At 54.0% G+C, this 230,686-nt stretch carries 203 protein-coding genes, 2 tRNA genes, 1 other RNA gene, 3 pseudogenes and 1 riboswitch (1 of these 210 only partly in view); of the genes and pseudogenes, 105 read left to right on the plus strand and 104 right to left on the minus strand.

What is annotated here, in order from left to right:
• Positions 1–1,216, minus strand: partial view of a DUF445 domain-containing protein gene (locus ACMGGR_RS02175; protein ID WP_414148045.1) — the 5' portion only. 68 nt of this gene lie to the left of the window's left edge; only the first 1,216 of its 1,284 coding nucleotides appear in the window; it begins with the start codon at positions 1,214–1,216; the stop codon falls past the left edge of the window.
• 99 nt (positions 1,217–1,315) lie between these two features.
• Between ACMGGR_RS02175 and ACMGGR_RS02180 the strand changes: the two genes are divergently transcribed.
• A complete protein-coding gene (locus tag ACMGGR_RS02180) occupies positions 1,316–1,936 on the plus strand; it encodes a LysE family translocator (RefSeq protein ID WP_414148046.1) in 621 nt (206 codons plus the stop codon).
• Between the two features lie 138 nt (positions 1,937–2,074).
• Here the strand turns inward: ACMGGR_RS02180 and ACMGGR_RS02185 are convergent, their stop codons facing one another.
• Positions 2,075–2,581, minus strand: coding sequence for a DUF2501 domain-containing protein (locus ACMGGR_RS02185; RefSeq protein WP_246759882.1), 507 nt, complete (start codon positions 2,579–2,581; stop codon positions 2,075–2,077).
• A 380-nt stretch (positions 2,582–2,961) separates the two neighbouring features.
• Between ACMGGR_RS02185 and ACMGGR_RS02190 the strand changes: the two genes are divergently transcribed.
• Together ACMGGR_RS02190 and ACMGGR_RS02195 are read left to right on the plus strand one after the other, a co-directional pair.
• Positions 2,962–3,046: transfer RNA gene (locus ACMGGR_RS02190), tRNA-Leu, on the plus strand.
• A gap of 164 nt (positions 3,047–3,210) precedes the next feature.
• The gene (locus ACMGGR_RS02195) at positions 3,211–4,461 is read left to right on the plus strand and encodes a tyrosine-type recombinase/integrase (protein ID WP_414148047.1); all 1,251 of its coding nucleotides are present in this window, start codon (positions 3,211–3,213) and stop codon (positions 4,459–4,461) included.
• Positions 4,462–5,396: 935 nt separating this feature from the next.
• Here the strand turns inward: ACMGGR_RS02195 and ACMGGR_RS02200 are convergent.
• Genes ACMGGR_RS02200 through ACMGGR_RS02225 form a run of 6 tightly spaced genes read right to left on the minus strand, consistent with a single transcriptional unit; the run spans position 5,397 to position 9,362 of the window.
• A complete protein-coding gene (locus tag ACMGGR_RS02200) occupies positions 5,397–7,712 on the minus strand; it encodes a primase-helicase zinc-binding domain-containing protein (protein WP_414148048.1) in 2,316 nt (771 codons plus the stop codon).
• A 9-nt stretch (positions 7,713–7,721) separates the two neighbouring features.
• The gene (locus ACMGGR_RS02205; protein WP_414148049.1) at positions 7,722–8,069 is read right to left on the minus strand and encodes a DUF5375 family protein; all 348 of its coding nucleotides are present in this window, start codon (positions 8,067–8,069) and stop codon (positions 7,722–7,724) included.
• On the minus strand, positions 8,059–8,325 hold the full coding sequence (locus ACMGGR_RS02210; RefSeq protein ID WP_249891987.1) for a hypothetical protein: 267 nt from the start codon (positions 8,323–8,325) through the stop codon (positions 8,059–8,061). Before ACMGGR_RS02210 ends, ACMGGR_RS02205 begins: the two co-directional genes overlap by 11 nt.
• Entirely contained in the window at positions 8,322–8,846 is a 525-nt protein-coding gene (locus ACMGGR_RS02215; RefSeq protein ID WP_414148050.1) for a host cell division inhibitor Icd-like protein, read from the minus strand. The genes ACMGGR_RS02210 and ACMGGR_RS02215 overlap by 4 nt, the downstream gene beginning before the upstream one ends.
• Before the next feature lie 13 nt (positions 8,847–8,859).
• On the minus strand, positions 8,860–9,108 hold the full coding sequence (locus ACMGGR_RS02220) for a hypothetical protein (RefSeq protein ID WP_414148051.1): 249 nt from the start codon (positions 9,106–9,108) through the stop codon (positions 8,860–8,862).
• Complete coding sequence (locus ACMGGR_RS02225; RefSeq protein ID WP_414148052.1) at positions 9,105–9,362, minus strand: helix-turn-helix transcriptional regulator; 258 nt, start codon at positions 9,360–9,362, stop codon at positions 9,105–9,107. The genes ACMGGR_RS02220 and ACMGGR_RS02225 overlap by 4 nt, the downstream gene beginning before the upstream one ends.
• A gap of 520 nt (positions 9,363–9,882) precedes the next feature.
• On the opposite strand from ACMGGR_RS02225, the gene ACMGGR_RS02230 reads away from it, so the two are divergent.
• Both ACMGGR_RS02230 and ACMGGR_RS02235 read left to right on the plus strand, forming a co-directional pair.
• Positions 9,883–10,593 (plus strand): hypothetical protein, encoded by a 711-nt coding sequence (locus ACMGGR_RS02230; protein WP_414148053.1) that lies wholly within the window; start codon positions 9,883–9,885, stop codon positions 10,591–10,593.
• On the plus strand, positions 10,590–10,841 hold the full coding sequence (locus tag ACMGGR_RS02235; RefSeq protein WP_414148054.1) for an ogr/Delta-like zinc finger family protein: 252 nt from the start codon (positions 10,590–10,592) through the stop codon (positions 10,839–10,841). The genes ACMGGR_RS02230 and ACMGGR_RS02235 overlap by 4 nt, the downstream gene beginning before the upstream one ends.
• A gap of 286 nt (positions 10,842–11,127) precedes the next feature.
• Here the strand turns inward: ACMGGR_RS02235 and ACMGGR_RS02240 are convergent, their stop codons facing one another.
• Complete coding sequence (locus tag ACMGGR_RS02240; RefSeq protein ID WP_414148055.1) at positions 11,128–13,008, minus strand: DUF2357 domain-containing protein; 1,881 nt, start codon at positions 13,006–13,008, stop codon at positions 11,128–11,130.
• Entirely contained in the window at positions 12,983–15,526 is a 2,544-nt protein-coding gene (locus ACMGGR_RS02245) for a hypothetical protein (RefSeq protein WP_414148056.1), read from the minus strand. The genes ACMGGR_RS02240 and ACMGGR_RS02245 overlap by 26 nt, the downstream gene beginning before the upstream one ends.
• 322 nt (positions 15,527–15,848) lie before the next feature.
• Here ACMGGR_RS02245 and ACMGGR_RS02250 point away from each other — a divergent pair.
• The 4 genes and pseudogenes from ACMGGR_RS02250 to ACMGGR_RS02265 form a co-directional block, all read left to right on the plus strand.
• Positions 15,849–16,513 (plus strand): annotated as a pseudogene (locus tag ACMGGR_RS02250) (primase-like DNA-binding domain-containing protein); the annotation flags it as partial.
• 475 nt (positions 16,514–16,988) lie between these two features.
• Complete coding sequence (locus ACMGGR_RS02255; protein ID WP_414148057.1) at positions 16,989–17,849, plus strand: hypothetical protein; 861 nt, start codon at positions 16,989–16,991, stop codon at positions 17,847–17,849.
• Entirely contained in the window at positions 17,850–18,251 is a 402-nt protein-coding gene (locus ACMGGR_RS02260) for a GIY-YIG nuclease family protein (protein ID WP_414148058.1), read from the plus strand.
• 83 nt (positions 18,252–18,334) lie between these two features.
• Positions 18,335–18,580 (plus strand): DUF943 family protein, encoded by a 246-nt coding sequence (locus ACMGGR_RS02265; RefSeq protein ID WP_414148896.1) that lies wholly within the window; start codon positions 18,335–18,337, stop codon positions 18,578–18,580.
• A gap of 667 nt (positions 18,581–19,247) precedes the next feature.
• Here ACMGGR_RS02265 and ACMGGR_RS02270 read toward each other — a convergent pair.
• The 5 genes and pseudogenes from ACMGGR_RS02270 to fucO all read right to left on the minus strand — a co-directional run.
• Positions 19,248–19,733: pseudogene (locus tag ACMGGR_RS02270) on the minus strand (class I SAM-dependent methyltransferase); the annotation flags it as partial.
• The gene (locus tag ACMGGR_RS02275) at positions 19,733–20,746 is read right to left on the minus strand and encodes an HNH endonuclease (protein WP_414148059.1); all 1,014 of its coding nucleotides are present in this window, start codon (positions 20,744–20,746) and stop codon (positions 19,733–19,735) included. The pseudogene ACMGGR_RS02270 and the gene ACMGGR_RS02275, both read right to left, overlap by 1 nt.
• A 286-nt stretch (positions 20,747–21,032) precedes the next feature.
• Positions 21,033–24,338, minus strand: coding sequence for an AAA domain-containing protein (locus tag ACMGGR_RS02280; RefSeq protein ID WP_414148060.1), 3,306 nt, complete (start codon positions 24,336–24,338; stop codon positions 21,033–21,035).
• 141 nt (positions 24,339–24,479) lie between these two features.
• A complete protein-coding gene (locus tag ACMGGR_RS02285) occupies positions 24,480–24,620 on the minus strand; it encodes a hypothetical protein (protein ID WP_414148061.1) in 141 nt (46 codons plus the stop codon).
• Positions 24,620–25,771 (minus strand): lactaldehyde reductase, encoded by a 1,152-nt coding sequence (fucO, locus tag ACMGGR_RS02290; protein WP_414148062.1) that lies wholly within the window; start codon positions 25,769–25,771, stop codon positions 24,620–24,622. Before fucO ends, ACMGGR_RS02285 begins: the two co-directional genes overlap by 1 nt.
• Between fucO and ACMGGR_RS02295 the strand changes: the two genes are divergently transcribed.
• Positions 25,763–26,302 carry a hypothetical protein gene (locus tag ACMGGR_RS02295; RefSeq protein WP_414148063.1) on the plus strand — a complete coding sequence of 180 codons (540 nt, stop codon included), beginning with the start codon at positions 25,763–25,765 and terminating at the stop codon, positions 26,300–26,302. The genes fucO and ACMGGR_RS02295 overlap by 9 nt on opposite strands.
• 137 nt (positions 26,303–26,439) lie before the next feature.
• On the opposite strand, the gene ACMGGR_RS02300 is transcribed toward ACMGGR_RS02295, so the two are convergent.
• From ACMGGR_RS02300 to opgB, 4 genes are all read right to left on the minus strand, one after another.
• Positions 26,440–28,041 carry an APC family permease gene (locus ACMGGR_RS02300; RefSeq protein WP_414148064.1) on the minus strand — a complete coding sequence of 534 codons (1,602 nt, stop codon included), beginning with the start codon at positions 28,039–28,041 and terminating at the stop codon, positions 26,440–26,442.
• A 316-nt stretch (positions 28,042–28,357) separates the two neighbouring features.
• Positions 28,358–29,530: a D-alanyl-D-alanine-carboxypeptidase/endopeptidase AmpH gene (ampH, locus tag ACMGGR_RS02305; protein ID WP_281434576.1), complete on the minus strand. Its 1,173-nt coding sequence runs from the start codon at positions 29,528–29,530 to the stop codon at positions 28,358–28,360.
• A gap of 101 nt (positions 29,531–29,631) precedes the next feature.
• Positions 29,632–31,194 carry a methyl-accepting chemotaxis protein gene (locus tag ACMGGR_RS02310; RefSeq protein ID WP_246759897.1) on the minus strand — a complete coding sequence of 521 codons (1,563 nt, stop codon included), beginning with the start codon at positions 31,192–31,194 and terminating at the stop codon, positions 29,632–29,634.
• A 185-nt stretch (positions 31,195–31,379) separates the two neighbouring features.
• Positions 31,380–33,677: a phosphatidylglycerol--membrane-oligosaccharide glycerophosphotransferase gene (opgB, locus tag ACMGGR_RS02315; protein ID WP_414148065.1), complete on the minus strand. Its 2,298-nt coding sequence runs from the start codon at positions 33,675–33,677 to the stop codon at positions 31,380–31,382.
• 573 nt (positions 33,678–34,250) lie between these two features.
• Here opgB and ACMGGR_RS02320 point away from each other — a divergent pair.
• On the plus strand, positions 34,251–35,402 hold the full coding sequence (locus ACMGGR_RS02320; RefSeq protein WP_414148066.1) for a porin: 1,152 nt from the start codon (positions 34,251–34,253) through the stop codon (positions 35,400–35,402).
• 69 nt (positions 35,403–35,471) lie between these two features.
• Here the strand turns inward: ACMGGR_RS02320 and ACMGGR_RS02325 are convergent, their stop codons facing one another.
• Positions 35,472–35,861, minus strand: a complete 390-nt coding sequence (locus ACMGGR_RS02325; RefSeq protein WP_246759901.1) for a tautomerase family protein — start codon at positions 35,859–35,861, stop codon at positions 35,472–35,474.
• Between the two features lie 130 nt (positions 35,862–35,991).
• Here ACMGGR_RS02325 and ACMGGR_RS02330 point away from each other — a divergent pair, with 130 nt between their 5' ends.
• The 5 genes from ACMGGR_RS02330 (at position 35,992) to ACMGGR_RS02350 (ending at position 39,458) form a co-directional block, all read left to right on the plus strand.
• Positions 35,992–36,936 (plus strand): LysR substrate-binding domain-containing protein, encoded by a 945-nt coding sequence (locus ACMGGR_RS02330; protein WP_414148067.1) that lies wholly within the window; start codon positions 35,992–35,994, stop codon positions 36,934–36,936.
• Between the two features lie 86 nt (positions 36,937–37,022).
• Entirely contained in the window at positions 37,023–37,484 is a 462-nt protein-coding gene (locus tag ACMGGR_RS02335) for a heme-degrading domain-containing protein (protein WP_246759903.1), read from the plus strand.
• Between the two features lie 70 nt (positions 37,485–37,554).
• Positions 37,555–38,508, plus strand: a complete 954-nt coding sequence (locus ACMGGR_RS02340; RefSeq protein WP_414148068.1) for a WD40 repeat domain-containing protein — start codon at positions 37,555–37,557, stop codon at positions 38,506–38,508.
• Positions 38,509–38,531: 23 nt separating this feature from the next.
• Complete coding sequence (gene mug, locus ACMGGR_RS02345) at positions 38,532–39,056, plus strand: G/U mismatch-specific DNA glycosylase (protein ID WP_246759904.1); 525 nt, start codon at positions 38,532–38,534, stop codon at positions 39,054–39,056.
• A 261-nt stretch (positions 39,057–39,317) separates the two neighbouring features.
• Positions 39,318–39,458, plus strand: a complete 141-nt coding sequence (locus tag ACMGGR_RS02350) for a Hok/Gef family protein (protein ID WP_414148897.1) — start codon at positions 39,318–39,320, stop codon at positions 39,456–39,458.
• A 151-nt stretch (positions 39,459–39,609) separates the two neighbouring features.
• On the opposite strand, the gene rpoD is transcribed toward ACMGGR_RS02350, so the two are convergent.
• From rpoD to rpsU, 3 genes are all read right to left on the minus strand, one after another.
• Positions 39,610–41,454: an RNA polymerase sigma factor RpoD gene (gene rpoD / locus ACMGGR_RS02355; protein ID WP_414148069.1), complete on the minus strand. Its 1,845-nt coding sequence runs from the start codon at positions 41,452–41,454 to the stop codon at positions 39,610–39,612.
• 281 nt (positions 41,455–41,735) lie between these two features.
• Complete coding sequence (gene dnaG, locus ACMGGR_RS02360; RefSeq protein ID WP_246759907.1) at positions 41,736–43,481, minus strand: DNA primase; 1,746 nt, start codon at positions 43,479–43,481, stop codon at positions 41,736–41,738.
• A 111-nt stretch (positions 43,482–43,592) separates the two neighbouring features.
• Entirely contained in the window at positions 43,593–43,808 is a 216-nt protein-coding gene (rpsU, locus tag ACMGGR_RS02365) for a 30S ribosomal protein S21 (RefSeq protein ID WP_001144069.1), read from the minus strand.
• Positions 43,809–44,111: 303 nt separating this feature from the next.
• Between rpsU and tsaD the strand changes: the two genes are divergently transcribed.
• The gene (gene tsaD, locus ACMGGR_RS02370; protein WP_414148070.1) at positions 44,112–45,134 is read left to right on the plus strand and encodes a tRNA (adenosine(37)-N6)-threonylcarbamoyltransferase complex transferase subunit TsaD; all 1,023 of its coding nucleotides are present in this window, start codon (positions 44,112–44,114) and stop codon (positions 45,132–45,134) included.
• Positions 45,135–45,357: 223 nt separating this feature from the next.
• On the opposite strand, the gene ACMGGR_RS02375 is transcribed toward tsaD, so the two are convergent.
• Both ACMGGR_RS02375 and plsY read right to left on the minus strand, forming a co-directional pair.
• Positions 45,358–45,609 carry a hypothetical protein gene (locus ACMGGR_RS02375; protein ID WP_414148071.1) on the minus strand — a complete coding sequence of 84 codons (252 nt, stop codon included), beginning with the start codon at positions 45,607–45,609 and terminating at the stop codon, positions 45,358–45,360.
• Positions 45,610–45,734: 125 nt separating this feature from the next.
• Positions 45,735–46,331, minus strand: a complete 597-nt coding sequence (gene plsY / locus ACMGGR_RS02380; protein ID WP_246759910.1) for a glycerol-3-phosphate 1-O-acyltransferase PlsY — start codon at positions 46,329–46,331, stop codon at positions 45,735–45,737.
• 107 nt (positions 46,332–46,438) lie between these two features.
• Here plsY and folB point away from each other — a divergent pair, with 107 nt between their 5' ends.
• Together folB and bacA are read left to right on the plus strand one after the other, a co-directional pair.
• Entirely contained in the window at positions 46,439–46,798 is a 360-nt protein-coding gene (gene folB / locus ACMGGR_RS02385; RefSeq protein ID WP_246759911.1) for a bifunctional dihydroneopterin aldolase/7,8-dihydroneopterin epimerase, read from the plus strand.
• Positions 46,799–46,942: 144 nt separating this feature from the next.
• Positions 46,943–47,761 carry an undecaprenyl-diphosphate phosphatase gene (bacA, locus tag ACMGGR_RS02390; RefSeq protein ID WP_246759912.1) on the plus strand — a complete coding sequence of 273 codons (819 nt, stop codon included), beginning with the start codon at positions 46,943–46,945 and terminating at the stop codon, positions 47,759–47,761.
• 31 nt (positions 47,762–47,792) lie between these two features.
• On the opposite strand, the gene ACMGGR_RS02395 is transcribed toward bacA, so the two are convergent.
• Both ACMGGR_RS02395 and ACMGGR_RS02400 read right to left on the minus strand, forming a co-directional pair.
• Positions 47,793–49,019, minus strand: a complete 1,227-nt coding sequence (locus ACMGGR_RS02395; protein WP_414148072.1) for a multifunctional CCA addition/repair protein — start codon at positions 49,017–49,019, stop codon at positions 47,793–47,795.
• A 123-nt stretch (positions 49,020–49,142) separates the two neighbouring features.
• Positions 49,143–49,763: a TIGR04211 family SH3 domain-containing protein gene (locus ACMGGR_RS02400; protein ID WP_246759914.1), complete on the minus strand. Its 621-nt coding sequence runs from the start codon at positions 49,761–49,763 to the stop codon at positions 49,143–49,145.
• Between the two features lie 285 nt (positions 49,764–50,048).
• Here ACMGGR_RS02400 and ACMGGR_RS02405 point away from each other — a divergent pair, with 285 nt between their 5' ends.
• From ACMGGR_RS02405 to hldE, 3 genes are all read left to right on the plus strand, one after another.
• Positions 50,049–51,350: an inorganic triphosphatase gene (locus ACMGGR_RS02405; RefSeq protein WP_414148073.1), complete on the plus strand. Its 1,302-nt coding sequence runs from the start codon at positions 50,049–50,051 to the stop codon at positions 51,348–51,350.
• A gap of 34 nt (positions 51,351–51,384) precedes the next feature.
• Positions 51,385–54,210: a bifunctional [glutamate--ammonia ligase]-adenylyl-L-tyrosine phosphorylase/[glutamate--ammonia-ligase] adenylyltransferase gene (gene glnE / locus ACMGGR_RS02410; protein ID WP_414148074.1), complete on the plus strand. Its 2,826-nt coding sequence runs from the start codon at positions 51,385–51,387 to the stop codon at positions 54,208–54,210.
• 84 nt (positions 54,211–54,294) lie between these two features.
• Positions 54,295–55,722, plus strand: a complete 1,428-nt coding sequence (gene hldE, locus ACMGGR_RS02415) for a bifunctional D-glycero-beta-D-manno-heptose-7-phosphate kinase/D-glycero-beta-D-manno-heptose 1-phosphate adenylyltransferase HldE (RefSeq protein WP_246759917.1) — start codon at positions 54,295–54,297, stop codon at positions 55,720–55,722.
• A gap of 55 nt (positions 55,723–55,777) precedes the next feature.
• On the opposite strand, the gene ubiK is transcribed toward hldE, so the two are convergent.
• Positions 55,778–56,065, minus strand: a complete 288-nt coding sequence (gene ubiK / locus ACMGGR_RS02420; RefSeq protein WP_246759919.1) for a ubiquinone biosynthesis accessory factor UbiK — start codon at positions 56,063–56,065, stop codon at positions 55,778–55,780.
• Positions 56,066–56,212: 147 nt separating this feature from the next.
• Positions 56,213–56,365: riboswitch (FMN riboswitch) on the plus strand.
• 96 nt (positions 56,366–56,461) lie between these two features.
• On the opposite strand from ubiK, the gene ribB reads away from it, so the two are divergent.
• A complete protein-coding gene (gene ribB, locus ACMGGR_RS02425) occupies positions 56,462–57,118 on the plus strand; it encodes a 3,4-dihydroxy-2-butanone-4-phosphate synthase (RefSeq protein ID WP_246759920.1) in 657 nt (218 codons plus the stop codon).
• A gap of 718 nt (positions 57,119–57,836) precedes the next feature.
• Positions 57,837–58,619, plus strand: coding sequence for a 4,5-DOPA dioxygenase extradiol (gene ygiD / locus ACMGGR_RS02430; RefSeq protein ID WP_414148075.1), 783 nt, complete (start codon positions 57,837–57,839; stop codon positions 58,617–58,619).
• Between the two features lie 4 nt (positions 58,620–58,623).
• Here ygiD and ACMGGR_RS02435 read toward each other — a convergent pair whose 3' ends face one another.
• From ACMGGR_RS02435 to tolC, 3 genes are all read right to left on the minus strand, one after another.
• Entirely contained in the window at positions 58,624–59,784 is a 1,161-nt protein-coding gene (locus ACMGGR_RS02435; protein ID WP_246759922.1) for a glutathionylspermidine synthase family protein, read from the minus strand.
• A 2-nt stretch (positions 59,785–59,786) separates the two neighbouring features.
• Positions 59,787–60,455 (minus strand): DUF1190 family protein, encoded by a 669-nt coding sequence (locus ACMGGR_RS02440; RefSeq protein WP_246760122.1) that lies wholly within the window; start codon positions 60,453–60,455, stop codon positions 59,787–59,789.
• A 143-nt stretch (positions 60,456–60,598) separates the two neighbouring features.
• Positions 60,599–62,071 carry an outer membrane channel protein TolC gene (gene tolC / locus ACMGGR_RS02445; RefSeq protein ID WP_414148076.1) on the minus strand — a complete coding sequence of 491 codons (1,473 nt, stop codon included), beginning with the start codon at positions 62,069–62,071 and terminating at the stop codon, positions 60,599–60,601.
• 214 nt (positions 62,072–62,285) lie between these two features.
• Between tolC and nudF the strand changes: the two genes are divergently transcribed.
• Genes nudF through parE form a run of 5 tightly spaced genes read left to right on the plus strand, consistent with a single transcriptional unit; the run spans position 62,286 to position 66,729 of the window.
• Complete coding sequence (gene nudF, locus ACMGGR_RS02450; protein ID WP_246759924.1) at positions 62,286–62,921, plus strand: ADP-ribose diphosphatase; 636 nt, start codon at positions 62,286–62,288, stop codon at positions 62,919–62,921.
• Positions 62,918–63,343, plus strand: a complete 426-nt coding sequence (locus ACMGGR_RS02455) for a DUF1249 family protein (RefSeq protein ID WP_246759925.1) — start codon at positions 62,918–62,920, stop codon at positions 63,341–63,343. The genes nudF and ACMGGR_RS02455 overlap by 4 nt, the downstream gene beginning before the upstream one ends.
• Positions 63,344–63,377: 34 nt before the next feature.
• Entirely contained in the window at positions 63,378–64,205 is an 828-nt protein-coding gene (gene cpdA / locus ACMGGR_RS02460) for a 3',5'-cyclic-AMP phosphodiesterase (RefSeq protein WP_246759927.1), read from the plus strand.
• Position 64,206: 1 nt separating this feature from the next.
• The gene (yqiA, locus tag ACMGGR_RS02465) at positions 64,207–64,785 is read left to right on the plus strand and encodes an esterase YqiA (protein WP_414148077.1); all 579 of its coding nucleotides are present in this window, start codon (positions 64,207–64,209) and stop codon (positions 64,783–64,785) included.
• Positions 64,786–64,833: 48 nt separating this feature from the next.
• Entirely contained in the window at positions 64,834–66,729 is a 1,896-nt protein-coding gene (gene parE, locus ACMGGR_RS02470; protein WP_246759930.1) for a DNA topoisomerase IV subunit B, read from the plus strand.
• Between the two features lie 215 nt (positions 66,730–66,944).
• Here the strand turns inward: parE and ACMGGR_RS02475 are convergent, their stop codons facing one another.
• The 4 genes from ACMGGR_RS02475 to ACMGGR_RS02490 all read right to left on the minus strand — a co-directional run bounded on the left by ACMGGR_RS02475 (position 66,945) and on the right by ACMGGR_RS02490 (position 70,844).
• The gene (locus ACMGGR_RS02475) at positions 66,945–67,865 is read right to left on the minus strand and encodes a nucleoside hydrolase (RefSeq protein ID WP_414148078.1); all 921 of its coding nucleotides are present in this window, start codon (positions 67,863–67,865) and stop codon (positions 66,945–66,947) included.
• Between the two features lie 28 nt (positions 67,866–67,893).
• On the minus strand, positions 67,894–69,435 hold the full coding sequence (locus ACMGGR_RS02480) for an amino acid ABC transporter permease/ATP-binding protein (protein WP_246759933.1): 1,542 nt from the start codon (positions 69,433–69,435) through the stop codon (positions 67,894–67,896).
• A 21-nt stretch (positions 69,436–69,456) separates the two neighbouring features.
• Positions 69,457–70,266, minus strand: a complete 810-nt coding sequence (locus tag ACMGGR_RS02485; protein ID WP_414148898.1) for an ABC transporter substrate-binding protein — start codon at positions 70,264–70,266, stop codon at positions 69,457–69,459.
• A 65-nt stretch (positions 70,267–70,331) separates the two neighbouring features.
• A complete protein-coding gene (locus ACMGGR_RS02490; RefSeq protein WP_414148079.1) occupies positions 70,332–70,844 on the minus strand; it encodes a flavin reductase family protein in 513 nt (170 codons plus the stop codon).
• A gap of 227 nt (positions 70,845–71,071) precedes the next feature.
• On the opposite strand from ACMGGR_RS02490, the gene ACMGGR_RS02495 reads away from it, so the two are divergent.
• The 3 genes from ACMGGR_RS02495 to argE are packed head-to-tail and all read left to right on the plus strand — an operon-like array spanning position 71,072 to position 73,317.
• Positions 71,072–71,491 (plus strand): RidA family protein, encoded by a 420-nt coding sequence (locus ACMGGR_RS02495; RefSeq protein ID WP_246759939.1) that lies wholly within the window; start codon positions 71,072–71,074, stop codon positions 71,489–71,491.
• A gap of 1 nt (position 71,492) precedes the next feature.
• Entirely contained in the window at positions 71,493–72,170 is a 678-nt protein-coding gene (locus ACMGGR_RS02500) for a DUF1028 domain-containing protein (protein ID WP_414148080.1), read from the plus strand.
• Entirely contained in the window at positions 72,163–73,317 is a 1,155-nt protein-coding gene (gene argE / locus ACMGGR_RS02505) for an acetylornithine deacetylase (protein ID WP_414148081.1), read from the plus strand. Before ACMGGR_RS02500 ends, argE begins: the two co-directional genes overlap by 8 nt.
• A gap of 9 nt (positions 73,318–73,326) precedes the next feature.
• Here argE and ACMGGR_RS02510 read toward each other — a convergent pair whose 3' ends face one another.
• Complete coding sequence (locus ACMGGR_RS02510) at positions 73,327–74,277, minus strand: LysR family transcriptional regulator (RefSeq protein WP_414148082.1); 951 nt, start codon at positions 74,275–74,277, stop codon at positions 73,327–73,329.
• Positions 74,278–74,625: 348 nt separating this feature from the next.
• On the opposite strand from ACMGGR_RS02510, the gene ACMGGR_RS02515 reads away from it, so the two are divergent.
• The 5 genes from ACMGGR_RS02515 to ACMGGR_RS02535 all read left to right on the plus strand — a co-directional run bounded on the left by ACMGGR_RS02515 (position 74,626) and on the right by ACMGGR_RS02535 (position 82,440).
• Positions 74,626–77,034 carry a glycoside hydrolase family 3 C-terminal domain-containing protein gene (locus ACMGGR_RS02515; RefSeq protein WP_414148083.1) on the plus strand — a complete coding sequence of 803 codons (2,409 nt, stop codon included), beginning with the start codon at positions 74,626–74,628 and terminating at the stop codon, positions 77,032–77,034.
• The gene (locus ACMGGR_RS02520) at positions 77,031–78,113 is read left to right on the plus strand and encodes an ABC transporter substrate-binding protein (RefSeq protein WP_246759945.1); all 1,083 of its coding nucleotides are present in this window, start codon (positions 77,031–77,033) and stop codon (positions 78,111–78,113) included. The genes ACMGGR_RS02515 and ACMGGR_RS02520 overlap by 4 nt, the downstream gene beginning before the upstream one ends.
• A gap of 31 nt (positions 78,114–78,144) precedes the next feature.
• Positions 78,145–79,908, plus strand: a complete 1,764-nt coding sequence (locus tag ACMGGR_RS02525; protein ID WP_414148084.1) for an ABC transporter permease subunit — start codon at positions 78,145–78,147, stop codon at positions 79,906–79,908.
• Entirely contained in the window at positions 79,905–80,942 is a 1,038-nt protein-coding gene (locus ACMGGR_RS02530; RefSeq protein ID WP_246759947.1) for an ABC transporter ATP-binding protein, read from the plus strand. The genes ACMGGR_RS02525 and ACMGGR_RS02530 overlap by 4 nt, the downstream gene beginning before the upstream one ends.
• Before the next feature lie 247 nt (positions 80,943–81,189).
• Positions 81,190–82,440, plus strand: a complete 1,251-nt coding sequence (locus ACMGGR_RS02535) for a flavin-containing monooxygenase (protein ID WP_414148085.1) — start codon at positions 81,190–81,192, stop codon at positions 82,438–82,440.
• A gap of 40 nt (positions 82,441–82,480) precedes the next feature.
• Here the strand turns inward: ACMGGR_RS02535 and ACMGGR_RS02540 are convergent, their stop codons facing one another.
• Together ACMGGR_RS02540 and ACMGGR_RS02545 are read right to left on the minus strand one after the other, a co-directional pair.
• Positions 82,481–82,786, minus strand: coding sequence for a putative quinol monooxygenase (locus ACMGGR_RS02540; protein ID WP_246759950.1), 306 nt, complete (start codon positions 82,784–82,786; stop codon positions 82,481–82,483).
• Positions 82,787–82,818: 32 nt separating this feature from the next.
• Positions 82,819–83,397 (minus strand): NAD(P)H-dependent oxidoreductase, encoded by a 579-nt coding sequence (locus ACMGGR_RS02545; protein ID WP_246759951.1) that lies wholly within the window; start codon positions 83,395–83,397, stop codon positions 82,819–82,821.
• Positions 83,398–83,629: 232 nt separating this feature from the next.
• On the opposite strand from ACMGGR_RS02545, the gene parC reads away from it, so the two are divergent.
• The 3 genes from parC (at position 83,630) to ftsP (ending at position 88,323) form a co-directional block, all read left to right on the plus strand.
• A complete protein-coding gene (gene parC / locus ACMGGR_RS02550; protein WP_414148086.1) occupies positions 83,630–85,903 on the plus strand; it encodes a DNA topoisomerase IV subunit A in 2,274 nt (757 codons plus the stop codon).
• 170 nt (positions 85,904–86,073) lie between these two features.
• Positions 86,074–86,811 carry a 1-acylglycerol-3-phosphate O-acyltransferase gene (locus ACMGGR_RS02555; RefSeq protein ID WP_246760123.1) on the plus strand — a complete coding sequence of 246 codons (738 nt, stop codon included), beginning with the start codon at positions 86,074–86,076 and terminating at the stop codon, positions 86,809–86,811.
• Positions 86,812–86,904: 93 nt separating this feature from the next.
• Complete coding sequence (gene ftsP, locus ACMGGR_RS02560; protein ID WP_246759953.1) at positions 86,905–88,323, plus strand: cell division protein FtsP; 1,419 nt, start codon at positions 86,905–86,907, stop codon at positions 88,321–88,323.
• A gap of 70 nt (positions 88,324–88,393) precedes the next feature.
• On the opposite strand, the gene ACMGGR_RS02565 is transcribed toward ftsP, so the two are convergent.
• Together ACMGGR_RS02565 and dkgA are read right to left on the minus strand one after the other, a co-directional pair.
• Entirely contained in the window at positions 88,394–88,666 is a 273-nt protein-coding gene (locus ACMGGR_RS02565) for a DUF1471 domain-containing protein (RefSeq protein ID WP_246759954.1), read from the minus strand.
• Between the two features lie 421 nt (positions 88,667–89,087).
• Positions 89,088–89,912, minus strand: coding sequence for a 2,5-didehydrogluconate reductase DkgA (gene dkgA, locus ACMGGR_RS02570; RefSeq protein ID WP_246759955.1), 825 nt, complete (start codon positions 89,910–89,912; stop codon positions 89,088–89,090).
• Positions 89,913–90,156: 244 nt separating this feature from the next.
• On the opposite strand from dkgA, the gene ACMGGR_RS02575 reads away from it, so the two are divergent.
• A complete protein-coding gene (locus tag ACMGGR_RS02575; protein ID WP_246759957.1) occupies positions 90,157–91,050 on the plus strand; it encodes an AraC family transcriptional regulator in 894 nt (297 codons plus the stop codon).
• Positions 91,051–91,322: 272 nt separating this feature from the next.
• Here the strand turns inward: ACMGGR_RS02575 and ACMGGR_RS02580 are convergent, their stop codons facing one another.
• On the minus strand, positions 91,323–91,982 hold the full coding sequence (locus ACMGGR_RS02580; protein ID WP_246759958.1) for a DedA family protein: 660 nt from the start codon (positions 91,980–91,982) through the stop codon (positions 91,323–91,325).
• 106 nt (positions 91,983–92,088) lie between these two features.
• The gene (metC, locus tag ACMGGR_RS02585) at positions 92,089–93,276 is read right to left on the minus strand and encodes a cystathionine beta-lyase (RefSeq protein WP_414148087.1); all 1,188 of its coding nucleotides are present in this window, start codon (positions 93,274–93,276) and stop codon (positions 92,089–92,091) included.
• Between the two features lie 246 nt (positions 93,277–93,522).
• Here metC and exbB point away from each other — a divergent pair, with 246 nt between their 5' ends.
• Both exbB and exbD read left to right on the plus strand, forming a co-directional pair.
• Entirely contained in the window at positions 93,523–94,254 is a 732-nt protein-coding gene (gene exbB, locus ACMGGR_RS02590; protein WP_246759960.1) for a tol-pal system-associated acyl-CoA thioesterase, read from the plus strand.
• Between the two features lie 4 nt (positions 94,255–94,258).
• Positions 94,259–94,681: a TonB system transport protein ExbD gene (exbD, locus tag ACMGGR_RS02595; RefSeq protein ID WP_246759961.1), complete on the plus strand. Its 423-nt coding sequence runs from the start codon at positions 94,259–94,261 to the stop codon at positions 94,679–94,681.
• 71 nt (positions 94,682–94,752) lie between these two features.
• Here the strand turns inward: exbD and ACMGGR_RS02600 are convergent, their stop codons facing one another.
• The 6 genes from ACMGGR_RS02600 to ACMGGR_RS02625 form a co-directional block, all read right to left on the minus strand.
• Positions 94,753–96,072 carry an MFS transporter gene (locus tag ACMGGR_RS02600; RefSeq protein WP_246759962.1) on the minus strand — a complete coding sequence of 440 codons (1,320 nt, stop codon included), beginning with the start codon at positions 96,070–96,072 and terminating at the stop codon, positions 94,753–94,755.
• Positions 96,073–96,243: 171 nt separating this feature from the next.
• The gene (locus ACMGGR_RS02605) at positions 96,244–97,230 is read right to left on the minus strand and encodes a spore coat U domain-containing protein (RefSeq protein WP_414148899.1); all 987 of its coding nucleotides are present in this window, start codon (positions 97,228–97,230) and stop codon (positions 96,244–96,246) included.
• Between the two features lie 41 nt (positions 97,231–97,271).
• Positions 97,272–99,683 carry a fimbria/pilus outer membrane usher protein gene (locus tag ACMGGR_RS02610; protein WP_414148088.1) on the minus strand — a complete coding sequence of 804 codons (2,412 nt, stop codon included), beginning with the start codon at positions 99,681–99,683 and terminating at the stop codon, positions 97,272–97,274.
• Between the two features lie 3 nt (positions 99,684–99,686).
• Positions 99,687–100,400 carry a molecular chaperone gene (locus ACMGGR_RS02615; RefSeq protein WP_414148089.1) on the minus strand — a complete coding sequence of 238 codons (714 nt, stop codon included), beginning with the start codon at positions 100,398–100,400 and terminating at the stop codon, positions 99,687–99,689.
• Positions 100,401–100,416: 16 nt separating this feature from the next.
• Positions 100,417–100,881 (minus strand): spore coat U domain-containing protein, encoded by a 465-nt coding sequence (locus tag ACMGGR_RS02620; protein ID WP_246760125.1) that lies wholly within the window; start codon positions 100,879–100,881, stop codon positions 100,417–100,419.
• A gap of 86 nt (positions 100,882–100,967) precedes the next feature.
• Positions 100,968–101,534, minus strand: a complete 567-nt coding sequence (locus tag ACMGGR_RS02625) for a spore coat protein U domain-containing protein (protein ID WP_246759966.1) — start codon at positions 101,532–101,534, stop codon at positions 100,968–100,970.
• 150 nt (positions 101,535–101,684) lie between these two features.
• Between ACMGGR_RS02625 and ACMGGR_RS02630 the strand changes: the two genes are divergently transcribed.
• From ACMGGR_RS02630 to ACMGGR_RS02640, 3 genes are all read left to right on the plus strand, one after another.
• Complete coding sequence (locus ACMGGR_RS02630; RefSeq protein WP_414148090.1) at positions 101,685–101,903, plus strand: hypothetical protein; 219 nt, start codon at positions 101,685–101,687, stop codon at positions 101,901–101,903.
• A 171-nt stretch (positions 101,904–102,074) separates the two neighbouring features.
• On the plus strand, positions 102,075–104,216 hold the full coding sequence (locus ACMGGR_RS02635; protein ID WP_414148091.1) for a putative bifunctional diguanylate cyclase/phosphodiesterase: 2,142 nt from the start codon (positions 102,075–102,077) through the stop codon (positions 104,214–104,216).
• Positions 104,217–104,272: 56 nt separating this feature from the next.
• Positions 104,273–105,703, plus strand: a complete 1,431-nt coding sequence (locus ACMGGR_RS02640) for a PLP-dependent aminotransferase family protein (protein WP_246759969.1) — start codon at positions 104,273–104,275, stop codon at positions 105,701–105,703.
• A 4-nt stretch (positions 105,704–105,707) separates the two neighbouring features.
• Here ACMGGR_RS02640 and ACMGGR_RS02645 read toward each other — a convergent pair whose 3' ends face one another.
• The gene (locus tag ACMGGR_RS02645; protein ID WP_246759970.1) at positions 105,708–106,190 is read right to left on the minus strand and encodes a YlaC family protein; all 483 of its coding nucleotides are present in this window, start codon (positions 106,188–106,190) and stop codon (positions 105,708–105,710) included.
• Between the two features lie 363 nt (positions 106,191–106,553).
• Between ACMGGR_RS02645 and ACMGGR_RS02650 the strand changes: the two genes are divergently transcribed.
• Positions 106,554–107,405, plus strand: coding sequence for a hypothetical protein (locus ACMGGR_RS02650; RefSeq protein ID WP_414148092.1), 852 nt, complete (start codon positions 106,554–106,556; stop codon positions 107,403–107,405).
• Between the two features lie 313 nt (positions 107,406–107,718).
• Here the strand turns inward: ACMGGR_RS02650 and ACMGGR_RS02655 are convergent.
• Positions 107,719–108,034: pseudogene (locus ACMGGR_RS02655) on the minus strand (winged helix-turn-helix domain-containing protein); the annotation flags it as partial.
• A gap of 356 nt (positions 108,035–108,390) precedes the next feature.
• Here ACMGGR_RS02655 and ACMGGR_RS02660 point away from each other — a divergent pair.
• The 3 genes from ACMGGR_RS02660 (at position 108,391) to ACMGGR_RS02670 (ending at position 112,111) form a co-directional block, all read left to right on the plus strand.
• Entirely contained in the window at positions 108,391–108,975 is a 585-nt protein-coding gene (locus ACMGGR_RS02660) for a cupin domain-containing protein (protein WP_246759972.1), read from the plus strand.
• Between the two features lie 377 nt (positions 108,976–109,352).
• A complete protein-coding gene (locus tag ACMGGR_RS02665) occupies positions 109,353–110,579 on the plus strand; it encodes a cupin domain-containing protein (protein ID WP_246759973.1) in 1,227 nt (408 codons plus the stop codon).
• Between the two features lie 263 nt (positions 110,580–110,842).
• Positions 110,843–112,111: an acid phosphatase gene (locus ACMGGR_RS02670; protein WP_414148093.1), complete on the plus strand. Its 1,269-nt coding sequence runs from the start codon at positions 110,843–110,845 to the stop codon at positions 112,109–112,111.
• Positions 112,112–112,142: 31 nt separating this feature from the next.
• Here ACMGGR_RS02670 and ACMGGR_RS02675 read toward each other — a convergent pair whose 3' ends face one another.
• A complete protein-coding gene (locus ACMGGR_RS02675; RefSeq protein WP_414148094.1) occupies positions 112,143–112,673 on the minus strand; it encodes a hypothetical protein in 531 nt (176 codons plus the stop codon).
• A 229-nt stretch (positions 112,674–112,902) separates the two neighbouring features.
• On the opposite strand from ACMGGR_RS02675, the gene ACMGGR_RS02680 reads away from it, so the two are divergent.
• Positions 112,903–113,337 (plus strand): SRPBCC family protein, encoded by a 435-nt coding sequence (locus ACMGGR_RS02680; protein ID WP_414148095.1) that lies wholly within the window; start codon positions 112,903–112,905, stop codon positions 113,335–113,337.
• A gap of 13 nt (positions 113,338–113,350) precedes the next feature.
• Positions 113,351–113,842, plus strand: coding sequence for a GNAT family N-acetyltransferase (locus tag ACMGGR_RS02685; RefSeq protein ID WP_414148096.1), 492 nt, complete (start codon positions 113,351–113,353; stop codon positions 113,840–113,842).
• Positions 113,843–113,878: 36 nt separating this feature from the next.
• Here the strand turns inward: ACMGGR_RS02685 and ftnA are convergent, their stop codons facing one another.
• From ftnA to ACMGGR_RS02735, 10 genes are all read right to left on the minus strand, one after another.
• Positions 113,879–114,382 carry a non-heme ferritin gene (gene ftnA, locus ACMGGR_RS02690; RefSeq protein ID WP_246759979.1) on the minus strand — a complete coding sequence of 168 codons (504 nt, stop codon included), beginning with the start codon at positions 114,380–114,382 and terminating at the stop codon, positions 113,879–113,881.
• A gap of 188 nt (positions 114,383–114,570) precedes the next feature.
• Positions 114,571–114,795, minus strand: a complete 225-nt coding sequence (locus tag ACMGGR_RS02695; RefSeq protein WP_414148097.1) for a hypothetical protein — start codon at positions 114,793–114,795, stop codon at positions 114,571–114,573.
• Between the two features lie 349 nt (positions 114,796–115,144).
• Entirely contained in the window at positions 115,145–116,794 is a 1,650-nt protein-coding gene (locus tag ACMGGR_RS02700) for a methyl-accepting chemotaxis protein (protein ID WP_414148098.1), read from the minus strand.
• A gap of 201 nt (positions 116,795–116,995) precedes the next feature.
• Positions 116,996–119,572, minus strand: a complete 2,577-nt coding sequence (locus ACMGGR_RS02705; protein ID WP_414148099.1) for an insulinase family protein — start codon at positions 119,570–119,572, stop codon at positions 116,996–116,998.
• A gap of 5 nt (positions 119,573–119,577) precedes the next feature.
• Positions 119,578–120,717 (minus strand): pyrroloquinoline quinone biosynthesis protein PqqE, encoded by a 1,140-nt coding sequence (gene pqqE / locus ACMGGR_RS02710; RefSeq protein WP_246759982.1) that lies wholly within the window; start codon positions 120,715–120,717, stop codon positions 119,578–119,580.
• On the minus strand, positions 120,704–120,988 hold the full coding sequence (gene pqqD / locus ACMGGR_RS02715; RefSeq protein WP_246759983.1) for a pyrroloquinoline quinone biosynthesis peptide chaperone PqqD: 285 nt from the start codon (positions 120,986–120,988) through the stop codon (positions 120,704–120,706). Before pqqD ends, pqqE begins: the two co-directional genes overlap by 14 nt.
• The gene (gene pqqC, locus ACMGGR_RS02720; protein WP_414148100.1) at positions 120,988–121,746 is read right to left on the minus strand and encodes a pyrroloquinoline-quinone synthase PqqC; all 759 of its coding nucleotides are present in this window, start codon (positions 121,744–121,746) and stop codon (positions 120,988–120,990) included. The genes pqqD and pqqC overlap by 1 nt, the downstream gene beginning before the upstream one ends.
• Before the next feature lie 7 nt (positions 121,747–121,753).
• A complete protein-coding gene (gene pqqB, locus ACMGGR_RS02725; protein WP_246759985.1) occupies positions 121,754–122,665 on the minus strand; it encodes a pyrroloquinoline quinone biosynthesis protein PqqB in 912 nt (303 codons plus the stop codon).
• Positions 122,666–122,714: 49 nt separating this feature from the next.
• The gene (gene pqqA, locus ACMGGR_RS02730) at positions 122,715–122,786 is read right to left on the minus strand and encodes a pyrroloquinoline quinone precursor peptide PqqA (protein ID WP_071789594.1); all 72 of its coding nucleotides are present in this window, start codon (positions 122,784–122,786) and stop codon (positions 122,715–122,717) included.
• Between the two features lie 173 nt (positions 122,787–122,959).
• Positions 122,960–123,997 carry a dipeptidase gene (locus tag ACMGGR_RS02735; RefSeq protein WP_414148101.1) on the minus strand — a complete coding sequence of 346 codons (1,038 nt, stop codon included), beginning with the start codon at positions 123,995–123,997 and terminating at the stop codon, positions 122,960–122,962.
• Between the two features lie 470 nt (positions 123,998–124,467).
• On the opposite strand from ACMGGR_RS02735, the gene ACMGGR_RS02740 reads away from it, so the two are divergent.
• Together ACMGGR_RS02740 and ACMGGR_RS02745 are read left to right on the plus strand one after the other, a co-directional pair.
• Positions 124,468–125,394 carry an extracellular solute-binding protein gene (locus ACMGGR_RS02740; RefSeq protein WP_414148102.1) on the plus strand — a complete coding sequence of 309 codons (927 nt, stop codon included), beginning with the start codon at positions 124,468–124,470 and terminating at the stop codon, positions 125,392–125,394.
• A gap of 1 nt (position 125,395) precedes the next feature.
• Positions 125,396–126,148 (plus strand): molybdate ABC transporter permease subunit, encoded by a 753-nt coding sequence (locus ACMGGR_RS02745; protein ID WP_414148103.1) that lies wholly within the window; start codon positions 125,396–125,398, stop codon positions 126,146–126,148.
• Between the two features lie 98 nt (positions 126,149–126,246).
• Here ACMGGR_RS02745 and ACMGGR_RS02750 read toward each other — a convergent pair whose 3' ends face one another.
• The 3 genes from ACMGGR_RS02750 to ACMGGR_RS02760 form a co-directional block, all read right to left on the minus strand.
• Positions 126,247–127,464, minus strand: coding sequence for an MFS transporter (locus ACMGGR_RS02750; protein ID WP_414148104.1), 1,218 nt, complete (start codon positions 127,462–127,464; stop codon positions 126,247–126,249).
• Positions 127,465–127,670: 206 nt separating this feature from the next.
• Positions 127,671–128,525: an MBL fold metallo-hydrolase gene (locus tag ACMGGR_RS02755; protein ID WP_414148105.1), complete on the minus strand. Its 855-nt coding sequence runs from the start codon at positions 128,523–128,525 to the stop codon at positions 127,671–127,673.
• Positions 128,526–128,556: 31 nt separating this feature from the next.
• Positions 128,557–128,835: a SelT/SelW/SelH family protein gene (locus ACMGGR_RS02760; RefSeq protein WP_246759992.1), complete on the minus strand. Its 279-nt coding sequence runs from the start codon at positions 128,833–128,835 to the stop codon at positions 128,557–128,559.
• A gap of 240 nt (positions 128,836–129,075) precedes the next feature.
• Here ACMGGR_RS02760 and ACMGGR_RS02765 point away from each other — a divergent pair, with 240 nt between their 5' ends.
• The 5 genes from ACMGGR_RS02765 to ACMGGR_RS02785 are packed head-to-tail and all read left to right on the plus strand — an operon-like array spanning position 129,076 to position 135,092.
• Positions 129,076–131,439 carry a TonB-dependent receptor domain-containing protein gene (locus ACMGGR_RS02765; protein WP_414148106.1) on the plus strand — a complete coding sequence of 788 codons (2,364 nt, stop codon included), beginning with the start codon at positions 129,076–129,078 and terminating at the stop codon, positions 131,437–131,439.
• Positions 131,440–131,484: 45 nt separating this feature from the next.
• Positions 131,485–132,516, plus strand: a complete 1,032-nt coding sequence (locus tag ACMGGR_RS02770; protein ID WP_414148107.1) for a hemin-degrading factor — start codon at positions 131,485–131,487, stop codon at positions 132,514–132,516.
• Entirely contained in the window at positions 132,513–133,331 is an 819-nt protein-coding gene (locus ACMGGR_RS02775; RefSeq protein WP_414148108.1) for a heme/hemin ABC transporter substrate-binding protein, read from the plus strand. Before ACMGGR_RS02770 ends, ACMGGR_RS02775 begins: the two co-directional genes overlap by 4 nt.
• Before the next feature lie 2 nt (positions 133,332–133,333).
• The gene (locus ACMGGR_RS02780) at positions 133,334–134,326 is read left to right on the plus strand and encodes a FecCD family ABC transporter permease (RefSeq protein WP_414148900.1); all 993 of its coding nucleotides are present in this window, start codon (positions 133,334–133,336) and stop codon (positions 134,324–134,326) included.
• On the plus strand, positions 134,319–135,092 hold the full coding sequence (locus ACMGGR_RS02785; RefSeq protein ID WP_414148109.1) for a heme ABC transporter ATP-binding protein: 774 nt from the start codon (positions 134,319–134,321) through the stop codon (positions 135,090–135,092). Before ACMGGR_RS02780 ends, ACMGGR_RS02785 begins: the two co-directional genes overlap by 8 nt.
• 44 nt (positions 135,093–135,136) lie before the next feature.
• Here the strand turns inward: ACMGGR_RS02785 and mrdA are convergent, their stop codons facing one another.
• On the minus strand, positions 135,137–137,032 hold the full coding sequence (gene mrdA / locus ACMGGR_RS02790) for a penicillin-binding protein 2 (RefSeq protein ID WP_246759997.1): 1,896 nt from the start codon (positions 137,030–137,032) through the stop codon (positions 135,137–135,139).
• Positions 137,033–137,593: 561 nt separating this feature from the next.
• On the opposite strand from mrdA, the gene ACMGGR_RS02795 reads away from it, so the two are divergent.
• Entirely contained in the window at positions 137,594–138,694 is a 1,101-nt protein-coding gene (locus ACMGGR_RS02795) for an NADH:flavin oxidoreductase/NADH oxidase (protein WP_246759998.1), read from the plus strand.
• 81 nt (positions 138,695–138,775) lie between these two features.
• On the opposite strand, the gene ACMGGR_RS02800 is transcribed toward ACMGGR_RS02795, so the two are convergent.
• The 6 genes from ACMGGR_RS02800 to ACMGGR_RS02825 form a co-directional block, all read right to left on the minus strand.
• Entirely contained in the window at positions 138,776–139,402 is a 627-nt protein-coding gene (locus ACMGGR_RS02800; protein WP_246759999.1) for a helix-turn-helix domain-containing protein, read from the minus strand.
• 43 nt (positions 139,403–139,445) lie between these two features.
• Positions 139,446–140,579 carry a fimbrial protein gene (locus ACMGGR_RS02805; RefSeq protein WP_246760000.1) on the minus strand — a complete coding sequence of 378 codons (1,134 nt, stop codon included), beginning with the start codon at positions 140,577–140,579 and terminating at the stop codon, positions 139,446–139,448.
• A gap of 6 nt (positions 140,580–140,585) precedes the next feature.
• Positions 140,586–143,207, minus strand: coding sequence for a fimbria/pilus outer membrane usher protein (locus tag ACMGGR_RS02810; protein WP_414148110.1), 2,622 nt, complete (start codon positions 143,205–143,207; stop codon positions 140,586–140,588).
• 70 nt (positions 143,208–143,277) lie between these two features.
• The gene (locus ACMGGR_RS02815; protein WP_414148111.1) at positions 143,278–143,958 is read right to left on the minus strand and encodes a fimbria/pilus periplasmic chaperone; all 681 of its coding nucleotides are present in this window, start codon (positions 143,956–143,958) and stop codon (positions 143,278–143,280) included.
• Between the two features lie 57 nt (positions 143,959–144,015).
• Positions 144,016–144,552, minus strand: a complete 537-nt coding sequence (locus ACMGGR_RS02820) for a fimbrial protein (RefSeq protein ID WP_246760003.1) — start codon at positions 144,550–144,552, stop codon at positions 144,016–144,018.
• A 90-nt stretch (positions 144,553–144,642) separates the two neighbouring features.
• Positions 144,643–145,050, minus strand: coding sequence for a winged helix-turn-helix domain-containing protein (locus ACMGGR_RS02825; RefSeq protein ID WP_246760004.1), 408 nt, complete (start codon positions 145,048–145,050; stop codon positions 144,643–144,645).
• Positions 145,051–146,523: 1,473 nt separating this feature from the next.
• Here ACMGGR_RS02825 and ACMGGR_RS02830 point away from each other — a divergent pair.
• Positions 146,524–147,114 (plus strand): YopT-type cysteine protease domain-containing protein, encoded by a 591-nt coding sequence (locus ACMGGR_RS02830; RefSeq protein WP_414148901.1) that lies wholly within the window; start codon positions 146,524–146,526, stop codon positions 147,112–147,114.
• 189 nt (positions 147,115–147,303) lie between these two features.
• Here ACMGGR_RS02830 and ACMGGR_RS02835 read toward each other — a convergent pair whose 3' ends face one another.
• Both ACMGGR_RS02835 and ACMGGR_RS02840 read right to left on the minus strand, forming a co-directional pair.
• Complete coding sequence (locus tag ACMGGR_RS02835; protein WP_414148112.1) at positions 147,304–147,435, minus strand: hypothetical protein; 132 nt, start codon at positions 147,433–147,435, stop codon at positions 147,304–147,306.
• Positions 147,436–148,047: 612 nt separating this feature from the next.
• Positions 148,048–148,392: a hypothetical protein gene (locus ACMGGR_RS02840; RefSeq protein WP_414148113.1), complete on the minus strand. Its 345-nt coding sequence runs from the start codon at positions 148,390–148,392 to the stop codon at positions 148,048–148,050.
• A 241-nt stretch (positions 148,393–148,633) separates the two neighbouring features.
• Between ACMGGR_RS02840 and ACMGGR_RS02845 the strand changes: the two genes are divergently transcribed.
• The 4 genes from ACMGGR_RS02845 (at position 148,634) to ACMGGR_RS02860 (ending at position 154,324) form a co-directional block, all read left to right on the plus strand.
• A complete protein-coding gene (locus tag ACMGGR_RS02845; protein ID WP_414148114.1) occupies positions 148,634–149,665 on the plus strand; it encodes a Gfo/Idh/MocA family protein in 1,032 nt (343 codons plus the stop codon).
• Between the two features lie 159 nt (positions 149,666–149,824).
• The gene (locus tag ACMGGR_RS02850) at positions 149,825–150,619 is read left to right on the plus strand and encodes an arylamine N-acetyltransferase family protein (RefSeq protein ID WP_414148115.1); all 795 of its coding nucleotides are present in this window, start codon (positions 149,825–149,827) and stop codon (positions 150,617–150,619) included.
• A 324-nt stretch (positions 150,620–150,943) separates the two neighbouring features.
• Positions 150,944–153,280, plus strand: coding sequence for a TonB-dependent siderophore receptor (locus ACMGGR_RS02855; protein WP_414148116.1), 2,337 nt, complete (start codon positions 150,944–150,946; stop codon positions 153,278–153,280).
• 102 nt (positions 153,281–153,382) lie between these two features.
• Entirely contained in the window at positions 153,383–154,324 is a 942-nt protein-coding gene (locus ACMGGR_RS02860; RefSeq protein WP_414148117.1) for an alpha/beta hydrolase, read from the plus strand.
• 240 nt (positions 154,325–154,564) lie between these two features.
• On the opposite strand, the gene iroC is transcribed toward ACMGGR_RS02860, so the two are convergent.
• Together iroC and ACMGGR_RS02870 are read right to left on the minus strand one after the other, a co-directional pair.
• Positions 154,565–158,242 carry a salmochelin/enterobactin export ABC transporter IroC gene (gene iroC / locus ACMGGR_RS02865; RefSeq protein WP_414148118.1) on the minus strand — a complete coding sequence of 1,226 codons (3,678 nt, stop codon included), beginning with the start codon at positions 158,240–158,242 and terminating at the stop codon, positions 154,565–154,567.
• 101 nt (positions 158,243–158,343) lie between these two features.
• Entirely contained in the window at positions 158,344–159,450 is a 1,107-nt protein-coding gene (locus ACMGGR_RS02870; RefSeq protein ID WP_414148119.1) for a glycosyltransferase, read from the minus strand.
• Between the two features lie 818 nt (positions 159,451–160,268).
• Between ACMGGR_RS02870 and ACMGGR_RS02875 the strand changes: the two genes are divergently transcribed.
• Complete coding sequence (locus ACMGGR_RS02875) at positions 160,269–161,501, plus strand: alpha/beta hydrolase-fold protein (protein ID WP_414148120.1); 1,233 nt, start codon at positions 160,269–160,271, stop codon at positions 161,499–161,501.
• Between the two features lie 112 nt (positions 161,502–161,613).
• Here ACMGGR_RS02875 and ACMGGR_RS02880 read toward each other — a convergent pair whose 3' ends face one another.
• Together ACMGGR_RS02880 and ACMGGR_RS02885 are read right to left on the minus strand one after the other, a co-directional pair.
• Positions 161,614–162,024: a DUF2000 domain-containing protein gene (locus ACMGGR_RS02880; protein WP_246760016.1), complete on the minus strand. Its 411-nt coding sequence runs from the start codon at positions 162,022–162,024 to the stop codon at positions 161,614–161,616.
• A 51-nt stretch (positions 162,025–162,075) separates the two neighbouring features.
• Positions 162,076–162,933: an AraC family transcriptional regulator gene (locus ACMGGR_RS02885; protein WP_246760017.1), complete on the minus strand. Its 858-nt coding sequence runs from the start codon at positions 162,931–162,933 to the stop codon at positions 162,076–162,078.
• Between the two features lie 1,192 nt (positions 162,934–164,125).
• Between ACMGGR_RS02885 and ACMGGR_RS02890 the strand changes: the two genes are divergently transcribed.
• A complete protein-coding gene (locus tag ACMGGR_RS02890; RefSeq protein ID WP_414148121.1) occupies positions 164,126–164,314 on the plus strand; it encodes a hypothetical protein in 189 nt (62 codons plus the stop codon).
• Between the two features lie 6 nt (positions 164,315–164,320).
• The gene (locus tag ACMGGR_RS02895) at positions 164,321–164,941 is read left to right on the plus strand and encodes a LysE family translocator (protein ID WP_414148122.1); all 621 of its coding nucleotides are present in this window, start codon (positions 164,321–164,323) and stop codon (positions 164,939–164,941) included.
• Between the two features lie 301 nt (positions 164,942–165,242).
• On the opposite strand, the gene ACMGGR_RS02900 is transcribed toward ACMGGR_RS02895, so the two are convergent.
• Positions 165,243–165,318, minus strand: a tRNA-Phe gene (locus ACMGGR_RS02900).
• 889 nt (positions 165,319–166,207) lie between these two features.
• Here ACMGGR_RS02900 and ACMGGR_RS02905 point away from each other — a divergent pair.
• Complete coding sequence (locus ACMGGR_RS02905; RefSeq protein ID WP_414148123.1) at positions 166,208–168,364, plus strand: ornithine decarboxylase; 2,157 nt, start codon at positions 166,208–166,210, stop codon at positions 168,362–168,364.
• Positions 168,365–168,477: 113 nt separating this feature from the next.
• On the opposite strand, the gene ACMGGR_RS02910 is transcribed toward ACMGGR_RS02905, so the two are convergent.
• Positions 168,478–169,113, minus strand: a complete 636-nt coding sequence (locus ACMGGR_RS02910; protein WP_246760023.1) for a TetR/AcrR family transcriptional regulator — start codon at positions 169,111–169,113, stop codon at positions 168,478–168,480.
• 277 nt (positions 169,114–169,390) lie between these two features.
• Between ACMGGR_RS02910 and ACMGGR_RS02915 the strand changes: the two genes are divergently transcribed.
• Complete coding sequence (locus tag ACMGGR_RS02915) at positions 169,391–170,611, plus strand: Tm-1-like ATP-binding domain-containing protein (protein ID WP_414148124.1); 1,221 nt, start codon at positions 169,391–169,393, stop codon at positions 170,609–170,611.
• 2 nt (positions 170,612–170,613) lie between these two features.
• The gene (locus ACMGGR_RS02920) at positions 170,614–171,441 is read left to right on the plus strand and encodes a phosphoenolpyruvate hydrolase family protein (RefSeq protein ID WP_414148125.1); all 828 of its coding nucleotides are present in this window, start codon (positions 170,614–170,616) and stop codon (positions 171,439–171,441) included.
• 117 nt (positions 171,442–171,558) lie between these two features.
• Here ACMGGR_RS02920 and mltC read toward each other — a convergent pair whose 3' ends face one another.
• Genes mltC through mutY form a run of 3 tightly spaced genes read right to left on the minus strand, consistent with a single transcriptional unit; the run spans position 171,559 to position 174,041 of the window.
• The gene (gene mltC, locus ACMGGR_RS02925; protein WP_246760026.1) at positions 171,559–172,635 is read right to left on the minus strand and encodes a membrane-bound lytic murein transglycosylase MltC; all 1,077 of its coding nucleotides are present in this window, start codon (positions 172,633–172,635) and stop codon (positions 171,559–171,561) included.
• Between the two features lie 51 nt (positions 172,636–172,686).
• Positions 172,687–172,959, minus strand: coding sequence for an oxidative damage protection protein (locus tag ACMGGR_RS02930; RefSeq protein ID WP_125287307.1), 273 nt, complete (start codon positions 172,957–172,959; stop codon positions 172,687–172,689).
• A gap of 35 nt (positions 172,960–172,994) precedes the next feature.
• The gene (gene mutY, locus ACMGGR_RS02935; RefSeq protein WP_246760027.1) at positions 172,995–174,041 is read right to left on the minus strand and encodes an A/G-specific adenine glycosylase; all 1,047 of its coding nucleotides are present in this window, start codon (positions 174,039–174,041) and stop codon (positions 172,995–172,997) included.
• A gap of 152 nt (positions 174,042–174,193) precedes the next feature.
• Between mutY and trmB the strand changes: the two genes are divergently transcribed.
• From trmB to ACMGGR_RS02950, 3 genes are all read left to right on the plus strand, one after another.
• Positions 174,194–174,913 carry a tRNA (guanosine(46)-N7)-methyltransferase TrmB gene (trmB, locus tag ACMGGR_RS02940; RefSeq protein WP_246760028.1) on the plus strand — a complete coding sequence of 240 codons (720 nt, stop codon included), beginning with the start codon at positions 174,194–174,196 and terminating at the stop codon, positions 174,911–174,913.
• Positions 174,913–175,239 (plus strand): YggL family protein, encoded by a 327-nt coding sequence (locus ACMGGR_RS02945; protein WP_246760029.1) that lies wholly within the window; start codon positions 174,913–174,915, stop codon positions 175,237–175,239. The genes trmB and ACMGGR_RS02945 overlap by 1 nt, the downstream gene beginning before the upstream one ends.
• A 164-nt stretch (positions 175,240–175,403) precedes the next feature.
• A complete protein-coding gene (locus tag ACMGGR_RS02950) occupies positions 175,404–176,108 on the plus strand; it encodes a DUF2884 domain-containing protein (RefSeq protein WP_414148126.1) in 705 nt (234 codons plus the stop codon).
• 123 nt (positions 176,109–176,231) lie between these two features.
• Here the strand turns inward: ACMGGR_RS02950 and ACMGGR_RS02955 are convergent, their stop codons facing one another.
• From ACMGGR_RS02955 to ACMGGR_RS02975, 5 genes are all read right to left on the minus strand, one after another.
• Entirely contained in the window at positions 176,232–178,745 is a 2,514-nt protein-coding gene (locus ACMGGR_RS02955; protein WP_414148127.1) for a hypothetical protein, read from the minus strand.
• Positions 178,746–179,060: 315 nt separating this feature from the next.
• A complete protein-coding gene (gene hemW / locus ACMGGR_RS02960; RefSeq protein ID WP_246760032.1) occupies positions 179,061–180,200 on the minus strand; it encodes a radical SAM family heme chaperone HemW in 1,140 nt (379 codons plus the stop codon).
• Positions 180,193–180,786: an RdgB/HAM1 family non-canonical purine NTP pyrophosphatase gene (rdgB, locus tag ACMGGR_RS02965; RefSeq protein WP_414148128.1), complete on the minus strand. Its 594-nt coding sequence runs from the start codon at positions 180,784–180,786 to the stop codon at positions 180,193–180,195. Before rdgB ends, hemW begins: the two co-directional genes overlap by 8 nt.
• A 20-nt stretch (positions 180,787–180,806) precedes the next feature.
• A complete protein-coding gene (locus ACMGGR_RS02970) occupies positions 180,807–181,358 on the minus strand; it encodes a YggT family protein (protein ID WP_414148129.1) in 552 nt (183 codons plus the stop codon).
• A 15-nt stretch (positions 181,359–181,373) separates the two neighbouring features.
• Positions 181,374–182,072: a YggS family pyridoxal phosphate-dependent enzyme gene (locus ACMGGR_RS02975; RefSeq protein WP_246760035.1), complete on the minus strand. Its 699-nt coding sequence runs from the start codon at positions 182,070–182,072 to the stop codon at positions 181,374–181,376.
• A gap of 15 nt (positions 182,073–182,087) precedes the next feature.
• Between ACMGGR_RS02975 and ACMGGR_RS02980 the strand changes: the two genes are divergently transcribed.
• On the plus strand, positions 182,088–183,080 hold the full coding sequence (locus ACMGGR_RS02980; protein WP_414148130.1) for a type IV pilus twitching motility protein PilT: 993 nt from the start codon (positions 182,088–182,090) through the stop codon (positions 183,078–183,080).
• 103 nt (positions 183,081–183,183) lie between these two features.
• On the opposite strand, the gene ruvX is transcribed toward ACMGGR_RS02980, so the two are convergent.
• The 8 genes from ruvX to metK form a co-directional block, all read right to left on the minus strand.
• Positions 183,184–183,606, minus strand: coding sequence for a Holliday junction resolvase RuvX (gene ruvX, locus ACMGGR_RS02985; protein ID WP_246760037.1), 423 nt, complete (start codon positions 183,604–183,606; stop codon positions 183,184–183,186).
• Entirely contained in the window at positions 183,606–184,169 is a 564-nt protein-coding gene (locus ACMGGR_RS02990) for a YqgE/AlgH family protein (RefSeq protein WP_246760038.1), read from the minus strand. The genes ruvX and ACMGGR_RS02990 overlap by 1 nt, the downstream gene beginning before the upstream one ends.
• A gap of 90 nt (positions 184,170–184,259) precedes the next feature.
• Positions 184,260–185,204, minus strand: a complete 945-nt coding sequence (gene gshB / locus ACMGGR_RS02995) for a glutathione synthase (protein WP_246760039.1) — start codon at positions 185,202–185,204, stop codon at positions 184,260–184,262.
• 53 nt (positions 185,205–185,257) lie between these two features.
• Complete coding sequence (gene rsmE, locus ACMGGR_RS03000) at positions 185,258–185,989, minus strand: 16S rRNA (uracil(1498)-N(3))-methyltransferase (protein WP_246760040.1); 732 nt, start codon at positions 185,987–185,989, stop codon at positions 185,258–185,260.
• 73 nt (positions 185,990–186,062) lie between these two features.
• Positions 186,063–186,776 (minus strand): deoxyribonuclease I, encoded by a 714-nt coding sequence (gene endA / locus ACMGGR_RS03005; RefSeq protein ID WP_414148131.1) that lies wholly within the window; start codon positions 186,774–186,776, stop codon positions 186,063–186,065.
• Positions 186,777–186,872: 96 nt separating this feature from the next.
• Positions 186,873–187,397, minus strand: coding sequence for a SprT family zinc-dependent metalloprotease (locus ACMGGR_RS03010; RefSeq protein WP_414148132.1), 525 nt, complete (start codon positions 187,395–187,397; stop codon positions 186,873–186,875).
• Positions 187,398–187,466: 69 nt separating this feature from the next.
• Complete coding sequence (locus tag ACMGGR_RS03015; RefSeq protein WP_246760043.1) at positions 187,467–188,861, minus strand: sugar porter family MFS transporter; 1,395 nt, start codon at positions 188,859–188,861, stop codon at positions 187,467–187,469.
• Between the two features lie 413 nt (positions 188,862–189,274).
• A complete protein-coding gene (gene metK, locus ACMGGR_RS03020; RefSeq protein ID WP_246760044.1) occupies positions 189,275–190,429 on the minus strand; it encodes a methionine adenosyltransferase in 1,155 nt (384 codons plus the stop codon).
• Positions 190,430–191,104: 675 nt separating this feature from the next.
• Here metK and ACMGGR_RS03025 point away from each other — a divergent pair.
• The 3 genes from ACMGGR_RS03025 (at position 191,105) to speB (ending at position 194,240) form a co-directional block, all read left to right on the plus strand.
• Positions 191,105–191,206, plus strand: coding sequence for a hypothetical protein (locus ACMGGR_RS03025; protein WP_414148902.1), 102 nt, complete (start codon positions 191,105–191,107; stop codon positions 191,204–191,206).
• Positions 191,199–193,175: a biosynthetic arginine decarboxylase gene (gene speA, locus ACMGGR_RS03030; protein WP_246760045.1), complete on the plus strand. Its 1,977-nt coding sequence runs from the start codon at positions 191,199–191,201 to the stop codon at positions 193,173–193,175. The genes ACMGGR_RS03025 and speA overlap by 8 nt, the downstream gene beginning before the upstream one ends.
• Positions 193,176–193,316: 141 nt before the next feature.
• Positions 193,317–194,240 carry an agmatinase gene (speB, locus tag ACMGGR_RS03035; protein WP_246760046.1) on the plus strand — a complete coding sequence of 308 codons (924 nt, stop codon included), beginning with the start codon at positions 193,317–193,319 and terminating at the stop codon, positions 194,238–194,240.
• A 111-nt stretch (positions 194,241–194,351) separates the two neighbouring features.
• Here the strand turns inward: speB and ACMGGR_RS03040 are convergent, their stop codons facing one another.
• A complete protein-coding gene (locus tag ACMGGR_RS03040; RefSeq protein WP_414148133.1) occupies positions 194,352–195,104 on the minus strand; it encodes a M48 family metallopeptidase in 753 nt (250 codons plus the stop codon).
• A gap of 274 nt (positions 195,105–195,378) precedes the next feature.
• On the opposite strand from ACMGGR_RS03040, the gene tkt reads away from it, so the two are divergent.
• Positions 195,379–197,370: a transketolase gene (tkt, locus tag ACMGGR_RS03045; RefSeq protein WP_246760048.1), complete on the plus strand. Its 1,992-nt coding sequence runs from the start codon at positions 195,379–195,381 to the stop codon at positions 197,368–197,370.
• A 109-nt stretch (positions 197,371–197,479) separates the two neighbouring features.
• Here the strand turns inward: tkt and ACMGGR_RS03050 are convergent, their stop codons facing one another.
• Complete coding sequence (locus ACMGGR_RS03050; protein WP_246760049.1) at positions 197,480–198,223, minus strand: bactofilin family protein; 744 nt, start codon at positions 198,221–198,223, stop codon at positions 197,480–197,482.
• A gap of 473 nt (positions 198,224–198,696) precedes the next feature.
• Between ACMGGR_RS03050 and epd the strand changes: the two genes are divergently transcribed.
• The 6 genes from epd to ACMGGR_RS03080 all read left to right on the plus strand — a co-directional run bounded on the left by epd (position 198,697) and on the right by ACMGGR_RS03080 (position 204,995).
• Complete coding sequence (epd, locus tag ACMGGR_RS03055) at positions 198,697–199,743, plus strand: erythrose-4-phosphate dehydrogenase (RefSeq protein ID WP_414148134.1); 1,047 nt, start codon at positions 198,697–198,699, stop codon at positions 199,741–199,743.
• Between the two features lie 22 nt (positions 199,744–199,765).
• Complete coding sequence (gene pgk / locus ACMGGR_RS03060; protein WP_414148135.1) at positions 199,766–200,926, plus strand: phosphoglycerate kinase; 1,161 nt, start codon at positions 199,766–199,768, stop codon at positions 200,924–200,926.
• 89 nt (positions 200,927–201,015) lie between these two features.
• Positions 201,016–202,095, plus strand: coding sequence for a class II fructose-bisphosphate aldolase (fbaA, locus tag ACMGGR_RS03065; RefSeq protein WP_246760052.1), 1,080 nt, complete (start codon positions 201,016–201,018; stop codon positions 202,093–202,095).
• Between the two features lie 298 nt (positions 202,096–202,393).
• On the plus strand, positions 202,394–203,296 hold the full coding sequence (mscS, locus tag ACMGGR_RS03070; RefSeq protein ID WP_246760053.1) for a small-conductance mechanosensitive channel MscS: 903 nt from the start codon (positions 202,394–202,396) through the stop codon (positions 203,294–203,296).
• A 212-nt stretch (positions 203,297–203,508) separates the two neighbouring features.
• Complete coding sequence (gene argO, locus ACMGGR_RS03075) at positions 203,509–204,126, plus strand: arginine exporter ArgO (RefSeq protein ID WP_246760054.1); 618 nt, start codon at positions 203,509–203,511, stop codon at positions 204,124–204,126.
• A 149-nt stretch (positions 204,127–204,275) separates the two neighbouring features.
• A complete protein-coding gene (locus ACMGGR_RS03080; RefSeq protein WP_246760055.1) occupies positions 204,276–204,995 on the plus strand; it encodes an oxidative stress defense protein in 720 nt (239 codons plus the stop codon).
• A 98-nt stretch (positions 204,996–205,093) separates the two neighbouring features.
• Here ACMGGR_RS03080 and ACMGGR_RS03085 read toward each other — a convergent pair whose 3' ends face one another.
• Complete coding sequence (locus ACMGGR_RS03085) at positions 205,094–205,990, minus strand: LysR family transcriptional regulator ArgP (RefSeq protein WP_246760056.1); 897 nt, start codon at positions 205,988–205,990, stop codon at positions 205,094–205,096.
• Positions 205,991–206,183: 193 nt separating this feature from the next.
• On the opposite strand from ACMGGR_RS03085, the gene rpiA reads away from it, so the two are divergent.
• Together rpiA and serA are read left to right on the plus strand one after the other, a co-directional pair.
• Positions 206,184–206,843 carry a ribose-5-phosphate isomerase RpiA gene (gene rpiA / locus ACMGGR_RS03090; RefSeq protein WP_246760057.1) on the plus strand — a complete coding sequence of 220 codons (660 nt, stop codon included), beginning with the start codon at positions 206,184–206,186 and terminating at the stop codon, positions 206,841–206,843.
• A 573-nt stretch (positions 206,844–207,416) separates the two neighbouring features.
• Positions 207,417–208,652, plus strand: coding sequence for a phosphoglycerate dehydrogenase (serA, locus tag ACMGGR_RS03095; RefSeq protein WP_246760058.1), 1,236 nt, complete (start codon positions 207,417–207,419; stop codon positions 208,650–208,652).
• 75 nt (positions 208,653–208,727) lie between these two features.
• Here the strand turns inward: serA and ACMGGR_RS03100 are convergent, their stop codons facing one another.
• The 3 genes from ACMGGR_RS03100 to zapA all read right to left on the minus strand — a co-directional run bounded on the left by ACMGGR_RS03100 (position 208,728) and on the right by zapA (position 209,951).
• On the minus strand, positions 208,728–209,315 hold the full coding sequence (locus ACMGGR_RS03100; protein ID WP_246760059.1) for a 5-formyltetrahydrofolate cyclo-ligase: 588 nt from the start codon (positions 209,313–209,315) through the stop codon (positions 208,728–208,730).
• 80 nt (positions 209,316–209,395) lie between these two features.
• Positions 209,396–209,580, minus strand: a non-coding RNA gene (ssrS, locus tag ACMGGR_RS03105) — 6S RNA.
• A gap of 41 nt (positions 209,581–209,621) precedes the next feature.
• Positions 209,622–209,951, minus strand: coding sequence for a cell division protein ZapA (gene zapA, locus ACMGGR_RS03110; RefSeq protein ID WP_125287340.1), 330 nt, complete (start codon positions 209,949–209,951; stop codon positions 209,622–209,624).
• Positions 209,952–210,121: 170 nt separating this feature from the next.
• Here zapA and ACMGGR_RS03115 point away from each other — a divergent pair, with 170 nt between their 5' ends.
• Genes ACMGGR_RS03115 through ubiI form a run of 4 tightly spaced genes read left to right on the plus strand, consistent with a single transcriptional unit; the run spans position 210,122 to position 214,435 of the window.
• Positions 210,122–210,700, plus strand: coding sequence for a YecA family protein (locus ACMGGR_RS03115; protein WP_246760060.1), 579 nt, complete (start codon positions 210,122–210,124; stop codon positions 210,698–210,700).
• Positions 210,701–210,727: 27 nt separating this feature from the next.
• Positions 210,728–212,044 (plus strand): Xaa-Pro aminopeptidase, encoded by a 1,317-nt coding sequence (pepP, locus tag ACMGGR_RS03120; RefSeq protein WP_414148136.1) that lies wholly within the window; start codon positions 210,728–210,730, stop codon positions 212,042–212,044.
• The gene (gene ubiH / locus ACMGGR_RS03125) at positions 212,041–213,219 is read left to right on the plus strand and encodes a 2-octaprenyl-6-methoxyphenyl hydroxylase (RefSeq protein WP_246760062.1); all 1,179 of its coding nucleotides are present in this window, start codon (positions 212,041–212,043) and stop codon (positions 213,217–213,219) included. Before pepP ends, ubiH begins: the two co-directional genes overlap by 4 nt.
• Before the next feature lie 13 nt (positions 213,220–213,232).
• Positions 213,233–214,435, plus strand: coding sequence for an FAD-dependent 2-octaprenylphenol hydroxylase (ubiI, locus tag ACMGGR_RS03130; RefSeq protein ID WP_414148903.1), 1,203 nt, complete (start codon positions 213,233–213,235; stop codon positions 214,433–214,435).
• A 30-nt stretch (positions 214,436–214,465) separates the two neighbouring features.
• On the opposite strand, the gene ACMGGR_RS03135 is transcribed toward ubiI, so the two are convergent.
• Complete coding sequence (locus tag ACMGGR_RS03135; RefSeq protein WP_414148137.1) at positions 214,466–214,603, minus strand: hypothetical protein; 138 nt, start codon at positions 214,601–214,603, stop codon at positions 214,466–214,468.
• 399 nt (positions 214,604–215,002) lie between these two features.
• Here ACMGGR_RS03135 and gcvT point away from each other — a divergent pair, with 399 nt between their 5' ends.
• The 5 genes from gcvT (at position 215,003) to trhA (ending at position 221,193) form a co-directional block, all read left to right on the plus strand.
• Entirely contained in the window at positions 215,003–216,097 is a 1,095-nt protein-coding gene (gene gcvT / locus ACMGGR_RS03140; protein ID WP_414148138.1) for a glycine cleavage system aminomethyltransferase GcvT, read from the plus strand.
• Between the two features lie 44 nt (positions 216,098–216,141).
• Complete coding sequence (gcvH, locus tag ACMGGR_RS03145) at positions 216,142–216,528, plus strand: glycine cleavage system protein GcvH (protein ID WP_414148139.1); 387 nt, start codon at positions 216,142–216,144, stop codon at positions 216,526–216,528.
• Positions 216,529–216,598: 70 nt separating this feature from the next.
• The gene (gcvP, locus tag ACMGGR_RS03150; protein WP_414148140.1) at positions 216,599–219,466 is read left to right on the plus strand and encodes an aminomethyl-transferring glycine dehydrogenase; all 2,868 of its coding nucleotides are present in this window, start codon (positions 216,599–216,601) and stop codon (positions 219,464–219,466) included.
• A gap of 115 nt (positions 219,467–219,581) precedes the next feature.
• Complete coding sequence (locus tag ACMGGR_RS03155) at positions 219,582–220,325, plus strand: SDR family oxidoreductase (RefSeq protein ID WP_414148141.1); 744 nt, start codon at positions 219,582–219,584, stop codon at positions 220,323–220,325.
• A gap of 220 nt (positions 220,326–220,545) precedes the next feature.
• On the plus strand, positions 220,546–221,193 hold the full coding sequence (trhA, locus tag ACMGGR_RS03160) for a PAQR family membrane homeostasis protein TrhA (protein WP_414148142.1): 648 nt from the start codon (positions 220,546–220,548) through the stop codon (positions 221,191–221,193).
• Positions 221,194–221,222: 29 nt separating this feature from the next.
• On the opposite strand, the gene ygfZ is transcribed toward trhA, so the two are convergent.
• Complete coding sequence (gene ygfZ / locus ACMGGR_RS03165) at positions 221,223–222,203, minus strand: tRNA-modifying protein YgfZ (RefSeq protein ID WP_414148143.1); 981 nt, start codon at positions 222,201–222,203, stop codon at positions 221,223–221,225.
• Between the two features lie 219 nt (positions 222,204–222,422).
• Between ygfZ and sdhE the strand changes: the two genes are divergently transcribed.
• Together sdhE and ACMGGR_RS03175 are read left to right on the plus strand one after the other, a co-directional pair.
• Positions 222,423–222,689: an FAD assembly factor SdhE gene (gene sdhE, locus ACMGGR_RS03170; protein ID WP_246760070.1), complete on the plus strand. Its 267-nt coding sequence runs from the start codon at positions 222,423–222,425 to the stop codon at positions 222,687–222,689.
• Positions 222,670–223,068: a protein YgfX gene (locus tag ACMGGR_RS03175; RefSeq protein WP_246760071.1), complete on the plus strand. Its 399-nt coding sequence runs from the start codon at positions 222,670–222,672 to the stop codon at positions 223,066–223,068. The genes sdhE and ACMGGR_RS03175 overlap by 20 nt, the downstream gene beginning before the upstream one ends.
• 49 nt (positions 223,069–223,117) lie before the next feature.
• On the opposite strand, the gene fldB is transcribed toward ACMGGR_RS03175, so the two are convergent.
• Positions 223,118–223,636 carry a flavodoxin FldB gene (fldB, locus tag ACMGGR_RS03180; RefSeq protein ID WP_246760129.1) on the minus strand — a complete coding sequence of 173 codons (519 nt, stop codon included), beginning with the start codon at positions 223,634–223,636 and terminating at the stop codon, positions 223,118–223,120.
• A gap of 96 nt (positions 223,637–223,732) precedes the next feature.
• Between fldB and xerD the strand changes: the two genes are divergently transcribed.
• The 7 genes from xerD to lysS all read left to right on the plus strand — a co-directional run bounded on the left by xerD (position 223,733) and on the right by lysS (position 230,614).
• A complete protein-coding gene (gene xerD, locus ACMGGR_RS03185; RefSeq protein ID WP_246760072.1) occupies positions 223,733–224,626 on the plus strand; it encodes a site-specific tyrosine recombinase XerD in 894 nt (297 codons plus the stop codon).
• A gap of 44 nt (positions 224,627–224,670) precedes the next feature.
• Positions 224,671–225,369, plus strand: a complete 699-nt coding sequence (gene dsbC / locus ACMGGR_RS03190) for a bifunctional protein-disulfide isomerase/oxidoreductase DsbC (RefSeq protein WP_246760073.1) — start codon at positions 224,671–224,673, stop codon at positions 225,367–225,369.
• Positions 225,370–225,374: 5 nt separating this feature from the next.
• Positions 225,375–227,090, plus strand: a complete 1,716-nt coding sequence (gene recJ / locus ACMGGR_RS03195) for a single-stranded-DNA-specific exonuclease RecJ (RefSeq protein ID WP_246760074.1) — start codon at positions 225,375–225,377, stop codon at positions 227,088–227,090.
• A gap of 44 nt (positions 227,091–227,134) precedes the next feature.
• The gene (locus tag ACMGGR_RS03200) at positions 227,135–227,524 is read left to right on the plus strand and encodes a type II toxin-antitoxin system RelE/ParE family toxin (protein ID WP_414148144.1); all 390 of its coding nucleotides are present in this window, start codon (positions 227,135–227,137) and stop codon (positions 227,522–227,524) included.
• Between the two features lie 16 nt (positions 227,525–227,540).
• Positions 227,541–227,831, plus strand: a complete 291-nt coding sequence (locus tag ACMGGR_RS03205; protein WP_414148145.1) for a hypothetical protein — start codon at positions 227,541–227,543, stop codon at positions 227,829–227,831.
• Between the two features lie 161 nt (positions 227,832–227,992).
• A protein-coding gene (prfB, locus tag ACMGGR_RS03210) for a peptide chain release factor 2 (protein WP_246760077.1) occupies positions 227,993–229,091 on the plus strand; the annotation gives its coding sequence in 2 pieces (ribosomal slippage) (positions 227,993–228,067 and positions 228,069–229,091; 1,098 coding nt in all).
• 2 nt (positions 229,092–229,093) lie between these two features.
• Positions 229,094–230,614, plus strand: coding sequence for a lysine--tRNA ligase (lysS, locus tag ACMGGR_RS03215; protein ID WP_414148146.1), 1,521 nt, complete (start codon positions 229,094–229,096; stop codon positions 230,612–230,614).
• Positions 230,615–230,686: the final 72 nt, after the last annotated feature.

Below are 230,686 nucleotides of genomic sequence, written 5' to 3' on the forward strand. Positions count from 1 at the left end.
CGGTGCCGTTAATACGTATCCGCTGTAGATCCTTGCCGATATTTAACTCCACCTGATGCGACATATCTCTGGCGTCCCAGCTTTTTACCGTATCGCTGATATGACGGCTTAAAAATTCTGAAAACTCCGGCGCGACGCTAACGGCGGCTTCTTCCATATGCTGGTTCAGCGAAGTACGCAGCTGGGCATCCTGGGTCAGCGTTTCGCCCAGCCACTGCGCAGCGGCGCTAACCTTGCCGTGCAGTACCGAATCTTCTTTATCCAGATCCTGCTTCAGCCAGTTCCGCAAATCGCCCCAAATCTGGGCGATGTAGGTATTGAGCGCCTCATCCTGCTTCAGATAGGTTTTGATCTCTTCGGCTTTCAGCTCCATTTCCGGATTGCTGCGCAGCCTTTCAATCAGGCGCTGCACCGCACGGTTAAAGCCCAGACGCAGCTCGTGTGCGCCGTCCTGTTCGATATCGTTGAGAATTGACTTCACCGCGTTCGCCGCCAGTTCGGCACTTTTTTCGCCAACCCATTCCGTCGGCAGCATTTTTTCTTTAATGGGATGTTCGCGCTTCAGCCAGCGCATCACCTGCTGCGCAATAAATTCGTGCGTGGTGGGCTTATTGACCAGATGCAGCAGCTGAGCAATTGCATCGTCGAGCAGCGCCTGATGACGGTTATTTTTGGTCAGGCTTTCCAGCACCATTGCGGCAGACTGGGTTAAATCTACTTTATCGATCGCTTTATGAATGGCGCGACGCATAAAAGCCTGGATGCGTGAGTCATCGGCCAGATCCAGGAAGCCGCGCACCACTTTTAACAGATAGCCGCTAAGCCTGGCGGCATTGGCTGGCGCACTCAGCCAGCCAGCAATAATCTGTGCCGGATCGTGACGGCGGATCAGCGCCAACAGCGAATCGGTATTAAGGAATTTGTCCTGCACAAACAGCGCAAGGTTATCGGCGATACGATCTTTATTGCGAGGAATAATGGCCGTATGGCGACCAACCAGCGGGATGGGTACGTGACGAAACAGCGCGCTGACCGCGAACCAGTCCGCCAGCGCGCCGACCATTGCCGCTTCGGATACCGCTTTTAACGCGCCGAGCCACAGGTTCGCCGGTCGCCATAAGGGATAAAGCACCGTCGCGATAAACAGGAGAGCCGCGCCGCAAAGCAGCAGCAGCGGCAGACGTTTGGCTTTCGCCAGTTCGGTTTCTTTGTTCATAAAAGCGTAGCCCGGTTTAACCTTATAAAAAAACAACGCCATCAGGATGGCAGAAAAGAGCGGTTGCTGTAGTTTATTTATTTTTGTAGCGAGGAAAAAATGGACGCGAACCTGATTGCAGTAGCTACGATATCCGGCGCGCTGGCGCTGGGCGCGATGAGCCCCGGCCCCAGTTTTATTCTGGTGGCGCGCACGGCGGTGGCATCTTCACGACGCGCGGGTATGGGCGCAGCATTGGGAATGGGCATGGGAGCAGTTATTATCTCACTGGTTGCCTTGCTGGGTTTGCATACGCTACTGGCGGCGGTGCCCTGGCTATGGCTGACGTTAAAAACCGTAGGCGGCCTCTACTTGCTGTGGATGGCGTTTAAAATGTTTCGCCATGCCCATAAGCCGCTGGCCGTGGACAAGAACGCCAGCGCGGGTAAAAGCTTTCGTCGTGCATTGATGAGTGCTTTTCTCACGCAAATCAGCAATCCGAAAACGGCGGTAGTTTTTACCGGGATCTTCGCTGCACTGCTGCCGAGCCATATCACGCCAGCGATGTATGTAGCATTGCCGACTGCTGCGCTGGTTGTGGATGGTTTGTGGTACGCCTTTGTGGCCTACGCGCTGTCTTCCAGCGGCCCGCGTAAAACTTATCTGCGTTATAAGGCCGTATTTGATCGTATTGGCGGCAGCGTAATGGCGGTGCTGGGAATTAAGCTGATTGTGAAATAAGGGCAGGAAGCGGATTACCGAGAAATGAGGGAAATAGCCAGGTTTCTATGAGTTGTGGTGACAGGTGCAGGGTACGCGAGCGGGTCGTAGCCATCCGTGGCCAGGGAAGGCAGGCGAGGGGACAGCCTCGCCAGCTTCTTAAGAGATAAACTGTTTGCTCTGTTTTAAGACCAGGTCGCAGGCCTTGGTTTTCACCTTTTTGCCCAGCTCCGTATTGCCCAGGCTTTTCAGGTTCACCTGCTGGTCGCTGCCGGTATTCAGTAATCCCATCAGGCCCTGCTTATAGTCGGTGGTTTCCTGCGCCTTGGTGGTATCGGTCAGGCCCAGTTTGCTCATCAGCTGATCTTTAACCGAGCTAACGTTATTGTTCACCACGTTATTCTGCACACAGTATTGCAGCACGCCTGCGGCATTGGTCATGCTGTTGGAACTGAGCTGCTGGTTGCCGCCGTTCAGCAGGCCGCTCAGCGCGCCTAATGAAGTTGTGCCGTTCTGTCCGCTGTTCGCGGTAGTGCCAGAGTTGTTCTGGCTTAGCGAATTCGCTGCGCTGCTAAGCTGATCCTGCCAGCTGGCAGCAGAAGCCACACCGGCAAACAAGGATGAAGAAACCGTCAAGGCCAAAGCTATCTTAGTTGCTGCTTTCATTTTTATACCCTATTTGAATTGTCCGGCGCGATCCAACCCCGTCTCGCACCGATCTCCACAGTCGGACTACGGGATTTACATGGAGTTCCCAATATAGCGGTGGGCTGGTTCAGGTAGAGGGGATTTAAGAGTAGTCCTGGGCGCGGGAGAGAGAGTCGGATAACACAGGGGGCTGTCAGTATGCGAGATTTCCATTTGCTGGAGTAAAGATAAGCAGCATGATTCAGTGTTGGTAGCCTATGGCAGCTAAGCCTGGAAATGAGGCTGCATGAAAGATGGGATGGCGTTTTTTTCAGCGGTTGCGCATTTGCCTGCGGATAGGGGTTGCGGAAACAGAGGGTAAAGGTATAATCCACAACGTTTTCCGCATACCCTTCAGTGCCGAAGTGGCGAAATCGGTAGACGCAGTTGATTCAAAATCAACCGCCGCAAGGCGTGCCGGTTCGATTCCGGCCTTCGGCACCAGTATCCTGTCCATCCTCGTCCGAGGAAGTCCAAAAAACCTTTAAAATCAACGGTAAAAGTTTTTATTGCGTCCGTATACGTCCGAGGTCATCCATTGACATCCGGCAAGTTTGGGGGTCAGAATGGGGGTCACTTCGCTTCGATAAACTTTTGACCCCCAAATTATGCCTTTAACTGATGTCGCGGCCCGTACCGCAAAGCCTCGTGAAAAAGAGTACAAACTCACTGATGGCCACGGATTGTATCTTCTTATCAAGCCAACCGGTTCTAAACGCTGGTATCTCAAGTATCGTTTTGAAGGGAAAGAGAGCAGAACGGCGTTAGGTGCTTATCCTCTTCTTTCCCTGGCAAAAGCGCGTGAGAAACGTGATGAGATACGCCTTCTGATTGCGGAAGGTGTTAGCCCCAATGCGAAAAAAGAAGAAGTAAAACAACAGGAAGAGGCAGCACTTAACACTTTTGAAAAGGTGGCTTATGAGTGGCATGCGAACAATAAACGTTGGTCCGTCGGTCATGCTGAGCGCGTGTGGCGTGATCTTGAGCGTAATATCTTCCCAGCTATTGGAAAGAGAAATATTGCTGATTTAACAACCCGCGACCTGCTGTTGCCTTTGAAAAAGGTAGAGCTAAGCGGCCGCCTGGATGTGGCCTCCCGCTTGCAACAAAGGATCACGGGTATTATGCGTTATGCAGTTCAGATTGGTATTACTGACCGTAATCCCGCCCAAGATCTTGCCGGGGCAATCATAACGAGAAAAGCTACTCACAGACCAGCTCTGCCTTTAGAGCGTTTGCCTGATTTTCTTCAGCGTATCGAAATACATAAAGGCCGCCTGCTTACCCGTTTAGCTCTCAGGCTCAGCCTGTACGTATTTATCCGTTCCAGTGAATTGCGGTTTGCACGATGGAGCGAAATCGACCTTAAAAAAGAGCTGTGGACTATTCCTGCCGAGCGTGAAGCGATTGAAGGAGTCAAACACTCCCATCGTGGTTCGAAAATGCGAACTGTCCATCTGGTTCCACTATCAAGACAGGCTTTAGCCATTCTGGAAGAAATTCGGGAGCTGAGCGGAAATAGAGATTTAGTATTTCCTGGCGATCACCATCCCACAAAACCAATGAGCGAGAACACCATTAATCATGCTCTTCGCAGGATGGGATACGATACGAAAACAGAAGTATGCGGTCATGGATTCCGAGCAATGGCATGTAGTGCATTAGTTGAATCTGGCCTGTGGTCACGTGACGCTGTTGAGAGGCAAATGAGCCATCAGGAACGTAATGGGGTACGCGCTGCTTATATTCATAAGGCAGAGCACCTTGAAGAGCGACGGCTTATGGTGCAGTGGTGGGCTGATTATTTAGACAGCAATAATGAATATCACCTTACTCCGTATGAGTTCGGCAGACGTTAAGCCAGAAAAAAAAGATTTTACGGAAAAGTGTTCACCCTGTTCACCTGTTATTTTTATTATTAATATTCAATGCATTAAGTGGTGATGACTTACACGGATAGTCTTCACAACTCTTCACCCGAGGTGCACACCATTATCTATTACTTTTAGTGCCCGGGCGTCTCAAACGGGTCTGAAAAACATTGGCTGGCAAGGTTAAGCTATCTCAACGAGAACTCAACTTTTCGGCAACGTTCGTCTGTTTTTAGTATTTCTAACGGCATGATGGCAGAAGCAACGTCGGCTATGCAGAGCCAGTAATAAGTAAAAAATTGGTGCGCTTTCGCCTTGATTCCAGACTGTTTTTGCTATAAAAATTTGTTACTTTTTAGTTAAAAAATAGATGATTATTGGAATGAGGCATCAGAATAATGAAACCTATGTATAAGTTTTTCCGCCTGCCACCCCTGTTAATTATTGGTATCCTGCTTATCGTTTGTTTTGGTGGCAGCATGATAGCCGCGTCTGTTTTTGAGCTTCCTGCTCAGGCTGCGCTCGCGCTGGGTCTGCTGATTTTTCTTTTCCTGCTAATTCCGATTGCTTTCAAACTTCATCGCCTTTCACAGCTTCGCAACTGATCCGTAAATAAGGCGTATTGGTTCGATGAAATAATGTCAGAAATTGATTGCGTAGTGGCTGTACCAAATGCTGTTGTTATCAAAAATGCGCATGCGGTTACTACGCTCTCTCTCAAACACAGCACCTGTACGTAAGAAAAAAAGATTTTACGAAAAAGTGTTCACCCTGTTCATCTTTAATTTTTATTGTTTATGTTCAAGTATTTAAATGGTGATCACTTCAAGCAGCAGTCTTCACCAGTGTTCACCTGGGGTGAACACTGTTACCTTCACGCATAAAAAAACCGGCCGGAGCCGGTTTAGTGCTTATCGGATTAGTTATGCATCGCAGCGCGGCAGCCAGTCGGCCTCACAGTCTTCGCTCAGCTCCAGGCTGGTCTGGATACCGTTCTTTGTCTTGCGCTTCAGCAGTTCTATTTCGTACTCCTTCAGCGTCTGCGGCACCGCCTGGCCGAACGCCGTCAGGCTCATGGGATGCTGATGGCCCCTCGCTTCCATAAACGACAGGTAGGCATGATAAAGATAGCGGCGCGGGTTCATGGGGCGAATATTCGCGTTACCGATAAACAGTCCGGTCGGCGTGCTCAGCGGCGTCAGGTAGCCGCAGAAGTCGACCAGCGGGTCGGCGCTGCGCTTGATTTCCAGCGCTTCTTCTGACGACTGCTGCGCCTGCAACAGTTCGCGAGCATCGTCAGGGCGGGTGAAGCGCTGCATCAGGTGGCGCACAATAACCGCCAGTTCACCGGCAATCTTTTCCAGCAGCTGCGGGTCGCGCTCGTTTGCCGGTATCACGTCCGGGAACGGCAGGATTACCCGGCGACGGGACACGCCGCCGCTGCGGTCGCTGAAGCGCATCGGGTTATTGTTTACCGCCAGTATTACCGCCGGGATATGCGTGGAGTAGGCGTCGCGGTACTTCGGGTCAATCGCCACGGCGTCGCCGCCGGTAATCGCCTTGATGCCCGCGCCGTCGCCGCTCCACTTTTCCTGGTCCGGCAGGATAATCAGCGAGTAGCCAACTACTGAGGCGCGCTCCCGTGAGGATTCCAGCGTGTCGATTGTCGCGGCCGTGGTGTTGTCCTCGCCTGCCAGCAGGCGGGCAATCGAGGCCATCACGCTTTTACCGCTGCCGCCGGGGCCGGTGACCTCAAGGAACAGCTGCCAGTCATAGCGGTTTGCCAGCACCATAAATAACGCCGCGAGGATACGCTCCTGCTTCGCCTCATTGCGTCCGGCCGCCCGCGTCAGCCACTGCCAGAAATTAGGGGCATCGTCTACCAGATTCTCGCCCGCTTTCGGCGTGGTGTAGTCCACGCTGTTGATGGTTCTGAGCCAGTTCTCTTTTTTATGCGGGCCAAAGGTGCCGGTCGCGGTGTCAAACACGCCGTTGCGAAAGCCAATCAGCCGGCGGGCGGGTGCGCCCATCTGCGGCACCATCAGCTTGAGGGTGTCCACGATGCCGCCGATACCGGTTGCCGAGAAAGGCGCACGCACCTTCTGGAACAGCGCGGCGATTTCCCGGCTGAGCACGCGGTACGGCAGCACCTGCCACGCGCCGCCCTCGTAGCGGCACAGGTCTTCGCCCACGACCGGCACGGCCAGCGTGTTGAGGTAGTGCGCGGCCAGCAGTTCGGCCTTCTGGCTGGCGCTCATGGCCTTCAGGTCGGCCTCGCTGACCGACTCAAACGGGCTGAGCGCTTTCGGCTGCGTGAACGCTGTCAGCATGGCCTGGGTAGTCATTTCGCCCTCGGTCTGGAAGACGTCGTTCCAGTCGCCGGTGACGGGTGGTAATGCCGGTTTGCCGTTGCAGCGCTTTGCGGCCGCTTCGGCGCGCAGCTGGCCGGTGCCGTTCTCGTCATTATCGGCGGCAATCAGTATCAGCGCCTCCGGGTATTCCGCGTGCAGGCGCTCTGCCAGCGCGGGCAGATTGTTGGCGCTTAAGGCGACATAAACCGCCTGGCCGGTAAGGCGGTGCACGGTCAGGCCGGTGGCGTACCCTTCGGCCAGCCAGAGCGTGCCGCCGGGTTCGCCCAGGCGGTGAAACGCCTCTTTCACCTGACCGCCCGCCAGCGTGCGCTTGGTGCCGTCCGCGTTAATCAGCTGGGCATTGACCGTAGCGCCGGAAAAATCCGTCAGCGGCACAATCAGGTCGCCGGGCTGATAGGTGGTGTCGCTGATACGTTTGGTCGTGGTCAGCGTCGGGGTGCTGACGTCAGCCAGCCCCTTGCCGCTCAGGTAGGCATTCCCGGCCTGCGCTTTCGCACCGGCAACAAGTCGGGCGGCTTCCTTTGCCGCCTTAAGGCGCGCCCGCGCCTTCTCTTCGTCGGTTTTCTCCTGAGAGGCAACCGGCTTAACCGGCATGGTGCCAATCAGGTCAGCCACCCGGCAGGCGGCCTCCTTAGTATTCACGTCCAGCGCCTTTTCAACCAGCGCCAGCCCGTCGCCCGCGCCGCACTGGTTGCAGACCCACGTGCCGCGCCCGGCCTGATTGTCAAAGCGGAAGCGGTCTTTGCCGCCGCAGACCGGGCACGGCGAGTGCTGTCCGGCGGCGTTGATGCTGATGCCCAGCGCGGGCAGCAGCTGAGGCCAGTGACCGGCGGCGGCGCGCACGGTGTCGGTGACGATATGTTTCATGCGGCCTCCTTAATGCAGCGTGGCTTTTGAGGCGGCCAGGTGACCGCACAGCAGTTCGTCCATCATGGTTTCGCCCATGCGCGTCAGTCGCGGCGCGGCGACCAGCACGTCGGGCTGTACCATTTCGCTGAGCATGGTGCAGGCCATGTCCATGCCGTTCTCCGGGCCGTACTTGCGCACGTAATAGCCTTCCAGCTCCAGCGCGATGGTCATCTGCACCTCGTCCAGCGAGGCGGAGACGTCGAGGCCGTAGCGCTCGCAGGCGGTCAGGTAGCCCTGGGCCACGGCGCGGCGGTAAACGGCGGTGCGCACCTCAACGGGCAGGCAGGACTGATTATTAAAGTTATTAGTTGTCACGGGAGACCTCCATATCGTTAAGCATGACGGATTCGCAGGTGCTGACGACTTTTCCCAGCTGGTCGGTAAGCAGCGCCACCACGGACGCCAGCGCGTTACCGTCGGGGCCGTTCTTACGGTTGCCGGAACATTCAATCACGTCCAGCATGTCGAGCACGGTCACGCCCACGCTGTGGGCATGCTGAAGGCGCAGGAAATCGGCGTGGGGAATCGGATAGCTGTCGTGGTTGTTGAGCCGGGCGGACAGGGTATTCATGCGGCCACCTCGCAGAGCGGCAGGCGACCGGCAAAAGAGAGCACGTAATCGCGGGCCAGCAGTCGGCGGGCGGCTGATTCGGTTTCGGCGATGGTACGCAGCATGAAGGGACGGGCGGCGGTATCGGCACGGCGCACGGCGGCAAATAAAAAGGTGAACTGCATGCGTGCAGAAATGAGGGTTGCGGCCATAGTGGCAGACTCCAATGAGTAGCGGTTAACGCCACCACCGGAGTTTCCACACTCTGGCGGTGGCCCGAACGGGGGTGGAAAACCGGCCTCAATGGATACCGGCCAGCCCGAAGGCTGCCCCGCCCGGGCCACCATTACTCGAGATACACAACGGCATATAAACCGGTGTGCAAGTAACAGGTGCACGAAGGCATTGACACAAAAAAAGACGCATGGCGCGTCTGATGTCACCATTGAGTAGCTCGGGTTTCCACGCCCGGCTGCCGATTTTGCGGCAGCGGGAAAACAGTACACCGGCGGCTCGCCAGAAAAAAGCCTTTTTTTACGCATCGAGCCTTTTTCCTCAGCAATCGGTCAGGACGTGATCGGATTGCGGCGGATTTGATCGGAAGTTCTTGCTCTGCTCACCTTTATTCCCCTTTGCAGGCTTCGGCTTTTCGGTGAGTACGGAAATATGGCCGTGGCGGCCGCTGTTGAATGCGGGCAGCGTGGATTTTTTGCCACCGACGGCGGAAAGCAGGCTTTCGGCCACGTACACGGCCTCTTCCTGGCTCAGCGGATAAGTTCGGGTGCCGAAATTAAGCTTAATCATGCCGCACCTCCGGCACGCTGCGCGATGCGGGCCTGCATCCAGTCGTCAATCTCTGACGCCAGCCACGCGACGTTCTTACCGCCCAGCGAAATCTGTGATGGAAACCGCTCGCGGCAGATTAAGTCGTAAATGGTGGAGCGGGACAGGCCGCAGGTGCTGATAACTTCCGGCAGGCGCATAAAGCGGTCGCGGGGGTACTGAAGGTCGTTAACGGTCGGCGTAGCCGGGGCGAATGGTGAAGCGGTGGAAAGCATGGTGTTACATCATTTTGTATCCGGGCGGCGCTGGCCGGTTCCGGTCGTGTTGTGCTGGTAACCCCCTATTGTGAGAATATTTTTGCCCGTGTAAACAAGACGCCGTCCGGTGGTAAATGAGCAAAACCGCGTTCTGTTGCACACTGTTTGCCACCGTATGCCAAAGAATGCCAGAGAATGCCATTTATAAAAAATTGACCGGAAATTCAGATTCATTAATAGCTAAAAACTCTGAAAAAATGCTCGCCAGAAAAAGGCTGCTCTAAAAGCGGGTGAACAGTGGTGAACACCCGGTGAACAGTTCATTCGCAAGTGTTCACCCCTTTACTTGCTGTATTTATTATCTTTTTTTCAAGGGTGAAGAGTAGTGAACAGTTTTGTATAAAACTAAAAGCTCAACAGGGGTTTGCGGTCAGAATGCAGCCGTGTTTGCTCAGCGACAGGCAGGCAGCAATGAAATGATTTGTCCGGTGGTGAACAGCAGAATAGCGGCATCCTTTACAGATGAAGAGACAACGCAATGAGCACCCCGGAAAAGAGCACCGCCCTGAAAGACTTTGAGCAGGCCCGCAGTGCGCATCTTGAGAAGATGAAACAGTACAATAATACCTGCGCCGACATTAGCCGCTGCGAGAAGCAGCGTGAGGCGGCTATCGAGGCGGGAAAGGAAGCCGAAACCAGCTGGCGTACGCGCTTTCGCAACCTGCGCGGCAACCTGACCGACGAACTGAAGGCGGAGCACAGCCAGCGCATTGCCAGCCGGGAGCTGGCGGAGGAGTTTACCGGGCTGATTGCCGAGCTGGAGCTGGACAAGCAGGTCTACATGCTTAACGCCTGTGGTACGGGAAAGGAATACGTCTGTGCGCACAGGCTGGCCTTCAACGAGTTTGCCGACGCGACCTGGCAGTCGGCGCTGCGCAACGTCAGCCCTTCGCTGTTGTGGGCCATCCGCCTGCGGCTCCAGCGTGAGAAGGTCAATCCACGCGACGACGACGAGCGCAGCGATATGCAGGTCGTGGCAGAGCTGATTGGTAACGCGCTGACCCGCGCGGCGGCCGCTTTGCCAGAGAAGGCGCTGACCGAAGCGCCGGTGCTGGAGAATATCGGCCTGTGGCGTCCGGCGCTCACCGGCGTGGATATGGTGCTGTATGCAAACCCGATTAAGCGCAACAGGGCGTGGGATGCCATCCACGTGCACCGTCCGTGGATAAGGGAAGGTAAAAAGAAATGATGCACTGCCCGTACTGCAAAAGCCCGGCGCACGCCAAATCAAGCCGCTATATGTCGGAGCAGGTGAAGGAGCGCTATCACCAGTGCACCAACCTTGACTGCTCCTGCACGTTCAAAACCAGCGAGAGCATCACTAAGGTCATCACCGCGCCGCCGCAGCCCGAACCGGTTCCCGCAGTCACACCGGAGCCGGTCAAAGAACGCCAGACAATCGGGCGCTATGGCTCGTCCTTCCGCACTCTCCACTGACCACAATGGCCGCTGTAACCAGCGGCTTTTCTGTCTCCGCTTTTCGTCCTTTCAACGCCCTTTTTCTGGCCAGCCCGGTTTGTAAAGAGCGATGCATGCATAAGGTGCATGATTTTGCATGCTGAATGCAGCGTATCAGGCACCCCGTCAGCCCACGCCCCGCGGGGATTTGCCCGGTTCATGCAGCTGCATCAAAAACGATGCATAAAGCGGGCAGGCGAGGCGGGGGTAGCATTGCGCGCTATGTGTATTAACATAAGGCGCAGAGCTTTAAGCGCGCATAACATTAAGCTATTTTTGATGCTGTCATTAAATAATCATCGGCACTCAATTTTTTTGCTAACAGTTCAGTTATAGTTGCAACTATTCTCTCGAATTCATAATTTCCTTGATATTCTTGACCCGGCTGTATTGATGCTACATTAATCACCGGCTCTACAGGTTTGTTAGAGAAAATATTATAATTTTCACTATGATAATGTCGCGTCAACGGAAGGTTTGCAGGGTTGATGATTGTTAAACCAATTATATTATTTTTGGGTTCATTGGCTAAGTGTAATCCATGCAAGTATTTAAGGGTTAACTCAGGAAGATAATAAGTAAATGCACGATTGCTCGTGGTATATTTTGCATCAAGTACATAAAAATAATCAACACCATTTTTCTTGGCGTTAATCACATAGTCTGGAGATCTATTTGAGTTTGCGAATGGATGCTTTCGAGGTTTTATTGTATTGTTGTTGATAGTCCAAGCTTCAGAGTTTATCAACCCTAATGAATCAGCCTTTTTGTTTAGGGGCATCCAATATTTTGGTTCGTAATATATGCTAATGTCAGAATTTTTCAAACTCCCATGAAAGAAAAATGATTCTTCTTCATGATTTAAGATAAGCTCAATATTGCATTTTTTCTCTATCACACCTTTTATATAAAATAATACATAATATTCAAATAGTTTAGGGATGCTTTTAATTGACAATAGTTCTTCCTGTACGCTCCAGTCAGGTTGGCCAAATCTATGCCATTTTATTATTGTTTGAAATATGCTCAAATAATCCTTGTTGTTTTTAACTTTTGCGGTTAATGAAGGAATGCCAGATGTCTTTCGCTTAACTGGTATTTTATGATCTATTTTTATTTTTATTGCACTAAGCTTAATTAGTACTTCTTTGCACTTTTTTATTTTGTTTTGGTTTATTTTCTTTTGGAACTTTTTTAACTGGTTGTAAAAACTGACATATCCATCATGGGGCTTGGAGTTTTCTGTGATCAATTTTGGAGCATCAAAACCAGCTAATAAGCTTGATGTGGCTAATTTTAAAGTTACGATGAATCCATGTATTATTTGGTTTTCATATACATCACTATCATTATGTAAGGCTGTTTCTCTGACTTTTTTACTACTATAAAATTTATCTTGATAACTTAAAATAGCACTATAGTTATCGTCAACTTCATATAGCTCCTCAATATTTTCACAAAGCCAAGATAAGGTTTGGTCGTCAATGTTAGTACTGTCATTAGGTGAAATAAATTTATAATGAGAGGTCAACTTTGTTATAGGTTTAGAAATTATTTTATCAATTGAATCCGTGAGGAAGTTAGTTGTTTTTTCTATCCATTCTAAATATATGTCAACGGGGGTATCCCCTTCTTTGAATCCCGCCATGCGGCGGGTAACCCTAAAAAAAGCACAGAGCGCATCACTATCATTTTTAGATAAAAAAGATAGCATGTCGTCAACTCGCTCAGCATTTATTTTTTTTGCAAGTATATCTAATCTTTGTAATGGGATGTTTTTGGAAAAATTTTCATTTTCTACTGCTATATACAATTCTGCAATGCCAAAATAATTAAAAAAGAAGCTTTCATAAATATTATTTTGCATCTTTTTAGGTAAGAGTTTATAAATCCATTTTTTTGAATTGTCATCAAAATCTACAATGTTAAACTGCATTTCATTTTCATGTAAACATAAGCTTACTTTTTCATATTCATTTGAAGTCTCAAACTCGATCGACACGGCCTCATCTTCTAAAATATAAGGGTAAATATTTACGGTGTTATCACGTTCCGATAGTTCAATAAATTGACCTCGGCGCGTTCCATTGAGTAAAGTTAATTTTACTTTCATAGGGTCCTCAAAAATAAGAATAAGAGTCACCATAAATATCACCATGATTAATGATATTTGTTAGGGTGGATTTCGACAGAGTAAAACCGTATTCAGATAACTGCTGCTCAAGATCCGTAAGGCGTTCTTTGAATGAGCTACCATACCCCTCAATAAGGGGAAGTATATGCTGATTGATAGCGTAATCAAGGGGGGCTGCTCTCATCATTCCAATTTCATTGGCTGTATGACAATAACGCCTTATAGCATTTACTTTTCGCTGGCTTATATTAACTGAGCTTGTTCTATTCAAAGGTCGAGAAAGAATGTTAATAATGCTTTCTAGTGCTGTTTCTTCCTCTTGATTAAAGCTTGCCTCAGAAGAGCTAATGTTGAAGGCGTTGTCCATACTTTCAAATGGTAATGCGCCTGCGAAATCCAATGATTGCGTAGGAATGGTTTTGTAATTGTTATTATGGGCCATGGTTATGACAGGGACACGATCTATCAAGCGTGGAGATAGTTTTTCAGTTGTAGAATCGTTATTAATTGTCGATAAAAATCTTAAATTACTTGGAATGCTAAAATATCTCTCAGACTGTTCTGGAATACCAGTATCAATCAGTCTGTTTACGCCTTCTGGATCGCACATCCCTAAAAAGTCTGACCAGTAATGCTCCATGCTTGATAAATTTGCTTCGTCAAGCAGAACCATTTTTAAAAAATCATTGTTTTTTTCGTTTCTCAAAAAATCATATAAACCTGTTCTTGAAGGCTGATATGTGTCTTTAAGTGAGTTATAGAAACCTAAAATATCGCGTCCGGAAACCCAAGCTCTTCCTACTGCGATGTTTAAAAAGTTTGTATTATGAGATTTAATGTCATCATCAGTTAGTTGCATATGCTTAGCCATGCGAATAACGGTTGAAGTTTTACCTGTTCCTGGGGGGCCTGATAATATTGTCATAAATGACTGTGACATGCAAATTACCAAGTTGGCGATTTCGTCCGGCGTGAAATTCCTGCCTCCATCTGATGAAAAGACTTGGGTCAGATAGTTGATATAATCGGCTCTATTTTCTTTATCAAGCTCAATCTCAGAACAGTTTATTTTAAATGTGGCTGGTTCTTTTCTTACGCTTTTCCTCTTCTCCCCTCGTAAAATTGATGTCAACGCACTGATTTCTGCTAATTTATCTGGCAATTGAGATGATTCTAACATTGCCTCTTGTGTTTTAAGAGCATTTTCAATTAGTCTGTTATCAGTTTCAATTTCCTGTTTTCTTCTTTTTAAATACTCTATTTCTTTATCTAAAGTGTTAAATTCATTTATTTGCTCATGAGCTAAATTGAACCCATCAACTATTTTCTTATTTTCGATGATGGATTTTTCTATTTTACTGTTTTGCTCAGTTAGTTCTTTTTGTTTTTTTAAAAGTTCAGTGTGTGCATCTTCATCAGATTGTTTCTTTATATCTTCAATTCTTAATTGTGCTTTTATTTTTTCTATTTCAATTTCTTTTATACTATTGGTAAGTTCTTCTTTTTTAGCTAAAATATGTTTCTCAATTTCTTTTAGATCATTTTCTAGTACTTCTTTTTTAGATTGAAAGCTTTTTTCTAACTCTTCATTTTTTTCCTTTAATAATTGATCTCTATTATTCGCAAAATAAGTATCCAGATAAATTCTACCGTCTCTGGTTTCTGCTAGAAATTCGTTAATAATTTCTGATCCATAATCACTTTTATCCAAGAATTCAGATAAGAGATTACGTAATCTATCAAAGCGTTCATTATTGCTCATGGCTTTATTTTTCTTGGCATAGTCCTCGATTCCCTGAGAAAGTCTTTGTGCCTCCGTTTTACCAAGAAGGTTGTTTTTTCCTTTACCAAAATTATTTCGAGTAAAGTAATTTATTAGCTTTACATCAGAGATATAATCTATTTGCTGAAAATGAATTGCGGAAATATCTTTTAGGTTACGAATGAAACTTTTTACAGTTCCTTTTATTCGTATATTTTCGAGGAGGTTATTTTCAATAAGTTTGTTTTTTTCAATTTTTGCTACAAAATCAGTATTTAATTGTAAAGGAGATGGGGTTGTAAGCGGAGTTAATAGCCAACTGTCATTTTGTTTTGTTGCTTTAAAAGGACCGTATACAAAATCACCATTTTCTATAAAAAATAAGTTATTTGGTATTTCATAAGGATAATCGATGAATCCCGATGCTTTATCTGGAAGTGATATATTAAGCACAGGTATAAAAAGGTGCCTATCGATTTTATCCGCCTTACTACCCAGAGTATAATGCTTTTGTAGCCGTGAGTTATTTTTCCAATCCTCCTCTCCTCTATCAAAATATTCATTTAATATAAAAATCTCGTCATTTTTGAATAGCTGGTCTATGTTTAAAAATCCTTTAGATACAAAAATAGCTCCGTTAGGAAAGTCAGAGCTATCTATATCGCTTAGACTGCCATCTTCATTGTAATGCGCTATTGGAATGACAAGCCCAATGTCTGGGTTTGTTGAGTGGTTTTCTTCTTTTATTGCTAAAAGTCTTTCATACATAATATATAACGTCCTGAGGAATGAAATGATAGTTTCAGAATTTATGACAAGTTTTTTCTTCTAGGATAAATCTTATCACCAATCAGTTCATCATATAAACAAAATTTATAGAATAGAGGAGACTTTTTAGGTATTCCCAACGGGGTCAGTTTTGAGGTCAAAAATACATTATTGTTATTTTTTTGCATTTTAATACATGTAGTTATATTCTTTTTGCGTGTCCGGCCTTCGAACCAGTATCCTGTCTATCCCCGTCCGGGGAAGTCCAAAAAACTTTTAAAATCTATATAAAAGTTGGTTCTATCATCTGACCACAATTTTTGACACGCTAAAGTCATCGCGGGAACGCGCAAGCGTGGTAAGTTACTTGCCGATTACCCTGTCGGACCAGAAAAAGTGGAGCGGCGACGGCGCGAGCATCAAGGTGATTACCGGCGGCGACGCCGTGGCGATCGATCCGAAATTCCGCGATGCTTACTCAACACATATCCCGACGGTAATACTGGCGGTGAATAATAATCCGATGCGCTTCAGCGACCGCAGCTGCTGGAAAAGATTGCCGGTAAACTGGCAGTTATCGTGCGCCACCTGATGCAGCGCTTCACCCGAGCTGACGACGCCCGCGAGCTGTTGCAGGTGCAGTAGTCATCAGAGGAAGCGCTGGAAACTAAGCGCAGCGCCGACTAGCTGGTGGATATCTGCGGCTATCTGACACTGCTCCACATAGCAACCGGGCTGTTTATCGGCAACGCGAATATCCGGGTGATAAACCCGCGTCGCTATCTCTATTACGCCTATTTATCATTTATGGAAGCCAGAGGTCATCGGCATCCAATGAGCCTGACCGCGTTCGGCCAGGTGGTGCCACAGACGCTGAACGAGTACGAGATAGAACTGCTGAAGTGCAAAACGAAGAACGGTATTCAGACCAGCCTGGAACTGAGCGGGGATTGCGAGGCCGACTGGCTGCCGCGCTACAATGTATAGGCTAAATGACTGACAACAAACCGGCCCGGCAGGTTTGTTGTCAGAAGCGGACAATGTTAAAACTACCTGTATCAATCTGTGAGGAGCAGATCACAGATTTAAGTGAAAATCATGCCGCTCTTTGAGAGCTTACCTGCAGCCGGACAGAAAAGTGTAATGAATGTACCTGAGTATCAGAGGGATTATTACGTTGCGCAGATTCAACGGGTGGGCAGCGTAATTATTAATTCGACTAGCTTAAAATAGGCCAAGTAAAACATCATAGTAAAGCCATCCTAAACGTTTAAAGTATATGTAAAAACATTCAATATTTAAGTCTTTTTCTGAAGTTAATGGTTTAAAAACGCTAAGTGAGTAACTTTTTTTTCTTGAGTAAGACCACTATTTAATTTAATGATAAGTTGATTTTTAGTGGCGTTTGCGAGTTGAGCTGTGTTATATTTTTCTACTCAAATTATAAACTCTGGGGTTTCACATGAATGCAATTTATCTGTTGCTGGGTATTTTTAGTGGAGGGGCTTTATGTGCTTGGATTATTACATATAAGATTTTAAAAAAGAGATATAATGAGAAAAATGTTAGCCTTCAAAATATTTTTTACAAGAGAATAAGTGAGGAGGAAACTGAGAAGGAAGAGGCAATAAAACTTGCTATTGCAGAAAAAAATGAGGTTATAGGTAAATATAAAAACCGGGATGTTTATCGTGAGGCTGAGCATGGAAAGCGTTTAGACGAACTTAATAAACTAATTGAATTCCATAAGGGCAGAAGTAAGGATATACTTAATAAGGCCGTGGATTTTGCGTTTGATTTTGAAAAAATATTTAAAGAACAGCATCAAAATGCACAACCTGATATTCAAAGGATCTTAGATGATACTTATCGTTTCAAAAAGAAAACCTTGCTTAGCTCAATCACGATAAAAAACTTTGAAAAAAAACTAGAGGATATAAAGAAAGAAATTTCTTCCTATAAAGATTTGGTTGTGAAATATGAATACTTTGAGATCGCTGATAATTCCAATTGGGAATTGGTTGAGAAAGAATTTCGAGATAAAGTATTAGCTCTTCAAGAGGCTCAGAATGAGCGCGAAGCACAGAACGAAATGAAACGTCAAATGAGGGAAGAGCGGCAACGAGCTGAGGAGCTTGAAAAACAGCAGTTAGAAGCTGAGCAAGAAGAAGAAGAGTTAGAAGCTCGTCGTCAAGAAATCGAAAAAGCATTATTAGCTGCTGATGAAGAACATCAGCTTGAATTAGAAGAAACTCGCCGGATGTTAGAGCAAGAAATAGAAGAAGTACATAGAAGATATGAGAGGGCTAAATCCCTAGCGTAAATGACCAAGCAAGGACATGTTTATATCATCTCCAACATAGGCTCGTTTGGTGAAAATGTATTTAAAATTGGAATGACAAGACGTTTAGAACCTTTCGATCGCGTTAGTGAGCTAAGTGGTGCTAGTGTGCCTTTTGAGTTTGATGTACATGCAATGATCAGTTGTGATGATGCCCCAGCTTTAGAAGCAAAATTACATAAACTGTTGAGTGGCGAAAGATTAAATAAAGTCAATCTGCGCAAAGAGTTTTTTAAAACAGATATAAATAAAATTATAAAATGCGTAGAAGAAAATCATGGTGAGGTTGATTATGTGGCTAACCCTGCAGCACTACAATATTATCGGTCATTGGAGTTAAAGGATGAATCATCCTCGATTGAGATAGCTGCATTGGCAATGTAATGTTATAACAGTTAGTTAAACCCGCTTCGGCGGGTTTCATTGCTCGGCGTAAACATGTTAAATAATCCTTAGTTGCTTACGATATCCCTAAAGCAGATTCAAATGGTTCTTTTACCGTCACCTTCTGGGATTTTGGAGATGGCTACAAAAGCACTGATGGTAACGATAGGCTTTGTTTTGAAGATATGCAACCACCAGTAAACTGTATTGATAAAAAATCCTTAATGTTTATTAAAAACGGTAAAAATACCGGTATGGCTTTTTGGGTTGATGATGGAATATACCGGGTAAAAGAAAGTGGTGAGATGGTAAAAAATAAATATAAGTAATTGCTTTCCGCATGTAAAGACAGTAATACAACCATCCGCTATATCTAGCTTGCACCAATCATGCGGAAGTTGCAAAATTTCTGAGAGACTATCTTAACGGAGAGAAAAGCGGAGAGGGCTTACCGCTTACTCGGTTCTTTTATATAAGGAAATTGCTTGTAAGGTAGCGTAGCAGATGAAAGCTGAATGAAATCTCCTTATTTATTTTTTTGAAAATCAGTCAATGCCTGTTGAACTAGCAGCGTTTAATGCCACAGAACCGCCATTTAAAACAAAATCTCGCCATTTCTGGTTCAATTTTTCTTGTATTAAAAATTATGGTTCCATCTCCATCGGTGATAAGAAAGCGCCGTCAGTCAAATCGTTAAAATAGCTTAGAGAAGTTATTATTGGATTGTGATGGAAAATTATTTCATCGCCATTATCAGGCATGCTGCTTTTCTTCCCGCCGAATAATCGCATTCAGCCATATTTCATTACTACGTCCAATCCGTAAGTCGTCAGTTTTCCATACTTTCACAATTCCAACAGTGGCTTTATTCTCTTTTTCATTTTTCGAGCCAGTTCCGTCAACCATCCCAGCCCCAGCCCCAGCCCCAGCCCCAGCCCCAGCCTCAACCTCAACCTCAGCCTCAGCCTCAGCCCCATCTAAGCATCCAGCGCCATTCACCTCATCCACAATATTCCGCAGCCCAGCCTCATTCATATCCGTAAACCGACGCCCATCTTTTTCCCGTTCGCCGCTGCCGTATTTAAATGACAGATACCAGATTCCGCCTGGTTTCAGCGCTTTTGCCAGCAAAGCCATTACGCCGGGCAGTTCCGCCTCAGGAACATGCAGCAGCGAAGCGCAGCACCAGATGCCGTCATACCTTTCTAGTTCGGCAATATCCTGAAAGCGCCCTAATTCAACAGCCTTACCGGAAAATTGACGGGCCATCATTACCAGCTCAGGCGAGGCGTCAAAAGCCTCTACTGCAAATCCCATCTCGCTAAACGCTTTTACGTCACGACCTGAACCACAACCGGCATCAAGGATGCGTGCGCCAGGCGGCAAACAGGCAACAAAAGGCTGATACAGGGCAGACATATTTACGTCCACCGTTTCATCGTAAAAACGCTGTGCATTTGAACGGTAATAATTGTCGTTCATCAGAAAATGCTGTCTCCCTGTGCTTCGGGCTGCCACTCGTGCAGTAAGGCATATTTCGCCGTATTCCAGCTTTGCTGCAAAAAACCGTGGCGTAGTTCTGGCGTATTGCCCGTCTGACGAATCAGCGTATCGCGTAACGGCAGATGGCTGTTGATAAAGTACTCGTTGCGATCGTGCAGGCGCTGCAACAACGTTGTTGAAGGGATGCGCGCAAATTTTCCCTGAGCGCCGCGATTGCAGGTCTGACAGGCCAGTACCAGGTTCCACACGCCGTTCAGGTTGCTAATCTGCTCGTTAAGCATCCACGGCAGGAAGTGATCGACATCCGGCAGGTTCTCTTCGCCGCCTGTTACGCTCACAGGGCGAAAGCAGTAAAAGCAGTGTCCTTTTTGATAGCCATTCAGGCTGCTGCGACAGCTGGTGATGGTAATACGACGGTTATTTTGACGGCTGAATAGCATCTGGTCGCTTTCATCGTACTCCACTGCTATCAGGTTACGCGAAACGTTCATCGCCCAGGCTTCCTCGACCAGTCGCCATCTCGCCTCGGTTTCCTGAACCAGGTTAGCAAACTGCGCATTTTCAGCCAGATAGTAGAAATTATCGGTCAGGCGGATACCTTTATTGTTTTTGCGCTCGTCCAGAAAAAATCGCTTATCGATTTCGGCGTGATTAACGTTATGAAAAGCATCAATCACGTTAGCAAATCCGCGCTTAACGGTAATGGCTATCAGCTGGGCTTCGCTAATCTCGCCCTCATTAAATTGCCTGCATGCCTCAAGGAACTGGCTGCTTTTGCTGGTAATTTGCTTTGGTGCATCGCGCAGATGGGCACACAGATGCCGGGCAAAAGGCGCGGCCAGCGTTTCCAGAGTGATTAAATCGTTTCCCGGCTGCTTTAAATCGTACAGCGCGTGGGCGAGGGCAAACTTATAGGAAGCGACGTTTTTGCCGAAAAGAATGACGCCGCGCCAGTAGTTTTCAAGGCGGGGATCGGCCTGGTAGAAGCGCATGCGGGATCCTGTTTTGCGAGGCAGCTCGAAAAAATCAACGTAACAGGATCACATAACAAAACCCGGTATTTGTAAACCGGAAAAGGCGGGAGATAACAAAGCACGTAAGTTAAGCAGGGCAGGATAGGCTGGTTACTAACAGGCAGCACAAATCAGCGTAAGCTATCAGGCACAATCACGTTGATAAGAATCTGTGGCTGCCGTTGCAGGTTGCCAGATCGGTGTCAGCCCAAATCTAAGCACCGATTAAAAATCCTCCGCAAAGCGAAGGATTGATAAGCACTAATCAGGCTGGCAGCTGTTCCGGCAGCGCCTGCGCCACCAGATTAAATCCTTTTTTATTACTCCATACGGCACGATCGCCAACAATGAATATATGATTCTTTGCTCGTGTTAAGGCTACATTTAGCAGATTAGGCTTGCTGGCCGCCCATTCCGCGCCGCCCTGATTGCTGGTATCACATCCCAGCACAAGAATGACGATATCGTTCTCTTTCCCCTGAAATGTATGCACCGTACCGATATTTTTGCTGCGCCAGGCCTTCAGCTCGGTACGGGACAGCTTGCTTTCACGGCTAAGCCGATCGACGGAATTTGGTTGCTCTAAAGCTAACGCCAGTCCTGCTTTTACTGCTTTAAACGGTGTAATAACGTAAATGTCCGCCAGCGGATAGCCAGCAGCGGCAAGCTTCACAAGCAGCGCTTGCGTATCTCGCGCCAGTTCAGATTTGTATTGCTTACGCACACAGTTACCTTCTGACGAAAACCAGCAGTTACTCAGATCGTTTTTCAGCGGCCTGCTGCGGATCGCTTGTTCATCCAGACCGTGGATCATGCGGTTATCGTAAGCTATCTGGTTTGACAGGCTGAACATAGGTTCAATGCAGCGCCGGTGAACCCATAAAGGAATGCCGACCCAAACCGGATTATCCATGACCAACAGCGTACATCCATAGGGATTAGCCCTGTCGGCAATTTGCTGCACCGACCATTTTGCCGGCGTCCACTCTTCCGCATCGTTCGCCAGTGCCGCTTCAGTCAAATACCTGGTCAGACGCGGCGGCGTAACAAACACCGGCTCTATTTGCAAAGGATCGCCAACTACCAGCACTCGTTTGGCACGCCATAAAGCGCCAACCGCCGCCTGCGGTAATGCCTGGCCCGCTTCATCAATCATTAGCCAGCCCAGCTGCGCTTCCGTTACGCCGCTAAACATGCGGCCCAGTGAAGCAAAGGTGGTAGACACAACAGGCACCATCATAAATAAAAGCTGCCACATGCCCTGGCTATGAGGTTCAGAACCGGGTGAATTAAGGAAGGAACTCATTTTTATCAGGTTCTGACGGAGTGCGTTACTGCGCTGGGTTGCCTCCGCCAGCCACGCCTGATGCAACGCCATTGCTGCTATAAATAACAAAGACCGCTTGCGGTTTATCTCTTCATTCTGCCAAAAAGCGTAGCGCTGGGTATCCGCATCCTGAATGCTATGCTGCGGACCTGGAATAACCAGTTCCGGAAACGCCTGTTTCAGGTTTGCATAACGCTGCTGTGCGTCATTAAAAGCAGTATGAGCTTCTGACCATGCACGCCACGCTGCTTTTTCCTCTTTCTGGCGCTCAGCTAATCGATTCTCGGCGCTTGTCAGCTGCTCTTGCAAGGCCAGCCTGCTTTTACGTCCGGCAATATGTTCCTGCTTTTTTGCTGCCAGTTCTTGCAGATAATTTTGATATTCGCGTCGCTTGAACAGGCGCTGCCACCAGGCCGGTTTACTCTCTTCCAGCGCTTCATATTCTTCCTTTAAAATACTTACTCTTTCATCCAGCTGCCCCATCTGCCGCTGAATTACTTCATGCTTATCTTCCGCCTCGCGCCGACGCGTAATAGCTTCGCTTTGCTTTACCTTTAAACCATGAACAGCTTTACCATCACCGTATTTTTGAAACCACAGGTTCAGCTCGTCCAGCTGCTGTAATTTCTTCTGCAATAATTCGACTTCCGCCAGAGCGGCCAAAAAGTTTTTCTTAGCCTCCGTGAAGGAAAGCGGTTTGTCGGTTTGATACCAGCGCCAGTAATTTAAAAAATTAAACTCATCAGGACGAGCGGTCTCTTCAGGGCTGTCTTTTTCAAAATGACGAGAAAAGAAAAAACGCTGGCTGAATCGGGAGCGGTTTTTCTTGTTGCCCATAATAGCGGCAATCATACCCCAACACTGTTCCTCTTCCGTTAAAGGAAGCAGCTGTCCGTTTCTGTTTTCCCGTGCGTTTAGCTGATTAGCAATCGGACGCAGATAGCTCGTGTCACGAAATTCTTTAGCCAGTGATTTACATTGAGGTAATTCACGGGAAATATTTTCCACTGCGGCATTGTTGTAGGAAGCTACGACCATTTCAAAGCCGGTCAGGCTTTTAGCCAGAAATCCGTTCTCATCAAGTGCTTCAGAGGCATAGCTAAAAGAGGCCAGAGCTTTGGCGCGCTCAACCACATTATGCGCAACCAGATCGCGCAGCATCGTCGTCTTGCCGGTACCCGGAGGGCCATTTACCGACAGTAATCCCCCGTCTTTTAGTTCCTTTAGCGCAGTATTGATTGAAAACTGCTGCATCAGCGACATGCTGAAGCGAGGGTCGGAAGGCCAACGGCCGTGTGGCATGTATTCGGGTGCCAGATGATGAGTTATTGTTTCCAGACCCTGAGAGGAATAAAGATCGCTGTGGCGATTTTGTCTGATTGAAAGATACTGGCGTAACGCTTTTCCCCCTTCATCCGCCGCGACAGCCAGCATCGCGCGCTCCAGGTCTTCCAGAAAAAAGCTGTTGAGAATAGGTAAGACTTCTTCACTGCTTTCCGATTCTTCATCTAACGTTGCCACTGCCGTAGTATCGGTCAGCTCATCCTTATTTAGACTCTCAGGAAGGCACCGTACATTTTTATCTGTACCGGAGGCAGAGGCTTTTATTGGGTACCAGTCAAACTGAAGGACGAAAGGCGAAGAGGGCGAATATTGTGCCCAGTCACACAGAATTTGCAGCAACTTTACCAGTGAGCCTGCGGTCAGGTAGCTTTTGCCAGACTGCGGATGGCTCGGGAGCAGTAAGGCCAGTCGCTTTAACTCTTCATTTAACAGCGCATTTCTGTCGCGGAAAGCCGCCACGGAAAGCTGGGCAGCCGTACCTTGCTGTAGATGCCCTAACGCCCAGGGCAAGGTGCTGACGGACATGCTTTGAAAATCGGGCAAGCCTTCTTTATCCACGTTCAGCTTTGCAAAACAGGTCATTCCGTCCGTATCGAGCCGCTGTTCCTGCTCATAATTCGCCAGGGCGGAATCTTCCTGACCAAACAGCCGCTCGCTTAACTGTTCTGCTTCCTTTTTAGGGAACAGGCCAAGATGGAGCACATAACGTACGTTATCATCCTTTATTCCTGCCCGGTTACGCTGGCTTTCATTTAGCCAGGGAAGCAAAGAATCACCGTACCTTTCCAGTTCTGAGGCAGAAACCTGAATGCTTTTGTCTTCTGCCTCTACGTTATAGGTCTGGAAAAATTCAATAAGATGCCAGCTGTTGAGAATGCGTAACGCCTGTTGCTTATTCACTTTACCTGTCCCTGAGGTGTATATAAAATCACCGATTAAGTGTTGGTCAATGAGAAAAAAAACTTATCAATCGGTAGTGTAAGGGATCTATATTGTCGGGGCGAGCGACAAATGGCAGACGCTGCTGCTGGTGGATGAAGACTATAACGTTCTTAAAGAGATGCCGACGGGGTTTGGCAGCGGGTAAATGCCTGATTGTCCTGAACAGCGGCTGAGCAGCGAAAGCGTCAGACAGGGGATAAACGGCAGCATGCAGGCGTAGCGGCCTGCATGCTTCGGCATCAGTAAATCTTACGATAGAGCGCAATAATATTATCCAGCGTTGCCTCTCTTGGATTGCCGCCAGTGCAGACATCATCCAGCGCGGCCTGGGCCAGCGCCGGGATATCTTCCTCCTTCATGCCTACATCGCGCAGACGTGCAGGAATGCCGACATCGGCAGAGAGCTTTTTCACCGCCTCAACCGCCGCTTCCCGCGCTTCGATCAGGCTCATGCTGCATACCTTCGTCACGCCCATGGCGCGGGCGATATCGCGGTATTTTTCTCCGGTAAAGTCCGCGTTCCACGCCATCACGTGCGGCAGAATAATGGCGTTAGCGACGCCGTGCGGCACGTTATAAAAAGCGCCCAGCGGATGTGCCATGCCGTGCACCAGGCCAAGCCCGACGTTGGAGAAACCCATCCCGGCCACGTACTGGCCCAGCGCCATATCCTCCACGCCTTTTTGCTCTCCGGCCACGGAAGCGCGCAGCGAACGGTTGATAATCTGAATCGCCTTCAGGTGCAGCGCGTCGGTCAGCTCCCAGGCTCCTTTAGTGGTAAAGCCTTCAATGGCGTGCGTCAGCGCATCGATACCGGTGGCGGCTTTGAGCGAAGGCGGCATGCTTGCCATCATTTCTGCATCAATAATGGCGACAACCGGAATATCATGCGGATCGATGCAGACAAACTTACGGCGGTTTTCTTCATCCGTAATCACATAGTTGATGGTCACTTCCGCCGCCGTGCCCGCGGTGGTTGGAATAGCGATAATCGGCACGCAGGGATTTTGGGTACTGGCGAAGCCTTCCAGACTGCGTACGTCAGCGAATTCAGGATTATTGATGATAATCCCAATGGCCTTGGCCGTATCCTGGGGCGAACCGCCGCCGATAGCGATCAGATAGTCCGCCTGGGCCGCTTTAAACGCCGTCACGCCAGCGTTCACCACGGCAATGGTTGGGTTTGGCACCACCTCATCGTAAATGGTATAGGGGAGCTGGTGCTGATCCAGCAGCGCGGTGACTTTTTCAATGACGCCCGCTTTTATCAGCGTCTGGTCAGTGACCAGCAATGCCTTTTTCAGGTTGCGCTGGCGGACCTCGGGAACGAGTTGCGAAAGGGAGCCAGGGCCGAACCAGCACGTCTCGTTCAGGATCATTCTGTGCAACATAATCTTCTCCAGTTATCGCCCATGCATAAAAATGCAGCGCGTTATTATCACTGGCTGAAAATATGCGGAGGAACGTGCCGCTGTGTATTGATTGAGATCAGGCCGCAGCAAGTCAGCGGGCAGGAGAAACAAATGAAGAAGCGGCAGAGCGGCCCTGATGGTGTGCTGCTTTTCTTGCGGAGCGTGGTGTTCGCGGCGTTCTGGGCGTGCGCGGCTGACGCGGTTCTCGGGGTTCTCTCGGCTCGCGCGGTTCCAGCGTTTCTCGTGGCGTACGTGGTTGACGCGGAGTGCGCGGCGTGCGCGGTGCGCGGGGCTGACGTGATGTTGGTAACTCTTCTGAAGCGCGTAGCTGGCGTGACATTGGCAACTCTTCCGAAATGCGGGGCTGACGTGACGCTGGCAACTCTTCCGAAGTGCGTGACTGACGTGATGCTGGCATCTCTTCCGAAGTGCGTTGTTCCCGTGGTTCCAGCCTCTCTCCTGGCGGATGCGGTAAGTTCTTTTCGTCCTGCTCTGCTTTTTCCTGCATAACGTTTTCCCGATGGGCGGTGCCGATCACCCAGCTTAACAAGCGCGAGGCCCCACGGGAAACGTTGCATTAAAAAACGCTTTGCCAACAGCCTCAGGCGGGTTGCTCCACCTGAAGGCTGCAGGTGCGGGCAGGCGAATTAGTTACGCACGTAGTGACCGGTGATTTTTTCGCTGCCGTCGGGTATCAGCTCATCCTCATCGGTAATCTCCGGCACCGGCAGGCTGGCCGCCACGCCCCAGTAATAGCAAACCAGTGAGGCGACCGTGACCAGCACCATATCAACAGGCGAGCCGACAGCGTTTATGCCGCCAAAGGTGCCCAGATATGACAGCAGCATCAGCGCAAAATAGTAGGCCAGCAGCCACCACGCGCAGTGCAGGTCGCGGCTGGCGTTCACGCCTTTTTTACCGAACGCGGCATAGCCAATCCATGCCGCGATCAGCACCGGCAGCAGGATTTCGTTGACCGACCAGCCGCTCCAGTAAATCAGCAGCGAACTGGCAATAAACGCCAGCGGGCTGAGCACGGCCGCGATGGGCAGCCGGAATGGCCGCTGCATCCCGGGCAGATGACGGCGAAACGCGCCTAGCGTCACCGGGCCAGGCATATAGGTAAAAACGGTTGCGGAGGTAACGGCACCAATCAGGCCGCCCCAGACCTGAAACTCTGAAGGTAACGTCCAGGCGACAGAGAGCACCAGCGACAGCCACAGCGCGCCGCGCGGTACGCCAGATTTGGCATCGACCTGGCCAAACACCTTTAGCAGATGGCCGTTACGCGCCCAGGCAAACAGCACGCGGCTGGCACCGGCCAGGTAAATATTGCCGGTACCGGCGGGCGAAATGACCGCATCGACCAGAATCAGGTTAATCAGCCAGGTAATGCCCAGGCTACGAGCCAGATCGGCGTAAGGAGACTGAAACACCTTCTTCAGGCCATCCCAGCCGTTGGCCGACAGCGCTTTTTCAGGCACCGCACCCATAAAGGCATACTGCAAAGCAATATAGATAATAAAGCTGACCACTATGGCGATGATGATCGACAGCGGCACGTTACGCTGCGGATTTTTCGCCTCGCTGGCGAAATCTACGGCCTGGCGAAAACCCAGATAGGCAAACACAATACCCGCACCGGTCAGCGAAGAAAAAATACCGTGCGCGCCGCCCGGAGGCGGAGGCGGCACGTTCAGGTTATCGCCGTGGAAATAGAGAAACAGCGTGCCGATAGTCAGCAGCGGCACGATAAATTTAAAGAGGGTAACAATGGTATTTACGCGCCCAAAGAAACTGACGCTCCAGTAGTTCAGCAGGAAAAAACCGACCAGCAGCAGGATCTGCACGGCAAAGCCCAGGCCGGTTGGGCTGCCGTCGCTGTTGCTGACCGCAGGCCACCAGTATTGGGCATACTGCCGCACCGCTTCTACTTCCACCCCGGCGGTACTGGTGTAGGCCAGCAAAGAACTGACCCCGATAACAAAGCCGACCACGTTGCCGTGTGAAAAGTTAGGGTAGCGCACAAAACCGCCCGCGCGTGGGATGGCAGCGGACAGTTCGGCAAAAACCAGGCCGATCAGCAGCACGATAATCGCGCCAAGGATCCATGCCCAGCCGGTTTGGGCTCCGGCATAGCCAGAGCTGGTCAGCGCGGCATAGAGCCAGCCCGAACCAATCATAGAGCCGATGCCCAGCAGGCTGAGATCGAGCAGCCCTAACTTCTGTTTAAATGCGCCCTTAGCCATATCAACCTCATTGTCTGTTACAAGCATTGGTGATGTTTCTTCCAGGGGATAAAGCATTTCGCATGCCAGAAAGACGCGAGAAGATGAATTGCTGAAAATGCCGGAGGTTGTTGAAGAGATAGCGGCGCTGTTTTGAGGATATCGGCAATCTGAGGCGGGAAGCGGGCTGAGGATAAGCGGTTGATCGGGCGGACGGCTCAGGTGCGCCACGCACCACAATGATCCTTAATTCACGGAATGTTATGTCGTTTTACATAATGTCATATTACTGGCGCAGTCCTTTAAACCAGGCTGCGCCGTTATTCCACCGATAAAGCTATTCGCTTTCCATAATTGAAGCGGCCAGCTGTGCGCTGTCCGGCGTATTGCCAATCAGCTCGGTCAGGAGATTATTTACGCCGTCGCTCATGGCGGTAAAATGCGTTTCCGGCGAGCGCGTGACCACGATAAACACGCCGACGCTGTAGCGCGGCACCATCGCTATATAGGTAATAAAGCCGCCACCGCCGCCGGTTTTCTGAATAATCCCCGGACGCCCGCCCTGCGGTGCCATATAAACCCAGCCCATACCCAGCGCCGAGGCTTTCCCCGGCACGTCCATGCCATCCACTTTCGTTAGCTGGCTACGCTGATAAATCATGGTCTGGATGCGATCGGCCTGCGCGGAACGTGCATGCATATCGGAAGAAAGGAACTGCTGCATCCAGCGTCCCATATCGTCCGGCGTGGAATAGATGCCGCCGCTGCCGATAGCCGCCAGCGTATTGGTGCAGGGACTGGCACCTTTTTCGGCCACCATCAGGCGCGAACACTGATCGGGAGAAGGGGTGAAGGTCGTATCCTTCATGCCCAAAGGCCGGGTGATTTCACGCTGTAGCAACGTTGGATAAGGAGTGCGCGCCGCGCGGGACAGCGCATCACCAAGCAGATCGAACGCCAGATTAGAGTAGGCGGCCTGAGTGCCGGGCGCGGCCTTCAGGTGCGCGGTTCTCAGCCAGCTCCAGCGCTGGCTGTTGGTTGGCCAGACGAACACCGGACGATGCGGTTTGCCGCCAGGCTGCTCGCGCGGCAGGCCGCTGGTGTGCGTCGCCAGGTTGATAAGCCGGATAGTCTGCCCAGCGTAGGCGGGAACATAGCCGCCGGGCGGCGCATATTTGCTGAGCGGATCGTCAAGCCGCACCACGCCTTTTTCGGCCAGCTTGACCAGCAGTTCGCTGGTCAGCAGCTTGGTCAGCGAGGCGATGCGGATAATAGAATCTTTCTGTGGCCGGACGCTGCTGCCCGGACGCACCGATCCCAGGCTGGCAAAGACGCGCTGGTTGGCGTCAATCGCCACCATCGCCAGTCCGGTCGCCTTGGTGTTGTAGTAAATATTTTGCGCGTAGCGGTCGACAATCTGCGAAGCCAGTAGCGGATCGGGAACGGTCTGCGCCATTGCGCCAAACGGAAGGAGAACACAAAGTGCCAGCAAGCGGTGAACGTATTTCAACGTGCGATATCCATCGGGAGCGAGAAAGGGACCTTATACTAATCTTTTTCTTAATGATGAAAAAAGAGCGGCGGCCTCTTTTTTACAGGCCGCCTTACTCATCAGCCGGCCGCGTGGCTGACTTTAAAAATGCTGATAGCCTGCGAGAGCTGTTCAGCCTGTTCCTGCAACGATTGAGCTGCCGCCGCCGACTGGTTAACCAGCGCCGCATTTTGCTGCGTTACCTGGTCCATCTGCGTAATCGCCATGTTGATTTCACCGATGCCGCTGCTCTGTTCATGGCTGGCAATAGAGATCTCACCCATGATTTCCGTCACGCTTTTCACGCTCGCCAACACTTCTTCCATCGTGCTGCCGGCTCTGGCGACCTGCTTGCCGCCTTCGTCCACTTTGTTAACGGAATCCTGAATCAGCTGGGCAATCTCTTTGGCAGCCGAAGCGGAACGTTGCGCCAGGTTACGTACTTCTGAAGCGACCACGGCAAAGCCCCGGCCCTGTTCGCCAGCGCGAGCGGCTTCCACGGCGGCATTCAGCGCCAGAATGTTAGTCTGGAAGGCGATGCTGTCGATAACGCTAATAATATCTACGATTTTTTTTGACGAGGCGTTGATGGTTTCCATCGTATTCACCACCTGATTGACTGCCGTACCGCTCTGAACCGCTACTTTGGATGCCAGCGCGGCCAGCTCGTTGGCCTGACGCGCGTTATCGGCGTTTTGTTTCACGGTTGAGGTCATTTGCTCCATTGCGGAGGCGGTCTCCTCCAGCGAGCTGGCCTGCTGCTCGGTGCGGGATGAGAGATCCATATTACCCAGCGAAATTTCGCCTGAAGCGGTGGTGATCAGCTCCGTACCGGAACGGACTTCCGTCACGATGCGCAGCAGGTTTTCATTCATTTTTTTCAGCGCCTGCATCAGCTGGCCCGTTTCGTCGGCTGAATCAACGCGGATAACCGTGCGCAGGTCGCCTGCCGCCACGTTTTCGGCAATCTGCACCGCTTCACGCAGCGGCGTAACGATGGAACGCGTCAGGAAATAGCCCAGGATGATAGCGGCCAGCGTGGCCAGCGCGGAGAAGATTAGCGTAATGCGGATAGCGGTCGAACCGTCGGCAACGGCATTAGCGCCTTCCGCCTGAAGCTGCTTAGACTGCGAATCGGCAAAGCTTTTAACAATATTGAGATAGGCCGACTGGACCGGCGTCATCTTCATCAGTGCGTAATCGGCGGCGGCGTCAACGTTGCCCGCTCGCACCAGATCTAACAGCGCGTTTTTAGCGACCTCAAACTGCCGGGCCGCCTCTTTGACCGCCTGAATTTTTTTAATACCCACTTCCGTGGTTTGCAGTTTAGCAATCTGCTCGATAGTCCGGTTAGTTTGTTGCGTTACGTCATCCAGCTGCCCGTAACGTTTCAGATTTTTTTCCGGATGCGCGGTTTCAATCACCATGCCGCGCAAAAACTTAATCTGATCGTTAACGCCGTCACGCACGTCAAAGGCCAGCCTTACTTTGATATAACGATCGTTAATAATTCTGTCGACCGCGCCGTTGATACTGCCGGTTTTAACAATGGCCGTCACGCTGACCACAATAAACAACAGTATGACCAGGCCAAGCGCTGCGCCCAGGCGTACGCCAACCTTCAGGTTTTTTACAGATGTCATCCGGATGATTCCTTGCTGTTTGATAGCGACTGAAGAAATTTTTAATGCCGTTGAGGCTTTTTAAATCGGCAGTGACGATCAAAACTTGAGCGTAATCGCGCATTTTCCTGACGAGCAAAACAGCAGGGGGAGAGAATAAAATAACGGAGATTCCCCCGGCCAGGCTGGCCGGGGGACAAGGTAACTTATTGCACACCTTCAATTTTCAAACTGATAAGACCAATACCGAGTTTGCGTTCGGCATAACCGGCTACGTTGTCTTCCGCCGTTTCTTCCGGCACGGGCGGCGTAATCCTGAGCATTTTCGCTCGCGTTGGGTTGTTCAGATGCAGCCGAATGGTGCTGTCGCCGTTGGTCAGCCTGAACTGTTGGCTGACGTCGCCAATCTGCACGGTAAAAGGATGCTGGCTGTTGGCGCCAAAAGCGCGCGCCGTCAGCTCCATGTCAAAAGCGGCGGGCAGCGGATCGCGATATTCTATGCTGACCTCCGGCTGTAGCTTCGCGTTTGACCAGCGGCCACCCCAGGGCTCAATGCGGGAAAGCCCCGCTATTTTCTGTACCCGGGCGGGCAGGCCAGGCAGGGCGAACAGGATAGTGTCAGAGCTGTAGGTCATATCCGTGTCGGCAAGGCGTAACCTGGTGAGAGCGTGCTGGTAGCGCTCATCGCTGCGCTGGGCAACCCCCTGAAAATTAACGCGGCTTTGCGTCACGCCAGCTTTCATTACCTGAATGGATGGGAGAGAGTCGAGCGTGCCGTCCGCCACGCAGAACTGCGTGTTTAACGCCAGTTTTTCATCCCAGACGTTGCCCATCTTAAAGCAGCGGTCGATCCAGACAAATTTCTCGTCCGGCGCGAAGTCGGCAAGCTGCTGTTTTAACGGCGGGGCCAGATAAACATCAAACTTTGGTTCAATTTTGCCTGGCTTAACCGCAAGCAGCAGCGGCAGTTTAAAATGCACGCCGGAGAAGCTGAAGGTGTTGTTAACGGTATCGATTTTATAGTCGGCGATGGTTTTCGGGAAATTCCACAGCTTAATAATGTCCGGCTTCCACTCGTTGATCTTCTCTTTAATGTTCAGATAAGTAGCGGTCAGCGACGGGGAAGAAAGGCTGCTGCGGCCAAGACCGATAAAGTTATCGCCGCCCAGCGCGTCCAGTACCGTGGCACCGTTATCCAGCGTGCTACGTTTAACCGCTATCACCTTACTGGTGCTGTTATCGCCGCGCAGCATAAAAAACAGATCGCTGCGATCCTGCTGATTCAGGTATTTCCAGGCGCTGTTGTTCATCGCCAGGTGATCGGAGCTGACCACGATAATGGTGTTCTTAAACCACGGCGTAGCGCGAATCCGCTCGATCAGGCGCGCAATATGTTCCTGGCTACAGGCAACGGCGGCAAAAGATTTATTCTCTTTTCCCTGCCACAGGTAAGATTTTCGCTGGCAGCTACGGGATATAAAGCCGTCGGGATGGTGCGTATCCACCGTCAGGGCGAAAAGCGAGAAAGGGCGGTTTTGCTGTGCCAGCTCAACGTATTTATCAAAAACGATATCCAGCAGCGTATCGTCATACCAGCCCCAGTCGTTGCGGTATTTGGGGTCTTTCACCCGATCTTTGAGTTCTTTAAAACCGTAAGCGTGATCGAAGCCGTGTGAGGAAAGAAACAGGTCTTTGCCGGCAAAGCTCAGGCTGGCGCCCTGATAAAAATAGTTTTGATAGCCTGCGGCCTTTAACACGTCGCCAAGACAGACGTTTTGCGGATAAAAAGAGGAAAGCGAGCTGGACGAGTTGCCATCGAACGGGGCGAACAGCGGAATGCCGCACTGGGAGGCAACCATACCGGCAATCGTGTACTCGGTGCCGGGAAGCTGCTGCGTATTGCTGAAGTCCAGCGATTCATTTTTAATGCTGCCCAGTTCCGGCGCAAGGTCAGGAAAGGCCGCGTCGTTAAAATAGGTACGCTCCAGGCTTTCGGCATAGATATAAACCAGGTTAGGTTTACTGCCGCGCAGCTGCGTACCGGGTACTTTGTAGTGCGTGTAAAAGTCGGAGTCGCCCTTACCTAATTGTGATTTGACCAGGCTCGCAACCTGTTGATAAGCAGGCGTAGTTTTTATTGAGGCGAGCGCCAGCACGATAGCCAGCAGGGCCCAGAGTTTACCGCCGCTGTGCTTGTTACCCCGCCGTAAAATCCAGGTCAGAAAGATCAGCAGCACCACCAGTCCGGCCGCCATTCCGGCGGCCGGAAGCAGGTATTTCCCTACGCCCGCACCGCTCAGGTTGCTGGTAATCGTATAAATAACCGCGTCGTTAATCCCTTCGCCGGTAAAGTAATTGCTCGCCAATAGCGAAGCATTCAGCACGATATAAATGGCGGAAAGCAAAGTAATAGTAATAAATGCTGATTTATTTCGTCCGGCCTTCAGGCGGTAAAGTATGGCCGACGCAATAAAGAGCAGTAATGAAAGCGATGCAGATCCCAAATTTTATTTTCTCCGAAAACAGCGCCCTGGCAGGCATTAAGCGCCAGTCCCTGGCGAATTGAGCAATCTAACGTGATGAGCCAGCGCTGGCAACCGGGCCTGCGCAAATAAAAAAAGCAGCGATCGTGCATTTATTACGGTTGGTTAAGGTTCTGTTTAAGTTATGCAGCAGTCATCGCATTGAACCTGGACGTTTTATGCGACGGTGCACGAATTCCTTATCTGAAAAAGTAACCCGAAGGTTAAATTAATTAAGGTTATGGCCAGCGCTGCCGAAAACATATTTATGTAATAAGTCAGAGCGCGTTCACATTTTTGTCCGCGCCAGCGGGCAGGGCGCCTTCTGTGCTTTCGGTTTAATAAAGCGAGCGCGGGTCGAGAGAAAGGTTGGGCTGCTTTTATCTTGCTTAACCTAAATAAAACAAAAGGATATAAGAAAATTTACAAAAGCCCGTTTTGCATATTGCGTTTTAAGATTTCGTGCCTATAATCGCGCAAAAAATCGGCTTTGTGTGACGTTTTCTTTCAATATCCCGTTCTCTTTTCTATGGCAAAGTTTTACAGGGCAACATAATGTTAACAAAAATGCGCGTGTTAAGTCAGGCTATTGGCCTGGCGCTGGTGGTCGGCAGTGCCTCTTTTGCAGCTCATGCTGAAGTAACATTGATTAAACAAAATCCGCAGGCGGGCGATCCGCTAAGCCGCCTCAACTTTACCGTTGGCGGCAGTATTCGTCCGCAGTTTAATAACCTGACCGGCAGCGACGGTAAAAACGCCTATAAACGTAACGGCTTTGACGGCGGTACGCGTTTCCGTTTCCTGGCGGATTATTATCTGTTTGATGACGTGAGCTGGGTTGGTTATTACGAGCTGGGCGTGAATGCGCCGGCCATTTTTAACTGGGATAATCATTACGCCGCGAAGGCTCATGATACGACCCGCCGTATGCTTTATACCGGTTTCCAGAGCAAAACCTGGGGTAAATTAACCTTCGGTCAGCAAAACAGCGTTTATTATGATGTGGTTGGCGCAAAAACCGATATCTGGGATTATGACATGCTGGCCCAGGCACCTGGCAACGGCATCAACGGCGACTACGATGGATCTTACCGTTCCCGTAAAATGCTGAAGTATAAAAATACCTTTGGCGATGCGGACGTGCTGGCTTCTTACCTGTTTGCTGATAATGAATATTTGCCGGGCGATGGTCTGCGCTATAAGCGTCAGGGCGGCGGCTCGCTGGGCGTGGATTATCACCTGAGCAAAGAGCTGACCTGGGGCGCGGCCTGGAACTATACCCGTGCCGAAATGCGCAATCCGGGTACCGATCAGGGGAAAACCTGGGACCAGAATATTTACGGTACCTCTCTTAGCTGGAAGCCAGATAGCTGGACCTTCTCTTTCGGCGGTGGTTATTACCAGAACTTCCTGCTGAGCAAGAAAAAGAGCGTGGATAACTACTTTGCGGGAGATGCCTGGGGTATCGAATACATGGCGGGCTATACCATTCCGGTTGGCAATTACGGCCTGAAAACCTTTATGCCTTACGTGATGGGCGACCGTCTGGAATATATCAACGACCGCAATTACCAGCGTATTGATAACGGCGTCGGTATTACCTTCCAGCTCGACTACGGTTTCCGCGTCGACTATGAGCATGTCTTTACGTCAAGCAGCGATAACCTGGGCGATCTGAACCTGGTTCGTCTGCGTTACGACTTCTGATTGTGCTGCTCCCCGGCTCTGGCCGGGGAGCTACTGTCATCTGCTAAACAACCTGCGCTTCTCTCAGCCTTAAAGCTCGCCGGTCACATACTGCGCGACGCCGTTGCCAAAGCTCCAGTCGCCTTTGTCGTTGGTGATAAAACTTATCATCACGTCGCTGCCCAAAATGCCACAGCTCTCTTTCAGTTCGCGGCACAGCTCCGCCATAAAAAACTGTTTTTGCTCGTCGCTGCGCGGGCTGGTAAACACCCGCACCATCACCAGATTGTCGGTGCGCTTTAGCCCCAGGCCGGTGTCTTCGAAGACCATTTGATAAGGTTTGTTTTCGTGAACAATCTGGTAGCGATCGCGTTCCGGCACCTTAAAAGCGCTAAGCACGGCACGGTGGGCGGCATCCAGCATAGTTTTAAGTTCTGATTCGGAACGACCCTGAATAACGTCGAATTGCAGTAGCGGCATATCAATTCCCCTTAACGTGCTAGTGAAGCCCGAAAATGTTCGCGCTAATCTGGCGACTACTTTACGGCGCGCGGCGGCGAAGAAAAACCGCTATAGTTGAAATGATTATTTACTATAGTGAACAATGGCGATGGACATTAAAACTGATGCACTATGGATCCATCTGCACTGGCTGACCGTTCTGGCAGAGCAGGGCAGCTTTACCCGCGCGGCTGAGCGGCTGGAGGTCAGCAAGGCCGCCATGAGCCAGAAAATTAAAGAGCTGGAGCAGCAGGCGGGCGTTCCGCTGGTTACCCGTACGACTCGCAGTCTGCGGCTGACCAGCGCGGGTGAAAAGCTGGTCGAAGAACTGCGCGCGCCTTTTGCGCAGATAGAACAGAGCTTTTTTAGCGTGCGCGACGCTTCCGGGCCATTGCGGGGCTTAATTCGCATCACCGCGCCGGTGGCGTTTGGCCGGCAGCAGCTGGTGCCGCATATCACGGCTTTCTTGCGCGAGCATCCACAGGTGCGCATTCAGCTTGAGGTTTCCGATCGGCTGGTTTCACTGGCCAGCGAAGGATTTGACCTTGCCATTCGTCACAGCGATACGCTTCCTGAAACGCATGTTGCGCTACCGTTGTGCGCTACTCGCGCGCTGGTAGTGGCTTCGCCTGCCTATCTGGCCAGATATGGCGAGCCGCAAACCCCGCAGGCGCTAAGCCAGCATCAGTGTCTTTACTACCCGCGAGGGACAGAAACGCCGCGCTGGACGTTTACCTCACGTACCGCAGCTGGCGAAAAGATGTCTGTGAACGTTAGCGGCCCTTTTGCTACTAATAACAGTGAATCAATCAGAGATGCCGCGCTGGAAGGACTGGGCATCGCGCTGTTACCGGACTTTAGCGCACAAAGCGCGATCGGTAGCGGCCAGCTGGTTGAGGTCTTGCCGCAATGGCAAACACTGGGCGCTTTTGCCGAAAACCTGTACGTGGTGCGTCCATGGGCCGCTCAGGTTCCACGTGCCGTCAGCAGCTTTACCCACTGGCTGCGCGAGGCTTTTAATCCTCAGAAGGAAAGCGATCTTCCTCACAAATAAAATTTATATTCCATATTTATATTATGTGAAATATAAAAATCTATTAGGCTAATGTCCATCTTATTGTTCTGTTAAAAGAGTGCATTATGTCGACTATTCCCGATCTGGAAACTTTGCTGCAGCAGGAACAAAACGTTCGCCTGTCCCGGTTTAGCTTTGAAGATGCCTGGCGGGTAGGTGAGGCGATTCGTCAGCGTGGGGTACAGGAAAAAGCGCCGATAGCTATCGAGGTATATGGTTTTGGACAGGTTCTGTTCAGCTGCGCATTAGCGGGTTCCAGCGCCGAAAACCTGGAATGGATAGCGCGTAAACGCCACACCACGCTACGTAACGGTCACTCTTCTTTGTACACGGGCGAGAAAAACCAGGCTGATGGCGTGCGGATGGAAAAAATGAATTTCATGGATCCTCAGCGCTATTCCGACCACGGCGGCAGCTTCCCGCTGCTGCTAAGCAGCGGAGGCATCATCGGTGCCGTCACCGTTAGCGGCTTGCCCTCCCATGAAGATCACGCGCTGGCAATGTGGGGCATTCAGCAAATTTTGTAACCTTTCCTTCAGCAGCGTGGCAACGTCGTGGACTACCTTTAAGGTAACTACTTCATTAAAGGAGAGATCCGTGACGTTAAAAAATCGCTATGGTTTGATTGCTGTCGATAAGCAGGGCAGCAACGTGCTGTTTCTTAATCCTGAAACCTTTGCCGTCGAGAGGGAGCTGAACGCTTTTCCGCCGCGCCCGCATGAGCTGCTGATCCTGCCGCAGCAGCATAAGGCCTATGTACCTATCTTCGGCGACGGTATTCACGGCGACAATCCTCATCCTGGCCATAAAATTGCGGTGATCGATCTGCTACAGCGTCAGGTGCAGGGATTTATCGATGTCAGCCCGCTTGAATCTCCGCATACCGCGCGGTTAGGGCACGATGGCTATGTGTATCAATGCTGTGAAAACAGCGCCACGATTCTGGTTATCGATCCCAATAGCGACACCATTATTAACAAAATTGCCGTGCCTTCACACAATACACACCGATTAGCGATTCTGCCTTCCGGCCGTAAGCTGTTTACCGATAACGAAGAGGATGCCTCCGTAACGGTAGTGGAACTCTCTGGCGGCAACGGCAAAGTCATTGACACTATCGCTATGCCCGGCACCATCAGCGGGATAGCCGCTTCGCCGATTAGCGCATTTATTGTAGCGACGGACGGCGAGAAGCCGGGGCTACACGTGTTGGACAGTAATGAGCATCGCCTGGTGAAAACCCTGCCGCTACCGGGCCATAAAAAATCTTCCCAGCTGGTTCGCTTTAGCGAGGATGGCTCGCTGCTGGTGGTTATTGGTGACGAGGAGCCGGTTATCAGCCTTTTTGACGGCGAGCTTAATCCGCTCGGTCAGGTTAAAGTAGGGAATAAGCCGATGGACGGCTGTTTTAGCCCGGACAACCAGACGCTGCTTATCGCCAACGAGGACGACGGCACCCTAAGCGTAATTGATATCGCCACGCTGAACGTTATCGCTACGCCTGCCGTTGGCCGAGGCTGCGAAGTGCTGAGCTATTTTGCTATTCCCTGATGGCAAAGCCTGGAGAAATAAGAGTGGAACACAAGGAACACGGGATTGATGACATTATCGCCCCCGGACTCAGAGTGATTTTCTGCGGCATTAATCCCGGAAAATCTTCGGCCCACACCGGTTTTCATTTTGCCTATGCAGGAAACCGTTTCTGGAAAACAATCTGGCAGGCCGGATTTACGGCCAGGCAGCTCAAGCCGGAAGAAGAACGCGAGCTGTTGGTCACGCGCTGCGGGATTACTATGCTGGTAGAAAGGGCGACCAAAGAGGCTTCGGAGCTTACGGCAACGGAGCTACGCGACGGCGGCAAACTGCTGGAGGAGAAGATCCTGCGCTATCAGCCTGATGCGCTCGCGGTGCTGGGTAAGCAAGCCTATAAACAGGCGTTCAGGGCGGGGAAGGTAGAGTGGGGCAAGCAGCCGCAAACCCTCGGCAAGACGGAAATCTGGGTATTACCTAATCCCAGCGGTTTGAATCGTGCTTCGCAGGATGAGCTGACCGCCGCTTATCAGGAACTAAACCGGGCGTTACTGGCGGCAGATCGCTGATCTGATGCGCAGTTTCATGGCTGTTGCACAGAAATCAGGGCCATCTATGGGTTTAGTAAATTACTGCGGGAACTGACGATAAAGTGCGCTACACTGCGCGACGGGTGCTCAGGATCTTATTGTCCTGGGTAACCGGGACAGAAAGAGAAAAGCCCCACCTGACGCAAGTCAAAGTGAGGCACCTCTTACATCCCACAATGTAAAGGTAGCCTTTTACCCGCTGAAAAGCAATGGAAAAGGAGGCCAGTGATGGCACAAAAAATGTTCGTTTTCTGTTTAACGATGGTCTGCATAACGGTAATTACCCTTGTCTGGCTTACACGCGGTTCGCTGTGTGAACTGCACGTTAAACAGGGCGGCACAGAGATTGTAGCCAGCTTAGCCTGCGAATCCGCAAGGTAAGGCAACTCGCTGGCGGACAGGTTGTTCGCCAGCGCATTGTTGATGTGATCCGGGAGCACCCTTTTCCAGGTTCAACTGTTGATGTCAGCAGGCAGGCAACAGGCAAAAAAAAGCCCCGGCACAGGCCGGGGCTTATTACGCAGCCGGATAATTAATCGTCCAGGAAGCTGCGCAGCACTTCAGAGCGGCTTGGATGACGCAGCTTGCGCAGCGCTTTCGCTTCAATCTGACGAATACGCTCGCGGGTAACGTCGAACTGTTTGCCCACTTCTTCCAGCGTATGATCGGTGTTCATATCGATACCAAAGCGCATGCGCAGGACTTTTGCTTCGCGAGCGGTCAGCCCGGCCAGCACGTCGTGGGTCGCGGAACGCAGGCTCTCAGAGGTAGCAGAATCCAGCGGCAACTCCAGCGTGGTATCTTCAATGAAGTCGCCCAGATGCGAATCTTCATCATCACCAATCGGCGTCTCCATGGAGATTGGCTCTTTAGCGATTTTCAGCACCTTGCGGATTTTGTCTTCCGGCATCAGCATACGCTCTGCCAGCTCTTCCGGCGTTGGCTCGCGGCCCATCTCCTGCAGCATCTGGCGGGAAATACGGTTGAGCTTGTTGATCGTCTCAATCATATGCACCGGAATACGGATGGTGCGCGCCTGGTCAGCGATAGAGCGGGTGATAGCCTGACGGATCCACCAGGTCGCATAAGTAGAGAACTTATAGCCACGGCGATATTCAAACTTATCAACGGCTTTCATCAGACCGATGTTGCCTTCCTGAATCAGATCCAGGAACTGCAGGCCACGGTTGGTATACTTTTTAGCAATAGAGATAACCAGACGCAGGTTAGCTTCAACCATCTCTTTCTTCGCACGGCGCGCTTTCGCTTCACCGATAGACATGCGACGGTTGATATCTTTTACCTGTTCGATGGTCAGGCCGGTCTCTTCTTCAATCTGCGCCAGCTTCATCAGGCTGCGCTGTACGTCTTCCGCTACGTCCTTCAGCTTTTCAGACCATGGTTTATTCATGGCCAGCGCGGCGTTGAACCAGGTTTCGCTGGTTTCATTGCCGGTAAACAGCGTGATGAAGTTCTTTTTCGGCATCTTACAGATTTCAACACACAGCTTCATGATGATACGTTCCTGAGTACGAACGCGATCCATCATGGTACGCATGTTGTTTACCAGGTAGTCGAACTGCTTCGGCACCAGGCGGAACTGCTTAAAGACGTCGGAAAGATTCTGGATTTCGCTAATAGCGTCAGCATGGCTGCGGCCTCTAGCTTTGATCACCGTACGCGTTTTTTCGTACTGCGTGCGCAGCTCGGTGAATTTCTCGCGAGCCAGTTCCGGATCGATGCTGTTGTCATCGTCAGAGCTGTCGTCGTCAGACTCTTCGTCTTCATCTTCGTCGTCGTCACGCTCTTCTTCAGAGAGTTCAGAGCCTACGTGCGTAGCCGTAGGTGCAATGTCCTCTTCCGCGTTTGGATCGACAAAGCCGGTGATCATGTCGGAAAGGCGAGCCTCGCCCGCTTCAACGCGATCGTACTGCTCCAGCAAATAGGTGATGGCTTCAGGATATTCGGCAACGGAACACTGAACCTGGTTGATACCGTCTTCGATGCGCTTCGCGATGTCGATTTCGCCTTCGCGCGTCAGCAGTTCAACGGTACCCATTTCGCGCATGTACATGCGCACCGGGTCGGTGGTACGTCCGATCTCGGATTCAACGCTGGAGAGCACCTGAGCAGCCGCTTCGGCAGCATCTTCGTCCGTGTCGCTGCTGTTTTCGTTCAGCATCAGATCGTCGGCATCAGGCGCTTCTTCCACAACCTGAATGCCCATGTCGTTGATCATCTGGATGATGTCTTCGATCTGATCGGAGTCGACGATATCTTCCGGCAGATGGTCATTGACCTCGGCATAGGTCAGATAGCCTTGCTCCTTACCACGGGTGACAAGCAGCTTCAGCTGTGACTGCGGGTTTTGCTCCATAAGACGGTATCCACACTTCTGTTAAATTAGATTGGTGTTGGTCGGCTAAGCTTAAGCAGCCAACAATAACAGTGAGGGCGTTGGATTATTGCCGCTGCCCATCGTGGCGGCTGCCAGGCTCGACCTGGCGGATAATCGGCACTTAAGCCGCGGATATTCTGTGTGAAGCGGTTTCTTCTAGCCGCGCCCACATTCCTTATCAGCCGGAACAGAGCGCTCAAAGTAGCAACGACGATATACGCTTCAAAATGTTGTACAACTCATTCTTCGCCGCTGCTTAATTACTGTTTTTTCAAGGCCTGGCTCAGCGTCCAGAATTCCCGACGCTCCCCGGCATTTAATCCGTGGGTGCGGTCACGCGCGATAAGCTCTTCAAGCCTGCGCTCCAGCGCCGCGTCGTACATGCTGGCCAGCGAGTCCTTAAACATGGTTTCCACTTCATCCTCAACTATCATGTGGTTCCACGTTGCCAGCGTTTCAAGGCTCTGGCTAAATTTTGTGCCGCGATATAACTCTAGTAGCTGACCGGTGGTCAGGCCAGGATGCGCCACGCAGGTGCTGACCAGCTCGACAAATAGCGAAAAGCCCGGAAGCGCCGAGTTGTCCAGTCCTTCCAGCGAAGGCACTATCGTCGCCAGCTCCGGATTTTGAATCAGCAATCCAATCAGTATACGCATGGTTGTGCGTTTTAGCTGGGGCTGCTTAGGCACCTTCGAGCCTTCGCTCTGTTTCGGCAGCAGTTTTTCCAGCTGGCTATCGTCCAGAATGCCCAGTTTATTACCCAATTCCTGACGCAGATAGATGCGCAGCGTTTCACCGGGCACCTGGCTAATCAGCGGCAAAGCTAGCGTACTAAGCTGCGCTCTGCCGTCGGGCGTGCTCAAATTAACCTGCGGCAGCAGCGTATCGAACAGAAAAGCGGAGAGCGGCATCGCCTGCTCCATCCGCGTTTCAAACGTCTCTTTGCCCTCTTTACGCACCAGCGTATCGGGATCTTCACCATCCGGCAGAAACATAAAGCGTAGCTGACGACCGTCATTCATGTAAGGCAATGCGGTTTCCAGCGCGCGCCATGCCGCTTCCCGGCCCGCTCTGTCACCGTCGTAGCAGCAAATCACCGTATCGGTGGTGCGAAAAAGCAGTTGAATATGCTCAGGCGTAGTGGAAGTGCCCAATGACGCGACGGCATAGTCGATGCCGAACTGCGCCAGTGCTACCACGTCCATGTAGCCTTCAACCACTAACAGCTTTGCGGGTTCAGGATGTTTCTTTTGTGCCTCATAAAGGCCATACAGCTGGCGGCCTTTATGGAAAATTTCGGTTTCCGGCGAGTTCAGGTATTTCGGTAGGGCATCGCCAATAACGCGTCCGCCAAAACCTGTTACCCGTCCACGCTTGTCGTGAATCGGAAACATGATCCGTTCGCGAAAACGGTCGTAACTGCGTCCCTGATCGTTGGTTACCAGCATGCCGGCATCCGTCAGCGACTGGCGGTCGTCCGGGTTACGGCCAAAACGTTTGAGCGCGTTGTCCCAGCCCGCAGGCGCAAAGCCAATGGAAAAATGCCGGATAACCTCATCGCTCAGGCCCCGCTGCGCAAGATAGTCTCGCGCGCCTGCCGCCTGGCTTTGAGAAAGCGACTGCTGATAAAAATCGTTCAGGCCACTCATCAGCTGATAAAGGCTCTGACGCTGATGCCGCTCAAGCTGGCTTGGGCCGGTGCCGCTTTCATAGGGCACTTCCAGACCGTACAGGGTGGCCAGCTCTTCAATGCTTTCGACAAACTCAAGCCGATCGTAATTCATCAAAAAATCGATGGCGTTGCCGTGTGCGCCACAGCCGAAGCAGTGGTAAAACTGTTTTTCACCGTTGACGGTGAAAGAGGGGGTTTTTTCATTATGGAAGGGACAACACGCGTGGTAGTTCTTACCCTGCTTTTTTAGCTTTACGCGCGCATCGATAAGATCCACGATGTCCGTGCGGGCCAGCAAGTCATTGATAAATACGCGTGGAATTCGTCCAGCCATAAGCCCCGGTTTATCAGCTCATAAACGAGAACAAGCCGCGCATTCCTTTCGGAAAGCACGGCCTTGTGTACTACTACTTGTCTGTGAAGCCTGAGGGCAAGCCCTCAAATATTAGTACAGACGAGTGCGGCGTGCGTTTTCGCGAGCCAGTTTCTTCGCGTGGCGTTTTACGGCAGACGCTTTAGCGCGCTTACGTTCGGTAGTAGGTTTTTCATAAAACTCACGACGACGAACCTCAGCCAGAACGCCTGCTTTCTCGCAAGAACGCTTGAAGCGACGCAGTGCTACGTCAAATGGCTCGTTTTCACGTACTTTAATTACCGGCATGTAACTCTCACCTCGATAAATTCGGTTTTGCTGCTGACGTCGGTGCCAGCTTGTTTCAAAATGGTGCGGAATTTTACTCCAACACAGGCTGCGTTGTAAAGCACCATAGCATAATGTCTCACCAACAGATGCGCCTGTGCGGCTGCCGGTTTTTTCAGGGCGATGATTATACACCAGTCAGCGGAGCGAGGCGATGAAATTTTCTTCTTATAGTTCAGTACGTCATCCTGATAGCGCGGAAAATTGCCGCAGCGGAGAGTGGCTTCATGCTACACTGCGCGCCGCAAGAATGAGGTAAATGCCATGCGTGTGCTCGGAATAGAAACTTCCTGCGATGAAACCGGTATCGCCATCTACGACGATAAAGCCGGCTTGCTCGCTAACCAACTTTATAGCCAGGTCAAACTCCATGCCGACTACGGTGGCGTGGTGCCGGAGCTGGCTTCGCGCGATCACGTGCGTAAAACCGTGCCGTTAATTCAGGCTGCTTTGCAAGAGGCTGGACTACAGGCACAAGATATTGATGCGGTTGCCTATACCGCAGGCCCTGGCCTTGTGGGCGCGCTGCTGGTAGGGGCGACGATTGGCCGCTCGCTGGCTTTTGCCTGGAACGTGCCGGCGGTGCCGGTACACCATATGGAAGGGCACCTGCTGGCACCCATGCTGGAAGAGAATCCGCCTGCGTTTCCTTTTGTCGCGCTATTGGTATCTGGCGGGCATACGCAGCTGATCGGCGTCACCGGCGTAGGTGAATACACGCTGCTTGGCGAATCCGTTGACGATGCGGCGGGCGAGGCGTTCGACAAAACGGCCAAGCTGCTGGGGCTGGACTATCCCGGTGGGCCAATGTTGTCAAAAATGGCGCAGCAGGGCGTTGAAAAACGCTTTGTTTTCCCACGGCCAATGACCGACAGGCCTGGCCTGGACTTCAGTTTTTCCGGACTGAAAACCTATGCGGCTAATACTATCCGTGAGAATGCCAATGACGATCAGACGCGCGCCGACGTGGCGCGGGCATTTGAAGATGCGGTTGTCGATACGTTAATTATCAAATGCAAACGCGCGCTGGAACAGACGGGTTTTTCGCGGCTGGTGATTGCGGGCGGCGTCAGCGCTAACCGTACGCTACGTGCCAGAATGGCTGATGTGATGCGTGCGCGCGGCGGAGAAGTGTTTTACGCCAGGCCGGAATTCTGTACCGATAACGGGGCGATGATCGCCTATGCAGGGATGGTCAGACTAAAAGGGGGCACCAGCGGCGATTTGAGCGTCAGCGTGCGCCCGCGCTGGCCGCTTGCTGAACTGTCGCCGTTGCAGACCGACTGATGTAAAAGCGCCATTGCCGTCAGGCAATGGCGCAAAACAGATGACTGATTCCTTGTCCGACAGGCTGTTCAGCCAGTCGCCAGAGTTTCCCCCTGCGCTGAGCCGGTGTTTCTGCCTGGCCCGGACAAAAAAACAATCTCCGATTCAGATTATCAGCTACCCGGCATCTTCTAACCGCTGGTGAGACCGGGCGCTTTTAGTAGTGCAGTAAGCTCTTTAAGTTCTATAAGATATTATTAGTACAGCCAGAAACAATGTTGCTCGTGTTTAAAAGGTCACGAGGAACAAAGGTAGAAACAGTATTAATAATGTCCCGAGGATCAAAGGTACAATCAATATTAATAATGTCCCAGACAGAGCCCGGAAAAATGGTACCTGGAGAAATAATAGCGGGCTCATAACCAATGTTACCATTACTATCGATAGTGGCAGCACCGCTAACCAGTTCTACTTCTTGCTGTGTTAAATTTTTCATTACATATTCCTTGTAATTAACGTTTTTACATAAACCCACATCTGCTGAGTGGGTTTTGCAATCCTATTGAACCGTGCCGGAATTTGCAATAAAAATAACGATATAAAACAGTAAGTTATTGGAATTTATTTGCGTTTTTTCTTCCAGATTTTTGTTTCCTGACCGCGCCACAAACGCTGGATATTGTCGTGATGACGCAACAGAACCAGGCACGATAGCATCGCCACCGGAAAGGTCAGCTGTGGCTTAAACCACCACACATAAAAAGGCGCAATCAGTGCGCTGATAATAGCGCCTAAGGAAGAATAACCGCTTAGCAACACGGTCAGCAGCCAGGTGCCGGTCATCAGTCCGGTCAGGTCCCAGCCAATCGGCGCGATAGCACCAAATGCCGTCGCCACGCCTTTACCGCCTTTGAACTGAAAAAAGACCGGATAGATATGCCCCAGGCAGGCGGCAATAGCGGTCAGGCCAAGCCAGAAAGGGGAAAGTCCGTAGTGGTAAGCCAGCCACACCGGCAGCATACCTTTCAAAATATCGAACAGCAGTACGGCCAGCGCCGGCACTTTGCCGCCGATGCGCAGCACGTTGGTGGCACCAGGATTGCCGGAACCATTTTGACGCGGATCGGGTAGTCTGAACAGTCGGCAAACCAGAATCGCGCTGGAAATGGAGCCGCACAGATACGCGAAAATAATCATACCAAGCGCGAATACACTCATAACACCGTTCCGTCTTCAGGGGGTCGTTTTGTTCTCGTCATCCGTGGATAATACGCATAAACCGTCGGAAGTGGTATCCGGCAACCACAAAAACAGAGACTCGTATCATGGATATTGTATTTATTGAACAGCTGTCGGTCATCACCACCATTGGCGTTTATGACTGGGAACAGACCATTTCGCAGAAGCTGGTGTTCGATGTCGAAATGGCCTGGGACAACCGCAAGGCGGCGGCCAGCGACGATGTGAATGACTGCCTGAGCTACGCCGACGTCTCTGAAGCGATAATTGCGCACGTGGCCGGCGGTCGTTTTGCGTTAGTTGAACGAGTAGCAGAAGAGGTTGCCACGCTGCTACTGACCCGTTTCAGCTCTCCATGGGTGCGCATTAAACTAAGCAAGCCTGGCGCAGTGGCACAGGCGTTGCAGGTTGGCGTAATTATCGAGCGGGGGACTATTCCGAAATAACAGCAAGGTGATTGCCATCACGATGAAACCAAATCACATTATTGAGGTCTTGATGATTGGCCTGCTTTGCAGCGGGCGCAATTTTGGCGGTGGCGTTAAGCGACCGCCTTTTTAATGGCTTTTATACGGATAGGGGTAGATTTGATGGCAGATATTCATCAGCTATGGGTGGCAGCAATCCTTGGGATTGTTGAGGGGTTAACGGAGTTTCTCCCTGTTTCTTCCACCGGGCACATGATCATTGTCGGTCATCTGTTAGGCTTTGAAGGTGATAAAGCAGATACTTTTGAAGTGGTTATCCAGCTGGGTTCTATCCTGGCCGTGGTGGTCATGTTCTGGCGTCGTCTGTTTGGTTTAATCGGTATTCATTTCGGCAAGGTGCCTCACGAAGGCACAGGCAAAGGCCATCTGACGCTGATTCATATCCTGCTGGGCATGGTTCCGGCTGTTGTCATCGGGCTGATTTTCCACGATAAAATTAAAACGCTCTTTAACCCCATCAATGTGATGTATGCGCTGGTCGTCGGCGGCCTGCTGTTACTGGCGGCAGAGTACCTGAAGCCAAAACAGCCGAAAGCGGTAGGGATTGATGATATGACTTATCGTCAGGCCTTTATCATTGGCTGTTTCCAGTGTCTGGCGCTGTGGCCGGGCTTTTCTCGTTCCGGTGCGACCATTTCCGGCGGGATGCTGATGGGCGTCAGTCGTTATGCGGCTTCCGAGTTTTCCTTCATTCTGGCCGTACCGATGATGATGGGCGCGACGGTGCTGGATCTCTATAAAAGCATGGGCTTTTTGACCATGGCCGATATGCCAATGTTCGCCGTTGGTTTCCTGACGGCTTTTGTCGTGGCGCTTATTGCTATCAAAGTGTTCCTGAAGCTTATTCAGCGTATCTCTTTTGTTCCTTTCGCCATCTACCGCTTTATTATTGCGGCAGCGGTATACATGATTTTTGTGTAGAAAAAAAGCCGGACTTTGGTCCGGCTTCCTTTTAACACTGCTGTTCCTGCCACTTTTGTAGCGCTGCAATACGTCTTCGCGTTAACTCTTCCCTGACTTCAATACCCTTAAAGCCTGCGGCAACCACCTCTTTTGTTGAGACGTTCTGCACAACTTCAAACGCCTGGCGTAAGTAATCGCCCTGCGGATAGGCATTGTTTTCAAAACCTGTTCGGCCACGCGCGTCAGCCTCGCTGGTCAAGGCAATCTGCTCGACGCGGTGCGGCTTGCGCCATGCATCAATACGATCGAAAAGGCCGATCAGCGCTTCCGGACTTTGCCGTTCTACGGTATGCACCAGATCGTGAAATTCCGTTACCAGCAGCGCCAGGTCGCGCACGTTATTCGGTACGCGCAGCCGCTGGCAAAGCTGTTCTACCAGCGGAACGCCAGCCAGACCGTGACCGTGATGGCTTGGCCATTTTTCCTGTGGCGTTAACGCTTTGCCAACGTCGTGAAACAGCGTAGCGAAACGAACGTCTACCTCGTCGCTTAACTGTGCCGCAATCGCCAGCGTCATCAGCGTATGCACGCCTGTATCAATTTCCGGATGCCATTTAGCCGGAGCGGGCACGCCATAAAGGTTGTCCAGTTCAGGAAAAAGTACCGCCAGCGCGCCGCAGTCCCGTAACGTCTGAAAATAGACCTGGGGATCGGGCGTTTCCAGCGCCTTTTCCGTCTCTTTCCAGACGCGTTCCGGCGTTAGCTCATCCAGTTCGCCGCTGGCCGCCATCTCGCGCATCAGCGCCATTGTCTCATCCGCAATCTTAAAACCAAGATGGGCAAAACGCGCGGCAAAGCGCGCCACGCGCAGGACGCGCAGCGGATCTTCTTTAAAAGCATCGGAAACGTGACGCAGCTGGCGCTGTTCTATATCAGCCCGGCCGCCGTAGGGATCGTAATAGCGCCCGTCTTCATCGCAGGCGATAGCGTTAATAGTCAGATCGCGACGCTGCAAATCCTGCTCCAGCGTCACGTCCGGCGCGGCATAGCAGACAAAGCCGGTATAGCCGCTACCGTTTTTACGCTCGGTACGTGCCAGCGCGTACTCCTGCTGCGTCTCAGGATGCAGGAAGACCGGGAAATCACGACCAACCTGTTGATAACCAAGCGCCAGCATCTCGGCAGGTGACGCGCCGGTCACGACCCAATCTTTGTCTTTGACCGGCAAATTTAACAGTGCGTCGCGTACCGCGCCACCGACAAGGTAACTCTTCACTACTTACTCCCGGACGTAAAATTTTCAGGCATCATACGTGAAGTGTAGAGCCTCTCCCACCGTTGTGCAGAGCCTTGCCTGAGAGCTGAAGCGCAAAAGGGCAGCAAAAAGTGTCAGAAACACCTAGTTCATCCAGCGATCTTTTTTCTTTCTGCTGGGGATCATGTGCGGCAGCAGCAGGCCCAGCAACAGGCCGATACCAGCAACGCCGCCGCCATACATAAACCACTGCATAATAATGGTGCGCTGCTTATCGTCCAGCTGCACGTTAGCGGCATTCACCTTCTTCTGCGCAACGATCAGCTCGTTTCTAAGCTTTTGATTTTCTGCTTTCAGGCCGTTAATCGCGTTATCGCTACCCGCTACTTTCTTTTGCATCTCTGCCGTACGCTGATTCCAGCTGCCGTCGATATTTGCCAGCTTATCGGTCAGATCTTTGACCTGCTGTTCCAGCTGCGGCACGCGAGTACGCAGGCTTGGCTGCTGGCTTAACTGCGCCAGCGGGATCCAGGAAGTATGTCCGCTGGCATCGCGAATCTGTCCATAATGAGTTTCATTATTGGTTTGCACCAGCGTCACTTCTTCGCCCGCGTTGAGCGTGCCGGTCAGGCGGTAGCTGTCGCTGGGGCCGCTGCGCACCCAGGTAGAAAGCTCGTCGGAAATGTAGCGTTTCTCTTCGGCGTGGAGCGATGCGGCAACGCTAAAAGTCAGTAAAGTGAGGCCAATAAAATGCGTTTTTTTCATTCGGAATCTTTTTTGTGAGAGCGGAAAAAAAGTAATGGCACAGTCTGGAGATGGCTCGCATAAAGCTAAATGAGAACTATCCTGGACTCGGTCCGTCGCGAGCCAGCGCGCAAAGCGCCACGAAAGTCAGGACAGCCAGAGGGGTTGTGCATTACTCTTTTCGTCATATCTGGCTGAGCCTCGTCCATATCCGGGCGGTTTTCGACGATGTGCCGAATAAAAGCCGACTACCCTGAGGTATAATCAGGCTTTTGTTAACCGTGCCGCTAATCTGATTAAGAAAATATGACCATAGAAATCGAGTTAAAGTTCATTGCTACGCCCGAAAGCGCTGAAAAGCTGCCGACCTCTCTTGCTGCCTGGCCAAATCTGCATAGCGCACCGCAAAAATTGACCAATATCTATTTTGAAACGCCGGAGCGCCAGCTGCGGCGCTGGGACATGGGGCTGCGTATTCGTGGCTTTGGCGACAGCTATGAAATGACGTTGAAGGCGGCGGGGCAGACCGTCGGCGGCCTGCATCAGCGTCCGGAATACAATGTTCCGATACAGGAACCGGTACTGGCTATCGACAAGCTGCCTGCGGAAATCTGGCCGCAAGGTTGCGATCTTCAGGCGCTACAGGCGCAGCTGAAGCCGCTGTTCAGCACCCATTTTGTGCGTGAAAAGTGGGTAGTTACTTACCTGAATAGCGAGATAGAAGTTGCTCTGGATCGCGGTGAAGTGCAGGCAAACGAGCTTAGCGAGCCGCTTAACGAAATTGAGCTGGAGCTGAAAAAAGGCGAGCGTGCCGAGCTGCTGGCTTTTGCTGCCGAACTGGCGGAAATGGGCGGGTTGCGCCTGGGTAGCCTGAGCAAAGCGGCTCGCGGATATCAGCTTGCCCAGGGACAAACCCAGGCTGAACTGCGTCCGTTGCCGATCCTGAAAACCAGGCCGAAAGCCACGGTTGAAGAGGGGATGCGTGCCGCCTTCACGCTGGCGTTAAGCCAGTGGCAGCATCACGAAGAGCTGTGGATGCGCGGAAACCCGGCAGCGCTGAAGGAAATTCATCAGGCACTGGAAACGCTGCGTCAGGCCTTTTCTCTGTTTGGTACCCTGGTGCCGCGCAAAGCAAGCAGCGAGCTACGTCAACAGCTGGCCGCGCTGCAGGACAAGCTTTCGCAGGAAAAACTGCAGCCGACCCTCTGCTTTACGCCGCTCTGGCTACAGACCCAGTTAGCGCTTACCAACTGGATAGCAAGCGACGGCTGGCGTTCATTTATGGATGCAAAGAGTGACAGCAAACTGCAGGGCTCTTTCAAACGCTTTTGCGACATCATGCTGGGCCGCCTTTCTGCCGATCTGAAAGAAACCTTTAGTCGGGTGCGTCAGGTAAATGAATATCAGGACAAGCTGGCCCGTTTGCAGCATCAGCTGCTGGCGGCACGTCTGCTGGCCGGGGCTTATAGCGAAGCGGACGTCACCTCCTGGCTGGAGCTGTGGGAACAGCTGGCCCACGCCATTAAAACCCATCAGGAAGCCTGGCTGGAAACTTATCGCCAGCAGGCGCTGAAACAGCCGGTCTTCTGGAAAAACGGCAGCGCCTGATTTAAGCGCTGACCGACTACACAGGGAATTATCTATGTCGCCTTTATCCTTAACGCCGTTGCCCCCGTTGCTCGCCGGACAGCTGAACGCTGACTGGCACGAAGCGGAGCCTGCGCTGCAGGCCGCCGTAGCCTTCAGCGATTTTATTAGCGAAAACCTGGCGCGCTACCCCGAGTGGCGGCAAATGCTGCTGGAAAAAACGCCGCAGCCGGATGAATGGCGGCATTACGCCGACTGGCTGGCGCAGGAGCTGGCTCAGGTGAAAACCGAAGCCGAGCTGATGCGCGAGCTACGCCTTTTCCGCCGTCACATGCTGACGCGTATCGCCTGGATGCAGGCGCTGTCGCTAAGCGCCACCGAAGAGACGCTACGGCAGTTAAGCGTACTGGCGGAAATACTGATCGTGGCGGCGCGCGACTGGCTATGGCAGGCCTGCTGTAACGAAATGGGCACGCCGGTTAATGCCAAAGGAGAACCGCAGCCGCTGCTGATTTTAGGCATGGGCAAGCTGGGTGGCGGCGAGCTGAATTTCTCTTCGGATATCGATCTGATTTTTACCTGGCCGGAGAACGGCGTTACCCGGGGCGGTCGCCGCGAGCTGGATAACGCGCAGTTTTTTACCCGGCTGGGGCAGCGGCTGATTAAAGTGCTGGATCAGCCAACCGCCGACGGCTTTGTCTATCGCGTCGATATGCGCCTGCGTCCTTTTGGCGACAGCGGGCCGCTGGTGCTGAGTTTTGCCGCGCTGGAAGATTACTATCAGGAGCAGGGCCGCGACTGGGAAAGGTATGCGATGGTCAAAGCGCGGCTAATGGGCGGTGCCGACGACCGCTGGAGCCAGGAGCTCGAGCAAATGCTGCGGCCTTTTATCTATCGCCGCTACATTGATTTCAGCGTCATTCAGTCGCTGCGCAATATGAAAAGCATGATTGCGCGCGAGGTACGCCGGCGTGGCCTGACCGACAACATCAAGCTGGGCGCGGGCGGCATCCGCGAAACGGAATTTATCGTGCAGGTATTTCAGCTGATTCGCGGCGGACGTGAGCGCTCGCTACAGCTGCGCTCCTTTCTGCCGACGCTACAGGCTATAGATACACTGCATCTGTTACCAACCGAACAGGCACGGCAGCTGCGCGAGGCTTACCTGTATTTGCGCCGTCTGGAAAACCTCCTGCAAAGCATTAACGACGAGCAGACGCAGACGCTGCCGGTAGACGACCTCAATCGTGCTCGCCTGGCGTGGGCAATGGGGGTAGCCGACTGGTCGGCGCTGTATCAGCGGCTGGAGCAGCATATGGCCGCGGTACGCACGATTTTCGATGAGCTTATCGGCGACGACGCGCCCGAAATCGCAGAAGGAAAGGAGGCGGACGAATATGGCGTGCTGTGGCAGGACCGGCTGGAAGAGCCGGAGCTGGCTCCGCTGGTGCCGCAGCTGGCCGCTTCTGCCCAGCAGCACCTGCTGCGGGTCATTAACGAGTTTCGGCAGGATGTGGATAAACGTACCATCGGCCCGCGCGGTCGTCAGGCGCTGGATCAGCTAATGCCCAGACTGCTGGGCGAGGTTTGCCCGCGACCCGATGCGGACGTCACGCTCAGTCGTCTGACGCCGCTGCTGCTGGGCGTGGTCACGCGCTCTACCTATCTTGAATTGCTGACGGAGTATCCCGGCGCGCTCAAGCACCTGATTCGCCTGTGTGCGGCTTCGCCGATGGTGGCCAGCCAGCTGGCGCGTTATCCGCTCTTGCTGGACGAACTACTGGACCCGGCGACGCTGTATCAGCCCACGGCCACGGACGCCTATCGCGATGAGCTGCGGCAGTATTTGCTGCGTATTCCCGAAGAGGATGAAGAGCAGCAGCTGGAGGCGCTGCGCCAGTTTAAGCAGGCGCAGCATCTGCGTATTGCCGCTGCCGACATTGCCGGAACGCTGCCGGTGATGAAGGTGAGCGATCATCTGACCTGGCTAGCTGAAGCCATTATTGAGCAGGTGGTGCGGCAGGCCTGGCAAATGATGGTGCAGCGCTATGGCCGTCCCGATCATCTGCAGGATCCGCAGGAGCGGGGCTTTGCCGTGATTGGCTACGGCAAGCTGGGCGGCTGGGAGCTGGGCTACAGTTCGGATCTGGATCTGGTTTTTCTACATGATTGTCCCGCAGAAGCGGTAACGGACGGCGAGCGCAGTATTGACGGCCGCCAGTTCTATCTACGGCTTGCTCAGCGCATTATGCACCTGTTCAGCACGCGGACGTCATCCGGCATTTTGTACGAGGTCGATGCGCGGCTGCGTCCTTCCGGCGCGGCGGGCATGCTGGTCAGTACCTTTGCCGCGTTTGACGACTATCAGCGTCATGAAGCCTGGACCTGGGAACACCAGGCGCTGGTAAGGGCGCGCATCGTCTTTGGCGATGCGGCGCTAAGCCAGCGTTTTTCCGCTATCCGTCGCGGCGTTCTTTGCCTGCCTCGCGAGGCGGAAAAGCTGAAAACGGAGGTGCGGGAAATGCGCGAGAAGATGCGCGCCCACCTTGGCAGCAAGCAAAAAGGACTGTGGGATATCAAAGCGGATCGAGGCGGCATCACCGATATTGAATTCATTACGCAATATCTGGTCTTACGCTATGCCGCTGCGGAACCGGAGCTGACGCGCTGGTCTGATAACGTGCGGATTCTGGCGCTGCTGGCTCACCATGGCAATATGCGCGAGGAAGAGGCCGAGGCGCTAACCAGCGCTTACGTGACGCTTCGCGATGAGCTGCATCATTTAGCGCTACAGGCGCTGCCGGGCCAGCTCGCGCCAGCGGCGTTCAGCGCGGAGCAGGCCGTGGTAAATGCCAGCTGGCAACGCTGGTTTGAGGCGTGAAAGGAGCACAATGTGCGGGATCGCCGCCATGTGCTATCATCGCGCGCACTATTTTTTGACTGATTGCAGCCTGGAGTATCTGGAATGAAAATTACGCTGCCCGATTTTAACCGTGCGGGTGTTCTGGTTGTTGGCGACGTGATGCTGGATCGCTACTGGTATGGGCCAACCAGCCGTATCTCTCCCGAAGCTCCGGTTCCGGTGGTGAAGGTAGACAATGTGGAAGAGCGTCCCGGCGGCGCGGCCAACGTGGCGATGAACATTGCCTCGCTTGGCGCCAGCTCTTGTCTGGTCGGCCTGACCGGCGTGGACGATGCCGCGCGCGCGCTGAATGAAACGCTGACCAACGTTAACGTGCAGTGTGATTTTGTGGCCGTTACCACGCATCCAACCATCACCAAACTGCGCGTGCTCTCCCGCAACCAGCAGCTGATCCGTCTGGACTTTGAAGAAGGATTTGACGGCATTGACGTCGAACCGCTGCATCAGCGCATTCGTCAGGCGCTACCGGCGGCGGGCGCTCTGGTGCTTTCAGACTATGCCAAAGGCGCGCTGGCCAGCGTAGAAAGCATTATTCGTATCGCCCGTGAGGCAAACGTACCGGTGCTGGTCGATCCCAAAGGCACGGATTTTGAACGTTATCGCGGCGCGACTATCCTGACGCCAAACCTTTCAGAATTTGAAGCGGTAGCGGGCAAGTGCAAAGACGAAGCGGAAATTGTCGAGCGTGGCATGGCGTTGATGCAGCAGTTTGAGCTGTCGGCGCTGCTGGTTACGCGTTCGGAAAACGGCATGACGCTGTTGCAGCCTGGCAAAGAGCCTTTCCATTTACCTACGCAGGCGCAGGAAGTGTATGACGTGACTGGCGCAGGCGATACGGTCATTGGCGTACTGGCCGCCGCGCTGGCCGCAGGCAATACGCTGGAAGAGAGCTGCTTTTTAGCTAACGCCGCCGCAGGCGTGGTGGTAGGCAAGCTGGGTACGTCCACCGTCTCCACGGTTGAGCTGGAAAACGCGATTCGCGCCCGTCCTGAATCAGGCTTTGGCGTGATGACGGAAGCGCAGTTAAAAGATGCGGTTGCGCTGGCGCGTCGTCGCGGCGAAAAAGTGGTGATGACCAATGGCTGCTTTGACATTCTGCATGCCGGGCACGTTTCCTATCTTGCCAACGCGCGTAAGCTCGGCGACCGCCTGATCGTGGCCGTTAACAGCGACGCCTCTACCAAACGGCTGAAAGGCGAAAGCCGTCCGGTCAATCCGCTGGAAAACCGCATGATCGTGTTAGGCGCGCTGGAAGCCGTCGACTGGGTGGTGGCGTTTGAAGAGGATACGCCGCAGCGAGTGATTGCCGATATTCTGCCGGACCTGCTGGTAAAAGGCGGCGATTACAAACCGGAAGAGATTGCGGGCAGTGAAGAAGTTTGGGCAAACGGCGGCGAAGTGCGCGTGCTGAATTTCGAAGACGGTATCTCTACCAGCAACATCATTAAGGCGATTCAGTCGAAAAAGTAAGTCTGAACGTAACCGACCAGGGTGCCGTGATAATCGCGGCACCTTGTCAGAAAATTTACTGCATATCTTCTGTTTTCAACACTTCTTTCGGCGTGTTATCCACGTGACGGCTTTCCAGCTCGGCAATGCGGCTTTCCAGCGCCGCCAGTTTTTCGCGGGTGCGCAGCAGTACCTGCGTCTGCACGTCAAACTCTTCGCGGTTAACCAGATCCAGACGGGTCAGCTGTGACTGTAAGGTCTGACGAATCTTCTTCTCGACGTCGTCGCCAAACTCGCGGATCCCTTTTGGCATAGATTCATGAACCTGGCGGGCAAGTTGTTCAATTTTTTTTGGGTCAATCATGGCGGCTTCCTGATAGCGACAAAGTTTTGTTAAGTGTAATGCCATAACCTGAAAGGTTAAACCCAAAAACGCCAAAGCGACAAAATGGCTAAGGATTTGCCTGTTTTGTTCGTTGCCCTGCTATTTTTTCGGCGTTATAGTAAACGGGCTTATTCTCAGGGCGGGGCGAAATTCCCCACCGGCGGTAAATCAGCTACGGCTGAAAGCCCGCGAGCGCTTCAGATCTTCCAGGTCTGAAGGTCAGCAGATCCGGTGTAATTCCGGGGCCGACGGTTAAAGTCCGGATGGGAGAGGGTAACGTATCCTGTCGGGCTTATACCCGCCTCGCCGTTATTTTTTGCGCTCCTAAGTTCGCCCTGATTCTGGTAACTCATAGAAAACAAAGGATTACTTACCATGAATCAGACGCTTCTTTCTGAATTTGGCACGCCGGAACAGCGTGTTGAACGTGCCATCGACGCCTTACGCAACGGGCGTGGCGTGATGGTGTTAGATAATGAAGATCGTGAAAACGAAGGCGATATGATTTTCGCCGCAGAAACCATGACCGTTGAGCAGATGGCGCTGACCATCAGACACGGCAGCGGCATTGTTTGCCTGTGCCTGACTGAAGAACGTCGTCGCCAGCTTGAACTGCCGATGATGGTGGAAAACAATACCAGCTCTTTTGGTACCGGTTTTACCGTCACCATTGAAGCGGCGGAAGGCGTCACCACCGGCGTTTCTGCTACAGATCGCATCACCACTATCCGCGCCGCTATTGCTGATAACGCCAAACCGAGCGATTTACATCGTCCGGGACACGTGTTTCCTCTGCGCGCGCGCGAAGGCGGCGTATTGACCCGCGGCGGCCATACGGAAGCCACTATCGATCTGGTTACGCTGGCCGGTTTCAAACCCGCTGGCGTACTGTGCGAGCTGACCAATGACGATGGCTCTATGGCACACGCGCCGGAAGCTATCGAATTTGCAAAGCAGCACGCTATGCCGGTCGTCACCATTGACGATCTGGTTGCCTGGCGCCGTAGCCGCGAAACGCGTCAGGCAAGCTAGGCTATTTCGGCTGTTTACCCGCACTGCGTTAACAGCCTTGCCAGGATCCCGCTACGGCGGGATCGGGCTATTATCAATCTGAAAAACCATTAACTGAACCTGATCGCCCGCCTGCATCACGCTCTTGATCCTGCTTCTTTACTCCGCACCTGCTTTTTTACTTCGCGCCTGCTCTTTTACTTCGCACCTTGCTCTCTTTGCTCCGCTCCTTGCTCTTTTTACTTCGCACCTTGCTCTTTTTACTTCGCTCCTTGCACTCTTTGCTCCGCACCTTGCTCTCTTTACTTCGCGCCTGCTCTTTTTACTTCGCTCCTTGCTCTTTTTACTTCGCTCCTTGCTCTTTTTACTTCGCGCCTGCTCTTTTACTTCGCACCTTGCTCTTTTTATTCCGCGCCTGTTCTCTTTATTCCGCACCTTGCTCTCTTTACTTGGCACCTTGCTCTCTTTACTTCGCGCCTGTTCTCTTTATTCCGCCTTTGCTTGCTGCGCTGTAAGTCGTTACAACATTAAACAGGCATGCACCCCATACCTGTCTGTACGTCATAGCGTGGATCTTTGTCTGGCACGACGCTCATGCCCACAGCTTGTTAATAAAAAACCTCTGGAAAAGCATTTTTTTTACTCAAAATTACTGACGATCATCATCAGGCTTATCCGGGTTTATCCAGGCAAAAAAGAGCGTAACCTGGTGGCTATAAAGTTACTCAGAGGAATTATCATGACGCATTCGATGCCTGCGCTATTTCTGGGACACGGCAGCCCGATGAACGTGCTGGAAGAAAACATATATACCGAAGCCTGGCGCAAGCTGGGACAAGATCTGCCGCGCCCGAAAGGGATTATTGCCGTCTCCGCACACTGGTACACGCGCGGCACGGCGGTAACCGCAATGGAAAACCCCCGCACCATCCATGATTTTGGCGGCTTTCCACAGGCGCTATTTGATACGCGCTATCCCGCGCCGGGGTCCCCTTCATTAGCAAAAAAAGTGGCGGAAGCGCTTGCTCCCGTAGACGTGCAGCTGGATCGCGAGTGGGGCTTCGATCACGGTAGCTGGGGCGTGTTGATAAAAATGTACCCGGAAGCGGATATCCCGGTGGTGCAGCTTAGCGTGGACGGGACGAAACCTGCCGCATACCATTTTGAACTGGGCCGCAAGCTGGCCGCGCTGCGTGAGCAGGGCATCATGATCGTCGCCAGCGGCAACGTGGTGCACAATTTGCGTATGGCTCGCTGGGCGGCACAGGCGGAACCTTATGACTGGGCCGCGTCGTTTAATAACTATGTTCGCGACAATCTGGCATGGGAAGGCGCAGCGGAGGAGCATCCGCTGGTTAACTTTATGCAGCATGAGGGGGCCGGACTTTCTAATCCGACGCCTGAGCACTATCTGCCGTTGCTTTACGTGCTGGGCGCACGGCTGCCGGGCGAAGCCGTATCCATACCGGTAGACGGGCTGGAGATGGCTTCGCTAAGTATGCTTTCGGTACAGATTGGCTGAAAGCTTACTCAATAAACGTATGCGGATAAAAGCGCGAAAGATCCTGGGTGATCAGGGCACGATCTTCACGCAGACCAATACCGGCTGGCAGATCGTCTATCAGCCAGCTACCGATAAGCGTATAGCTGTCGCCAAATTTTGGTAGCGGATGGAACTGCTGAACGATCATGCCTTCTTCACCATAAGGGCCATCTGCGCGAGCGATCTCTTTGCCGTTTTCCACAATGCGGATGTTGGCGCCTTCACGTGAAAATAGCGGTTTAACCACATATCTATCCATCGCCGGGACGCTGTCTTCAGCAAAATAAGCGGGCAGCAGGTTAGGATGATTGGGAAACATTTTCCACAGCAGCGGCAGCAGTGCCTTATTGGAAATAATGCTTTTCCAGCCCGGCTCCAGCCAGCGCACGCCCGCGTCGGCCAGCTTGGTAGAAAAGGTTTCCCGCAGCATAAACTCCCAGGGGTAGAGCTTGAAGAGATTGCTAATCACCTGGTCGTGAACATCGGTAAACTGGCCTTTTTCGCCCAGGCCAATTTCGTCGATATAGAGAAACTCGCTCGGCAAGCCCGCTTCCGTCGCACAATCCTGCAGATATTGCACCGTGCCGCGATCTTCATCCGTATCGCGGCAGCAGGCAAAATGCAGCCAGCTGAAGCCGTGCTGCTGATGCAGTGCCGCAAAGCGCTCTATCAGCTTCTCCTGAAGGCTATTGAACTGATCGCTACCGGCAGGTAGCCGCCCAGCGCTGAGCTGATCCTCCAGCCAGATCCACTGGAAAAAAGCCGCCTCGTACAGAGAAGTTGGCGTATCGGCGTTATTCTCCAGCAGTTTAGCATCGCCATGACCGTCCCATGCCAGATCCAGACGCGAATAGAGCGAAGGCTGGCTGGTCTTCCAGGATGTGCGGACAAAATCCCAGGTATGCTTTGGAATGCGGAACTTAGCCAGCAGCTCTTCGCTGTTGACCACTTTGTCCACCACCTGTAAACACATCTGATGCAGTTCGCCGGTTACGTCTTCCAGCCTCTCAATCTGCTGCAGCGTGAACTGGTAGTAAGCATCTTCGCACCAGTAGGGCTCGCCGTGCATGGTATGGAAGCGAAAGCCGTATTCAGTGGCTTTTTCGCGCCAGTCGGGGCGTTCTGCAATAGCCAGACGTTGCACGTTTAACCTCCGAAAGTCCGGCGGGAACCGGACGTTGCGCTGCTGCGCTGCATAGTGGACTGCTTCGCGACGCTTTCACCAAAGCCGCCGCGCGTTACCGTGCTGGTGGTCATTGGTTTTGGCGCCAGCGCGGATTTTGGTACGGTCATAGTGCGGCCCGGCGTGGCGGCACCAAAGCTTTTACCGCTGGCGTCAACGAATTTGCCGTTGGCCGGGCTGCCCGGCGAGCGTGAGGTAAACAGCGGCTGCTGCGCAAAGCCTGCACCGCCGCCCATCAAGCGTCCCATCATATAACCCGCCATCAAAGGCATCCAGAAGCTGCCGCTTTGCTGCGACTCTGCATTGGTCGTGCCGACCCCGGCCTGAGCAGGCGCTTTCTGACACTGGCCTTCGCCAAATTCCGCCACGCAGTCTTCGCGGGTAGCATATTTTGGCGCGGTCTTCTCCGCCTCTTTTTTGGCATTATTGTAAGCAGTGGTGCACTGCTCGCTCTTGCCGGGATTGGCTGAAGAACAGTCATCGGCGTTCTGATACAGCGAGACGGTTTCATCCGTTTTTTCACAGCCGGCAAGCATAAACACCGCGGTAACCGCCAGGGCTACCGGTGTAAGGTGACGTGCGCTCCAGCTTTTGCGAAAGGAGGCATGGTTAATTTTTTTTGTCCGTTTCATCATATTTCGTCCTGAGCCCAAAGGTACTGCTTAGGATAGGGGAACGACGGTGGAAAATGAAGCAACAGGTAAGGGTTGGTAAGGGATCTTTACTTAGTTATACGTTTGAAATTAAAAGGGGCAGCGTCGCTGCCCCAAAACGCTTAGTGGCGGAAGGGGTTGCCGCTATGCGTACGTGCAGCAGCCGGAGCCGCAGCGCGCTGCACCGCAGGCGAAGCCGCAGTCTGCGTGCCGTTTGCTGCTGCATCCTGCTGCGTGTTTTCCGGTGCAACCGCTTCTGGTGAGGTAGGCACTTCTTTGCCCAGACGGCTGTTCAGCATTTGCAGATCCTGCTCGTTCAGCGTGCCCAGAGCCGATTTAATATTCAGCTCGTTAATCATATAGCTGTAACGCGCGTTGGAGAGCTGCTGCTTGGCGTTGTAAAGCGTGGTGGTGGCATCCAGCACGTCAACGATAGTGCGCGTACCCACCTGATAACCCGCTTCCATCGCATCCAGCGAGCTTTGCGCCGAGACCACAGCCTGCTTATAGGCGTTGATGCTGCTGATAGAAGCATTAACGTTATTGAAGGAGGAGCGTACGGTCTGTACTGCGGTACGGTGCGCGCTCTCCAGCTGCTCGCTGGCGGCAACATAAGAATACTGCGCCTGCTTCACCTGCGACGTCACGGAACCGCCGCTATACAGCGGTAGCGTAAAGCTCAGGCCCACCTGGTTGGAACCAGAGATGCTGTCCTGATAGGCGGCGCTGTTGGCGCGGCTGCCGCCATATTTGCTGTTGGATAAACCGGACTGCGCCGTTAAATCCAGCGTAGGCATGTGGCCGGTTTCGTAGTAGCGGATCTGCTCGCGTGCCAGATCCTGGTTCAGACGCGCGGAAAGCAGGTTAAGGTTACGGCTTTCCGCTTCTTTCAGCAGCGCGTTAACCGGCTGCGGCTTTTGCGTTTGAAAGCTGTCTACGTTAAGCGAGGCCAGGCTTAAATAGTAGTTACCGGTTACCTGGCGCAGCGTTTCAAGATTGTTGTCCAGGTTATTGCGGGCCGTTACCTCACTGGCCAGCACGCTGTCATACTGCGCGCGCGCGTTCTGTACGTCAGTAATCGCCACCAGGCCAACATTAAAGCGCTGGGTGGTTTGATCCAGCTGACGGTAGATCGACTGTTTCTGCGCTTCGGTATAGGAAAGCGTGTCGATAGCGTTTAATACGTTAAAATAAGCGGTAGCGGTATTGAGAATCAGGTTCTGCTGCGCGGTCTGGTAGGTGACGTCCTGAACACCTGCCGTTTTCTCCTGGAGCGTCAGCGCGCGCCATTTCGACATATCGAAAATGGTCTGCGTCAGCTGCAGCGTGCCGCTGGTCGTGTTGGAGTGCAGACCACTGCTGTCACGATAACCGTTGTTGTAAGTATAATCAGCACCCAGGCCCAGCTGAGGCAGTAAAGGGCTGCGTGCTTCGTTGATTTTCTCAAACGCGGCATCGCGATCGGCTGCAGAACTGCGAAGATCAGGGTTAGACAAGCGAGCCTGCTGATAGATCTGCAGCAGATTTTCCGCCTGGCTGGCGACGCTGAAGCCGCCCAGGCCCAGGCCGATAAGTAAAGGGAGCAGTTTCTTCATTTGCATTCCTTGTTGTGCAGCAATGTTGCTATGGTAGCGCTGTTGTAAGCCAAAAAAATTATCGCCGATTCTACCAGAGTAAACGAAAAAGATAAGTTGGCTGAAAGTGCCATGTTGCCACAATTTACTTAAATTAATCATTAAGTACTACCAGCCTGGCGGATTCTGGCGGCCATTTTGCATTTTCCGCAATATCGATAAAGGAGAACAAACGATGAGCGACGAGAAAAAATACCCGGTGACTTTCACCAAAAACGATGTAGAAATTATCGCACGAGAAACATGCTACAAAGGTTTTTTTTCGCTCACTCGTTACCGCTTCCGTCATCGTCTGTTTAACGGCGGTATGAGCAAAGAAGTCGCGCGGGAAGTTTTTGAACGCGGTCATGCTGCCGTGCTGCTGCCTTACGATCCCATCAGCGATCGGGTTGTGCTGATTGAGCAAATCCGTATTCCTGTTTTTGACAGCAGCCCAACGCCCTGGCTGTTAGAATTAGTGGCCGGTATTATCGAACCGGGCGAAACGCCGGAAGAGGTTGTACGGCGTGAAGCAGTAGAAGAAGCCGGAATCAAACCCGCTCGCGTTAAGCCAGTGCTCAGCTATTTGTCGAGCCCTGGCGGCACCAGCGAGCGGCTGGAGATTCTGGTGGGCGAAGTGGATGCCAGCGTGGCGCAGGGAAACCACGGTCTGGAGGAAGAGAATGAGGATATTCTTGTGCACGTGGTAAGCCGTGAGCAGGCTTACCGGTGGGTGGAAGAGGGGAGAATAGACAACGCGGCCTCGGTCATCGCTCTGCAATGGCTGGAACTGCATCATAAAAAACTAAGAGACGAGTGGAAAAACGAATGATAAAGCGCTACGTGCCTGATTTCCCTGAAATGATGCGGATCTGCGAAACCAATTTCGCGCAGCTGCGTCGTCTGCTGCCGAAAGAAGATCGGGCGGGAGAGTCAGTCACCTGGCAGGTCAACGGGGCAAGTTATACGGTGACTATCCAGGAATCAACGCGTTACACTACGCTGGTAGAAATAAAGCAGACCGCGCCAGCCGTGAGTTACTGGAGCCTGCCGGCCATGTCCGTACGGCTCTATCACGATGCGATGGTGGCGGAAGTGTGTTCAACTCAGCAGATCTATCGCTTTAAAGCACGCTATGATTATCCAAATAAAAAGCTGCATCAGCGTGATGAAAAGCACCAGATAAACCAGTTTCTCGCAGACTGGCTGCGCTACTGTTTGGCGCACGGCGCAATGGCTGTTCCGGTATGGTAGGTCAGCGGGACAGCGTTAACCCTAAGGATTTTGATTGGATAGCCTGTTAAAACTTCCTGTGGAGAGTGGTTTCCGGGCAAGAGTTCTGCAGATAACCGACACTCATCTTTTTGCAGGTAAACATGAAACGCTGCTGGGTGTGAACACCTGGGCCAGTTTTGACGCGGTGCTGCAGGCCGTCTCCGCCTGCGAACAGCCGTACGATCTGATCGTCGCAACTGGCGATCTGGCGCAGGACCATACTGTCGAAGCCTATCAGCACTTTGCTGAGGGTATCGCTCGTCTGCCTGCGCCCTGCGTCTGGCTGCCGGGCAATCACGATTTCCAGCCCGCCATGTTTAACACGCTGGCCGAAGCGCAAATCGCGGACGAAAAGCACGTACTGCTGGGCGACCACTGGCAAATCGTCCTGCTGGACAGCCAGGTTTTCGGCGTACCGTACGGCGAGCTAAGCGACTATCAACTGGACTGGCTGGAAAAGACGCTGGCGATTGCGCCTGAACGCCATACGCTGGTGCTGCTGCATCATCATCCGCTGCCTTCAGGTTGCAGCTGGCTCGATCAGCACAGCCTGCGCAATCCGCATATGCTGGAAGCAGTCCTGCAACGCTATCCGCTGGCGACCACGCTGCTTTGCGGCCATATTCATCAGGATTTAGATCTCGACTGGAACGGCCGTCGCCTGCTGGCCACGCCTTCCACCTGCGTGCAGTTCAAACCGCACTGCACCAATTTTACGATTGATTCCGAAGCACCGGGCTGGCGCTGGCTGGATCTGTATACGGACGGCCGGGTAGAGACTCAGGTTGAACGCCTGCAGACGCGCGCGTTTAATCCCGATCTCGATTCGGAAGGATATTAAGATGGCCACGCTGATTTATCTGCACGGGTTTAACAGCTCGCCTCTGTCCGCCAAGGCGACGCAGTTCCGGCAGTGGCTGGCGACGCACCATCCGCAAATTCAGGTAGAAGTGCCGCAGCTGCCGCCTTTTCCCGCAGACGCGGCGCTCATGCTCGAAAACCTGATTATGGGCCTGTCGGGCGAAGCGGTGGGTATTGTGGGCTCGTCGCTGGGCGGCTATTACGCGACCTGGCTTTCGCAATGCTTCACGCTGCCGGCCGTGGTGGTCAATCCGGCGGTGCGGCCTTTTGAGCTGCTGGTGGATTATCTGGGGCTGAATCAGAACCCGTACACCGGTCAGCATTATGTGTTAGAGTCACGCCATATTTACGATCTGAAAGTAATGCAGATTGACCCGTTAGAGTCGCCGGATTTGCTCTGGCTGCTGCAGCAAACGGGCGACGAAGTGCTCGATTACCGCCAGGCTGTGGGCTACTACAGCGCCTGCCGCCATACGGTTGAAGAGGGCGGCAATCATGCTTTTATCGGATTCGAACGCCATTTCTCCCCGATCCTTGATTTCCTGGGCCTGTCGGCCTGAGGCGGGACGCGGAGACCTACTCATTCTCTAGCCACCAAGATTTATACGATGACTCAATCCAGCTATAACGCTGACTCCATTGAGGTACTCAGCGGCCTTGAACCCGTTCGTCGCCGTCCGGGAATGTATACCGACACGTCACGCCCTAATCATTTAGGTCAGGAAGTGATCGATAACAGCGTGGATGAAGCGCTGGCGGGCCACGCCAAACGCGTCGAAGTAATCCTGCACGCCGATCAGTCATTAGAAGTCATTGATGACGGGCGCGGCATGCCGGTGGATATCCATCCGGAAGAAGGCGTGCCGGCAGTTGAACTGATCTTTTGCCGTCTGCATGCGGGCGGTAAATTTTCGAATAAAAACTACCAGTTCTCCGGCGGCCTGCACGGCGTGGGGATTTCGGTGGTCAATGCTTTGTCAACGCGCGTGGAAGTGACCGTACGCCGTAACGCTGAAGTTTACGAAATGGCGTTTGAAAACGGCGATAAAGTGCAGGATCTGCACGTCACGGGCACCGTCGGCAAACGCAACACCGGCACGCGCGTGCGCTTCTGGCCTGATGCGTCGTTTTTTGACAGCCCGCGCTTTTCCGTTTCGCGCCTGAGCCATCTGCTGAAGGCGAAAGCCGTGCTCTGTCCGGGCGTGGAAATCGTCTTTAAAGACAAGGTCAACAACACAGAGCAGAGCTGGTGCTACGCCGACGGTCTGACGGACTATCTGTCAGAGGCGGTCAACGGCCTGCCGACGCTGCCGGAACAACCTTTCGTTGGCTCCTTTGCGGGCGATATTGAAGCGGTCGATTGGGCGCTGCTATGGCTGCCGGAAGGCGGCGAGCTGCTGACGGAAAGCTACGTCAACCTGATCCCGACCATGCAGGGCGGCACGCACGTTAACGGCCTGCGCCAGGGCTTGCTGGACGCCATGCGCGAGTTTTGCGAATACCGTAATATTCTGCCGCGCGGCGTGAAGCTGTCGGCGGAAGATATCTGGGATCGCTGCGCTTACGTCCTGTCGGTAAAAATGCAGGATCCACAGTTTGCCGGTCAGACTAAAGAGCGCCTCTCTTCTCGCCAGTGTGCGGCGTTTGTTTCCGGCGTGGTCAAAGACGCCTTTAGCCTGTGGCTGAACCAGAACGTACAGGCGGCAGAAATGCTGGCCGAGCTGGCCATCTCCAGCGCGCAGCGACGTATGCGCGCCGCGAAGAAGGTCGTACGTAAAAAGTTAACCAGCGGCCCGGCGCTGCCAGGTAAGCTGGCGGACTGTAGCGCGCAGGACTTAAACCGCACGGAGCTTTTTCTGGTGGAAGGGGATTCCGCAGGCGGCTCGGCCAAGCAGGCGCGCGATCGTGAATATCAGGCGATTATGCCGCTGAAGGGGAAAATCCTGAATACCTGGGAAGTCTCTTCTGACGAAGTGCTGGCGTCGCAGGAAGTTCACGATATTTCCGTGGCTATCGGCATCGATCCCGACAGCGAAGATATGAGCCAGCTGCGCTACGGCAAAATCTGTATCCTGGCCGATGCGGACTCCGATGGTTTGCATATTGCCACGCTGCTCTGCGCACTCTTTGTGCGCCATTTCCGCGCGCTGGTCAAAAACGGTCACGTCTACGTGGCGATGCCGCCGCTCTACCGCATCGATCTGGGCAAGGAAGTCTGGTATGCGCTGGATGAGGAAGAGAAAGCGGGCATTCTGGATCAGCTGAAGCGCAAGAAAGGCAAGCCTAACGTGCAGCGCTTTAAAGGGCTGGGCGAGATGAACCCGCTTCAGCTGCGCGAAACCACGCTGGATCCTAACACCCGTCGTCTGGTGCAGTTAACCATCGATGATGATGAAGTGGAACAGACGCTGGCGGTGATGGACATGCTGCTGGCGAAGAAACGCTCGGAAGATCGCCGCAACTGGCTGCAGGAAAAGGGCCATACGGCGGAAATCGAGGTTTAAAGATCGGTTGCCAGTGATGAAAACCCGGTTCAGCTGAACCGGGTTTTTTGTTTTTAAGCACCGCCTTTATTTCCGCGCGACGGCGATACCCCTCGTTTTCGCTCAGGAAAGCGGCGCATCCACCGCCTCGATTCCTGCGCGACGGCAATATCCCCCCATTTTTGCTCAGGAAAGCGGCGTATCCACCGCCTCGATTCTCGCGCGACGGCAACTCGCTAACGCTGCAAAATCGCCAGAAAAGCCGCCTTCACCTTTTCAGCCTCTACGCCCAGGCAGAGGGTTTGCGCGCGGCAGTCTGCATAGGGATCGAAGCGGGAGGCGAGCGGGCTGACTTTATGCAGGGTTTGTCCCAGCGTAATGCCTTCCGTAACCACCCGCACCGGTGCGCTGACGGTGACAAAAAGCTCGGGATGCGTCAGCCATAAAATCGTCAGCGTATCGTGCAGCGCCATGCCTTCAAATCCTTCCCGCGCCAGGCTGTATTGCAGATAGCCTCTGGAGATCTGCTCTAAAACCGGCACGTTCAGCGCCCGGATCTCATCACCGGTAATCAGCACCTCGTGGGTTACGTCCAGCGGCAGCACGGTCACGGGCAGGGCGGAAGAAAACACCTGATCGGCGGCATGCGGATCTTTCCAGATATTAAACTCGCTGTGCGGCGTCACGTTTCCCGCGTGGCCGTTAGTGCCAAAGGCACCGCCCATCATCACCAGCTCTTTTACCAGCGGAATGATATCGGGCGCCAGGTTGATTGCGGCGGCGATATTGGTCAGCGGGCCGATAGCCACCAGCGTTACTTCGTGCGGCAGCGCCCTGACGGTGTCGATAATAAAGCTGACGGCGTTGCCCGCCTCTTCATCAAAGGGATTGTCCAGCACGTCGCCTAATCCATCGCCACCGTGTACCGTTGTGGCGCTGGCCGAAGGAGAGAGCGCCAGCGGACGCGAGCAGCCGCGAAACACCGGCGCGTTACAGCCAATCAGCTGAGAAAAAAGGCGGGCGTTTTTCACCGCCTGGCCGACCGCTACGTTACCGAACACGGTCGTAATGCCGAGGATCTGCTGGGTCCTGGCGGCGCAGGCCAGTGCAAAAGCGTCGTCCACGCCGATATCCGTATCAAAGATGATTTTTTTCATCGCATGCTCGCTCAATAAACGAAGAGGGCTAGCGCGGCAAGGCGTCCAGCTCGGGCGAAAAATGTACGTCTTTCAGGAAGGCGCTGACGCGAGGATGGTCGCCGCCGCGCAGAGCGTCCGGGGCATCATCGCAGACCACGCGGCCTTTCTCCATAAAGACAATGCGATCGGAGACCTTGAAGGCGAAATTCATCTCGTGCGTCACAATTATCATCGTAATGCCTTCACCCGCCAGGTTTTCAATTACCTTTAACACCTCGTTGACCTTTTCAGGATCCAGCGCGGAAGTCGGTTCGTCAAACAGCATAATTTGCGGGCGCATCATCAGCGCGCGGGCGATGGCGACGCGCTGTTGCTGGCCGCCGGAAAGCTGATGCGGATATTTAAATGCGTGCTCCAGCATGCCAACCTTTTGCAGCAGCACGCAGGCGTGATGCTTCAGCTCGCTAAGCGGCGCCAGACGATGGTAGCGCGGAGCCAACAGCAGATTGTTCATCACGGTAAGGTGAGGAAACAGATTAAAGCTCTGGAATACCATTCCAATATTTAACCGATGTTCGTCGTGCTCAATAAAGCGCGGCCGGTGCGCGCCCTGCTGGCTAAGGCGGATAAAAGGCTGGCCGTTAATGCGGATTTCGCCGTTATCGATCTGTTCCAGACCGTTCAGTAAGCGGATCAGGGTGGTTTTTCCCGAGCCGGAAGGGCCAATCACGGAAACCACTTCGCCCGGCTGAACCTGCAGGCTTACCGCGCCCAGCACTTCCACATTGTTATAGGCTTTATGCAATTTTGCCGCCTGTAAAGCAGGTGCCTCGCCCACGGTCTGGCGCACGGCGGCGGAAAAAGGCCTGGCTGCCAGCGTGGTCAAAGCGGTATCGGGCTTGCGGGCGCTGTTCCTGCGGGTCACGTCCAGATAGCGCTCCAGTCGCTTCAGCAAGAAGTCGAATACCGTCACGATAAAGACATAATAAAATGCTACCGCCGCCATGGTTTCCATCACCAGAAAATTCTGCGAATAGAGGCGTTGGCCGACCATCAGGATCTCGGTAAGCGAGATCACGGACACCAGCGAGCTAAGCTTGACGATAGAAATATACTCATTGGCCAGCGACGGCAGCGCCACGCGCAGCGCCTGCGGGATCACCACGCGCCACTGGATGCCTACATAGCGCAATCCTAGCGCCCGCGCGGCTTCCCGCTGGCCTTTGGGAATAGCCAGCAGGCCGCCGCGATGAATTTCGGCAATATAGGCCGTTTCGCTCAATACCAGCGCAATCAGCCCGGCCCAGAAAGGATCGCTGAGCAGGCCGCTCGTGCCGGGCAGCGCCTGCGGCAGGTTATAGACAAAAATCAGCAGCACCAGCAGCGGCAAACTGCGAAACAGCCAGATATAAGCGCGGGCGGGCAGTGACAGCCAGGGGCGCGAGGCCTGCTTGCCCAGCGCCAGCACAAAACCCAGCACGATGCTGATGATCCAGCTTGCCAGGCTCAGCTTGATGACCGTCCAGGTCGCCAGCCAGAAATCTGCATCGTCAAGCAGGCTTAGTAAGTAGTTCCAGTCGAAAGTCATATCAGCTCCTGGCACCAGGGATTAAGGTTTCAGCGCCTTGATATCGGCATCCTGCGGTTCCGCCAGGTGGTACTTCTGTAACAGCGTGGCGTAGTTGCCACTGGCCTTATAGGCAGCGATACCGTCGATAAGCTGCTGTTTAAATGCGGTATTCTCTTTGCTGACGCCCAGCCCAATCAACACAGGATAAAGCAGCGAATCTGAGCTCACCGCCAGGCGGCCACGCATCTTTGCCACCAGCTGGCTGGCGACCGCGGCATCGGTCATTTGTACTTCAACCGCGTGGGAAAGCAGCGCCTGCGTGGTCTGCGGATCGGTGGAATATTCGCTGACCATAATTGGCTTCAGACCCTGTTTCGCGCAGTAGTCTGTAGAAAGCGCGTGCAGTTTTTCCAGCCAGTAGGTGCCCTGCATAGAGCCCACTTTATGGCCGCAAAGCTCCTCTGGTTTTTTCGGTTTAAAGCTGCTGCTCTGCAACGTAATCAGCGATTCGCCGGTTTTCAGATAGGGGATCATCTTAATGATCTTCTGGCGTTCCGGCGTGATAAACAGCGCGGAAGCGATCAGCTCATAGCGTTTTGACTGAAGACCCGGGATCAGGCTGGTAAAGCGCGTATCGACATACACGGGCTGAAGCTTCATCGCCTGCGCCACGCCGTTAATAAATTCGATATCAAAACCGGCCGGCGTTTTGCCATCCAGGTACTCATAGGGCGGAAAGGTCATATCGGTACCGACCATAAGTTTTCCCGGCGTCATTACTGCGGCCTGAGCGCCAGCGGCGGCAACAGAAAAAACGGCGGCGGTAGCAAGGTGGCGAAAGTTAATCATCATTATTCTCCGGTGCAGGTGAGTCAGTTTTTAGCCCGGCGCATGCTCATCGCCGGATCTTATTTTTAATGCTGATCGCGCTGGATCAGGACAAACTGCCGTGCCTGTCTGGCCAGCGGCGTGCCGTGGTGGCGATAAACGGTTGTGACCTCTCCCGTCAGCAGAACGCAGCCGTACAGCGTCAGCCGTTCCACCAGCAAACAGTCAAGGCTGGCGACAGCACCGGCCAGGAGCGGATTACCTTCAGCGCTGCTTTGCCAGCTACCATGCGTAAAGGCTTCGCTGGTCGGGGACGTTTTCGTGAACAGCGAAGCCAGCGCTTTCTGTCCCTCAGCCAGTACGTTGACGCAAAAGCAGCCGTTAGCCTGCACAACCGAGCCAAAAGGCTGATCGGACGGCAGTACAATAACCAGCAGCCGACGCTCGGCACAAAGTGAAGCAAAAGTGGTAACAGTGCAGCCAGCCTGGCCGCCGGGGCCATCGCTGGCCGCGATGGCGACGCCGGTCACGCAGCTCTCCATCGCGTTGATAAAAGCGTTGCGGGCAATCGACGGCAGAGCCTGAACGGTAGAGACCATAGCGAATTCCTGTGCAAGTGAAGTCTGAGTATGTTCATGGCGTCCGCAAAAGATAAATGCGTATTTTTTTATGCTAAGGCACCAAAAAAACGAGGCAGTAACAGGCCAGTTTTTCCTTAGCTTCTACAGAGAAAAAACCTTATTTATTTTCCCGGCGCTAAAGCACAAAAATGAGGCTTAAGCTGGCGGCAGTGCCAGCGTCACTTTTTGCCCAGAGGGAATCGCCCATGAGCCAACCAACCCATACCCGCATTCGCATGTTCAATACCAAAGACACCTATCCCAACCAGACGCTGGATAACGATCTGTGTCAGGCGGTGCGGGCTGGCAACACCGTTTACGTGCGCGGTCAGGTCGGCACCGATTTCGCCGGTAATCTGGTCGGGCTGGGCGATGCCGGTTTACAGGCTGAGCAGGCGATGAAAAATATTCAACAGCTGCTGGCCGAAGCGGGCAGCGACCTGAGCCATATTGTTAAAACCACTACTTACATCATCGATCCGCGCTACCGCGAGGCGGTTTATCAGGTCACCGGCAAATGGCTGCGCGGCGTTTTTCCCATTTCTACCGGCCTGGTAGTTTCGGCGCTGGCGCAGCCGCAGTGGCTGGTGGAAATTGACGTTATCGCCGTGATCCCGGAGGCATAACATGACTTTTTCTATTGCCGGTTTTTGCCCACGCAGCGGCCAGTACGGCATCGCGCTCAGCTCCTCCAGCATGGCCGTAGCGGCGCGCTGTCCATGGCTGATGAGCGGCGTGGGCGCGGTTTCCAGCCAGAACGTCACGCTGCCCTCGATAGGCCCGGCCATCCTGCAACGTCTGGCGCAGCATGAGAGCGCCGGGTCCGCACTCAAAGCGGTAATGGACGCGGAACCCTGGGCCGACTGGCGGCAGGTCACGGTGCTGGACCGTCACGGCCAAAGCGCCGTTTTCTGTGGCTCGCGTACCCTGGGCGTGCACCATAGCCGCCAGGGCCTGAACTGCGTCGCCGCAGGTAATATGCTGGCAAACACCGGTGTCATTGAGGCGATGGTCAGCCAGTTTTGCGCTGATACCACGCTGGCGCTGGGCGACCGCCTGATCGCCGCTTTACAGGCCGGTTTACGCGAAGGTGGCGAAGCCGGGCCGGTAGCTTCAGCCGGCATAAAAATCGTCAGCAGCGAGAGCTGGCCGCTTACCGATCTGCGCATTGACTGGCACGAGCAGGATGCAATTGGCGAACTGGCGCGGCTCTGGCAGCGGTGGCAGCCGCAGAGCGAAGCCTATCTGGCCCGCGCCATCAATCCTGCGGAAGCACCTCGCTATGGCGTGCCCGGCGATGAGTAATCCAGCCACCCGCGAGCTGCTGGCAGACCTTATCGCTTTCGCCACGGTCAGCCGCGACAGCAATCTGGCGCTGATTGATTACGTGCAGCGCTACCTGGCGCGCTACGGTATCGACAGCGAAATGATTGCCGACGCCAGCGGCGAGAAGGCCAATCTGCTGGCGGTTATCGGCCCGCAGGATCGGCCGGGCATTGTGCTTTCGGGCCATACCGACGTGGTGCCGGTCAGCGGTCAGCAATGGCACAGCGATCCTTTTGTGCTGCGTGAAACGAACGGTAAACTTTTTGGTCGCGGCACGGCCGACATGAAAAGTTGGCTTGCCGCCGTGCTGGCGCTGGTGCCGCAGTTGATTGCACAGCCGCTGCGCATGCCGGTCTGGATCGCTTTCAGCCACGATGAAGAAGTAGGCTGCAAAGGTGTGCCGACACTGCTGGCACGGCTGGCGCAAAAAACATTGCCGGCGCTCTGCCTGGTTGGCGAGCCTACGGAAATGCGTCCCGTTTTCGGCCATAAAGGCAAAATTGCGCTGCGTTGCGAGGTCACCGGCCATGCCGCTCATTCGGCCTATACGCCGCAGGGCGTTAACGCTATCGAATACGCGGTGCGCATCATCCAGTCATTAATGACGCTGGCAGAGCGGCTGAAGCAGGAGCGCAATCCGGGGTTCGATCCGCCTTTCTCCACGCTGCAAACGGGCGTTATCCACGGCGGCGAGGCGCTAAATATCGTGCCTGAGCGCTGCTGGTTCGACTTTGAAATCCGCTCGCTGCCCGGCGTTTCGGTACAGCCGCTGGTCGATGAAATCATCCACTGGTCTCAGCAGCATCTGCTGCCAGAGATGCGGCAGATTGCCGTCGGCTGCGATATTACCTTTACCCCGTTAAGTCATTACCCGGGCCTACAAACGCAGGCCGCGACCACGCTCGAGCAAGTGCTGGCCCTCTTACCGCCACCCGCCGCCGTCAACACCGTTGCTTTTGGCACTGAAGGCGGCCTGTTCCAGCAGCTCGGCATCCCTACGCTGATCTGCGGCCCAGGCTCAATGGCACAGGGCCATAAGGCCGACGAATTTGTTAGCCTGCCTCAGCTGGCCGCCTGCGACACGTTTTTGGCTGACCTGTGTTGCTGGTTGCGTGAACCGACGTAACATGGCGCGTCAGGCCTGGGCCGCCAGCGGGACTCTTTCACTGCCGCTAAGGTGGGCCGGCGTCAGCTCCTGCGAGCGGCAGTAATCCATAAAAAGCTGCGTCGGGCGCGTCGGCTCCGCGTGCCGCAGATGCGCCATCACCAGACAAGAACCCTCCATCTCATCGCGGATCGTTACTCGCTTCACCCGCTTACCGTCATAGGTAAAGTCAGGAAAAGGCCGCGTTACCAACAGTGAAAAGCCAAAGCCCTGACCAACCATGCAGCGTACCATCTCAATCGACGGGGAACTGAAGGCGACGTTCGGCGACAATCCCTTTTGCTTGAAGATATCCAGGAAATAGTTGCGGCTCGGCACTACGTCCAGCAGGATCATCGGCTCATGGCTCAGCTCTTCCAGACTTACGCTGTCGCGCAGGGCCAGCGGATGATCGTCAGGCAGCAGCGCGTAGGGTTTTTGCGGAGCCTTTAACTGTTCGGCATGAATGCTGCTGTCCAGCTCGTGACGATAAAGAATAGCCATATCAAAACGGCCGCGATGCAGGCCATCGGTCAGCTCGTGCTGCTCACCGTCGTAAATCTGCACTTCAATATTGGGATAGAGTTTTTTAAATCCGGCGATCAGCTTGGGCATATAGAGCGGTGCGGCGGTCTCAAAACAGCCTACCGATAGCGTGCCCGCCACCATATCGTTATCCGCCCGGGCGTTTTGCTCAAACTGACGCGACATCCTGATAAGCTCTGCAGCCTTTTCATAAAAACGGCGGCCGCTCGGTGTCAGGGAGACGCCCTGTGCGTGATGGCGGATAAACAGCTGTTGCTCAAAACTCTCCTCCAGGCTTTTGATGGCGGTAGAAATAGAAGGCTGGGCAATATGCAAATGGCGGGACGCCTCGGCGATACTGTGATGCTCCACCACGGTAATAAAGTATTTCAACTGTCTGAGGGTGAAATGGGCCATGGGCAGGTGCTCTCTCTGGATAGTATTTGTATAGGTCAGAGCTTTCGGTAAAGAGTAAAAAGCGATCTAGCTAAGAAAGAGCAATAAGCGTGCCAGTAAAAAATGCAGCACAGAGCAAAAAAAGCCGCTGCCGCTGCGCTCAAATTGTGCAACTCCCGTCTCAAAAGCGCTATTCCGGGGCAATAACGCCACAGGTTTTTTTGCTGGCTTAATGCCCACGCTGCATAGTTTTTTTAACCTTAGTAACAAGCAAATTACTACTTTCTCCGCGCTTTCGGAGCGGGCCATAGTGAAGCCTGTTTCCGTGGCGATCGCTCGCCACGTCACCTGACGGGGAAGAGTAAAGGCATGAGCGCTATGTTTGAGCACGGGGAATTTCTATCGCTGGCTAAATCGATGACGCCGGAAGAGCTAGGCGTGCAGCTCAGCGGCTACGGCATGTGGAAAACCGCGGCCAACGCGCGGCTGGGCATTCCATCAGTGGTAATGACGGACGGCACCTACGGCGTACGCTACTCCATTCAGCAGATCGAGCAGGACGAAAAGGGCGGCCAGGATTTTGCCGCCTTTCTGAACGTGGTTAACCAGCGGGCAAAAGATGTCGAGGTCGCCTGGGGCACCATGAAACCCGCAACCTGCTTTCCGAATGGCTCCAGCTTTGCCTGTAGCTGGGATGTGGCGCTGGCGCAAACCCTGGGTGATGCGCTGGGCCGCGAGTGTCAGCATCTTGGCGTCAACGTGCTGCTGGGGCCGGGCATCAATATTCGCCGTACGCCGTTGGGTGGCCGCAGCTACGAATATTATTCTGAAGATCCTCTCATCAGCGGCGAGCTGGCCAGCGGCGTTATCAACGGGCTACAGCAGCGCGGCGTTGGCGCTTCGCTCAAGCATTTCGCCTGCAACAATTCAGAAGTCGAACGTACCAGCATGGATTCAATCGTGGAGGAGCGCGCACTGCGCGAAATCTATCTGCGTGGCTTTGAGCGGGCAATCAAACAGTCGCAGCCGTGGACGGTAATGAGTTCTTATAATCGGCTGAACGGCGTGCACACCGCAGAAAACAGCTGGCTGCTGAACGAGGTGCTCCGTAGCGAGTGGGGTTTTGAAGGCGTGGTGATTGCGGACTGGCACGGCATTAAAGATCGCCCCGCTGCGCTGCTGGCAGGCAACGATCTGGATATGCCGGAAAGCGAAACCCGCCGCGCCAGCCTAGTACAGGCGTTGGCCACGGACGACACGCTACGCGCTACGGCGGAAACCTCGGCGGCGCGGATTCTTCGGCTGGTGCAGAGAGCTAAAGCGGCAGAGCAGCCGCAAACGCCAATGGACGTCGAGGCTCACCATCTGCTGGCGCGCCGCATGGTCGCAGAATCAATAGTGCTGTTGAAAAACCGTGACGACACGCTGCCGCTGGAGAAAAAAAACTGCCAGAAACTGCTGATAGTTGGCGAAGGGGCCAAAAAACCGGTGATTCAGGGATCGGGTTGCGCCACCACTACGCCGACGCGCGTCGATATTCCCTGGCAGGAGATCCTGAACTATTGCGGCGATGAAATCGCAGTGAGCTGGCTACAGGGCAGTAGTGATGACGCGACACAGCAACAAAGATTGCTTGATGAAGCCTGTATCGCCGCGCACGAGGTAGATAAAGTCGTGGTCTTCGTTAATAGCGAAGATGGCTACGACGGCGAGGGTTCTGACCGCCGCACGCTGGGGCTACAGCAGGGGCATGATGAACTGATCCGCGCGCTCGCCGCCGTTAACGATCGCGTTATCGTGGTGCTGGCCAATCCGGATGCGGTCGTCATGCCGTGGCTGCCGCAGGTTGGCGCGGTAGTCGAAACTTTCTATGCCGGACAGGCGATGGGCGGTGGCCTGGCGGACGTACTTTTTGGCGCGGTCAATCCGAGCGGCAAGCTGACCGTTACTTTTCCACAACGTATGGAAGATATTCCCGGCTGGCACAGCTATCCCGGCGAAAATGGCCGTCACTTCTACAGTGAAGGGCTATTCGTCGGCTATCGCTGGTATGACGCGCGTCAAATCGAGCCGCTGTTCCCCTTCGGTTTTGGCTTGAGCTACAGCTCTTTTGCCTATAGCGCTATCACCCTTGACCGCGATAGCCTGCGCGAAAACGACGAGGTTAACGTTAGCTTTACGCTGACCAATACCGGCGAGCGCGCGGGTAAAGAGGTCTGTCAGCTTTATAGCCACTATCTCACGACAGGCCGCTCGCGCCCGCTACAGGAGCTTCGCGCCTTCTGTAAAGTTGAGCTACAGCCAGGCGAACAGCGGCGCATTACGCTGACCGTGCCGGCCAGCGATTTACGTTACTACCACACCGGCCGCCAGCAATGGATCCTGGAAGAGGGCGAGCTTTGCCTCAGCGTTGGGCCGCATTCGCGCGAGCTTCCTTTGCGGGCAACGCTGAACTGTCTAAGTAAGGTAGCGCGTCACCGCCTGATTTCACGCGATACGCAGCCCATCTTTGTGCTGGATAACCCGCTGGCGCGCGAACACTTTAATCGCTTTTTACAGCAGCAGCTGGTGGTCAGCATGGACGATGCCGATCGCATGCTGGAACACTGTAGAAACTCGTTTTTCAGCATTTTTACTACCTTTGATCGCCGCTTTCGTCAGCGCTTTGCACCCGAAGCCATCGACACCCTGATCCTGACGGTTAACGCCGCTATCAGGGAACAGGAAACCTCCCCATCGGCAGCAATGCCGCACTACGCAGCAGGAAATAAACCATGACTGACAAGCACTATTCGCGCCGTGATGCACTGAAACTGGGTTTGGGCGTTGTGGCGACGGCCGCCGTAGCCCCGATGATGGTCAGCCGTAAAGCGCAGGCGGCGGAAGTGACCACGCTGACGGTTGCCGACGTGGGCGGGCCTTACGGAACGGGCTTCGGTAAAGCTTTCTATCGTCCTTTTGAAGAGGCGACCGGCATCAAGATTATTAATACCGTGCTGGGGCCAGATCCGGTGCCGCAGTTTCAGATGATGGTCGATACCAAAAATTACCTGTTCGACGTGGCGCTGCTTAATCCGGAACATCTGGTCAGGCTAAACAAGCTCGGCAAGCCCTATCTGGAAGATCTGCATATTCAGGTGCCGGATCCACAAAACTACGTGAAAGGCGCAATAACGCCGCAGTTTGGTGGCGTCAGCATCTATGCGCTGGCGCTGGGCTACCGTACCGATACCTTCGCCCAGGGTAACGCGCCGACCAACTGGACGGACTTCTGGAACACCACGAAATTTAAAGGCCGTCGCGGCCTGTGGCGTAGCCCGGTCTGTACGCTGGAACTGGCGCTGATGGCGGATGGCGTTGCGCCGGACAAACTCTATCCACTGGACGTTGATCGTGCCTTTCGCAGCCTGGATAAGATCCGCAGCAGCATTGATATCTGGTGGACCAGCGGCGCGCAGGCGACGCAAATGTTGCAGAGCGGCGAGCTGGATATGATGAGCATCTGGAGCACGCGCGCCCAGACCGCCATTGACGCAGGGACGCCAGCTTCTATTGCGTGGGGGCAGGGGCTCTACAACATCGACGGCTTCACCATTCCGCACGGCAGCCCGAAAGTCGACGCCGCCCGTAAGTTCGTGCAGTTCTGCATGGACGCTAAGCGCCAGTCGCTTTATACCAGCGATCTGGCATGCGGACCCACCACGGTTAAAGCCTATGACTTTATCGACAAACAGAAAGCGCTGATGCTGCCGACGGCTCCCGACCATATTAAGGGGCTGGCATTGCTGGGCGCGGACTACTGGGGTGAGCATCAGGTGGCGCTGACCGAGCGCTTTGAAAAGTGGGTAATAAGCTGATGCCGCTGGCGGCAGGCTAAAGGAGGCTATTTTGGCAGAACTTGCAACGACGGCGGCAAAAAGCCGCCTGCTAAGCACGCGCTTGCGCTGGCATCCGCTATGGCTGACCGCGCCGGGGCTGCTGTTTCTGGCGCTGTTCCTGGCCTGGCCGACGCTGAAGCTGATGCTGCTAAGTTTTCAGAACGACGACGGCAGTTTTTCACTGGCGGTCTGGCAACAGATGTTTGGCGCGGGCATTTACGTAAAGGTGATGCTGAATACTTTTATCATCGCGCTGCAAACCACGCTCGCCTGCCTTATTGTTGGCTATCCGGCGGCTTACTGGCTGTCGCAGCGTCGGGAAGCCACGCGACGACGTCTGATGTGGCTGATCCTGCTGCCGTTCTGGACCAGTGCATTGTTAAAAAATTTCGCCTGGCTGGTGCTGCTCTCGCGGCGCGGTATCCTTTCAGAACTGCTGATGTCGCTGGGCAGTGAACAGCCGTTAAACCTGCTCTATACGCGCGGCGTGGTGGTATTTGCGATGACGCACAGCATGCTGCCGCTGGCGATTATTACCATGCTGCCGACCATGAGCGGTATCGATCGCGGTCTGCTGCGTGCCGGACATACGCTGGGCGCGTCGCGGGCACAAAGCTTCTGGCGCATCTTTTTTCCGTTGTCGATGCCGGGCGTCGTGGCGGCCTGTCTGCTGATTTTTATCGGCTCGCTGGGCTTCTTTATTACGCCAGCCCTGCTCGGCAGTCCGCAGGATTCGGTTATCGGGCAGCTGCTGATTACCCAGGTGCAGCAGTTGCTGAACTGGCGGCTGGCGGGCGCGGTAGCGATGCTGCTGCTGCTGGTCACGCTGGTCGTCTGCTTCTGCTATGACAGGCTGTTTGGCATGTCGGCCATTTCCGGCGGTGAAAGCCATAGCCGCAGCCGCCTGATTCGCCAGCTGGGTTATGCCATGACCGCCGCTGCCGCAAAATGCTGCGATATCGTTGCCCGGCTATTGCCGGTACGAATGGGCTGGCTACTGCCGCTGTTCAGCATCCTGACCATTGCCATACTGGTGTCGCCGGTACTGGCGTTTCTGCCGATGGCGTTCAGCAGCAGCAGTTTTTTACAGTTTCCGCCGCCGGGTTTTTCCCTGCGCTGGATGGAAACCTATCTTGGTTCACCTGTCTGGATGGGCGCAACGCTACGCTCCTTCGGTATCGCGCTGGTGACCGGCATGCTGGCCGTCACGGTCTCCGGCATTGCGGCCTTTGGGCTGGCGCGCTATCGGGGAAAATCGGCTAGCCTGGTGGTGATGACTTTCCTGCTGCCGATGATTATTCCCAATATTGTGACCGCCGTAGCGCTGTTCTATCTCTTTGCCACCCTGGGGCTGGTGGGATCGAATCTGGGCATCATCCTTGGCCATACGGTGATGGCGATCCCGGTCGTCTTTGTGCTGATCCTCACCACCTTTAAAAGCTACGACTGGCGGCTGGATCAGGCCGCGGGCACGCTGGGCGCAAGCCGTTGGCGAACGCTAAAAAGCATCACGCTGCCGCTGATCAAAAGCAGTCTGGTCGCCGCCTTTATTTTCGGTTTCCTTAACTCTTTTGAAGAGCTGACCGTGGCGCTGTTCGTTGGCGGCGGCGTGAAGCAAACGCTGCCTAAACAGATGTGGGACGACGTACTGCTCTCGGTGACGCCAACGCTGGCCGCCGCGTCGGTGATCATCCTCGCTATTGTCACGCTGCTGTTTATCGTTGCTGAACGCTCGCGCCGCAGGGCGGAGCTGTTACAAGGAGAATCATTATGAGTGCGGTAAAACTCAGAGTAGAGCAAATCGCTAAATATTACGGGCCGACAAAGGTGCTACAGGACCTGGATTTGTCGGTGCAGAAGGGCGAGCTGCTGACGCTGCTTGGCGCTTCCGGCTCAGGCAAAACTACGCTGCTGCAAATTATCAGCGGCCTGACGGAACCCACCAGCGGGCGGCTGCTGATTGACGGTAAAGATGAGACCCATACGCCGGTACATCAGCGCGATATCGGCGTCGTATTCCAGAACTATGCGCTGTTCCCTCATTTAACCATTGCAGAAAACGTTGCCTTTCCGCTGCGGATGCGCAAGCTGGCCGGTGCGGAAATCTCCCGCAAGGTTAAGGCGGCGCTGGAAATGGTCGAACTGGGACATGCCGCACAGCGCTTTCCCCGTGCACTATCCGGCGGTCAGCAACAGCGTGTGGCGCTGGCGCGATGCCTGGTTTATCAGCCGGAAATTATCTTAATGGATGAGCCGCTGGGCGCGCTGGATCGTCAACTGCGCGAAACCATGCAGATGGAGATCCGCCGTATTCACCGCGAGTCGGGCGCGACCATTATCTTTGTTACCCACGATCAGGAAGAGGCACTGGCGCTCTCCGACCGCATCTGCCTGATGCACGAAGGGCGTATTGTGCAGATCGACACGCCGCAGGCGATCTATGACCGGCCTGAGTCTGCCTTCGTGGCGCGCTTTATTGGTCTTTCCAACATTATTAGCGGAGAGATCCGTGACGGACGGATGGTAACGAAGCAGGGCAGCTTCGCGCTACCGCAGGCGACAACCTATCCAGCCAGCGCCTCGCTGGTGATCCGCCCCGAGCACGTTCAGGTTTTACCAGCGGGCGCGGCTTCGTTACAGGGCGAAATCTGTGAGCGCATTTACGCCGGTTCGGAAACCCGGCTGGTGGTACGGCTGGCCGATGGGGAACGCTTTATCGTGCGGCGCAGCGGCCTGGCGGTAGACAACATTGGCGATCGCGTCTCGCTGGACTGGGACGTGCGGCAGAGCAGGTTACTGACGGCCTGAAGTCAGCTGTTTCCCTGAAGCAGATAAACGTACCGGTGCCGATAAGTACCGGACGTTATTGCGTCGTAAAAAAAACGCATCGGGCAGAAAAGTGCTTGAAAAAGAGCGATCTCATCACGTGTTTTAGCCTCATTTATTTATCTTCAGGGGCCAGTTTTTTACTAATTTACCGGACGGTGACGGTTGAATAATCTGGGCGCATACGCCGTGCTGGAGAGATCCAGCTAACCTTATTTAAGGATGCAGGATGACCGTTGAAATGAAAACAGACACGCTGGTAATAGGCGCAGGCCAGGCGGGCGTGGCGATGAGTGAACATCTGACGCGCCTCGGTATTGACCACCTGGTGCTGGAAAAAAAACGCATCGCCGAAGCCTGGCGCTCGGGCCGCTGGGATTCACTGGTGGCTAACGGCCCGGCCTGGCACGATCGCTTCCCTAATATGACTTTTCCCGGTATTGCAGCCGACGGTTTTGTACCAAAAGAGCAGGTCGCTGACTATTTTGTTGCCTATGCCAACAAGTTCAACGCGCCGATCCGCACCGGCGTGGAGGTTACCAGCGTTACCCGCAATCAGGGCCGGCCCGGTTTTACTGTAAAAACCTCTGAAGGGGTGATTGAGGCGCAGCACGTGGTCGCCGCTACCGGCCCTTTTCAGACGCCGGTTATTCCGGCGATTGCGCCAGTAGATGACTCGCTGCATCAGCTGCATTCAGCCCACTATTTTAATCCGCAGCAGCTGCCGGAAGGCGGTGTACTGGTGGTGGGTGCCGGTTCCTCTGGCGTGCAGATTGCCGACGAGCTACAGCGCGCGGGCAGAGAGGTTTATCTCTCCGTCGGGCCGCACGACAGGCCGCCGCGCGCCTATCGCCAGCGTGATTTCTGCTGGTGGCTGGGCGTGCTGGGACTATGGGACGCTGCAGCCAGCCAGCCTGGCAAAGAGCACGTGACTATCGCGGTCAGCGGCGCTCGCGGCGGGCATACCGTCGATTTTCGGGCGCTGGCGCAGCAGGGCGTAAAACTGGTGGGATTAACCGAGGCTTTTCAGGGGAGTAAAGTAACTTTTCTGCCCGATCTTGCAGAGAACATTGCGCGCGGTGACGAGAACTATCTTTCGCTGCTGGATGCCGCCGACGCCTATATTGCGCGCAACGGTCTTGATCTGCCTGAGGAACCGCAGGCGCGCGACTTTCTGGCCGAGCCAGCCTGCGTGACGGATCCTATTTTGCAGCTCGATCTGACGGCGGCAGGCGTAAAAACGATTATCTGGGCTACGGGTTATAAAGCGGATTATAGCTGGCTACAGGTGGATGCCTTTGACGAAAACAAGAAACCAAAGCATCAGCGCGGCGTCTCCAGTGAAGCGGGCGTCTATTTTCTGGGGCTGCCGTGGCTGTCGCGGCGCGGCTCGACCTTTATCTGGGGCGTCTGGCACGATGCAAAATATATTGCCGACCATATCGCCACACAGCGCAGCTATAGCCTTTACGGAAAGTGATAAACGCAAAAGGGCGAATCAAATTCGCCCTTTTTTAGTCTTACGCCGGTTCCAGCACAAATATCCTTACATCCAGCACGTCATCCTTAATCCGGCTACGGTGCTCTTCCATATGTGCCGCCTGCTGATGTTGCTCCAGATGCCGCAGAGAACTCCATTGCTCAACCATAAAGACCGAGTCGGGCGAATTCTGCTTCCACGGCACCTGGGCCTGATGATCCACCAGCATGCGGTAACTGCCGCAGCCTTCTTCTTCCAGCACTCTTTGCGTCACTTTTTCAATCGCCTGCATTACCGCGCTACGGCGGCCGGGCCTGACACAAATTTCAGCAATGACGGTGAGCATGGACGTTCCTTTTGAGATGTAAGTCTTAACAGTTAAGCAAAGATTTGGCCCAGGTGGGTCTGATAGCGCTCAATATCACGCGGAATGTCCGGCTGCTTGATGACATCATTACAGATAAAGGTCGGCAGGCCTTCCATGCCAAGGAACTGATTAGCCTTGTGGAAATGCAGATAAAGACCGTCCACGCCCACGCCTTCAAAGAACTGATCCGGATCGGTAAAGGCTTCCAGCGGCGCGTTCCAGGTCAGCGACAGCATATATTTTTTCCCCTGAAGCAGCCCGCCGGAGCCATACTTCTTAGAGGCGTCGGAACGGCTGCGGCCGTCGCTGGCATACAGCGCGCCGTGGCCTTCAGTAAAGACTTCGTCGATATATTTTTTCAGGATCCACGGCTCGCCCATCCACCAGCCCGGCATCTGATAGATCACCGTATCGGCGGCAAGGTACTTTTGCACCTCATCGGCAACGACATAGCCGTCGTCGACCACGGTGATATCGACCTCATGGCCCGCATCACGCAAAAAGGTGGCGGCTACTTCGGTCATGGTGTGATTCAGTTCACCTTTAGAGTGCGCAAAGGTTTTTCCGGCGTCGATAATAAAAATACGCATGCTGTTATTCTCCAGTAAAAGAAAGCTGGCCTCAGTGTACGCGCGAGGCCAGCCGATAAAAATGCGTATTACGTCACAATACTTTTGCCATCTGAGCAATAATCTCGACGGCAAAAGCGCTTTTTCCCGTCACGGTTATCTGTGACAGCAACGGCCCGGATAAGGTACTATCCTCGCCAAACGGCCCGATGTGGCGAGCCCGTTACGCCACGGTGTGAGGAATAAAAAAGTAATGAGTGAACTGACTCAGGATGGGGCAGAGCGTCGCGCTCTGCATAAGTTTACGGAAGAGGCCTACCTTAACTATTCCATGTACGTCATCATGGATCGCGCGCTTCCGTATATCGGCGATGGCCTGAAGCCAGTACAGCGCCGCATCGTCTACGCAATGTCCGAGCTGGGACTGAACAACAGCGCCAAATTTAAAAAGTCTGCCCGTACCGTTGGTGACGTGCTGGGTAAATATCACCCGCACGGCGACAGCGCCTGCTACGAAGCGATGGTGCTGATGGCGCAGCCTTTCTCCTATCGTTATCCGCTGGTTGACGGCCAGGGAAACTGGGGTGCGCCGGACGATCCGAAATCCTTTGCCGCGATGCGTTACACCGAGTCGCGCCTGTCAAAATATGCCGAGCTGCTGCTGGGCGAGCTGGGCCAGGGCACCGTGGACTATGTGCCCAACTTTGACGGCACCATGCAGGAGCCTTCCATGCTGCCTGCGCGCCTGCCGAATATTCTGCTGAACGGCACCACCGGCATCGCGGTAGGCATGGCGACAGATATTCCGCCGCACAACCTGCGCGAAGTCGCCAACGCCGCCATAAAGCTTATCGACGCGCCAAAAACCACGCTGGATGAATTACTGGATATCGTGCAGGGGCCGGATTACCCGACGGAAGCAGAAATCATCACCCCGCGCGCCGAGATCCGTAAAATCTACCAGAACGGTCGCGGCTCCGTGCGTATGCGTGCCGTCTGGAAAAAAGAAGATGGCGACGTGGTGATTACCGCGCTGCCGCACCAGGTTTCCGGCGCGCGCGTGCTGGAGCAGATCGCGGCGCAGATGCGCAATAAAAAGCTGCCGATGGTTGAAGACTTGCGTGACGAATCGGATCACGAAAGCCCAACGCGTCTGGTGATTGTGCCGCGTTCTAACCGCGTGGACATGGATCAGGTGATGAACCACCTGTTTGCCACCACCGATCTGGAAAAAAGCTACCGCATCAACCTGAATATGATCGGGCTGGATAACCGTCCGGCGGTAAAAAACCTGTTGGAAATCATCAGCGAGTGGCTGGTTTTCCGTCGCGATACCGTGCGTCGCCGCCTTAACTTCCGGCTGGAAAAGGTGCTCAGGCGCCTGCACATTCTGGAAGGTTTGCTGATCGCTTTCCTCAATATTGACGACGTTATTCATATCATCCGCAGCGAGGATGAGCCGAAGCCGGTGCTGATCTCACGTTTTGGCATCAGCGAAACCCAGGCCGAAGCGATTCTGGAGCTGAAGTTACGCCACCTCGCCAAACTGGAAGAGATGAAAATCCGCGGCGAGCAGGACGAGCTGGCCAAAGAGCGCGATCGTTTACAGGGCATTCTGGCTTCTGAACGTAAAATGAATTCGCTGCTGAAAAAAGAACTCCAGGCTGACAGCGAAGCTTATGGGGATGAACGCCGTTCTCCACTGCGCGAACGCGAAGAAGCCAAAGCGATCAGCGAAAACGAGCTGGTGCCGTCTGAACCCGTCACCATCGTGCTGTCGCAAATGGGATGGGTACGCAGTGCCAAAGGTCACGATATTGACCCGAGCGGCCTGAGCTATAAGGCAGGCGACAGCTATCGTGCGGCGGCGCGCGGCAAAAGTAACCAGCCGGTAGCCTTTATTGATTCCACCGGGCGCAGCTATACGCTTGAACCGGTTACGCTGCCTTCCGCGCGCGGGCAGGGCGAGCCGCTAACCGGTAAGCTGACGCCGCCGCCGGGCGCGGTTGTTGAACAGGTGCTGATGGAAGCGGACGATCAGAAACTGCTGATGGCTTCCGATGCGGGCTATGGTTTTGTCTGCACCTTCAGCGATCTGGTTTCCCGCAATCGTGCCGGTAAAGCGCTGCTGACGCTGCCGCAAAACGCCAGAGTCATGACGCCGCAGGCGATCTATCACGAAGACGATCTGCTGCTGGCGATCACGGCGGCGGGCAGAATGCTGATGTTCCCGGTTGGCGATCTGCCGCAGCTTTCAAAAGGCAAAGGCAACAAGATCATCTCGATCCCTTCAGCGGAAGCGGCTTCCGGCGAAGATAAGCTGGCCTGGCTGCTGCTGCTGTCGCCACAAACGTCAATCACGCTGCACGTTGGCAAACGCAAGCTGACGCTACGCCCGGAAGATTTACAGAAGTTCCGTGCCGAGCGTGGACGCCGCGGCACGCTGTTGCCGCGCGGCCTGCAGCGTATCGATCGCGTTGAGGTTGACGCGCCGCAACGACCAGCGAGTGGCGATAGCGAAGAGTAAAAGGCCTGCCGCAAGGCGCTAACCCGGTGAAAAGCAGACTATTCTGCTAATTTGAGGATATACTGCAACCGGCGCGCCGCATAAGGCGTAACCTCTCGGCAGTTCCTGTGCGCGGCCGCTGTACGTGGTCGCCCGCAGCGCTGCTTATGACCAGCAATGATGAGGAAGTGATGCTGTCAATTTTACGGATCGTTGTGACCGTCTTGTATTCAATTCTGGTGTGTGTATTTGGCTGTATCTGGTGTCTGTTCAGCCCGCGCAATCCTCGCCACGTCGCCACTTTTGGCCATCTGTTTGGCCGCCTGTCGACGCTGTTTGGCCTGAAGGTCGAGATTCGCAAGCCGCAGGGATCGGACAACTATCCTAATGCGATCTATATCGCAAACCACCAGAACAACTATGACATGATCACGGCGGCAAAAGTCGTGCAGCCGACTACCGTAACGGTAGGAAAAAAGAGCCTGTTGTGGATCCCCTTCTTTGGGCTGCTCTACTGGCTGACCGGTAATCTGCTGATCGATCGTGATAACCGCAACAAAGCGCACGGCACCATTAACGAGCTGATAGACCAGTTTAAAAAGAAAAAGATCTCTTTCTGGATGTTCCCGGAAGGAACCCGTAGCCGTGGACGCGGCCTGCTGCCGTTTAAAACCGGCGCTTTTCATGCCGCTATGGCTGCGGGCGTACCGATTATCCCGATTGTCGTCAGCAATACGCACGACAAAATTAAGCTTAACCGCCTGAATAACGGTCTGGTTATTGTCGAAATGCTGCCGCCGATTGATACGTCAGCCTTTGCGGACAAATCCGTGCGCAAGCTGGCAACACACTGCCGCGAACTGATGGCGGATAAGCTGGCAGAGCTGAATGCGGAAGTGGCCGCACGGGAAGCCGCAGGCAAAAGGTAGTACCGGCCAACTTCTGGTCAACACAGCATGCAACAATCATAAAAAATGGCTAGCGGCGGCCCGGCGGGCTGCCTTTTGGGTTACGGAGTTTTTATGTCCTTCAGTCGACGTCAGTTTATCCAGGCATCGGGCATAGCGCTGTGCGCCGGTGCGCTGCCCGTCAGCGTACGTGCCGCCGGGCCAGGCAATGCTTTACCGGTGCCGCCGCTTATTGAGTCCCGACGCGGCCAGCCGATTTTCCTGACCCTGCAGCGCAGCCACTGGTCGTTTACCGGCGGCAGTAAAGCCCAGGTTTGGGGGATCAACGGCCTCTATCTGGGGCCAACCGTCAGGGTCTGGAGCGGCGACGACGTTAAGCTGATTTACAGCAATCGCCTGAATGAACCTGTGGCGATGACCGTCAGCGGGCTACAGGTGCCCGGCGCGCTGGCTGGCGGTGCCGCAAGGATGATGTCGCCAGGCGTTGACTGGGCACCGGTGATTCCGGTTCGCCAGGCCGCCGCTACCTGCTGGTATCATGCCAATACGCCCAACCGCATGGCGCCGCACGTTTACAACGGCCTGGCCGGGATGTGGCTGGTGGAAGATGAGATCAGCAAAAAGCTTCCGCTGCCGAACCACTACGGCGTCGATGATTTTCCGCTGATTATCCAGGACAAGCGCCTCGATAATTTTGGCGCGCCGGATTACAGCGCGCCTGCCAGCGGCGGTTTTATGGGCGATACGCTGGTAGTTAACGGCGTACAAAATCCCTATGTTGAAGTCTCGCGCGGCTGGGTGCGGCTGCGGCTGCTTAACGCTTCCAACGCCCGTCGTTACCAGCTAAAAATGAGCGATAACAGGCCGTTTAACGTTATCGCCAGCGATCAGGGTTTTCTGCCCGCGCCTGTAGCGGTGCAGCAGCTTTCGCTGGCGCCAGGCGAGCGGCGTGAAATTCTGGTGGATATGAGTCAGGGTGATGAGGTGTCGATTACGGCCGGTCAGGCGGCAGGCATCGTCGACAGGCTACGCGGCCTTTTCGAGCCTTCCGCTATTTTGACCTCCACGCTGATACTCACGCTGCGTCCGACCGGCCTGCTGCCGCTGGTCACCGATACGCTGCCAATGCGGCTGCTGGCCGACGAGCTGATTGAGGGCAGCGTGAGCCGGATGCGGGAGTTTCGCCTGGGCGATGCGCAGCCCGGTATTAACGGCGCGCTGTGGGATATGAACCGCGTTGACGTGCAGGCGCAGCAGGGCAGTTTTGAACGCTGGGTTATCCATGCGGACATGCCGCAGGCGTTTCATATTCAGGGCGTGATGTTCCTGATTAAAAACGTTAACGGCGCACAGCCAATGGTCGAAGATCGCGGCTGGAAAGATACGGTATGGATAGATGGCAGCGTGGAGCTGTTTGTCTCTTTCACGCAGTCAACGTCCGAACACTTCCCGTTTGTCTACTATAGCCAGACGCTGGAAATGGCCGATCGCGGCTCGGCGGGACAGCTACAGGTTCAGCCTCTGGCGCAGTAAATAAAACCCGCCCTGGCTCGGCAACCAGGGCGGGAAAATAAGGCCTTTGCGAAAATAAACGGGTAAGCGGTTATTTTGCTTTTTCGAGAACGATAGCCGTACCGCGCCAGTGGCTGGAATCGCCAGGCCTGTCCAGTGAAGTAATATACATATATTCTCCGCCCTTTTTATCCACTTCGGCCCGTAAAGCCTCCAGCGCCTTAGATTTGCCGCCCATAACGTTAGAAATGGAGACGCGTTCTTTTTTAACGTAATTATTCAGCTCGCTTTTTGGAACAATCTGCGCGGCAAAAACGGAGCCGGTGATCAGCATTAGCATGACGGCGGAAATTACTTTCTTCATGGTTATTCTCCATTGCTATTGATGGGATAAAGCACTTTCCGCAGCAGTATACTGAGTTTATCGGCTGTATAGTCGTGCTCTTAGCAATGGCAATTTATTCAATTGATTAGCTGAACCTATCAGGAGGAAATGAAAACCGCGTGATTTTAATCTTCACGCAAAGTTTTATTATCATAACCAAAGCAGTGCGCTGTTTTTATTCGGGTTTGCCGGGCGGATAATAATAATTAAAAAGAGAAAGTTTCCGCTATTTAACGAATGTTTTTAACATCAATAATGCATAAAAAAGTTAACTGTTTATCCGATGTTTAATTCATCCAGGGCGTAACGCCGTTTTACCAGCCATGGATTAGCTAAAGCTGGCTGCTGTAATAACGAGGCCGGGCGCATGGCCCGGCCTTGCAGGAGCAACTTATACCCTTTAGTTCAGCTCGTCCGGGTGTGGCCCCAGGCGATTACCGCTGTCCAGCGTGGCAATCTCGCTGATTTCCGGTTTTTCCAGACGGAAATCGAACACCTTAAAGTTTTCTTCAATGCGCGATGGCGTAATCGATTTTGGAATCACCACCAGGCCGCTGTCCAGATGCCAGCGGATAACGATCTGGGCAGGCGTTTTACCATATTTCTTCGCCAGGTTTTTAATCACGGCCTGGTCAAATACGCCTTTGCCGCCCTGAGCCAGCGGACTCCAGGATTCAGTCTGGATCTGGTGCATCGCATTCCACGCGTGCAGCGTACGCTGTTGCATCATCGGATGCAGCTCAACCTGGTTGATCACCGGACGCACGCCCGTTTCATCCATCAGTCGCTTCAGGTGCGCTTCCTGGAAATTACAAACGCCGATGCTTTTAGTGAGGCCCTGTTGCTGTAGCTCAATCATCGCTTTCCAGGCATCGACATAGTTATCTTTTTCCGGGCAAGGCCAGTGCATCAGATAGAGATCGACACTTTCCAGCTGCAGTTTTTTCAGGCTGCTTTCCAGCGCCTGCGGTACGTTCTGTTGATCATCGTTCCACAGCTTGGTGGTAACAAAAATATCTTCACGGGCGACCGGACTTTCCTGTAACGCCTGGCCGATACCTTCCTCATTTTTATAGGCTGCGGCGGTATCGATGGAGCGATAGCCTACCGACAGCGCTTTAAGAGCGGCCTGACGCGCCTCGTCAATGCTTGCCTGCCAGACGCCCAGTCCGAGCTGGGGCATCATATTGCCGTCGTGAAGCTTGATAATCGGTTGCTCTGCCATGGTTCTCTCCTTTGCAGCGATGGTGCCGACGCTTCTGCGTCGGGAAGTGACACTAAGTTTAGTTGAGATTGGCGGCCCTTTTATGCAATTAAGATTAATGAGCGCGTTAGCAAACCGACCAGGCTTTAAATCGCCGACGCGGCATGCTCATTTCTGCTTTCCTCTTGCCTGTTTCTCTTCGGGACTGGATGAATGAAACAGGATTCGGCATGATGCCGGTTCTGTTCTCTCTGGGGGAAAATTCATGGATCGCAATACGCTTTGTGCCAGGCTTGCGGGTCAGGTGGTGCAGCTGATCAACTCAACGCCGGATGTGCAGTCGCTGCTGCCCGATATCCGGCTTATTTATGCCAGCCAGCCCAGCGGTCGCACGCCGGTGCTTTACTCCTCGGGCATTGTGATTCTGTTTCAGGGCCGGAAAACCGGCTATCTGGGCAACCATGTTTTTCACTATGACGCGTCGGAATATCTGATGCTTACCGTGCCGTTGGCGGTAGAGTGCGAGACTTTTGCCACGCCGGAAGAGCCGCTGGCTGGCATCCTGCTGAACGTTGAGCCGGTCAAATTGCAGGATTTGCTAATCGATATCGGCGAAGACGACAGTTTTCATCCGCTGCCGCAAACGCGCGGTATCCACTCTGCGCCGCTGACTGAAACCATGCTGTGCGCAGCGGAACGCCTGCTGGACGTTATGCAAAACCCGCGCGACGCCAGAGTACTGGGGCCGCAAATCGTGCGCGAGCTGCTTTACCATGTGTTGACGGGGCCGTGTGGTGGCGCGCTGATGGCGCTGGTCAGCCGCCAGACGCAGTTTAGCCAGATAGCTCGCGCGCTACGGCGTATCCAGCATCACTACACGGATAATCTGAGCGTGGAGCAGCTGGCGGCAGAAGTGAACATGAGCGTGTCGGCCTTTCACCACAATTTCAAAGCGGTAACCAGTACCTCGCCGTTACAGTATCTGAAAAGTTACCGGCTCCATCAGGCACGAATGCTGATGCTGCATGAAGGGTTGAAGGCGAGTGCGGCGGCAATGCGGGTAGGGTATGAAAGCGCCTCGCAGTTTTCGCGCGAGTTCAAACGCTACTTTGGCGCTACGCCGGGCGAAGAGATTGGCAGAATGCGTCAGGCAGAATAGAAAGAGAGGCAGGGCAGGTAAGCGGTTAGCGAACGCGTCGCTGCGATTGTTGCCAATGGCCAGGGAAGCCAGAAGCCGTTGCGATTGTTGCCAATGGCCAGGAAAGCCTGAAGCCGCTGCGATTATTGCTAATGGCTGAGGAAGCCTGAAGCCGTTGCGATTATTGCCAATGGCCAGGGAAGCCCGAAGCCGCTGCGATTGTTGCCCACGGCTGAGGAAGCCGAAAGCCGCTGCGATTATTGCCAACGGCTGAGAGAGGTTAACAGTTGTACCTATTGAGAAGCCTTTTTCCGCTTGAACACCAGCGCCAGGCTGCCGACAAGACCGATGCAGAGCAGGACCAGCGGCAGAATCATCAGCACCGACATCACCTGATCTTCATGGCGTTTGATAAAGGGCACCTGGCTTATCGCATAGCCAAGCGAAACCAGAATGCCGACCCAGAGCAGGCCGCTGAGCCAGTTAAAAAACTGAAAGCGAGAGTGCGTCAGGCCAGAAATACCGGCCATGGTTGGCAGCAGCGTCCGGACAAAAGCCAGAAAACGGCCAAGCAGTAATGCCATCAGGCCGTGGCGGTGGAACAGGCTCCAGGCGCGCTGGTGATACTGGGCGGGCAGATGCATCAGCCAGCCTCTGACCAGCTTTGTATTACCCAGCCAGCGGCCCTGTAGATAGCTCAGCCAGTAGCCAAGGCTGGCCGCCAGCGTCAGAATAACAAGGGTAGGGAAGAAGCCCATCACGCCTTTGGCAATCATGGCACCCGCCAGCAGTAGCAGGCTGTCGCCAGGCAAAAACGCGGCGGGGAGCAGTCCATTTTCCAGCAGCAGCGTAACAAACATCACCGCATAAACAATCCAAATCACATCGGGATTGGCCAGAGCGGCAAAATCCTGATGCCATAGCGCCCGCACAATCTCATGAAATACCGCCATCTCATATCCTGTTTACCGCATCAATGCTATTAGTGTACTCGTAAAACTCTGCGCCAGCGTTGATCGGCAGCGCAGATATCGGGTTGTTGCGATTTTGTTTATGCTGTTATCCCAGGCGGGCAAAACCTGCGGCCAGATCGTCAATCAGATCGTCAACGTTTTCCAGACCAATATGCACACGCACCAGCGTGCCGCTGAAATCTACCTCGCGTGCCGGGCGGATTGCGTTCAGCTCTTCCGGCTGGTTTGCCAGGATCAGCGACTCAAAACCGCCCCAGGAGTAGGCCATGCTGAAATGTTCAAAATTATCCAGGTAATCTGCCAGCTGGCGATCGGTTAACCGCGCCTTGAGCACAAAGGAAAAAAGGCCGCTGCTGCCGCTGAAATCGCGCTTCCAGAACGCATGGCCCTTACACTGCGGCAGCGCCGGATGGTTGACTACGGCGACTTCCGGACGCTCGGCCAGCCAGTGGGCCACTCGCAGCGCGCTCTCTTCATGCTGGCGCAGGCGAACGGCGAGCGTGCGCAGGCCGCGGCTGGCCATATAGGCGGTATCCGCATCGACCATTTGTCCCATCAGATAAGAGTTTTCACGCAACTGCGCCCAGCAGCGTTCATTGGCTACGGCGGTGCCGATCATCGCATCGGAATGACCAATCAGATACTTTGTGCCGGCCTGTATTGAGATATCAATACCGAAATCCAGCGCGCGAAACAGAATGCCCGCCGCCCAGGTGTTATCGATCATGATAATGGCTTCGGGCGCTTTGGCGCGCACGGCAGCAACGATTGCCGGGATATCCTGCACTTCCATCGTGATGGAAGCGGGCGACTCCAGAAACACGACTTTGGTTTGCGGGGTGACCAGCTCGCCAATTTCCGCTCCCATCGTGTGATCGAACCACGTGGTGGAGACGTTCATTTTACCGAGGATATGGGTACAGAAATCCTGAGTTGGCTCATAGACGGAGCCCGCCATTAATACATTATCGCCAGCGGCAACGAAAGCGAGGATCGCATTAGCTACCGCCGCCGCGCCGCAGGGGTAAAGCACGCAGCCCGCGCCGCCTTCCAGCTCCGTCATTGCTTCCTGTAGCGAAAAATGGGTCAGCGTACCGCGCCGTCCATAGAAAAGTTCACCTTCAGCCCGTCCGGCAGTGGCGCGTTTTTTGTCGGCGACGCTGTCAAAAACCAGCGAGGAAGCACGCTGAATGACGCTGTTAACAGAACCCTGGGTGTAACGTTTGCTACGGCCGGCGGCAATCAGCGCCGTTTCAATTTTTTTACTGGTCATCGGTTACCCGGTTGCAAAGACGGTGAAACCATAACGTTAACACGACCAACGGCGAGGCGATATTCGCCAGTTTATTACATGACAAAGTTTCAGGGAAAACCCTGGTCTGTTCAGGGAAAAGGGCGAAAAAGTGTAAAAAGTCGTGCCTCAAAGGTAAATAGTAATGATAACTACTATCAATTCGGATGTGATTTGGTATGATCCGCACAGTAATTTTCGCTATCGGCAACTTGTTGGAGAGACAGCGTGACGAATGATTTGATGCAGACGGATCTCTCCGTCTGGGGCATGTATCATCATGCAGACATCGTAGTAAAGGTAGTAATGATCGGACTGCTGCTGGCTTCGGTGGTCACCTGGGCAATCTTTTTCAGTAAAAGCGCAGAGCTGAGTTCAGCAAAGCGCCGCCTGAAGCACGAGCAGCAGGCGCTGGCCGGGGCACGCTCACTGCCGGAAGCAGCGGAAGCCTGCCGCACCTTTAAGGCCAATAGCCTTAGCGCCCAGCTGCTGAAAGAAGCGGAGAACGAGCTGGAGCTTTCTGAGAATTCGGAAGACAACGACGGCATTAAAGAACGCACCGCCTTCCGCCTTGAGCGTCGCGTCGCCTTCTTTAGCCGCCATGCCGGTCGCGGCAACGGCTTTCTGGCAACGATTGGCGCTATCGCGCCGTTTGTCGGCCTGTTCGGCACCGTATGGGGCATTATGAACAGCTTTATCGGTATCGCCCAGACGCAAACTACCAACCTGGCCGTCGTGGCACCGGGTATCGCAGAAGCGCTGCTGGCGACGGCTATCGGTCTGGTCGCAGCGATCCCTGCCGTGGTTATCTATAACGTGTTCGCCCGCATGATTGCTAACTATAAAGCTACGTTGGGCGACGTTGCCGCTCAGATCATGCTGCTGCAAAGCCGCGATCTGGACCTGGCTGCCAGCAACGGCGCGCGGCGCGCGCAGGCACAGAAGCTGCGGGTAGGATAAGCACATGGCCATGCGATTAAATGAAGATCTCGAAAGCAACGGTGAAATGCACGAAATCAACGTCACGCCGTTTATTGACGTTATGCTGGTGCTGCTGATTATCTTTATGGTCGCTGCGCCGTTGGCTACCGTTGACGTACGCGTCAATCTGCCTGCATCAACCAGCGCGCCGCAGCCGCGTCCGGAAAAACCTGTTTACCTTTCTATTAAAGCGGATAAGCAGCTGTTTATCGGCAACAACGCCGTCACGCAGGAAACGCTGCTGGCCGCGCTGGATAGCCAGACGCAGGGCAATAAAGAGGCAACCATCTTCTTCCAGGCGGACAAGTCGGTAGATTATGAAACGCTGATGGGCGTAATGGATAAGCTGCGTCAGGCAGGTTATCTGAAGATTGGTTTGATGGGGATGGAAACGGTAGCGAAGTAGTTACCTTTACCCCGCGAATCAGCAAAAAAAATCCGTAACCCAGGTTACGGATTTTTTTATGCCTTAAAACATTACATCTGCGCCACAGGTTCACCAGCGTGGCGGGCCTGGTACTGACGTACCAGTCGCTTAATAATCATTGTACCAACCAGACCGCAAACGGCAGCAAAAGTCAGCCAGACGCCTGGCATCGCCTTATCGCCGGTAACGTGGATAAGGTAGCTGGACACGGCAGGCGTAAAGCCGCCGAACAGCGCGGTCGCCAGGCTATAAGCCAGCGAAAAGCCGGTTGCGCGTACTTCCGCAGGCATGACCTCAGCCAGATAGACCACCATCGCACCGTTATAGCTGGCATACAGAAACGATAACCAGAGTTCCGCTTCCAGCAGGTGCGAGAAAGAAGGCGAACCTACCAGCCAGTGCAGCACCGGCCACGCCGTGGCAATCATCAGTACCGTAAACAAAATCAGCAGCGGACGACGACCGTAGCGGTCAGAAACGGCACCCATTATCGGCAGCCAGAACAGGTTTGACAGCCCGATGCACAGCGTCACTAAAAAGCTCTGTTTGTCGCTCATCATCAGCACCGTTTTACCGAACGTTGGCGTAAAGGCGGTGATCATATAAAACATAACGGTAGTGGTAACGACCATCAGCATACCGGCCAGCACCAGCGCCCAGTTACTGGCAACGCTCTTCACGATTTGCCGCATGGAAGGGTGCACCTTGCGCTGGCTGAACGCTTCGGTCTCTTCCAGCATTCTTCTGACCCAGAACAGGAAAGGCACAATCATACAGCCGACGAAGAAAGGAATACGCCAGCCCCAGTCGGTAACCTGATCTTTTGCCAGCAGGTGATTCAGCGCCAGGCCAAGCAGCGCGGCGAAGATCACCGCAACCTGCTGGCTACCGGACTGCCAGCTGACGAAAAAGCCTTTGCGGTTCTTTGGGGCAATTTCGCTCAGATAAACCGAAACACCGCCCAGCTCAACGCCTGCTGAAAAACCCTGTAGCAAACGTCCCAGCAAAATCAGAATCGGCGCCGCCGCGCCCAGCGTGTTGTAACCCGGCACCACGGCGATAGTCAGCGTACCGATAGCCATTAGCCCAAGCGTTAACAGCAGGCCTTTACGTCGACCGTGATGGTCAATATAGGAACCCAGAATAATCGCGCCCAGCGGGCGCATCAAAAAGCCCGCGCCAAACGTCATTAGCGTTAACATCAGCGAGGCAAAAGGGTTATCGCCGGGGAAAAAGGTTTTGGCAATCGCCGTAGCGTAATAGCCAAACACCATAAAGTCGTACATTTCCAGAAAGTTGCCGCTGGTCACATTGAAGATGGTTCGCGCACTGCTCTGCGGCTTTTTCGCGGGTGAAGATAAAGAAGTCATCGCCTGTCCTTTCAGTTTTTCTTATCTTTTAGCGTGCTTCCCGGTCGATTAATGTGACAGACCTCACCCTTAAGCGGTGCAAATATAAACATATTAGTAACAAGAGGTTAACAATGCACTGTCAAAGGGCAAAACCACCGGCAGACCAGCTTTTTACGCCGGGCTGATCGGTTAAAAGGACAGATCCACCACCACGCTATCGCTGTAGCTTCCTGCGACCGGTGTCGTCTGCGAGGTCAATATTCTTGCCGTATAGGTAAAGGTCCGGGTCAGTCCATCGGTAGTAATACTGCTGGCCGCGGTGCTGGCAACGCGTTCGGTGCCCGTCGGACCCCAGCGCGAAGTGGTCGCGTTTTTATAGATTTCATAAGCCAGCAGATTAGTGCCGCTAATCATATAACGCTGCGTACCAACCGCATGGCTACCGTTGCTCAGGCCGACCGTATAGGTACTGCCTTTGGTGCAAATCACGTTAATAGATTGCGAAACGGCGCTAAAGCTGCTGACCAGAGGCGCGCTGCCAAAGCTGATATTGGGGGCGGTAATAGTGGTGCAGTCATTGGTGATAACCAGCGTAGTGGTGATGGGCACCGTGCCGGAGCCGGTTTGCTGACCGCCGGCAACACACAGTCCCAGTGCGCCAATTCCCGTACAGATGCTATAGCTCACCAAAATATTCAGCGTGACCGTATAGGTGCCGGCCGCCACGACCTGTCCGGCTACAGTGCGTAAATAGAGCGGAATAGTGAAGTTTTGCCCACCGCCGACTCCTACCAAATTAAGCAACTGAGCCTGGCTATAGGTTACCGCCGTGCCGCCAACCAGCATCTCCGTGGCGCAGGCTGAATCACTACAGACGCGAACGGGAATCAAATCCGTGCCGGTACTGGAGGTTTTCAACGCGCCGCGCGTGCTGCTGGTATAGGTAGCGCTGGCAAGCTGTAGCTTAATGTAATCTGAAGAGAGCAAAGAAAGCACGCTGCCGGAACCACAGTTAACATTGACGTTAGCGGTAATATTGCTGACGGTGGTATTTACCGTAAAAGAGCTGACGCTGCCGAATGTCGCGGTAGAAGAGGGGAGCGTACAGGCCGCCCAGCCAGACAATGATGAACCCATCAGCAGTACAAACAGCATCAGACGAAGCAGCAACGGCATTTTTACGGCTGGTCGCCGGAAAAGTGTTAATAATGGCATGGTCATGGTGAATTTCCTGAAGCGCCGGAAAGGGCACAGGTTAATGGGCCATAGGTTTGTAACGACTTTGGACGACCGCCGGGCACATCCAGCTCGGCTTCGCAGTGACGTCCGTCCGGGGTTTCGGCCCGGAAGACGTTTTTCTCCCGCAGGTTTTCCATCCAGACGATACCGTCCCAGCCAACATATTCCGTGGCGCTGTCCGGGCGAATAATCTGGGTAGAGACGGGCAGAGGATTTCCCTGCTGGTCATGTACAACCACGCTGGCCGCACGCAGTGGTTCAATAGGGAAATGCAGGAGGTAGCCGCTGTCGCGTTTAACCGCAAAGCGCTGCTCGACGCTGGAGGTGGTCATATCGGCAGGCAGATCCAGCGTATCGATATCGTACTTCGCCGGGTAGTAAGAGCTAATGCCCGGCACCAGCAGATAGCCTTTGGCGTCGGTTTTGCCCATCGCCTGGTTTTCATAGCGTACGTTAATATCTGGATAGTCGGTTTTCACCAGCACAAAAGCGTCATTGACCTGGTTGGCGGCAAAATAGCTGCCGTCCATCAACACCAGCGAGCCGGTGACATCCGCCCATTCCGTGCTGTAATCGCCATCGCCGTAAAAGCCCGCTGAAGTTTCCACTTTCTGGTTACGCCAGCTCAGGCTCGCCTGTTTATAGTCGCCGCCGCTGCTCTGGTTTGCCCAGGAAGCATCGTAAGAAAAACCGCCGTCGGTAGGCATCGAGCGGGAAACCGTGGCGCGTTGCGAAGTGATGCCCTGCTGATCCCTGGACACGCTCAGGCTGGCATTGCCGCGTTCGCTGAAGGGGATCACCAGCGAAACGGTGCCGGACCACTCGCCCTGCTGCTGATCGCGACTGGCGGAAATATAGAGGCTGCTGTTGCCCCAGATATTTTTACTCCATGAAAGGTTCAATAGCCGGGTGCGATCGCCGCTGCCGCTGGTGATATCAATAAAGGCCGCCCCCAGGCTGCCGTAGCTGTCGAGCGATACGCTGGCGCTATACTGCGCGCTGCGTCGGCTGAGAGTGTAATCCGTGCCCGCTACGCCGCTGTTGCGGTCGCCATACAGGGCAAGATTGCCGAAGTCAGCCGAGCGAATAATATGCTGGGTGCCGATATTAAAGCGGCTGTTGCTGTACTGATAGCCCCAGCTGTACTGATTGCCGCGCTCGCCGTTCATTTGGCTCTGCGCCAGAGCCGCGTTGACCACGCCCAGTGAACCCACCCGTAACTGACCGCCAGCGCCGCCCTGAGCCAGGGCATCCGCACCTTCGGCGTGGCTTTCCAGCGTCAGCCAGTCGGTCACGCCATAGCGCCAGGAACCGCTGGCAGCCGCTGAACCATAGTCAAAGCTTTTAACGCCGTAATTATTACGCAGCGCACCGGCGGAAAAGGAGAAGTCGGAGAGGCCAGGCTTCAGCAGGTTACTGGAGACGTAAAAAGGCATAGTGGTAGAGACGCGCCGACCCGCCGCGTCCGTGGTCACCACTACCGCCTCGCCCGCACCGTTAACAAACGGCATATTGGTCATTGACCAGGGACCGGGCTGTACGCTGTTGGTGCTGCTTTTATAGCCGTTAACAAAAAGGTCAACCGTGGAAGGCACTGCCGCCTGGCCGGAAAACGAAGGCAGGGGATAAGTCACCAGGTCGGGCCGCACGGAAAAGTCACGCGCTATCTGAATCCCGCCCAGCCGCACGCTGCTGCTCCACGACAGCGAATCGGTAATCAGATCGCCCACGCGCCAGCTTAGCGAGCGGTTCTCATCCTGATTGCTCCAGTATGTGTCGTAGCGTAGATAGCCTTCATTTTGTGCGCCCGCCTGGCCGGAAAGCTGCTGCTGATAAACGCCGTTACTGGAAAACTGCCCCAGCGCGCCAAACAGGCGAAATTCATTAAAGGCGGAAAGGCGGCTGCCGTTAGAGGAGATATGGCTGGTATAAAGATCGTAATTAAACAGCGCGCCGGTAGAGGTTCTGCCTGGATAGCGCGGCCCGTTTTGCTGCTGGCTCTCCAGGTTTTGCCTGGGTAACCAGCCGGGCGGCACGGTTAACAGAATGCGCTGGCGCGCCTGGTCATATTCCGCCTTTACCTGCGGCATAGCGGATACATCCATCATGGAAGAGGTAATCAGCGCCGAAGGAATGCCCGCCCGCTGCAAATCGCCCGCGCGCAGCAGGTAGTGATTATCGCGAAATTCGACCGGCACGACCTGGCCGTTATCCTGCTCGTTTACCACCAGCCCCAGCATATATTGCTGATTCTGCGAGCTTGCCGCGTTAGGCGTGGGCGGCGGTGGTAAAGAGGAATAGGTTTCCGCGCGACCGGCCACGGGGAGCAGGCAGCTTAACAGGCTGATAGCCAGGGAACAGCGTCTTTGTGACGCAGATCGCCTGCTCATCGGCTAGCGGGACGAACCGGTGCTACGCCAGGTCTGGTGGTTATCCAGCTCCGCACTCAGCGTTGAACGGCTGGAGGCCGGAAAGCTCAGTGGAAAAGTATTGCTGGAATGCGCCAACACGTAGCCAAACAGGCTGTTTGACAGCGTTCGACCGCCCAGCGAAACGTCGCTTAATCGCGCATGGCCGTTACCGTTATTGGTAATGCGCAGCATCGATCTGCCATTCTGGTTAACGATTTGCCAGCTCAGATCGGGCTTCGCCGCCTCGGCGGAAAGACCTTCGCCGTAGGTAAACAGCGGCACAGAATAGCGCATCTGAAAATTCAGCCCGGCCTGGTTATCACCCGGTTTTTGCGGCGTGGGGATCTCATCAAGCAAGACCCGGTAAGCCACCTCTGTTCCGGCAGGAGGCGGTACCTGGTTAATTAATCTGACCAGCTGCTTTTGGCCCGGCTCTATTCTTACCAGCGGCGGACTGGCGGCCACGGTTTGCTGCGTCTGATACTGCTCGTGGCCCTCTTTTTGTTCCCAGGTAAAAACGCGAACCTGCATCAGCGTGGTCGCAGCGCCACGATTTTCCAGCCACAGCTCGGTGGCTTTATCGCCGCTGTGGATTTTAGGATCGATAGGCCAAATCAATACCGAGTTTCCTGCCCAGGCGGGCAGCAGCGACCCGGCAAAACCCGCCAGCAAGGTCAGCATACGTAACATCTTCATCCTTTCTCTCCCTGTTTTACCAACTCAGCGTCACCGTTAAGGTATCGCTGTAAGTACCCGCCCGGCGGACGCCGCTCATTTGCAGCAGGCCATAAATCGGTAGCGTAATGTTATTGGCATTGCTATAGGTCAGCGCCACGTTTTGATTGACCGGAATGGCACTTGCCGCACTGTGGGTGGCGCTGGTATAGAGCGAATAAGCCACCAAATCCGTGTTGTTAGCGATTTTAAGATTGCGCGTGCTGGAATAGTTACTGCCGCCGTTAATGCTCATATTCAGCGTGGTGCCTGGCGTACAGGCCAGCGTAATCGTCGAGCTTTGTACATAGCTGGCACTGGCCGAAACCGACCCGACGCCGGGCTGCGTGCCGAAATTTAACGTGCCGAACACGCCCGTATTGGTGCCGGAAACAACGCAGCCGTTAGCAATCGTTGCCGAAACCTGAAAAGTCTGCGTGGGCAGCGCCCGTGCCGAGCCGATAACAAAAAAAAACGTGAAGCAGAGCGGCCTCAGATTCGCCAGTCCTGTTACCCGCTCCGGCACGATGCGCTCCCTGAAACCATCGGTCAGTAATTTACGGCGACGTTAATCGTGTCCGTGTAGGTTCCTGCCGGAATAGCCGCATTGAAGCCGCCGCCCGTTATACGACCATAAATAGGATAGTTATCACCGTTGGTCGGATCGGTCGTGCCCGTGCTGGTCAGGTTAGTATTATTGGCGATGGGCGTGGTGTAAGAGGTGGAATTATAAAGGGTATAGGCAATGCCCTGCGTCGCGTTACTGCCTAAAATCAGATAGCGCGGCTGTGCGGTGACCTCGCCAAAAACGGTAGCCGGTGCGGCATTGCTGCTGGTCAGCTGCACGTTATAAGTCTGGCCTGTTGTGCAGCGCACAAAAATACCGTTACCCAGCGCGCCAACCAGCGTGGCGTTCAGCGTATCAAAAGTTGCCGCGCTGCTACCAAAGTCTAAGGTACCGAAGTTAACGCCGGTGGTCGCGGTTTGCCCGTTGACCAGACAGCCGGTGGTCAGCACCAGCGTAGCGTTGATTGTTCCCGTTGTGGTGGCGGCAAAGCCGGAAGAGGCCACGCCGAGGCCCAGGCCGCAACCCAGCAGAAAAAGCTTCATTTTCATAATCAATCCTTACCGATCAGACCAATGGAAGTACTTTTTCGCCCGGTGTTAATAAACAAGCAATGGCCGCGCCACAGTAAGCGTAAAGCCAGACAAAGTGCGCCTGACAGAGAGTAAGGCGCGTCTGTTAACAATCTCGTAATCTCTTTTATGTTTTACACTATAGATCAGCCTGAAAAACTCAGGGAAGCGAAACGCAAAAATAATGTTAATGAATTGAAAGCAGTGCGCGGGCCCGCTGCTGAAGGCAAAAAGGCGCGACAGAAGAAAATAATCAAGATTAATCCTGGGTTTCGCTGGGCAAAAAAAAGTGCGGATGCTAAGGTCATCGGGCAAAGCGGTACCGCTAATAAACCTGTTAAATTATAAGGAGATAGGCGGAAAACTTCCGTCCTGCCCGCAGGGAGCCGCCACTTTATTCCCCCTGGGGTAAAGTTGATTACCATTTAGCCGATACCGTAATTATTGAAAACGCTGTTGTAGCTTCATCATCCTATTATCCAGTGCCAGAAAACTGGCTTTTGTATCAGAGACTTGCATATGCTTATGAGCTCTTACGACCAGTTACTGGTTATTGTCTCCATCTTTGTCGCCTTCCTGGCTTCCTATACCGCGCTGGATATGGCGGGCAGAGTCGCGACGTCGACCGGCAAAGCGGCCCGGGTCTGGCTGGTTGGCGGTGGTTTTGCCATGGGCATCGGTATCTGGTCTATGCATTTTATTGGCATGCTGGCGATGAATCTGGCAATGGTCATGAGCTACGATCCCCTGCTGACGCTGGTCTCCATGTTTGTGGCTATTGCGGCGTCGATTTTCGCCCTGTGGATCGTCTGCTACGGCATACTGACGATCTCGCGGCTGATGGTCGGCGCGGTGGCCATGGCCAGCGGCGTGGTAGCGATGCACTATATTGGCATGGCGGCCCTGATGTTTGAGCCGGGGATCAGCTGGAACTGGAGCTGGATAGCGGTATCCGTGGTGATTGCGCTGGTGGCGTCAACGGCCGCGCTGTGGCTCGCTTTTAAACTGCGCGAAGGCGGCGGACACCTTGCGCTGCTGCGCGCCGGAGCGGCTTTGATCATGGGCGCGGCGATTGCTGGCATGCACTATAGCGGCATGGCCGCCGCCAATTTCCCGATGGACAGCCACGCCACGCAGATGGGCGTTAACAGCAACTGGCTGGCGGTGCTGGTCGTGGTGGTAACGCTCTCTATTCTGGGCATCACGCTGGTAGTGTCCACGCTGGATGCCCGCCTGCAGGCGCGCACTTCGGTACTGGCTTCTTCGCTGGCCGAAGCAAACCGCGAGCTGGCCCAGCTGGCGCTGCACGACAACCTGACGCGTTTGCCAAACCGCATTTTGCTGGAAGACCGGCTGGATCAGGCGCTGAATAAAGCGGTGCGGGAAGATACCTCTTTCGCCCTGATGTTTATGGATCTGGACGGCTTCAAGGCGGTTAATGACGCTTTTGGCCATCACGTTGGCGATAACCTGCTGGTAGCCGTCACCGATCGGATGAAGAATCTTCTGGTAGGGCACCACACGCTGGCGCGTCTGGGCGGTGATGAATTTGTCCTGCTGGTCGAGATCAGCGAGCCGAACGACGCGGCCGCCGTGGCCGATATGCTGGTGAAAGCCATTGACGAGCCATTTTTAATCTCGCGTTATGAGCTGGTGGTATCGCTGAGTATCGGCATTGCGGTGTATCCGGGCGACGGTAACGACGAACGCGAGCTCATGTTTAACGCCGATGCGGCGATGTACCATACCAAAAATAACGGCCGCAACGACTACAGCTTCTTTCAGCCGTCGATGAACACTATCGCCCAGAATCAGCTCCAGCTGATTAACGACCTCTGGCTGGCGCAGGAACATAACGAGCTAACACTCTTCTATCAGCCAAAATTCTGCGCGCCACAGGGGCCGATTGTCGGCTTTGAGGCACTTATTCGCTGGCAGCATCCGCAGCGTGGCCTGCTGACGCCCGATATCTTCCTGCCGCTGGCGGAAAAAACCGGACTGATCGTCAGCATCGGTAACTGGGTAATTAATGAAGCCTGCCGCCAGCTTAGCGTCTGGCACCGGATGGGCAATACGCAATGGTCGGTGGCAGTCAATCTTTCTTCGCTACAGTTTGAGCAAAGCGGGCTGGTAGAGACGGTGGTTAACGCCCTGAAAGAGCATCAGATCCCCCCGGAGCTGCTGACGCTGGAAGTTACCGAAACCACGGCGATGCGCGATCCGGACGAAAGCGTGCGTATCTTAACCGAGCTGACGGAGCTGGGCGTCAAAGCTTCTATTGACGATTTCGGCACGGGCTACTCCAGCCTGCTTTATTTAAAACGCCTGCCGGCCAACGAATTAAAAATCGATCGCGCCTTTGTTAACGAGCTGCAAACGGGAAGCGAAGACGCCACCATCGTCACCGCTATCGTTGCGCTGGCGCAGACGCTACAGCTAAAAGTGGTCGCGGAAGGGGTAGAAACCCGGGAGCAGCAGGATTTTCTTACCGGCCTGGGCTGTAACTCGCTACAGGGCTATCTGTTAGGAAAACCGGTGCCGGCAGAGCAGGTGCCGCAGCTAAAACACTATGCGGGCGACCATATTTCTAACCAGCCGCCGACGTTAGTCAAAGCGGCTGAAGAGCCGGAAGAAGCGTCGGTCGTTTCTAAGATTGTTTAATTAAGGTTCGCATAACTATAATAGTTGCTCAATTCCGAGCGCGGGCCTGTAACAGTTTGGCAAAATATCTTCAGCTAATTGAAAAAATCCAGCAGCAGATCGATCGTGAGATCTGGCTGCCGGGCGACAAACTTCCCTCACTGCGCGAGCAGGTTGCGCAAAGCGGGATGAGTCTGATGACGGTGATGCACGCCTATCAGGTACTGGAGAGCCAGGGCTGGATCCTGTCCCGTCCGCAGTCGGGCTACTTTGTCGCGCCGCGGGCAGAGTTTCTGAGCCAGCCTGCCAGCCATCAAAAAGTGCAGCTCACCGAGTCGGTGGACATCAACGACTTTATTTTTGAAGTCCTGCAGGCCTGCCGCGATCCCGGCATTGTGCCTTTTGGTTCCGCTTTTCCCGATCCCGAACTTTTCCCGCAGCGACAGCTGATGCGCTCGCTGACCGCCGTTTCACATTCGCTAAAACCGGCGGATGCGTTAAACAACCTGCCGCCGGGCAACGAAGCGTTGCGGAAGACGCTGGCGCAGCGTTATGCCTTACAGGGCATCCAGGTTTCGCCCGAAGAGATAGTTATCACTAATGGCGCAATGGAAGCGCTTAACCTGAGTCTGCAGGCGGTTACCAAACCCGGCGACTGGGTTGTGGTGGAAAACCCCTGTTTTTACGGGGCGCTACAGGCTATTGAACGGCTACAGCTGAAGGCCGTGGCCATCGCCTCCCATCCCCAGCACGGCATCGATCTTGACGAGTTGGCCAGCACGCTGGCCAGGCTGCCGGTAAAAGCCTGCTGGATGATGTCGAACCAGCAAAATCCGCTGGGATGCACGCTAAGCCGGGAGAAAAAAAGGGATCTGGTGGCGCTGCTGGAGTCATATCAGGTAACGCTGATTGAGGATGACGTTTACAGCGAGCTCTATTTTGGTAGCGAGAAACCGCTACCGGCCAAGGCGTTTGAAAAGCAGGATACGGTGCTGCACTGCTCGTCCTTTTCTAAAAATCTGGTGGCGGGTTTTCGTGTTGGCTGGGTAGCGGCGGGCAAGCACGCGCAGCGCATTCAGCGTTTGCAGCTGATGAGTACAATTTCAACCAGTGCGCCCATGCAGTTAACGCTGGCCAATTATCTGGGTACGCGTAGCTACGACAGCCATTTACGTAAGCTAAGGCAAAAGCTGGAGCAGCGCAAAAATCTGGCGCGCCAGTCGCTGCGGCGGCACCTGCCCGCCAGCGCGAAGATCAATGATTCGCAGGGCGGCTATTTTCTGTGGATAGAGCTGCCGCCTGAGGTAAACAGCACCGAGCTTTATTATCGCGCTTTACAGCAGAAGATCAGCATAGCGCCGGGCAAAATGTTTTCGACCGGCGAGCAGTACGCTAACTATTTCCGTTTTAATGCCGCATGGGAATGGAACGAGGAACGGGAAGCGGCGGTAGCAACGCTGGGCGGGTTAATAAAAGAAATGCTTTCACTCACCCAGCGCTGGAGCTGACAGGTTAAACGTGGGAGGCGCGCTGCTGGCCCCAGGTTAAGTGATAGACATCGTAAAAATCGACTTCACCCTTTAGCGACAGCAGTTTTTCAATGCCCTGTTTTACCCGGTCCGGCACCTGGCTGCTGGACAAAATGTCCTGAATTGCCTGCTCTGACAGCGTGCGCACATAGTACCACTCGCCGTTATAGCAAACGCGCAGATCCAGCGTATCGATATCCTCAAAGCGATAGCGAGGATTCACATCCAACAGCATCAGTCCGCTCATTAGCAGCACAAAAAAGGTCGCGCCCCAGAAAGCGGGCCAGCCCAAAAATTCCGTGGTGAAGATCAGCGCAACGGTCAGGGCATAACAGACATACATGGACGCCCATAAGCCAGGATGGGTTTTCAGAAAGTTAAAGCTGAAACGCGGCCGGTTATCACGCTGTTCTTCGCGATTAAGGGTGTCTATTTCGCGCAGCAGTATCTGTTTAACGTCTTGCACCTGGTACCTCCTGTCGATTCAGATGCCAGTAAACCACGTTATGCAAATGAATGGCAGACACAGTTGTTGGCAATAAAGCTATAACAGTTGCTATCGGCAGACGGAGCGGAGCGCCGAATGCATCCAGGCTCAGGATGATGACGAAAACCATTCTTAATCGCGTTCTTATTTTTAAAGGGGGTATATTATTAATATCTCCCTTTATTTGTATAACTTAACTGGCGACTATTTTTTATTTTCTTAACAAAGTTATTTGTCTGCATTATAAATAGGCATTAATTAATGCGGGAATAATTTAATACTGCCCGACGTTAAAAGTATAATTCCGCCACGATAATAGAAAGCAGAGGCGGAGCGCCAGACATGTTTAAAGATGGTAAAATAAAAAAATCACGGCACTCCGCTATTGTCTGGATGCCCGACTTTGTTCTGCGCCAGCAGGAAAGCGTTGATGAATGTCGATGTCCTGGCTGCCACAGTTCGCCGCCTTTATTGCAATTTCGCTGGAAAAACCATGTACGCCACAGCGCCAGTATTGGCTGCGAGCGAGCAGCGAAGGCCATTCTCTGCCATCCCACCGCATTCGGTATTAACGTTAGCGAAGCCGTGGCGGAAAACCTGCCTGAATTAAATCCCGATCTGCTGGCCGTTAATCAGGCATGCTTACGGCTAATGGCAGAGTATCAGGCAGAGCCAGAAGCGTTTCTCTTTGCGCTGAGCCGTTTTATTTCCGGGTTTGAAAAGAGTAATGGGCAAACGGCATATACTATCGAACAGGCATTGTCCGCTTTACAACCGCAGCAGCTTCGCCAGGAGTTTATACAGCGAAGGCCGTTTGATATCGATAAGCTTGCTGCCTTAAGAGCGTTAAGCGAAGCCAGTTTAGACCGTGAACACAGCAGAATAGCGCAAAAGCTAAATGAACTGAAAGGCGTGCCGGACAGGTTACTACGGCAGAATCTGCACGTGCTGGAAAAACAGTGGCACAGCGGTACGCCGCAGCAGGCTTTACATAACTATCTTTATTACGAGCTTTACCACAACTTCTTTCCCGGCTGTGCCAGGCAGCAATGGCAACAAAACCTCGCTCTGCTTTGCCAGAAGATCTTCCGTCTGAAAATACTCCTTATTTTTTCGCTGCGGTTTGATTATAGCTGCGACGATATTAGCGTGCTGGTTGCCGCCTGCCACCGCACAGGCGTTTTTCGCCAGTAATAAAGCTGTCAGCCTGTCGGGTATTAATAAAAATACGGCACGCGGCACTTTTTTATGCCAGCCGGACTGGTTTTTTACTGCATCAGAAAAAATAAGAGCGTCAGCAGTAAAATAGCCTGGGCGAGACATAGCCAGCGCCAGAAGCTTTTACGCACTTCTTGCTGTGGCAGTGAGCCAGGCTGCTGATTTTTGTTTTGCCATTCCTCGCGGGCTTCTGCCTCTTTGATCTGTCCGTTAGCCGTAAAGAAAGGGGAAGCGGTGATTTCATCAGGCGCTGAAGAGACCGTCTGCTCGTCGTCAGGCAATAACCACTGGCAATATTCAGCTTCCAGGATATAACCTTTCTTAGGGATGGTTTTAATTATTCGCTGCTGTTTGCCATTATCCTCAAGCGCTACGCGTAAGGCATGGACTGCATTGGGTAAGCTGTTATTACCAATAACGCGGCGTTCCCAGACCAGCGAGGTAAGTTCTTCCCGCGTTAGCGTCTTTCCCGCATGCTGGGCCAGAGTCAGCAGAAGCTTGAACTGATATTCGCCTAGTCGCCGCTTTTCCCCCGTCAGCTGATGTATCAGTGAACCTGAATCTTTATCAATCAGCCAGTTGTGAATGACATAGTGCGAAGCCATAGCAGAATTACCCATAGTGTCATAACAGAATAAATGGGCTTAATTTTCCCATTTTTTTAAGATGAAGTCCCCTGCTATGGCAGGTTGATTAAGATGATGTTTAGACGGCCTTTTTAATAAGTCTGCATCACAACTTCTTTGTTAATTTCTTTTATTTATGAAGTTATGATCGGGGTGACTTAACGCAAATGAAGTGGGGGGCAATATGGGCGGCCGCTTAAAAAAGATAATTTGTGTTAAGTAAATAAAAAATAACATGTTATGTGATAAAAATCCTTTTTTTCTTATTGCATCTTTTCCGGTAGATGCCACAATTAATTAACAATTAAGATCATTCAAATAACAGGAGACGCCTTATGGTGACCTATGCCGGTAATCTGCTTGCGATGATGTCTTTTGCCGCCGGCACCTTCTCCGCTGGCGCGTCAAATAATCCACAGTATATGACTTTCCAGCCCGCCAGCGGCGTTCCTAACAATCCTCTGCCGCTGATTATCTATCCGCGCGTGGTGCCTGGCGATGTGGAAGATCTTGCTGTCTGGTTTGAAGATACCTTTGCCCGACACGGCTGGCTGCCGCGCTGGCGTTTTCCTGTTTTTACCTATACCCACTATCATCCCAATACGCATGAATTATTGGGGATAAGCGCGGGCTGGGCGCAAATTCTGTTCGGCGGCGAAACGGGGCGTGCAGTGACCGTTCATGCGGGCGACGCTGTGTTAATACCGGCTGGCGTGGGACATCAGCAGATGGCGGCAAGTGAAGATTTTATTGCCGTTGGCGCTTACCCTCGGGGGTTGCAGCCCGACACGCGCCGTAGCGACCTGGAGCATGTTGAAGCCTCGGTAAACGCGATTAAACGTGTCCCTATGCCGCAGCATGACCCTGTTACCGGTGGCGAAGGCGCAGTAACCGAGATCTGGCACCCGCTCCAGCTATAGCGTGGGTCTTGTGCTCTATTTTTAGCGAGGTGATAGTTACCGTTGGATATTTTTCGGGCTATGTTCGCTGGTAAGTATATGTTTCCCTGTAGCATTCGGGCCTGACAAACAGATCTGGACAAACGACCGCTGAGACAGAATTTATCACTGTAGAATGCTGGTAACAAAGACATAACATTAACCGCGTAGCGCTATATGGCCCATATTTTATAAAAATACCTGAAGTTTTGATGAAATTTACTTTTGGATTTCTGCTTACATTTCAGTTGGCTTAAGAAGTTTTCCGATTAGGTTTGGTTGAGGTTTGTGTAGTTAATCTTAAGTTTGCGTCGGCAGTCAGCGATGCAACTTTGAACATCTACACAAGGAAGCAGACCATGAAACCCATCACACGTCGTAGCTTTATGTCTTTTGCTGCCGGAGGCACGGTAGCGCTTGCGGCCGGCAGCGTTCATGCGCATGACCAGACGATACAGGTGCAGCCCTGGACGGGAACCATGGGCGGCAGCGATCCTGGCCCCCACGATCCGGTGCGCCAGGGTGAAAACCCGGATATTGTTAACCCGCCTCCGACCGACAGCGGTACTTTACCTAATCTGCGCTTTTCCTATAGTGATTCTCACGTGCGTAAAGGCAGCGGCGGCTGGACGCGACAAATTACCGAACGCGAACTGGGCGTCTCTAAAAGCATTGCGGGCGTCAATATGCGGCTAAACAGCGGCGGTATTCGCGAGCTGCACTGGCATAAAGAGGGCGAATGGGCCTATATGCTTTACGGCAAGGCGCGTATTACCGCGCTGGACGTCGACGGGCACTGGTTTGTTGATGACGTTGGCGTGGGCGATCTGTGGTACTTCCCGCCTGGCGTTCCGCACTCTATTCAGGGCCTCGGCCCGGACGGCTGCGAGTTCCTGCTGGCTTTCGACAGCGGCGGTTTCGATGAAGACAGTACCTTTCTGCTCAGCGACTGGTTTAAACATGTCCCGCCGGAAGTGCTGGCAAAAAACTTCGGCGTGCCGGTGGAAACCTTCAATAAACTTCCTTCGCCATCCGATGAATATATTTTTGCCGCCAACGTCCCGGGCGATCTGAAAAGCGATGCCATAGCGGGCGCAACCCGTTCAGAGACCGCATTCAGCCACAGAATGCTGGCGCAGCAGCCCATTACGCTGAAAGGCGGCACGGTACGTATTACCGACTCTTCGGTGTTTAAAGTCTCCAAAACCATTGCGGCGGCGCTGGTCGAGCTTCAGCCTGGCGCGATGCGTGAGCTGCACTGGCATCCTAATACCGATGAGTGGCAATACTATCTGGAAGGCGAGGGACGAATGGGCGTGTTTGCCTCTTCGGGCCAGGCGCGCACCTTCGATTTCCGCGCCGGAGACGTGGGCTATGTGCCCTTTGCGATGGGGCATTACATAGAAAATACTGGCGATAAGCCGCTGCGTTTTCTGGAACTGTTTAAAAGTAGCTACTACGCCGATATCTCGCTTAACCAGTGGCTGGCCTCGACGCCGCCCGAACTGGTGCGCCAGCATTTGCATCTGGACGATACCTTTATGCAGGCGCTGGACACTACCAAAAAGCCGGTGGTGGGCGGTTAACTGTCTCAAAGCCGCAGGGAAGCGGCACGTCAGGGATTTCATCAGCCGCAGGGAAGCGGCACGTCAGGGATTCCATCAGCCGTAGGGAAGCGGCACGTCAGGGATTTCATCAGCTGCAGGGAAGCGATATAAAGGGTCCTGTGCGCCTCCGGGCTTCATTATTAGCCAAATATCGCCAATTACGTCCGCTGTCACTTTCCTGTCATCTTTCTCTTTCAGCATGAGTGCCAATAAAGCTAACCGACTTAAAGTAAGGAACTTTTATGCGCTTTCGTTATTCACTGCTGGCCAGTGCGTTGCTGATCGGTCACTTTGCTCAGGCAAACACCACGCCGGTTAATCTTGACCACTTCCAGACGACCATCGAAACCACCACGCCTGCCAGCAGTAACGCGCAGTTTGTCGCGCTCGACAGCCAGATCCAGCAGTCGCTAATCGATGCGCTAAAAGGCGATGCCGACAAGCTAACGCGAGCGCAGCTGGAAAAAGCGGAGCAAAGCAGCAAGCTGGCGGACAAAAAGTGGCTGAAAGAGAGCGGCTACGACTTTGGCAAAAAAGCGAACCAGCAGGCAGGCATCGCGCTGTTAAGCGCGTTTAGCACGCTGCCAAAAAGCACGCTGGATGCCAGCATGCACGTGGTTGAACAGGTGAACCTGAATGCGACGAACGGCCAGCGCCAGCAGGCAATTATCGATGCAGAAGGGCAAGACCATCTCTTTTTCCTCGCCGACGCGCTGGGGCCAAAACTGGGCCAGGCCTTTCTGAATGCGTACAATAAGGGCGAAATCGGCAAAGCTGCTGCGTTAATTAAGGCCAGCGAGGTCAGTACCGGCGCGGCCAAATCGCACTTTAACTATCCGCGTCCCTTCCTGATGCCCGGCAATACCATTCACGCCGTGCCGGACACGGCAGTAGTGAAAGATAACCAGCCGTATCAGGCCAGCGAAGGCTCTTTCCCCAGCGGACATACCAATACGGCCTGGACGGATGGGCTGCTGCTGGGTGAAATGGTCCCGGAACGCTTTGTACCGCTGGTTGACCGCGCCGCGCGCTACGGCTATTCCCGTATGGTGCTGGGCGTGCATTATCCCATTGATTTAATTGGTTCACGCATGGTGGCGCAGCGTAACGTCGCGCACTACCTGAACGACGCAAAATATCGCGCGCTTTTTGACGAGGCGAAAACGCAGCTGCGCGCCGCGCTGGAAAAAGAGTGCGGCACGACGCTTGCCGAGTGCGCTAAACCGGCAGGCGCGGCCGATCCTTATGCCGTGCCGCAGATGCGGGAGTTTGCGCATTTTGCCATGACCTACAATCTGCCGCAGGAGCGCCAGAAAATGGCGCTGAAGGTGCCGGAAGGCGCGGAAGTCCTGCTGGAAGCGCCTTTCCCACATCTGAGCGCGGCCCAGCGTCGCCAGCTAATGGTTTCGACCGCCATTGCCGCAGGCTATCCGCTATCGGGCACGACGGCGGATCAGAATTTCTGGCAGCGGCTGGATCTCTCTGCCGCCGCCGCAAAAGGGCATCGTTAAAAAAGCGGGGCGACAGTGTTCGCCCCTTCTCTTATCGGGCTGGCTTATCATCTGAGGAACTCTGTTCCGGCGTCTTTACGCCAATTTCCGGCAGCGTACCAAAATCCAGCTTTTTATCCTTCAGCCGTTGCGCAATCTCCTTGCTGATATCCGCGTCAGGCGTGAAAGAGAATGCGGCCTGGGCCGGGAGAATAGCGGACAGCTTGTGTTCCTGACGATAGCCGTCGGCGGCTTCCTTAATAGCCTGCAGCGCCACACCATCAATCTGGCGTCTTTCACGCTGCCATTCAATATTCAGCAGCTGGCGATCGGCAAGCAGCGCCGCCGCTCGCTTATCTTCCGGCAGTTTTGCGCCGTTCTCCTGGGCCATTTTCAGACCTTCCTGTAGTTTTGCATCGACGGCTTTCAGCCGTGCCTGCTGCTGTTCTGCCAGGCCCGAATCTTTCATTACCTGTTCGGCATCAACAAACTTTATGACCGGCGGTTCTTTATGGTCACAGCCTGTCAGCAGGCTACCGGTTAACAGAATGCCAATAGCCAGACCGCTGATTTTTTGCTTCATCTCTTCTCCTTAGTTTCCGGGACGGCTCGTGGTTTCCCTGCCCATGCGCGTTATCAGGCCGGGTGGAATATAAACGATGGCGGAAGACTGAATGAAAAATATCCGTTAGCCGTTGATATAAATCAATTAAATTTGGAAGGACACCAGCAGCGTAGCGCAGCGATGGATAAATGCGCGCTGAATTACATGCTAAAGTTATCTTCCCGATATCGATCAAGGAATCACAGCTATGTCGCACACTTCTTATGCCAGCCGCGTTATCACCGCTACGCCAGAGAAAATCTGGCCGCTGCTTGCCGATTTTAACGGTCTGCCAAAAATCCATCCGGCCATTTCCGCCAGCGAGCTGGAAGAGGGCGCGACCAAAAGTGAAGTCGGCGTAGTACGCAAGCTGACGCTGCCGGAAGGCCACGTGCGCGAGCGTCTGGTCAAGCTGGACGAGCAGCACTGGGAGCTGCATTACGCCATCCTCGACGGCATCATGCCGGTGACGGATTATGTTGCTGTCGTCAAACTATCGCCAAAGCCGGACGGGACTACGCTGGCCGAATGGTGGGCGGATTTTAAAGTCGCGGCAGGCCAGGACGAGCAGGAAGTGGCGCAAAGCGTCAGCGAAGGCGTTTTTGCTACCTGCCTGCAGAATATTGCCCAGCAGCTGGCTTAAGTAAGGAACGGCCATGACCATGCAGCTTAGCGTACAGCGCTACCATCCTCGCTATCAGGCTGGCGTAAAGGATCTGATCCTGCCGATCCAGAATCATGAATTTAATATCGCGATTACCGCAGAACAGCAGCCGGATCTAAGCGATATCGCCGGTTTTTATCAGCAGGGTTCAGGCGATTTCTGGCTGGCGCTGGCGGACGATCGCGTGGTGGGCTGCATTGGGCTGAAAGATATTGGCCAGCGGCAGGCCGCGCTGCGTAAGATGTTTGTAGCGGAAGGCTGGCGGGGCAAGGATCGCGGTGTAGCAAACAGCCTGTTGCAAACGCTGATTGCGCACGGAAGAAAAGAGCAGCTAACGGAGATTTGGCTGGGCACAACCGCGAAGTTCTTGGCAGCGCACCGCTTTTACGAAAAGAACGGCTTTAGCGAAGTGGCGGCAGTCGCGCTTCCGGCGGCTTTTCCGCTAATGAAGGTTGATACGAAGTTCTATCATCTGACGCTATAGCAGGAAAAAGAGGGCGAATGGTTCGCCCTCTTTTTATCAGGATTCGCCAGTGGTGCTCATCTGCATCAAATCTTTATCAACAAAGAACAGGCCCTTACCGCTGTTACCAACCAGCGCCAGCTTGTCCAGCACGGATTTAAACAGTTTCTCTTCTTCGTGCTGCTCGGCTACGTACCACTGCAGGAAATTAAAGGTTGAATAGTCCTGCGCGGTCATAGAAGCATGCGCCAGCTCGTTGATTTTTGCGGTAATCAGCTGCTCGTGTTCGTAAGCCTGCTCCAGCACTTCGTTCAGCGAAGTAAAGGTGACCGGCGGCGCGGCGATGGTGCCCAGCACCGGCATCGCGCCGGTATCGCTCAAATAGTTGAACAGACGCTGCATGTGCTGCATCTCTTCCCTTGAATGTTCACGCAGGAAAGCGGCCGCGCCCTCAAAGCCTTTGTCGGCACACCAGGCGCTCATCTGTAAATAGAGATTGGCGGAGAAGAATTCCAGGTTTAGCTGGTCGTTCAGGCGAGCGGTCATTTCGGCAGTCAGCATAGCGGCTCCAGAGTTTAATTATTTCGCGCATTATGCACGCGCGGTAATAAAATAAAAACCATTATATTAACAATTTTGTCTTTTTCTATGGGGAAGGCAAGAGTGATAATTATTATCATTTTTCCGGCCGGGTTAAATTCTGCGAAATGGTTTTGATAATTATTCTTATTACATTATTGAATTTATTTTTAAATGGCGCTTTTATATATTTTCACTGCGCACAATATGGCAACGATATTTTCAGGATAAATAAGCTCTTCACTCTGCTGCAACGCATCCATTGACCACCAGGCTGAGTCGCTGATAACGTGCCGTTCATGATCGCTCCAGCCCGTATTGTTTATAGCAAGGTTATTCGTTCTGACCAGGTAAAAGCGCTCTTCTGCCCAGACTTCGTTGCCATCAGGCTTCATCCAGGATAAGCAGGCGGGCGGCAGGGCGTTTTTTCATCAAAGCTTCTCTTCATTTGATAACGTTAGCTATTTTACTTCAAAATCATAAGGTTTATAAAGTAAGCGCAGCAAAAATAGCGTGAGCATCAAGAGTCACAAAATCGATTAATGTTAGTTTTCAAGCTTGCCAGCCAGCATGAACTTTCATATGCACGATTTTTGCGTTGTGCGGGGAAGTCAAAGGGATAATAAAGCTACTTCGTACTACTAAATTCTTCTGTTAATAATCTGTCTTCAATTCTTTAATCTGAAGTGCAGCCGATCTTATCTTAATAAAATATTGCACAGATAAAACCGGCTGCCAGAACAATTAAAACGTTTCCCAGTTACCCTCATCCTTCACCACTGCGGCCGTGGCGGGGCGTAATTTTTTGGGTGCGCTGCTTGCTACCGGAGACGCGTGCTGGCCGGTTCGGAAGACGGCCACCGCCTGAGAAAGTCGGTTAGCCTGTTCTTCCAGCGAAGCGGCGGCTGCGGCCGACTGCTGCACCAACGAGGCGTTCTGCTGCGTAACCCGATCCATCTCCGTGACGGCCAGGCCAATCTGGTCGATGCCCCGGCTCTGCTCGTCAGAAGCAGAAGCAATCTCCGCCATAATATCGGTTACCCGTACCACCGCATTGACGATATCGTGCATAGTCTCACCGGCGGTAGCGACCTGATGCGAACCGGCATCAACGCGGCTGACCGAAGCTTCAATCAGCGTCTTGATCTCTTTTGCCGCCTGGGCGCTGCGCTGCGCCAGATTGCGTACTTCACCCGCTACCACCGCAAAACCACGGCCCTGTTCGCCAGCTCGCGCCGCTTCAACCGCCGCGTTCAGCGCCAGGATGTTGGTCTGGAAAGCGATGCCGTCAATCACGCTGATAATATCGGCAATTTTCTTCGAACTGCCCGCAATCTCGCTCATGGTTTGCACCACGCCGTCGACCACTTTGCCGCCTTTCGCCGCCGTTTCCGAGGCGCTGGTTGCCAGCTGGGAAGCCTGCCGGGCGTTTTCGGCGTTTTGCTTCACCGTGGCGGTCAGCTCTTCCATGCTTGCTGCCGTCTGCTCCAGCGAGGCGGCCTGCTGCTCGGTACGTGCAGAAAGGTCGTTGTTACCCATGGAGATTTCGCTCGCACCGGTATAGATAGCATCGGAGCTTTCCCGCACGTGGCTGACGGTAGTGGTCAGCGACTGCTGCATCGCCACCAGATGAGCCGCCAGAACGGCAATTTCACTGCGGCCTTCGACGACCAGCGTTTTAGACAGCTCGCCTTCAGCAATATGCTGAATATGCGTTTGAACCTGCTTTAATGGCTGCAGTAAAACATCCTTAATTACTTTCCAGATAACCAGTACGACCAGCAGCAGCATGACGATAACCGCTGCCAGCGTCCACGTCATATGCGTGAAGCCCTGCTGGTTCTCAACTATCCCGGTTGCCAGCAGTTTCGCATTTTGCGCGCGCCACTGGTTGTAGCTTTTTTCGAGATTATCCTGCGCTTTTTGGGCTTCAAGATTGCCATAGGCCTCGTAATTATTAGCGCCAAGAAACTGAATGGACTGCTTCATTATATCGTGGAGCTGCTGGTAGCTGTCCGTTACGCTGTCGGCCACCGTACTGCTTTGTCCGGCAAGCAGCGGAGCGTTTTTGTAACGATCAAAGTGCTTTTGTGCATCATCAAGCATGGCCGTGGCGTTAGACAGCAGCTGGTTGATGGACGCCAGCGTTGCCGGATCGGTTTGCTTCTTCAGAATACGGATCGCGGCACGGTTAATGCTGATGCGCGTTTTAAGCAGCGTCTGCCACGTATCGCTAAGCTGTCCCTGCTGTTGCGTCAGCACGCTGGCGCGGGTGAAATTATCTTTATCCTGGCTAACGGCGTTGAAAGAGAGCGCGCTGGAGATCAGCAGCAGCCCGCTAAAAATGACCAGCATGATAACAATGCTGGTAACGACTTTAAGATTTTTTATCATGCTTCGTACTCGTGGGGGGGCCTGGTAAAAGTTTATCGGTGAGAAAGGCAGAGAACTTTATGGTTTCCAGGCCGCGGCAGAGAATAAAATTTGAGCTGAAACGATTAAACCAGGGGAGGAGAAGCGGATTTGATTTAGGGTATGCTGCGCCGAAAGGGGGCACGTTTTTTGCCCATGCCCGACGCGCCTGTTGAGGTAGCGTTAGCTATTGCTAAGCCGCCACCATTGGCAACGACCGGTGCTCAGCTGCTGGTAAGCCTGACGCAGCTGCCGTGACGAAAGCTGGCGATATGTCTCGACGTCGAGCGGCAAATTTAACTGCTGGTGAAGCCAGTGGTCGCTAACCTGCTCGCTATTTTTAATGGAAGCGGCGGGTAAGGCGCGTGCTAAGGAAGCAATGCTCTCCTGTAGCGCTTCGGTAGTGAAAGCCGCGACCGTATCGGCCATGCGGAAAATAAACTGGTCAATATGATGAAACAGCTTATTTGTCGTCAGCGAGGGCGACTGTAGCGCAAACAACAAACCCGCCTGGCCCGCCATTTGCTGAAAGCGGCAGCTGACGACATAGCCAATATTCTGTTCAACCCGCAGCTGCTGAAAAAAACGCGGTGCCAGCAGCGCGGCCAGCAGTTGCCAGCTGGCAAAGCTTTCAGCGCTGGTCGTGACGAGCGGGCAGAAAATAATTGCCGCTGCGTCGGGGCTTTGCGTTGGACAGAAATAACGCGGCTGTGCCGGTAAGGAAACTGGCGGCGTTGATGGCGGTACAACGCTGCCCGGCAACTGTGAAAGCAGACGTGCCAGTCTGTCTGCCGTTTCAGCATCGGAACCGTAATAGGTTGCCTGCCAGCGTAGCGTCGATAAAGCTGCTGTTGCCAGCGTTTCGGTGCTGCGGCTATTTTCGCCTGGCGGCCCGTTCGACAGATCTGGCGGCCCGTTCAGCAGATCCGGCAGGTAAGCCAGCAGGCAACGCACGGCAATATCGCTGGCAAGCGTCTGCTGCGCTTTGCGGTAAAGCCTGTCGGCAAAGGCTTGCGTAGTGGCTGAACAGTCCCGAAAAGCGTTCAGCGCCTGATGCAGGCCATTAATCAGCCGCTCGTTTTTTCCGCTTAGCCGCAGCAGCCACAGGCCGTGCTGACGAGTAAAGCTCAGTTCGCCGCCGCGATGCAGGCATTCACCCATGACCGGCTGTAGCGCCGCTTCAATAGTGGCCGCCGTGCGGCGGGATAGCTGCTGGCCGGGCTGTAAACTGAGCAGCAGCGAGCTTTCACCGCTGGCGTTGATCGTCCGCAGCGCGGCCCGCGTGGCGGGGAGTTCGGGCAAAACAGCTTCCTGCACAGGAGAGTAAAACGTAAATACGGGCGCTGAAGAGGACACGGCAGGCAAAGCGAAAGGGCGGCAACGAAGCGCAAATCCCTGCGCCTGGACAAGCGGCGCGCTGACCGCAGGCGATACCCATAAGCGGCTCATATTCTGCGCGTGAAGCTGTGTTAACAGCGTGGCCGGGTGTTCACTGGCAGGAGGAAAACCAAAGGCCAGCGCGCGTAGCCGATCAAGGCTGGCAAGCTGGCTAAAGCGCCGCTGCGCCAGGCGAGTATAGTGCAACAGCTGCGCCTGCGTTAAATCCGGCAGTTGCGCCAGCCAGCGGCAAAACACCGCTTCGATTTCCGCGCACTGTTGCGGCTGCAAGCCGCTGAGGTGAAACTGAACGCTCAGCACCGACTGCCGTGGGCTGCGATAGGGTTCCAGTAGCAGGATATCGTCGCACAATCCTTTTGCCCGTAGCGTTGCCAGTAGGCTGCCTGGCGCTTTGTCGAGCAGCAGTTCCTGCAACAGCGAAAACGCGGCGGGATCGTTACCGACCAGAAAGCTTATCTGCAAGTGTTCAGCGGCCTGGCTTTGCAGCGCAAAGGTTCGCGTTCTGGACAGCTTTAAAAGCGGAAACGCGGCGGACTCAGTATCAGGATGGCATGAAACGGCTGCCGCTTCGACAAGTGCACGTGAAGAAGAAGCTCCCGTCGCAGAAAGCGCACTGGCGGAGGAAGCTTCGGTTGCAGGAAGCGCACGTGCAGAAGAAGCGTCCGCCGCAAAAAGCGCGCCGGCAGAGGAAGCTCCCGTCGCAGAAAGCGCAGCGGCGGAAGAAGCCGGGAAAAATGCCCGCGCGGCCTTCTCCGCCAGCGCGTTAAGCTCCGCCAGCGGCTGTGGGCCAGTCAGCCAGAGTTCCAGATTGCCGCTGTGGAAAAATTGCCGATGATAATCATGCAGCGCCTGCTGCAAAGCAGCCGCGTCGTCGCCAAAATGTTGCCGACTGCCGACGTGGAAATCCTGCAAAGGATTAGGCAAGGTAAAAGCCAGGCTCAGCGCCGCTTCGCACAAGGTGGGTTCGTGACTTTGCAGCATGCGGTATTCGGCATCAATCGCTGCCGATTCCGCGGCAATAGCCTCCGCAGCCAGCAGCGGCCGTGCCAGCATATCCGTCAGCCTGCATAGCGCCTCGTTCAGCTGCTCTGGCGCAACCTCGACAAACCATGCGGTGCTGTGTGCCAGCGTGGTGGCGTTTAGCCGTGCGCCGTTCGCAGGTGCCCAGGCCATCAGCCGCTGCTCATCCTGAAAATTTCCACTACCGGCAAACAGCACGTGTTCCAGCAGGTGCGCCAGGCCAGGCCAGCTCGCCGGTTCGTCAAAGCTGCCGGCCGCCAGCCGAAACAGCGCGGCGGATCGCGTAGCGTCAGGCTCGCAAACGGCCTCGACTCGCAGGCCGTTCACCATGCAGGAAGCCATGCCGTTTACACTTCCGTTTTAAAGATAAGCTGCGAGTTAGCGCGATTACGAAACTGAAGCTGATCGATGCGCATATTGGTGCAGTTAGCCTGTTCACGCGCTTCCAGAATCTGCCCATGATGCGGCGATTTGGCGCAGACGGGATCGGCGTTGTCCGCGTTGCCGGTCAGCATAAATGCCTGACAGCGGCAGCCGCCAAAGTCCTTCTCTTTTTCTGAGCAGGAGCGGCAAGGCTCCGGCATCCAGTCAAAACCGCGGTATTTGTTGAAGCCGAAAGATTCGTACCAGATTTCCTGTAGCGTATGCTCCAGCACCGAGGGGAACTCGACGGGCAGCTGGCGCGCGCTGTGGCAAGGCAGCGCCATACCTTCCGGCGTCACGCTTAAGAAAATGGCGCCCCAGCCGCCCATACAGCCTTTTGGCCGCTCTTCGTAATAGTCAGGCGTAACGAACAGCAGGTTGGCAAAATTGCTGCTGTCCTTCATCTTTTCGCGATAGTGCTGCACCACTTCTTCCGCGCGCGCAATCTGCTCACGGGTCGGCAGCAGGCCCTCGCGATTCAGCTGCGCCCAGCCGTAAAACTGGCAGGTGGCCAGCTCGACGTCGTCCGCTTCCAGCTCGATCGCCAGCTCAATGATCTGCGCGATCTGATCGATATTGTGGCGATGCAGAACAAAGTTCAGCACCATAGGATAGCCGTGCGCCTTAACCGCTTTCGCCATCTCCAGCTTTTGTTGAAACGCTTTTTGCGATCCCGCCAGCGCGGCGTTCAGCGTTTCATCGCTCGCCTGGAAGCTGATCTGGATATGATCCAGTCCCGCTTCGGCAAAAGCGTCGATCTTTTTCTGGGTCAAACCAATGCCGGACGTGATCAGGTTGGTATAAAACCCCAGATCGCGTGCCGCGCGGATCAGCTCGGGCAGATCTTTGCGCACCAGCGGTTCGCCGCCGGAAAAACCCAGCTGCACGGCGCCCATCTGGCGAGCCTGTTTGAAAACTTCTATCCATTGCTCAGTGGTCAGCTCTTTTTCCTGCTGCGCAAAGTCCAGCGGGTTAGAACAGTAAGGGCACTGTAACGGACAGCGATAGGTCAGCTCGGCCAACAGCCAGAGCGGCGGATTGACCTGAGGTTTAAGCAGGTTCACGGAAAATTATCCACTTCTGTTCGCAGGCCTGAATAAAGAACGCTTTCACATCTTCATCCACGCCGCCTGCATCGGGAAAACGAGCGTTCAGCTCGGCAATCAGTGACGCCAGCGTACGTTTGCCGTCCACCAGCTGTAAAATAAAGGTGGCGCTGTCGTTCAGCTTCGCCATGCCTTCCGGATAAAGGATAACGTGGCAATCCTGGGTGGGTTCCCACTGTAACCGATAGCCGCGGCGAAACAGCGGCACCTGCTGGTCGTTAAGGGTCATTACAGCAATCTCTCGTGATGCCAGGCGATCTGGTCGGTAACGGTATGGTAAGGCGGACGATGCAGCTCGTAGGCCATGCTCATCGCGTCCAGCATGCTCCACAAAATATCCAGCTTGAACTGGAGGATCGACAGCATGCGCTGCTGCTGCTCGGCGGTTTTGAAGTAGTCCAGCGCCAGCTGTAAGCCGTGCTCAACGTCGCGCCGGGCCTGACCCAGACGACCACGGAAATAGCCGTAGCCTTCGGCTTCAATCCATTGGTAGTGCTGCGGCCAGCTGTCGAGACGCGACTGATGAATTTCCGGTGCGAACAGCTCGGTCAGCGAGCTACAGGCCGCCTCCTGCCAGACGGCACGACGCGCAAAATTAACATAGGCATCGACGGCAAAGCGCACGCCGGGCAGCACCATCTTTTCCGACAGCAGCATTTCGCGCGTCAGGCCGACCGCTTCACCCAGGCGCAGCCAGGCTTCAATGCCGCCTTCGCTACCTTCGTGGCCGTCGTGATCCAGAATGCGCTGTACCCACTTGCGGCGCGTCTGCGGATCCGGACAGTTAGCCATAATGGCGGCATCCTTCAGCGGAATGCTGGTCTGGTAGTAAAAGCGGTTGGCGACCCAGCCCTGAATTTGCTCGCGGGTTGCCTGGCCGTTATGCATCGCTATGTGATACGGATGATGAATATGGTAATAAGCGCCTTTGGCGCGCAAAGCCTGTTCAAACGCCTCGGGCGTCATGGCTTGCGTCGATGTGTTCATAATATTCTCACAGGTCGATACGCATACCGTCCCAGCTGACTTCGATGCCGTGCTGCGCCAGCGCCTGACGCTCGGCCGACTCTTCGTCCAGGATCGGGTTGGTATTGTTAATATGAATAAGGATTTTGCGTTCTGCGGGCAGCGAAGCCAGCAGCGCGATCAAGCCTTGCTCTTCAGCCAGTGCCAGATGACCCATATCCTTCCCGGTATTGCGACCTACGCCGGTATTCGCCAGCTCGTTGTCCTGCCACAGCGTACCGTCAATCAGCAGGCAGTCGGCCTTCTGCAACCAGCCCAATAGCTCGCTGTCCGGTTCGCCCAGGCCGGGCGCATACATCAGCGTTTTACCGCTGCGGGTATCTTCGATAAACAGCGCGACATTGTGGCCGGGCAGCGGTCTGCCGCGATACTGCGAGTAGGGTGGCGCGTTGCTGAGCAGCGGGATGGCGGTAAACTTCAGCGCCGGGCAGACCGCTACTGAAAAAGGTTCGCCGGGTGAAATAGCATGATGGACAAGGCCGCCGTTCCAGTGCGCAAGCATCGTAAACACGGGAAAGCCGGTGGTCAGATCTTCATGCACTTCCGGCGTACACCAGACCTGATGCGGACAGCCTTCGCGCAGGCTCAGCAGGCCGGTCGTATGGTCAATCTGGCTGTCGGTCAAAATAATTGAGCCGATAGCGGTGCCGCGCAGTACGCCATGTTTATTCAGCGCGGGCGTGGCGGCTATCTGGTGCGCGATATCCGGCGAGGCGTTGCACAGCACAAAGTCGATGCCGTCGTCGCTGATAGCGATAGAGGACTGCGTACGTGCGGAAGTTTTCAGGGTGCCGTTACGCACGCCCTGACAGTTTCGGCAGTTACAGTTCCACTGGGGAAAACCGCCGCCGGCCGCAGAGCCAAGAACGTTAATTTGCATGTGTAGACCAGAAAAAAGAGGAAATGCCCACGGCCGTGGGCATAAGGGCTTAGCGGTTGGAGATGTACAGCGTAACTTCCAGGCCTAAGCGTAAATCAACAAAAGTCGGTTTAGTCCACATAGCGGAGCTCCTCATGGTGTGAATGAAAATCTGCCCGTTAAGTTCGGCAGGCAATTGGCTTATTGTCAAATATTGACTTTTAAGCGGCGCAAATGTTGCGCCTATGTCAATATGATATCAACCCTGTAAGCCGCAAGGTTAATGAGAAAAACAGGCGTAACCTTCTGTCGGGTTCATTCGCCCCAGGTTTTCTTCAGGACGCGCAGCCAGTTACGCCAGCAAATTTTTTCGACCAGCTCGCGGGAATAACCGGCCTGCGTCATCGCGGCAATCAGACGCGGCAGTCCGGCCACGTCGCCCAGTTCGCCAGGCACGCTAATGCCGTCGAAATCCGAACCGAAGCCAACGCCATCTTCGCCCAGCTTTTCCAGCAGCGCGTCCAGATGACGCACCATTTCGCCCAGCGAGGTACTCTCGTCACGCTTGCCGTCGGCGCGCAGAAAGGCGTTGCCGAAGTTAATGCCGACAAAGCCATCGCTTTCGGCAATGGCGGCCAGCTGGCGAGCGGTGAGGTTGCGCGGCTGCGGGCAAAGGGCATGCACGTTAGAATGCGTGGCGACCAGCGGCGCATGACTGAGGTTAGCTACCTGCCAGAAGGATTTTTCATTCATGTGCGACAGGTCGATCAGCAGCTTTTTGCTGTTACAGATCCGCAGCAGATTCAGGCCCGCCGGAGTTAGCCCCTCGCCGCTGTCGGGCGAACCGGGAAAATCTCCCGTTACGCCGACGCCAAAACGGTTTTGCAGATTCCACAGAGGCCCAATGCTGCGCAGCCCGGCGGCTATCCAGCGGTCGAGCTGGCTGCACTCTTCATCCAGCGCTTCTGCCCCTTCAATATGCAGCACCATTGCCAGCACGCCCTCAGCCATACAGCGCTCGATCTCGCCAACGCTACGGCAGATCCGCGCCTGACCTGCGGAACGATCGGCAATCTGGTGCAGTAACGCGATCTGCGCTTCGGTAATCGCCAGCGGATCGTGATCTTCTTCCACATACTCCGTTTTACTCTGTCTGGCGTACTGGGCAGGCGGCACAAAAACCGCAAACAGGCCGCCAGCAAAGCCGCCCTGACGTATGCGCGCCATGTCCAGATGACCACTCAGGGTGCCGTGCAGGAAATCCGCGACGGGATCGCCTTGCTCCTGTAACCACAGGCGCAGCAGAAGATCGTTATGGCCGTCGAAAACGGGAGAGACGAAAGAAGAGGTCATGATGGTTAGCAGTCCACCCGGCTGTGTTATGGATCGGAAGGTACAATGTTAAATAAATAATACCTTAAAACGTGCCGGGGAAGCGTTTAAAAAGTGCGGTTAAAACGGCTCCGGCGCGATGAAGCCAAAAGCTTATAAAAATAGATCTTAAAGCGGCGTCCCACTTTAATTAATGCAGCCAGACTTTATTTATAAAAATAATTTATATGTTCCTGCACGTTATAAATCGTGCCGGTATTCTTATGGTCAGCTAAATAAGCTGACTCTCCCTGAACCTGTACCAGAACAGGCAAGCCTGTTATCACTAGCCAGTTTATTTATGGTCATGCCCCTAAATAAAGAATAGCCAGCATCGTTTTGCCCTGTTAAGCCGTGCTAAAACAGACGATCGTTTACGTTAACGAATTGTTTATTGACGTTGATTAAAAATATCCTATCGTAATGTCATCAATTATATAACGGAGTATCTTATGATCCCTGAACGCAGAACCACCGTCGCTACGCTGCTGCTGCTGGCCGCTTCCACCTCTTTCGCCCACGCGGCGGAAGATTTTCGCGTGACCTACGCAGGCTCCATGGGCGTGGCGATGGATAAGGCGCTGGGGCCTGCTTTTGCCAAAGCGCAGCAGGTTAACTATCAGGGCCAGGGACAGGGCGCTTACGGCATGGCTAATCTGCTGGCTTCCAAAAAAGTGGTGGCGGACGTGTTCGTTTCGGTCACGCCAGGCCCCATTGCAGTGCTGCAAAAAGCGGGACTCGTAGAGAAAGCCGAGCCGGTCGCCAGCACCAGCATGGTGATTGCTTACAACCCGAAGGGAAAATATGCCCAGGCTTTTGACGCCATTCGTGAAGGCAAAGCAAACGCGCAGCCGTGGTGGAAAGTGCTGCAAACGCCGTCGCTGCGCTTTGGCCGCACCGATCCCGCCACCGATCCTCAGGGGCAAAACATTATCTTTACCATGATGTTAGCCAGCCGCTATTACCAGCAGCCGCAACTGACGAAAAACGTGCTGGGCGACACGCAGAATCCTCAGCAGGTCTTTGCCGAAGGCGGCCTGCTTTCACGGCTGGAAGCGGGCCAGGTAGATGCGGCATCCGGCTATGAAAGCGCGACCCGCTCTGCAAAACTGCCTTACATCACGCTGCCGGATGAGATCAATCTGAGCAACCCGGAGCTGGATAAAACGTGGTACAGCAAGGTTAGCTTTGCCATTACCGATGCCAAAGGCCAGCAGAAAACGCTGCATCCACAGCCGCTGGTGTTTTATGCCGCCGTGCTGAAAAATGCGCCGCATCCTGAACTGGCGCAGAAGTTCGTTAAGTTTATGCAGAGCGAAGAGGGCCAGACGCTGTTTAAGCAGAACGGTTACGGTCAGCCGAAAGGCGGCGCGCTTTAACTTGCGCTCTTTCTGGCTGGGAATACCGGCAGTTGTCCTGCTGGTTATTCCTTTTATTACGCTTGCGCTAATAACGCCGTGGCACAGCTTCCAGCTGGCTTATGGTGATGGTCAGGCCATTGGCGTTTCGCTGTTGCTGAGCGCTGTTGCGCTGCCGATCATTGTGCTGACCGGTATCCCGCTGGCGTACTGGCTGGCGAGAAGCCGCAGCAGCTGGCGCGGCGTGGTGGAGGCGGCCGTGTTAATTCCGCTCCTGACGCCGCCGCTGGCAATGGGGATCCTGCTGATTTCCACCTGGGGGCCTTACAGTTCAATTGGTGAAGCACTGTCGGCGGTAAGTTTGCAGCTGAATAATAATCCCGGCGCTTTTGTTGTTGCCCAGCTTTATGCGGGACTGCCGTGGTTTGTGCTGTCATCCCGCACGGCGTTTGAAGCGGTGCCGCGCGATATTGAAGAAGTGGGTGAAACGCTGGGGGCGTCCGTCTGGCAGGTATTCTGGCGGCTGACGCTGCCGCAGGCTTCGCGCGGCCTGGCCGCAGCGCTGGCGCTTGCCTGGGTAAGGATTATCGGTGAATTCGGCATTGTATTGGTATTTAGCTACTTTCCGCAGGGAATGCCGGTCAAACTCTTTATCAATCTGCAAAACGACGGCGTGGAATCCGTCTATACGCTGCTGTGGGCGCTGCTTGCCGTCACGCTACCGCTGCCGCTCTGGTTCGCTATGCGCGCCAGAAAGATCACGCAATATCACTGAGGCGGGAAGGGATAAGCCAATGCTACTTATTCTGTAATGAAGGGATAAGTCGGCGCTACCTGTTTTGTAATAAAAGAATAAAAGCGCCGGCTCATTTTTTAAATCAGATCGGTAGAGCTAACCGCGCTGTTTTTACGGTCGGCCACTTCTTTCAGCAGGGCAAAAATAAAAATCACCATGCCCAGCACCGGCAGAATGGCACCATAGCTGGCGGTTTGCGTCATCGGATAGCCTTTTTGTACGACCCAGGCACCCAAAAACGCGCCCAGCGCATTGGCAATATTAAAGGCGGAATGGTTCAGCGTTGCCGCCAGCGTTTGCGCTTTTCCGGCGACCTGCATCAGCCGAACCTGCAACGGTGCGCAGAGCGCCAGGTTAGTGCCGATCAGGAAAGCGCCCAGCATCAAACCGCTGGCAGAAAGCACCATCAGCGGGAACAGCGACAGGACTACTACGCTCCAAACCAGAATGCAGAAAATCGACAGCATGATCTTGCGGTCAGCCAGCCTGCCGCCCGCCAGGTTACCCAGCACCATACCCAGCCCAAAAGCAAACAGCACCACCGGCAGCCAGAGCGTGGAAAGATGCGCGGCCAGCGTCAGAATCGGCGCGATATAGCTGATAACGGCAAACATGCCGCCAAAGCCGATAGCCGCAATGCCCAGCGTTAGCCAGATACGAATATTCGCCAGGCCCCGGATCTCTTTTAGCGGCGAGCTTTGGGCTTCTTCCTGCAAATTGGGGAAAAGTTTGAAGATCAGGATCGCATCGACCAGCGACAGCAGCGACACACAGGCAAAGGCCCAGCGCCAGTCAAGATGCTCGCCCAATAGCGTCGCCGCCGGATTACCCAGCAGCGAGGCCAGCGTCAGGCCAAGCATCACTTTGCCAACCGCCTGGCCACGACGATTCTCTTCCACCAGCGAAGCCGCCGCCAGCGCCGCCACGCCAAGGAAAGCGCCGTGCGGCAGTCCGCTGATAAAGCGGGAAACGACCAGCGTGTGAGCATTGCCTGCCAGCACGCTGCTAACGTTGCCAACCAAAAACAGCAGAATAAAAATCATCAGCTGGTATTTACGGTTCAGTTTTGCGGTACTCAGTGAAAAGAGTGGTGCGCCAATCACCACGCCCAGCGCGTAATAGCTGATAAAGCGGCTGCCTTCGGCAAGGCTGACGTGCATGGCGTCTGCCACCTGCGGCAGCAGGCCCATAATCACAAATTCGCTCAGGCCAATGGCGAAGGCGCCCAGCGCCAGGGCAAACAGCAGCGGGCCAGCGGCACGGGCCGCAGGAAGAGTCGGGCTTACAGTAGTCATAAAAAGTGCACTTAAATTAGCGATGAATGCCGATACCCGGCCGCAAGAAACGACGAGCGCAGAGCATCTGGCAGGACAGGTGAGAAAGTTTGTTAGCGTGAGGCCGGGTTGGACGGCCTCTGTTTTATGCTCTGCCAGCAAGCTGCACAGAGCGGACGGAGTCTACAGCGAAGCGGGATGCCGACACAAGTATGATGTGATCGGCATCACATTTCTTGCCAGGTATAGCCGGTGGCGTCCCGAGTGATTTTCCCTGCCGCGCTGCCGCTAAAATGCACGGTAAACAGCGTCGCCTGCTGTTGGACGGCGTAGTCGAGCAGCCAGGCTCTGGCGCGGCGGGCCGCTTCTTTATTCTGGCAATACACCGAGGAGAGTGCCGGCTCGGATACCTGGATTTCGTTATGCATAACGTCGCCGGTAAACAGTGCGATTTCTCCAGCGGACGCAAAAGCGATGCTCATATGGCTGACGCTATGGCCGGGCGTCGGCAGAAAGTGGATGCCGGGCAGATATTCTCCGCCGCTGTCCGCAATGAGTTCTGCTTTTCCGGCATCGATAATGGGCTGCACGCTATCGGTAAACACAATCAGGCGCGGCGCGGCGGCAGGCGTCTGATACCAGGCGATTTCACCTTCGGGAATAGCCCATGTTGCATTGGGAAAAGTGGGAACCCAGCGTTCGCCGTCCCACTTTGTGTTCCAGCCCACGTGGTCGGTGTGCAAATGGGTATGCAGGACATAATCAATATCTTCCGGCTGCAGGCCGGTAGCCAGGAAATTATCCATCCACGGGCTGTTGAGCCGGTCGAAAAGCGGGCTGAAAGGGCGCGACTTGTTGTTGCCCGTTGCGGTATCGATCAAAAAGCGCCCTTGCGGCGATTCTACCAGCCAGCTGTGAACGCTCATTTGCAGCGGGCTATCCGGCGTCATGCCGCTGGCAAAGCCTTGCAGCTGTTGTTCGGTCACTTCCGGATAAAGCCTGGAGGCGGGCAGAGTTGCGGTTTGTTCCACAAGCTTAGTGATTTTTAATTCACCAACGTTCCATGAGGGCAGGCTGCTCATATTTTTCCTTTTTTATTAGTCAGTAAAAAAGTTACGCCCTGTCAATATGCCCTAAATCCCGCTCGGGAAAACAGTAATTACGCACTCGCTGCTTCAGTTCCTTCACCTCCGGGAAACCGCCGTCCGCCTTACGGTCCCACAGCAGATGACCGTCAACGGCGATCTGATAGATGCCGCCGGTACCCGGCACCAGCGTTACCGAAGCCAAATCGGTGCCGAAAGTGTGCAGCAGCTCCTGAGCCATCCAGCCCGCGCGCAGCAGCCAGTTACATTGTGAACAGTATTGAATAGTGATGGCAGGCGATGTCATGGGTTACGTCCGGCAAAAAAGAAGAAAAGCCATCTTCTGGCGAACATTGGAAGCTGTCAAGACGGCAGAGCGTCACGCTTTGCTTATCGTATAAATCAGCTGGCGAAATGATTGCCATTAGCAATCAATATGATTATCATTCGCATTCAACATCAGTCAGGGATCGACTGCAATAACGCGCGGCGGGCGCTTTTGGCGGCAATGTGAGTCGATACTAATAATGATTAAAGGCTTACCAGAATGCTTAAAAAAATTTCTCCTCAGGGATCTTTCCAGACCTCCATCCTGTTTACCGCGCTGGTGGCTGTAGGCTGTGCTTCAGCGGCACAGACTACGACCATCACCTCCACCGACAGTCAGCCAGCTACGGACACCGAGCCGCAAATGGTGGTAACGGCACCGCAGCTGAAGAAAGAAGCGGGCGGTAAAACCACTATTACCGCAGCAGAAATGCAAAAGAAAGGCACTACCGATTTCGGTTCGGTGATGCGCTATGAACCGTTAATCAGCGCCACCGGCGTCAGCGGCGGATCGGGGGCGGGCAAAAGCGGTTTCGATCGCGGCGGCTACACCGGCTATAACATTCGCGGCCTGGAAAGCAACCGCGTCGGGCTGGATGTAGACGGCATTCCTCAGCCGGAAGCTACGGGACGTGGCTATGCCAGCCGCGCGGGCGTGAATACCTTTGGCATTGGCCGCGACTATATCGATCCCTATATCTATGGTCAGGTTGATATCGAATCCGGCGCGACCTCTACAGCCACGGCGAACAATGCGATTGGCGGCGCGGTTTCATTCCTGCCGAAATCGGCGGACGACTATCTCACCCCTGATAAATCGACTTACTTTGGCTACCAGTCGGGCTACGATTCATCCAACCGCAGCTGGCACAACGGCATTACCGCCGCGGCTGGCGATGAAATTTTACGCGGCGTGCTGGTCTACAGCCGCCGCGACGGCCAGGAGACGCGCAACAACAGCGATGCGCTCAGCGCTTATCCGGCAAACTGGCACTCCAACGCGCTGATGGCCTCCGGGATCTGGCAGCCCAACGATGAGCATAAATTTACCGGCACCGCTGACTATTACGATAAAACCAACCATACGCATTACGACGCGTGGGACAGCAGCGGCAATACCATCTGGGGAACGGCACAGCAGCAAAGCCACACTCGCCGCTGGGGCGTTAGCCTGAAGGATGAATGGACGCCTGCCAGTGATGTTGTCGACAGCCTCACCTCCCGGCTTTATTACCAACAGACCCAGGCGCATGACAATACCTATATGCCTTCCAGCGCAAGGGCGATGGAGCGGGTCTATTCCGATTACGATGTTGATACCTACGGTTTTGCCACCAGACTGGTCAAAACGCTGGGGCGCCATGAGCTAAGCGCTGGCCTGAACGGCAGTATCAGCGACAGCAAGCGGCCATTCCGTCAGGAGCCTGCGGCCAGCCAGTACAGCGTCATTATGCAGCCCCAGGCCGACAGCCGTAGCTACGTGCTGGGCGGCTATGTGCAGGATAAAATTCATTTCGATCTGGCTGGTCACGACTTCAGCATCGTACCCGGCGCGCGCGTGGCTTACCAAAGCATCAGGCCGCAAAACCTCAGCAGCCTGACCACTGAAAGCACGGTCATTACTGAAGCCGATATGCAGAAGCTTTACGGGCAGAAGAATACGGATACGCAGCTGTTGCCGTCGCTGAGCTTTAACTATGACATTACGCCGCAGATGATGGCCTGGATAATGTATAAGCGCGGCGCGCAGTTCCCGAACGCCAGCCAGCTTTACGGCTCATGGAATCTGGGATCCAGCTATGCCGGTTCCGCGCAGTACGCGCTTATCGGCAACGCGAAGCTAAAAACGGAAACCAGCAATAACCTCGAGTGGGGAGTAAAAGGCCAGGCCGCTCAGGGCGTGACGCTGAACGCCTCCATGTTTTACAACACCTACGACAACTTTATCGCCTATACCCGCTACACGCGATCCGGCAGCCCGACAAAATTCACCAGCGTGCCGTCAAATATTTACACTATCTACCAGGCGGAAAATCGTGATAAAGCTTTTATCTATGGTGGTCAAATCAGCACGAAGCTGAATGTTGGCAGTTGGTTTGAGCAGGCCAACGGCCTGAGCACGACTTTTGCGCTGGGCTACAGCCAGGGTAAAGCGAAATCCAGCTATGCGGGCGACAGCTATGTCGATCTGGACAGCGTCGCGCCGCTCAAGGCGATTGTTGGCGTGGCGTGGGACGATCCGGCAAAAGTCTATGGCGCAGCCGTGACGGCAACCTTTGTTAAAGGCAAGCGCGCCACCGATACCAACCGCGAAAGCTACAGCAATAACGGCGCGTCGCTGACCGATTCCAGCTCGGAATATATGCGCGTGCCGGGTTATGGCATGGTCGATATGACCGCTTACTGGCAGGTCGCGAAAAACGTCCGCGTTAACGGCGGCGTTTATAACCTTACCGACCGCAAATATTGGGATTACCTGAGCAGCCGTAACCTGACCGAAAGCACTAACCAGGATGCTGCTGATAAGGCGCTGGCGGTAATGCCGGGACGCAGCTTCCAGCTGGGCGTCAACGTCGATTTCTGATGATTAACTTTGCCCTGCGCAGGCGCAGGGCTGTATGGAGAGCAGATGATGAACCTTTTTCAACGTTACCAGCAGCTGAAAGCTGAACACCCTAAAAAATATGCTCGCGATCTGGCCGACATGCTGGGCGTTAGCGAAGCTGAGCTAACCCATGCCCGCATGCAGGAAGATGCCGTAGCGCTGAAGCCGGATGCCAGAGCGCTGCTAACCGCGCTGGAAGCCGCAGGTGAAACCAAATCCATTACCCGCAACGCTTTTGCCGTACATGAACAGATTGGCCGCTATGAAAATCTGCGTCTCGGCGACCATGCCGGACTGATCCTCAATCCACGCGCGCTGGATCAGCGCCTGTTTCCCCAACAGTGGAAAAGCTTTTTTGCGCTACACGAAGAGACAGCGCGCGGCGAACGCCACAGTATTCAAATCTTTGATGCGCATGGCGATGCAGTGCTAAAAATCTACGCCACGCCAGAAAGCGATATGGCCGCCTGGCATGCTCTTATCGCCGACTTTCGTCTGGCAGAGGCGCCCGAGCTTAGCGTTATCCCCGTTACGCCAGCCAGCCTGAACCCGCAGCCGGACAATGCGGCCATCGAGCAGGAGTGGCGCGCAATGACCGATGTGCATCAGTTCTTTGGGCTCCTGAAGCGGCATAATATTTCACGGCAGCAGGCTTTTCGCGCGGTGCCCAACGATCTGGCGCAGCAGGTGGAGAACAGTGCGCTTAACACACTGCTGACGCAGGCCGTTGAGGACGGCAACGAAATCATGATTTTTATCGGCAACCGCGGCTGCGTGCAAATTTTCACCGGTGCGGTCGAGAAGCTGGTACCGATGGAGAACTGGCTAAATATTTTTAATCCAACCTTTACGCTGCATCTGATGGAGGACACCCTCGCAGAGAGCTGGATCACCCGCAAACCCACGGCCGATGGCTTTGTCACCAGCCTGGAGCTGTTTGCCGCTGACGGCACGCAGATAGCGCAGCTGTACGGCCAGCGTACAGAAGGCGAGCCGGAGCAGGCGCGCTGGCGCGAGCAGGTGGCGCTTCTGGTCGGTGAGGGCGCAGCGGCATGAAACACTGGCTGATTGCACTGCTGGCGTTGCCCTTTGCGCTGATGGCGGAAGAGCGGGTCATCACCATTGGTGGCGACGTCACAGAGATAGTCTATGCGCTGGGTGCCCAACAGGATCTGGTGGCGCGCGACTCCACCAGCCTGCGGCCTGCGCTGGCAACAAAATTGCCGGACGTGGGCTATATGCGTCAGCTCAACGCGGAAGGGATTCTGGCGATGCGGCCAACGCTGGTGATTGCCAGCGAGCTGGCGAAGCCTTCGCTGGCGTTGCAGCAGGTCGCGCAGGCTGGCGTAAAAGTTGTCACGGTAACCGGCGAACCTTCGCTGGCGGCCATTCATCAAAAAATTGCTACCGTTGCCAGCGCGCTGCATCAGGAAGAAGAGGGCAAAGCGCTGGAAGCGAAGCTGGACAGCCAGCTGGCCGACGTGAATGAGAAGCCGCTGCCGGTAAAAGTGCTGTTCATCCTTAGCCATACCGGTATGAAGGCGCAGGCTGCCGGAACGGGCACGGCGGCGGATGGTGCCATCCGTAGCGCAGGGCTGGTTAACGCGATGGGCAACGTGCCGCACTATCAGGCGCTCACCCAGGAAGGCATTGTAGCCAGTGCGCCGCAGCTGGTGGTTATCGGGAGAGATGGCATGAAGGCGCTGGGCGATGAAGAAGCTATCTGGCAGCTGCCCGGGCTGGCGCTGACTCCGGCGGGCAAACATCGCAATCTGCTGGTGGTGGATGAGATGGCGCTGCTGGGTTTTGGGCTACATACGCCTGAGGCTATTGCCAGATTGCGTAAAGCGGCGCAAGCGATAGCGCAATGAAAATGAACGTGCGGCGCGGACTATGGCTAATGCTTGCGTTGACGGTAACGACGGCACTGTTTGCCGCCGGAACGGGCGCAATGCGGCTGTCGCTGCCGATGGTCTGGCGCGCGCCTGCCGACAGTATGATCTGGCAGATTTGGTGGACTATCCGGCTGCCGCGCGTGCTGCTGGCTATGCTGGTCGGCAGCGCGCTGGCGGTCTCCGGCGCGACGATGCAGGGCCTGTTTCGCAATCCGCTGGCCGATCCCGGCCTGCTTGGCATCAGCAGCGGTGCTTCCCTGGCGCTGGCTTGCGCAATAGTGATGCCCTTAACGCTTCCCGCCGTGCTGGCTTTATGGTGGCCCATGCTGGCCGCCTTTGTCGGTAGCCTGGCCGTGACCATGGTTATTTTTCTGTTGAGCCGCCGTAGCCGCACCACGCTTTCCCGCCTGCTGTTGGCCGGTATCGCCATTAACGCTATCTGCGGTGCGGCGGTTGGCGTGCTCTCCTGGCTCAGCAACGACCAGCAGCTGCGCCAGCTTTCGCTGTGGGGCATGGGATCGCTGGGGCAGGCGCAGTGGTCGACGGTGTCGGCCTGCACCGCGCTGGTTATTCCGGCCATGCTGGCCACGCAGTGGCAGGCAAAACGGCTGAATTTGCTACAGCTGGGTGATGAAGAAGCGCACTATCTTGGCGTTAACGTCAGGCAGACGCAGCGCGTGCTGCTGGTGCTCAGCGCGCTGTTAGTCGCCGCTGCGGTGGCAGTAAGCGGCGTGATCGGTTTTATCGGCCTGGTGGTGCCGCATCTGATCAGGCTTTGCGCTGGCGGCGACCATCGCTGGCTCCTGCCTGCCTCCGCGCTGCTGGGGGCCATGCTGCTGATGGTGGCCGATACGCTGGCGCGCACGCTGGTGGCACCAGCAGAAATGCCGGTTGGCTTATTAACCAGCCTGCTGGGCGCGCCGTGGTTTTTATGGTTGATATTGCGCAGACGGGAAAGCGGCGATGAGTAACCTGTTGCAGGCCAGCCAGCTCTCTTACCGCGTCGGTTCACGTCTGCTGATCGACGGCGTTTCATGCACGCTAAAGCCGGGAGAAATGGTTGCGCTGATTGGCCCCAACGGCGCAGGAAAATCCACGCTGTTACGTATGTTAACCGGCTATCTGCCGCCTGATTCAGGAGAATGCCTGCTCGAGGGACAGCCCGTTGGCCGTTGGCCGCGCGAAAAGCTGGCCCGCACCCGCGCAGTGATGCGGCAACAAAGTCACGTTGAATTTCCCTTAAGCGTGCGCGAAGTCGTGGCAATGGGACGCGCCCCCTGGCCGGACGGCTCCCGTTCTGCTGTTACGGATGAGGTGATGCAGCTTACCGGCTGCGAAAGTCTGGCGCGCCGCGATTACCGTCGGCTTTCCGGCGGCGAACAGCAGCGGGTTCAGCTGGCGCGAGTGCTGGCCCAGCTCTGGCATGACGACGGGCCGCGCGGCTGGTTATTTCTGGACGAGCCGACCTCGGCGCTGGATCTTTATCACCAGCAGCATGCTCTGCGCCTGCTGCACCAGCTAAGTCGAACAGGCCAGCTGGCGGTCTGCTGCGTATTGCACGATCTTAACCTGGCGGCGCTCTGGTCTGACACCATGCTACTGCTGCATAAGGGCAAACTGGTGGCCAGCGGCACGCCCGCTGAGGTAATGACCGAACGGACGCTGACGCACTTCTATCAGGCTGAACTGGATGTTTACCACCACGGCGTCGTGCCGCAAATTATGCTGCGGCGTTAATGGGCGGTGATAGCATCTGTTATCACCGCCCGATGCCGGGAGGATTACTGCGCGGTCATGTTGCTTTGCGGATCGGCAGTGGGCGCCATTGGCGTGACGTCCGGCGGCAGGAAAATATGGTCAAGAATATTTCTTACCAGCGGCGCAGCCGTGACGCCGTTAATCCCGCCGTTTTCCAGAATCAGCGCTATCGCCACTTTAGGCTTATCGAACGGCGCAAAAGCGGTATAAAAAATATGGTCGCGCAGCCGCACAGGGATCATTTTGGCGTTATAGACCTGGTTCTGCTTCAGGCCAAATACCTGTGAAGTCCCGCTTTTCGCCGCAATGCCGTAAGGCGCGGTATGGAAATATTTATAGCCGGTGCCGTTAGGCGCGTTGGCCATACCGAACATCGCCCGGCGCACTAATCCCCAGTAAGGAGAGTTAGCATCGCCAATCTGCTGTGCGGGCAGCGTTGGCTGCCAGAGCGTTACGTTTTTACCCTGTTTCTCTTCATACATCAGATGCGGCTGAATAACGCGACCGTTATTAATCAGCGTCGCCATCGCTTTTACCATCTGAATCGGCGTCGCTATCCAGTAACCCTGACCGATGCCCACGGAAACGGTATCGCCCTGGTACCAGCCTTTCTTATGCACCTTCTGCTTCCATTCGCGGCTGGGCAGCAGGCCGTTGTACTCTTCGTTGAGATCGATGCCGGTCGATTTGCCGTAGCCGAACTGGCTGAGCATGGTATGAATGCGGTCAATGCCCATCATAAAAGCGACCTGATAAAAGAAGGTGTCCGCTGACTCTTCAATCGCGCGCGTCACGTCCAGCATGCCGTGTCCTGACTTCTTCCAGTCACGGTATTTACGCTCGGTGCCGGGCAGCGTCCAGGTTGGTGCGCCAAAAAAGCTGGTTTGCGGCGTGATCACGTGGGTTAACAGCGCCGACATGGCCATATAGGGCTTAACGGTAGAAGCAGGCGGATAAAGGCCCTGGGTCACACGGTTGATCAACGGCAGATCTTTATTTGCCAGCAGGGTCTTATAGGCTTTGTAACTGATGCCTTTCACAAACGGGTTAGGATCGTAGCTGGGGCTGGAAACCATCGCCAGCACTTCGCCATCCTTTGGATTTTCAATCAGCACCGCGGCGCGCTGGCCGACCAGCTGCGTTTCGACATACTGCTGTAAATGCAGGTCCAGCGTCAGATAGATATTTTTTCCGGCAACGGGCGGCACCTCTTTCAATACGCGGATCACGCGGCCGTGGTTATCCACTTCCACTTCCTGATAGCCGGTTTTGCCGTGCAGGACCGATTCGTAGTAGCCTTCAATGCCCTGTTTGCCGATGTTGTGGTCGGCGGCATAGTTCTCGCTGATGCCCGCCTTATCCAGCCGTTTATAATCGTTGTCGTTAATTTTTGAGACATAGCCGACCACGTGCGCCAGGTCAGCACCGTAAGGATACTGGCGATCTTCGTAGCTATTGATATCGACGCCGGTAAATTTGAACTGGTTAACCGAAAAGCGCGCGACCTCTTCGTCAGTCAGCTCGGTTTTCAGCACGACCGGCTTGTAGCGGCTGGCGCTATGAAGGTTATGGGTGAAGGTTTCGATATCTTCGGCGGAAAGGTCGACAATTGGTGTTAGCTGGGCCAGTAACGCCTTCATATCCTGTACTTTATAGGGCAGGATCTCAATGTCATACCAGGTAACATTTTTTACCAGCGGGATGCCATTACGGTCGTAAATGATGCCGCGCGTGGGCGCAACGGGGATCATTTTTATATCGTTTTCGTTGGAACGCGTCTGGTAGTACTTGTTTTGTTCAATCTGCAGATGCCAGAGGTTAACGCCGAGGGTGACAAAACCCGCCAGCACTATCCCAAAGGCGACCAGTGCCCTGCGAACAAACAGCTTCTCTTCTTCTGCAAAATCTCTGAATTTCATTACCGGGCAATCGCGTCGCTTTCATTTTCTTGCAACATGATAGAGATTACTCAACAAATCACGACCTGAAAGATGCATCCCCGGCAAATAAAGTGTGACATTTATTGTCGTTGTAACAAGGGCGATTACGAATAGCTGAGTAATAATGATGGCGCCATAAACAGCGTTATATTTCTGTATTAGAAGCCACCCACCAGGGGCGCTTTATCCCCATTGCTGTAAGAGTAATGCTGTTTTTATGGCCTTTCGTCCTATCTGTACTTCAAAAGCGTGCAGGCTGGTTCGGCAGCGGCTGACCGCTTTTGCCGTGTCGCTTCGCAGCATTAACCGCTTATCTCCTCCTGCGCGATTGCCCTAATAATCCAGCAATAGCTGGCACACGCATTTTGCCATCCGCGTTTGCAGCCACGCCGCTTGTTGCACCATCCTGCGTTTTGTCTCAAGCGGTGGCCAATCCGTAGTTAAATCGCAATAGCGGTTCAACTGACCAGCTTATCGCGCTCAGCCCGTATGGCTCTGGCGGTAAGCCTGTCATTATGCTTAACAAACCATGAGGTTTTTATGTCAGGGTTATTTTCCCCTTTTACGCTGAAAGACGTGACTTTACGTAACCGCATCGCTGTACCGCCGATGTGTCAGTACACCGCTGAAGATGGACTAAGCAATGAATGGCATCGTGTCCACTACGCCAGCCTGGCTCGTGGCGGCGCGGGGCTGGTGATTGTCGAAGCAACGGCAGTCGCGCCCGAAGGCCGTATTACCCCGGGCTGCCTTGGCATCTGGACAGATGAACAGGCTGAAAAACTGGCGGTTATCGCGCGTGAAATCAAAGCCGCTGGCGCCGTGCCCGGCATCCAGATTGCGCATGCGGGACGCAAAGCCAACGCCAATCGTCCATGGGAAGGTGACGATCATATCGCGAAAGACGATCCGCGCTACTGGGAAACGCTGTCACCTTCCGCCACGGCTTTTGGTGCTAACCTGCCGCAGGTGCCGCATGAAATGACGCTGGAAGATATCGCTCGCGTGCGTAACGATTTCGCCGTAGCGGCTCAGCGCGCGCGCGATGCGGGTTTTGAATGGCTGGAGCTGCATTTTGCACACGGCTACCTGGCGCAAAGCTTCTTTTCCGTGCATGCCAACCAGCGCACCGATCAATACGGCGGCAATCTGGAAGGGCGTAGCCGCTTCCTGCTGGAAACGCTGGCGGCCGTACGTGAGCAGTGGCCAGAAAACCTGCCGTTAACAGCGCGTTTTGGCGTTATTGAATATGACGGTCGCGACGAAGAAACGCTGGCTGAATCGATTGAACTGACGAAGAAATTCCGCGCAGGCGGACTGGATCTGTTAAGCGTCAGCATTGGTTTCTCTACGCCTGAAGCCACTATTCCCTGGGGCCCGGCTTTCCTGGCACCGATAGCCGAGCGGGTGCGTCGCGAGGCGAACATTCCGGTCGCTTCCGCCTGGGGAATTGATGCGCCAGCCATCGCTAACGAAACGATTGAAAAAAATCAGCTGGATCTGGTCATGGTAGGTAAAGCGCATCTGGCCAATCCTAACTGGAGCTACAAAGCCGCGCTGGCACTGAAAGAGGAAAGGCCATCCTGGGTGCTGCCAGCCTCCTATGCGCACTGGCTGGAACGCTACCGCGTCAGCGAATAAACGGGCCGCGCCGTCCATGGCGCGGTACGCTTTGCTCTGGCCGCGACAGCAGCTTGCAGGAGGCGCTTTGCCTCCTTTTTTCTACAGCGGATGAGGGAAATTCGGTACTGCAGGGTAGCGGAAATCAGCATAGCTGTTATTGAAACCGGAATAGAGATTAAGGATTTCCTTATAACAAACCAGCGACATATCATTTATTCGGGTCATACCCAGTTTACGGACGGCGCTCTGTTTATGAGAGCTGATAGTTTTGACTGAAACGTTCAGCTTACGTGAAATAAGAATCGCTGAATTGCCTGACGAAAGTTCTTTCATAATCAAAGATTCTTTTCTGGACAGTGGGCTACAGTGTGAGGTAATGCCGTCGGCGGAACCTTTAAATAAGGGAATAAACTTTTTTAACGCACTTTTTTTTGAAATAAGCCAGTAGGGGTGAAAGCCGGTATGCTCACCCTGTAAAGGAAGATCGATAATAAATGCGACATTAATACCAAAATAATCGATATTCTTTGCCATTCCCAGCTTGGTGTGGCAGTTTTTAAAGTTGATGTCGATAATTACCACGTCGCCTTTAATTAAGTTTCCGGGGCAAAATTCGGCCAGCCATTTTTCATAGCTATAGTCCCTCATCATGATATTATTTGCCGACAGAAAATAACGCATGCCTGCCAAAAAATAAACGTCGTCAGAAATAACATATAGGCTCATAGTTCCCTCTTGATTTTATCCTGGCTACTGCGCGATCCCTCATTCAGTAGTAACTAATGGTAAAGGTTACGGTCGCATCTGCTCTTCCTGCGTTTACGGTGGATTCTGTCTGAATATAGCGGGCGATCAGCGGCATGGTTTGGGTCGTCAACGTGTCATTCTGCATGGTGTAATTTTTGCTGCCGTTCAGATTGACCAGAGTGGGTGAGCTATCGCTGGTGCTGCCATAAGCCAGCTGGATGCCCACGCCGGTCGCGCTGTCGCTCCCCGTTTTCAGGCCAATGATGCCGTTTGTACTGTTTACAATGGCGGTATTAGGCGACAGGGACAGCGTCAGGACATTATTTGTTATTGCCCCCATGCCACTGCTGCCGTTATCTGAGTTCCAGGTATTTCTGCCGTCGTTCAGCATGCCGTAGAACCTTGGGCAGTCGGTTAACTTAATTGAGGCGTCTACCCATGCGCTGGTGCTGCCTGGCCGGGTAAAGCTTTGGGTTTCATGTTTACCCATAGGGACGGTAACGTCGGGCGTGGTGCAGGTTTTTGATACGATCCTTAATGCACCGGTAAAGCTCAGGCTTCCCAGGTTTAAGCCCGAGACGTTCTGTGCAGAGAAGTCATATTTCATCGTAGGCAATCGTGAGCCACTAATGGTACCGGGCGTCACAGTGCCGGTTTTAATCAGGACAATATCAAAATCAAAACCGGTACTCGCTTCCCAGATGTGGGCGTCGTCTTTAGTCGTATCGTACACCCAGTCGTTTGAACTAAACGGCACGATGGAGGAGGAGTTACTTCTGTAGATGGCAATGCCTATTCCCGCTACGCCGGTTTCGTAGACTTTCCCGGCGAAGCTGCCATTGGCCCAGGTTGATGGCGAATTGGGCGTCGTGCTGTAGTAATAGCTTATGGTTGGCTGATATCTGACCGTACTACTCGAGCAGATGATGCGCATGGCGCGTGAAGGTTTAAAATATTGACGGTAAATAATTGTGCCTTCGCTAACGTCAGGCCCCACGGTCAGATTACCGCTTTGTAAGGGCAAGGTGTAATTTATCACGCCGTAGCCGGGGACAAGACTACAGCTGAGGGCAAAAACCTGCCCGGACCAGCCAGCGGCTGCACTCAGCAACACAAGAAAGAAGCCATACTTTTTCGCCAGGCAGAATGTTTTCATTTTTTACTATCCGTGAACGTTATCGTTTTGATTTTTTACGTCAGCCATTTTTTGCCGGGCTGGCTGGCTGTCTGCCATCGCTTCACAAACGCTGTTAAAACGCTGGATTTCGCTCTGGCGGGCTCCCTTAGCCTGCGGCATCAGGACGTAATTCAGGCTGCACTGCATGCCCGGACCTTCTCCCCACTGCACCTGCAATTCTCCCCGCTCTTCCTGAACGCGCACGTAAACTTCGCCCCCCTGTCCGACCATGCCGACATGATTGCCCTTGCTATCGACAACGCTGGCGCCAAAAGCAACCGGGTCGCCCTGGTAGGTGGCGGTAATCAGCAGTGGGGTGCCGCGAAAGGTGTCATATTTCACCTTCACCACGGCCCCAGACCAGGGCGCGATCCTGAGCGTGGTGTTACCCAGCTCGACGTCGCTTGCTATGCCGTTAGGATCCAGGGAGATTTCATTAAGCTGATAGGCATTCAGGTGGGGTACGACCGCATAACCGTTCCAGTCGACATAAATACCCGGGTAGGTTGAAACATTGGCCCCCTGGGCGCCTTTTGCTTCAACCAGTGCAAAGGTATCGGAAGTGTAAGGCGTTAGCGTTAGCCCGCCGGCATGGCCGATCAGCGTACCGCTCATGCCTGCGGAGAAGCTTTTATAGCCCGCTCCTTTGCTATAGCCTGCATTGAGATGGGTGACGGGGCTCCGCCACGATCCGCTCAGCGAGCCGCTGCTGCCCGTGCCCTGGTTGGCGTTCGCCGCCGTGGCGTTGTAACCAAACTGGCTTACGCTGCCAGCCGTGCCGGAAACGGATGCCTGTTCCGTTGAGCGGCCCGTTGTATTGTGGGCAAGATCAACGCGCAGCTGCGGCGTATGGGCTTCATCATTTCTGCCCAGCGGCAGACTAAAGTTGAGCAAATAGTTATTTTGCGTGGTGCCGTAAAGCGAGTAGGTACGATTAACGCTCATGCCCCAGGTTAATTTTTTATAAGTGTTGTTATAACCCAGCTGATACTGCTTGCTGCTGCCGTCCCGGTTCCAGTAATTCTGCAGGGAGCTACTCAGATAGAAGCGTCCCCAGCTGTCAGGCAAACCCTGGCTGACATTAACAACAAAACGATTTTTAGCTCGCCAGACGGTATCGCTGGAGAGCCCGTTACGCAGCGCCTGCCGCGTTTGTTCTGCGGTTAAAAAATCCATGTAGCCGCCGGTAGAAAAGCGATAAGCCGCCAGCGAGATCTGGCTGCTGGTATCGGAAACGGTTTTGCTGTAGCTGAGCTGATAACTTTGCCCGCTCTGGCTGCCATCGTTGCCGTTACCCAGACGGGTACGCGCCTGCGTGGCATCCAGGGAAAAAGCGCCAAATTCAGTACCCAGCGCCGTACCAGCCTGCAGCGCATAGTAATGCGGGCTGGCCTGCAAGCCGCTGTAGGCGGTGAGCATATTGTTCAGGCCATACTGAAGCGTGGCCTGATAGATGGCGGGTTTTTCAGAAAGCGAACGGCTGCGCAGCTTGCCTGCGGTGATGGCATAGCGGCTGTTACCCGGCCTGAGAAGCTGGGCAACGGAAGAGTAAGGCACGGAAAAATACTGCTCGCTGCCATCAGATTCACGTATCGTGACGTCCAGGTTGCCGCCGTAGCCGGTAGGGTAAAGATCGTTAAGCAGGAAGTCGCCCGGCGGCACGGTGGTTTCGTAAATAACCTGACTCCCCTGACGCACGGTAACCCGCGCGCTGGTGCGGGCAATCCCGCGAATTTCGGGCGCATAACCGCGAAGCGAGTTTGGCAGCATTTTTTCGTCGCTGGCAAACTGTATGCCGGAAAAGGGAAACGAATCAAACAGCTGGCCAGAAGTGTACGACTGGCCGAGCAGTATCCTGCCATCCAGCGCAGGAATATCATGCTGTAGATAAGTATTAATCGCGCTGTATTTTTTTTGACCGTGCTCTGTCCAGTTCCAGCTGCCGTTATGGCGTAAATACCAGCTGGCTATGTTGATTCCCGCATTGAGGCCGGCATACAGCGTTTTATAGCGGGTGCCTCCGCTTTCACTGCTGTAGGCGCTGGCGTTATAGCCAAGCATGGCGGCAGGAATGCCGCTGTCCCAACGATTTTTATTAACATAGCCGCGCGCATACTGCTGGATATAAAGCTGCGGGATAACGATATCCAGCCGCTGTTCGTTACTGTCATAATTTACGCGGATGCCGGCTGCCAGATTATGCAGATTGATACAGTCTTCACCTGCTACCCGGGCGGAAAAATCTGCGGGCAATTTATCATATTTAAAAGGGATATCTTTTATAATCTCCCTGGTCAGGCAGGGGTAAACACGGTCATCGGGCGCGCTTTTAAATTCAAGTTCATAGGTGCCCGTCGTATTATCATTGACATAAATTATCGTCCGGTAGATGCCGGGCAGGGCAGAAGCGCCGTTAGCAAATCGGCTAAGATCTATCTTCTTTCCCTCGCCGAGGTTAAGAAAGCCGGGGTCAAATTCAACGTTCTTAGCGATCTCCTGCGAAGCAATATCAGATGAAGCAAGCGCATATGCAGGCGATAGAATGGAAAACAAAAAAGCCAGTTCTGCTCTTCTCCATTTATTTCTCCGGGCCAGAGCGTTTTTCATAAAAATCCTTTTTATAAAAAAAACGGTAAAACGTCTCAGGCAAGTCTGATGACGTTATTGCAAATAGCGGCTAGTTAATTTGCGATTCAAACTCTACTATCGCGCCAAAGTCATTAACGTAGATTCCAGAGATTTTTTCTCCAGTAGCGCCAGATATGTTAAATGTGTTCTCTGCGAAAGGCGCAATCATATCGGCATCAATTTTTTTTCCATTGATAGTGATGCTTATCAGTGAAGCATAATAGGGGGTCGGGTTTTTTCCTGTAATCCCCGCTCCCTTTTTTTGCCATATTATTTTCTTTGCCGTATCGTTAGCATTACCCTCAAGCTTTGTCGGCCGGAAAAAAAGCTTAATGCGGGAGCGAAAGGCCATCTGCAAATAATTTTCCTGCTTAAGTGCGGGATCTTTAGACGGGATCTCAAGCACGTTTAGCCAGTAAATCGATTCACGATCTTCGGGCAACGTTTGTCTCGTGTAGCTTATACGCAGCGTTTGTCCCTTTCCCGGCTCTACGCGATTGATCGGCGGCGTTAAAACAAAGGGAACATGAATCGTTTCCGGTTTTGCCTTAACGTCACCATCATCAATCCAGCTTTGTATCAAAACGGGTCTTTTCCCTTTGTTATTGAGTTTTACGCTAACTTCCCTGGCATCGGCAGGATAAATTACCCTGGTGCCGGTAATGACCACGCTGGCATAAACAGCCTGATTGAACGCAGCAAATAAAAAAAAACAGACAAACTTATTCATGCTACCCACTTTTAATAATGAAAAGCAGAGAGAGTTACCTCTCTCTGCAATGAACATTTACTTGTACTGCAGACCATAAACTACGTTGCTGGAAACCAGACCAGCAGTGGTAGTGCCTTCGGCATAGTAGCGTACGGCGTAATACAGCGTTGCCTTACCATCGGTGTCATAGGTAGCAAAGGTATTATTAGACTGGCTTTGCTGACCGATGGCAATTACAGCGTTGTTGTTATGCGGTTCCACCAGCTGCAGGGATACGTTAGTCGCACCTTCAGTGGTCTGATTATCCAGGCGACCATTACTATTTACCGTTGGGCCTGCTGAGAAAAAAGCAGCGACCGTTTTAAGCGTGCCCTTACAGTCCGTCAGGTCCATAGCAAATGCGGTTTCGCCTGCTGTCGTACCGGCGGTTGCCAGATCGCCAATTCCTGCTGTAGGTAGTTTAATAGTTGGGTTTTGTACACCATCAATGAGAACGTTACAGGAAGTTGCTGTCAGTTCACCATTAAAGGTAATGGTCCCCGTTGAGGTAGCCTGCGTGTTCATACCGATAAATGCGGTTACCACGGCTGCAGCTATCGCTAGCTTTTTCATTGAATATCCTTATTTATAAAACGTTAAAAAATCCATCCTTTTACTGTCAGGATTGGTTGTCCCCTGAAAAGGGGTATTTGTAGAAAACAACTACAAATTCTTTACATCACAATAATAAATTGGCATGACCCGGTCTTTATTAATACAGAATCCTTTAATATGATCTTTTTCTGCTTTAATAATAAAGTCTTCAGGGATCCCCATCATAATAAGTTTATTTTTAAGGCAGCGCATGACCTGCCACAGACGTTGAGAGGAGGAGCTCAGGCCGTGATTATCCCAGACGTTAGTCAATATCTCTTCGTTACCAATAACGTTACCATTGGCGTTTTCCAGCAGATAAATAAAGAGGCGCATCATGGTTTTTCTTAATCTTATTACGCTGCGGCTTTTTTCATTAGTCAACTGAGTGATGTTGATAATCCTGTTTTGTGAGATGTTAACCTGAATATCGGACTCGATCATGTAGCCGTAAACTTTTGCGCTTTTCAAATCCATTTTCATGCCTCCATTTAACGAGTCAGGATAACGTTAAAGCTACGGGTGTTACCCTTTCCTGAATGAAGCCTATATTACCTGTTCTCTTAAAATATCCTCAACACACACCTGAATCTTGTAGTGAGCGCTGTATTTACATCTTAATATGTTATTTTATTGTGTAGTTATGATATTTGCTGGTTTTTTGTTCTTAATTGTTTTTGTTTGTTGGCATTATATGCCAAATTCTTCATATAAATAACCATCAAACTTAAAGTCTATTTTTTTGGTCAGGCCTGGAATAATAATTTGACCGTTTAGCTTACCTGAGTGCTTTTTTTTTACAAAAGCCTATATGACTGGCAACATGGTGTAAGGCTGGCAGGCGATGTGAATTATTTTTTCTTTAATAATATGTATGACTTAGCGATTACATCATTCCTGTGAAACGGTAAGTGCGGCTTATTTGTAGCGAAAAAAATTCTGAATTTGCCAGGACATTTCTCAGTATGCGTTTTTAACGAAAAAACAGACAGAACATAATGTCAGTTTATTTTTAATGGGAATAGTCTCATATTTTTTGGTTTTTACAAGCGATTTGCCTGACTATTTTTATCAGCGATCTTGCGGTCGGGTCTGAAGAGAGAAAGACTTTTTATCTTTAGCGTACTAATTAAAGTGCCGTCATGGCATATTCCCTGTGTTCCAGCATTATCGCGCCGTATCTGATTTTCCCAACGCAATTGGCTATGCCTCTATCCGCCATGTCAGGCGCTTTCCGTATGGCGTCCTCAATCACTTTAACGCCGTGCGGCATCAGGATACCTTTGGGGCCGTTGCTGCTCACGCCCTGAATTTGCCACTCTGGCAGAGGCAGCATAAGAACCCACAATCAGGCGAGCTGCAGGAAATAGTGTCGCACGCCTGTAGCGTAAGAGTGTGACCGTTCATCCGCATCGGGTAAACTCCAGGCCGCAGGCCAGATCGTTGAGCAGTTTATTTTTGGTTTGACTGTTACAGAAGAGTAAAAACCCGCTATGCAATATAAGAAAAAGCATTTTAATGCTGAACGATTTGTCATGGTGGTGAATAAAAATAAATTAAGGTAATTAAAAAAACAGGAGTGTTTAACATATGATTACACTATTCAGCCTCGAACCCAGACTGGCAAATAATTTTTTAGACAGAGAACTGGCGGGTGGAGTGTGCTTAACTGCTGTAATAGACTTTTGCTACTACGAGGTACGTAACTGGCCTCAGACTTACAGTTATTACAATGATGTATTCAAATTTGGGGCCAGGCAGCGTGCGTACACTATGCACTATGCGGCAAACTTTTCGCACGCTGAAACGTACCAGATGATGAACGGCGTTAAGCCAGATATTAACCACTTCTTAATACCTATGATCAGGCAGACCGATGGTATTGACTATGAATATATAATTAATAAAGACTATGTTAGTCAACTGGCGGAGCTGCTTTCCGGCACTTATATGATTATTTTTAGGCATAAATACGGAAGGCACGCAGTAGCCTTGACTTTAAGAAAAGGTAACTGGGTTTTTTTTGACCCTAATTTTGGTTCATTTTTGTGTGATAAAGGAATATTTGAATTTGTTGTTTTTTTAGAGTCTATATACTCAATAGTAGATTTTTTTGCGTTAAAAATTATAAAAAAGAACAGGTTCCCGTTAGAGAAAACGGTTTTTTCCCGCTATGGTCAACGCATTTCGTCCGAGCCGGCGTTGCAGGGTATGACTTCCGCCCACAGGCCCGAGGCTGACGTTCCTGTGCCCGCCCGGCGACGTAGCATTGCTCCGGCACCAGCCCCGCGACGTGGTGCTCCTGTGCCCACCTCGCGACGTAGCACTGCTCCGGTACCAGCCCCGCGACATGGTGCTCCTGTGCCCGCCTCGCGACGTAGCACTGCTCCGGTACCAGCCCCGCGACATGGTGCTCCTGTGCCCGCTCCACGACGTAGCATTGCTCCGGTACCCGTCCCGCGACATGGTGCTCCGGCACCAGCTCCACGCAGTAGTGCTGTTCCGGTGCCGGCATTACGGAAAACGTTCCAGGGGCGCTGATCTGACTGTCAGATAGCCTTTGTTGAATCGATTTTTCAGCTTACAGGCTACGCAAATGTAATTTTTTGCCAGGGAGAGGATTCATTTCCCTGGCCTTTGCCGCGACAGATGCTGCTCACACCCTTTTTCTCACTTAATTGAGGGGAAGAGGAGTCCGGCGGTGCGCAGGATATACACAGCGCAGGCGTGCTACCCTTTATGGGTCTGGCAGCAAAAATAGCAGGCCTTTACCTGTTGACCAAAACGTACCCTGGCAATCGTCATGGCCTGTAGCGGCGCATACAGACTGCCAATAAATACCAGCTTATCTTTGATGGGCATTTTGGGGCAGCCCTGCCTGTGCAACAAATGACAATCCAGCTGTTCTCGCTGCTGAGTCACATAATAATAGTCAGCCTGCATAGCAATTATTCCACCGTAAAGGTCAGTTTTGATGCCGGGTAATAATTTAGAACAGGCATTATAACTTTAATTGGCAGTAAAATGAGACGAGGATATAATTTACAGATAAGTTGCAAAAAAACCTGTTAAGCGTTTTTTACTAATGACTAAAGGTTCGGGCTGGATTTTTTTTAGCAACTAAAAATATTTTTATTAATCTGTTTTATTTATCTTTTCCGCGTGCAGTTATATTGACTGAATTTTAATTTATTATGGTCGTAAAAATAAGGGATGACTACAGGGCTATCGCCAGCCTGGTGTGATGTTAAGGCGTGCTAACTGGTCTGCTCTGTTAATAAGAGAATTATTATTGATGCGCGTGCAGTCTGTTTAGCGCCAGGGATAATTATATTGTGCACCATAGTATGCCAGGGGCTGACCGTGTATGTTTACGATTTAACGCAGGTAAGCTGGTATAAAATGCTGCAATAATGTTAATAAGTAGCAGATGAGCAAAAAGTGCGGGCCGGAGACGCCGAGCCCGCTGACACGCTATTCAGGCTGCTTCGGCATCATCACGGCCAGGCAAGCATCCATTCCCTGATGGGCCTGCGTTTTCTCCATATCGTTCAGTTTCATGTAGCGCTGAATAGCGCCCTGCGCTGATTGTCGGTCAAAAGCGACTTTATCCACCGCGTAAGATGAGTTTTCGTTAATGATGACGTCATGCAGCTTATCGGCAAAGTCCGTTGCCGAAGCCGGTTCACCCATTGCATCAATAACGACGCAGACGGCTGCATAGTAGTGCGGATCCTGCCTGTGCGGCTTAAAAAAGAAGTAAAGAGCAATAGCGACGATGGGCAGCAGAATAAGGCAGGCAGTAGTTTGGCGTTTCATAAGGATGTTCTGAATCTGAAAAGAGTGGCGGCGAGCTTAACGCTTCGCTGGTCTCTGTGCCAGGCGAAAAGAGGCTTTGTTGTCGTCAGGTAGAGATTCAGGCCCTGAGGGTTTTCCATCAAGCGCGCCGTCACTTTCCCGCACTCCTCATCTTATAGTGTTGCTACTGACCGGCGAGGATAGCGTTCCGACGTCGCCGCTTTCCTTGCTGGCGTCAGCTCGTTGATAACAAGGAGCCAGTATGTTCCCTACAGCTTTACCCACACCTGAAACCGCGCATCCGCAGGCTATTCCAGCCTTGCGCTGGGGCATTCTTGGCCCGGGCTGGATCGCGGCGCATTTCGCCAAATCGTTACGGGAAAACAGCTCGCAGAAGCTGGTCGCTGTGGCAGGACGCAATGCGGAGAAAACGCAAGCCTTTGCCGATAAGTGGGCGATTCCGCATACCTTTAGCTCGGCGGAAGAGATGCTTGCCATGAACGATCTGGACGTGATCTATATCGCTACGCCACATAACCATCATTTTCCGGATGGGCTGCAGGCGCTACGGGCCGGTAAGCATGTGTTGATAGAAAAACCTTTGGCGCTAAATGCTACTGAAGGCGCGCAGCTGAAAGCCGAAGCGAAACGCCAGGGCGTGCTCTGTATGGAGGCGATGTGGTGCGACTTTACGCCGAAATATGCCGTGCTGCGCCAGCTGCTGGCTGATGGCGCACTGGGCGAACTGCATACCTTAATTGCCGATCACGGCGAGTTTTTCACCCCCGATCACCGCATTTTCAATGCCGATCTGGCGGGCGGCCCGATGCTGGATTTGGGCAGCTACCTGATTGCCTTTAGCGTCATGACCGGCGGCGCACCAACCTGGGTTCAGGCTATCGGCCAGCTGGCGGAAGGCGGTGTTAACGGCCAGGCCTCTATGCTGTTGCAGCACGCCAACGGCATGCATTCTGTGCTTAATACTACGCTGTTCAGCAATACGCCAGGCAGGGCAGTAATAGCCGGTCGCGACGCCACTATCGTGCTGGATGGACAATTTTACGCGCCGGGCGGCTTTGTCATGACGTCCAGCCAGGGCAACAAAACGCTGCGCTGGGAAGAGCCGCTTAACCGCTACGATCAGCTTTATCACGAAGCGGAGCATCTTGCCTGGTGTGTTGGCCAGGGCTTAATCGATTCGCCTGTCCGGCCGCTTAGCACGTCGCTGATGACGCTGTCCGCGATGGATGAGGTTCGTAGCCAGCTGGGCATCGTGTTTAACGAAGAAAAGTAGTTTATGGACGGGCAGTTTCTGACGCTGAACTAATGAAGAGTAAGGCTGGCGTGCCACGGACGGTGCGCTCTGAGAGGGCATGGCTGACGTGTTAATAGCGTGTTTCTGTATTCCGCAAAGCTGGTAACATAGCTTTTTCCCTCTGAAGAAACTGCCTGCATGAACGCTAATTCCTGTTTCTCCCGCTTTGCTGATATCGCCGGCCTGGCGATATCACCCGTTGCCAGCCTGGAAACGCTAAAAGCACTACACAAGGCATGGCCATCGATTATTCCTTTTGAAAATATTGATGTTTTGCTCGGCAAAAAGGTCAGTATTAACGCCGCTGATATTGCCGAAAAAATGCTGACGAAAAGACGCGGCGGCTACTGTTTTGAACATAATATTTTGTTCGGCGAAATGCTAAAAGAGCTCGGCTTTTCCGTTACCTCTCACCTTGCACGGGTGGTCTGGGGAATGGATACACCGGCGGCGACGCCACAAACGCATACGCTGCTGCTCGTTGCCCTCGACGGCATAAATTATCTTGCCGATGTCGGTTTTGGCGGCGTCAGCCTGACCGCGCCTTTACGGCTGGAAGAGGGAGAACAGCAGGGATTTTTACTGGAGCGATTGCCAGGCGGCGAATGGCTGCTGTCGGCAAACGGTGAAAGCAAACGGCTAATGTATATGGTTAACGAGCAACCCTGTGCTGAAGCGGATATCCTGGTTGCCAGTCATTTTGTTGAAACGTACAGCGAGTCGATATTTCGCCATAATCTGATGATGGCGAAAATAATTAATGGCCGTCAGGTAAATATGTTTAACCGCTGCCAGACAACCTATGGTGCTGAAAAGCAGGAGCAGGAAGCTCAATCGTATGAAGCGTTCTGCACGTTATTAATGGCTTTTTTTGCTAATAGCGATGTATTGAGCGAGACCGAACGTCAGGCCATTTATAAAAAAATAAGCTAACGATAAAGGGCAGGCTGTTAAGCCTGCCTTACCGCAACAAACCATTATTCACGCGCTAAAAATAATAAGGCCGGGCGGCCTTAGCTTACCTGCGTGCGCAATGACGGGTTACGGTACGCTTCCCGGCAGGGTTAAGGATCGTCGAACGGCAGTTTTGAGACGGGTGTTTACTTTTAACCTTATTTAATAAGGGGTTAAGGGAGGGGGGTTTAGGGCCATTCATTCTTCTGCACGCAAAAACCCTGATTGTAATTAATAATCATTCTCACTATAGTGTGTTTTTCCCGCTTTTCCTCTTCCACAGGGCCGGTGACAAATACCATTATGAAAGTTAAGTTTACGTTCTCTCTGTTGGCTTCACTTATTACCTCGAGCCTGGCAATAACTCCGGTATATGCAGAAAATAACGCAAAAGATATAACGGAAACCCAGATAAAAACAGGCGAGAATGCTGCCAAAATAAAGCAAAGCCAGACACAGGAAAATAACCAGAATAAAGATCTGGCTATTAAGGATGAAAAGAGCAGTAGCGAAAATACGATGACGGTTACGGCCCGGCAACAAACGTTACAGGCACCGGGCGTCTCCATTATCGACAGCACGGCAATAAAAAAACATCCCATTCAGCGCGACGTCGCGGAAATTATCCGCACTATGCCTGGCGTTAATCTTACCGGTAATTCTAACAGCGGCCAGCGCGGCAATAATCGCCAGATCGATATTCGCGGTATGGGGCCGGAAAATACGCTGATACTGATTGATGGCATGCCGGTGAGCAGCCGTAATTCAGTACGTTTTGGCTGGAGCGACGAGCGTGATACCCGCGGCGATACCAACTGGGTGCCGCCGGAAATGATTGACCGTATTGAGGTTATCCGTGGCCCGGCCGCCGCGCTTTATGGCAATGGCGCTATGGGCGGCGTGGTCAATATCATTACCAAACCCACCACCGATGCGTGGCACGGCAGTTTTAATTCCTATTTCAACGCGCCGGAGCATAAATCGGAAGGCAGCACCAAACGCTATAATGCCAGCCTGAGCGGCGCGCTGGCTGACAATGTCACCCTGCGGCTCTACGGCAACTGGAATAAAACGCAGGCGGACGCGCAGGATATTAACGAAAGCCACACCACGCCGCGGATTGGATCCTATGCCGGCTCCTGGCCATCCGGGCGCGAGGGCTTTATCAACAAGGACGTGCATTCCGCACTGCGCTGGGCATTTTTACCAAACCAGGCGCTGGAGCTGGATGCGGGCTTCAGCCGTCAGGGCAATCTCTACGCTGGTGATACGCAGAACACCAACAGCAACGCGCTGGTAAAGAAATATTATGGCAAAGAAACCAACGTCCTTTATCGCCAGTCGCTTAGCCTGAAATATACCGGCGCATGGGACAACGGCATCACCACCAGCAACTACGTTCAGTTTGAAAAAACACGTAACACCCGTCTTAACGAAGGACTGTCTGGCGGCATCGCGGGGATTTTCAGCCCCTCCGATGAAGGTTTCTCCACCATTACGCTGTATGACACCAACCTGCACTCAGAGGTTAATCTTCCGCTTGATCTTTGGGTTAATCAGACCGTCACGCTCGGCGCGGAAATGAATCATCAGGCAATGAAAGATCCTGCCTCTAATACCGAATCCACCACCGCGGGCGGCGCGGTAGAAGGCATCGCCAGCTCCGGGCGCGATATAAACAGCTCAGCCGATATTTATGGTATTTATACGGAAGATAATATTGAGCTGACCGATACCACGCGCCTGACGCCGGGAATTCGTTTTAATCACCAGAGCATCACCGGCAGCAACTGGAGCCCGGCGCTGAATCTGTCGCAGGAACTGGGCAGCGACTTTACCCTGAAGCTGGGGATCGCCCGCGCCTGGAAAGCGCCTAATCTCTATCAAACCAACCCCAACTACCTGTTATTCAGTAAAGGACAGGGCTGCTACGACAGCGCGGGCTACTGCTATCTACAGGGAAATCGTGATTTAAAAGCGGAAACCAGCGTCAATAAAGAGATCGGCATTGAATATAACCATGATGATGTACAGGCCGGTCTGACCTGGTATCGCAACGACTACCATGACAAAATCGAAGGCGGCTATACGGCGGAATATTCCAACGGTACTTCGGATGTTTATAAGTGGGAAAACGTGCCGAAAGCGGTGGTGCAGGGACTGGAAGGAACGCTTAATTTCCCGATTACCGCTGCGGTGTCGATGAAAAATAACTTCACCTGGATTATCGACAATCAGAATAAAACCACCGGCGATTACCTCTCCATTATCCCGAAATATACGCTTAATTCGACGCTGGACTGGCAGGCTACGAATGACCTCTCCGTGCAGGGGACGCTGACCTGGTATGGCCGTCAGAAACCGAAAAAATATAACTATAAAGGCGAAGCGACTTCGGGCAGCGAAACCCGTCAGGTAAAACCTTATGCGCTGGTGGGCGTCAGTGCGACCTATAACGTGACCAAAAATCTGGACGTCACGACTGGTATCGACAACCTGTTCGATAAACGTCATTTCCGTGAAGGCAACGCTCAAAGTACCGGTAATGCGACCACGGGTGCCTACCTGTGGGGAGCGGGAGCCAACACCTATAACGAGCCGGGCAGAACGTATTATATGGAGCTGGGACTGCATTTCTGATTACGGATTGCCTGAAAAGCGAAGGATAAAGCAGGGCCGCTTTATCCTTTCGCTATTTTGGGCAGGTGACATTTTAGCAAAATTTATCTTGAGAGCTTGTGCATGAGTCAACGGCATTACCGCAGAATAAACTGGCTACGTATGGCCGCCTTTTTTTTCACTTTCCTCTGTTCATTAAACGCTTACTGTCGGCCAGATATGTCGCCGCTTGGGCCAAATATCGCCGATAAAGGCTCATCATTTTATCACTTCAGCATCCGTACCTTCGCTTCCGCCGACGGCCAGAGGCACTATAAGGTATGGACGGGCGTGCCTGATAAAGCGCCGCCGCCGTCGGGTTATCCGGTGCTTTATCTGCTGGACGGCAATGCGGTGATGGACAGGTTATCGGATGCGCTGCTAAAGCAGCTGGCAGCACAGAATCCCCCTGTCGTTGTCGCCATCGGCTATCAGACCGATAAACCCTTCGATCTGGCCGCCAGAAGCTACGATTATACGCCGCCCGTCATGGAAAACAGTGAGGGCGACGGGCTGGACAGACGAGGCTGGAAGGGGGGCGGTAGCGCTGTTTTTCAACAGTTGCTGGAGAAGAATATTGCACCGCTGGCCGAAAAAGGCCTGCGCATCGACGCCAGTCAGCGCGGTATCTGGGGGCACTCTCTGGGCGGAATATTTGCTCTGAATGCTTATCTCTCCTCCTCTTTTTTTACCTCTTATTACGCCACCAGCCCCACGCTGAACCGTAAATATGTCGGACTGCTTACGCAGCTGGCGGCAATCAACAAGCCAGACTTCTGTGCAAAAAGGCTCTTTTTTATCGAAGGGGACGGCGCGCCAGGCAAAAATCCGCAGGCGCCCGCGCCGGATATTCAGAACAAGGTGCGCGCTACGCTGGCTTTACTGCATACGGAAGGAGTGCCGGTAGCTTACTGGTCGCATCCTGAACTTTCTCACGGTCAGACCTTTAATGCCGGTTTCCAGCAGGCGTTGCTGCATATTGCCGCCCCTGATGCGGCTAAAGCGCTGGCATCCTGCCAGCGCTAATTAAAGGCTTTGCTGTGGGTACCCTGCCAGCGCTAATTAAAGGCGCTGTTGTGGGTACCCTGCCAGCGCTAATTAAAGGCACTGTTGTGAGTATCCTGCCAGCGCTAATTAAAGCCTCTGGTGCTGGCAAGTGTGAACGCTAAACAGCGATAGTGCCGCAGACATCGTGCCGTCCTTAATTACCCGTGCTATAGCCGACTAACCCCGTGGCGCGTAACAAGCAACGCCACGGGGAAAGGTTTATCCCGCCTCTTTAGCTTCTTCTCCTGAAACCTGCGTTGCAGCTTCGCCAGTGCTGTCGCGCCATAGCCGCGCGTAAGCGCCGTTTGCCGCTAACAGTTCGGCATGGGTACCGTATTCGGCAATTTTTCCGTGCTCCATCACCGCAATGGCATCACAGCGACAGGCGGTGGTCAGGCGATGGGCCACCACCAGCGCGGTGCGGCCATGACTACGCGCGTTTTCAATCAGCGACGTCATCAGCAGTTCTTCAGCAGCACGATCCAGGCGCGCCGTCGCCTCGTCGAGCAGCAGAATATGCGCGTTAGCAAGCTGCGCGCGCGCCAGCGCAATAAGCTGTCGCTGTCCGGCTGATAAGCCCGAACCGCCGTTGTTTACCGGCGTGCGGAATCCCTGCGGCAGCGCACGTAGCGTACTCAGCAGACCCGCCTGCCGTGCCGCATCTTCTACTTCCTTATCGGTGCTGGACGGCCGCGAATAGCGGATATTTTCGGCAATATCGCCGCTGAACAAAGCGACATCCTGCTCCACCAGCCCCACCTGAGAACGATAGCTCGCCAGCGACATCTGCTCGACGGCACGCTCGCCAACGCGGATCTTGCCGCCGGAAGGGGAGTAGAGTCCTGCAATCAGCTTAATCAGGGTCGATTTACCCGCGCCGCTGGCACCGACCACCGCCACCACCGTGCCTTGCGGTATGGTCAGGTTCAGCTTATCCAGCGCTTTTTTGCTGCTGTCGGGATAGTGGAAAGTTAACGCCTCCAGCGCCAGCGCGCCCTGCATCGGCACTTTTGTAGACGCATCCGCAGACTGGAGCGGCTCTGCGCCTTCGGTAGCCAGCAGCTCATCGATGTGCTTGCCGCTGGCCGAAGCCTGCTGATAAGCATCCACAATGCCGGAAAGCTGCTGCACTGGCCCATAAAACTGTCCCAGCAGCAGGAAGAACGCCGCCAGCACGCCCGCCGTCATCTGGCCTTCGGCAACGCGGGATGCACCCACCAGCAGGACGGCCGCGTAAGAGGCTTCGGTACAGAAAGTAAGGAAAGGAAAGTAAACGGCCAGATATTTCTGCGCCCGCACGCGGGTAGCGCGGAAGCGATCCGACAGCGAACGCAGCCGGGCGGCTTCCACATCCTGCTGACCGTGCGACTGCACCACGCGCAGGCCCGATACTTTCTCCTGTAGCGTACTGTTTACCTTGCCGATTTCAATGCGCGCCTTAGCGTAGGCTGGCGAACTCAGGCGACGATAAATCAGCGTGGCAATCACCACGACGGGGATCGCGCCCGACGCGACCAGCGCCAGAATCGGGTCGAGCCAGAACATTGCGATAGCAATCGCCGCCATGGTAATCAGGCTGGTGGCGGTTCCGGCCAGGCCATTTTGTAAAAACCGCGCCAGCGCATCGACATCCACGGTCATACGCGTAAGGCGCGTATCGGTGTGCTGCTCGTGATAGGGAAGGCCCAGCCGCAGCAGTTGTCCAAAGCTGCGTAACCGCACCGTGTGCTGCACGGTTTCCGACGCGCGCGCGGAAACTATCGTTTGCAGTGAGTAACAGCACCAGCTGACGGCCACCAGCAACAGCGCGAGCGCGGCACAGGTGCCGATAACGCTCAGGTCATTCATGGCTACGCCCGAATCGATACCGCGCTTTAGCAGCATCAGTACGCCAACGCCTGAGGCGGAATCAATCGCGATCAGCGCGGCCGCCGCGATAAACATCCAGGCGACCGGGGCCAGCATGGAGGTGACCCGCCGGCCTTTATCGGACTGGGCCATTTGCCCGGCGCGTTCCGGTACGCGACACATACGTTGACGAAAACCTTCGCCAGCCCTGGCAATGTCGTCGGCTTCAGCAGCCTGCGCCTTCGCAGAGACCGGTTCCGGCCAGAGCGGGGAGTTTGACGCGGTCGCATCTTCCAGCAGGTCGCCCGTACCTGACATGAGCGCGCGGAAAGCCTGCGAGCGCGCCTCAAGCTCCGCCTGCGTTCCGACATCGACCACGCGTCCTTTTTCCAGCACCACAATCTTACTGGCTAACTGCAAGGTCGAACGGCGACGGGCGATGACCAGCAGCATATGATTATCGTCGGCGTAGCGGCCAAGCGCGGCGTTGATTTCCGCTTCTGTCCCGGCATCCACCGCCGAAGTGGTGTCGTCCAGAATTAAAACGCCGGGTGCGGTCAGCAACGCGCGGGCCAGCGCCAGACGCTGCCGCTGGCCGCCGGAAAGATTAGTGGCACGCTCGGCAAGCGGCGTCTGGAAGCCTTTCGGCAGCGCAGAAATAAAGCCGGTTGCGCCAGCGGCGTCGGCGGCGCGGCGAATATCTTCTTCCTTGGCGCCCGGATGGCCGTAGGCAATATTTTCCGCCACCGTACCGGCAAACAGAAAAGTATCTTCAAACACTACGCCAACGGCGCGGCGCAGCTCGTCCAGCCTGAGGTCGGCAATATTCTGCCTGCCGCCGTCGGTTTTAAGCCATACCTTGCCGGAACTCGCGTCGTAAAAGCGCGAAAGCAGCATTAACAGCGTCGATTTACCGGATCCGGAACCGCCTACTATCGCCACGGTTTCGCCCGTCCCGATGGAAAACGAGACGTCATGCAGTACGCTGGTGCCGTTACCGTAGTCAAAACCGATATTTTCCAGCGCCAGACCGACGACGTTGCCCGCCAGGGTTTCGGCACCATCCTGCATTTGCGGTTTGGTATCGATCAGCGAGAAAACCCGCTCTACGGACGCCTGAGTACGCTGTGCGATAACCAAAAAAGAAGCAAAAACGCGGGTAGGGCCGGTCAGCATCGCCAGGAAGCTGGCGAAGGCCACAAAGGTGCCCAGATCGATGCGGCCCGTCATCACCGACCAGCCGCCATAGCCCAGCAGCACAATCTGGCCCAATACGGGCAGCGCCAGCATTGTCGCGCCGGGCATCGCCTGGGCAATGGCCGCGCCGATACGCACGCGCACCATGCGCCGCGACTGGCTATCCAGCCATTTCATTTCGCGCAGCTCGCCCACGCAGGATTTTACGACGGAGATTTGCGTCAGCACTTCACGCATGTGTTCGGTCAGGTTGGCCAGCTTATCGGAAGCCTGGCCGGTTTGCGCAAACACGCGACGGCGCGCGCGCAGCGCGGTAACGGCTAGTCCGGCCAGTACGACGACAACGATAAGCGTCATCGACGGCGACATCCATAGCATTGCCGTCAGGCCCGCGATGTAATAGGTGAGCACGGCCAGCGGTACGGGAGACATCTGCAACATCACATGCATCTGCTGGAGATCGCTGTTAGTGCGTGAAATAACCTGTCCCGTGCGCAGCGCGTCCTGGCCGCTGCCGTCAAGCTTCTGGATACTGTCGAAAACTCTTCCGCGCAGCGTGTGCTGCACCCAAAGCGACAGCTCGCCCGCGTAGCCGCGCCGCACGTAGTTGCCGATAAAGTCGAACAGCGCAATAAACAGAAGGCCGCCCGCCAGCCAGGGCAGGCGAGTGGCGTCACCGGCCAGCGCATCGTTAACTGCCTCGCGGGTAAGCAGAGGCGTCAGGGCCGCCAGAAGGATGGTCGATACCGAAGCCAGAATCACAATCAGGCTTAACTTTTTACGTTCCCAGCAGACGCCTGCGAGCCGGACAAGCCACGAGCGAGCGGGTTTTGAAGAGTGAGCAGTGGGCATCAAGCCTCCGTTATCTGCTAAAAAATAGGGCCGTGCCCAAATAAAAGTGCGGCATAACAGGCTGCGATCCCTTGCGGAGAAGGCGGCCTGTCGCAGCCTTGCTACAGCTGAGCAACAAGGCTTTTTGCCACTTCAGACGGCGTTGCCTGCGCGGCCATTTCGGCGGCAACCTGGGCGGAAGCCGTCCGCAGCGAGGCGTTGTTTAAAAACGAATTAATCAGCCCGCTGGAGAGGCCGCCTTTGCCGGGGACGATGCCGCAGCCGCGATCCACTACCGCTTTAGCGTTGACGGGACGATCTGCACCTTCACCAAAGACGATTTGCGGAATACCGGCGTGCAGCGCGGTCAGGGTGTTGCCTGCGCCACCGTGATGGATAAACCCGTCGGCACCGTTAAGAAACAGCCCCATCGGGATCCAGTCCACCAGCCGCACGTTTGGCGGCAGCTTGCGCAGGTCAGCGCGCGCATTGGCCGACAGGTGTAGAATGATTTCCGCCTCTACCTCATCAGCCGAATCCATAACCCACGAAATTAAATCCAGGCCATCGACCATCGGCTTGACGGTGCCCAGGCTTACTAACAGACGTTTGCGATCCGGCTTTCTTTCCCACCAATCTTCCCAGACGGCCCCGCCGTTATAGGGCACGTACTGCATGGGAATAACCGGTTCGCCGTCGTTTTCCAGAATGCTCATGCTTGGCGGCGTCACGTCAATCCAGGCCAGATCGCGCGGGGGTTCGGCAACGCCATGGCGGCTATAGGCATCGGCCAGCGAGCGCGTCACGCCTTTGATATGCCACGGCGTATGGGCAAACCCTACGGATTGCATAACCACGGGAATGTTATATTTTGCGCCAATCAAAGGCCCCACGACGCCGAGCGGTGGATAGACGATTAAGTCGGGTTTCCATTCGCCTGCCATCTCAATCAGACGGTCGGCCATCTCCTCGCTGAAAAAGGAAAAATTGCCCATTTTGGTACCCGCGTTACTTTTTTTACGCAGGTCTTCCCGCCGTCGGTAATCGGCTTCCGAATCGAATCCGGGCGCGGCGTCAAACGCCACCAGACCCGCCTCCGCGGCCTTTTGCGCAAATTTTCCCGAACTGGCAATCAATACTTCGTGTCCGTTAACACGAAAAGCCTGCGCCAGAGAAAATACCGGATATAACAAGCCGTATAAGGGCGGACCAACAAACAGAATACGCATGGAAAAATCCATCTCCTGCCTGACAGAGTGAAATTCGATACGGCATGCATTGACGCAGCCGGGAATTTCCCGTCAGGGTAATATGCAGTTAATCAGAACTGAGCTTCCTTTAAATGCTGGCAGGCTCAGCAACCGTAAACGACATAAACTCATTATTTTTATGGCTTAGAAAGCCATTAAAATAAAGACCTTAATCTCATTGAAATAATAGTGCGTTATTATTCTGTGATGGCAGCAAAAAAGACGTTGCCATTTGCCATGAAGCACCACATGTACTGTGGATTGACAGGCGGTTCGTAATGTTTAAAAGAATTGCAAAAACATTCAATTATATCGCTAAGTATTGTCTTTTCCGCTATGGCCGAAGCCCCGGCGGGACAGCGTCGCGTTCGGAAATATTCCAGCATTATTCTATCTCAACCTCAGGTGGTAAAAGGGTCGCTCCGTGAGCGATCAATTAACCCGGAGCCTTTACCGGCAGACTCTGTGAAATACGCTAACACAAATTAAAACGGAATGTAAATTGCGAATTTACAAAAGTAAATAAGGTTGATTGTTTAACCTTTTAATTGTGAAGGGTAATAAAAATGCATTAACCATTAGGTTATTCTGTCTATTTCATTAACCGCTGATTTATTCTGGTTTTATTATATAACCTTATATTTCCGCTATGTATTTACTTTGTTTGTTTCGGGAGGTGCAGCAAGTGTTTTTATTATATTTTGCCGTGACATACGCCAGGGTAGGCTCTATTATCATTCGGTTCTTAATGTTAATTACCCCGATAATAAACCTTAGATATTTAATGGAATGGCAAAATGAGGAAGAGAGCGTCCGATACGTCCGGCAACGTCAACGGCGTGGAATCTTTGCTTAACCGGCTGGCAGCCCCTGCCTCGCTGGAGCGCGCGCAGTTCTGGCGTGACGTTGAATCCGTCGATATTCCTCTGATCGCCGCAGTGGACGATAAAAGTGATGAACGCGACGTCACCTTTCTGTGGCGTGCGGGAAAAGCGCTGCGTGGCGTTTACCTGTTTCTTAACCGCGTCACCGATAAGGCAAATGTCGATAAAGGGATGATGCGCAATCTGGCGGGCAGCGATATCTGGACGCTGACGCTGCGATTGCCCGCTACTTATTGCGGCTCTTATACTTTTACCGAAATTCCGCAGGACGCTTCAGCAGAACAGCTTGCGCAGCTGGGCACCCGCAGCCCGCCTTTTCCTGGCCAGCCCGATCCGCTGCATAAAACGACCGGCATCAAAGTGCGGGGCAGGGAAGAATCGGTGCTGGCGCTGGATAAGGCTCCGGCACAAAGCGAATGGGGCGTCTCTGCCAACGCTCGCGGCGAGCTGACGACTTCCTGTCTGTTACTTGCGGGCCGCGAGCGGCGCGTTCGCCTTTATATTCCTGACGTGCCTGACGCTACGCCTTTAGGTTTACTGGTGCTGCCCGACGCCGAAAGCTGGTTCGATCATGTCGGTCTGCTCAGCGCCATGGATGTTGCTATAGCCAGTGGCCGCATTAGCCCGCTGGCCGTACTGGGAATCGATAACCTTGACGAACAGGATCGCGCCACGATCCTCGGCGGCGACAGCAAGCTAATCTTCGATCTTGCGAGGCTGGTGCCGCAAATCCGTGCGGATCGTTCGGACAGGATCTGGGCTGGCCGTTCGCATACCGTTTTTTGTGGGCAAAGCCTTGGCGGCGTTAGCGCGCTGATGGGCGCTTTGTATGCGCCAGAGATCTTTGGTGCCGTAATAGGCACCTCGCCTTCCATGTGGTGGACGCCGGATAAAGCCAGACGGCCTTTTATGTTTCATGAAGGCGACGAATCATGGGTGAGCCAACAGGTCCTTGCTGCGCCGCCGAAGGATGTGCGTATCAGGCTTTGCGTTGGCACGCTGGAAGGCGCGACGGTCCCGCATGTGCAGGCGCTGCATAAAGCGTTAACTACGGTGGGCGTAGAGAGCCAGCTTGCACTTTATACCGGCGGACACGACTACGCATGGTGGCGCGGCGCGATTATTGACGGGCTGGCGGAGTTGTAAGAACTGCAACAACGGCGTACTTCATTGCAGCTGAAAGAAAAGGAGTGGCGGGAGCCGAAATGCGCCTGTACAGATAAAAAGCCAGGCATCCGGCCCCGCATCGAGCGCACAGCTACTTATGAAGGGCCAGCCCCTTGATTACCTTATCGACGGCTTTTTTTGGCCCCCGGATCCCCAGGCCCACCAAATCAAGATTATCCGCATCCGCCGCCATAAACACTTCGCGGTTTGCCTCGTCGTACCCGGTAGAGAACATGGCATGAATATAGGGGATAATGGTCACTTCTCTTTCGAGCGCTTTGCGATGAACGGCCTGCAATTTTTCCAGATCCGCCTCAAAAATCAGCATCGGCTGGCCGGACATATTGCCGTAAGCGCGCCCCAGCGAATCAATATAGGGCTTGCCCAGAATCTCAGGTGCCGCCGAGGCAATACCCGTCGCCAGAAATGTCGCCACGTTAAGGCGCTGCCATACGGCCAGATCATCCCGCACGATATAGGCAATTTTTGTATCAAACGTCATCTCGTTAACCCTGTCTGTCCAGTGAAAAGGGTATGTTCGCCTGACGACGGGCTAGCCGTATAGAACGTTTGAGCAACGGCTCTGGTATTCCGCAGGCGACAGGCGATAGGCCCGCCTGAACCAGCGGCCTAAATGACTTTGATCGGCAAAGCCGGTCTGCGAGGCAACCATTGACGGAGAAAGCCCCGCGGCTAACAGCTGTCGCGCGGTACGCAGCCGCAGCCGGACAAGCCAGGCATGGGGAGACTGGCCAAAGGCCGCTTTAAACTGCCTGCCCAGCCGAAACCGGTCAATACCGCTGATGTCGGCAAGCTCATCAAGGCCGGGGTTACAGGCAAGATGTTCATAAAGGTAATCCCTGACCCTGTTCATTCTTATCAGCGAATCGGTTAATTCCGCCGCCGGCCTGAGCTGAACGTGAGGCGTAAGGCGCGCCAGCAAGGCATCCAGACTTTCATCACGCGCAAGCCTTCCTTCAGCGTAATGAATGGCGTTAAAGGCGCGGGAAATCGACATAATCAGGTCGCGGTCGTCCGTAAGCGTATTCCGGAAGGCGGCCTGCACCACAGAAATATCGTCCATACCGCGCAGGCGCAGGCTGTCAGACATCCATCTTTGCGGAATATAAAGCATGGAGTAGGTGAAACCGGCGGGCTGCGCGGCATGACCATCATGTACCGCGCCCGGCTCGATAAGGATTGCCTTGCCCGGCGTGCTGGTATGCAGCTCGCGATGGCAGTTGAACCGCTGTGAACCTTGCAGCGTTATCCCCAGCAGGAGTTCTTCATGGTCGTGGCTGTCGTACGCATGGCCTTTGAAGTGCGCGTTAACGCTTTCAATACCGGTATCCGCGTCACGACGAAAGTCGATCCAGTCACCGGTTTTTGACTGTTCAATTTTTTCTGGCATAGCGGCACCCGGATAAATCCAGCAGGAGCTTAAGATTAACAGGAAACATTTTGGCGTAGCTATAAGCTATTTGGGTATTTCTGGATAAGCGTAAAGGGTGCCGTCAGAAAGCTGTTGAGGGGAAAAGAATGTGGGCGGCAGTCGATTGAAGCAGGACAAGCGTTTAAGGCTGCTCGTGGCCAACCGGTAACGCTATAGCCGCTGATACTACCGGAAATTTACATAAGCCAGTAAGCAATTAAAATGATAACTAAGGGTAACAGGCTGGACGGTTAAAGGAGCTTTGCAGCATAACGCATATGCTAATTAATATTTATCTTAAGAAAATACATCTTAACCAGGTTATGGTAATGGCCAGTAATGAATGTCGCATTATTAACATTTCTGCAAGTTACCGCTTTTATTTGAAGGGTGGCTGAATGAAATAGTATTCAGGGTGATATCTTAAAAGGACTGTTTAAAGAACCGGAGGTTTTCAATGCGGAAAAATTATTTCTCGTGGATCATAACGTCTCCTGGAATAGGTCAGGTTTTCCTTCCCGTCATTCTGGTTAAAGATTTACAGAAGTCGATAACCTTTGTAAAAGAGCTTGATGTTCAGGCGATGCAATCTTGTAATAACGTTAATGATATGATCGTAACGAAGATAGTTTATCCGGTTAACCATGATGCCATTAGCATAATCTGTGAGTCACTACACAATAGCGCCAAAACAATCAACCTGTCCGGGTGCTATATTTCATCTCGCGATCGTCAAGTGAAAATAAGAGACTTATCGCTAATTTCCATGATGGATATGTTATTTAATGAGGTTGAGATTAAAATTAACTTGTTGCGATAGGATATGATTTAGCTGCATTTTATGAGCAGAATAGTTCCCGACTGCTGGAGTATGTCGGGCATAGCATTATTTTGGTATAGGTTCATCCAAAAATGAGAAGTACAGCAGTGCTATAAACGCGATAAAAATCCGCATAAGGATATTAAAATATTTTTGTAGGTGTACAAGATAGCTGTATCATATGCTAAAAAAATTATATGTAATCTCATATGCGTGACTGTTCCCCCATTTAGTTCATATAGAATATCGTTTATGTTGTTTGACATATTTCTTGTAATGATAAATATTAATTTATCTTATGAGAGGAGAGCACCATGTCACTGAATAACGTTTTAGATATTAATGATGAAAATGGTTGTTGTAGTTGAAAGAAACTATGAAGTGAAATTTGTAAGTCAGGCAAACAGCGATTTTTATCTGAATGGACTGTGCGAATCTTCGCATGGCCTTGGGGATGCAGGATCTTTTAGCTTGCTCTCAATACGCTCTGCAGTTATTGCCGATGCAATTTACGACCATGAAAAAATTCTAGCCGAGTGATTAGTTATGTTTTATGCAGCTTTTATATATATTATGGCGGTAATTAGTCCGGGGCCGAACTTTATCCTGGTCAGCCGCTACTCTGCATTAGGATCGATAAAATTGGGTTTGGCCGTTACGCTCGGTATATGCACTATCGGTGCCTGCTTTTCGACACTCTCTTTATTAGGGCTATCGAGCGTTATCCATATCTTTCCGGCTTTTGCTAAGATCTCTGTGATACTTGGAGCATTATATTTACTCTATATTGCCTGGGCAATTTTACTGAGTACCTTACAACGTAAGCCGGTATCTGATGGGGACACTGCGCCAGATGCAGAGATGGCCGGAGGGTTAGGCAAAGCGTTCCGTACGGGAGCATTGACGAACGTTCTGAATATGAAAACTATCGCATTTATGATCAGTATTTATTCAGGTTTTCTGGCAGTGCCCCGTAGCATTACTGAACAGATAGTTATTGTTCTTATTTGCAGTTCACTTGAGTTTAGCTGGTACTTTTTTGTTACCGTTATTTTTTCCAGCCAGAGAATCAAATCACTTTTTTACCGTTACAGAAAAGTGATAGACAGAGGGCTGGCACTATTTCTGACGCTATTTGCAATGCAAAATATTTATTCTGTCATTTGAACTGAAAGTGGGAGGCATGACGGCAACAGGATAAAAGTCCCGACGGCAGAGCAGCACCTGACCGGGCAGGGACTTTCTCCATCAGCCCGTTTAGATAATTGAGCAAATGTCGCTTCTTAATAGACAATCTGTGAAATTATTACATCCGCTGATATCAGCACTTCGGCCCGACGTTCGGGATCCGAAAGGTCACTTTGAATTTTAGATAGCGTGGCCGGAGAAAAAAACGGGAAACGGCAGAAAGGACAACGACTTCAGGCTCAAAAAGCAAAAACCCGCCGTAAGGCGGGTTTTTTGAATATGGTGCCCGGACTCGGAATCGAACCAAGGACACGGGGATTTTCAATCCCCTGCTCTACCGACTGAGCTATCCGGGCAACGAGGCGCATTAAACAGGAGTCGCGGAAAACCGTCAACGGCTTTATGCAAAAAAACGAATCGTTTGCACTCTTTTCCATCAATCCGGCTGAAATTGAGCCGCTTTCGCACGACTATTGCCCAGCGGCCAGCTTTATAGCCCCTGTCCCGTTTTCCGGCACGGCAACACGTTCGCTGAAAAACTGTCCACGTTATTGTTAAGCGCGCTATTTGTGGGTAAGAAGGGTGGTCTACAGCAGAAGGCACGCTTAATATTCCTGCTTTCCTGCTTTCCTGCTTTCCTGCTTTCCTGCTTTCCTGCTTTCCTGCTTTCCTGCTTTCCGCTGGCGGAGAGGCAACACGATCGCCGCCATCCGTATCACGAAAAAAGCCGTATAGCTTTTCGCTATCATCCGCAGAACCGAAATCACGCGCTACAGGTTGAATAGCTTTTCATTAATCCTGCATAAAAACCAAAAAAAACCAGCGGCATTTAACCGTATTTTATTTTATTTATATGATTTAAAAGGTTTTTATAAAAAAGGTGTAAAGCGATGGAGTTTAGCCGCCATCTTGAACCCACAACGGAAAAATGCCATCATTGCGCCCGTTTTCTGTTTCCCTTCCCGGAGGTTGTCATCATGAAAGGTACGCTATCCAGCCGCTATCATTCGATGCCGCGCCGTCCATTCTTTTTCCCTTGTTCGTTGCTCACCGTGCGGTGAGGTTTTATATGCTTCTCTGTTGGCCATGCGTAAAAGCAGACGCGTTCTGATTTTACTGATGTCTATCGGTCGAAGCTGGATCACCCCTGCTGAAAACCCCTGACACCTCTCGTCGGACGAGGGCCGTTGCCGTTGTCCGTTGCTGTGCCTCCGGCACCCTTATCCTTGCCCAGGGATTTGCGTAATGACACCTTTAAAAATTGCAGCCAGCACCACCGTGGCCATTCATCTCCAGACCGGCCGCGAAGTCGTGACGCTGGAAAAAACCGATTTCACCGATGTGGCGGCGATAGTGCTTTCCGTTGCCGACTCGCGCAGCGGTATGCTGGCGCTGCTGCGTCATACCGGTTTTAATCTGCCCGTGTTTATCGCGCTTGATGACCTGTCTCAGGCGGAAGATTTACCGGACGTGACCGGCCTGTTGACAGGCGCAGACGATGACGCCGCCAGGCTGGAAGCAGCGGCTTCTGACTATCAAATGAAGCTGCTGCCGCCGTTTTTCAATACGCTGACCAAATATGTGGCAATGGATAACAGCACCTTTGCCTGTCCGGGTCATCAGGGCGGCGCTTTCTTTAAAAAGCATCCGGCTGGCCGACAGTTTTATGACTTCTTTGGCGAAAACATCTTTCGTGCCGATATGTGCAACGCCGACGTCAAGCTGGGCGATCTGCTTATCCACGAAGGTTCCGCCAAACATGCGCAAAAGTTCGCGGCAAAGGTGTTTAACGCGGACAAAACCTATTTCGTGCTGAACGGCACCTCAAGCGCCAATAAAGTGGTGACTAACGCCTTGCTGACGCGGGGCGATCTGGTGCTGTTCGATCGTAACAACCATAAATCTAACCACCACGGCGCGCTGATCCAGGCGGGCGCGACGCCGGTTTATCTGGAAACCGCACGCAATCCGTTTGGCTTTATCGGCGGCATTGACGCGCACTGTTTTGATGAAGCCTGGCTGCGCCAGCAAATTGCCGAGGTCGCGCCGGATCGCGCCAGCCAGCAGCGTCCATTCCGGCTGGCCATTATCCAGCTGGGCACCTATGACGGCACGGTTTACAACGCGCGCAAGGTTATCGACAGCATCGGCCATCTCTGCGACTACATTCTGTTTGATTCAGCATGGGTAGGTTACGAGCAGTTTATTCCGGTGATGGAAGCCTGTTCGCCGCTGCTGCTGGAGCTTACCGCCAGCGATCCGGGCATTTTTGTCACCCAGTCGGTACACAAGCAGCAGGCCGGTTTTTCACAAACCTCACAGATTCACAAAAAAGATAACCATATTCGCGGCCAGCAGCGCTTTTGCAGCCACAAGCGGCTGAATAACGCCTTTATGCTGCATGCTTCCACCAGCCCGTTTTACCCGCTATTTGCCGCGCTCGACGTTAACGCCAAAATGCATCAGGGCGAAGCCGGAAGGCGTTTGTGGCACGAATGCGTGATGTTAGGCATCGACGCGCGCAAGGCGATTCTGGCGAAGTGCGAAATGATCAAACCCTTTATTCCTGACGAAGTGGCTGGACAGCGCTGGCAGGATGCGCCAACGGCCACCATCGCCGCCGACAGCCGTTACTTCAGCTTTGCGCCGCGTGCGGCCTGGCACGGCTTTGCGGGATATGAAAAAGATCAGTATCTGGTCGACCCGTGCAAGCTGCTGTTGACCACGCCGGGCATCGATGCCGCCAGCGGTGAATACGCCTCTTTTGGCATTCCGGCAACCATTCTGGCTAACTATCTGCGCGAAAACGGCGTCGTGCCGGAAAAATGCGATTTAAACTCCATTCTCTTTCTGCTTACGCCTGCAGAAAGCGTGGAAAAAATGGCGCACCTGGTCGCTAAGCTGGCACAGTTTGAGCAGCATATTAAAGAAGATGCGCTGCTGCGCGACGTGCTGCCGACCATCTACCGCAAAAATACGGCGCGTTATGAAGGCTACACGCTGCGGCGGCTCTGCCTGGAAATGCATCAGCTGTATGTCGACCACGGCGTGAAAGATCTGCAAAAAGCGATGTTTCGCCAGCAGAGCCTGCCAAAGGTTGCGATGAACCCGCAGGACGCAAACATCGAATTTATTCGCGGTAATGTTGAACTGGTGCCGATTGCACAAGCGGAAGGCCGTATCGCTGCGGAAGGCGCGCTGCCTTATCCGCCAGGCGTACTGTGCGTGGTCCCGGGAGAAATCTGGGGCGGGGCGGTGCAGCGCTATTTTCTGGCGCTGGAAAAAGGTCTTAACCTGCTGCCCGGCTTCTCGCCAGAGTTACAGGGCGTCTATGCCGAAACGGACGAGCACGGCATTAAGCGCCTGATGGGCTATATGCTAACCCAGCCAGCCAGCGCTTAAAGCCATCCCGCGCCTTGAACAGCGCGGGATAAGCTTCCTGCCTTACCGCTGCGGACGGGCAGGCAGCGCGTGGAACAGTCAGGCCAGCAACCTTTCCGGCCGCAAGCGTTTGCTTAGCTTACCTGACGCGCGGCATCTTCTCGCGCCTGACGCATAATGGCTTTAGCAATCCATTTGCCGATATCCTGTAGCTGATCGTTATCGCAGCCCCAGATATCTTTCATCACCAGGAAAATCTCCGAGCCGTAAACCAGCGACAGCGATTTAATCACGCGATCGACAATCTCCGGCGGCAGTTCGTCGTTCAAAGGTTCTACCACGTGTTGCAGTAACGCCTTACGATTTCCCCTTACCAGTTTCTCCCTTTCGGGACCGTCACTCGAACGCGACTGCGCCCACTGCGTCAGCGAAAGGTGCAGCGCGGCGCGCAGCGTGCCTTCATGCTCAAGCATGCGGGGAAAAGCGAAGGACAGGAGTTCTTCGATACGGTCGCTCACTTCTTCACGAGAAGGGCGCCAGCTTTTAATCGGGCTGAGCGTTTCCGCAACGATAGCGGAGACCAGCGCGCTTTGTGTAGGAAAATAACGGTAGGCCGTAGCACGCGACAGCTGTGCTTCCTGAGCCACTTCCGTAATAGATGGAAACGCGCCGCCGTCAAAAAGCTTCATCGCGGTTTCAATTAATAAACGACGCGTTCTCGCGCGTGTGGCGGTTAGCGTTACAACCCCAGCGGGTTCCCTTTGCTCCACAATAACCTCATTTTGTTATATCTGCCTGATATTCAAGCGATTGAAGACGACAGACAGGCAACTGACGTTACCTCCTGGCTACATCTGCAGAACTTTTGGTTTTAAGCATAGTCAACATCCGTGTGAGACAGCTATTCCATTCAATTGATTTATCATTGACGATAGTGATACTGTTATCTCACTGTGCCGAAAGTTAAATCTCTCAGACACTATTTACTTTTTTATTGCTTTTTTATCAAGTCTTTATTCTGTCTGATAACAGGGTTTCGTTACGAATATGACTATTAACAGTGGCTTAATTTATGCCGTTGCAACGGCAGATACTAAAGGAAGGGAACTGTTTTATATCGGCGACTGCCTGCGTAAAGCGGGTGCCGATGTGGTAACAGTTGACCTGTCTACTCAAGGCGTTAGTCAACCTTCGGGGGCAGATTTCCCGCCGGAGCTCATCGCGGATTTCCATCCCGAGGGGCGTGACGCGGTCTTCTGCGGCGATCGCGGCAGGGCGATTGATGCGATGGCGCTGGCATTTAAGATTTTCCTCAATCAGCGCCGGGATCTGGCGGGCATCATCGGACTGGGCGGCTCTTGCGGCACCGCGCTGATTACGCCCGCAATGCAGGCGTTGCCGGTTGGCGTGCCTAAGGTCATGGTTTCTACGATGGCTTCCGGCGACGTTTCCGGCTATGTCGGTGCCAGCGATATCAGCATGGTCTACTCCGTTACCGATGTTTCTGGTCTTAACCGTATTTCACGGCAGGTGCTGGGCAACGCCGCGCATCAGATTGCGGGTGCCGTGCTTTTTCCTGTACCGGAAGACAATAACGATAAGCCAGCGCTGGGCCTGACGATGTTTGGCGTCACTACGCCTTGCATTCAGATGGTCAGCACCATGCTGGAGGAAGATTACGACTGCCTGGTGTTCCATGCGACCGGCAGCGGCGGCAAGGCGATGGAAAAGCTGACCGAAAGCGGCATGCTTTCCGGCCTGCTGGATCTGACCACGACCGAAGTCTGCGACCACCTGTTTGGTGGCGTACTGGCCTGCGACGAAACGCGCTTTGATGCCGTCGCCCACAGCAAAGTTCCCTGCGTTATCTCCTGTGGCGCGCTGGACATGGTTAACTTTGGTCATATTTCTACCGTCCCCGCAAAATACACCGATCGCCTCTTCTATCATCACAATGCTCAGGTGACGCTGATGCGCACCACGGTGGAAGAAAATGTAGCGATGGCGAAGTGGATTGCGGATAAGCTTAACCGCTGCGAGGGTGACATCGTCTTTTTAATCCCGGAAGGCGGTTTTTCCGCGCTGGATGCGCCGGGGCAGGCTTTCTGGCTACCGGAAGCGCGTGATGCCTTTATCACTACGCTGGAAGCGCAGGTCAGGCAGACAGCGCGCCGGGTTATCCGTCGTCTGCCGTTTAATATTAACGATCCTCAGTTTGCTCAGGCAGCGGTCAGACAGTTCCGCCAGCTGGTTGAGAAGGAGCTTTAGGTATGGCTTTTACCCGTCAGGAGATCCTGGCCAAATTTAACGCGATGATTGCGCGCGGCGAACCCATTGTCGGCGGCGGCGCGGGCACGGGGCTTTCCGCCAAATGTGAAGAAGCGGGCGGTATCGATCTGATCGTTATCTATAACTCAGGCCGCTACCGTATGGCCGGTCGCGGCTCGCTGGCCGGCCTGCTGGCCTACGGCAATGCCAACGAAATCGTTGTGGATATGGCGAAAGAAGTGCTGCCGGTGGTAAAAAAGACCCCGGTGCTGGCTGGCGTTAACGGCACCGATCCCTTCTGCCATTTCGACAAGTTTCTGGACGATCTAAAGGCCATGGGCTTTTCCGGCGTGCAAAATTTTCCGACGGTCGGGCTGATCGACGGTAATTTTCGCGCCAATCTGGAAGAGACGGGCATGGGCTACGGGCTGGAAGTCGAAATGATCCGCATGGCGCATCAGAAAGAGATGCTGACCACGCCTTACGTGTTTAGCGCGGAAGATGCGGTAGCGATGACCCAGGCCGGTGCGGATATTATCGTGGCGCATATGGGGCTGACTACCGGCGGCAACATTGGCGCTGAAACGGCGTTAAAGCTGGAAGATTGCGTGGCGCCAATCAATGCCTGGGCCGAGGCGGCGAAGAAGGTACGTGAAGATGTTATCGTGATTTGTCACGGTGGGCCCATTGCTACGCCGGAAGACGCGCGCTATATCCTTAGCCAGTGTCCCCAGTGCGACGGCTTCTACGGGGCCAGCTCAATGGAACGTTTGCCAACCGAAACCGCGCTAACGGAAACCACCAGGCAGTTTAAAAAGATCGGCAGGTAATTTTCGGCGTTGAACCTGTTTTAAAGCCGTAAATGACAGCAGAGGCAGGGCAGCATGGGCACTCTTTTCGCGCGTCCCTGCGCGAAAGCGGCCCGTCCGGCCTCTTGCTGTTAAAGCTTAATAGCGGTGGTAGCTCTTCTGCGCGCTGTTCACTTTATACAGATAGCGGCGCGATTCAGCGGAAGGATGGTTAGTGGCGAGCGTCTGGTAAACTTCAGACGGCGACATGCTATTGATGGCGTTAAACGCCTGATTCTTGTCGCTGGAGAATACTTTCAACACGCTACCCGCGCCGCCGTTGTAAGCGGTGATCACCGCATAGCGGCGTGAGGTCGGGTTAGCGATGCCGGACAGGTAGCTGCCCTGCAACAGCGAAAGATAAGCCGTTCCCGCATCAATATTATTCTCCGGATCGAGCAGATAGCTGCGGCTCGGCTTGCCCCATTTCCCCTTCATACGGAACACGTCAACGCCTGCCGTATGCTGCACAACCTGCATCAGGCCCAGCGCGTCGGCATGGCTGACCGCATAGGGGTTGAAGCTGGACTCGATCTGCATAATCGCCAGGATTAGCGACTGATCCACGCCATATTTTTCCGCGGCTTTACGTACCATCGGCAGATACTTATGCGCGCGCTTGTCCAGATGGTTGGGCACCATCGGAATCGTTACCGACCAGATAATATGCAGGCCGGCATTGCGGCGCTGGAGCTTATTCTGGATCAGATAGTCGGCGAAGCTGGCCGCGCGTCCCTGCCAGCGAATTGCCTGGCCGGTATTATCCAGCACCTGACCATACAGCAGCGGCTCCTGGCCAAGCTGAATATCATTCGCGTCAGAGTAAAGATCGACGTTGCCGGGATCTTCGCCGATCAGAAGCGTGGTAACGATCGCTTTACGCAGGCTGGCCATAGGATCGGTTCCGGCGATCGTTTCGATAGTGATCGTACCGGCATCAAAGTTAATATGGCTACGCGTATAATACTGGTCGCTATATTTTACGTAATCTTTGGGCCCGGCGATTAGCACCTCGTTAATGCCCCAGATATTTTCAATATTGTGGGCAAACTGTCCCATCAGAATATCGAATCCGTTGGTGTCTTTAACCCATTCTTCGTGGAAAACCGGCTTTTTATTGCTGGAGCAGGAGATCAACAACGGCGCGATAACCAGCAAACCTATCAGTTTCTTCATTATGTCGTGCTACGCCCAAATTAAGGGGGCCTCCACGGCGAGGCCCAATGTTTATTCTGCTGGCGGGGTATAACCTTCGATATGGACGTCGTGTCCCTCAAACAGGAATTTCACCATCTCCTGCTCAAGCTGCTTACGATCTTCCGGGTTCATCATGCTCAGCTTTTTCTCGTTGATCAGCATGGTCTGCTTGCTCATCCACTGCGACCAGGCTTCTTTAGAAATCTCATTGTAGATGCGCTTACCCAGTTCTCCCGGATAGAGCTGAAAATCCTGTCCTTCAGCATCGCGCTGCAGGAACGTGCAAAAAATGGTTCTGCTCATCACTCTTCCTCTTTTGTTGCGTCTTTGCCCGGCGTTTACGGCTGACGCAGCTGCTGCAACAGGCGTTCTACCGGTGCGGCCAGCCCGACGGACTGCGGCTGCGCTAAGTTATACCAGAGACCAGCGCCTTCATCCATGACCGCTACTGCTGGAGGCAGTTTAAGCCACATTGGCACTATATCCAGGTGGAAATGGCTAAAAGTATGGCGAAAAGCAATGGTCTGGGTCAGCGCGGCGCTATCGATATGCCGCTCGCGCAGCCACTGCCGCAGCTCAGGCTCGCTGGCAAACTGTGGGAAGCAAAAAAGACCGCCCCACAGGCCAACCGGCGGCCGCTGTTGTAGCCAGACCTTGTCATCCCGCTGCATCATCAGCAGATAGCCGGTTCTTTCCGGCAGCGTCTGCTTCGGTTTTTTACCGGGATAGCTGGTTTGGCTGCCCTGGGCGTAAGCGACGCAGCGCAGGTTTAGCGGACAAATTTCGCATTTGGGCTTTGAGCGCGTACATACCATCGCGCCCAAATCCATCATCGCCTGGTTAAACTGGCTGACGCCTTCGGCTGGCGTTACCTCTTCACTGATCTGCCAGAGGCGCTTCTCCACCTCTTTTTTACCGGGCCAGCCCGCCACGGCGTAGCAGCGGGCCAGCACGCGCTTAACGTTGCCGTCCAGAATCGGGAAGTGCTGACCCAGAGATAAAGAAAGGATCGCGCCAGCCGTGGAGCGGCCAACGCCAGGCAGATCGGCGACCGCCTCAAACGTTTCCGGGAATTTTCCGTTATGCTTTTCTACGACCTGAATCGCTGCCTTATGCAGGTTACGCGCGCGGGCGTAGTAGCCAAGCCCGGTCCACAGGTGCAGCACCTCGTCCAGCGGCGCGGCGGCGAGATCGGTCACGGTGGGAAAACGTGCCATAAAGCGTTCGAAATAAGGAATAACGGTAGCGACCTGGGTCTGCTGCAACATCACCTCAGAAAGCCAGACTTTATAAGGCGTTTTTTCCTGTTGCCAGGGCAGGGTCTTGCGGCCAAAGCGCTGATACCAGTCCAGTACCTGCTGCGAGAACGGCGGCGCTTGCATCATCTTTGCGAGGTTTCCCGGGTAAATTAAAAAACAGGCTGGGATTCCAGCACAGACCCGTTATGCTGTAAACCGGAAGTTTCCGGGGCTTGCTTAACAGCCGTAACTTTGCATAATGCCCGTTTTCCAGATATTGCAGACCAGCAGGCAGAAACATGAAGAATGATGTGATTACACCGGAGTTTGACGAAAACGGCCGCCCGATGCGCCGTATTCGCAGCTTCGTTCGCCGTCAGGGCCGCCTGACCAAAGGCCAGCAGCACGCGCTGGACCATTTCTGGCCTGTAAAAGGTGTGGAGTATCAGCCGGAACCGGTTGACCTGGCAGAACTTTTTGGCCGCGAAGCGCCGGTAGTGCTGGAAATTGGTTTTGGGATGGGCGCGTCGCTGGTAGCGATGGCGGCCGCCAATCCGCAGCAGAATTTTCTGGGCATTGAGGTCCATTCGCCGGGCGTTGGCGCCTGTCTGAGCGCGGCGGATGAAGCGGGCGTAGAGAACCTGCGCGTAATGTGCCACGATGCCGTGGACGTGCTGGAAAAAATGATCCCGGATAATTCACTGCGCCTGGTGCAGCTGTTTTTCCCGGACCCGTGGCATAAAGCGCGCCATAATAAACGCCGCATTGTCCAGACGGCCTTTGCCGAACTGGTAATGCGCAAGCTGAAGCTGGGCGGCGTGTTCCATATGGCAACCGACTGGGAAGCCTATGCAGAACACATGCTGGAAGTGATGAGCAGCATTGCGGGCTACAAAAACCAGTCGGAAACGAACGACTACGTGCCGCGCCCGGACTCGCGGCCGTTAACGAAATTTGAGCAGCGCGGCCAGCGTCTTGGCCACGGTGTATGGGATTTGATGTTTGAGAGGATTAAATAATGGCAACTCAACGTAGCCGTCGCCTGCGTAAAAAAATGCATATCGACGAGTTTCAGGAACTGGGCTTTTCCGTCGCGTTCTCCTTTCCGGAAGGCACCAGCGCCGAAACCATCGATACCACCGTTGATGCGTTAATCAACGAGGTGATTGAGCCTAACGGCCTGGCGTTCGACGGCAGCGGCTATCTGCAGTGGGAAGGTTTGATCTGCCTGCAGCAAACCGGCAAGTGCACCGACGAGCATCGCGAGCTGGTGCGTAAATGGCTGGAAGAGAACAAGCTGGGTAACATCCAGGTCACCGAACTTTTTGACGTCTGGTGGGACTAAAATAGCGTGCTGCACGGTGAACCGTTCACGATGAGGCCACAGGCATTATTCGTGACGGTCTGGAAGGCGTCCTCCGTAACGCGTTCTTTGCGCCGTGCTTTTTGCTATCGTCTACAGTCTGAGGCCACGCATGCGTGGCCTTTTGTGTATCAGGAGAAGGGCAAATGCGTAAAGCGATCGTAGCGGGCATGCTACTGCTGGCAGCCGGGCAGGCGCAGGCTGACTATCAATGTGGCGTTAATCCTCAGGATGATATCGTTATCTCGCCACAAAACGTGCAGGTGACGGGATCCAGCGGCAATCTGGTTATTACGCCAACGGGAGAGGTACAGCGTAACGGGCAGCCCGCTTCCGTTGATAACGCCACGCGTCAGAAGGCTATCGACTATCAGGCCGCGCTGCGCCGGGATTTACCCTGGATCGATCACGGCGCGCGCCAGCGGCTGGAAACAGGCCGCGTGGCGCTGGATAAGGTTATCGTCAACAAGCTGGGGCCGGACAGCAAGGTTCGCGGTCGTCTGACAAAGCTGGACGAGCAGCTAAAACAGCAGATGAACCGTATTATCGAGCATCGCAGCGACGGGCTGGCCTTCCATCACAAGGCCATTGAGCAGGTGCGTCAGGACGGTGAAAAGCTGGTGCAGAGCGCAATGGGCGGCGTCATTCAGGACAGCCTGAATGAGATGGGCAGTAAGGTAAACGGCGATAACCCTTTACAGGCGGTGATGGGCAACCTGAGCGGTTTACAGCAGGCCGTGCAGGCCGAATGGAGCAAGCAGGAAGCCGATTTCCAGAACTTTGGCCATGAGGTTTGCAATCGCGTCACCGATCTGGAAGCGCAGCGTAAGGCGCTACAGGGCGGTTTATAACGGGCGTAACGGCTGCGCTGACCGTGCGCGGCTAAAAGCTACGCTTCGGCAAATCGCAGCGTAAAGCGGCCGGATTAGCGGCCGCTTTATCTTTCTTTCTAAAAACTCCCGGTTGCCGAGCGATTAAGCTTCAGGCGTTTGAAAAAGAACGGGAGATTCCCTATAGGCGTTCAGCTTATCCCTCACCCAGCCGTCCGGATTTCCGACGGTGGAAATAACGCCCGTGGTCGAGCCGCCTCCCAGCAGCACAGAGAAGATCCCCATCAGCGGAAAATCTTTGTAAGCCGGCTGGCTCAGGTCAAAAGAGCCGGCCCGCTGGTACATATCGCGAGGCGTAGCGCCCACCAGTGCTGCCATATGCGCAGGGAAGGCGAAATCGAGGATCGTATCGTTGATAGCCTCAACGTTACTGCCGATCTCGCTGTCGCCCAGCAGATAGTTGGCGCTGGTTCCCCAGTGCTGTGCATCAAAGTCCGCCTGCACCCGATCGCTTTTCAGCGGCGTGCGGCTGGCCGGGATCTGCCACGGCATCACCGGCTGTTTCAGCATGCGGCTGACGCTGCCGCAGAACTGGTAATAGCGTTGCCATTCCAGCGGCCCGTAGCAGTAGGAGTTATAGTAGGAGCGCAGGGTAAGATCGTCAGCCTCGTAACGGTCAATAGCCATGAAGTTAGCAGCGTTGCCCTCGTCAAACACGCCCAGCGCATTAACGTAATCCACGGTCAAACGAGCATAGCGATCGACGCTTTCCTGGCCGTATATCCACTGCGAGCCGCCAACGCCCCACAGATTAATCACCCAGCCAAACGTCAGCTCTGGCGCAACGGTATGCACAAGCCAGTTTACTGACTGAATATAGCCCTTGAGAGTGTCGGTAATAAAGGCCGGGATAGTCACGCTGATACCGTGATGCGCCAGCGCCTCCTGCAAAGGTTCCCTGACCGGCACGGGATGATCGCTGGTAAGGCCATCCTGCTGGCAGGCGCCAATCAGGTCGGCATTGACGATAAGCCCTGCCGGAACGGGATGCTGCTCATCCTTATAGCTGCTGGCGATTTTCATGGTCAGAATAAAGTTCGCGTAGCTATATTTGTGCGCGGAAGCATCAGCCAGAACGTTTTTGACATTGCCGCCTGAAAGGTTACAGGTATAGGAGATCATCACCGGCAGGACATTCTGATTATCAGCCAGCTGTTCTTCAATAGCGCGGGCAATAGTGATAGTTCGCGTGGTAGCAGGATCGTCCTGCAGGAAGGCCGTAGCATCGCCTGCGCCGTCGTTACCGGCATATTTAAAGATGGAGCTGACGCGGGCGGCGGCACAGTCGGCCGTATTGGTCGTGGTCATATCGGCCAGGCCACCAAAAGAAAGAAACGCCGGGAAGCCGGGAACCAGCAGGTTCGCACCTTTTTCTACAGCAATAGCCAGCGTGTTTTGGGCATTCTCGCTGATATTTATTGTATCCACACAGGAAACAGAGTGAACCACTTTATCGACGATAAAATCGTTGACCTTAACCGTATAATCGCCAGGTTTGATTTTTTCCGGCCAGGCGAACGCGCCTTCCGCCGTCAGTGTAGCGGAATAGCTCATCGTCGCATTATAAAGCCGTACCGGCATAGCCTGCTTAAATGGCGAATCTGTCTGGCAGGAAACCGTTAGCGTACTGAAGTTATTACTGTCGACTGGCTTGATGGTGCATTCTTTCTGGCCGACGGTAACGGTAATTAATTTATCGGTGACGACAACCTCAGGGATAGCAAATGAAATATTATTATTATTAACGGCAATGCTGTCGATAGTGAAAATCAGCACGTCGTCGGTAGGTAAATAACGCAGTTCCGTGACCTCATCCAGCCTGGTTTCAAACGTCTCCTGAATCGTTGCCGTTTTGTTTTTTACCTGAACCCTGACCGTTTCGTTTTCCAGTTCAGCAATACCGGAAAGCATAAAATCTACCGCAGCATAATGATTAACCGTATTGAAAGTTAATGCCACGTCGGTAGTATTTCCCTGCGTCACGGTGATATTTTCCGGACTGACGGAAACATCGGCCACAACGGTAAGCGCGTCATTGGCCAGCTTAGCGGCGCTGACGGTATAGCTGGTAGCGGTCAATTCAACGGTATTGTTTCCGCCAGGCTGTGCCGAAGCCGTGGTTCTTTCACCGCCTGCGGAAGTAAATACCACTTCAGGAACCAGGTTAGCCAGAGCGGCATCGGGAATGGCGGGGCATACCAGCCTGACAGCGCCATTAAGCTCAAGCTCGCCGTCAGCGGCAAAGTTGAAAGAGGTCATAACATGTTCAGGATTGGCCGTCAGGTCACCGCCAATACCAATGGTGATCGTATCTCTGGACGAGAGAACATAAGCCTGGGGGAAACCCAAGGTGACCTGAACCAGAATATCGCTATCGCTAATCTGTTTATTTTCCGTTGTTATTGCCCAGTCTTGCCAGCTGGTAAATGCGGGCATGACCGCCGAAGGTTCAATTGCAGCGGGAGAAAGGAAACTAAACTTCAACGTATTCTTAATACTCACCGCGCTATTATCGTCATTTTTAATATCCGTAACGATAAGCGTGCCGTAATACTGCGTTGGGTTCGCTCCTGTTGTTACCTTGCTGACTATACTCATCAATAATTCCTTAACAAACATTTTGAAGCAGGCGTTAGCCCGCAGGAAAAACGCCATTGAATAAATGACCATGGCGAATTATTTAAATTTATGCGGCGTGACTATTCTTTCGTGGTGGAAAGAAACAGATCACGCGCTGAATTTAAAGGCAGGTGCGGGTAACGGCAATTTTAATTATTGTCTGAGAAGAGTAATAATTACGGCGTAGAAAATTTACCTTTGCAGATAACGGGGATAGCAGGAAAATATACAAGGCAGAGCAGCTAAAAAAAACGATCCCGGTTTGCAAAAGGGATCGTTTGATCAACGCGCCGCTTAGTCTTCAGACAGAAACAGCTCCAGCAGGGAATTCAGAAACAGCTTGCCCTTTTCCGTGACCTGCCAGTTTTCTGCCGTCTCGGTCAGATAACCTTTCGCCAGGGCTTCATCAAGCTCGACACGGATAACGTCTTCATCCAGACCGGTATAGCGCGTAAACTCTTCACGCGGCGCGGCTTCCAGCAGCCGGAAACGGTTCATAAAGAACTCAAACGGCTTCTCTTTTTCCGCCACCTCATACTGCCTGTCCAGATAGTTACCGTTCATAAAGCCGCGCGGATGGCGCGTTTTAATTGTGCGGATAATCCTGCCGTCCGTCTGCGTCAGCTTGCCGTGCGCGCCGCAGCCGATGCCCAGATAGTCGCCGAAGCGCCAGTAGTTCAGGTTGTGCTCGCAGCGATAGCCCGGTTTGGCATAGGCAGAGGTTTCATACTGCTCGTAGCCCGCAGCCGTCAGCAGCTGGTGGCCCTGTTCAAAAATATCCCACAGCGCGTCGTCATCCGGCAGAATCGGTGGCCGCGAGGCAAACAGCGTGTTTGGTTCGATGGTCAGCTGATACCAGGAAAGGTGCGGCGGATCCAGCTCGATGGCCTGGCGCAAATCGTCCAGCGCTTCGGTCAGCGACTGATCGGGAAGACCGTGCATCAAATCCAGGTTAAAGCTGCGCAGGCCAAGCCCCTGAGCCAGCTTTGCCGCGCGCTTTGCTTCTTCCGGGCCGTGGATACGTCCAAGGCGCTCCAGCTTTTGCTGGCTAAAACTCTGCACGCCAATGGAGATACGGTTGATGCCCGCACGCTGATAGCCGCTAAAACGGTCGGCTTCAACGGTGCCGGGGTTGGCTTCCATCGTAATTTCCGCCGTTGGCGAAAGCGGCAGACGCGCCCGCACGCCGTCCATCAGCATCTGCATCGCTTCGCTGCTAAGCAGGCTGGGCGTGCCGCCGCCAATAAAGATAGTGCCAACTTCACGGTTAGCCGCCAGCGGCAAATCGGCATCCAGATCGGCCAGCAAATGCCGTACATACTCTTCGTGCGGCACTTCGCCCTTTAAAGCATGCGAATTGAAATCGCAGTAGGGGCATTTCTGCACGCACCAGGGGATATGAATATAGAGACTGAGCGGTGGCAAATCAGACATGACGCATGGCTTCCAGCAGCAGGCTCAGCGCCTTGCCGCGATGTGAAACGGCCCGTTTTTCATCCTTACTCAGTTCCGCTGCGGTTTTACCCAGTTCCGGCACGTAAAACACGGGATCGTAACCAAATCCGCCTTCACCGTTCAGCGTACGGGTTATTTCGCCTTGCCAGCTACCGTGGAACACCAGCGGCGTGGGGTCTTCCGCATGGCGCAGATAAACCAGCACGCAGTGAAACTGCGCCTGACGCTGACCATCCGCCACGTTTTCCATAGCGTGCAGCAGCTTATCAATATTCTGCCTGTCGCTTGCCTCCACGTCGGCATAGCGCGCGGAGTAAATCCCCGGCGCGCCGCCAAGCGCATCCACCGCCAGGCCAGAGTCGTCGGCGATAGCGGGCAAACCGGTAATGGCGGCAGCATGGCGCGCCTTGAGAAGGGCGTTTTCGATAAAGGTCAGGCCGGTCTCTTCAGCTGACTCTACGCCACAGTCGGTTTGCGCCACGATATCCAGGCCGAAAGCGGCGAGCTTATCGGCCAGTTCACGAACTTTTCCAGCGTTGCCGGTGGCGAGTACTACTTTTTGCATATCAAATCCAGAAGTTAAAATCAGAGCTGCGTCCAGCCGGGAATGAAGTCCATACCCAGATAGTTGAGCATATAAAGGATCAGGATCACGGCCATCGCCGAGAAGTCGATGCCGCCCATCGCCGGAATAATTCTGCGGATTGGCGCCATCAGCGGTTCCGTTAGCTGGATCAAAACGTAATCTACCGGGTTGCGGCCCTGGCTTATCCAGCTCATCAGCGAACGAATAATAATTACCCAGAATACCAGCACGCCTGCAGCTTTAACCAGCGAGACCAGACCAAAATAAAGAAACACGGGATCGAAAATAAACACCCGGGTTTGCAGCGTAAACATCACGGTGAAAAGCAGTACGCTCAGCACGTAAGCCAGCAGCAGAGAAGCGGTATCCAGCGGCCCGATGGAAGGGATTACCCGCCGCATTGGCCGAATGACCGGCTGCGTGATTTTGACGATAAATTGTGAAAACGGATTGTAAAAATCACATCTTGTCCACTGCATCCAGATGCGCAGCAGCAGTACTTTTACGTACAGGTTAATTACCGTTGATACCAAAAAAGTCAACGTCAGCATGGAGTCCCTCAAAGTTTAGTTAGTGGCGCCGTAATCGCGCGCGCCAAAAATGGCGGTGCCAATGCGCACCATCGTCGTGCCTGCCTCGACAGCTGCTTCCAGATCGTCGCTCATGCCTAAAGAGAGCGTGTCGACAGAAGCATAGTTTTTTTTCAGTTCATTCAGTGCATCCGCCATCTGGCGACAAACGGCCAGCTGACGCTGGTAATCGCCTTCCGGCGCGGGTATCGCCATCAGGCCGCGCAGCGTTAAGCGCGGCAGCTGAGCAATTTCCCTGGCCAGATCCGGTAGCGCCGCCAGCATGATGCCAGATTTACTCTGTTCATCGCTGATATTTATCTGGATCAGCACGTTTAACGGCGGCAGCGAGTCCGGCCGCTGATCGTTAAGCCTGGTAGCAATCCGTAAACGATCGACGGTGTGGCACCAGTCGAAATTTTCGGCGACCAGCCGACTTTTATTGGATTGCAGCGGCCCGATAAAGTGCCATGCCAGCGCCGGATTTGCCAGCTGCTGGATCTTATCAACGCCTTCCTGCACGTAATTTTCTCCGAAGCAGCGCTGGCCCGCGGCGGCGGCTTCTTCGATCGCGCTCCACGGTTTTGTTTTGCTCACTGCAAGCAGGGTAATTTCTGCCGGATCGCGGCCGCATCGCGCGGCTGCCGCTGAGATTCGCTCGCGGACTTGCTGTAAGTTGTGCTGAATCGAGGTCATAGTCAGGGAGTTAATATGGATATTGAAGAGTTAGTGGCGCTTAGTGTAAAGCATAACGCCTGCGATCTGCACCTCTGTAGTGGTCATTCTCCGTTCTGGCGGCTTTCTGGTCGGCTCGAAAAAATGCCGGGCGCGCTGCCAGCCAGCGATGCGCTGCTGCGGCAGCTTTACGACAGCTGGCTGGATGCCGCGCAGCAGGACGAGTTTACCCGGGCCGGGCAGCTTGATTTTGCGCTGACGGTGGGCGGTACGCGCCTGCGCGCCAATCTGTTTTGCCAGCGGCAGGGGAACTCGCTGGCGCTGCGGCTAATCAGCGACCGCTGCCCTGATATCGCCGGGCTTGGCCTGCCGCCGGTCGCTCAGTCGCTGTTACAGCTCGAAGATGGGCTGGTGCTGGTGACGGGCGCGACCGGCAGCGGAAAGTCGACCACGCTGGCCGCGCTGATCGGCGCGATCAACCAGCAGCAGAACCGCCATATTCTGACGCTGGAAGATCCGGTAGAGTTTATCCATCGCAGCGTGCGCTCGCTGATTCAGCAGCGGGAAATCGGGCAGCACTGTCGTTCGTTCAGCGCAGGCCTGCGCGCCGCGCTGAGGGAAGATCCGGACGTTATCCTGCTGGGCGAGCTGCGCGATAGCGAAACCATCCAGCTGGCGCTAACGGCCGCGGAAACCGGCCATCTGGTGCTGGCAACGCTGCATACGCGCGGTGCCGCTCAGGCGGTCGACAGGCTGGTGGATGTTTTTCCCGGTGCGGAGAAAAACCTTATCCGCAGCCAGCTGGCCGGTAGCCTGAAGGCCGCGATCGCACAAAAGCTGGTGCCGGGAAAAAACCAGGGCAGGGTGGCGCTGTTCGAGGTACTGGTAAACACGCCAGCCGTCGCCAGCCTGATCAGAGAGGGGAAAACGCACCAGCTGCCGGGCGTGCTGCAAACCGGCATGCAGGCAGGTATGCAGACGTTTGCCCAAAGCCTGGCCGAGCGGCAAAAAGCGGGAGCGATAGCGTGAGGGGTAAACGCGCCGCCTGCCTGATTACCAGCCTGGCGCGTTCAGCGTTATGACAACATGGTACGCCTGAATTCAATGCAGGCGGAGCAACGCGGGTATGTAATCAGCTCCAGGCGTTTTCAAACCAGCTTTCAAGAATGATAACCGCAGAGAGGGAATCGACGCTGCCTTTGTTCAGCGCACGAAAGCCGCCACGCGAGAAGAGGTCGGCGCGGGCTTCGACCGTGCTCAAACGTTCGTCGTGCAGCTCTACCTTAATGCCAAAGCGCCCGTGCAGCCGGTTGGCGAATTTGCGGGCTCTGGCGGTCAGGGGTTGTTCGGTTCCATCCATGTTTAACGGCAGGCCGACCACCACGTGATCCGGCTGCCACTCCTTCAGCAGCGCCTCGATTTTTAGCCAGTCGGGCGTGCCGTCCTGCGCTTTTAGCGCAGGTAGAGGGCGAGCGGTGCCGGTCAGCTGCTGACCCACCGCGACGCCAATGCTTTTGGTGCCAAAATCGAAAGCCAGCAGGGTAAGGTGGCTCATCAGGCGTGACCAACATCGCTGGTGATATTGTGGATATCCACGCCGATGCTCTTCGCCGCTTCGCGCCAGCGCTCGGCAACGGGGGTTTTAAACAGGATATTGCTGTTGGCCGGAATGGTCAGCCAGGCGTTTTCCAGCAGCTCGCTTTCCAGCTGGTCTTTTTCCCAGGCGCAGTAGCCCAGCGCAACCAGCACGCTGTCAGGCTGTTCCGGCGTGCCCAGCGTTTCCAGCACGTCGCGCGAAGTAGTGATAACCGTGTTGTCCGATACGCGAATACTGGACGCGTAAGTGTGTTGGGCAGAGTGCAGGATAAAACCGCGATCTTCAGCCAGAGGGCCGCCAGCAAAAACCGGCTTATCGAGTTTGACTTCGGGTTCGCGCGGGACCGGCACAATTTTTAACTTTTTGAGAATGCCGTCAACGGTAAGGTTTTCCATTGGCTTGTTCACAATAATACCCATGGCGCCTTCATCGTTGTGCTCGCAGATGTAAACCACCGAGCGTTTAAATAAAGGGTCCTGCAGCGTGGGCATGGCAATCAAAAAATGATGCTGTAAATTCATATCAGGATTCTGTAGTCGGGTTAATCATCTGTAGCCGGAGCCACAGATGATTAACGGGGTTAACACGAAGGCCTGTCGATCCTTTGCTTATCAGGCCAGTCGTTTTTCAATCGCATCCATAAGCATACCAGTAATTGAAATTGGGAATGCGGCTTCGATCTCACGAATGCAGGTCGGGCTGGTTACGTTGATTTCGGTCAGTTTGTCGCCGATGATGTCCAGACCGACAAAAATCAGGCCTTTCTTTTTCAACGTAGGGCCGACGCGACGGGCGATTTCCAGATCGCTTTCCGACAGCGGACGCGCTTCGCCACGGCCGCCAGCGGCCAGGTTACCGCGCGTTTCGCCCGATTTTGGAATACGGGCCAGGCAATAAGGCACGGGTTCACCATCAACCATCAGCACGCGCTTATCGCCATCCTTAATGGCGGGCAGATAATTTTGCGCCATGCAGTAGAAGCTGCCGTGCTCGGTCAGCGTTTCAATAATAACCGACAGGTTAGGATCTTCTTTCTTCACGCGGAAAATGGAAGCGCCGCCCATGCCGTCCAGCGGCTTCAGGATAATATCGCCATGCTCCTGCCAGAAATCGCGGATCTGCTGCGCGCTACGGCTTACCAGCGTGTCCGGGGTCAGTTCAGCAAACCAGGCGGTAAAGAGTTTTTCGTTACAGTCGCGCAGGCTCTGCGGTTTGTTAACGATCAGCGTGCCTTTCTCTTCCGCGCGCTCCAGGATATAGGTGGCGTAGATAAATTCGGTATCGAAAGGCGGATCTTTACGCATCAGCACCACGTTCAGATCGGCCAGTGCAATATCCTGCTCGCTGCCAAATTCAAACCACTTATCGTAGTTCTGCTCAACGCTCAGCAGACGGGTGGAGGCACGCGCTTCGCCACCGCGCAGATAGAGATCTTTCATCTCCATATAGTGAATTTCGTAACCACGGCGCTGTGCTTCCAGCAGCATGGCGAAGCTGCTGTCTTTTTTAATATTGATGGAGGTAATAGGGTCCATCACAATGCCAAGCTTAATCATTAGTCTCTCCAGTTGAGCTTTTTTTGCCTGCCGTTTTTACGCCTTCAGCGCATTCAGCCCAGGTCGCCAAACCGCACCTGAAGGGCGGTAATGGCGGTCAGGGCCGTGGTCTCCGTGCGCAGAACACGAGGGCCTAAAAGAATGTCGGTAAAGCCGTAGCGTGCCGTCATGGCGATCTCGTCTGCCGTCAGCCCGCCTTCAGGCCCAATCAGCAGCCGCACGCGTTCGACCGGCTGTGGCAGCGTATTGATGCTCTGGCTGGCTCGCGGATGTAAATTGAGCTTCAGGCTGTCATCCTGTTCGGCGCTCCAGGCTTCCAGCGTCATTGCTTCTCGCACTTCCGGCACGCGGTTTCTGCCGCACTGTTCGCAGGCGGCGATAACAATTTTCTGCCACTGCTGAATTTTTTTCGCCAGTCTCTGCGCATCAAGCTTTACGCCACAGCGCTCAGAAAACAAGGGGGTAATCGTATTTACTCCCAGCTCAACCGCTTTCTGAATGGTGAACTCCATCTTTTCGCCGCGCGACATCACCTGGCCTAAATGCAGGTGAAGCGGCGACTCACGGCTGTCCGCGCGGCTTTCGATCACGGCGACGCGCACATTTTTTTTATCCGCCTGCACAATTTCGGCCTGAAATGTCAGATTAGTACCATCGAACAATTCCAGGGCCTGGCCCGCATTCATGCGCAATACGCGACCGACATGGTTTGCCGCTTCTTCATCAAGAGAGATTTCGCTGCCGACAACCAGAGCTTCAGAGTGAAAAATGCGAGGTATACGCATGGGGTTCCTGCTACAAGTGACTGACCGCGGCAGAGCGCGGCCCAAATATGGCGTTTAGTTTAGGACAGTGATTTTACCGCTGGCAAGCACGCTGTACATAGGGATTATGGTTGCCCTGCACTTTAGCGATGCGGTTGTCGCGCTCGCACTCCCAGACCGTGACCGGATACTGCTTGTCCCATACCGTCATCAGCTGGGTCTGCTGCTTAGACATGGCGATCTGGTACTGGTCACGCATATAAAACCAGGTACGAGCGATGGCGCCACGTGCCCGCGCAGGAGGCTCAGCCTGCTTGTTTTTAAAATCGATCTTCATTTCGCACTGGCCGTACTGATGCTCGCTGCCGTTCCACTGGCTATACATAAAGTTGCCGCGATCGCCGTTCACTTCGCCAATAGCGGGCTGAAGGTTATGCAAATCGGATTCGATACGGCGGTAGCCTGCATCTTTCGCGCACTGTTTTCTGCCGCCTTCCTGCCAGCACTGGCGCTGGTGGCCAAACGTCCAGGCCGGGACAACGTGTTCCCATTCGATACGGTTAGCCCGGTTGGCGTTTTTACGTACGCTATAGCCACAGGAAGCCAGATCCGGTACGCCTTTTTTACCTTGCCAGTTAATTTTACAGCCGCAGTAAAAAGAGCCCGGAGCATCCGCGTTAATTTGCGCCGCGTAAGCCTTTGCCTGGCTGAAACTGTTCTGATGGTAGTTATTCAGGCTTAACCCATGCGCAAAGAAGGTGGGAAGCAGCAGTGAAAAAGAGAGGCAGCCGATAATTTTGCGTAACATATTCCAGTTTTCTGTCAGTCAAACGAAGCGGCGAGAGTAGCAGAAGCGCCGGATAACCGGAAACCGTCGCGTGCCTTATCGGCTATTTTTTTGACGTCAGACAGATTTTTCAGCAACCGGGAACAGACCAGGCGACAGGCGCTCGCCGCAGCGCACGCAGCGGTATTCGCTTTCACCACGGGTAACGCGATTGTGGCGGCGAACGGTAAGCTGATGCTGCTGGCAGCGACAGCGATAGGGGAAAGAGCGGCTGCGGACCGATTCGATGGCAAACTGGTGGGTACGCCGCGCGGGCACATCCAGCACGCTTTCCATCATCCATTTCCACTCTTTGCCGTGCGGCGCGACGCGGCCAAAGTGTTTCCACGTCAGCAGATGCGCCAGTTCATGGGGCACGACCTCTTCAATAAAAGCCTGCTGGTTTTCCAGCAACAGCACGGGATTCAGGCGGATTTCCCAGCTTTCCAGCCACGCGGTACCCGCAGCCGTGCCTCGCTGCTGATAAACCAGCTTAGGTTCCGCATAGTTCCGCTCAAGGCGCTGGTTAGCCAGCTGCAATTTTTCACGCAGCGAGCGCATGACTGCCTGTTGTAAAGCAATGGGGAGACGAAGGGATTTCATACGGCAGAGAATACGATGGGAAGCGGGGGATTTCAACGAAGCTGGCCGGGTTGCCCCGGCCAGTAAGGCTTAACGCTGACCGATGTCGCGCAGCTTTTTGCCGCTTAACAGGTTACGTTCGATATGTTCCAGCGAAACGTTTTTGGTTTCCGGGATCAGGATGATAGTCAGAATAATAAAGATGATATTCAGACCGGCATAGACCCAGAAAGTGTTGGCGTTGCCCAGCGTGTTCAGCATGGTCAGGAAGGTTGCCCCAACGATCATGTTGGCAATCCAGTTGGTCGCCGTCGAGACGGTGATACCGAAATCGCGGCCTTTCAGCGGCTGAATTTCAGAACAGAGTACCCAAATCAGCGGGCCGGCACTCATCGCGAAGCCGATGATAAACATCAGCAGCATGGCGATAGCAAAGTACTGCGCGGTGGAAGAGTGAATGCCCACGTGCAGCATTGTACCCAGCACGCCCATGCCGATAGCCATGACCAGGAAGCCCAGCTTCAGCGTAGGCTTACGGCCCCAGCGGTCAACCAGGCCGATAGCGATAAAGGTAGCCAGCACGTTGATCAGACCAACGATAACGGTTCCCCACATCTGCTCGGTGGTATTGGTAAAGCCCGCGATTTCAAAAATTTTCGGCGCGTAGTACATGATTACGTTCATGCCGGTGAACTGCTGCATGACCTGCAGCAGAATACCCAGCCAGACCGCGCGGCGGAAATTGCTGTTGTTCTGGAAAAGATTCCAGCCGGACTGTTTGATTTTCAGGCTTTCACGGATTTCATCCAGCTCGCGTTTCGCCTGTTCGCTGGTGTCGCGCAGTCGATCGAGCACGCGCTGTGCATCACGGAAGTTGCCTCTTGCCGCTAGCCAGCGCGGGCTGTTAGGCAGGAAGCAAACGCCAACCAGCAGCAGGGCCGCAGGAATGGTGATGACGCCCAGCATCCAGCGCCATTCGCCGGTGTAGCTGAATGCGGTATCAGACAGATAGGCACCCAGAATACCGATAGTGATCATCAGCTGGTAAAGAGAAATCATACTGCCGCGAATTTTTTCTGGTGCAATTTCAGAAAGATAAAGCGGGGCGGTGTAGGATGCCACGCCAACGGCCAGGCCCAGCAGCACGCGAGCCACAATCAGCATATCCGCGCTTCCGGACATAGCTGACCAGAGCGAGCCGATCACAAACAGCACTGCGCCAATCATCAGGCTTTTTTTACGGCCCAGATGAGAAGACATCCAGCCGCTGCCGACGGCACCGACCGCAGCACCAAACATCATTGAGCTGACAATCCATTCCTGCTGATGAGGAGTGACGTTGAAATCCCTGGCAATGAAAGGCAGAGCGCCGGCAATCACGCCGATGTCCAGCCCGAAAAGCAGCCCGGCGAGTGCGGCAAGCAGACAAACAAATAAGGTCATTGCCTTATTAGATGTCCTGCTCGGTTTCTTATTATCAGGCATGAAGCCTCCATATTGTTGTACTGCATATTGTTTTTATAAATGTTAAAAAAACCTGGCGCGAAAGACTGTGCGGCGGATCACACTGGTGTAATCGGTTACACACCAGATCTTTCTGAAAACAGAGGTTTTCACACGCGCTTACGCTTTATAACCGTTCCGGCATAGCATTTAACAGTCTCGCCTGGTTCCCCGTGGGCACTCCATCGGACAGCGCTGAAAATAGCGCATTCGAGGTGCCATTGTTAAGGCTGGAAATTCTTAATTATCAGATGCTGCATGATGTTTCTGAATGTAACCGTTAACACTGGCGTCCCAAAAAGCCTGCAAAAGTGTATACGGACTGTAGCAATTTGCCAGTGTCCAGGCAGCAAAAAGGGCACCCCGTGGGTGCCCTCATTGTAATAGGTAAAACCTTACTTCAGGCCGGCTGCTTCACGCAACTGCGCCGCTTTGTCGGTTTTTTCCCACGGGAAGTGCTCGCGGCCAAAGTGACCATACGCTGCCGTCTCGCGGTAAATCGGGTGCAGCAGATCCAGCATCTGAATCAGGCCGTAAGGGCGCAGATCGAAGAACTCACGCACCAGCAGCGTCAGCTGCTCGGTAGAAATTTTTTCTGTCCCGAAGGTTTCTACCATGATGGAAGTTGGCTCCGCCACGCCAATCGCGTAGGAAACCTGAATTTCACAACGGTCTGCCAGACCCGCGGCCACGATGTTTTTCGCTACGTAACGCGCGGCATAGGCTGCTGAACGGTCAACTTTAGAAGGATCTTTACCAGAGAACGCGCCGCCGCCGTGACGAGCCATGCCGCCGTAGGTATCAACGATAATTTTACGACCGGTCAGGCCACAGTCGCCCATTGGGCCACCGATAACAAAACGGCCGGTCGGGTTAATGTGGTATTTGGTACCGGCGTTGATCCATTCAGCAGGCAGAACCGGCTTGATGATCTCTTCCATGACCGCTTCCTGCAGATCTTTCTGGCCAATATCTTCTGAGTGCTGAGTCGACAGCACTACCGCATCGATGCCCACAATTTTACCGGCGTCGTACTGGAAAGTGATCTGGCTTTTTGCATCCGGACGCAGCCACGGCAGGGTGCCGTTTTTACGAACTTCTGACTGGCGCTGCACCAGACGGTGCGCATAGGTAACCGGCGCTGGCATCAGCACGTCGGTTTCGTTGGTCGCATAACCAAACATCAGACCCTGGTCGCCTGCGCCCTGTTCCAGCGGATCGGCACGGTCAACGCCCTGGTTAATGTCCGGAGACTGTTTGCCGATAGCATTCAGTACGGCACAAGAGTTGGCATCAAAGCCCATATCGGAATGGACATAGCCGATTTCACGCACGGTATTACGGGTGATCTCTTCAATATCTACCCACGCGCTGGTGGTAATTTCGCCACCTACCAGCACCATGCCGGTCTTAACGTAGGTTTCGCAAGCGACGCGTGCTTTCGGATCCTGCTCAAGAATGGCATCAAGCACGGCATCTGAGATCTGGTCGGCGATTTTATCAGGATGTCCTTCTGATACGGACTCGGAAGTAAAAAGGTGTTTAGCCATTAATTCTTTACCTTACTGAAACGGGTTGGGATCGACTGCATCGCGCTGAAAAGAAACGGTCTCTTTCTTTGCGCCCCCTCAGGCAAAGCCATGAGCAGTACAATGATTTGAAGACGCTTAGAAGTTAACCAGTATAGATGGATTAACATCTGGACGGCTATTTTAGGTTACGCGTTAAACAGATTGCCAGCATTTTTTAGCAGAAACAAGCCGGACATTTTATAAAAATCGGCAATTTCGCCTGAGGCTTTAGAGACTCCTTACATTTTAATTTTGCATTCTGCTAACGCTGGTTGTATAAAACGCCGCTGCCTGATTCCGGCGTTTCCGGTGCGGTGGCAGGCACGTCAGCCGTGAAGCCTTTCACGCTGGCTTTTCACCCGCTTTTTTGTTGTCCACAGTCTTGTGTGGAGGTGATGAAAGTAATGATCGTGGCCGGTCCATTACGCCATTCTGGCGTGCGAACTCTCTCCTTAATTTTTTCTGCTCTTGCGCTGTGCCGATGTTGCGGCGATGTCGGTCATGATCCCGACATTTACCGCGAGTAATCTCTTGCTTCTGGTTCTCTCAGCCAGGCTGAGCGCGCCATGATTGGCTCTCTGACCCCTTCCCGGAGTCCGCGACGTGTTTAATGTTATACTTCTGCTATCGCCTGGTGCGGTGCTTCAGCGTTTTATGCTGAGCTTCCCGGTAGTCGATGGGTTGTTGTCGTGGGTTTTCCCTGCGATAGTAGTGAACTGTTCCGCATCAATGAAATTCGAGGCTCGCGATGTCTGACGACAGCAAGATGATTAAGGGTTCGTCAGCAGGCGAACAGGGTGTACTCCGCTCAATGCAGGAGGTGGCCATGAGCGATCAAGATGCCAGCAAAATGCTGCGCACCTACAATATTGCCTGGTGGGGCAATAACTATTACGACGTCAACGAACTGGGACACATCAGCGTTTGTCCGGATCCGGACGTGCCGGAAGCGCGCGTCGATCTGGCAAAGCTGGTGAAAGAGCGCGAGGCCGACGGTCAGCGCCTGCCTGCGCTGTTCTGTTTCCCACAGATTTTGCAGCATCGCCTGCGTTCTATTAACGCCGCTTTTAAACGCGCGCGGGAATCTTATGGCTACCGTGGCGACTATTTCCTGGTCTATCCGATTAAGGTTAACCAGCACAAGCGCGTTATCGAATCGCTGATCAATTCCGGCGAGCCGCTGGGTCTGGAAGCCGGTTCCAAAGCGGAGCTGATGGCGGTGCTGGCGCACGCGGGCATGACGCGTTCGGTGATTGTTTGTAACGGCTACAAAGATCGCGAATATATTCGTCTGGCGCTGATTGGCGAAAAGATGGGCCACAAAGTCTATCTGGTGCTGGAAAAAATGACCGAAGTGAAGCTGGTGCTGGAAGAGGCCGAGCGTCTGAACGTCGTGCCGCGCCTGGGTATTCGCGCGCGTCTGGCTTCGCAGGGCTCCGGCAAATGGCAGTCCAGCGGCGGTGAAAAATCCAAGTTCGGCCTGTCGGCTACGCAGGTGCTGAAGCTGGTAGAAATCATGCGTGAAGCGGGGCGTATAGACAGCCTTCAGCTGCTGCATTTCCACCTTGGTTCGCAGATGGCCAATATCCGCGATATCGCTACCGGCGTGCGCGAATCCGCTCGTTTCTATGTTGAGCTGGCAAAGCTAGGCGTTAACATTCAATGTTTTGACGTTGGCGGCGGCCTGGGCGTGGATTACGAAGGGACGCGCTCGCAGTCCGACTGTTCAGTGAACTACGGCCTGAACGAATACGCTAACAACGTTATCTGGGCTATCGGTGACGCCTGCGAAGAGCATAACCTGCCGCATCCAACGGTGATTACCGAATCGGGCCGCGCGGTAACCGCGCACCATACGGTGCTGGTTTCCAACATTATCGGCGTAGAGCGGAATGAATTTATTACGCCGCAGTCGCCACCGGAAGATGCACCTCGCCCGATTATCAGCCTGTGGGACACCTGGCAGGAGATGCACGAGCCGAACAATCGCCGTTCGCTGCGTGAGTGGCTGCACGACAGCCAGATGGATCTGTTCGATATCCATACCGGCTACTCTCAGGGAACCTACAACCTTGAGCAGCGCGCCTGGGCGGAACAGCTTTACCTGAGCGTCTGTAACTATATTCAGCAGCATCTCGATCCGGGCAACCGCGCGCACCGTCCAATCATCGACGAATTACAGGAGCGGATGGCGGACAAGATCTACGTCAACTTCTCGCTGTTCCAGTCAATGCCGGACGCCTGGGGTATCGATCAGCTGTTCCCGGTCCTGCCGCTGGAAGGCCTGAATAAAAAGCCAGAGCGCCGCGCGGTGCTGCTGGACATCACCTGCGACTCTGACGGCACCATCGATCACTATGTGGACGGCGACGGTATTGCCACCACCATGCCGATGCCGCAGTACGATGTGGATAATCCGCCGATGCTGGGCTTCTTTATGGTTGGCGCCTATCAGGAAATTTTGGGCAATATGCACAACCTGTTTGGCGATACCGAAGCGGTCGACGTGTTCGCCTATGCGGATGGCCGCGTGGACGTGCAGCTGTCGGACGAAGGCGATACCGTGGCGGATATGCTGGAATATGTGCAGCTGGATCCAAAAGAGCTGCTGACGCATTTCCGCAAGCAGATTACCGAAAGCGATCTGGACGACGAGCTACGCGCGCAGTTTATCGAAGAGTTTGAGGCGGGACTGTACGGTTATACTTATCTGGAAGATGAGTAAGCCTTAACCGCATAGCGCTTTTGGGCAGAGCATTCTCTGCCGAACCGAAATCCCTTCCTCGTCGGGCCTAACGACGCGGCGGGGATTTTTTTTATTTTTATCAGCAAGGCCGGTCTGGCCGACGGTAAAAGAGGATCTGTTATGAACAATACTCTGGGTAACCAGTACGATAACTCTTTAGTTTCAAACGCCTTTGGTTTCATGCGTTTTCCGGTTAACTTTCAGCCTTACGACAGCGATGCCGAATGGGTTATCACCGGCGTACCTTTTGACGCCGCGACTTCCGGTCGTCCGGGCAGTCGCTTAGGGCCAGGCGCGATCCGCCAGATTTCTACTAACCTGGCATGGGAAGGCTGCCGCTGGCCGTGGAATTTTGATCTGCGCCAGCGTCTGAAGGTGGTGGACTGCGGCGATCTGGTTTATGCCTTTGGCGATTCGCAGGATATGAGCGACAAACTGCAGGCGCATGCGGAAAAACTGCTGGCTAACGGCAAGCGCATGATGACGTTTGGCGGCGACCACTATGTCACGCTGCCGTTGCTGCGCGCGCACGCAAAACATTTTGGCAAGCTGGCGCTGGTACATTTCGATGCCCATACCGATACCTACTCCAACGGCCCGAAATTTGACCACGGCACCATGTTTTATACTGCGCCACAGGAAGATCTGATCGATCCGACCCGCTCGGTACAGATTGGGATCCGCACCGAGTTTGACGCCTCGCTGGGCTTTAACGTACTGGACGCGGCGCAAATCAACGATCGCAGCGTTGACGACATCATTGCCCAGGTCAAAGAGATCGTCGGCGATATGCCTGTTTACCTGACTTTTGATATCGACTGTCTGGATCCGGCTCATGCGCCAGGTACAGGTACGCCGGTTGTGGGCGGCCTGACTTCGGATAAAGCGACCAAACTGGTACGCGGTCTGCAGGGCTTGAACATTGTCGGTATGGATCTGGTGGAAGTGGCACCGGGTTACGACCAGTCCGATATCACCGCGCTGGCTGCCGCGACGCTGGCACTGGATATGCTGCACGTTCAGGCCGTCAATAAAGGCGAATAAGCGCTGAGCTGCCCTGCAAGTTTGTCGGCAGTCTGAAACGTCTCGCTACGAAGGCGAGACGTTGTACCTTGAAAGCAAGGCCACAAGATGCGCGACCTGCCGTTACTCGCTTTACTTCCCGGCCGCAATACGTTCTTTAATGTGCTGCGCGCGAGAGGTGGAGGAAGGGTGAGAATCGAACATAGTGCTGGTGCTGCTGCCTTCCAGCTTCGCCAGCTTTTCAAAACTGGTTTCTAGCCCCAGCGGACTGATACCGCGTTTTTTCAGCAGATCGAAAGAGTAATCGTCGGCCTGTGACTCCTGCTTTTGCGAGAACTGGGCGTTAACCAGTTTTTCGCCCAGCTCGCCCAGCTGCGACTGTGAAAGCGTTGCGGCAATGCCGCCCACGGAGGCGGCAGCAGAGCGTAACGCCGTTGTACCATACGCAACCTGCATGGCGCGACGCGTATGGCCCAGCGCAACGTGGCCCATCTCGTGGCCCAGTACGCCTTCCACTTCGTTATCGGTCATCATATCCATCAGGCCGCTGTAGACGCGGATGCAGCCGTTTGCCATTGCCCATGCGTTAACGTCTTTGGTCAGGTAAACCTTATAGTTAGCCGGTGTGCCGTTAATATTATCGCCAAGCGCGGCCGCAATTTTGTTGAGCCGCTGCGTATAAACGCTGTCGGCTGGCGCGATCTGCGCTTCGCTATCCATCTGTTCACACGACTTTACGCTCAGTTCCTTAACCTGCGCATCGCTGAGCGAAGCGGCCTGGTAAGCCTGGGCGCCCGACTGCATAAGCGCATTACTGTCAAAATTCTGGCAGCCAGAAAGTGCGGTAGCGACGCAGAGCGCCATAAGTGAGGCGGGTATTTTCATTTTTCCATCCGTTAGATAACAAGGTAATAAAAACAAACACCTGCCAATACAGGCAGGAAAGAAAGAAGGGCTAATGTTAACTTTTCGTGCCTGAATGCATAGTTCTCCTGTCTGAAAAAAGCAAGTATCGCCCTGATTTTTTGCACTTTTCACCATGTACATCCGGCCGCTCTTTCATGTACATTGAGGGTCGTCTTTTGCAGCTTTGCCTGATAACTAATTGATTAAAATAGGTTAAGGACGGCGAAGCCTTTAATCCGACCTGGAGTAGAACATGTCTTCTCGTAAAGAGCTTGCGAACGCCATTCGCGCATTAAGTATGGATGCTGTACAGAAAGCCAAATCCGGCCACCCGGGCGCGCCTATGGGCATGGCGGATATTGCCGAGGTGTTATGGCGTGATTTCCTGAACCATAACCCAACCAACCCGCTATGGGCCGATCGCGACCGCTTTGTGCTGTCTAACGGTCACGGCTCCATGCTGATTTACAGCCTGCTGCACCTCAGCGGCTACGATCTGCCCGTTGCCGAGCTGGCTAACTTCCGTCAGCTGCACTCTAAAACTCCAGGTCACCCGGAATTCGGCTATACCGCAGGCGTAGAAACCACTACCGGCCCGCTGGGGCAGGGCATCGCCAACGCCGTAGGGATGGCGATTGCCGAGCGCACTCTGGCCGCACAGTTCAACCGTCCGGGCCATAACGTTGTCGATCACCACACCTATGTATTTATGGGTGACGGCTGCATGATGGAAGGTATCTCCCATGAAGTTTGCTCGCTGGCAGGCACGCTGAAGCTGGGCAAACTGGTCGCTTTCTATGACGACAACGGCATCTCTATTGATGGCCATATCGACGGCTGGTTTACCGACGATACCGCACAGCGCTTTGAAGCCTACGGCTGGCACGTGGTGCGCGGTGTAGATGGTCACGATGCAGAAGCTATTCGTAAAGCGGTTGAAGAAGCGAAAGCCGTCAGCGACAAGCCTTCTCTGCTGATGTGCAAAACCGTCATCGGCTTCGGTTCGCCAAACAAAGCGGGCACGCACGATTCCCACGGCGCGCCGCTGGGCGAAGATGAAATTGCACTGACCCGCAAGCAGCTGGGCTGGAACCACGCGCCGTTTGAAATCCCCCAGGATATCTATGCGCAGTGGGATGCCAAAGAAGCGGGCCAGGCAAAAGAAGCGGCATGGAACGAGAAGTTCGCCGCCTACGCCAAAGCTCATCCGGAGCTGGCTCTGGAATTCCAGCGCCGCGTGAAAAACGAGCTGCCGGAAAACTGGCAGGCCGAATCGCAGAAGTTTATCGAGCAGCTGCAGGCTAATCCGGCGAAAATCGCCAGCCGTAAAGCTTCTCAGAATGCGCTGGAAGCTTTTGGCAAGCTGCTGCCGGAATACCTGGGCGGCTCCGCTGACCTGGCCCCGAGCAACCTGACCATGTGGTCCGGCTCTAAGCCAATCAATGAAGATGCGGCAGGCAACTATATCCACTACGGCGTGCGTGAGTTCGGCATGACCGCTATCGCTAACGGTATTACGCTGCACGGCGGTTTCCTGCCTTATACCGCAACCTTCCTGATGTTCGTGGAATATGCGCGTAACGCAGCCCGCATGGCCGCGCTGATGAAAATCCGTCAGGTGATGGTTTACACCCACGACTCTATCGGTCTGGGCGAAGATGGCCCGACGCACCAGCCGGTTGAGCAGCTGGCCAGCCTGCGCGTCACGCCTAACATGAGCGTCTGGCGTCCGTGCGACCAGGTTGAATCTGCCGTTGCGTGGAAATATGCCATTGAACGTCACGATGGCCCAACCGCGCTGATTTTCTCTCGCCAGAACCTGGCGCAGCAGGATCGTGATGCTGAACAGCTGGCTAACGTCGCCCGCGGTGCCTATATCCTGAAAGATTGTGCAGGCACGCCGGACGTGATCCTGATCGCAACCGGTTCTGAAGTTGAGCTGGCGGTTAGCGCATATGAAAAACTGACGGCAGAAGGGCACAAGGCTCGCGTGGTTTCCATGCCTTCTACCGATGCTTTCGACAAGCAGGATGCCACCTACCGTGAAGCCGTGCTGCCAAAAGCGGTTAGCGCGCGCGTGGCTATCGAAGCGGGTATCGCAGACTACTGGTACAAGTATACCGGCCTGAACGGCGCAGTTGTCGGCATGACCACCTTCGGCGAGTCGGCCCCGGCTGAAAAGCTGTTCGAAATCTTCGGCTTTACCGTAGATAACGTGGTTGCCAGGGCAAAAGAGCTGCTGTAACGGCAAAGATTCGCCTGCCCGGCAGGCGGATCTCAAGCTTAAATCGAAAGCGGGTCCGGCAGGTAGCCCCAGGGCGCGAAGCGCGGACACCGCTTTCACCTTCTGAACGCTACTGTATCGTCTCTCTCAGATGAAAGTCCTGGCTGGGCTGTAGATGCGTTTCAGCAAAATTTTTCACCACGCCGCTCTCTTTTTCCCTGACCTCTTCATAAGGCTTCGACTGGCCGTAGAATTTGCCCAGCTGATTGACCGCCAGCGAATCGCACTCAATAGTGCCGTCCATAAAGCCGTTAGCGTTGATGGCTACTTCACGGCTGTGACACAACCCCTTCAGCTCGCCGCTGATCTCGGTACGCTGCGCCCAGATTTCGCCATCCACGCGGCCATTTTTCTGCACGTACACCGTTTTCTCGGAATTGATTTTGCCGCTTACGCTGCCGTTAACGTGGATATCGCCTACCGCGTTAATCTCTCCCACGATGGTACAGGTTTCTGGAATAGTCGCGGTGTTGGTATTGGCGTTGGCGTTAAGACTGGCGGCGTTAACTATCGTTGCGGCAGAAACGCTCTCTTCAAAATCGTCGTCCGGCGGTAAGGCACGTCCATTATCAAAAGAGGCGTGGGTTGATTGTGCGGTGGGGTGATAACCGCTCTCTTTACGTTTAAACATCATTATTTCCTTATTTAACGTGAGTTTCCTGAATGCAAGAAAGGTGATAACCGCAGAAGCCGCAGTCATCAGCAAGCCCCAATACTGGCGAACCAGCATCAGCGTGGTTCCCCAGCTCAGCGCATAAATAATCAATGCCGAAGCCCAGATTATCCAGACATACCAAAGCAGGTTGTAGTTCATAGACCGGTCTACAAATGACCAGAAAAAAGACGCCAGCGCTGTCCTGCACCCGCCGCACCCTTACACGGCGTATCGCCAGCGTTTCCCTCCTGGAAACGGTTATCAGAGTAAAAAAACAGGTTACTAAACTGCGTAAGTAAGAAAAGTCCGTCAATAGTGTCGCCAATTGGTTATTTTTACGTTACCAGCAGTAAAAGCTACTGTACTACCAACCGTCACTAAATCGGTCTGTTTTTTATGCAGAAACTCACTTAAATGTGATGCAGGTCAGATTTTTAAGCTGACGATTGATCTGGCGCATTCCAATTATTCCGCATTGTCTTTATTGTAGCTGAACCGTTTCAACAAGCCTGATGGCAGGCACATTACCGCCATAACCGCAGGCTAAGAACGTAAAAATTCCCTGTACAAACGTGAACGTCTGGCTCAGGCTAACGCCCCGGTTTTACACTGAATCTGGATGCAGGAGTGATATGACGGTTCGTATTGCCATAAACGGTTTTGGACGCATCGGGCGCAACGTACTACGTGCGCTTTACGAAAGCGGACGCCGCGCTGAGATTACCGTCGTGGCGGTCAATGAGCTGGCGGAAGCGGCCGGCATGGCGCATCTGTTGAAGTATGATACCAGTCACGGGCGCTTTGCCTGGGACGTGCGCCAGGAGCGCGATTTGCTGTGGGTAGGCGAAGACCCGATCCGTATTCTGCATCGCGCCGCTATCGCCGACCTGCCCTGGCAGGAGCTGAACGTGGATGTCGTGCTGGACTGCACCGGCGTCTGGGGCAGCCGCGAAGACGGTGAAGCACATCTTGCCGCCGGTGCCAAAAAAGTCCTGTTCTCGCATCCTGGCGGCCACGATCTTGATGCCACCGTGGTTTATGGCGTAAATGAGAAAGAACTAAAGCCCGACGATCGAATTGTGTCAAACGCCTCCTGCACCACCAACTGTATTATTCCTGTTATCAAACTGTTAGATGATGCCTTTGGTATTGAGTCGGGAACGGTAACCACTATCCATTCGGCCATGCACGATCAGCAGGTTATCGACGCTTACCATACCGATCTGCGACGGACTCGCGCCGCCAGCCAGTCGATTATTCCAGTGGACACCCGACTTGCTGCCGGTATTACGCGTATTTTTCCGAAATTTAACGACCGTTTTGAAGCGATAGCGGTGCGCGTACCCACGATCAACGTGACGGCGATTGACTTAAGCGTCAGCGTACGCTCGGCGGTAAAAGCCTATGAAGTCAACGCGCTGCTGCGAAACGCCTCAGAAAAAACATTTAGTGGTATAGTTGACTATACGGAATTACCGTTAGTCTCCATCGATTTTAACCACGATCCGCACAGTGCCATTGTGGACGGCACGCAAACGCGGGTCAGCGGTCAGCACCTGATCAAAACGCTGGTCTGGTGCGACAACGAATGGGGCTTTGCTAACCGGATGATCGATACCACGTTAGCAATGGCCGCCAGCGGCTTCAGCCAGGGCGCGGATTGCGCCTTTAAAATTTAGAGAATCAACGAGAGGACTCACCATGTCTGTAATTAAAATGACTGATTTGGATCTTGCCGGGAAACGCGTACTGATTCGTTCCGATTTAAACGTGCCGGTGAAAGAGGGCAAAGTGACCTCTGACGCACGTATCCGTGCTTCACTGCCTACCATTGAAGCCGCGCTGAAACAGGGTGCGAAAGTAATGGTTACTTCTCACCTGGGCCGTCCGACCGAAGGCGAATACAACGAAGAGTTCTCTCTGCTGCCGGTAGTCAACTACCTGAAAGAGAAGCTTTCTTCGCCGGTGCGTCTGGAAAAAGATTATCTGGACGGCGTTGAAGTGGCAGAAGGTGAGCTGGTCGTACTGGAAAACGTCCGTTTCAATAAAGGCGAGAAAAAGGACGATGAGGCGCTCTCTAAAAAATATGCCGCGCTGTGCGATGTTTATGTAATGGATGCTTTCGGCACCGCGCACCGTGCTCAGGCTTCTACCCACGGCGTAGGTAAATATGCACCGGTAGCCTGTGCTGGCCCGCTGTTGGCTAACGAGCTGGAAGCGCTGGGCAAAGCACTGAAAGAGCCTGCGCGCCCAATGGTCGCCGTGGTAGGTGGTTCTAAAGTTTCCACTAAATTTGACGTGCTGAACTCGCTGGTGAAAATCGCTGATACCGTGATCGTTGGCGGCGGCATCGCCAATACCTTTGTGGCTATCGACAATAAAGTGGGCAAGTCTCTGTACGAGCCAGATTTTGTTGATGCGGCGAAAAAACTGCGCGACGAATTTAAAATTCCGGTGCCAACCGACTCCCGCGTCGGCACGGAATTCTCTGAAACTGCGCCTTCTACCGTGAAGAAAGTGACGGAAGTACAGGATAACGAAGAGATCATGGACTTCGGTGACGAAACCGCTCAGGCAATGGCTAAGTTGTTGAAAGAAGCCAAAACCATTCTGTGGAATGGCCCGGTCGGCGTGTTTGAGTTCCCGAATTTCCGCAAAGGCACCGAAATCGTGGCGAAAGCCATTGCCGACAGCGACGCATTCTCTATCGCAGGCGGCGGTGATACGCTGGCGGCGATCGACCTCTTCGGCATTGAAGATAAAATCTCCTATATCTCTACCGGCGGCGGCGCTTTCCTGGAGTTCGTGGAAGGTAAAACCCTGCCAGCGGTTGCCATGCTGGAAGAGCGTGCGAAACAGTAACCTCTGTGGCGGAGGGCTGCCTCCGTCAAAATGATTTGCCCAATCAGGCGCAAAATCTTTACTACGGCCGACGAAACAGGACAAAAAACATGTCTAAAATTTTTGATTTCGTAAAACCAGGCGTTGTCACCGGTGATGACGTACAGAAAATCTTTCAAGTCGCAAAAGAGAACAAGTTCGCACTGCCAGCGGTAAACTGCGTCGGCACCGACTCCATTAACGCCGTTCTGGAAACTGCCGCGAAGGTCAAAGCGCCGGTTATCATCCAGTTCTCTAACGGCGGTGCGGCCTTTATTGCCGGTAAAGGCCTGAAATCCGACAAGCCACAGGCCGCAGCCATCCTGGGCGCAATCTCTGGCGCACATCACGTGCATCAGATGGCAGAACACTATGGCGTGCCGGTTATCCTGCATACCGACCACTGTGCTAAAAAACTGCTGCCGTGGATCGACGGTCTGCTGGACGCGGGCGAAGCGCACTTCGAGAAAACCGGTAAGCCGCTGTTCTCTTCCCACATGATCGACCTTTCCGAAGAGTCACTGGAAGAAAACATCGAAATCAGCAGCAAGTACCTGGCGCGCATGGCGAAAATCAACATGACGCTGGAAATCGAGCTGGGCTGCACCGGTGGTGAAGAAGACGGCGTGGACAACAGCCACATGGACGCTTCTGCGCTGTATACCCAGCCGGAAGACGTTGACTACGCTTATGAGAAACTGAACGCTATCAGCCCACGCTTCACCATTGCTGCCTCTTTCGGCAACGTGCACGGCGTATACAAGCCAGGTAACGTGAAGCTGACCCCAACCATTCTGCGTGATTCACAGGCTTATGTGACTAAAAAACATAACCTGCCGCATAATGCGCTGGACTTCGTTTTCCACGGTGGTTCCGGTTCTTCTGCCGCTGAGATTGAGGAATCAATCAGCTATGGCGTGATCAAAATGAACATCGATACCGATACCCAATGGGCAACCTGGGACGGTATTCTGCAGTACTACAAAAAGAACGAAGGCTATCTGCAGGCGCAGCTGGGTAACCCGGAAGGCGCAGACAAACCAAACAAGAAATATTACGATCCGCGCGTATGGCTGCGTTCCGCTCAGACTTCTATGATTACTCGTCTGGAACAGGCGTTTAAAGAACTGAATGCGGTAGACGTGCTGTAAGCGGCTGTATCTGTTATTAAAGGCTCCCTGGCGGAGCCTTTTTTATGCGTTCTCTCTTACCCCTCACATCATATTTTAACGACGTTATAAAACGTGCCTCCGTTATCCCCGCTGACCGTTTTTAAACCTTGTAAAAAGCACGGTTAAAATAGCGTTATGCGCGTAACAAATTATTAATTTGCCTCGTTATTTGGCACCCGCCACGATTTTTGGTTACGCTTGGGGTTTGGGATGCTGGCATTCACTGGCAATCAATAACTGCTTACTTCCCGTCGGGGAACAACAACAGGATAAGCATATGGAAGATTTGAACGTAGTTGACGGCGTCAACCGTGCCGGCAGCTGGCTGGTACATAACCAGGCGCTGCTGCTGAGCTATGCGGTAAATATCGTCGCGGCCATTATCATTCTGATTATCGGTTCAATCGTGGCGCGCATTATCGCCAGAACGCTAAACAAAGTACTGCGCGCTCGTCATATCGACGCCACCGTCGCGGATTTCCTTTCAGCGCTGGTGCGCTACGGCGTTATCGCCTTTACGCTGATTGCCGCGCTGGGACGCGTTGGCGTGCAAACGGCATCGGTCATCGCCGTGCTGGGTGCCGCCGGTTTAGCCGTGGGTCTGGCTCTGCAAGGTTCGCTGTCTAACCTGGCGGCTGGCGTACTGCTGGTCACCTTCCGTCCGTTCCGTACCGGTGACTTTATCGATATCGGTATTATGGGAACGGTGCAGCAGGTGCAGATTTTCTCTACCACGCTGAAGTCTTCAGACGGTAAAACCGTGGTGGTGCCAAACGGAAAAATCATTGCCGGTAACATCGTTAACTTCTCGCGCGAACCGGTTCGCCGTAATGAGTTTATCATTGGCGTCTCTTACGACGCTGACGTTGACCAGGTGTTAAAGCTGCTGCGTGAGGTTGTGGATGCGGATCCACGCGTATTGCAGGACATGGGCGTGCAGATTGGCCTGAACGAGCTGGCGGCTTCTTCTGTTAACTACGTTGTACGCTGCTGGAGTAACGCGGGCGATCTGCAAAACGTTTACTGGGATCTGATGAAAAACTTCAAGCGCACGCTGGATGCAAACAACATCGGTATTCCTTATCCGCAAATGGACGTTCATCTTCATCAGGATAAAAGCGCTGAAGCAAAAAGCGAATCAGCGCCAGCCGCTGCGCGTGCACCAGTGCACGCCGAGTAACAGCATAATGGTCAGGCCTGCCCGGCAGTAAAAAACCATCGCGCAGGCAGCAAAAGGATTCTTTGCAGCAGCAATCTGAAGGCGAACATTGGTTCGCCTTTTCTCTGTTCTTCTGTATTAGTTTTACTGATATATCATAAGATTTTTCCATTTCCTCTAATGTTACTGCCGCTATACACTCGCCGCCAGTCACGATTATTTGAGGAATTACCATGTTTTCCGTCTTCTTTCAGGGCATGGCGCTGGGCGCTGCGCTAATCCTGCCGCTCGGGCCGCAAAATGCCTTTGTGATGAACCAGGGCGTACGCCGTCACTACCATCTGATGACCGCCGGACTCTGCACTCTGAGCGACATCCTGCTGATTTGCGGAGGCGTATTTGGTGGTAGCGCGCTGCTGACGCATTCCACGCTGCTGTTGAATCTGGTTACCTGGGGCGGCGTGCTCTTCCTGCTCTGGTACGGTTGGGGGGCGTTACGTACCGCAACAAGCGGCAATATTGAGCTGGCTTCCAGCAGCGCAATGAAGCAAAGTCGCTGGCGTATTATTGCCACCTTGCTGGCCGTCACCTGGCTTAATCCTCATGTTTACCTGGATACCTTTGTCGTATTAGGCAGCCTGGGCGGCCAGCTTCCGGCTGATGCGCGTAAGTGGTTCGCTCTTGGTTCGGCCAGCGCTTCGCTCATCTGGTTTTTTGGCCTGGCGCTGCTGGCCGCCTGGCTTGCGCCGCGTCTCAATACCACCAAAGCCCAGCGTATTATTAACCTGCTGGTGGGGCTGGTAATGTGGGGCATTGCGCTAAAGCTGGCGCTACAGGCGACAGGTTTCTGATAAAACAGAACTCACTCCAGGAATTGCGGTCATAGTCTGGCAGGTATAATCGCACTAAGATGCGTGCTGATGGAACACGTTGCTGAAGCTGGCGCGCTGCATAAAGGCCAGCTTCTTTTAAGATGATTGAAGTCCCATGGAGGAATCCTTTGAAGCTGACTAAACTGGCTCTGGCCGCCCTGATTTTTGCCTCTCCTTTGGCTGCTGTTGCCGATGAATTGCCTAACGGCCCGCACGTTGTGACTTCCGGACAGGCGAGCGTTGACGCTACGCCGGATATTGCCACGCTGGCTATCGAAGTGGGCGTTTCTTCTAAAGATGCTTCGGAAGCTAAAAAGCAGGCCGACAGCCGCGTCGCCCAGTATTTTGACTTCCTGCAAAAAAACGGCATCGATAAAAAAGATATCAATGCGGCCAATCTACGCACGCAGCCTGAATATGACTACCTGAAAGACGGCAAGTCGGAGCTGAAAGGCTACCGGGCGATACGTCAGGTGCAGGTTACGCTGCGCCAGCTGGATAAGCTGAACGAGCTGCTGGACGGCGCGCTTAAATCGGGTCTGAATGAGATCCGCTCGGTGGAGCTGGGCGTCTCTAATCCTGACAGCTACCGTGATAAGGCCCGTCAGGCCGCTATCGATAACGCTATCCAGCAGGCTGGCGCACTGGCGAAAGGCTTTAATGCCCAGCTGGGGCCGGTTTACAGCATCCGCTATCATGTTGCGAACTATCAGCCAATGCCTATGGCGCGGATGTTTAAAACCGCCGACGCCGCACCGATGAGTTCCGCCGCGCAGACCTACGAGCAGCAAAGCATTCACTTTGACGATCAGGTGGATGTGGTCTTTGAGCTACAGCGTAAGCAGTAGTTTTTCGTTTGAAAAGAACGTCCGGTAACGGCTTACCGGACGTTTTCCCGTCCTGTTTTATGCCGGCAAGGTGCGGCGACCGCTGCCCGATAGCAAACTTATGTCCCCTGGCGCAGCACGCGGTGTCCGTGCGCAATCAACGCATCGGTAACTTTACGCATTAAGCGGCTTTCCGGAGCAAAACGATGCCAGTAAAGCATACGGCGCTGAAACAGCCCTGGCGTCAGGTCAATCAGTTCGCCTTCCGCCAGTTCACGTTCAATTTGCAAATGCGGGATCATACAGCAGGTGGTGCCCTGACGAGCCAGCTGTACAAAGGCCTCTGACGAGTTGACGATATGGCAAGGCACGCTGCCCGGCGACAGATCGAAATTCTGCTGTAAAAACGCCTGGTGCATATCATCAAGGTGGTCAAAAGCGACCGCAGGCGCTTTCAGCAGCGCGGAACGGGTGACGCCGTTCGGGAAATAGCGTGCCGCAAACTCTTTGGAACCCACAAATAAATAATCCAGCGCGCCCAGCTGATCGACCAGACAGCTTGGTAGCGGCTGCGGCTGGATACTGACCGCGCCAACCACTTCGCCACGGCGTAACCGTTCCTGGGTGCGGGTTTCGTCTTCAACCTGTAGGTTCAGACGTACCGGTGAGTCGCTCAAAACGGTTTTCAACGCGGGCAGAAGCCAGGTTGCCAGGCTGTCGGCGTTGACCGCCAGCGACAGCAGCAATGGCGTGGTGCCGCTGTGTTCATCACCCAGCCACTCCTCTTCCAGTAGTTCGACCTGATGCAGGAGTGCCAGCAGTTTTTGCCCCTGTTCCGTCGGGCGCGGCGGCACCGTGCGCACCAGCAACGGCTGGCCGAACATGTTTTCCAGCTGCTTAATACGCTGCGAAACCGCAGATTGCGTAATACAAAGTTTCTGTGCCGCGCGTTCAAAGCCGCGCTCGCGAATCACTGCATCCAGCGCCTGAAGCGTTCGATAGTCCGGGCGTTTCATTGTTGTTTTAGCTCTCTTTCAGGTGTGGAATCTGCACTATGCCATATTTTTGTCATTTTGCCCTGTGCTTAAGCGTGCTGGTTTTGCGGCATCTCTTCCATACTCGCAACAAATGCCGCTAGGGAGCGGTTTTTTCGGCGAGGGTTGTTTTATACTATCGCCACACAGTAGCTGCACGGATTCTAAACTTACCATGACGCAGGATGAACTGAAAAAAGCCGTTGGCTGGGCCGCGTTAAAATACGTCAAGCGCGGGACGATTGTTGGCGTGGGCACCGGTTCGACCGCCGCCCATTTTATTGACGCGCTGGGCACCATTAAGCACGACATCGAAGGCGCGGTTTCCAGCTCGGAAGCCTCTACGCTCAGGTTGAAAAGCCTGGGTATCCCGGTTTTCGACCTGAACGAAGTCGATTCACTGTCGGTCTATGTCGACGGCGCCGACGAGATCAACGGCGCAATGCAGATGATCAAGGGCGGTGGAGCAGCGCTGACTCGCGAGAAGATTATTGCTGCCGTGGCCGACACGTTTGTCTGCATTGCGGATGAGTCCAAACAGGTCGACGTGCTGGGTAAGTTCCCGCTGCCGGTTGAGGTTATCCCGATGGCGCGCAGCTTTGTCGCGCGTGAACTGGTTAAGCTGGGCGGCCTGCCGGAGTATCGTCAGCACGTGGTCACCGATAACGGTAACGTCATCCTTGATGTGCATAACCTGAAAATTCTGGATGCGGTTGCGCTGGAAAAGGCCATCAACGCGCTGCCTGGCGTCGTAACGGTAGGTCTGTTTGCCACGCGTGCGGCGGATATTGCGCTAATTGGCACCGCCGACGGTGTGAAAACCCTGCAAGGTTGATTAAGGTCGACAGCGTAAAAACGCGCTCGGGCTGACAGGCATTGCTGGCGGCCCAAAACTCTGCCGGACAGGCGTTGCTGGTTGCATGAAAGCTAGCCCGACAGGCGTTGCTGGTGGCGTAAAAGCTCTGCCGGACAGGCGTTGCTGGTGGCGTAAAAGCTCTGCCGGACAGGCATTGCTGGCGGCCCAAAATTCTGCCGGACAGGCATTACAGGTGGGTTACAAAACTCGTCAGGCTGACAGAAGCCGCTGGCGGCGCAATGCAGCCATAGAAAAACGATCTTATGGTCGTGCAGGCCGCGGTGATTATTTTTTGATAAAAAACAACTTTTCTTTCGCAGGCTGAATTTAGTGACATATATCACGGAATCGATCGCAACAGTGCGATCCTGCTAATGAAGGTCTACGCATCGTGATTATCTGTCGATTTGTATCGAGGCTTTCCCGTAGCATGCTGGGGTGCAGGCAATCGTTTGTATTGCCGCGCGCCGAAATTTTGATATTTTGACAGAAGGCTGGCTTATTACCGTAATAAACCAGCCACTTCTGAAGTCTGCTGAATAGGGTCGGGAAATGGCAAAAGTATCACTGGAGAAAGACAAGATTAAGTTCCTGCTGGTCGAAGGCGTGCACCAGAGCGCGATTGATAATCTTCGGGCATCGGGCTATACCAATATCGAATTTCACAAGGGCGCGCTGGACAGCGAGACGCTGAAAGAGGCGATTCGCGATGCGCACTTTATCGGGATCCGTTCGCGTACCAACCTGACCGAAGAAATTTTCGCTGCGGCGGAAAAACTGGTCGCGGTGGGCTGCTTCTGTATCGGCACCAACCAGGTCGATCTGAAAGCGGCAGAAAAACGCGGGATTCCGGTATTTAACGCGCCTTTCTCCAATACCCGATCCGTGGCAGAACTGGTTATCGGCGAGCTGCTGCTGATGCTGCGCGGCGTACCGGCAGCCAACGCTAAAGCGCACCGTGGCATCTGGAACAAGCTGGCGGTAGGTTCTTACGAAGCACGCGGTAAAAAGCTGGGTATCATTGGCTATGGCCATATCGGTATGCAGCTTGGCGTGCTGGCGGAAAGCCTGGGCATGCACGTTTTCTTTTACGATATTGAAAGCAAGCTGCCGCTGGGCAACGCCACGCAGGTTCGCTATCTGTCAGAACTGCTGAATATGAGCGACGTGGTCAGCCTGCACGTGCCGGAAACCGCTTCTACCCAGAATATGATGGGTGCAGAAGAGCTGGCGATGATGAAGCCTGGCTCGCTGCTGATTAACGCTTCTCGCGGCACCGTGGTTGATATCCCGGCGCTGTGCAAAGTGCTGGCGGATAAACACCTGGCCGGTGCGGCGATTGACGTTTTCCCTGAGGAACCGGCCACCAATGCCGATCCGTTTAACTCACCGCTGTGCGAGTTCGATAACGTCATCCTGACACCGCATATCGGCGGCTCGACGCAGGAAGCGCAGGAAAACATCGGTATTGAAGTAGCAGGCAAGCTGGCGAAATATTCCGATAACGGTTCTACGCTGTCCGCCGTTAACTTCCCGGAAGTGTCGCTGCCGATGCATGGCGATCAGAGCCGTCTGCTGCACACCCACGAAAACCGTCCTGGCGTACTGACCGCTATCAACAAAATTTTTGCCGAGCAGGGCATTAACATTGCCGCTCAGTATCTGCAAACTACGCCGCAAATGGGCTATGTGGTCATTGATATCGACGCGCCGCAGGACGTCGCCAATACCGCGCTACAGCTGATGAAGGCTATCCCCGGCACCATCCGCGCTCGTCTGCTTTACTGATTGAAAAAAGCGTCCCGCATGGCGGGGCGCTTTTCTTTTTCTGCCGCTTAATGTCATAAGCGCGTTACGGCTTTCTCACCACTGCCAGAGTTTTGACGGCGTCACAATCGCAGGCAGCGGCACATCCCATTCCGCCACCGGCAGCTTTTCAACCTGCTGGCAGTCGTGCGCCAGGCCAACCGGCAATACGCCATGCTGCTGCCAGTTCTGTAGCGTACGATCGTAAAAACCGCCGCCCATCCCCAGACGCTGCCCATGCTTGTCAAAGGCCACCAGCGGCACCATCATCACATCCAGCTCGTCCAGCGTGGCGAGATTGCGAATATCCAGCGGCGGTTCAGGAATGCGTAGCCGGTTGGGTTTTAGCGGCGTGTCGACGTCATAGCGCAAAAACAGGAGCTGGCCGCGAGAAAAGGGATGCAGTACCGGCAGATAAACTGCCTGCTTGTGCTGCCAGAGTTTGGCAATAAGCGGCCGGGTATTCAGTTCGCCGTCAAAAGACAGGAATAGCGCAATTTTGCGGGCTTGCTGGATGGGCTGGAAATTGAGCGCGTGCTCGGCAACCTGAGTGGCGGCCAGCTGCTGCTGTTCGGGCGTTAAACCGCGCCGTAAGTGACGAACGTGGGTACGAATATCCTGGCGATCGAGAAGGCTAAGGCTCATCGGTTTCACCGTGTCAAAAACAGACGGAAGAGGGGTAATATAACCAGAAAGCACGGGTAAAGCTTACCGGTAAAAAGAAGGGAATCTCCGAGATGCCGCCGCAGGCTGTAACCCTTGAACCCTTGGTTCAAGGTGAGTGTACCGTCATAACCGTCAGGCTTCTCGGACGGACCGAGCATGCACACAGGTTACAGAGCGCCACACTCTGTTTGGTATGAAATATCGGCTCAGGGGACTGGCCCGCTTGCAAACATCTCAGAGAATTTTTTACTTCACCGTTACTCTACCACAGATAACGCTGACGTGTTATTCGAATTGCGTTCCGGTTCTTTCCGTAATGCGACCTTGTTCAAGCAACGCCTGCTCAATGGTCTGCTGTAACATTCGGATACGCTGTTCCATATTACTGGCATAATCCCGAGTCTTCATTTTTTCCTGCGCCAACTCGTGGCAGATGTTCAACGCAGCAATGAATACCAGCTGTTCGGTATTGGTGACTCTAGTGCGAACTTTAAGATCTTGCAACCGTTGATTAAGGTCTTCGGCGGCCAGATTCAGCGCATCTTGCTGTTCAGGCGGACAATTCACTCTTAAGGAACGGCCAAAAATTTGAATATCTACGGGCTGTGCAGACATAAAACCATCCTGACTGATTACTTCGCCGGTAATCTCCCTTGCCGCTCAATGGCTTGGGAGGGGCGCAACTATATCTACCCCTGGCAGAAGAAACAACCCCTTTCTGGAATCAAAGAGGCACCTGGTGGTAGCATAACATGAACTTAACCAGCCAACGATGACCAAAACCTATGTCACTATCAAACACAATGCCGGGCTATGACGCGCTGGCTTCAGCACTGACGCAGCAGGGGGTAGGAATGACCCCCGCTGAAATGCATGGCCTGATCAGCGGAATTCTCTGCGGCGGCAACAAGGATAGTAGCTGGCAGGCTCTGGTTTACGATCTTACCAATGAAGGAATGGCGTTCTCGCAGACGCTGGCTCAGCCGCTGGCGCAGCTGCATCAGGGCATTGGCGATACGCTGGAAGACGAGGGCTTCCTGTTCCAGCTTTATCTGCCGGAAGATGACGACATCACCGTTTTCGATCGCGCCGATGCGCTGGCAGGCTGGGTAAACCACTTTCTGCTTGGCCTGGGCGTATCGCAGCCTAAGCTTGATAAGGTGAAAGGCGAAACCGGCGAAGCGATTGACGATCTGCGTACTATCGCCCAGCTCGGCTATGATGAAGATGAAGACCAGGAAGAGCTGGAACAGTCGCTGGAAGAGGTGATTGAGTATGTGCGCGTAGCCGCGCTGCTCTGCCATGAGACCTTTACCCATACCGCGCCGACAGCGGTGGAAGTGAAAAAACCGACTCTGCACTAAGCGACCACCCGCATTCAGGAGAAGCTGATGACACAGCAAGAGTTTGTGCGCCGTCGCCAGGCGCTGCTGGCAAAAATGGTACCGGCCAGCGCGGCAGTCATCTTTGCCGCGCCGGAAGCGACACGCAGCAACGACAGTGAGTATCCTTATCGTCAAAACAGCGATTTCTGGTACTTCACCGGCTTTAACGAGCCGGAAGCGGTGCTGGTGCTGATTAAAAGCGCGGAAAACCACAGCCACAGCGTGCTGTTTAACCGCGTCCGCGATCTCACCGCAGAGGTCTGGTTTGGCCGTCGTCTGGGCCAGGATGCCGCGCCGGAAAAGCTCTCTGTCGATCGCGCATTGCCTTACGACGCTATCAGCGAGCAGCTTCCCCAGCTGCTGAACGGCCTGGATGTGGTTTATCACGCGCAGGGCCTGTTTGCCGAAGCCGACGCGCTGTTATTCGGCGCGCTGGAAAAGCTACGTCGCGGCGCTCGTCAAAATCTGTCGGCACCGGCAACGCTAACCGACTGGCGCCCCTGGGTGCACGAAATGCGGCTGTTTAAATCGCCGGAAGAGCTGGCTGTCCTGCGTGAAGCCGGACGCATCAGCGCGCTGGCGCACACGCGGGCGATGCAGCAGTGCCGCCCCGGCATGTTTGAATATCAGCTTGAAGGCGAAATTCAGCATGAATTCAATCGTCACGGCGCACGCTTTCCCTCCTACAACACCATTGTGGGGTCCGGGGAGAACGGCTGCATCCTGCACTACACCGAAAACGAATCCAGAATGCGCGACGGCGATCTGGTGCTGATTGATGCAGGCTGCGAGCTGAAAGGCTACGCGGGCGATATCTCACGCACCTTTCCGGTAAACGGAAAGTTTACTGCTCCTCAACGCGCGGTTTATGACATCGTGCTGGCTTCGCTTTATCGGGCGCTGGCGCTGTTTCGTCCGGGCACCAGCATCCGTGAAGTCAATGCAGAGGTCGTACGGATCATGGTCACGGGCCTGGTTGAGCTGGGCGTGATGAAAGGGGATGTCGACACGCTGATTGCGGAACAGGCGCACCGGCAGTTTTATATGCACGGCCTGAGCCACTGGCTGGGGCTGGACGTACACGACGTCGGCTTCTACGGTAACGAGCGCGATCGCAAGCTGGAGCCAGGCATGGTATTAACCGTGGAGCCGGGGCTTTATATCGCGCCGGATGCGGATGTGCCGGTAGAATACCGCGGTATCGGCATTCGTATTGAAGATGACATTGTTATCACCAAAGACGGTAACGAAAACCTCACCGACAGCGTAATCAAAGAGGCGGATGAGATTGAGGCCCTGATGGCGGCGGCTAACACACGATGAGCATTATTATTGCAGGAGGCGGCATGGCGGGCGCCACGCTGGCGCTGGCAATTTCCCATCTAACCCGTGGGAAGCTGGCCGTCACGCTGGTTGAAGCGAGGGAGCCTGCATCCAGGATGCATCCCGGCTACGATGGTCGGGCGATCGCGCTGGCTGACGGCACCTGCCAGCAGCTGGCGGCAATTAATCTCTGGCCCGCCATTAAAGCCTGCGCCACGCCGATTACGCATGTTCACGTCAGCGATCGCGGCCACGCCAGTTTTGTTTCGCTGGATGCCGAAGACTATGGCATCCCCGCGCTGGGCCAGGTCGTAGAGCTACACGATATGGGCCAGCGGCTGTTTGCGCTGCTGCAAAAGGCGCCAGGCGTGCGCATTGTCTGCCCGGCGAAGGTTGCCAGCGTCGAGCGCAGCCAGCAGCAGGTCAGCGTAATGCTGGATAACGGCGAATCGCTGTCGGCACAGCTTCTGGTGGCCGCCGACGGTTCCCGTTCGGCCGTCGCCGCGTCGTGCGGCATACAGTGGCAGGCTCAGGACTATCAGCAGATCGCCGTTATCGCTAACGTTTCAACTTCGCAGCCGCATCTGGGCCGGGCATTTGAACGTTTTACCGAGCACGGCCCGCTGGCGCTGCTGCCGATGTCGCAAGGGCGCAGCTCGCTGGTCTGGTGTCATCCGCTGGCGCAAAAAGAGCGCGTTGACGGCTGGAGCGACAGCCAGTTCCTGCACGAACTTCAGCGGGCCTTTGGCTGGCGGCTGGGGCGGATTACCCACGTGGGGCAGCGCCATAGCTATCCACTGACGCTGCAATCCGCCTCGCAGCATGTTTCACATCGTCTTGCCCTGGTGGGGAACGCCGCACAAACGCTGCATCCGATTGCCGGCCAGGGCTTTAATTTAGGCATCCGTGACGTTATGTCGCTGGCGGAGAACGTAGCGGCGGCCTGGCGGGCGCAGCAGGACGTCGGTAGCTACAGCGTACTGCAGCAGTATCAGCAGCGCCGCCAGCCGGATGCCCTTACTACTATCGGGATAACCGACAGTCTGGTCAGGCTGTTTGCTAACCGCTACACGCCGCTGGTTCTGGGGCGAAATCTGGGCCTGATGGTGATGGATTCGCTGCCGCTGGTGCGTAATTTGCTGGCCGAGCGCACGTTGGGCTGGGTCGAGCGTTAAGGAGAAAGCAGTGATGCAAACCTATGATGTTATTGTTGCCGGAGGCGGCATGGTTGGCCTGACCGTCGCCTGCGGATTACAGGGTAGCGGCCTGAAGGTTGCCGTGCTGGAGCGGGAAACGCCACGGGCAGAGGAGAAGGACGTCGCGCCTGCGCTGCGGGTTTCGGCTATCAATGCCGCCAGCGAGCGTCTGCTGCAGCACCTTGGCGTCTGGAGCGCCATCCTGGGCCGCCGAGCCAGCGCTTATCACGGTATGGAAGTCTGGGATCGCGACAGCTTCGGGCGTATTGAGTTTGATGACGGTCAGCAGGGGCTGACGCATCTGGGACATATCGTGGAAAACACGGTGATCCACCAGGCGCTCTGGCAGAAAGCCAGCGAATCCAGCGATATCACGCTAATTTCGCCTGCCGGATTGCAACAGGTTGCCTTTGGCGACAACGAAGCTTTCGTTACCCTGAGCGACGGTACCATGATGACGGCGCGCCTGCTGGTGGCGGCCGATGGGGCAAACTCCTGGCTGCGTAACAAAGCGGATATTCCCCTGACGTTCTGGGATTACGACCATCATGCGCTGGTCGCTAACATCCGTACTGACCAGCCGCACGATGCCGTTGCGCGCCAGGTTTTTCACGGTGAAGGCATTCTGGCGTTCCTGCCGCTCAGCGACCCGCATCTTTGCTCAATTGTCTGGTCGCTACCGCCGCAGGAAGCGACACGCCTGCAATCGATGCCGGAAGAGGTTTTCAACCAGCAGCTGTCCGTGGCCTTTGATATGCGCCTGGGGCTGTGCAAGCTTGAAAGCGAACGTAAAACGTTTCCGCTGATGGGCCGCTACGCACGCAACTTTGCGGCGCATCGTCTGGCGCTGGTTGGCGATGCCGCCCACACCATTCATCCGCTGGCGGGTCAGGGCGTTAATCTGGGCTTTATGGACGCCGCCGAGCTGATTGGCGAAGCTAAGCGTCTGCATCAGCAGGGTAAGGACATTGGCCAGCATCTTTATCTCAGGCGCTACGAGCGCAGCCGCAAACACAGTGCGGCCGTGATGCTCGCCAGCATGCAGGGCTTTCGCGAGCTGTTTAAGGGAAATAACCCGGCGAAAAAGCTGCTGCGTGATATCGGTCTGAGCCTGGCCGATAACCTGCCCGGCGTGAAGCCGCGTCTGTTAAAGCAGGCGATGGGGCTAAATGACCTGCCGGAGTGGTTACGCTAGCTGTAGCCAGCCGGTGCCGCTAACAGCAGGCTATGCTGCTGGCGGCAAACCCTCTTTACGTCCTTTCTCTTTTACCTGCATTTTTCTGACAGCACGAGAGCGGCATGGCCCTTCAGGCCACGCCGTCCGTAGCGCTTTTACCGAACGGCTGACGTGCTTCAGGCTCATCTGTATCCGGGAAGATTTCGGTTTTTTCACTACGGTGGTGCATCGCGCCCTAAAGCCGTGCTTCGTTTGAAAAATTCTAATTTAGCCACTCTCTTCGCATTACTTTTTTTTATCCATTATGAAAATTCACAAAGCAGATTTTTATCCAGGTTCTCTATAAACCTTACTTTTATGCTGATTATATGGCTAATTAATAACAAATGAGCTGATATATTCGCCACAATCTGGTTTAAATCTCTACGCGTGCCTTAGCGTAAAAAAAGCGGCACGGATCGCCATCCCCGGTTTAACTTATGGTTAACGGCCGCTTTCGGTGATAAGTTCGCAGGCAGAGATATCGTTTGCGCCAGGCCGTTAGCGACTGGAGCAGAGACCGGATAACTTGCCTGAAGGAATGATATGACTCAGCAAACACCTTTGTTCGAACAGCATCAGGCCTGCGGCGCGCGCATGGTGGACTTTCATGACTGGATGATGCCGCTGCACTACGGCTCACAGATGGATGAACACCACGCGGTACGCGGCAAAGCCGGTATGTTTGACGTTTCGCACATGACCATTGTCGATTTACACGGCGTCCGCACCCGCGAATTTCTGCGCTATCTGCTTGCCAACGACGTTGCCAAACTTACCCAGCCGGGCAAGGCCCTTTATACCGCCATGCTTAACGCGTCGGCTGGCGTAATTGACGATCTGATTGTTTACTTTATGACCGAGGACTATTTCCGGCTGGTGGTGAATTCCGCCACCAGAGAAAAAGATCTCGCATGGATCGAGCAGCAGGCTGAATCCTTTAGCGTAACGCTAACCGAGCGTAACGATCTGGCGCTTATCGCCGTTCAGGGGCCGGAAGCGCAGGCGATAGTGCAAACGCTGCTTGACGATTCCCAGCGCCAGGCCGTCAGCGGCATGAAACCGTTTTTTGGCGTCCAGGCGGGCGAGCTGTTTATCGCCACGACGGGCTACACGGGCGAGGCCGGCTATGAAATTGCGCTGGCCAACGAGCAGGCTGCGGATCTCTGGCAGAAGCTGCTGGCGGCAGGCGTAAAACCGGCGGGACTGGGTGCCCGCGATACGCTTCGCCTGGAAGCCGGGATGAATTTATACGGCCAGGAGATGGATGAGAGTGTCTCGCCGCTGGCCGCCAACATGGGCTGGACGATAGCCTGGCAGCCAGCCGACCGTGATTTTATTGGCCGCGAAGCGCTGGAAGTGCAGCGAGAAAAAGGCACGGAACAGCTGGTCGGCCTGGTGATGACGGAAAAAGGCGTGTTGCGCAACGGCCTGCCGGTGCGCTTTATCGATGCCGCCGGAAACCTACAGGAAGGCGTCATTACCAGCGGCTCTTTTTCACCCACCTTAGGCTACAGCATCGCGCTGGCCCGCGTTCCTGGAGGCATTGGCGAGCAGGCGATTGTACAGATCCGCAACCGTGAAATGCCGGTCAAAGTCACTAAACCCGTTTTCGTTCGCGCCGGTAAGCCGGTGGTGTAAAAAAGCAGCGTCTCGCGGTGCATAATAATTCAGGAGAAAGAGCGATGAGCAACGTGCCAAACGAATTGAAATACCGTGAAAGCCACGAGTGGGTGCGTAAAGAAGCCGACGGCACCTATACCGTGGGGATCACCGAACATGCGCAGGAACTGCTGGGCGACATGGTTTTCGTCGATCTGCCGGACGTCGGCAGCACCTACAGTCAGGGGGATGACTGTGCGGTAGCCGAATCGGTCAAAGCCGCTTCGGATATCTATGCGCCTCTCAGTGGTGAAATCGTCGAGGTTAACAGCGCGCTGGATGGTGAGCCGGAGCTGGTCAACAGCGCACCCTATGCAGAAGGCTGGCTGTTCCGCCTTAAGGCCAGCGATGACAGCGAGCTGGATCGGCTGATGGATGCGGACGCATACAAAACCAGCATCGACGAGTAAACCGACACCTTTACCGGCAGGAGGCTCACCGCCTCCTTCACGCCTTTGCCCGATTCAGGATTTACCGCTAATGACTACTCTCAGCCAGCTTGAACATACCGGCGCTTTTATCGAACGCCATATCGGCCCGTCACCAGCGCAGCAGGAAGCAATGCTAAACGCTGTCGGCGCAGCTTCTCTTTCCGACCTGATCGCCGCCATTGTTCCGGCGGATATTCAGCTGCCGGGCGCGCCAGCCATTGGCGATGCCGCAACGGAACATCAGGCGCTTGCCGAGCTGAAGGCGATTGCCAGCCGCAATCTGCGCTATAAATCCTGTATCGGCATGGGCTATACGCCGGTGCTGACGCCGCCCGTCATCCTGCGCAACATGCTGGAAAATCCCGGCTGGTACACCGCCTATACCCCTTACCAGCCTGAAGTTTCCCAGGGCCGTCTGGAAGCGCTACTGAATTTCCAGCAGGTCACGCTGGATTTAACCGGGCTGGATATCGCTTCCGCCTCGCTGCTGGATGAGGCGACCGCCGCCGCAGAAGCGATGGCGATGGCAAAGCGCGTCAGCAAGCTGAAAAACGCCAACCGCTTTTTTGTCGCCGAAGATATTCATCCGCAAACGCTGGACGTGGTGCGCACGCGCGCGGAAACGTTTGGCTTTGAAGTGCTGGTAGGCCAGGCGGAAAAAGCACTGGAGCAGGAAGATCTGTTTGGCGTTCTGCTTCAGCAGGTTGGTACGACGGGTGAAGTCCATGACTACACCACGCTTATCGGCGAACTGAAGGCGCGCAAAGTTTTGGTCAGCGTGGCTGCAGATTTTATGTCGCTGGTACTGTTGGAAGCGCCGGGCAAGCAGGGCGCGGATATCGTTTTTGGTTCAGCACAGCGCTTTGGCGTTCCTATGGGCTACGGCGGGCCGCACGCGGCTTTCTTTGCCGCGCGTGATGAATATAAACGTTCGATGCCGGGCCGCATTATCGGCGTATCGCGGGATGCCGCAGGTAATACGGCATTGCGCATGGCGATGCAGACGCGCGAACAGCATATCCGCCGTGAAAAGGCGAATTCCAATATCTGTACTTCACAGGTGCTGTTAGCCAATATCGCCAGCCTTTACGCCGTTTTTCACGGCCCACACGGCCTGAAGCGCATCGCTTCCCGTATTCATCGCCTGACCGACATTCTTGCCGCCGGGCTGCAAAAGGGCGGGCTGACGCTGCGCCATCAAAGCTGGTTCGACACGCTGACCGTTGAGGTTGCCGATAAGGCCGCCGTGCTGGACAGGGCGCTGAGCTTTGGCATCAATCTGCGCGGCGATATCGACAAGGCAGTAGGCATCACGCTGGATGAAACCACGCTGCGTGAAGACGTGGCGGCGCTGTTTTCCGTGCTGCTGGGTGAAAATCACGGGCAGGATATCGATGAGCTGGACAAAGCCGTTGTTGAAGGCGTCTCCGTGCCTGCCGCTATGCTGCGTAAAGATGCCATCCTGAGCCATCCGGTTTTTAACCGCTATCACAGCGAAACCGAGATGATGCGTTATATGCACAGCCTGGAGCGGAAAGATTTGGCGCTGAACCAGGCGATGATCCCGCTCGGCTCCTGCACTATGAAGCTTAACGCGGCGGCAGAAATGATCCCTATTACCTGGCCAGAATTTGCCGAGCTGCATCCCTTCTGTCCGGTCGATCAGGCAGCGGGCTATTTGCAGATGATCGGCCAGCTGTCGCAATGGCTGGTGCAGCTAACCGGTTACGATGCGCTGTGCATGCAGCCAAACTCTGGCGCGCAGGGCGAATATGCCGGTTTACTGGCTATCCGGCGCTATCACGAAAGCCGCAATGAAGGCGGTCGGCATATTTGCCTGATCCCCAGTTCGGCACACGGCACCAATCCTGCCTCCGCGCAGATGGCCGGTATGGCGGTAGTCGTGGTCGCCTGTGACAAACAAGGCAATATCGATCTGCACGATTTACGGCTGAAGGCGGAGCAGGCTGGCGACGCGCTGTCCTGCATTATGGTGACCTATCCGTCCACGCACGGCGTATATGAAGAAACTATCCGCGAAGTTTGCCAGATCGTTCATCAGTACGGCGGCCAGGTTTATCTGGACGGGGCCAATATGAACGCGCAGGTTGGCATTACCACGCCTGGCTATATTGGCGCGGATGTTTCGCATCTTAATCTGCATAAAACTTTCTGTATTCCGCACGGCGGCGGCGGGCCGGGCATGGGGCCGATTGGCGTGAAAGCGCATCTGGCACCTTTTGTGCCGGGCCACAGCGTGGTGCAGCTTGATGAGGTGCTGACGCAGCAGGGCGCCGTTTCTGCCGCGCCGTTTGGTAGCGCTTCTATCCTGCCAATCAGCTGGATGTATATCCGCATGATGGGTGCAGAAGGGTTAAAACAGGCCAGCTCGGTGGCGATTTTAAACGCTAACTATATCGCTACGCGGCTGAAGTCGGCTTATCCCATTCTCTATACCGGTCGCGACGATCGCGTGGCGCACGAATGCATTCTGGATATTCGTCCGCTGAAAGAGCAAACCGGTATCAGCGAGCTGGATATCGCCAAGCGTTTGATTGATTACGGTTTTCACGCGCCGACCATGTCTTTCCCGGTAGCCGGAACGCTGATGGTGGAGCCAACAGAATCGGAAAGCAAAGTCGAGCTGGATCGCTTTATCGATGCCATGCTGGCTATCCGCATGGAGATCGACCGCGTGGCCGAAGGCGAATGGCCAGCGGACGACAACCCGCTGGTTAACGCGCCGCATACGCAAAAAGAGCTTGTCGGCGAATGGGCACATCCTTATACGCGTGAGCTGGCGGTGTTCCCGGCAGGCAGCGATAATAAATACTGGCCAACCGTAAAACGTCTGGACGATGTTTACGGCGATCGAAATCTGTTTTGCTCCTGTCTGCCAATGAGCGAATATGAGTAAGGCGCGCGTTGCTGGCTGATTTCATTATAAAATCAGAGCACGCTTCAGGTTTATCCTCACGTTAAGGGCACTCAGGTGCCCTTTGTCATATTCGGGCCATCTCAGGAGAGTAAAAGTGAAAACGGCTTTAGTGACCGGCGGCAGCCGGGGGATTGGGCGTGCAACGGCCCTACTGCTGGCCGATCAAGGCTATCAGGTTGCGGTGAACTATCACCAGCGCAAAGCAGCAGCGGAAGAAGTTGTTGCGCTAATCCACCAGCGGGGAGGCAAAGCTTTCAGCATTCAGGCAGACATTGCGAATGAAGCTCAGGTTGTTGCCATGTTTAAGCTGCTTGATGAGCAGGGCGCTCGCCTGCATGCGCTGGTTAACAATGCCGGTATTCTCTTTCGCCAGGCCAGCGTCGAAGAGCTTAGCGCAGAACGAATTAGTCGTGTTTTTGCGACCAATGTTACCGGCACTTTTCTCTGTTGTCGGGAGGCGGTAAAGCGGATGAGCCAGCAGCATGGAGGGCAAGGCGGGGCGATAGTCAATGTTTCCTCTGCCGCCGCCAGAACGGGAGCGCCTTATGAATATGTCGACTACGCCGCTTCGAAAGGCGCAGTGGATACGTTGACTAAAGGGCTGTCGCTTGAAGTGGCGGCGCACGGAATTCGGGTTAACGGCGTACGGCCGGGATTTATTTATACTGATATGCACGCTGACGGCGGCGAGCCGGGCAGGGTAAATCGCGTTGCGCCAGCTATTCCCATGCGGCGCGGTGGTCAGCCGGAAGAGATAGCCCGGGCAATTTACTGGCTACTGAGCGACGAAGCTTCTTATATTACCGGCACTATTATTGACGCAGCAGGTGGTCGTTAACGCTGTTACAACGCATGCTGCTTAAGCTAACAAACTGTTTTAATTTATTTAAAAACGGTTACAGGCCTTCACACTTTATTTAAGCTTACACTTGTACACTGAAATCGCTCTCGACTAAGCTAAACGTGCGCATTTTCGGACGGGCCGGTAAAGACAGCGAACAGAATTTGTGCGCCTTATCCAGCCCGTCTTTTCGCTTCACATTAGGGAGAGGACAACTATGGCTAATAAAAGGCTGGAGGGCTACTCGGTAGCCGAAGAAATAGCCAACAGCATCAGCCACGGTATCGGGTTTATCTTCGGTATTGTGGGCCTGGTGCTTTTGCTGTCGCAGGCTATGGATATGCAGGCAAATGCCATCGCCATTACCAGCTATAGCCTGTATGGCGGCAGCATGATCCTGCTGTTTCTGTCTTCCACCCTTTATCACGCGATCCCCCATCCGCGTGCGAAATACTGGCTGAAAAAGCTGGACCACTGCGCTATTTACCTGCTGATAGCCGGTACCTATACGCCTTTCCTGCTGGTGGGCCTGAAATCGCCGCTGGCGCACGGTCTGATGGTGGTGATCTGGAGCCTGGCGCTGGCTGGCGTGCTGTTTAAGCTGGCGTTTGTGCATCGCTTCGAAGCGCTGTCGGTGACTACCTACCTGCTGATGGGCTGGCTGTCGCTGGTGGTGATTTATCAGCTGGCGATCAAACTGTCGGCGGGGGGCGTCTGGCTACTGGCGGCGGGCGGGATTATCTATTCGCTGGGCGTTATTTTTTACGTCTCGAAGCGCATTCCCTATAACCACGCTATCTGGCACGGCTTTGTGCTCGGCGGCAGCATTTGCCACTTTCTGGCAATTTACTTCTACGTTTCATAAAAAAGGGGCCAGATGGCCCCTTACTGCTCTTAAGCCAGCGAGTAGGGGAGCGGCTGGATAGTCAGGCTGCCGCCTTCATCACCCTGCACGCGTAGCTCCGTCTCCGCTTCCAGATCGTTATTCAGCACGGCCTGCACCCAGACTTCGCCATTATCCAGCTGGCAGGCGGCAAGAATAGTGCCGGTACGTCGCCAGTTATCACCCAGCTTCATCTCCAGCGAATCAGCGGCGACGGGTACTTTACCGGCGCTACCGGCCAGCCAGTATAACGCTCGCTTGTTGGCACCGCGAAACTTCGCGCGGGCGACCATCTCCTGACCTGTATAGCAGCCTTTTTTAAAGCTGATAGCGTCCAGCGCCTGCATATTGGTGGCCTGAGGGATAAACTGCGCGCTGTTTGCCGCATCGATAATCGGCAAACCCGCTTCGATATTCAGCGCCAGCCACTGCGAACTGTCGGTCAGCTGAGCCTGGCCATCCAGCGCCTCGCGTAAGGCCAGTGCCTTATCACGGCTGACAATCAACAAAAAGCGTTCTGTCGGGGCCGCAAACCACAACAGCGTGGCGTCATCCTGCTGGATAACGGGATTTTCAGCATCCGGCAACGCGGTAAACAACGGCGCAAGCGCTGCGCGAACCTGAAATCCGGCTGCGCCAAGCAGCACGGCTTCATCATCCGCCTCAATCGCGACTTTGGCGAACACGGCATATTTCTTCAGTTCGGTAATTTGCGTATCGCGCAGGCTGCGGCGCTCAAGATAGGCCAGCCCTTCTCCACGATGAAACAGGCGCAAATTGCTCCACATTTTTCCTTTCGCATCACAATGGGCGGCAGGCAAATGCGCATTAGCGCCCAGCGCGGCGACGTCCAGCGTTAGCTGTCCCTGCAAATAGCTGATGCGATCGGCTCCGGTCACATTTACCAGCGCCCACTCTTCCAGCGAAATCAGCGTAAGCGGCAGACGAGCGGAGGCCGCAGGTTGACGAGGCGGGAAAGATAAAATCGGCATAGCGGATTCCTGAATGTAAGATAAACCTGTCTTTCAATGTTAAAAGAGCCGTCCGGCTTTGCAACCAGTTTTCTGAAAACGGCGCACAAAAGGCGCGGCAACTCTGCAACCGGTGCAACTACCTTGCGAAGCATGCTGCAAACGCAAACTGAGCCATCAACATTACCCTGAAAAAGCGCTACACTAGCGGCCATCTTTCACTGACTGACGATGGAAAGCATGGATATTAACAATAAAGCTCGTGTGCAGTGGGCGTGCCGTCGCGGCATGCGCGAACTGGATATCTCTATCATGCCTTTTTTCGAGTTCGAATATGATCACCTGAGCGACAGCGAAAAACAGGTTTTTGTACGGCTGCTGGAAAGCGACGACCCCGACCTGTTTAACTGGATGATGAATCACGGCGAACCGGCCGATCCTGAATTAAAAAGCATGGTTAATCTGATCCAACAGCGAAACCAGCAGCGTGGACCTGTGGCGTTCTGAGCTGCGCGTCTCCTGGCGCGCGCAGTGGCTGTCGCTGCTGCTGCACGGCCTGGTTATGCTGATGCTGTTGCTGGCACCCTGGCCAACAAACTTAACGGCGGTCTGGCTGCTGCTGCTGACGCTGGTCGTCTTTGAGTGTATACGTAGCCAGCGGCGTATCGGCAGCCGCGAGGGCGATATCGCGTTACTGGAGCATCGCCAGCTGCGGTGGCGGCAGAAAAACTGGCAGATATGCGCCAGACCCTGGATGACACGCCAGGCGATTCTGCTGGCGCTGCGTTCGGCGAAGGGCGAGCGGGAAAAACTGTGGCTGCTGCGTGACAGCATGAGCGAAGCAGAATGGCGGCAGCTGCGTCAAAAACTGCTTACCGCTGGCTGAACCGAAGCGGGTGAACGTGTGACCCGGACGCGCTCATTTTCTGGCCTGCTTACAGCGAGGCGGCCATTTCGGTCAGGATCTGTTCGCACCACTGCGCGATACGTTCATCCGTCTGGTCAAACTGGTTGACGTCATCCAGCGCCAGGCCAACAAAACTGTTGCCGTCGGCGGTCAGCGGTTTCTTGCTGATAAACTCGTAGCCTTCGTTCGGCCAGTAGCCAACGAATTTTACGCCCAGCGGCAGCAGGATTTCATGCAGCATGCCCAGCGCGTCCAGGAACCACTCGCTGTATTCGGCCTGGTCGCCCATACCGTAAAGCGCGACGACTTTATCCCGCAGGTTGAGCGTAGGGAGCTCGTTCCAGATGGTTTCCCAGTCCTCCTGGAGCTCGCCAAAATCCCAGGTAGGAATGCCCAGGATCAGCATATCGTACTGCTCCATCAGCCGTGGCGAATCATCTTTCAGATTGTGTAGCGTCACCAGATCTTCACCAATAAAATCGCGGATTTTTTCCGCCGCCATTTCGGTGTAACAGGTGCTGGAACCGTAAAAAAGGCCGATGTTCATACGCGGTTTACTCAATTCTCCTGGTTCAATGGCGCGAATTATATCAGAATTGGGCTTTGGCGGCGTGTCCGTCTGGCCGGCAGAAAAGGGGACGACGTGCAGGACAGCGATCTTATCGAACAGTTTCTTGATGCCCTGTGGATCGAGCGCAATCTTGCGGAAAATACGGTGGCCTCCTATCGTCTTGATCTGATGTCGCTGGTCAACTGGCTGGCACACCATCAAACAGATTTGCGGCAGGTAGAAAGCAGCGGACTGCAAAACTTTCTCGCCGAGCGCGTCGAGGGCGGCTATAAGGCCAGCAGCTCGGCCCGCTTGCTCAGCGCCATGCGCCGTCTGTTCCAGTATCTCTATCGGGAAAAGCTGCGTGAGGACGATCCCAGCGCGCTGCTGGCCTCGCCAAAGCTGCCGCAGCGGTTGCCGAAAGATCTTAGCGAAGCGCAGATCGAGCGGCTGCTGCAGGCACCTTCTACGGAGATCCCGCTGGAGCTGCGCGATAAGGCCATGCTGGAGCTGCTCTATGCCACCGGCCTACGCGTTACCGAACTGGTAAGCCTGACGCTAAATAACGTCAGTCTGCGCCAGGGCGTGGTTCGCGTTATCGGCAAAGGCGATAAGGAACGGCTGGTGCCGCTGGGTGAGGAAGCCCTGCACTGGCTGGAACACTACCTTGAGCATGGCCGCCCGTGGCTACTGAACGGCCAGACGCTGGACGTGCTTTTTCCCAGCAGCCGAGCGCAGCAGATGACCCGGCAAACGTTCTGGCACCGCATCAAGCATTACGCTCTGCTGGCGGGTATCGACAGCGAAAAGCTTTCGCCCCACGTGCTGCGCCACGCTTTTGCCACGCATCTGCTGAACCACGGGGCCGATCTGCGTGTCGTACAGATGCTTTTAGGGCACAGCGATTTATCCACAACGCAGATTTATACTCATGTTGCTACCGAACGACTGCGGCAGCTACATCAACAGCATCATCCGCGCGCATAAGGCGCAGATTACATGGCCCGCTTACTAAGGCCCAAGGATAATAAATGAAACAGCGTTACCTTTTACTTTCTCTGCTGATGGCGGCTGGCCTTGCCCAGGCTGACGATGCGGCCATTAAACAATCCCTGGCGAAGCTGGGACTGCAGCAGATGGAGATTCAGCCGTCCACTTTGCCCGGGATGAAAACCGTACTGACCGAAAGCGGCGTGCTTTATGTTACCGAAGACGGAAAACAGTTTATTCAGGGGCCGCTGTACGACGTCAGCGGCAGCCAGCCGGTCAACGTGACCAACAAACTGCTGGAGAAAAAAGTCGAGGCTTTAAGCGGCGAAATGATCGTGTATAAAGCGCCAAAAGAGCAGCATGTCATTACGGTATTTACCGATATCACCTGCGGCTACTGCCACAAACTGCATTCGCAAATGGCAGACTACAACGCGCTGGGCATCACCGTGCGCTACCTGGCTTTCCCGCGTGAAGGCATGAACGGCCAGGTTGCTAAAGATATGAAGTCCGTCTGGTGCGCGGCCGATCGCAGAAAAGCGTTTGATGCAGCGATGAAAGGCGAAGCGGTAACGGCAGCAGATTGCAAAATCGATCTGGCTAAGCAGTACCAGCTGGGCATTTTGTACGGTATTCAGGGTACGCCGGCTATTCTGCTGCAAAACGGCATGATGATCCCGGGCTATCAGGGGCCGCAAGAGATGAAGAAGCTGCTTGATAGCCAGAAAGCGGGCGGCTGAACCCGGTGAAAGGCAAAACTGAATTACGCCGCCGTGTAGCGGTGCAGGAGAGCGAGCTTCCCGATATTCATCCTCTGTTGCGTCGGCTTTACGCGCATCGCGGCGTTAAGCAGGCTGTCGAACTGGAGCGCGGCGCGAAAAATCTGCACGCCTTCCACTCGCTCAGCGGTATTGAGCGGGCGGCGGAAATTCTGCAAAAAGCCATCGCGGATAATCTGTGCATCATGATCGTCGGCGATTTCGATGCCGATGGTGCCACCAGCACCGCGCTGACCGTGCTGGCGCTACGCAGCATGGGCGGCCGCAATATTAAATACCTGGTGCCAAACCGCTTTGACGACGGTTACGGCCTGAGCCCGGAAGTGGTGGAGCAGGCGGCGGCGCGCGGCGCGCAGCTGATTATCACCGTGGATAACGGCATCTCTTCTCATGCGGGGGTGACTCTGGCGCATGAAAAAGGGATTGCGGTAGTGATTACCGATCACCACCTGCCTGGCGAAACGCTGCCGGATGCCGAAGCCATCGTTAACCCTAATCTTGCCGAAAGCGAATTTCCTTCACGCTCTTTAGCGGGCGTTGGCGTCGCTTTCTATCTGATGCTGGCGCTACGGGCACGACTACGCGATAGCGGCGTGACGACGTTGCCAAATCTCGCCGAGCTGCTGGATCTGGTCGCGTTAGGCACCGTCGCAGACGTTGTGCCGCTGGACGCCAATAACCGTATCCTGGTCTGGCAAGGGCTAAGCCGTATACGCGCCGGGAAATGCCGCGTAGGTATCAGGGCGCTGCTGGAGATCGCCAATCGCGATGCGCGCCAGCTGGCCGCCAGCGATCTGGGTTTCGCGCTTGGGCCACGGCTGAACGCCGCCGGTCGGCTGGACGATATGTCCGTCGGCGTGGCGCTGCTGCTGAGCGAAGATATCGCTCAGGCCCGTATGCTGGCCAGCGAGCTGGATGCGCTGAACCAGACGCGTAAAGAGATTGAGCAGGGCATGCAGACGGAAGCGCTGGCGCTGTGCGACGCGCTGGAGCGCAGCAGCGAAGCCTTGCCGCTCGGTATCGCTATGTACCATCCGGAATGGCACCAGGGCGTGGTCGGCATTCTGGCTTCTCGGCTGAAGGAGCGTTTTCATCGGCCGGTGATCGCTTTTGCTCCTGCCGGTGACGGCACGCTAAAAGGCTCAGGCCGTTCCATTACTGGGCTGCATATGCGTGACGCGCTGGAACGCCTGGACACGCTCTACCCGGGGCTGATTATTAAATTCGGCGGCCACGCGATGGCAGCAGGCTTATCGCTGGAAGCGGACAGGTTCGACGAGTTTCGCCAGCGCTTCGGCGAGCTGATTGGCGAATGGCTGGACGAAGAGTCGTTACAGGGCGTGGTCTGGTCTGACGGCCAGCTGATGGCGCAGGAGCTGACGCTACCCACGGCGGAACTGCTGCGTGAAGCGGGTCCGTGGGGTCAGGCGTTTCCGGAACCGCAGTTCGACGGCAAGTTTAAGCTTATTCAGCAGCGTCTGGTCGGCGAGCGCCATCTGAAAGTGATGCTGGAACCGCTGGGCGGCGGCCCGCTGCTGGACGGTATCGCTTTTAATATTGATACCACGCTCTGGCCCGATCCCAGCGTGAAACAGGTTGAACTGGCCTACAAGCTGGATATCAACGAGTTTCGCGGCAATCGTAGCGTGCAGCTGATTATTGAGCACCTCTGGCCGCTGTAAGACTTGTTAAAAAAGGATAAACCGGGACAGGTTCAGGGAGGAACATGCGGGTTTACATTGATACGGAACTGGACAAAAAACTGCGCAGGCAAAATGTCAGCGATCGTCTTCTTTTTGCTCTGGCCCAGGAAGTTGCGCGAGGCTTAAATGATGGCGAGCTGGTTGCTAACCTGCTCTATAAAAAACGCATTCCTGCGGGAGGGCAGGGACGCCGTGATGGCTTAAGAAGTATCGTCTCTTTTAGAAGGGGAGAAACGCTCTTCTTCATTGACGTTTATAGTAAAAATGAAGTGCCAAAAGGGCAAAAAGAGATACCGGAATGGCTTCTGGAGGCGTATAAAATTACAGCGGGTGATATAATGTCATGGACCGATGAGCAAATTGCCTTGTCCTTAGAGGCGCAAGAATACAGAGAGGTAAATCACGATGTCTGATGACCGTTTGTTAAGAATGCAGCGTAAAGCTGCCAGACTCGCTCAACTGGGATTACTTGAGGCTTCTTCACTGATAAAAATTAACGCATTACATTCTTCCCGGCCGCAGCCCGCACAGGAAAAACAGCCGCGTCATTCTGCAGATAGCCGTCATCCGGTGACAGGGCAGAGCCTGGGCGCAACCAGACTGGCTTTAAATCTTAACCAAAGTAGTGGCCGTGCTACCAGCGCAATTCATAAAATCAAAGCGGACACAACCCAGTCTTCACTAGCAGAAATTAAAAATTTCAGAAAGATTGCTGGCTGAAATAAGAAATATATAAAAGCAGATTTTTAATAAAGTGACCGCGCCGGAAGCGTTATCAGCGTTTCTGGCGGCCCGAAACTCCCTCCTCGCTAAAGCTACAAACCGCCCACAAATTCGGTTAAACTGCATAGTTACATTGCAGACTTTTGAAGATCTAAATCATGTTTGAAATTAATCCGGTAAAGAACCGTATTCAGGATCTCACTGAGCGCAGCAGCGTTCTCAGGGGGTATCTTTGACTACGATGCCAAGAAAGAGCGCCTGGAAGAAGTAAACGCCGAGCTGGAACAGCCGGACGTCTGGAACGAGCCCGAACGCGCGCAGGCGCTGGGCAAAGAGCGTTCCGCGCTGGAAGCCGTCGTTGAAACGCTGGATCAGCTGAGCCAGGGCCTGGATGACGTTTCCGGCCTGCTGGAGCTGGCCGTGGAAGCGGACGACGAAGAGACCTTCAACGAAGCCGTCGCCGAGCTGGACGGGCTGGACAAGAAGCTGGCCGAGCTGGAGTTCCGCCGCATGTTTTCCGGCGAATACGACAGCGCCGACTGCTACATTGATATTCAGGCCGGTTCCGGCGGCACCGAAGCGCAGGACTGGGCCAGCATGCTGGTGCGCATGTATCTGCGCTGGGCAGAGGCGAAAGGCTTCAAAACCGAGATTATCGAAGAGTCAGAAGGCGAAGTGGCCGGCACCAAATCCGCCACGCTGCGCATCAGCGGCGACTACGCTTTTGGCTGGCTGCGTACCGAAACCGGCGTGCATCGCCTGGTGCGCAAAAGCCCGTTCGACTCCGGCGGCCGTCGCCACACCTCTTTCAGCTCCGCGTTTGTTTACCCGGAAGTTGATGACGACATTGATATCGAAATCAACCCGGCCGACCTGCGCATTGACGTTTACCGTGCTTCTGGCGCGGGCGGTCAGCACGTTAACCGTACGGAATCGGCAGTACGTATCACGCACATTCCAACCAATACCGTGACCCAGTGTCAAAACGACCGTTCTCAGCACAAGAACAAAGACCAGGCGATGAAGCAGATGAAGGCGAAGCTGTACGAACTGGAAATGCAAAAGAAAAATGCTGAAAAACAGTCGCTGGAAGATAACAAGTCCGATATCGGCTGGGGCAGCCAGATTCGCTCCTATGTGCTTGACGACTCACGCATTAAGGATCTGCGCACCGGCGTGGAAACCCGTAATACTCAGGCGGTGCTGGACGGCGATCTGGACCGATTTATTGAAGCAAGTTTGAAGGCAGGGCTATAAACATGTCAGAACAACATCCGCAGGGCGCCGACGCCGCGCTGGAACTGAATAACGAACTGAAAGCGCGTCGTGAAAAGCTGGGCTTGCTGCGTGAAAATGGCGTGGCCTTTCCTAACGACTTCCGTCGCGACAATATTTCCGATCGTCTGCACGCTGAATTCGGCGACAAAGAGAATGAAGAGCTGGAGTCGCTGGGCATTGAGGTCAGCGTAGCGGGTCGTATGATGACGCGCCGTATCATGGGCAAGGCGTCATTCGTTACGCTGCAGGACGTCGGCGGCCGCATTCAGCTTTACGTTTCTCGTGACGATCTGGCAGAAGGCATTTATAACGAACAATTTAAAAAGTGGGATCTTGGCGATATCGTCGGCGCCCGCGGTAAGCTGTTCAAAACCAAAACCGGCGAGCTGTCCATTCACTGTAGCGAACTGCGTCTGCTGACCAAAGCGCTGCGCCCGCTGCCGGACAAGTTCCACGGCCTGGCCGATCAGGAAACCCGCTATCGCCAGCGTTACCTGGATCTGATTGCTAACGAAGAATCCCGCAAGACGTTTAAAATTCGTTCGCAGATTATGGCCGGTATCCGCAGCTTTATGGTTGGCCGCGATTTTATGGAAGTAGAAACGCCAATGATGCAGGTGATTCCTGGCGGCGCGTCTGCCCGTCCGTTTATCACTCACCATAATGCGCTGGATATTGATATGTATCTGCGTATCGCGCCAGAACTTTACCTGAAGCGTCTGGTGGTCGGCGGTTTCGATCGCGTGTTCGAAATCAACCGTAACTTCCGTAACGAAGGGATCTCACCGCGCCACAATCCAGAGTTCACTATGATGGAACTCTATATGGCCTATGCGGATTACAAAGACCTGATTGAGCTGACCGAAAGCCTCTTCCGCACGCTGGCGCAGGACGTATTGGGGACTACCGTGGTGCCTTATGGCGATCAGGAGTTCGACTTTGGTAAGCCGTTCGACAAGCTGACCATGAAAGAGGCGATCCAGAAATATCGTCCGGAAACCAACCTGGCCGACCTGGACGACTTTGATAAAGCTTCTGCTATTGCACAGTCGCTGGGCATCAAAATTGAAAAAAGCTGGGGCCTGGGCCGTGTCGTCACGGAGATCTTCGAAGAGACGGCAGAAAGCCACCTGATCCAGCCAACCTTTATCACCGAATATCCGGCAGAAGTTTCGCCGCTGGCGCGTCGTAACGACGTCAATCCGGAAATTACCGATCGCTTTGAATTCTTTATCGGCGGTCGTGAAATCGGTAACGGCTTCTCCGAGCTGAACGATGCGCAGGATCAGGCCGAACGCTTCCTGCAGCAGGTGAACGCGAAGGATGCTGGCGATGACGAAGCGATGTTCTATGACGAAGACTACGTGACGGCACTGGAGCACGGTCTGCCGCCAACGGCGGGTCTGGGTATCGGTATTGACCGTATGGTCATGCTGTTTACCAACAGCCATACCATCCGCGACGTCATTCTGTTCCCGGCGCTGCGTCCGTCAGGCAAGTAAGTTTTCAGCAAGATGTAAACCCTGTCACGCCGACAGGGTTTTTTTTTGCGATGGCGAAAGCGGGTGCCTAAG

The organism is Erwinia sp. BNK-24-b (genome assembly GCF_047456155.1).
GTDB classification, from domain to species: domain Bacteria; phylum Pseudomonadota; class Gammaproteobacteria; order Enterobacterales; family Enterobacteriaceae; genus Erwinia; species Erwinia phyllosphaerae.

Bases quoted from the DNA above. Each gene is read 5' to 3' on its own strand.
- ACMGGR_RS02180 (WP_414148046.1), top strand. From the start codon at position 1,316: ATGGACGCGAACCTGATTGCAGTAGCTACGATATCCGGCGCGCTGGCG.
- ACMGGR_RS02185 (WP_246759882.1), bottom strand. From the start codon at position 2,581: ATGAAAGCAGCAACTAAGATAGCTTTGGCCTTGACGGTTTCTTCATCC.
- ACMGGR_RS02195 (WP_414148047.1), top strand. From the start codon at position 3,211: ATGCCTTTAACTGATGTCGCGGCCCGTACCGCAAAGCCTCGTGAAAAA.
- ACMGGR_RS02200 (WP_414148048.1), bottom strand. From the start codon at position 7,712: ATGAAACATATCGTCACCGACACCGTGCGCGCCGCCGCCGGTCACTGG.
- ACMGGR_RS02210 (WP_249891987.1), bottom strand. From the start codon at position 8,325: ATGAATACCCTGTCCGCCCGGCTCAACAACCACGACAGCTATCCGATT.
- ACMGGR_RS02215 (WP_414148050.1), bottom strand. From the start codon at position 8,846: ATGCGTAAAAAAAGGCTTTTTTCTGGCGAGCCGCCGGTGTACTGTTTT.
- ACMGGR_RS02220 (WP_414148051.1), bottom strand. From the start codon at position 9,108: ATGATTAAGCTTAATTTCGGCACCCGAACTTATCCGCTGAGCCAGGAA.
- ACMGGR_RS02225 (WP_414148052.1), bottom strand. From the start codon at position 9,362: ATGCTTTCCACCGCTTCACCATTCGCCCCGGCTACGCCGACCGTTAAC.
- ACMGGR_RS02230 (WP_414148053.1), top strand. From the start codon at position 9,883: ATGAGCACCCCGGAAAAGAGCACCGCCCTGAAAGACTTTGAGCAGGCC.
- ACMGGR_RS02235 (WP_414148054.1), top strand. From the start codon at position 10,590: ATGATGCACTGCCCGTACTGCAAAAGCCCGGCGCACGCCAAATCAAGC.
- ACMGGR_RS02240 (WP_414148055.1), bottom strand. From the start codon at position 13,008: ATGGTGACTCTTATTCTTATTTTTGAGGACCCTATGAAAGTAAAATTA.
- ACMGGR_RS02245 (WP_414148056.1), bottom strand. From the start codon at position 15,526: ATGTATGAAAGACTTTTAGCAATAAAAGAAGAAAACCACTCAACAAAC.
- ACMGGR_RS02255 (WP_414148057.1), top strand. From the start codon at position 16,989: ATGAATGCAATTTATCTGTTGCTGGGTATTTTTAGTGGAGGGGCTTTA.
- ACMGGR_RS02260 (WP_414148058.1), top strand. From the start codon at position 17,850: ATGACCAAGCAAGGACATGTTTATATCATCTCCAACATAGGCTCGTTT.
- ACMGGR_RS02275 (WP_414148059.1), bottom strand. From the start codon at position 20,746: ATGCGCTTCTACCAGGCCGATCCCCGCCTTGAAAACTACTGGCGCGGC.
- ACMGGR_RS02285 (WP_414148061.1), bottom strand. From the start codon at position 24,620: ATGCCGAAGCATGCAGGCCGCTACGCCTGCATGCTGCCGTTTATCCCC.
- fucO (WP_414148062.1), bottom strand. From the start codon at position 25,771: ATGTTGCACAGAATGATCCTGAACGAGACGTGCTGGTTCGGCCCTGGC.
- ACMGGR_RS02300 (WP_414148064.1), bottom strand. From the start codon at position 28,041: ATGGCTAAGGGCGCATTTAAACAGAAGTTAGGGCTGCTCGATCTCAGC.
- ACMGGR_RS02310 (WP_246759897.1), bottom strand. From the start codon at position 31,194: ATGACATCTGTAAAAAACCTGAAGGTTGGCGTACGCCTGGGCGCAGCG.
- ACMGGR_RS02320 (WP_414148066.1), top strand. From the start codon at position 34,251: ATGTTAACAAAAATGCGCGTGTTAAGTCAGGCTATTGGCCTGGCGCTG.
- ACMGGR_RS02325 (WP_246759901.1), bottom strand. From the start codon at position 35,861: ATGCCGCTACTGCAATTCGACGTTATTCAGGGTCGTTCCGAATCAGAA.
- ACMGGR_RS02330 (WP_414148067.1), top strand. From the start codon at position 35,992: ATGGACATTAAAACTGATGCACTATGGATCCATCTGCACTGGCTGACC.
- ACMGGR_RS02335 (WP_246759903.1), top strand. From the start codon at position 37,023: ATGTCGACTATTCCCGATCTGGAAACTTTGCTGCAGCAGGAACAAAAC.
- ACMGGR_RS02350 (WP_414148897.1), top strand. From the start codon at position 39,318: ATGTTCGTTTTCTGTTTAACGATGGTCTGCATAACGGTAATTACCCTT.
- rpoD (WP_414148069.1), bottom strand. From the start codon at position 41,454: ATGGAGCAAAACCCGCAGTCACAGCTGAAGCTGCTTGTCACCCGTGGT.
- dnaG (WP_246759907.1), bottom strand. From the start codon at position 43,481: ATGGCTGGACGAATTCCACGCGTATTTATCAATGACTTGCTGGCCCGC.
- rpsU (WP_001144069.1), bottom strand. From the start codon at position 43,808: ATGCCGGTAATTAAAGTACGTGAAAACGAGCCATTTGACGTAGCACTG.
- tsaD (WP_414148070.1), top strand. From the start codon at position 44,112: ATGCGTGTGCTCGGAATAGAAACTTCCTGCGATGAAACCGGTATCGCC.
- ACMGGR_RS02375 (WP_414148071.1), bottom strand. From the start codon at position 45,609: ATGAAAAATTTAACACAGCAAGAAGTAGAACTGGTTAGCGGTGCTGCC.
- plsY (WP_246759910.1), bottom strand. From the start codon at position 46,331: ATGAGTGTATTCGCGCTTGGTATGATTATTTTCGCGTATCTGTGCGGC.
- folB (WP_246759911.1), top strand. From the start codon at position 46,439: ATGGATATTGTATTTATTGAACAGCTGTCGGTCATCACCACCATTGGC.
- bacA (WP_246759912.1), top strand. From the start codon at position 46,943: ATGGCAGATATTCATCAGCTATGGGTGGCAGCAATCCTTGGGATTGTT.
- ACMGGR_RS02400 (WP_246759914.1), bottom strand. From the start codon at position 49,763: ATGAAAAAAACGCATTTTATTGGCCTCACTTTACTGACTTTTAGCGTT.
- ACMGGR_RS02405 (WP_414148073.1), top strand. From the start codon at position 50,049: ATGACCATAGAAATCGAGTTAAAGTTCATTGCTACGCCCGAAAGCGCT.
- glnE (WP_414148074.1), top strand. From the start codon at position 51,385: ATGTCGCCTTTATCCTTAACGCCGTTGCCCCCGTTGCTCGCCGGACAG.
- hldE (WP_246759917.1), top strand. From the start codon at position 54,295: ATGAAAATTACGCTGCCCGATTTTAACCGTGCGGGTGTTCTGGTTGTT.
- ubiK (WP_246759919.1), bottom strand. From the start codon at position 56,065: ATGATTGACCCAAAAAAAATTGAACAACTTGCCCGCCAGGTTCATGAA.
- ribB (WP_246759920.1), top strand. From the start codon at position 56,462: ATGAATCAGACGCTTCTTTCTGAATTTGGCACGCCGGAACAGCGTGTT.
- ygiD (WP_414148075.1), top strand. From the start codon at position 57,837: ATGACGCATTCGATGCCTGCGCTATTTCTGGGACACGGCAGCCCGATG.
- ACMGGR_RS02440 (WP_246760122.1), bottom strand. From the start codon at position 60,455: ATGAAACGGACAAAAAAAATTAACCATGCCTCCTTTCGCAAAAGCTGG.
- tolC (WP_414148076.1), bottom strand. From the start codon at position 62,071: ATGAAGAAACTGCTCCCTTTACTTATCGGCCTGGGCCTGGGCGGCTTC.
- nudF (WP_246759924.1), top strand. From the start codon at position 62,286: ATGAGCGACGAGAAAAAATACCCGGTGACTTTCACCAAAAACGATGTA.
- ACMGGR_RS02455 (WP_246759925.1), top strand. From the start codon at position 62,918: ATGATAAAGCGCTACGTGCCTGATTTCCCTGAAATGATGCGGATCTGC.
- yqiA (WP_414148077.1), top strand. From the start codon at position 64,207: ATGGCCACGCTGATTTATCTGCACGGGTTTAACAGCTCGCCTCTGTCC.
- parE (WP_246759930.1), top strand. From the start codon at position 64,834: ATGACTCAATCCAGCTATAACGCTGACTCCATTGAGGTACTCAGCGGC.
- ACMGGR_RS02475 (WP_414148078.1), bottom strand. From the start codon at position 67,865: ATGAAAAAAATCATCTTTGATACGGATATCGGCGTGGACGACGCTTTT.
- ACMGGR_RS02480 (WP_246759933.1), bottom strand. From the start codon at position 69,435: ATGACTTTCGACTGGAACTACTTACTAAGCCTGCTTGACGATGCAGAT.
- ACMGGR_RS02485 (WP_414148898.1), bottom strand. From the start codon at position 70,266: ATGATTAACTTTCGCCACCTTGCTACCGCCGCCGTTTTTTCTGTTGCC.
- ACMGGR_RS02490 (WP_414148079.1), bottom strand. From the start codon at position 70,844: ATGGTCTCTACCGTTCAGGCTCTGCCGTCGATTGCCCGCAACGCTTTT.
- ACMGGR_RS02495 (WP_246759939.1), top strand. From the start codon at position 71,072: ATGAGCCAACCAACCCATACCCGCATTCGCATGTTCAATACCAAAGAC.
- ACMGGR_RS02500 (WP_414148080.1), top strand. From the start codon at position 71,493: ATGACTTTTTCTATTGCCGGTTTTTGCCCACGCAGCGGCCAGTACGGC.
- argE (WP_414148081.1), top strand. From the start codon at position 72,163: ATGAGTAATCCAGCCACCCGCGAGCTGCTGGCAGACCTTATCGCTTTC.
- ACMGGR_RS02510 (WP_414148082.1), bottom strand. From the start codon at position 74,277: ATGGCCCATTTCACCCTCAGACAGTTGAAATACTTTATTACCGTGGTG.
- ACMGGR_RS02515 (WP_414148083.1), top strand. From the start codon at position 74,626: ATGAGCGCTATGTTTGAGCACGGGGAATTTCTATCGCTGGCTAAATCG.
- ACMGGR_RS02520 (WP_246759945.1), top strand. From the start codon at position 77,031: ATGACTGACAAGCACTATTCGCGCCGTGATGCACTGAAACTGGGTTTG.
- ACMGGR_RS02530 (WP_246759947.1), top strand. From the start codon at position 79,905: ATGAGTGCGGTAAAACTCAGAGTAGAGCAAATCGCTAAATATTACGGG.
- ACMGGR_RS02535 (WP_414148085.1), top strand. From the start codon at position 81,190: ATGACCGTTGAAATGAAAACAGACACGCTGGTAATAGGCGCAGGCCAG.
- ACMGGR_RS02540 (WP_246759950.1), bottom strand. From the start codon at position 82,786: ATGCTCACCGTCATTGCTGAAATTTGTGTCAGGCCCGGCCGCCGTAGC.
- ACMGGR_RS02545 (WP_246759951.1), bottom strand. From the start codon at position 83,397: ATGCGTATTTTTATTATCGACGCCGGAAAAACCTTTGCGCACTCTAAA.
- parC (WP_414148086.1), top strand. From the start codon at position 83,630: ATGAGTGAACTGACTCAGGATGGGGCAGAGCGTCGCGCTCTGCATAAG.
- ACMGGR_RS02555 (WP_246760123.1), top strand. From the start codon at position 86,074: ATGCTGTCAATTTTACGGATCGTTGTGACCGTCTTGTATTCAATTCTG.
- ftsP (WP_246759953.1), top strand. From the start codon at position 86,905: ATGTCCTTCAGTCGACGTCAGTTTATCCAGGCATCGGGCATAGCGCTG.
- ACMGGR_RS02565 (WP_246759954.1), bottom strand. From the start codon at position 88,666: ATGAAGAAAGTAATTTCCGCCGTCATGCTAATGCTGATCACCGGCTCC.
- dkgA (WP_246759955.1), bottom strand. From the start codon at position 89,912: ATGGCAGAGCAACCGATTATCAAGCTTCACGACGGCAATATGATGCCC.
- ACMGGR_RS02575 (WP_246759957.1), top strand. From the start codon at position 90,157: ATGGATCGCAATACGCTTTGTGCCAGGCTTGCGGGTCAGGTGGTGCAG.
- ACMGGR_RS02580 (WP_246759958.1), bottom strand. From the start codon at position 91,982: ATGGCGGTATTTCATGAGATTGTGCGGGCGCTATGGCATCAGGATTTT.
- metC (WP_414148087.1), bottom strand. From the start codon at position 93,276: ATGACCAGTAAAAAAATTGAAACGGCGCTGATTGCCGCCGGCCGTAGC.
- exbD (WP_246759961.1), top strand. From the start codon at position 94,259: ATGGCCATGCGATTAAATGAAGATCTCGAAAGCAACGGTGAAATGCAC.
- ACMGGR_RS02600 (WP_246759962.1), bottom strand. From the start codon at position 96,072: ATGACTTCTTTATCTTCACCCGCGAAAAAGCCGCAGAGCAGTGCGCGA.
- ACMGGR_RS02605 (WP_414148899.1), bottom strand. From the start codon at position 97,230: ATGCCGTTGCTGCTTCGTCTGATGCTGTTTGTACTGCTGATGGGTTCA.
- ACMGGR_RS02610 (WP_414148088.1), bottom strand. From the start codon at position 99,683: ATGAGCAGGCGATCTGCGTCACAAAGACGCTGTTCCCTGGCTATCAGC.
- ACMGGR_RS02615 (WP_414148089.1), bottom strand. From the start codon at position 100,400: ATGAAGATGTTACGTATGCTGACCTTGCTGGCGGGTTTTGCCGGGTCG.
- ACMGGR_RS02625 (WP_246759966.1), bottom strand. From the start codon at position 101,534: ATGAAAATGAAGCTTTTTCTGCTGGGTTGCGGCCTGGGCCTCGGCGTG.
- ACMGGR_RS02630 (WP_414148090.1), top strand. From the start codon at position 101,685: ATGTTTTACACTATAGATCAGCCTGAAAAACTCAGGGAAGCGAAACGC.
- ACMGGR_RS02635 (WP_414148091.1), top strand. From the start codon at position 102,075: ATGCTTATGAGCTCTTACGACCAGTTACTGGTTATTGTCTCCATCTTT.
- ACMGGR_RS02650 (WP_414148092.1), top strand. From the start codon at position 106,554: ATGTTTAAAGATGGTAAAATAAAAAAATCACGGCACTCCGCTATTGTC.
- ACMGGR_RS02660 (WP_246759972.1), top strand. From the start codon at position 108,391: ATGGTGACCTATGCCGGTAATCTGCTTGCGATGATGTCTTTTGCCGCC.
- ACMGGR_RS02665 (WP_246759973.1), top strand. From the start codon at position 109,353: ATGAAACCCATCACACGTCGTAGCTTTATGTCTTTTGCTGCCGGAGGC.
- ACMGGR_RS02670 (WP_414148093.1), top strand. From the start codon at position 110,843: ATGCGCTTTCGTTATTCACTGCTGGCCAGTGCGTTGCTGATCGGTCAC.
- ACMGGR_RS02675 (WP_414148094.1), bottom strand. From the start codon at position 112,673: ATGAAGCAAAAAATCAGCGGTCTGGCTATTGGCATTCTGTTAACCGGT.
- ACMGGR_RS02680 (WP_414148095.1), top strand. From the start codon at position 112,903: ATGTCGCACACTTCTTATGCCAGCCGCGTTATCACCGCTACGCCAGAG.
- ACMGGR_RS02685 (WP_414148096.1), top strand. From the start codon at position 113,351: ATGACCATGCAGCTTAGCGTACAGCGCTACCATCCTCGCTATCAGGCT.
- ftnA (WP_246759979.1), bottom strand. From the start codon at position 114,382: ATGCTGACTGCCGAAATGACCGCTCGCCTGAACGACCAGCTAAACCTG.
- ACMGGR_RS02695 (WP_414148097.1), bottom strand. From the start codon at position 114,795: ATGAAGCCTGATGGCAACGAAGTCTGGGCAGAAGAGCGCTTTTACCTG.
- ACMGGR_RS02700 (WP_414148098.1), bottom strand. From the start codon at position 116,794: ATGATAAAAAATCTTAAAGTCGTTACCAGCATTGTTATCATGCTGGTC.
- ACMGGR_RS02705 (WP_414148099.1), bottom strand. From the start codon at position 119,572: ATGGCTTCCTGCATGGTGAACGGCCTGCGAGTCGAGGCCGTTTGCGAG.
- pqqD (WP_246759983.1), bottom strand. From the start codon at position 120,988: ATGACCCTTAACGACCAGCAGGTGCCGCTGTTTCGCCGCGGCTATCGG.
- pqqC (WP_414148100.1), bottom strand. From the start codon at position 121,746: ATGAACACATCGACGCAAGCCATGACGCCCGAGGCGTTTGAACAGGCT.
- pqqB (WP_246759985.1), bottom strand. From the start codon at position 122,665: ATGCAAATTAACGTTCTTGGCTCTGCGGCCGGCGGCGGTTTTCCCCAG.
- ACMGGR_RS02735 (WP_414148101.1), bottom strand. From the start codon at position 123,997: ATGACCTCTTCTTTCGTCTCTCCCGTTTTCGACGGCCATAACGATCTT.
- ACMGGR_RS02740 (WP_414148102.1), top strand. From the start codon at position 124,468: ATGATCCCTGAACGCAGAACCACCGTCGCTACGCTGCTGCTGCTGGCC.
- ACMGGR_RS02750 (WP_414148104.1), bottom strand. From the start codon at position 127,464: ATGACTACTGTAAGCCCGACTCTTCCTGCGGCCCGTGCCGCTGGCCCG.
- ACMGGR_RS02755 (WP_414148105.1), bottom strand. From the start codon at position 128,525: ATGAGCAGCCTGCCCTCATGGAACGTTGGTGAATTAAAAATCACTAAG.
- ACMGGR_RS02760 (WP_246759992.1), bottom strand. From the start codon at position 128,835: ATGACATCGCCTGCCATCACTATTCAATACTGTTCACAATGTAACTGG.
- ACMGGR_RS02765 (WP_414148106.1), top strand. From the start codon at position 129,076: ATGCTTAAAAAAATTTCTCCTCAGGGATCTTTCCAGACCTCCATCCTG.
- ACMGGR_RS02770 (WP_414148107.1), top strand. From the start codon at position 131,485: ATGATGAACCTTTTTCAACGTTACCAGCAGCTGAAAGCTGAACACCCT.
- ACMGGR_RS02775 (WP_414148108.1), top strand. From the start codon at position 132,513: ATGAAACACTGGCTGATTGCACTGCTGGCGTTGCCCTTTGCGCTGATG.
- ACMGGR_RS02780 (WP_414148900.1), top strand. From the start codon at position 133,334: ATGAACGTGCGGCGCGGACTATGGCTAATGCTTGCGTTGACGGTAACG.
- ACMGGR_RS02785 (WP_414148109.1), top strand. From the start codon at position 134,319: ATGAGTAACCTGTTGCAGGCCAGCCAGCTCTCTTACCGCGTCGGTTCA.
- mrdA (WP_246759997.1), bottom strand. From the start codon at position 137,032: ATGAAATTCAGAGATTTTGCAGAAGAAGAGAAGCTGTTTGTTCGCAGG.
- ACMGGR_RS02795 (WP_246759998.1), top strand. From the start codon at position 137,594: ATGTCAGGGTTATTTTCCCCTTTTACGCTGAAAGACGTGACTTTACGT.
- ACMGGR_RS02800 (WP_246759999.1), bottom strand. From the start codon at position 139,402: ATGAGCCTATATGTTATTTCTGACGACGTTTATTTTTTGGCAGGCATG.
- ACMGGR_RS02805 (WP_246760000.1), bottom strand. From the start codon at position 140,579: ATGAAAACATTCTGCCTGGCGAAAAAGTATGGCTTCTTTCTTGTGTTG.
- ACMGGR_RS02810 (WP_414148110.1), bottom strand. From the start codon at position 143,207: ATGAAAAACGCTCTGGCCCGGAGAAATAAATGGAGAAGAGCAGAACTG.
- ACMGGR_RS02815 (WP_414148111.1), bottom strand. From the start codon at position 143,958: ATGAATAAGTTTGTCTGTTTTTTTTTATTTGCTGCGTTCAATCAGGCT.
- ACMGGR_RS02820 (WP_246760003.1), bottom strand. From the start codon at position 144,552: ATGAAAAAGCTAGCGATAGCTGCAGCCGTGGTAACCGCATTTATCGGT.
- ACMGGR_RS02825 (WP_246760004.1), bottom strand. From the start codon at position 145,050: ATGGATTTGAAAAGCGCAAAAGTTTACGGCTACATGATCGAGTCCGAT.
- ACMGGR_RS02830 (WP_414148901.1), top strand. From the start codon at position 146,524: ATGATTATTTTTAGGCATAAATACGGAAGGCACGCAGTAGCCTTGACT.
- ACMGGR_RS02835 (WP_414148112.1), bottom strand. From the start codon at position 147,435: ATGCCCATCAAAGATAAGCTGGTATTTATTGGCAGTCTGTATGCGCCG.
- ACMGGR_RS02840 (WP_414148113.1), bottom strand. From the start codon at position 148,392: ATGAAACGCCAAACTACTGCCTGCCTTATTCTGCTGCCCATCGTCGCT.
- ACMGGR_RS02845 (WP_414148114.1), top strand. From the start codon at position 148,634: ATGTTCCCTACAGCTTTACCCACACCTGAAACCGCGCATCCGCAGGCT.
- ACMGGR_RS02850 (WP_414148115.1), top strand. From the start codon at position 149,825: ATGAACGCTAATTCCTGTTTCTCCCGCTTTGCTGATATCGCCGGCCTG.
- ACMGGR_RS02855 (WP_414148116.1), top strand. From the start codon at position 150,944: ATGAAAGTTAAGTTTACGTTCTCTCTGTTGGCTTCACTTATTACCTCG.
- ACMGGR_RS02860 (WP_414148117.1), top strand. From the start codon at position 153,383: ATGAGTCAACGGCATTACCGCAGAATAAACTGGCTACGTATGGCCGCC.
- iroC (WP_414148118.1), bottom strand. From the start codon at position 158,242: ATGCCCACTGCTCACTCTTCAAAACCCGCTCGCTCGTGGCTTGTCCGG.
- ACMGGR_RS02870 (WP_414148119.1), bottom strand. From the start codon at position 159,450: ATGCGTATTCTGTTTGTTGGTCCGCCCTTATACGGCTTGTTATATCCG.
- ACMGGR_RS02875 (WP_414148120.1), top strand. From the start codon at position 160,269: ATGAGGAAGAGAGCGTCCGATACGTCCGGCAACGTCAACGGCGTGGAA.
- ACMGGR_RS02880 (WP_246760016.1), bottom strand. From the start codon at position 162,024: ATGACGTTTGATACAAAAATTGCCTATATCGTGCGGGATGATCTGGCC.
- ACMGGR_RS02885 (WP_246760017.1), bottom strand. From the start codon at position 162,933: ATGCCAGAAAAAATTGAACAGTCAAAAACCGGTGACTGGATCGACTTT.
- ACMGGR_RS02890 (WP_414148121.1), top strand. From the start codon at position 164,126: ATGGTTGTTGTAGTTGAAAGAAACTATGAAGTGAAATTTGTAAGTCAG.
- ACMGGR_RS02895 (WP_414148122.1), top strand. From the start codon at position 164,321: ATGTTTTATGCAGCTTTTATATATATTATGGCGGTAATTAGTCCGGGG.
- ACMGGR_RS02905 (WP_414148123.1), top strand. From the start codon at position 166,208: ATGACACCTTTAAAAATTGCAGCCAGCACCACCGTGGCCATTCATCTC.
- ACMGGR_RS02915 (WP_414148124.1), top strand. From the start codon at position 169,391: ATGACTATTAACAGTGGCTTAATTTATGCCGTTGCAACGGCAGATACT.
- ACMGGR_RS02920 (WP_414148125.1), top strand. From the start codon at position 170,614: ATGGCTTTTACCCGTCAGGAGATCCTGGCCAAATTTAACGCGATGATT.
- mltC (WP_246760026.1), bottom strand. From the start codon at position 172,635: ATGAAGAAACTGATAGGTTTGCTGGTTATCGCGCCGTTGTTGATCTCC.
- ACMGGR_RS02930 (WP_125287307.1), bottom strand. From the start codon at position 172,959: ATGAGCAGAACCATTTTTTGCACGTTCCTGCAGCGCGATGCTGAAGGA.
- mutY (WP_246760027.1), bottom strand. From the start codon at position 174,041: ATGATGCAAGCGCCGCCGTTCTCGCAGCAGGTACTGGACTGGTATCAG.
- trmB (WP_246760028.1), top strand. From the start codon at position 174,194: ATGAAGAATGATGTGATTACACCGGAGTTTGACGAAAACGGCCGCCCG.
- ACMGGR_RS02945 (WP_246760029.1), top strand. From the start codon at position 174,913: ATGGCAACTCAACGTAGCCGTCGCCTGCGTAAAAAAATGCATATCGAC.
- ACMGGR_RS02950 (WP_414148126.1), top strand. From the start codon at position 175,404: ATGCGTAAAGCGATCGTAGCGGGCATGCTACTGCTGGCAGCCGGGCAG.
- ACMGGR_RS02955 (WP_414148127.1), bottom strand. From the start codon at position 178,745: ATGAGTATAGTCAGCAAGGTAACAACAGGAGCGAACCCAACGCAGTAT.
- hemW (WP_246760032.1), bottom strand. From the start codon at position 180,200: ATGTCTGATTTGCCACCGCTCAGTCTCTATATTCATATCCCCTGGTGC.
- rdgB (WP_414148128.1), bottom strand. From the start codon at position 180,786: ATGCAAAAAGTAGTACTCGCCACCGGCAACGCTGGAAAAGTTCGTGAA.
- ACMGGR_RS02970 (WP_414148129.1), bottom strand. From the start codon at position 181,358: ATGCTGACGTTGACTTTTTTGGTATCAACGGTAATTAACCTGTACGTA.
- ACMGGR_RS02975 (WP_246760035.1), bottom strand. From the start codon at position 182,072: ATGACCTCGATTCAGCACAACTTACAGCAAGTCCGCGAGCGAATCTCA.
- ACMGGR_RS02980 (WP_414148130.1), top strand. From the start codon at position 182,088: ATGGATATTGAAGAGTTAGTGGCGCTTAGTGTAAAGCATAACGCCTGC.
- ruvX (WP_246760037.1), bottom strand. From the start codon at position 183,606: ATGAGCCACCTTACCCTGCTGGCTTTCGATTTTGGCACCAAAAGCATT.
- ACMGGR_RS02990 (WP_246760038.1), bottom strand. From the start codon at position 184,169: ATGAATTTACAGCATCATTTTTTGATTGCCATGCCCACGCTGCAGGAC.
- gshB (WP_246760039.1), bottom strand. From the start codon at position 185,204: ATGATTAAGCTTGGCATTGTGATGGACCCTATTACCTCCATCAATATT.
- rsmE (WP_246760040.1), bottom strand. From the start codon at position 185,989: ATGCGTATACCTCGCATTTTTCACTCTGAAGCTCTGGTTGTCGGCAGC.
- endA (WP_414148131.1), bottom strand. From the start codon at position 186,776: ATGTTACGCAAAATTATCGGCTGCCTCTCTTTTTCACTGCTGCTTCCC.
- ACMGGR_RS03010 (WP_414148132.1), bottom strand. From the start codon at position 187,397: ATGAAATCCCTTCGTCTCCCCATTGCTTTACAACAGGCAGTCATGCGC.
- ACMGGR_RS03015 (WP_246760043.1), bottom strand. From the start codon at position 188,861: ATGCCTGATAATAAGAAACCGAGCAGGACATCTAATAAGGCAATGACC.
- metK (WP_246760044.1), bottom strand. From the start codon at position 190,429: ATGGCTAAACACCTTTTTACTTCCGAGTCCGTATCAGAAGGACATCCT.
- ACMGGR_RS03025 (WP_414148902.1), top strand. From the start codon at position 191,105: ATGCTGAGCTTCCCGGTAGTCGATGGGTTGTTGTCGTGGGTTTTCCCT.
- speA (WP_246760045.1), top strand. From the start codon at position 191,199: ATGTCTGACGACAGCAAGATGATTAAGGGTTCGTCAGCAGGCGAACAG.
- speB (WP_246760046.1), top strand. From the start codon at position 193,317: ATGAACAATACTCTGGGTAACCAGTACGATAACTCTTTAGTTTCAAAC.
- ACMGGR_RS03040 (WP_414148133.1), bottom strand. From the start codon at position 195,104: ATGAAAATACCCGCCTCACTTATGGCGCTCTGCGTCGCTACCGCACTT.
- tkt (WP_246760048.1), top strand. From the start codon at position 195,379: ATGTCTTCTCGTAAAGAGCTTGCGAACGCCATTCGCGCATTAAGTATG.
- ACMGGR_RS03050 (WP_246760049.1), bottom strand. From the start codon at position 198,223: ATGAACTACAACCTGCTTTGGTATGTCTGGATAATCTGGGCTTCGGCA.
- epd (WP_414148134.1), top strand. From the start codon at position 198,697: ATGACGGTTCGTATTGCCATAAACGGTTTTGGACGCATCGGGCGCAAC.
- pgk (WP_414148135.1), top strand. From the start codon at position 199,766: ATGTCTGTAATTAAAATGACTGATTTGGATCTTGCCGGGAAACGCGTA.
- fbaA (WP_246760052.1), top strand. From the start codon at position 201,016: ATGTCTAAAATTTTTGATTTCGTAAAACCAGGCGTTGTCACCGGTGAT.
- mscS (WP_246760053.1), top strand. From the start codon at position 202,394: ATGGAAGATTTGAACGTAGTTGACGGCGTCAACCGTGCCGGCAGCTGG.
- argO (WP_246760054.1), top strand. From the start codon at position 203,509: ATGTTTTCCGTCTTCTTTCAGGGCATGGCGCTGGGCGCTGCGCTAATC.
- ACMGGR_RS03085 (WP_246760056.1), bottom strand. From the start codon at position 205,990: ATGAAACGCCCGGACTATCGAACGCTTCAGGCGCTGGATGCAGTGATT.
- rpiA (WP_246760057.1), top strand. From the start codon at position 206,184: ATGACGCAGGATGAACTGAAAAAAGCCGTTGGCTGGGCCGCGTTAAAA.
- serA (WP_246760058.1), top strand. From the start codon at position 207,417: ATGGCAAAAGTATCACTGGAGAAAGACAAGATTAAGTTCCTGCTGGTC.
- ACMGGR_RS03100 (WP_246760059.1), bottom strand. From the start codon at position 209,315: ATGAGCCTTAGCCTTCTCGATCGCCAGGATATTCGTACCCACGTTCGT.
- zapA (WP_125287340.1), bottom strand. From the start codon at position 209,951: ATGTCTGCACAGCCCGTAGATATTCAAATTTTTGGCCGTTCCTTAAGA.
- ACMGGR_RS03115 (WP_246760060.1), top strand. From the start codon at position 210,122: ATGTCACTATCAAACACAATGCCGGGCTATGACGCGCTGGCTTCAGCA.
- pepP (WP_414148136.1), top strand. From the start codon at position 210,728: ATGACACAGCAAGAGTTTGTGCGCCGTCGCCAGGCGCTGCTGGCAAAA.
- ubiH (WP_246760062.1), top strand. From the start codon at position 212,041: ATGAGCATTATTATTGCAGGAGGCGGCATGGCGGGCGCCACGCTGGCG.
- ubiI (WP_414148903.1), top strand. From the start codon at position 213,233: ATGCAAACCTATGATGTTATTGTTGCCGGAGGCGGCATGGTTGGCCTG.
- ACMGGR_RS03135 (WP_414148137.1), bottom strand. From the start codon at position 214,603: ATGAGCCTGAAGCACGTCAGCCGTTCGGTAAAAGCGCTACGGACGGCG.
- gcvT (WP_414148138.1), top strand. From the start codon at position 215,003: ATGACTCAGCAAACACCTTTGTTCGAACAGCATCAGGCCTGCGGCGCG.
- gcvH (WP_414148139.1), top strand. From the start codon at position 216,142: ATGAGCAACGTGCCAAACGAATTGAAATACCGTGAAAGCCACGAGTGG.
- gcvP (WP_414148140.1), top strand. From the start codon at position 216,599: ATGACTACTCTCAGCCAGCTTGAACATACCGGCGCTTTTATCGAACGC.
- trhA (WP_414148142.1), top strand. From the start codon at position 220,546: ATGGCTAATAAAAGGCTGGAGGGCTACTCGGTAGCCGAAGAAATAGCC.
- ygfZ (WP_414148143.1), bottom strand. From the start codon at position 222,203: ATGCCGATTTTATCTTTCCCGCCTCGTCAACCTGCGGCCTCCGCTCGT.
- sdhE (WP_246760070.1), top strand. From the start codon at position 222,423: ATGGATATTAACAATAAAGCTCGTGTGCAGTGGGCGTGCCGTCGCGGC.
- fldB (WP_246760129.1), bottom strand. From the start codon at position 223,636: ATGAACATCGGCCTTTTTTACGGTTCCAGCACCTGTTACACCGAAATG.
- dsbC (WP_246760073.1), top strand. From the start codon at position 224,671: ATGAAACAGCGTTACCTTTTACTTTCTCTGCTGATGGCGGCTGGCCTT.
- ACMGGR_RS03200 (WP_414148144.1), top strand. From the start codon at position 227,135: ATGCGGGTTTACATTGATACGGAACTGGACAAAAAACTGCGCAGGCAA.
- ACMGGR_RS03205 (WP_414148145.1), top strand. From the start codon at position 227,541: ATGCAGCGTAAAGCTGCCAGACTCGCTCAACTGGGATTACTTGAGGCT.
- lysS (WP_414148146.1), top strand. From the start codon at position 229,094: ATGTCAGAACAACATCCGCAGGGCGCCGACGCCGCGCTGGAACTGAAT.